The 226,061-nt window shown below is 69.1% G+C and carries 204 protein-coding genes, 2 tRNA genes and 1 pseudogene (1 of these 207 running past the window's edge); 108 read left to right on the top strand and 99 right to left on the bottom strand.

Translation table 11 applies throughout. The annotated features are described in order from the left end of the window. Positions 1 to 27 precede the first annotated feature (27 nt). Positions 28 to 981, top strand: a complete 954-nt coding sequence (locus MicroSTF_RS07020; protein ID WP_315073752.1) for an aldo/keto reductase — start codon at positions 28 to 30, stop codon at positions 979 to 981. 10 nt (positions 982 to 991) lie between these two features. Here MicroSTF_RS07020 and MicroSTF_RS07015 read toward each other — a convergent pair whose 3' ends face one another. From MicroSTF_RS07015 to MicroSTF_RS06995, 5 genes are all read right to left on the bottom strand, one after another. Further along, a complete protein-coding gene (locus MicroSTF_RS07015) occupies positions 992 to 1,666 on the bottom strand; it encodes a response regulator transcription factor (RefSeq protein ID WP_021199064.1) in 675 nt (224 codons plus the stop codon). Continuing rightward, entirely contained in the window at positions 1,663 to 2,937 is a 1,275-nt protein-coding gene (locus tag MicroSTF_RS07010; RefSeq protein WP_021199063.1) for a sensor histidine kinase, read from the bottom strand. The genes MicroSTF_RS07015 and MicroSTF_RS07010 overlap by 4 nt, the downstream gene beginning before the upstream one ends. A gap of 9 nt (positions 2,938 to 2,946) precedes the next feature. Beyond that, a complete protein-coding gene (locus MicroSTF_RS07005; RefSeq protein WP_029258675.1) occupies positions 2,947 to 3,762 on the bottom strand; it encodes an ABC transporter permease in 816 nt (271 codons plus the stop codon). After that, positions 3,759 to 4,670, bottom strand: coding sequence for an ABC transporter ATP-binding protein (locus MicroSTF_RS07000; RefSeq protein ID WP_021199061.1), 912 nt, complete (start codon positions 4,668 to 4,670; stop codon positions 3,759 to 3,761). Before MicroSTF_RS07000 ends, MicroSTF_RS07005 begins: the two co-directional genes overlap by 4 nt. Before the next feature lie 94 nt (positions 4,671 to 4,764). Next, a complete protein-coding gene (locus tag MicroSTF_RS06995; protein WP_029267207.1) occupies positions 4,765 to 5,391 on the bottom strand; it encodes an SOS response-associated peptidase family protein in 627 nt (208 codons plus the stop codon). A gap of 101 nt (positions 5,392 to 5,492) precedes the next feature. Between MicroSTF_RS06995 and MicroSTF_RS06990 the strand changes: the two genes are divergently transcribed. Continuing rightward, complete coding sequence (locus tag MicroSTF_RS06990; protein WP_029258672.1) at positions 5,493 to 6,404, top strand: DMT family transporter; 912 nt, start codon at positions 5,493 to 5,495, stop codon at positions 6,402 to 6,404. A gap of 4 nt (positions 6,405 to 6,408) precedes the next feature. Here MicroSTF_RS06990 and MicroSTF_RS06985 read toward each other — a convergent pair whose 3' ends face one another. Continuing rightward, positions 6,409 to 7,056 carry a nitroreductase family protein gene (locus MicroSTF_RS06985; protein WP_315073747.1) on the bottom strand — a complete coding sequence of 216 codons (648 nt, stop codon included), beginning with the start codon at positions 7,054 to 7,056 and terminating at the stop codon, positions 6,409 to 6,411. Then, a complete protein-coding gene (gene msrB / locus MicroSTF_RS06980; protein WP_029258670.1) occupies positions 7,053 to 7,457 on the bottom strand; it encodes a peptide-methionine (R)-S-oxide reductase MsrB in 405 nt (134 codons plus the stop codon). The genes MicroSTF_RS06985 and msrB overlap by 4 nt, the downstream gene beginning before the upstream one ends. Before the next feature lie 71 nt (positions 7,458 to 7,528). On the opposite strand from msrB, the gene MicroSTF_RS06975 reads away from it, so the two are divergent. The 4 genes from MicroSTF_RS06975 to groL all read left to right on the top strand — a co-directional run bounded on the left by MicroSTF_RS06975 (position 7,529) and on the right by groL (position 11,192). After that, the gene (locus MicroSTF_RS06975; RefSeq protein ID WP_297556120.1) at positions 7,529 to 8,521 is read left to right on the top strand and encodes a DUF2332 domain-containing protein; all 993 of its coding nucleotides are present in this window, start codon (positions 7,529 to 7,531) and stop codon (positions 8,519 to 8,521) included. Positions 8,522 to 8,530: 9 nt separating this feature from the next. Next, positions 8,531 to 8,788 carry a DUF3263 domain-containing protein gene (locus MicroSTF_RS06970; protein WP_029258668.1) on the top strand — a complete coding sequence of 86 codons (258 nt, stop codon included), beginning with the start codon at positions 8,531 to 8,533 and terminating at the stop codon, positions 8,786 to 8,788. 81 nt (positions 8,789 to 8,869) lie between these two features. After that, positions 8,870 to 9,448, top strand: a complete 579-nt coding sequence (locus MicroSTF_RS06965; RefSeq protein ID WP_021199054.1) for a LytR C-terminal domain-containing protein — start codon at positions 8,870 to 8,872, stop codon at positions 9,446 to 9,448. Between the two features lie 124 nt (positions 9,449 to 9,572). Then, positions 9,573 to 11,192, top strand: coding sequence for a chaperonin GroEL (gene groL / locus MicroSTF_RS06960; protein WP_021199053.1), 1,620 nt, complete (start codon positions 9,573 to 9,575; stop codon positions 11,190 to 11,192). 66 nt (positions 11,193 to 11,258) lie between these two features. Here groL and MicroSTF_RS06955 read toward each other — a convergent pair whose 3' ends face one another. The 3 genes from MicroSTF_RS06955 to MicroSTF_RS06945 all read right to left on the bottom strand — a co-directional run bounded on the left by MicroSTF_RS06955 (position 11,259) and on the right by MicroSTF_RS06945 (position 14,136). Continuing rightward, on the bottom strand, positions 11,259 to 11,546 hold the full coding sequence (locus MicroSTF_RS06955) for a WXG100 family type VII secretion target (protein ID WP_021199052.1): 288 nt from the start codon (positions 11,544 to 11,546) through the stop codon (positions 11,259 to 11,261). 141 nt (positions 11,547 to 11,687) lie between these two features. Further along, the gene (locus tag MicroSTF_RS06950; protein ID WP_021199051.1) at positions 11,688 to 13,382 is read right to left on the bottom strand and encodes a sensor histidine kinase; all 1,695 of its coding nucleotides are present in this window, start codon (positions 13,380 to 13,382) and stop codon (positions 11,688 to 11,690) included. Between the two features lie 61 nt (positions 13,383 to 13,443). Next, positions 13,444 to 14,136, bottom strand: a complete 693-nt coding sequence (locus MicroSTF_RS06945) for a response regulator transcription factor (protein ID WP_021199050.1) — start codon at positions 14,134 to 14,136, stop codon at positions 13,444 to 13,446. A 175-nt stretch (positions 14,137 to 14,311) separates the two neighbouring features. Between MicroSTF_RS06945 and MicroSTF_RS06940 the strand changes: the two genes are divergently transcribed. Then, on the top strand, positions 14,312 to 15,379 hold the full coding sequence (locus MicroSTF_RS06940; protein WP_322954459.1) for a type II CAAX endopeptidase family protein: 1,068 nt from the start codon (positions 14,312 to 14,314) through the stop codon (positions 15,377 to 15,379). 10 nt (positions 15,380 to 15,389) lie between these two features. On the opposite strand, the gene MicroSTF_RS06935 is transcribed toward MicroSTF_RS06940, so the two are convergent. Genes MicroSTF_RS06935 through MicroSTF_RS06925 form a run of 3 tightly spaced genes read right to left on the bottom strand, consistent with a single transcriptional unit; the run spans position 15,390 to position 19,062 of the window. After that, on the bottom strand, positions 15,390 to 17,030 hold the full coding sequence (locus tag MicroSTF_RS06935) for a DNA repair helicase XPB (protein ID WP_292762336.1): 1,641 nt from the start codon (positions 17,028 to 17,030) through the stop codon (positions 15,390 to 15,392). A gap of 36 nt (positions 17,031 to 17,066) precedes the next feature. Continuing rightward, entirely contained in the window at positions 17,067 to 18,776 is a 1,710-nt protein-coding gene (locus tag MicroSTF_RS06930; RefSeq protein WP_322954450.1) for a helicase-associated domain-containing protein, read from the bottom strand. A 10-nt stretch (positions 18,777 to 18,786) separates the two neighbouring features. Further along, positions 18,787 to 19,062, bottom strand: a complete 276-nt coding sequence (locus MicroSTF_RS06925; protein WP_021200011.1) for a hypothetical protein — start codon at positions 19,060 to 19,062, stop codon at positions 18,787 to 18,789. 117 nt (positions 19,063 to 19,179) lie between these two features. Here MicroSTF_RS06925 and MicroSTF_RS06920 point away from each other — a divergent pair, with 117 nt between their 5' ends. Both MicroSTF_RS06920 and MicroSTF_RS06915 read left to right on the top strand, forming a co-directional pair. Next, positions 19,180 to 19,560: a cold-shock protein gene (locus MicroSTF_RS06920; protein ID WP_021200010.1), complete on the top strand. Its 381-nt coding sequence runs from the start codon at positions 19,180 to 19,182 to the stop codon at positions 19,558 to 19,560. Beyond that, entirely contained in the window at positions 19,544 to 20,179 is a 636-nt protein-coding gene (locus MicroSTF_RS06915) for a DUF3027 domain-containing protein (protein WP_322954445.1), read from the top strand. Before MicroSTF_RS06920 ends, MicroSTF_RS06915 begins: the two co-directional genes overlap by 17 nt. A gap of 10 nt (positions 20,180 to 20,189) precedes the next feature. On the opposite strand, the gene serC is transcribed toward MicroSTF_RS06915, so the two are convergent. Continuing rightward, positions 20,190 to 21,302: a phosphoserine transaminase gene (gene serC / locus MicroSTF_RS06910; RefSeq protein ID WP_029258663.1), complete on the bottom strand. Its 1,113-nt coding sequence runs from the start codon at positions 21,300 to 21,302 to the stop codon at positions 20,190 to 20,192. A gap of 100 nt (positions 21,303 to 21,402) precedes the next feature. Between serC and MicroSTF_RS06905 the strand changes: the two genes are divergently transcribed. The 3 genes from MicroSTF_RS06905 to MicroSTF_RS06895 all read left to right on the top strand — a co-directional run bounded on the left by MicroSTF_RS06905 (position 21,403) and on the right by MicroSTF_RS06895 (position 24,019). Next, entirely contained in the window at positions 21,403 to 22,104 is a 702-nt protein-coding gene (locus tag MicroSTF_RS06905) for a metal-dependent transcriptional regulator (protein WP_021200007.1), read from the top strand. A gap of 286 nt (positions 22,105 to 22,390) precedes the next feature. Next, entirely contained in the window at positions 22,391 to 23,212 is an 822-nt protein-coding gene (locus MicroSTF_RS06900) for a M23 family metallopeptidase (RefSeq protein WP_021200006.1), read from the top strand. Between the two features lie 309 nt (positions 23,213 to 23,521). Continuing rightward, positions 23,522 to 24,019: an HNH endonuclease gene (locus MicroSTF_RS06895; protein WP_029258662.1), complete on the top strand. Its 498-nt coding sequence runs from the start codon at positions 23,522 to 23,524 to the stop codon at positions 24,017 to 24,019. Between the two features lie 46 nt (positions 24,020 to 24,065). Here the strand turns inward: MicroSTF_RS06895 and MicroSTF_RS06890 are convergent. From MicroSTF_RS06890 to idi, 9 genes and pseudogenes are all read right to left on the bottom strand, one after another. After that, positions 24,066 to 24,138: transfer RNA gene (locus MicroSTF_RS06890), tRNA-Arg, on the bottom strand. Positions 24,139 to 24,178: 40 nt separating this feature from the next. Next, positions 24,179 to 26,365, bottom strand: coding sequence for an MMPL family transporter (locus tag MicroSTF_RS06885; protein WP_167255755.1), 2,187 nt, complete (start codon positions 26,363 to 26,365; stop codon positions 24,179 to 24,181). Positions 26,366 to 26,392: 27 nt separating this feature from the next. Further along, complete coding sequence (locus MicroSTF_RS06880; protein ID WP_021200003.1) at positions 26,393 to 27,286, bottom strand: prenyltransferase; 894 nt, start codon at positions 27,284 to 27,286, stop codon at positions 26,393 to 26,395. After that, a complete protein-coding gene (locus MicroSTF_RS06875) occupies positions 27,283 to 27,627 on the bottom strand; it encodes a lycopene cyclase domain-containing protein (protein WP_136024159.1) in 345 nt (114 codons plus the stop codon). Before MicroSTF_RS06875 ends, MicroSTF_RS06880 begins: the two co-directional genes overlap by 4 nt. Further along, positions 27,624 to 27,971, bottom strand: a complete 348-nt coding sequence (locus MicroSTF_RS06870; RefSeq protein ID WP_322954436.1) for a lycopene cyclase domain-containing protein — start codon at positions 27,969 to 27,971, stop codon at positions 27,624 to 27,626. Before MicroSTF_RS06870 ends, MicroSTF_RS06875 begins: the two co-directional genes overlap by 4 nt. Beyond that, positions 27,971 to 29,614: pseudogene (gene crtI / locus MicroSTF_RS06865) on the bottom strand (phytoene desaturase family protein); the annotation flags it as partial. The pseudogene crtI and the gene MicroSTF_RS06870, both read right to left, overlap by 1 nt. After that, entirely contained in the window at positions 29,569 to 30,477 is a 909-nt protein-coding gene (locus MicroSTF_RS06860; protein ID WP_322954433.1) for a phytoene/squalene synthase family protein, read from the bottom strand. The pseudogene crtI and the gene MicroSTF_RS06860, both read right to left, overlap by 46 nt. Beyond that, entirely contained in the window at positions 30,474 to 31,553 is a 1,080-nt protein-coding gene (locus MicroSTF_RS06855) for a polyprenyl synthetase family protein (RefSeq protein WP_029258656.1), read from the bottom strand. Before MicroSTF_RS06855 ends, MicroSTF_RS06860 begins: the two co-directional genes overlap by 4 nt. 3 nt (positions 31,554 to 31,556) lie before the next feature. Next, positions 31,557 to 32,078, bottom strand: coding sequence for an isopentenyl-diphosphate Delta-isomerase (gene idi / locus MicroSTF_RS06850; protein ID WP_029258655.1), 522 nt, complete (start codon positions 32,076 to 32,078; stop codon positions 31,557 to 31,559). Between the two features lie 88 nt (positions 32,079 to 32,166). Here idi and MicroSTF_RS06845 point away from each other — a divergent pair, with 88 nt between their 5' ends. Then, entirely contained in the window at positions 32,167 to 32,814 is a 648-nt protein-coding gene (locus tag MicroSTF_RS06845) for a MarR family winged helix-turn-helix transcriptional regulator (protein ID WP_081860086.1), read from the top strand. Positions 32,815 to 32,859: 45 nt separating this feature from the next. Here MicroSTF_RS06845 and MicroSTF_RS06840 read toward each other — a convergent pair whose 3' ends face one another. The 3 genes from MicroSTF_RS06840 to MicroSTF_RS06830 form a co-directional block, all read right to left on the bottom strand. After that, on the bottom strand, positions 32,860 to 33,204 hold the full coding sequence (locus MicroSTF_RS06840; protein WP_322956358.1) for an Lsr2 family protein: 345 nt from the start codon (positions 33,202 to 33,204) through the stop codon (positions 32,860 to 32,862). Between the two features lie 97 nt (positions 33,205 to 33,301). Then, positions 33,302 to 34,159, bottom strand: a complete 858-nt coding sequence (locus MicroSTF_RS06835) for a LuxR C-terminal-related transcriptional regulator (protein WP_029258652.1) — start codon at positions 34,157 to 34,159, stop codon at positions 33,302 to 33,304. Positions 34,160 to 34,327: 168 nt separating this feature from the next. Then, positions 34,328 to 34,840, bottom strand: a complete 513-nt coding sequence (locus MicroSTF_RS06830) for a methylated-DNA--[protein]-cysteine S-methyltransferase (RefSeq protein ID WP_021199993.1) — start codon at positions 34,838 to 34,840, stop codon at positions 34,328 to 34,330. A 239-nt stretch (positions 34,841 to 35,079) separates the two neighbouring features. On the opposite strand from MicroSTF_RS06830, the gene MicroSTF_RS06825 reads away from it, so the two are divergent. Together MicroSTF_RS06825 and MicroSTF_RS06820 are read left to right on the top strand one after the other, a co-directional pair. Further along, positions 35,080 to 38,748 carry an AAA family ATPase gene (locus MicroSTF_RS06825; RefSeq protein WP_322954428.1) on the top strand — a complete coding sequence of 1,223 codons (3,669 nt, stop codon included), beginning with the start codon at positions 35,080 to 35,082 and terminating at the stop codon, positions 38,746 to 38,748. Further along, positions 38,741 to 38,944: a hypothetical protein gene (locus tag MicroSTF_RS06820; RefSeq protein WP_315070740.1), complete on the top strand. Its 204-nt coding sequence runs from the start codon at positions 38,741 to 38,743 to the stop codon at positions 38,942 to 38,944. Before MicroSTF_RS06825 ends, MicroSTF_RS06820 begins: the two co-directional genes overlap by 8 nt. A gap of 135 nt (positions 38,945 to 39,079) precedes the next feature. Here MicroSTF_RS06820 and mscL read toward each other — a convergent pair whose 3' ends face one another. From mscL to MicroSTF_RS06805, 3 genes are read right to left on the bottom strand one after another with little or no spacing between them, the layout of a single operon-like run. After that, complete coding sequence (mscL, locus tag MicroSTF_RS06815; protein WP_021199990.1) at positions 39,080 to 39,502, bottom strand: large conductance mechanosensitive channel protein MscL; 423 nt, start codon at positions 39,500 to 39,502, stop codon at positions 39,080 to 39,082. A 24-nt stretch (positions 39,503 to 39,526) separates the two neighbouring features. Continuing rightward, positions 39,527 to 39,799, bottom strand: coding sequence for an FmdB family zinc ribbon protein (locus MicroSTF_RS06810; RefSeq protein ID WP_021199989.1), 273 nt, complete (start codon positions 39,797 to 39,799; stop codon positions 39,527 to 39,529). Between the two features lie 14 nt (positions 39,800 to 39,813). Beyond that, complete coding sequence (locus tag MicroSTF_RS06805) at positions 39,814 to 40,410, bottom strand: 5-formyltetrahydrofolate cyclo-ligase (RefSeq protein WP_021199988.1); 597 nt, start codon at positions 40,408 to 40,410, stop codon at positions 39,814 to 39,816. Positions 40,411 to 40,451: 41 nt separating this feature from the next. Here MicroSTF_RS06805 and galU point away from each other — a divergent pair, with 41 nt between their 5' ends. From galU to MicroSTF_RS06770, 7 genes are all read left to right on the top strand, one after another. Beyond that, positions 40,452 to 41,339 (top strand): UTP--glucose-1-phosphate uridylyltransferase GalU, encoded by an 888-nt coding sequence (galU, locus tag MicroSTF_RS06800; RefSeq protein WP_029267178.1) that lies wholly within the window; start codon positions 40,452 to 40,454, stop codon positions 41,337 to 41,339. Between the two features lie 43 nt (positions 41,340 to 41,382). Then, positions 41,383 to 41,994, top strand: coding sequence for a GNAT family N-acetyltransferase (locus MicroSTF_RS06795; protein ID WP_021199986.1), 612 nt, complete (start codon positions 41,383 to 41,385; stop codon positions 41,992 to 41,994). Between the two features lie 92 nt (positions 41,995 to 42,086). Next, positions 42,087 to 42,932 (top strand): hypothetical protein, encoded by an 846-nt coding sequence (locus MicroSTF_RS06790; RefSeq protein WP_167255763.1) that lies wholly within the window; start codon positions 42,087 to 42,089, stop codon positions 42,930 to 42,932. Between the two features lie 52 nt (positions 42,933 to 42,984). Further along, positions 42,985 to 43,057, top strand: a tRNA-Ala gene (locus MicroSTF_RS06785). Positions 43,058 to 43,198: 141 nt separating this feature from the next. Then, positions 43,199 to 43,912: a GntR family transcriptional regulator gene (locus MicroSTF_RS06780; protein WP_322954420.1), complete on the top strand. Its 714-nt coding sequence runs from the start codon at positions 43,199 to 43,201 to the stop codon at positions 43,910 to 43,912. 159 nt (positions 43,913 to 44,071) lie between these two features. Then, positions 44,072 to 47,200 (top strand): LamG-like jellyroll fold domain-containing protein, encoded by a 3,129-nt coding sequence (locus MicroSTF_RS06775; RefSeq protein WP_322954419.1) that lies wholly within the window; start codon positions 44,072 to 44,074, stop codon positions 47,198 to 47,200. After that, positions 47,197 to 48,585 carry a HupE/UreJ family protein gene (locus tag MicroSTF_RS06770; RefSeq protein ID WP_322954417.1) on the top strand — a complete coding sequence of 463 codons (1,389 nt, stop codon included), beginning with the start codon at positions 47,197 to 47,199 and terminating at the stop codon, positions 48,583 to 48,585. Before MicroSTF_RS06775 ends, MicroSTF_RS06770 begins: the two co-directional genes overlap by 4 nt. A 45-nt stretch (positions 48,586 to 48,630) precedes the next feature. Here MicroSTF_RS06770 and MicroSTF_RS06765 read toward each other — a convergent pair whose 3' ends face one another. Both MicroSTF_RS06765 and MicroSTF_RS06760 read right to left on the bottom strand, forming a co-directional pair. Further along, positions 48,631 to 49,563 carry an arginase family protein gene (locus MicroSTF_RS06765; RefSeq protein WP_322954415.1) on the bottom strand — a complete coding sequence of 311 codons (933 nt, stop codon included), beginning with the start codon at positions 49,561 to 49,563 and terminating at the stop codon, positions 48,631 to 48,633. A gap of 2 nt (positions 49,564 to 49,565) precedes the next feature. Further along, the gene (locus MicroSTF_RS06760; RefSeq protein ID WP_322954413.1) at positions 49,566 to 50,843 is read right to left on the bottom strand and encodes a DUF445 domain-containing protein; all 1,278 of its coding nucleotides are present in this window, start codon (positions 50,841 to 50,843) and stop codon (positions 49,566 to 49,568) included. Positions 50,844 to 50,948: 105 nt separating this feature from the next. On the opposite strand from MicroSTF_RS06760, the gene MicroSTF_RS06755 reads away from it, so the two are divergent. Then, positions 50,949 to 51,221, top strand: coding sequence for a metal-sensitive transcriptional regulator (locus MicroSTF_RS06755; protein ID WP_021199979.1), 273 nt, complete (start codon positions 50,949 to 50,951; stop codon positions 51,219 to 51,221). A 63-nt stretch (positions 51,222 to 51,284) separates the two neighbouring features. On the opposite strand, the gene MicroSTF_RS06750 is transcribed toward MicroSTF_RS06755, so the two are convergent. Further along, entirely contained in the window at positions 51,285 to 52,835 is a 1,551-nt protein-coding gene (locus tag MicroSTF_RS06750) for an amino acid permease (protein ID WP_021199978.1), read from the bottom strand. 156 nt (positions 52,836 to 52,991) lie between these two features. Between MicroSTF_RS06750 and MicroSTF_RS06745 the strand changes: the two genes are divergently transcribed. The 12 genes from MicroSTF_RS06745 to MicroSTF_RS06690 all read left to right on the top strand — a co-directional run bounded on the left by MicroSTF_RS06745 (position 52,992) and on the right by MicroSTF_RS06690 (position 65,380). Further along, a complete protein-coding gene (locus MicroSTF_RS06745) occupies positions 52,992 to 54,347 on the top strand; it encodes a glutamine synthetase family protein (protein WP_322954410.1) in 1,356 nt (451 codons plus the stop codon). Continuing rightward, positions 54,328 to 55,080: a gamma-glutamyl-gamma-aminobutyrate hydrolase family protein gene (locus MicroSTF_RS06740; protein WP_322954408.1), complete on the top strand. Its 753-nt coding sequence runs from the start codon at positions 54,328 to 54,330 to the stop codon at positions 55,078 to 55,080. Before MicroSTF_RS06745 ends, MicroSTF_RS06740 begins: the two co-directional genes overlap by 20 nt. Next, a complete protein-coding gene (locus tag MicroSTF_RS06735; protein WP_322954406.1) occupies positions 55,077 to 56,438 on the top strand; it encodes an aldehyde dehydrogenase family protein in 1,362 nt (453 codons plus the stop codon). The genes MicroSTF_RS06740 and MicroSTF_RS06735 overlap by 4 nt, the downstream gene beginning before the upstream one ends. Positions 56,439 to 56,477: 39 nt before the next feature. Continuing rightward, the gene (locus MicroSTF_RS06730) at positions 56,478 to 57,257 is read left to right on the top strand and encodes a 3-oxoacyl-ACP reductase (RefSeq protein ID WP_021199974.1); all 780 of its coding nucleotides are present in this window, start codon (positions 56,478 to 56,480) and stop codon (positions 57,255 to 57,257) included. 33 nt (positions 57,258 to 57,290) lie between these two features. Next, complete coding sequence (locus MicroSTF_RS06725) at positions 57,291 to 58,019, top strand: FadR/GntR family transcriptional regulator (RefSeq protein WP_021199973.1); 729 nt, start codon at positions 57,291 to 57,293, stop codon at positions 58,017 to 58,019. A 137-nt stretch (positions 58,020 to 58,156) separates the two neighbouring features. Then, a complete protein-coding gene (locus MicroSTF_RS06720; RefSeq protein ID WP_322954404.1) occupies positions 58,157 to 59,317 on the top strand; it encodes an ABC transporter ATP-binding protein in 1,161 nt (386 codons plus the stop codon). Next, positions 59,314 to 60,492 carry a spermidine/putrescine ABC transporter substrate-binding protein gene (locus tag MicroSTF_RS06715; protein ID WP_322954401.1) on the top strand — a complete coding sequence of 393 codons (1,179 nt, stop codon included), beginning with the start codon at positions 59,314 to 59,316 and terminating at the stop codon, positions 60,490 to 60,492. The genes MicroSTF_RS06720 and MicroSTF_RS06715 overlap by 4 nt, the downstream gene beginning before the upstream one ends. After that, a complete protein-coding gene (locus tag MicroSTF_RS06710) occupies positions 60,485 to 61,369 on the top strand; it encodes an ABC transporter permease (RefSeq protein WP_322954399.1) in 885 nt (294 codons plus the stop codon). The genes MicroSTF_RS06715 and MicroSTF_RS06710 overlap by 8 nt, the downstream gene beginning before the upstream one ends. Continuing rightward, positions 61,366 to 62,241, top strand: a complete 876-nt coding sequence (locus MicroSTF_RS06705; protein ID WP_021199969.1) for an ABC transporter permease — start codon at positions 61,366 to 61,368, stop codon at positions 62,239 to 62,241. Before MicroSTF_RS06710 ends, MicroSTF_RS06705 begins: the two co-directional genes overlap by 4 nt. Positions 62,242 to 62,243: 2 nt before the next feature. After that, on the top strand, positions 62,244 to 63,908 hold the full coding sequence (locus MicroSTF_RS06700; RefSeq protein ID WP_297556200.1) for an amidohydrolase: 1,665 nt from the start codon (positions 62,244 to 62,246) through the stop codon (positions 63,906 to 63,908). A 372-nt stretch (positions 63,909 to 64,280) separates the two neighbouring features. Continuing rightward, positions 64,281 to 65,126 carry a hypothetical protein gene (locus MicroSTF_RS06695; protein ID WP_297595346.1) on the top strand — a complete coding sequence of 282 codons (846 nt, stop codon included), beginning with the start codon at positions 64,281 to 64,283 and terminating at the stop codon, positions 65,124 to 65,126. A 20-nt stretch (positions 65,127 to 65,146) separates the two neighbouring features. After that, complete coding sequence (locus tag MicroSTF_RS06690; RefSeq protein ID WP_021199966.1) at positions 65,147 to 65,380, top strand: hypothetical protein; 234 nt, start codon at positions 65,147 to 65,149, stop codon at positions 65,378 to 65,380. A 163-nt stretch (positions 65,381 to 65,543) separates the two neighbouring features. Here MicroSTF_RS06690 and MicroSTF_RS06685 read toward each other — a convergent pair whose 3' ends face one another. Together MicroSTF_RS06685 and MicroSTF_RS06680 are read right to left on the bottom strand one after the other, a co-directional pair. Continuing rightward, a complete protein-coding gene (locus MicroSTF_RS06685; RefSeq protein ID WP_136024175.1) occupies positions 65,544 to 66,932 on the bottom strand; it encodes an aspartate aminotransferase family protein in 1,389 nt (462 codons plus the stop codon). Between the two features lie 15 nt (positions 66,933 to 66,947). Next, complete coding sequence (locus tag MicroSTF_RS06680) at positions 66,948 to 68,432, bottom strand: CoA-acylating methylmalonate-semialdehyde dehydrogenase (RefSeq protein ID WP_322954392.1); 1,485 nt, start codon at positions 68,430 to 68,432, stop codon at positions 66,948 to 66,950. Positions 68,433 to 68,602: 170 nt separating this feature from the next. On the opposite strand from MicroSTF_RS06680, the gene MicroSTF_RS06675 reads away from it, so the two are divergent. After that, the gene (locus MicroSTF_RS06675) at positions 68,603 to 70,075 is read left to right on the top strand and encodes a PucR family transcriptional regulator ligand-binding domain-containing protein (RefSeq protein ID WP_322954390.1); all 1,473 of its coding nucleotides are present in this window, start codon (positions 68,603 to 68,605) and stop codon (positions 70,073 to 70,075) included. 31 nt (positions 70,076 to 70,106) lie between these two features. On the opposite strand, the gene MicroSTF_RS06670 is transcribed toward MicroSTF_RS06675, so the two are convergent. The 6 genes from MicroSTF_RS06670 to MicroSTF_RS06645 all read right to left on the bottom strand — a co-directional run bounded on the left by MicroSTF_RS06670 (position 70,107) and on the right by MicroSTF_RS06645 (position 76,095). Beyond that, positions 70,107 to 71,501 (bottom strand): aspartate aminotransferase family protein, encoded by a 1,395-nt coding sequence (locus MicroSTF_RS06670; protein WP_021199962.1) that lies wholly within the window; start codon positions 71,499 to 71,501, stop codon positions 70,107 to 70,109. Next, a complete protein-coding gene (locus MicroSTF_RS06665) occupies positions 71,498 to 71,965 on the bottom strand; it encodes an Lrp/AsnC family transcriptional regulator (protein ID WP_021199961.1) in 468 nt (155 codons plus the stop codon). Before MicroSTF_RS06665 ends, MicroSTF_RS06670 begins: the two co-directional genes overlap by 4 nt. Positions 71,966 to 72,048: 83 nt before the next feature. Next, positions 72,049 to 73,206 carry an acyl-CoA dehydrogenase family protein gene (locus tag MicroSTF_RS06660; RefSeq protein ID WP_322954386.1) on the bottom strand — a complete coding sequence of 386 codons (1,158 nt, stop codon included), beginning with the start codon at positions 73,204 to 73,206 and terminating at the stop codon, positions 72,049 to 72,051. Next, positions 73,203 to 73,961 (bottom strand): alpha/beta fold hydrolase, encoded by a 759-nt coding sequence (locus tag MicroSTF_RS06655; RefSeq protein ID WP_029267134.1) that lies wholly within the window; start codon positions 73,959 to 73,961, stop codon positions 73,203 to 73,205. Before MicroSTF_RS06655 ends, MicroSTF_RS06660 begins: the two co-directional genes overlap by 4 nt. A gap of 53 nt (positions 73,962 to 74,014) precedes the next feature. Next, positions 74,015 to 74,935 (bottom strand): sugar kinase, encoded by a 921-nt coding sequence (locus tag MicroSTF_RS06650; RefSeq protein WP_029267133.1) that lies wholly within the window; start codon positions 74,933 to 74,935, stop codon positions 74,015 to 74,017. Continuing rightward, a complete protein-coding gene (locus MicroSTF_RS06645) occupies positions 74,932 to 76,095 on the bottom strand; it encodes an MFS transporter (RefSeq protein WP_051668061.1) in 1,164 nt (387 codons plus the stop codon). Before MicroSTF_RS06645 ends, MicroSTF_RS06650 begins: the two co-directional genes overlap by 4 nt. Positions 76,096 to 76,531: 436 nt before the next feature. Here MicroSTF_RS06645 and nrdH point away from each other — a divergent pair, with 436 nt between their 5' ends. Genes nrdH through nrdF form a run of 4 tightly spaced genes read left to right on the top strand, consistent with a single transcriptional unit; the run spans position 76,532 to position 80,379 of the window. Further along, positions 76,532 to 76,765 carry a glutaredoxin-like protein NrdH gene (gene nrdH / locus MicroSTF_RS06640; RefSeq protein ID WP_017828869.1) on the top strand — a complete coding sequence of 78 codons (234 nt, stop codon included), beginning with the start codon at positions 76,532 to 76,534 and terminating at the stop codon, positions 76,763 to 76,765. Positions 76,766 to 76,771: 6 nt separating this feature from the next. Beyond that, on the top strand, positions 76,772 to 77,206 hold the full coding sequence (nrdI, locus tag MicroSTF_RS06635; RefSeq protein WP_021199956.1) for a class Ib ribonucleoside-diphosphate reductase assembly flavoprotein NrdI: 435 nt from the start codon (positions 76,772 to 76,774) through the stop codon (positions 77,204 to 77,206). Next, positions 77,203 to 79,347 carry a class 1b ribonucleoside-diphosphate reductase subunit alpha gene (gene nrdE, locus MicroSTF_RS06630; RefSeq protein ID WP_021199955.1) on the top strand — a complete coding sequence of 715 codons (2,145 nt, stop codon included), beginning with the start codon at positions 77,203 to 77,205 and terminating at the stop codon, positions 79,345 to 79,347. The genes nrdI and nrdE overlap by 4 nt, the downstream gene beginning before the upstream one ends. Before the next feature lie 54 nt (positions 79,348 to 79,401). Beyond that, positions 79,402 to 80,379 (top strand): class 1b ribonucleoside-diphosphate reductase subunit beta, encoded by a 978-nt coding sequence (gene nrdF, locus MicroSTF_RS06625; protein WP_017828866.1) that lies wholly within the window; start codon positions 79,402 to 79,404, stop codon positions 80,377 to 80,379. A 66-nt stretch (positions 80,380 to 80,445) separates the two neighbouring features. On the opposite strand, the gene MicroSTF_RS06620 is transcribed toward nrdF, so the two are convergent. Then, positions 80,446 to 81,456 carry a hypothetical protein gene (locus MicroSTF_RS06620; RefSeq protein WP_029267126.1) on the bottom strand — a complete coding sequence of 337 codons (1,011 nt, stop codon included), beginning with the start codon at positions 81,454 to 81,456 and terminating at the stop codon, positions 80,446 to 80,448. Between the two features lie 127 nt (positions 81,457 to 81,583). On the opposite strand from MicroSTF_RS06620, the gene MicroSTF_RS06615 reads away from it, so the two are divergent. The 3 genes from MicroSTF_RS06615 to MicroSTF_RS06605 are packed head-to-tail and all read left to right on the top strand — an operon-like array spanning position 81,584 to position 84,911. After that, entirely contained in the window at positions 81,584 to 83,326 is a 1,743-nt protein-coding gene (locus MicroSTF_RS06615) for a DUF4304 domain-containing protein (protein WP_322954365.1), read from the top strand. A 10-nt stretch (positions 83,327 to 83,336) separates the two neighbouring features. Then, positions 83,337 to 84,377: a hypothetical protein gene (locus MicroSTF_RS06610; RefSeq protein WP_322954364.1), complete on the top strand. Its 1,041-nt coding sequence runs from the start codon at positions 83,337 to 83,339 to the stop codon at positions 84,375 to 84,377. 33 nt (positions 84,378 to 84,410) lie between these two features. Next, the gene (locus MicroSTF_RS06605) at positions 84,411 to 84,911 is read left to right on the top strand and encodes a GNAT family N-acetyltransferase (RefSeq protein ID WP_136024179.1); all 501 of its coding nucleotides are present in this window, start codon (positions 84,411 to 84,413) and stop codon (positions 84,909 to 84,911) included. A gap of 6 nt (positions 84,912 to 84,917) precedes the next feature. Here the strand turns inward: MicroSTF_RS06605 and MicroSTF_RS06600 are convergent, their stop codons facing one another. After that, on the bottom strand, positions 84,918 to 85,529 hold the full coding sequence (locus MicroSTF_RS06600; RefSeq protein ID WP_136024180.1) for a flavodoxin family protein: 612 nt from the start codon (positions 85,527 to 85,529) through the stop codon (positions 84,918 to 84,920). Positions 85,530 to 85,619: 90 nt separating this feature from the next. Here MicroSTF_RS06600 and MicroSTF_RS06595 point away from each other — a divergent pair, with 90 nt between their 5' ends. Continuing rightward, a complete protein-coding gene (locus MicroSTF_RS06595; RefSeq protein WP_136024181.1) occupies positions 85,620 to 85,823 on the top strand; it encodes a hypothetical protein in 204 nt (67 codons plus the stop codon). Between the two features lie 56 nt (positions 85,824 to 85,879). On the opposite strand, the gene MicroSTF_RS06590 is transcribed toward MicroSTF_RS06595, so the two are convergent. Genes MicroSTF_RS06590 through MicroSTF_RS06580 form a run of 3 tightly spaced genes read right to left on the bottom strand, consistent with a single transcriptional unit; the run spans position 85,880 to position 87,300 of the window. Further along, positions 85,880 to 86,482, bottom strand: coding sequence for a GNAT family protein (locus tag MicroSTF_RS06590; RefSeq protein ID WP_322954360.1), 603 nt, complete (start codon positions 86,480 to 86,482; stop codon positions 85,880 to 85,882). 8 nt (positions 86,483 to 86,490) lie between these two features. Further along, positions 86,491 to 86,901 (bottom strand): zinc metallopeptidase, encoded by a 411-nt coding sequence (locus MicroSTF_RS06585; RefSeq protein ID WP_322956356.1) that lies wholly within the window; start codon positions 86,899 to 86,901, stop codon positions 86,491 to 86,493. Positions 86,902 to 86,925: 24 nt separating this feature from the next. Then, positions 86,926 to 87,300: a helix-turn-helix domain-containing protein gene (locus MicroSTF_RS06580; protein WP_231479904.1), complete on the bottom strand. Its 375-nt coding sequence runs from the start codon at positions 87,298 to 87,300 to the stop codon at positions 86,926 to 86,928. Between the two features lie 94 nt (positions 87,301 to 87,394). Between MicroSTF_RS06580 and MicroSTF_RS06575 the strand changes: the two genes are divergently transcribed. Genes MicroSTF_RS06575 through MicroSTF_RS06565 form a run of 3 tightly spaced genes read left to right on the top strand, consistent with a single transcriptional unit; the run spans position 87,395 to position 89,015 of the window. Next, positions 87,395 to 87,625, top strand: a complete 231-nt coding sequence (locus MicroSTF_RS06575; protein WP_235045227.1) for a helix-turn-helix domain-containing protein — start codon at positions 87,395 to 87,397, stop codon at positions 87,623 to 87,625. A gap of 32 nt (positions 87,626 to 87,657) precedes the next feature. Beyond that, positions 87,658 to 88,587, top strand: coding sequence for an aldo/keto reductase (locus MicroSTF_RS06570; RefSeq protein WP_416338466.1), 930 nt, complete (start codon positions 87,658 to 87,660; stop codon positions 88,585 to 88,587). Positions 88,588 to 88,625: 38 nt separating this feature from the next. Continuing rightward, entirely contained in the window at positions 88,626 to 89,015 is a 390-nt protein-coding gene (locus MicroSTF_RS06565; protein WP_021199942.1) for a PLDc N-terminal domain-containing protein, read from the top strand. On the opposite strand, the gene MicroSTF_RS06560 is transcribed toward MicroSTF_RS06565, so the two are convergent. Genes MicroSTF_RS06560 through MicroSTF_RS06550 form a run of 3 tightly spaced genes read right to left on the bottom strand, consistent with a single transcriptional unit; the run spans position 89,012 to position 91,277 of the window. Further along, positions 89,012 to 89,980, bottom strand: a complete 969-nt coding sequence (locus MicroSTF_RS06560; RefSeq protein WP_322954353.1) for an epimerase — start codon at positions 89,978 to 89,980, stop codon at positions 89,012 to 89,014. The two genes, MicroSTF_RS06565 and MicroSTF_RS06560, sit on opposite strands and share 4 nt — an antisense overlap. Further along, a complete protein-coding gene (locus MicroSTF_RS06555; RefSeq protein ID WP_029259582.1) occupies positions 89,977 to 90,609 on the bottom strand; it encodes a DUF4166 domain-containing protein in 633 nt (210 codons plus the stop codon). Before MicroSTF_RS06555 ends, MicroSTF_RS06560 begins: the two co-directional genes overlap by 4 nt. 50 nt (positions 90,610 to 90,659) lie before the next feature. Beyond that, complete coding sequence (locus MicroSTF_RS06550) at positions 90,660 to 91,277, bottom strand: helix-turn-helix domain-containing protein (protein WP_322954350.1); 618 nt, start codon at positions 91,275 to 91,277, stop codon at positions 90,660 to 90,662. Between the two features lie 108 nt (positions 91,278 to 91,385). On the opposite strand from MicroSTF_RS06550, the gene MicroSTF_RS06545 reads away from it, so the two are divergent. Together MicroSTF_RS06545 and MicroSTF_RS06540 are read left to right on the top strand one after the other, a co-directional pair. Next, complete coding sequence (locus tag MicroSTF_RS06545) at positions 91,386 to 92,192, top strand: sugar phosphate isomerase/epimerase family protein (RefSeq protein ID WP_029259584.1); 807 nt, start codon at positions 91,386 to 91,388, stop codon at positions 92,190 to 92,192. Next, a complete protein-coding gene (locus tag MicroSTF_RS06540) occupies positions 92,192 to 93,346 on the top strand; it encodes a Gfo/Idh/MocA family oxidoreductase (RefSeq protein ID WP_322954347.1) in 1,155 nt (384 codons plus the stop codon). The genes MicroSTF_RS06545 and MicroSTF_RS06540 overlap by 1 nt, the downstream gene beginning before the upstream one ends. Positions 93,347 to 93,460: 114 nt before the next feature. Here MicroSTF_RS06540 and MicroSTF_RS06535 read toward each other — a convergent pair whose 3' ends face one another. After that, positions 93,461 to 94,432, bottom strand: coding sequence for an NYN domain-containing protein (locus MicroSTF_RS06535; protein WP_136024188.1), 972 nt, complete (start codon positions 94,430 to 94,432; stop codon positions 93,461 to 93,463). Between the two features lie 2 nt (positions 94,433 to 94,434). Then, positions 94,435 to 95,421, bottom strand: a complete 987-nt coding sequence (locus tag MicroSTF_RS06530) for a Gfo/Idh/MocA family protein (RefSeq protein ID WP_292766616.1) — start codon at positions 95,419 to 95,421, stop codon at positions 94,435 to 94,437. A gap of 105 nt (positions 95,422 to 95,526) precedes the next feature. On the opposite strand from MicroSTF_RS06530, the gene MicroSTF_RS06525 reads away from it, so the two are divergent. The 8 genes from MicroSTF_RS06525 to MicroSTF_RS06490 all read left to right on the top strand — a co-directional run bounded on the left by MicroSTF_RS06525 (position 95,527) and on the right by MicroSTF_RS06490 (position 104,519). Then, entirely contained in the window at positions 95,527 to 96,939 is a 1,413-nt protein-coding gene (locus MicroSTF_RS06525; RefSeq protein WP_322954345.1) for an NtaA/DmoA family FMN-dependent monooxygenase, read from the top strand. Between the two features lie 162 nt (positions 96,940 to 97,101). Then, the gene (locus MicroSTF_RS06520) at positions 97,102 to 98,736 is read left to right on the top strand and encodes a TIGR04028 family ABC transporter substrate-binding protein (RefSeq protein WP_322954343.1); all 1,635 of its coding nucleotides are present in this window, start codon (positions 97,102 to 97,104) and stop codon (positions 98,734 to 98,736) included. A 16-nt stretch (positions 98,737 to 98,752) separates the two neighbouring features. Continuing rightward, a complete protein-coding gene (locus MicroSTF_RS06515) occupies positions 98,753 to 99,742 on the top strand; it encodes an ABC transporter permease (protein ID WP_322954341.1) in 990 nt (329 codons plus the stop codon). Then, complete coding sequence (locus MicroSTF_RS06510; protein ID WP_167256070.1) at positions 99,739 to 100,635, top strand: ABC transporter permease; 897 nt, start codon at positions 99,739 to 99,741, stop codon at positions 100,633 to 100,635. Before MicroSTF_RS06515 ends, MicroSTF_RS06510 begins: the two co-directional genes overlap by 4 nt. Further along, on the top strand, positions 100,632 to 102,248 hold the full coding sequence (locus tag MicroSTF_RS06505; RefSeq protein ID WP_322954338.1) for an ABC transporter ATP-binding protein: 1,617 nt from the start codon (positions 100,632 to 100,634) through the stop codon (positions 102,246 to 102,248). Before MicroSTF_RS06510 ends, MicroSTF_RS06505 begins: the two co-directional genes overlap by 4 nt. Next, on the top strand, positions 102,245 to 103,285 hold the full coding sequence (locus tag MicroSTF_RS06500; RefSeq protein ID WP_322954336.1) for a putative FMN-dependent luciferase-like monooxygenase: 1,041 nt from the start codon (positions 102,245 to 102,247) through the stop codon (positions 103,283 to 103,285). Before MicroSTF_RS06505 ends, MicroSTF_RS06500 begins: the two co-directional genes overlap by 4 nt. Then, complete coding sequence (locus tag MicroSTF_RS06495) at positions 103,282 to 103,914, top strand: CMD domain protein (protein WP_322954334.1); 633 nt, start codon at positions 103,282 to 103,284, stop codon at positions 103,912 to 103,914. Before MicroSTF_RS06500 ends, MicroSTF_RS06495 begins: the two co-directional genes overlap by 4 nt. Further along, entirely contained in the window at positions 103,911 to 104,519 is a 609-nt protein-coding gene (locus tag MicroSTF_RS06490; protein WP_322954332.1) for an alkylhydroperoxidase domain protein, read from the top strand. Before MicroSTF_RS06495 ends, MicroSTF_RS06490 begins: the two co-directional genes overlap by 4 nt. Positions 104,520 to 104,534: 15 nt before the next feature. Here the strand turns inward: MicroSTF_RS06490 and MicroSTF_RS06485 are convergent, their stop codons facing one another. Both MicroSTF_RS06485 and hrpA read right to left on the bottom strand, forming a co-directional pair. Beyond that, complete coding sequence (locus tag MicroSTF_RS06485) at positions 104,535 to 105,479, bottom strand: NADP-dependent oxidoreductase (RefSeq protein WP_322954329.1); 945 nt, start codon at positions 105,477 to 105,479, stop codon at positions 104,535 to 104,537. 38 nt (positions 105,480 to 105,517) lie between these two features. After that, a complete protein-coding gene (gene hrpA, locus MicroSTF_RS06480) occupies positions 105,518 to 109,468 on the bottom strand; it encodes an ATP-dependent RNA helicase HrpA (RefSeq protein ID WP_322954327.1) in 3,951 nt (1,316 codons plus the stop codon). 64 nt (positions 109,469 to 109,532) lie between these two features. On the opposite strand from hrpA, the gene MicroSTF_RS06475 reads away from it, so the two are divergent. Both MicroSTF_RS06475 and MicroSTF_RS06470 read left to right on the top strand, forming a co-directional pair. Further along, positions 109,533 to 110,735 (top strand): heparan-alpha-glucosaminide N-acetyltransferase domain-containing protein, encoded by a 1,203-nt coding sequence (locus MicroSTF_RS06475; RefSeq protein WP_322954325.1) that lies wholly within the window; start codon positions 109,533 to 109,535, stop codon positions 110,733 to 110,735. A gap of 263 nt (positions 110,736 to 110,998) precedes the next feature. After that, positions 110,999 to 114,256: a LamG-like jellyroll fold domain-containing protein gene (locus MicroSTF_RS06470; RefSeq protein WP_322954323.1), complete on the top strand. Its 3,258-nt coding sequence runs from the start codon at positions 110,999 to 111,001 to the stop codon at positions 114,254 to 114,256. Positions 114,257 to 114,313: 57 nt separating this feature from the next. On the opposite strand, the gene MicroSTF_RS06465 is transcribed toward MicroSTF_RS06470, so the two are convergent. After that, a complete protein-coding gene (locus MicroSTF_RS06465) occupies positions 114,314 to 115,099 on the bottom strand; it encodes an SDR family NAD(P)-dependent oxidoreductase (protein WP_136024195.1) in 786 nt (261 codons plus the stop codon). A 150-nt stretch (positions 115,100 to 115,249) separates the two neighbouring features. Here MicroSTF_RS06465 and MicroSTF_RS06460 point away from each other — a divergent pair, with 150 nt between their 5' ends. The 9 genes from MicroSTF_RS06460 (at position 115,250) to MicroSTF_RS06420 (ending at position 124,104) form a co-directional block, all read left to right on the top strand. After that, entirely contained in the window at positions 115,250 to 115,858 is a 609-nt protein-coding gene (locus tag MicroSTF_RS06460; protein ID WP_231479901.1) for a TetR/AcrR family transcriptional regulator, read from the top strand. 54 nt (positions 115,859 to 115,912) lie between these two features. Then, positions 115,913 to 116,749, top strand: a complete 837-nt coding sequence (locus MicroSTF_RS06455; protein WP_029259600.1) for an aldo/keto reductase — start codon at positions 115,913 to 115,915, stop codon at positions 116,747 to 116,749. Positions 116,750 to 116,839: 90 nt separating this feature from the next. After that, positions 116,840 to 117,409, top strand: coding sequence for an FMN reductase (gene msuE, locus MicroSTF_RS06450; protein WP_029259601.1), 570 nt, complete (start codon positions 116,840 to 116,842; stop codon positions 117,407 to 117,409). Between the two features lie 33 nt (positions 117,410 to 117,442). Beyond that, positions 117,443 to 119,245 carry a thioredoxin domain-containing protein gene (locus MicroSTF_RS06445; RefSeq protein ID WP_322954318.1) on the top strand — a complete coding sequence of 601 codons (1,803 nt, stop codon included), beginning with the start codon at positions 117,443 to 117,445 and terminating at the stop codon, positions 119,243 to 119,245. A gap of 68 nt (positions 119,246 to 119,313) precedes the next feature. Further along, positions 119,314 to 120,057 (top strand): formylglycine-generating enzyme family protein, encoded by a 744-nt coding sequence (locus tag MicroSTF_RS06440; protein WP_322954316.1) that lies wholly within the window; start codon positions 119,314 to 119,316, stop codon positions 120,055 to 120,057. A 167-nt stretch (positions 120,058 to 120,224) separates the two neighbouring features. Then, complete coding sequence (gene hisC / locus MicroSTF_RS06435; protein WP_036331598.1) at positions 120,225 to 121,316, top strand: histidinol-phosphate transaminase; 1,092 nt, start codon at positions 120,225 to 120,227, stop codon at positions 121,314 to 121,316. Next, positions 121,313 to 122,716, top strand: coding sequence for an amino acid permease (locus tag MicroSTF_RS06430; RefSeq protein WP_021199915.1), 1,404 nt, complete (start codon positions 121,313 to 121,315; stop codon positions 122,714 to 122,716). The genes hisC and MicroSTF_RS06430 overlap by 4 nt, the downstream gene beginning before the upstream one ends. 2 nt (positions 122,717 to 122,718) lie before the next feature. After that, positions 122,719 to 123,201 (top strand): Lrp/AsnC family transcriptional regulator, encoded by a 483-nt coding sequence (locus MicroSTF_RS06425; RefSeq protein ID WP_021199914.1) that lies wholly within the window; start codon positions 122,719 to 122,721, stop codon positions 123,199 to 123,201. 30 nt (positions 123,202 to 123,231) lie between these two features. Continuing rightward, positions 123,232 to 124,104: a hypothetical protein gene (locus MicroSTF_RS06420; RefSeq protein WP_315071274.1), complete on the top strand. Its 873-nt coding sequence runs from the start codon at positions 123,232 to 123,234 to the stop codon at positions 124,102 to 124,104. Between the two features lie 26 nt (positions 124,105 to 124,130). Here the strand turns inward: MicroSTF_RS06420 and MicroSTF_RS06415 are convergent, their stop codons facing one another. Further along, complete coding sequence (locus tag MicroSTF_RS06415; RefSeq protein WP_322954313.1) at positions 124,131 to 125,684, bottom strand: dolichyl-phosphate-mannose--protein mannosyltransferase; 1,554 nt, start codon at positions 125,682 to 125,684, stop codon at positions 124,131 to 124,133. Between the two features lie 62 nt (positions 125,685 to 125,746). On the opposite strand from MicroSTF_RS06415, the gene rsmI reads away from it, so the two are divergent. The 10 genes from rsmI (at position 125,747) to MicroSTF_RS06365 (ending at position 138,520) form a co-directional block, all read left to right on the top strand. Further along, a complete protein-coding gene (rsmI, locus tag MicroSTF_RS06410) occupies positions 125,747 to 126,574 on the top strand; it encodes a 16S rRNA (cytidine(1402)-2'-O)-methyltransferase (protein WP_029259607.1) in 828 nt (275 codons plus the stop codon). Continuing rightward, complete coding sequence (locus MicroSTF_RS06405) at positions 126,571 to 127,683, top strand: LacI family DNA-binding transcriptional regulator (RefSeq protein WP_231479900.1); 1,113 nt, start codon at positions 126,571 to 126,573, stop codon at positions 127,681 to 127,683. The genes rsmI and MicroSTF_RS06405 overlap by 4 nt, the downstream gene beginning before the upstream one ends. A 207-nt stretch (positions 127,684 to 127,890) precedes the next feature. Then, positions 127,891 to 129,540 carry an ABC transporter substrate-binding protein gene (locus MicroSTF_RS06400; protein WP_021199909.1) on the top strand — a complete coding sequence of 550 codons (1,650 nt, stop codon included), beginning with the start codon at positions 127,891 to 127,893 and terminating at the stop codon, positions 129,538 to 129,540. After that, positions 129,537 to 130,517 (top strand): ABC transporter permease, encoded by a 981-nt coding sequence (locus MicroSTF_RS06395; RefSeq protein ID WP_021199908.1) that lies wholly within the window; start codon positions 129,537 to 129,539, stop codon positions 130,515 to 130,517. The genes MicroSTF_RS06400 and MicroSTF_RS06395 overlap by 4 nt, the downstream gene beginning before the upstream one ends. Beyond that, a complete protein-coding gene (locus MicroSTF_RS06390; protein WP_021199907.1) occupies positions 130,514 to 131,428 on the top strand; it encodes an ABC transporter permease in 915 nt (304 codons plus the stop codon). Before MicroSTF_RS06395 ends, MicroSTF_RS06390 begins: the two co-directional genes overlap by 4 nt. Further along, positions 131,425 to 133,152: an ABC transporter ATP-binding protein gene (locus MicroSTF_RS06385; RefSeq protein ID WP_315071288.1), complete on the top strand. Its 1,728-nt coding sequence runs from the start codon at positions 131,425 to 131,427 to the stop codon at positions 133,150 to 133,152. Before MicroSTF_RS06390 ends, MicroSTF_RS06385 begins: the two co-directional genes overlap by 4 nt. A gap of 37 nt (positions 133,153 to 133,189) precedes the next feature. Next, complete coding sequence (locus MicroSTF_RS06380) at positions 133,190 to 134,359, top strand: glycoside hydrolase family 1 protein (RefSeq protein ID WP_021199905.1); 1,170 nt, start codon at positions 133,190 to 133,192, stop codon at positions 134,357 to 134,359. 63 nt (positions 134,360 to 134,422) lie between these two features. Continuing rightward, the gene (locus MicroSTF_RS06375) at positions 134,423 to 135,979 is read left to right on the top strand and encodes a molybdopterin-dependent oxidoreductase (protein ID WP_416338465.1); all 1,557 of its coding nucleotides are present in this window, start codon (positions 134,423 to 134,425) and stop codon (positions 135,977 to 135,979) included. Between the two features lie 39 nt (positions 135,980 to 136,018). After that, entirely contained in the window at positions 136,019 to 137,611 is a 1,593-nt protein-coding gene (gene metG / locus MicroSTF_RS06370) for a methionine--tRNA ligase (RefSeq protein WP_322954309.1), read from the top strand. Between the two features lie 30 nt (positions 137,612 to 137,641). Then, positions 137,642 to 138,520, top strand: a complete 879-nt coding sequence (locus MicroSTF_RS06365; protein WP_322954307.1) for a TatD family hydrolase — start codon at positions 137,642 to 137,644, stop codon at positions 138,518 to 138,520. Here MicroSTF_RS06365 and MicroSTF_RS06360 read toward each other — a convergent pair. Beyond that, a complete protein-coding gene (locus MicroSTF_RS06360) occupies positions 138,499 to 139,767 on the bottom strand; it encodes an MFS transporter (RefSeq protein WP_136024226.1) in 1,269 nt (422 codons plus the stop codon). The genes MicroSTF_RS06365 and MicroSTF_RS06360 overlap by 22 nt on opposite strands. 90 nt (positions 139,768 to 139,857) lie before the next feature. On the opposite strand from MicroSTF_RS06360, the gene rsmA reads away from it, so the two are divergent. The 3 genes from rsmA to MicroSTF_RS06345 are packed head-to-tail and all read left to right on the top strand — an operon-like array spanning position 139,858 to position 142,768. Further along, positions 139,858 to 140,751 (top strand): 16S rRNA (adenine(1518)-N(6)/adenine(1519)-N(6))-dimethyltransferase RsmA, encoded by an 894-nt coding sequence (gene rsmA / locus MicroSTF_RS06355; RefSeq protein WP_021199900.1) that lies wholly within the window; start codon positions 139,858 to 139,860, stop codon positions 140,749 to 140,751. Positions 140,752 to 140,760: 9 nt separating this feature from the next. Next, positions 140,761 to 141,828 (top strand): L-glyceraldehyde 3-phosphate reductase, encoded by a 1,068-nt coding sequence (gene mgrA / locus MicroSTF_RS06350; protein WP_029259616.1) that lies wholly within the window; start codon positions 140,761 to 140,763, stop codon positions 141,826 to 141,828. A 7-nt stretch (positions 141,829 to 141,835) separates the two neighbouring features. Next, positions 141,836 to 142,768, top strand: a complete 933-nt coding sequence (locus tag MicroSTF_RS06345; RefSeq protein WP_021199898.1) for a 4-(cytidine 5'-diphospho)-2-C-methyl-D-erythritol kinase — start codon at positions 141,836 to 141,838, stop codon at positions 142,766 to 142,768. Positions 142,769 to 142,780: 12 nt separating this feature from the next. Here the strand turns inward: MicroSTF_RS06345 and MicroSTF_RS06340 are convergent, their stop codons facing one another. The 14 genes from MicroSTF_RS06340 to MicroSTF_RS06275 all read right to left on the bottom strand — a co-directional run bounded on the left by MicroSTF_RS06340 (position 142,781) and on the right by MicroSTF_RS06275 (position 162,816). Beyond that, positions 142,781 to 143,242: an Lrp/AsnC family transcriptional regulator gene (locus tag MicroSTF_RS06340; protein WP_322956353.1), complete on the bottom strand. Its 462-nt coding sequence runs from the start codon at positions 143,240 to 143,242 to the stop codon at positions 142,781 to 142,783. A gap of 317 nt (positions 143,243 to 143,559) precedes the next feature. Continuing rightward, the gene (locus MicroSTF_RS06335; RefSeq protein WP_029259618.1) at positions 143,560 to 145,230 is read right to left on the bottom strand and encodes a helix-turn-helix domain-containing protein; all 1,671 of its coding nucleotides are present in this window, start codon (positions 145,228 to 145,230) and stop codon (positions 143,560 to 143,562) included. A 124-nt stretch (positions 145,231 to 145,354) separates the two neighbouring features. Beyond that, positions 145,355 to 146,461: an o-succinylbenzoate synthase gene (menC, locus tag MicroSTF_RS06330; protein WP_322954302.1), complete on the bottom strand. Its 1,107-nt coding sequence runs from the start codon at positions 146,459 to 146,461 to the stop codon at positions 145,355 to 145,357. Continuing rightward, positions 146,458 to 147,369, bottom strand: a complete 912-nt coding sequence (locus MicroSTF_RS06325) for a GNAT family N-acetyltransferase (protein WP_322954300.1) — start codon at positions 147,367 to 147,369, stop codon at positions 146,458 to 146,460. The genes menC and MicroSTF_RS06325 overlap by 4 nt, the downstream gene beginning before the upstream one ends. Next, positions 147,366 to 148,517: a M20 family metallopeptidase gene (locus MicroSTF_RS06320; RefSeq protein ID WP_322954298.1), complete on the bottom strand. Its 1,152-nt coding sequence runs from the start codon at positions 148,515 to 148,517 to the stop codon at positions 147,366 to 147,368. The genes MicroSTF_RS06325 and MicroSTF_RS06320 overlap by 4 nt, the downstream gene beginning before the upstream one ends. Further along, positions 148,517 to 151,849: a serine hydrolase gene (locus MicroSTF_RS06315; protein ID WP_322954296.1), complete on the bottom strand. Its 3,333-nt coding sequence runs from the start codon at positions 151,847 to 151,849 to the stop codon at positions 148,517 to 148,519. The genes MicroSTF_RS06320 and MicroSTF_RS06315 overlap by 1 nt, the downstream gene beginning before the upstream one ends. An 18-nt stretch (positions 151,850 to 151,867) precedes the next feature. After that, on the bottom strand, positions 151,868 to 152,911 hold the full coding sequence (locus MicroSTF_RS06310; RefSeq protein ID WP_081860137.1) for an ABC transporter ATP-binding protein: 1,044 nt from the start codon (positions 152,909 to 152,911) through the stop codon (positions 151,868 to 151,870). Then, positions 152,908 to 154,866 carry a dipeptide/oligopeptide/nickel ABC transporter permease/ATP-binding protein gene (locus tag MicroSTF_RS06305; protein ID WP_322954294.1) on the bottom strand — a complete coding sequence of 653 codons (1,959 nt, stop codon included), beginning with the start codon at positions 154,864 to 154,866 and terminating at the stop codon, positions 152,908 to 152,910. Before MicroSTF_RS06305 ends, MicroSTF_RS06310 begins: the two co-directional genes overlap by 4 nt. Next, entirely contained in the window at positions 154,866 to 155,864 is a 999-nt protein-coding gene (locus MicroSTF_RS06300) for an ABC transporter permease (RefSeq protein ID WP_322954292.1), read from the bottom strand. The genes MicroSTF_RS06305 and MicroSTF_RS06300 overlap by 1 nt, the downstream gene beginning before the upstream one ends. 21 nt (positions 155,865 to 155,885) lie before the next feature. Beyond that, entirely contained in the window at positions 155,886 to 157,481 is a 1,596-nt protein-coding gene (locus MicroSTF_RS06295; RefSeq protein ID WP_029259625.1) for an ABC transporter substrate-binding protein, read from the bottom strand. A gap of 77 nt (positions 157,482 to 157,558) precedes the next feature. Then, the gene (locus MicroSTF_RS06290) at positions 157,559 to 158,476 is read right to left on the bottom strand and encodes a serine hydrolase (protein WP_231479899.1); all 918 of its coding nucleotides are present in this window, start codon (positions 158,474 to 158,476) and stop codon (positions 157,559 to 157,561) included. Then, complete coding sequence (locus MicroSTF_RS06285) at positions 158,473 to 159,861, bottom strand: serine hydrolase domain-containing protein (RefSeq protein ID WP_297556344.1); 1,389 nt, start codon at positions 159,859 to 159,861, stop codon at positions 158,473 to 158,475. Before MicroSTF_RS06285 ends, MicroSTF_RS06290 begins: the two co-directional genes overlap by 4 nt. A 142-nt stretch (positions 159,862 to 160,003) precedes the next feature. Further along, positions 160,004 to 161,332: a serine hydrolase domain-containing protein gene (locus tag MicroSTF_RS06280; RefSeq protein ID WP_322954288.1), complete on the bottom strand. Its 1,329-nt coding sequence runs from the start codon at positions 161,330 to 161,332 to the stop codon at positions 160,004 to 160,006. Continuing rightward, on the bottom strand, positions 161,329 to 162,816 hold the full coding sequence (locus MicroSTF_RS06275; RefSeq protein ID WP_029267043.1) for an amidohydrolase family protein: 1,488 nt from the start codon (positions 162,814 to 162,816) through the stop codon (positions 161,329 to 161,331). The genes MicroSTF_RS06280 and MicroSTF_RS06275 overlap by 4 nt, the downstream gene beginning before the upstream one ends. Positions 162,817 to 162,996: 180 nt before the next feature. Here MicroSTF_RS06275 and MicroSTF_RS06270 point away from each other — a divergent pair, with 180 nt between their 5' ends. The 4 genes from MicroSTF_RS06270 (at position 162,997) to MicroSTF_RS06255 (ending at position 168,336) form a co-directional block, all read left to right on the top strand. Next, positions 162,997 to 164,010 carry a LacI family DNA-binding transcriptional regulator gene (locus MicroSTF_RS06270; RefSeq protein ID WP_021199883.1) on the top strand — a complete coding sequence of 338 codons (1,014 nt, stop codon included), beginning with the start codon at positions 162,997 to 162,999 and terminating at the stop codon, positions 164,008 to 164,010. 167 nt (positions 164,011 to 164,177) lie between these two features. Further along, positions 164,178 to 165,791 carry a multiple monosaccharide ABC transporter ATP-binding protein gene (gene mmsA / locus MicroSTF_RS06265; RefSeq protein WP_416338464.1) on the top strand — a complete coding sequence of 538 codons (1,614 nt, stop codon included), beginning with the start codon at positions 164,178 to 164,180 and terminating at the stop codon, positions 165,789 to 165,791. Further along, the gene (mmsB, locus tag MicroSTF_RS06260) at positions 165,788 to 167,158 is read left to right on the top strand and encodes a multiple monosaccharide ABC transporter permease (protein ID WP_021199881.1); all 1,371 of its coding nucleotides are present in this window, start codon (positions 165,788 to 165,790) and stop codon (positions 167,156 to 167,158) included. The genes mmsA and mmsB overlap by 4 nt, the downstream gene beginning before the upstream one ends. Before the next feature lie 62 nt (positions 167,159 to 167,220). Further along, on the top strand, positions 167,221 to 168,336 hold the full coding sequence (locus tag MicroSTF_RS06255) for a sugar-binding protein (RefSeq protein WP_021199880.1): 1,116 nt from the start codon (positions 167,221 to 167,223) through the stop codon (positions 168,334 to 168,336). A gap of 111 nt (positions 168,337 to 168,447) precedes the next feature. Here the strand turns inward: MicroSTF_RS06255 and MicroSTF_RS06250 are convergent, their stop codons facing one another. After that, on the bottom strand, positions 168,448 to 169,305 hold the full coding sequence (locus MicroSTF_RS06250; RefSeq protein WP_029267042.1) for a MurR/RpiR family transcriptional regulator: 858 nt from the start codon (positions 169,303 to 169,305) through the stop codon (positions 168,448 to 168,450). 109 nt (positions 169,306 to 169,414) lie between these two features. On the opposite strand from MicroSTF_RS06250, the gene MicroSTF_RS06245 reads away from it, so the two are divergent. The 4 genes from MicroSTF_RS06245 to MicroSTF_RS06230 all read left to right on the top strand — a co-directional run bounded on the left by MicroSTF_RS06245 (position 169,415) and on the right by MicroSTF_RS06230 (position 172,655). Further along, entirely contained in the window at positions 169,415 to 170,308 is an 894-nt protein-coding gene (locus tag MicroSTF_RS06245) for an N-acetylglucosamine kinase (protein ID WP_322954281.1), read from the top strand. Beyond that, entirely contained in the window at positions 170,298 to 171,233 is a 936-nt protein-coding gene (gene murQ / locus MicroSTF_RS06240) for an N-acetylmuramic acid 6-phosphate etherase (RefSeq protein ID WP_029259632.1), read from the top strand. Before MicroSTF_RS06245 ends, murQ begins: the two co-directional genes overlap by 11 nt. 188 nt (positions 171,234 to 171,421) lie before the next feature. After that, a complete protein-coding gene (locus tag MicroSTF_RS06235) occupies positions 171,422 to 171,958 on the top strand; it encodes a hypothetical protein (RefSeq protein ID WP_029259633.1) in 537 nt (178 codons plus the stop codon). A gap of 31 nt (positions 171,959 to 171,989) precedes the next feature. Then, positions 171,990 to 172,655 (top strand): SDR family oxidoreductase, encoded by a 666-nt coding sequence (locus MicroSTF_RS06230; RefSeq protein WP_021199875.1) that lies wholly within the window; start codon positions 171,990 to 171,992, stop codon positions 172,653 to 172,655. 42 nt (positions 172,656 to 172,697) lie between these two features. Here the strand turns inward: MicroSTF_RS06230 and MicroSTF_RS06225 are convergent, their stop codons facing one another. Next, positions 172,698 to 173,021 (bottom strand): DMT family transporter, encoded by a 324-nt coding sequence (locus MicroSTF_RS06225; protein ID WP_029259635.1) that lies wholly within the window; start codon positions 173,019 to 173,021, stop codon positions 172,698 to 172,700. Beyond that, entirely contained in the window at positions 173,018 to 173,386 is a 369-nt protein-coding gene (locus MicroSTF_RS06220) for a DMT family transporter (RefSeq protein WP_029259636.1), read from the bottom strand. Before MicroSTF_RS06220 ends, MicroSTF_RS06225 begins: the two co-directional genes overlap by 4 nt. A gap of 175 nt (positions 173,387 to 173,561) precedes the next feature. On the opposite strand from MicroSTF_RS06220, the gene MicroSTF_RS06215 reads away from it, so the two are divergent. The 3 genes from MicroSTF_RS06215 to MicroSTF_RS06205 all read left to right on the top strand — a co-directional run bounded on the left by MicroSTF_RS06215 (position 173,562) and on the right by MicroSTF_RS06205 (position 178,112). Continuing rightward, positions 173,562 to 175,010 (top strand): DUF222 domain-containing protein, encoded by a 1,449-nt coding sequence (locus MicroSTF_RS06215; RefSeq protein WP_322954275.1) that lies wholly within the window; start codon positions 173,562 to 173,564, stop codon positions 175,008 to 175,010. A gap of 195 nt (positions 175,011 to 175,205) precedes the next feature. Further along, complete coding sequence (locus tag MicroSTF_RS06210) at positions 175,206 to 176,645, top strand: aldehyde dehydrogenase family protein (RefSeq protein WP_322954273.1); 1,440 nt, start codon at positions 175,206 to 175,208, stop codon at positions 176,643 to 176,645. 3 nt (positions 176,646 to 176,648) lie between these two features. Continuing rightward, the gene (locus MicroSTF_RS06205; protein WP_322954271.1) at positions 176,649 to 178,112 is read left to right on the top strand and encodes a GMC family oxidoreductase; all 1,464 of its coding nucleotides are present in this window, start codon (positions 176,649 to 176,651) and stop codon (positions 178,110 to 178,112) included. A gap of 76 nt (positions 178,113 to 178,188) precedes the next feature. Here the strand turns inward: MicroSTF_RS06205 and MicroSTF_RS06200 are convergent, their stop codons facing one another. Genes MicroSTF_RS06200 through MicroSTF_RS06190 form a run of 3 tightly spaced genes read right to left on the bottom strand, consistent with a single transcriptional unit; the run spans position 178,189 to position 182,166 of the window. Further along, positions 178,189 to 179,832: an amidohydrolase gene (locus MicroSTF_RS06200; protein ID WP_322954269.1), complete on the bottom strand. Its 1,644-nt coding sequence runs from the start codon at positions 179,830 to 179,832 to the stop codon at positions 178,189 to 178,191. A 1-nt stretch (position 179,833) separates the two neighbouring features. Continuing rightward, a complete protein-coding gene (locus MicroSTF_RS06195) occupies positions 179,834 to 180,673 on the bottom strand; it encodes a molybdenum cofactor biosynthesis F family protein (RefSeq protein ID WP_322954267.1) in 840 nt (279 codons plus the stop codon). A gap of 38 nt (positions 180,674 to 180,711) precedes the next feature. Then, complete coding sequence (locus MicroSTF_RS06190; protein ID WP_021200035.1) at positions 180,712 to 182,166, bottom strand: APC family permease; 1,455 nt, start codon at positions 182,164 to 182,166, stop codon at positions 180,712 to 180,714. 243 nt (positions 182,167 to 182,409) lie between these two features. Here MicroSTF_RS06190 and MicroSTF_RS06185 point away from each other — a divergent pair, with 243 nt between their 5' ends. After that, entirely contained in the window at positions 182,410 to 183,156 is a 747-nt protein-coding gene (locus MicroSTF_RS06185; RefSeq protein WP_322954265.1) for an SDR family oxidoreductase, read from the top strand. Positions 183,157 to 183,211: 55 nt separating this feature from the next. Continuing rightward, on the top strand, positions 183,212 to 184,027 hold the full coding sequence (locus MicroSTF_RS06180) for an SDR family NAD(P)-dependent oxidoreductase (RefSeq protein WP_021200037.1): 816 nt from the start codon (positions 183,212 to 183,214) through the stop codon (positions 184,025 to 184,027). A 19-nt stretch (positions 184,028 to 184,046) separates the two neighbouring features. Here the strand turns inward: MicroSTF_RS06180 and MicroSTF_RS06175 are convergent, their stop codons facing one another. From MicroSTF_RS06175 to MicroSTF_RS06135, 9 genes are all read right to left on the bottom strand, one after another. Then, positions 184,047 to 184,739: an ABC transporter ATP-binding protein gene (locus MicroSTF_RS06175; protein WP_167253207.1), complete on the bottom strand. Its 693-nt coding sequence runs from the start codon at positions 184,737 to 184,739 to the stop codon at positions 184,047 to 184,049. Next, complete coding sequence (locus MicroSTF_RS06170; protein ID WP_322954262.1) at positions 184,736 to 186,508, bottom strand: ABC transporter permease subunit; 1,773 nt, start codon at positions 186,506 to 186,508, stop codon at positions 184,736 to 184,738. Before MicroSTF_RS06170 ends, MicroSTF_RS06175 begins: the two co-directional genes overlap by 4 nt. Then, positions 186,495 to 187,355: a branched-chain amino acid ABC transporter permease gene (locus tag MicroSTF_RS06165; protein WP_322954260.1), complete on the bottom strand. Its 861-nt coding sequence runs from the start codon at positions 187,353 to 187,355 to the stop codon at positions 186,495 to 186,497. The genes MicroSTF_RS06170 and MicroSTF_RS06165 overlap by 14 nt, the downstream gene beginning before the upstream one ends. A gap of 68 nt (positions 187,356 to 187,423) precedes the next feature. Then, the gene (locus MicroSTF_RS06160; protein ID WP_029260456.1) at positions 187,424 to 188,596 is read right to left on the bottom strand and encodes an ABC transporter substrate-binding protein; all 1,173 of its coding nucleotides are present in this window, start codon (positions 188,594 to 188,596) and stop codon (positions 187,424 to 187,426) included. A gap of 82 nt (positions 188,597 to 188,678) precedes the next feature. After that, positions 188,679 to 189,068, bottom strand: coding sequence for a nuclear transport factor 2 family protein (locus tag MicroSTF_RS06155; RefSeq protein WP_029260455.1), 390 nt, complete (start codon positions 189,066 to 189,068; stop codon positions 188,679 to 188,681). Positions 189,069 to 189,101: 33 nt separating this feature from the next. Then, positions 189,102 to 189,890: a MoaF C-terminal domain-containing protein gene (locus MicroSTF_RS06150; protein ID WP_029266545.1), complete on the bottom strand. Its 789-nt coding sequence runs from the start codon at positions 189,888 to 189,890 to the stop codon at positions 189,102 to 189,104. 230 nt (positions 189,891 to 190,120) lie between these two features. Further along, positions 190,121 to 191,077, bottom strand: coding sequence for a helix-turn-helix domain-containing protein (locus MicroSTF_RS06145; RefSeq protein WP_029260453.1), 957 nt, complete (start codon positions 191,075 to 191,077; stop codon positions 190,121 to 190,123). Positions 191,078 to 191,173: 96 nt separating this feature from the next. Next, positions 191,174 to 193,159, bottom strand: a complete 1,986-nt coding sequence (locus MicroSTF_RS06140; RefSeq protein ID WP_029266547.1) for a primary-amine oxidase — start codon at positions 193,157 to 193,159, stop codon at positions 191,174 to 191,176. A 117-nt stretch (positions 193,160 to 193,276) separates the two neighbouring features. Beyond that, the gene (locus MicroSTF_RS06135; protein WP_297555105.1) at positions 193,277 to 193,861 is read right to left on the bottom strand and encodes a TetR/AcrR family transcriptional regulator; all 585 of its coding nucleotides are present in this window, start codon (positions 193,859 to 193,861) and stop codon (positions 193,277 to 193,279) included. A gap of 66 nt (positions 193,862 to 193,927) precedes the next feature. Here MicroSTF_RS06135 and MicroSTF_RS06130 point away from each other — a divergent pair, with 66 nt between their 5' ends. Next, positions 193,928 to 194,479 (top strand): hypothetical protein, encoded by a 552-nt coding sequence (locus tag MicroSTF_RS06130; RefSeq protein ID WP_322954257.1) that lies wholly within the window; start codon positions 193,928 to 193,930, stop codon positions 194,477 to 194,479. A 41-nt stretch (positions 194,480 to 194,520) separates the two neighbouring features. On the opposite strand, the gene MicroSTF_RS06125 is transcribed toward MicroSTF_RS06130, so the two are convergent. From MicroSTF_RS06125 to MicroSTF_RS06100, 6 genes are read right to left on the bottom strand one after another with little or no spacing between them, the layout of a single operon-like run. Further along, positions 194,521 to 195,741 (bottom strand): multidrug effflux MFS transporter, encoded by a 1,221-nt coding sequence (locus MicroSTF_RS06125; protein ID WP_315069470.1) that lies wholly within the window; start codon positions 195,739 to 195,741, stop codon positions 194,521 to 194,523. After that, positions 195,738 to 196,721 carry an alpha/beta hydrolase gene (locus MicroSTF_RS06120; protein WP_029266552.1) on the bottom strand — a complete coding sequence of 328 codons (984 nt, stop codon included), beginning with the start codon at positions 196,719 to 196,721 and terminating at the stop codon, positions 195,738 to 195,740. Before MicroSTF_RS06120 ends, MicroSTF_RS06125 begins: the two co-directional genes overlap by 4 nt. Then, positions 196,718 to 197,716: an alpha/beta hydrolase gene (locus MicroSTF_RS06115; protein WP_029266554.1), complete on the bottom strand. Its 999-nt coding sequence runs from the start codon at positions 197,714 to 197,716 to the stop codon at positions 196,718 to 196,720. Before MicroSTF_RS06115 ends, MicroSTF_RS06120 begins: the two co-directional genes overlap by 4 nt. Positions 197,717 to 197,746: 30 nt before the next feature. Further along, complete coding sequence (locus MicroSTF_RS06110; protein WP_297555090.1) at positions 197,747 to 198,709, bottom strand: aldo/keto reductase; 963 nt, start codon at positions 198,707 to 198,709, stop codon at positions 197,747 to 197,749. 7 nt (positions 198,710 to 198,716) lie between these two features. After that, positions 198,717 to 199,850, bottom strand: coding sequence for a zinc-binding dehydrogenase (locus tag MicroSTF_RS06105; RefSeq protein ID WP_136025084.1), 1,134 nt, complete (start codon positions 199,848 to 199,850; stop codon positions 198,717 to 198,719). A 23-nt stretch (positions 199,851 to 199,873) separates the two neighbouring features. Further along, complete coding sequence (locus MicroSTF_RS06100; RefSeq protein WP_322954252.1) at positions 199,874 to 200,608, bottom strand: SDR family NAD(P)-dependent oxidoreductase; 735 nt, start codon at positions 200,606 to 200,608, stop codon at positions 199,874 to 199,876. A 100-nt stretch (positions 200,609 to 200,708) separates the two neighbouring features. Here MicroSTF_RS06100 and MicroSTF_RS06095 point away from each other — a divergent pair, with 100 nt between their 5' ends. Then, on the top strand, positions 200,709 to 201,671 hold the full coding sequence (locus MicroSTF_RS06095) for an aldo/keto reductase (RefSeq protein WP_322954250.1): 963 nt from the start codon (positions 200,709 to 200,711) through the stop codon (positions 201,669 to 201,671). 8 nt (positions 201,672 to 201,679) lie between these two features. Here the strand turns inward: MicroSTF_RS06095 and MicroSTF_RS06090 are convergent, their stop codons facing one another. Further along, positions 201,680 to 202,060, bottom strand: a complete 381-nt coding sequence (locus tag MicroSTF_RS06090) for a hypothetical protein (RefSeq protein ID WP_029260442.1) — start codon at positions 202,058 to 202,060, stop codon at positions 201,680 to 201,682. A gap of 73 nt (positions 202,061 to 202,133) precedes the next feature. Further along, positions 202,134 to 202,460, bottom strand: a complete 327-nt coding sequence (locus tag MicroSTF_RS06085) for a hypothetical protein (RefSeq protein WP_231479874.1) — start codon at positions 202,458 to 202,460, stop codon at positions 202,134 to 202,136. Between the two features lie 47 nt (positions 202,461 to 202,507). On the opposite strand from MicroSTF_RS06085, the gene MicroSTF_RS06080 reads away from it, so the two are divergent. The 8 genes from MicroSTF_RS06080 to MicroSTF_RS06045 all read left to right on the top strand — a co-directional run bounded on the left by MicroSTF_RS06080 (position 202,508) and on the right by MicroSTF_RS06045 (position 211,674). Continuing rightward, positions 202,508 to 203,848, top strand: coding sequence for a DUF222 domain-containing protein (locus MicroSTF_RS06080; protein ID WP_322954247.1), 1,341 nt, complete (start codon positions 202,508 to 202,510; stop codon positions 203,846 to 203,848). A 232-nt stretch (positions 203,849 to 204,080) separates the two neighbouring features. Then, positions 204,081 to 205,607 (top strand): ABC transporter substrate-binding protein, encoded by a 1,527-nt coding sequence (locus MicroSTF_RS06075; protein ID WP_231494489.1) that lies wholly within the window; start codon positions 204,081 to 204,083, stop codon positions 205,605 to 205,607. A gap of 76 nt (positions 205,608 to 205,683) precedes the next feature. Continuing rightward, on the top strand, positions 205,684 to 206,625 hold the full coding sequence (locus tag MicroSTF_RS06070) for an ABC transporter permease (protein WP_021201014.1): 942 nt from the start codon (positions 205,684 to 205,686) through the stop codon (positions 206,623 to 206,625). Next, positions 206,622 to 208,412: a dipeptide/oligopeptide/nickel ABC transporter permease/ATP-binding protein gene (locus tag MicroSTF_RS06065; protein ID WP_322954245.1), complete on the top strand. Its 1,791-nt coding sequence runs from the start codon at positions 206,622 to 206,624 to the stop codon at positions 208,410 to 208,412. Before MicroSTF_RS06070 ends, MicroSTF_RS06065 begins: the two co-directional genes overlap by 4 nt. After that, positions 208,409 to 209,242 carry an ATP-binding cassette domain-containing protein gene (locus MicroSTF_RS06060; RefSeq protein ID WP_029260438.1) on the top strand — a complete coding sequence of 278 codons (834 nt, stop codon included), beginning with the start codon at positions 208,409 to 208,411 and terminating at the stop codon, positions 209,240 to 209,242. Before MicroSTF_RS06065 ends, MicroSTF_RS06060 begins: the two co-directional genes overlap by 4 nt. A 47-nt stretch (positions 209,243 to 209,289) precedes the next feature. Beyond that, entirely contained in the window at positions 209,290 to 209,877 is a 588-nt protein-coding gene (locus MicroSTF_RS06055; protein ID WP_021201017.1) for a TetR/AcrR family transcriptional regulator, read from the top strand. Between the two features lie 34 nt (positions 209,878 to 209,911). Next, positions 209,912 to 210,610, top strand: coding sequence for an alpha/beta fold hydrolase (locus MicroSTF_RS06050; protein ID WP_292762195.1), 699 nt, complete (start codon positions 209,912 to 209,914; stop codon positions 210,608 to 210,610). A gap of 74 nt (positions 210,611 to 210,684) precedes the next feature. Further along, the gene (locus MicroSTF_RS06045) at positions 210,685 to 211,674 is read left to right on the top strand and encodes a methyltransferase domain-containing protein (RefSeq protein ID WP_322954242.1); all 990 of its coding nucleotides are present in this window, start codon (positions 210,685 to 210,687) and stop codon (positions 211,672 to 211,674) included. A gap of 112 nt (positions 211,675 to 211,786) precedes the next feature. On the opposite strand, the gene MicroSTF_RS06040 is transcribed toward MicroSTF_RS06045, so the two are convergent. Next, the gene (locus tag MicroSTF_RS06040; protein WP_322954240.1) at positions 211,787 to 213,130 is read right to left on the bottom strand and encodes an amidohydrolase; all 1,344 of its coding nucleotides are present in this window, start codon (positions 213,128 to 213,130) and stop codon (positions 211,787 to 211,789) included. A gap of 160 nt (positions 213,131 to 213,290) precedes the next feature. On the opposite strand from MicroSTF_RS06040, the gene MicroSTF_RS06035 reads away from it, so the two are divergent. Then, entirely contained in the window at positions 213,291 to 214,739 is a 1,449-nt protein-coding gene (locus MicroSTF_RS06035) for a glyceraldehyde-3-phosphate dehydrogenase (protein ID WP_322954238.1), read from the top strand. Between the two features lie 44 nt (positions 214,740 to 214,783). Continuing rightward, positions 214,784 to 215,875, top strand: a complete 1,092-nt coding sequence (locus MicroSTF_RS06030; RefSeq protein ID WP_322954236.1) for a winged helix DNA-binding domain-containing protein — start codon at positions 214,784 to 214,786, stop codon at positions 215,873 to 215,875. 28 nt (positions 215,876 to 215,903) lie between these two features. On the opposite strand, the gene MicroSTF_RS06025 is transcribed toward MicroSTF_RS06030, so the two are convergent. Continuing rightward, a complete protein-coding gene (locus MicroSTF_RS06025; protein ID WP_021201031.1) occupies positions 215,904 to 217,346 on the bottom strand; it encodes a helix-turn-helix transcriptional regulator in 1,443 nt (480 codons plus the stop codon). A gap of 112 nt (positions 217,347 to 217,458) precedes the next feature. Between MicroSTF_RS06025 and MicroSTF_RS06020 the strand changes: the two genes are divergently transcribed. Continuing rightward, the gene (locus tag MicroSTF_RS06020) at positions 217,459 to 219,321 is read left to right on the top strand and encodes a phosphoenolpyruvate carboxykinase (GTP) (RefSeq protein WP_029260432.1); all 1,863 of its coding nucleotides are present in this window, start codon (positions 217,459 to 217,461) and stop codon (positions 219,319 to 219,321) included. A 136-nt stretch (positions 219,322 to 219,457) separates the two neighbouring features. On the opposite strand, the gene MicroSTF_RS06015 is transcribed toward MicroSTF_RS06020, so the two are convergent. Together MicroSTF_RS06015 and MicroSTF_RS06010 are read right to left on the bottom strand one after the other, a co-directional pair. Further along, complete coding sequence (locus tag MicroSTF_RS06015; protein WP_029260431.1) at positions 219,458 to 221,344, bottom strand: ABC transporter ATP-binding protein; 1,887 nt, start codon at positions 221,342 to 221,344, stop codon at positions 219,458 to 219,460. 88 nt (positions 221,345 to 221,432) lie between these two features. Beyond that, positions 221,433 to 221,639, bottom strand: a complete 207-nt coding sequence (locus MicroSTF_RS06010; RefSeq protein ID WP_136025094.1) for an AsnC family protein — start codon at positions 221,637 to 221,639, stop codon at positions 221,433 to 221,435. Positions 221,640 to 221,713: 74 nt separating this feature from the next. Between MicroSTF_RS06010 and MicroSTF_RS06005 the strand changes: the two genes are divergently transcribed. Continuing rightward, positions 221,714 to 222,337, top strand: coding sequence for an HAD-IA family hydrolase (locus tag MicroSTF_RS06005; RefSeq protein ID WP_322954232.1), 624 nt, complete (start codon positions 221,714 to 221,716; stop codon positions 222,335 to 222,337). Between the two features lie 23 nt (positions 222,338 to 222,360). On the opposite strand, the gene MicroSTF_RS06000 is transcribed toward MicroSTF_RS06005, so the two are convergent. The 3 genes from MicroSTF_RS06000 to MicroSTF_RS05990 all read right to left on the bottom strand — a co-directional run. Next, entirely contained in the window at positions 222,361 to 223,821 is a 1,461-nt protein-coding gene (locus MicroSTF_RS06000) for an MFS transporter (RefSeq protein WP_021201036.1), read from the bottom strand. Positions 223,822 to 223,920: 99 nt separating this feature from the next. After that, positions 223,921 to 225,660 carry a beta-galactosidase family protein gene (locus MicroSTF_RS05995; RefSeq protein ID WP_322954229.1) on the bottom strand — a complete coding sequence of 580 codons (1,740 nt, stop codon included), beginning with the start codon at positions 225,658 to 225,660 and terminating at the stop codon, positions 223,921 to 223,923. 69 nt (positions 225,661 to 225,729) lie between these two features. Continuing rightward, positions 225,730 to 226,061: the 3' end of a sugar ABC transporter substrate-binding protein gene (locus MicroSTF_RS05990; protein ID WP_315069434.1), read on the bottom strand. Its footprint extends 1,021 nt past the window's final position; only the last 332 of its 1,353 coding nucleotides appear in the window; its start codon lies off the right edge, out of view; its stop codon occupies positions 225,730 to 225,732.

The following is a 226,061-nucleotide window of genomic DNA, read 5'->3' as shown; positions in this document are numbered from 1 at the left end:
GAGGCGGGCTCACCGGTTGCTCTCATCATGACCCGCATCGGTACCAGTGATCTCGACGTCCTTCCGCTCTCGCTCGGCGGCAACGTGTTCGGCTGGACAGCCGACCGTGACACGTCCTTCGCCGTCCTCGACACCTTCGTGGACGGAGGCGGAGACTTCATCGACACCGCCGACTCGTACAGCGCGTGGGTGCCGGGAAACGAAGGAGGAGAGAGTGAGACGATCGTCGGCGAGTGGTTGGCCTCGCGCAAACCTGCGGGTGTGGTCGTCGCGACCAAGGTCAGTCAGCACCCGCAGTTCCGCGGCCTCTCCGCCGCGAATGTCCGCAAGGCCGCCGAGGCCTCGCTGAAGCGCCTGGGCATCGATGAGATCGACCTGTACTACGCGCACTTCGATGACGAGACCGTTCCGCTGGAGGAGACCGTCAGCGCGTTCGGGGGACTCGTCGAAGACGGGCTGGTCCGGCACGTCGCCGTGTCGAACTACTCCGCCGAGCGCATCCGCGAGTGGGTCGAGATCGCCCGTCGACTCGGTGTCGCGCTGCCGGTCGCGGTGCAGCCGCACTACAACCTCGTGCACCGCAACGAGGTCGAGGACACGATCATCCCGGTCGCCGAGGAGTTCGACCTCGGACTCATCCCGTATTACTCCCTGGCCAGTGGCTTCCTCACCGGCAAGTACCGCTCGACGGACGCCGCGGGTCAGACTTCGCCCCGGGCGCAGGGCGCCGCGAAGTACGCCACCGAAGCGGGCCTGCGGATCATCGACGCGCTCGAGGAGATCGGCGATGTGCACGGCGCTTCGATCGCCGCGACCTCGCTCGCGTGGCTTCGTGCGCAACCGACCGTGGTCGCACCGATCGCGAGCGCGCGAACCGTGGAACAGGTTCCCGACCTGCTCGCCGGGGCGCGTCTGGAGCTCTCGGACGATGAGGTGCAGCGGCTCGACCGCGTCTCGGAATGGGCGCCGTCGCGAGCCTGATGAGATCGGGCTAGTCGCCGACGAGCCCAAGCCGATGCGCCAGGATGACCGCGTGGATCCTGTCCCGCGCGCTGAGCTTCGCCAGCACACGACCGACGTGGGTCTTGACCGTGGACTCGCCGACGTACAGACTCTGAGCGATCTCTGCGTTGGTGAGTCCGCGGCCGATCGCGAGGAAGACGTCCCGCTCACGTTCCGTGAGCGATTCGAGAGCAGCGCTCTCCTCTGCGGCCGGAGTCGCGGGCGCTCCGCCGAGCCGAGGCGTCACGTGCTCCAGCAGCGCTCTCGTCACACGCGGGGACAGCACCGCATCCCCGCGGTGGACGGCGCGCACCGCGGAGATCATCTCGTGGCGCTGGGCATCCTTCAACAGGAATCCGCTCGCGCCCGCGCGGATGGCTCCGAACGCGTATTCGTCGAGATCGAAGGTGGTCAGAACGAGCACCTTGGTCTGCGGACGTTCTCGGACGATGGCCTCGGTGGCGGCGATGCCGTCCAGCTCCGGCATCCGGATGTCCATCAGCACCAGGTCGGGAGCGAGCAGCGCGCTCTGCGTGATCGCCGCTTTCCCGTCGCCGGCTTCGCCGATGACGACGATGTCCTCCTCAGACTCCAGCACCATGCGGAAGCCGAGACGGATCAGCTCCTGGTCATCCACCAGCAGCACTCTGATCGCCTGCGTCATGCGTCGTCCTCCATCGTCTGTCGCGGTGCGGCGGGCCTGCTTCCCGATGTGGGAAGCACCGCCCGCAGAATCCATCGTCCTCCATCCGCAGGTGCGGATCGCACCGTCCCATGCACGTGGGCGGCACGCTCGGAGAGCCCGCGCACACCGAATCCGTCTGAGCCGATCTCACCCGAGACGCCGTCGTTGACGATCTCGATCACGACCGTGTCGGCCGTGTACTCCAGCCGCACGGTGATGCTCTTCGCGGTCGGGGCGTGGCGCATGGCGTTGGTCACGCCCTCCTGCACGATCCTGCCGATCGCATGCGCGACGGCGGGGGAGACATCGGCCTGCCCGATGACGGTGAGCGTCGCCGGGTAGCCCGCGCGCTGAGCCGTCTCCACGGTGTCACGCGCGGGTACGGGTTGCATCGGCGCCAGGGGCAGCGGCGATTCGTCGTCGCGCAGCACACCGAGCATCGAACGCATCTCGGTGAGAGCGCCTCTGGCGGTGTCCGCGACGGATACCGCAGCCCTCCGGGCCTGTTCCCGATCGGGGGTGGCGGCCGCCCCTTCGGACAGTGCGACGATCACGGTGAGGGAGTGGGAGACGATATCGTGCATCTCCCGTGCGATGCGGGCGCGTTCCGAGGCGGCGGCGAGTTGCGCCTGCTGATCGCGCTCGATCAGGAGTTGACGGGATCGGTCGATGATGGCGAGGAGATAGCGCTTGCGGCCGCCCACATTGACCCCGACGAGCGTGCCGATGAGCCCGAGCGCGACGTAGCCGAGGGCGGTATCGATGCCGACCTGGAGCAGGGTCGTGCCGGTCAGCATGAGGATCGTGGTGAGTCCGAGGAACCAAGCGGCACCGATCCCGTAACAGATCCAGGCCAGACGCGCCGATCTGTAGACCGCCACGCCGTAGCAGGCGACGAGCAGGAGGACGATGCCTCCGGACATGCCTGTGAACAGTCCGACGGTCCCCAGGATCACCGCAGCGACGAAGGGACCCAGGGGTGCCCGTCGACGCCAGAGGAGAGTGCTGCATCCGATCGCGACCATCACCAACGTCGCGATGTTGATGGCGATGTATGTGCCCTCCGGGAGCGAGGTGTTGGGGTACGGCGCGGCGGGGGCGAGGGACAGGAACAGGCAGATCAGCGCGAGCAGGATGTCGGCGAACAGCGGATGGCGGGCCCAGAACCGTCGGAACAGGCCCGGGGCGCGCGGAAGCCGCAGCTCCTCGTCCTCGCGGACCGAGTCGCTGCGGCTTCGCGTTCTGCTCACAGGCCGACTTTACGCGTCGCGGGTGCGCAGCACGCCCCACGCGACGGCAGCACCGCCCACGACCCAGCAGGCCAGCGTCAGGAACGCAACCGGAGCGTCGAGTGCGGCACCGGCTCCGGGCATGATCGCACTCCGTGCGGCGGCGTCCGGAAGGTAGGCGGCGGCCTGCAGGACCCATGCCCACGTCTCTCCGGCGAAGGAGAAGAAGTTCGCCACGATCGGCAGGACGAACAGCACACCGACGGTTGCGGCGATGGCGCCCGCACCGGAGCGCAGGACGAATCCGAACGCGATGCCGATGAGCGCGAAGACGGCCATCGACAGGGAAGCCACCACGATCGGAAGCACCGATGCTGTCGGGTCCGACCAGTCGATGCCCTGGTCACGCGGGGCGACGATGAGGGAGACGGCCACCGCGGAGACGACGAAGATCACCAGCGACGAGACGAACAGGAACAGTGCCAGCACCGTCGACTTCGCGGCCAGCACCGAACCGCGAATCGGGTTCGCAGTGAGCGTCGAACGGATCATCCCCGTGGAGTACTCGCCGGTGACCGAGATCGCGCCGATGATGCCGGCGAGCAGCATCGTGAACTGGATCGGCATGACCACGGCCTGGATCGGGCTGAAGTCCGGCACATCGACAGCGAGGGCGATGAGCACGGCGATGCCGACCGTGAGGGCGGCGGTGATGCCGATCGACCACCACGTCGAGCGCAGGGTGGCGAGCTTGATCCACTCGCCGCGCAGTGCGCGCATGAACGTCAGCCGACGACCGGTGTCGACGCGTGTCCGCGTGGGAGCGGGAGCCTGTGTCGTGGTCATGAGATCTCCTTGGTGCGGTACTCGACGGAGTCGCCGGTGAGGGCGAGATAGGCGTCTTCGAGTGATCCGGTGGTCGGGGTGAGTTCGTGGAGCGGGATGCCGCGGTCGGCGGCCAGATCGCCGATCCGCGCGGCGGGCAGCCCCACGATGTCGAGCAGATCGGGAGCCGAGCTCACGATCTCCACCTCCGGCCCTCCGACGGCGGCAGCCAGGTCGGCTGGTCTCGGTGTGCGGACCCGCACCGTGTTCCGAGTCCAGGAGCGCACGAGCTCCGCGAGCGGGGCATCCGCGAGCACCCGACCGCGGCCCATCACGATGACGTGGTCGGCGGTCTGCGCCATCTCACTCATCAGGTGGCTCGAGAGCAGCACGGTGCGCCCCTCTGATGCCACGTGACGGACGAACTGGCGCACCCAGCGCACCCCCTCGGGGTCGAGGCCGTTCACCGGCTCGTCGAGGATCAGCGTGTGCGGGTCGCCGAGCAGTGCCGAAGCGATGCCGAGGCGCTGCCCCATTCCGAGCGAGAATCCGCCCGCGCGTTTACGTGCCACCGACCCGATGCCCGCAAGGTCGATGACCTCATCGACTCGGGAGGAGGGGATGCCGTGTGTCGCGGCCATGGCGCGGAGGTGGTTGCGAGCGGTGCGACCGGTGTGCACCGCCTTGGCGTCGAGGAGGACACCGACTTCGGTGAGAGGTGCGCGGAGCTTGCGGTACTCGCGTCCGGCGATGGTGGCACGCCCCGACGTCGGGCGGTCGAGGCCGACGATCATCCGCATGGTGGTCGACTTCCCGGCGCCGTTCGGGCCGAGGAAGCCGGTGACGCTGCCCGGCTTGACCGTGAACGACACGTCGTCGACGGCGGTCTTGTCTCCGAACCTCTTCGTGAGGCCTTCTGCTGTGATCATGGGCACAACGTTACGGAGCGCCCCGGGTGTCGCGCGTCCCCCTCAGGTACACATCTGACGGCGAAGTGTCCGACCCGCGTGGGACATCAGAGGGTCAGGCGCGAGGGCGAGCCTGCACCCGCGCGGCCATCTCGTCTGAAGCGATGACGGCCTCGTCGATGATCTCCCGCGACGCCGGTGCGGTCAGCCAGTCATGGCTCAGGGTGGACGGGACGAGGAGGGGCATCCGGTCGTGCAGGTCGACGAGGTGAGGGGGAGCGGGACGCATCACGATGGAATAGCACGTGAACCACTCGCCGTCGGCCGTGCGGCCGCGCTGCGTGACCGCAGCCATGCCGAACAGAGTGCCGTCGTCGACGATGAACTCGTTCCACTGCCGAGACGGCTTCTGCATCTCGTACCAGCTCGTCGCGGGGACGATCGCTCTCGACTTCGCCCCGCCCGGACGCTCCTGCAGCCGCTCCGAGCGGGTGTTGATCGACGGGAACTTCGCCGGCTCGCCGTCGACGAGGAACCCCCACCACGCGGGTTCGAGGGTCGGGGCGGTATCTGGCTGCACGATCAGCGGGTTGAGGTTGCGCAGGTTCTTGCCCGTCGGTCGGACGGTCTCGCCGGCGTTCTCCTGCGCCCACACGCGGAGGCCCTCGAGCACCGCATCGTCGGCGGCGGCGAGGAGTTCGGCATCGGTGAATCGGGGATCGAGTCCGTAGCTCGCGCACATGCCGCCAGCGTAGTCCCGGCCTCGGACATTCACGGGCGAGGAGCGGCCGGCGGCTCGGGTAGGGTCGACAGGTGCCAGAGACCCGTCGACTTCCCGCTCCACTGGCCCTCGGAGGAGCGGTCGCGATCGGTGTCATGACGGCGATCCAGGCGCGGATCAACGGGGTGCTCGGTGTGCGCGTCGACGACGGGATCGTCGCCGGCTTCGTCTCGTTCTCCGTGGGACTCGTGGCGCTCGCCGTCGTGATCTCCGCCCTCCCGTCGGCTCGGCGAGGCGTCGCACGCCTGTGGAGCGGCATCCGACACCAGACGATCCCCGTCTGGATGCTGCTCGGGGGAGCGTGTGGCGCACTCACCGTCTCGACCCAAGGTCTCACCGCCGGTGTGCTCGGCGTCTCCCTGTTCACCGTCGGTGTGGTGGCGGGGCAGACCGTTCACGGCCTCGTGCTCGATCGGATCGGATTCGGGCCCGCAGGAGTCGTGGCGGTCACGCCAGGGCGGGTGCTCGGGGGGCTGCTCGCGCTCGCCGCGGTCGGCATCTCGCTCTCCGGCGACGTGCTGGCCACCGCGCCGCTGTGGATGCTGCTGCTCCCGTTCGCCGCGGGTGTCGGGATCGCCTGGCAGGCAGCGACCAACGGGCGCCTGGCCCAGCGGGCGCGTTCGCCCCTCGCCGCCACCCTGATGAGCTTCATCGCCGGCACCGTGGTGCTCGCCCTGGCATCCGGGGTGAGCATCGCGTTCCGCGGCGCACCGGCGGGGCTTCCCACCGAGCCCTGGCTGTACCTCGGAGGGTTCCTGGGCGCCTCCTACATCCTTCTCGGCACGTTCATCGTGGCGCAGACCGGGGTGCTGCTCATGGGCCTGGGGTCGGTGCTCGGGCAATTGGTCACGTCGGTCGTGATCGACCTCATGTGGCCGCCCGCGGCCGGACCAGCGCTCTGGCAGGTGCTCGCGATGGTCGTCGTGGCCGTCGCGTCGGTGGTGGTCGCGGTTCCGTGGCCGCGTCGCCGCTGAGGGGTTACTTCTTCTCGGCCTTCTTCGCCTTCTCCGCTTTCTTGGCCTTCTTCACCTTCTTCACCTTCTTCACCTTCTCGGTGGTCGTCGCCGTCTTCGGGGCATTCTCGGTATTCGCGTGCGGCATGCGCGTGACGAGTGTGCGTGCATCGACGGACTTGCGCCGACCGGGCTTCTTGTCTTCGGGCTTGCCTCCCACATACAGCCAGCCGAGGAGCTCCTCGTTCTCGGCGAGGCCGTGAGCTCTGGCGACCGCCTTCGCGCGCGTGTAGTGGCCGGTGCGCCAGATGACGCCCCACCCCGCTTCGTCGAGGAGCAGGCTCAGCATGTGGGCGACACCGGAGGCGACGGCCTCCTGTTCCCAACGGGGTACCTTCTCGCTCTTCCGGTAACTGGCGACGACGGCGATGAGCAGAGGGGCACGAAGCGGCTTCGACGAGGGCGAGGAGTCGCCCTGGGCCTCGGCGATCGCCGCGCCCAGCACCTCGCGATCCGCGCCGCGGAGTTCGATCAGCCGCCAGGGGCGCAGAGAAGAATGATCGGCCACACGGCCGGCCGCCGAGACCAACGTGAGCAGTTCGTCGCGAGTCGGCGCGGTGTCTTCGACCTTCGACCAGGACTGCCGCGCCAGGACGGCATCGAGGGCGCTCACGAGGCTTCAGGAGTGAAGTTCAGTGCGATCGAGTTCATGCAGTAGCGGTCGCCGGTCGGCGTGCCGAATCCATCGGGGAAGACATGGCCGAGGTGCGATCCGCAGTTGGCGCAGCGCACCTCGGTGCGCACCATCCCGAGGCTGTCGTCCTCGATGAGCTCGACCGCATCGGGGCGGATCGACTCGTAGAAGCTCGGCCATCCGCATCCGGAGTCGAACTTCGTGCCGCTCTTGAAGAGCTCCGCATTGCATGCGCCACAGGTGTACAGGCCCGCCCGCTCCTCATCGAGCAGCTCGCCGGTCCAGGCCCGCTCGGTCGCGGCCTGGCGCAGCACCGCGTACTGCTCTTCGCCGAGCTCTTCGCGCCATTCTTCTTCGGTCTTGTCCACGCTGTACGACATGTGTCCTCCTGAGTCCCGTCCATTCTCCCCCGTGCGACGGGGTATCGGGTGCTCCGGGTCAGAATGGACGCATGACGGATGCCGTGCAGGAACGATACGCACGATTCGCCCGTGACGAGGCCCCCGGCCGCAGCGCGCTGTACGCGGAATGGGCGGCCGGCGTGGCGGCCGATGTCGAGGTGAGGCGCATCCTGCTGCGGATTCCCGAGACACGGAGGCAGCCGCCGCTCGTGTTCGCCGTCACCCGCCTGCTCGGAGCCGAGCTCGCCGGTTATCCGCAGTGGCGGGACTTCGTGCTGCGCAACGCCGACGAGGTGGTGGCGGAATGCGCCCGTCGCAGCCTGCAGACGAACGAACCGCTGCGCCTCGCCGCGCTGCTCCCTGTGCTGTCCGAGATCGAGGGTCCGATCGCGTTGCTCGAGATCGGAGCCTCCGCCGGGCTGTGTCTCTATCCCGACAGGTACTCGTATCGCTTCGTCGATGAAGCGGGTGCGCTCCGCGTCGGGCTCGATCCCGTGGATGGACCGTCGACCGTCGTGCTGGAGAGCCGGGTGACCGGCGCGATGCCCCCGCTGCGGATGCCGCAGGTGGCGTGGCGGGCGGGCATCGATCTGGCGCCGCTCGACGCGGCCGACCCACGTGACCGGGGATGGCTGCGGGGACTCGTGTGGCCGGGTGAGGAGGGACGGGAGCAGCGGATCGATGCTGCGCTCGAGATCGCGGCCTCCGATCCCGCACTGCTCCTCGTCGGAGACGCTCTGGAACGCATCGATGCCCTGGCGGCTGACGCGCCTGGGAATGCCACGCTCGTCATCACCACGCCCGGAGTGCTGGTGCACATCCCGCGAGCGCAGCGGAACGCACTGGTCGCCCGCATAGCCGCGCTGGACGCCCGCTGGATCACGATCGATCCGCCGGGCGCGCTCGACGTCTGGGTGCCGTCGGTGGATGCGGACGGCTGGCCGGGCTTCGTCGTCGCCATCGACGGGAGGGTGCGCGCCGCCGCCGATCCCCTCGGAGGCTGGTGGGAGTGGCGAACGTCTCCCTCGACCGTCGCGTCCTAACCTGGACTCATGCTCGGAGACCTGACGGAGCGCGATCGCGCGATCCTCGCCATCGAGGTCGCCTGGCCGCGGCACGGCTCAGCCAAGGAAGAAGTCATCCGCGCCCAGCTGGGCATGAGTTCGGCCCGCTATTACCAGCTCCTCGGGCGGCTCATCGAGTCGGAAGCCGCTCTGGCGTACGATCCGATGCTGGTGCGGCGGCTGCGCCGCATCCGGGATTCACGCGCCAGGCAGCGCTCGGCTCGCACACCGGGTTTCGTCGGCTGAGAAGAGCCGTCGGCGGCTTCCCGAATCGGGTGTTCCGCGCCGCGGATCGGAATGCCAGGAAGGTGACGCTAGCATCGAGGGGTGTCCAAGCCCTCCCGCGATCGCTTCGATGACGTTCCCCGTTCCTCCGGACGTGTGGGAGCGCATCGCGCCGAAGCTCCGGGGATGAACGGCTGGGTCGTGCTGCTCTGGTCCTTCGTCGCCGCCCTCGTCCTCATCATCGCCGGGATCTTCGGTTCCCTCGTGGTGATGGGGCGCATCTCGCTCTTTCCTGAGGCGGCGTCCACGCCGGTCCCCACTCCGGTCGAGACGGGTGTGGTGGACACCTCGGTCTCCGTGATGATCCTCAACGGCACGCCGGACGAGGGGCTCGACACGCAGATGCGGGACGTCCTCGTCAACAATGGATGGGCGCCGGACATCGTCTTCGCCGGAGACAGCTCGAGTCAGGACTTCGCCACCACCACCGTCTTCTACGTCAACGATGAGGATGAGCTCGCCGCGATCGGATTGGCGAACCTCCTCGGTGGCGCTGCCGTGCAGCAGAGCGACTATTACTCCGGTCAGACGGAGGACGGTCTGAAGCAGTTCACGGTGGTGATCGGCCTCGATCGATCGAGTTCCGCGCCCGAGACGCCCGGGGAGACCCCGGCCCCCTGACCTCCGCGTGCGCCACTCCTCCGGCGGCTTGCACTCGAAGGTGTCGAGTGCCAGAATGGCGTTAGCACTCTCTTACTCTGAGTGCTAAACCCAACGTCTACGTCCAGGAGGGACGAAAAAACTCATGGCAAAGATCATTGCTTTCGATGAGGAGGCCCGCCGCGGCCTCGAGCGCGGCCTGAACATCCTCGCCGACGCGGTCAAGGTCACCCTCGGCCCGCGTGGCCGCAACGTCGTTCTCGAGAAGAAGTGGGGAGCCCCCACGATCACGAACGACGGTGTCTCCATCGCCAAGGAGATCGAGCTGGACGACCCGTACGAGAAGATCGGCGCGGAGCTCGTCAAGGAGGTCGCCAAGAAGACCGACGACGTCGCAGGTGATGGCACCACGACCGCCACGGTCCTCGCTCAGGCTCTGGTCCGCGAGGGTCTGCGCAACGTCGCAGCCGGCGCCGACCCCATCTCGCTCAAGCGCGGCATCGAGAAGGCCGTCGCCGCGATCACCGAGGAGCTGCTCGCCAGCGCCAAGGAGATCGACTCGAAGGAGCAGATCGCTGCCACGGCTTCCATCTCCGCGGCTGACCCCGCGATCGGCGAGCTCATCGCCGAGGCGATCGACAAGGTCGGCAAGGAAGGCGTCGTCACCGTCGAGGAGTCGCAGACGTTCGGTACCGAGCTCGAGCTCACCGAGGGCATGCGCTTCGACAAGGGCTACCTGAACCCGTACTTCGTCACGGACCCGGAGCGCCAGGAGGCTGTCTTCGAGGACCCGTACATCCTCATCGCGAACCAGAAGGTCTCCAACATCAAGGACCTCCTGCCCATCGTCGACAAGGTGATCCAGGACGGCAAGGAGCTCGTCATCATCGCCGAGGACGTCGAGGGCGAGGCTCTCGCGACGCTCGTCCTGAACAAGCTCAAGGGCATCTTCAAGTCGGTCGCCGTCAAGGCTCCCGGCTTCGGCGACCGCCGCAAGGCGCAGCTGCAGGACATCGCGATCCTCACCGGTGGACAGGTCATCACCGAAGAGGTCGGCCTCAAGCTCGAGAACGCCACGCTCGACCTGCTGGGTCGTGCGCGCAAGGTCATCGTCACCAAGGACGAGACCACGATCGTCGAGGGTGCCGGTGAGGCAGACCAGATCGAGGGTCGCGTCACGCAGATCCGTCGCGAGATCGAGAACACCGACAGCGACTACGACCGCGAGAAGCTGCAGGAGCGCCTGGCGAAGCTCGCCGGTGGTGTGGCCGTCATCAAGGCCGGAGCCGCGACCGAGGTCGAGCTCAAGGAGCGCAAGCACCGCATCGAGGACGCTGTCCGCAACGCGAAGGCGGCCGTCGAGGAGGGCATCGTCCCCGGTGGTGGCGTCGCGCTCATCCAGTCCGGAACGAAGGCGCTCGACGCGCTCTCGCTCACGGGTGACGAGGCGACCGGCGCGAACATCGTCCGCGTCGCGATCCAGGCTCCGCTGAAGCAGATCGCGCTGAACGCCGGTCTCGAGGCCGGTGTCGTCGCGAACAAGGTCGCCGAGCTCCCCGCGGGCCAGGGCCTGAACGCGGCTACGGGAGAGTACGTCGACATGTTCGGCGCCGGCATCATCGACCCCGCGAAGGTGACCCGCTCGGCGCTGCAGAACGCAGCCTCGATCGCGGCGCTGTTCCTCACCACCGAGGTCGTCGTCGCTGACAAGCCGGAGAAGGCCGCTGCTCCCATGGGTGACCCGTCGGGTGGCATGGACTTCTGATCCTGCTCTCATGACAGAACGCCCCCGGCTTCGGCCGGGGGCGTTCTGCGTCGATACGCGTGTGCGTCAGCGGAACAGGCTGGCCGAGTACTGATCGGCGTCTGCGTACTGGGTCGCGACCGCGCCGAGCGACGTTCCGATCGATTCGAGCACCTGCTCCACATGGAGCTGCGCGCCCTGCCACTGCTCGGCGCACGTCTGGAAAGCATGGGATGCCGTGCCGGACCACGTCGACTGCAGCTGTCGGAGCTGCGCCATCAGAGTCGCGGACTCGCCCTGCAAGCGCTCGATCGTTGCGCGGGTGGCGCCGTGGGCCGCGTAGACGGCCTCGGTGTCGACGGTGAAGACAGACATGGGAACTCCTTCTCGTAGGGGTTCCGAGGCTAAGCGAGCGTCGGCGTCCGTATCCTCTCCGGGTCGCTGTCATCCCGTGCGCTGTGAGCAACGGGGCAGCCGGGCAGGCGGTGCAGAGAGCGCCCGGCGTCGGAACGGCCGCTACGGCAGGTCGAGTCGATCCAGAGGCTGCGTGTCTTCGAGGAGATGCGCAGGCGTGGCGCGCGCCGGTGCGAGCGGGAGAGTCACAGTGAACGTCGCACCCCCACCCGGAGTCTCCGATACATCGACGCCGCCGTGGAGCGCTTTCAGGATCGACGCGACGATCGCGAGTCCGAGGCCGGAGCCTCCGGTCTCCCGCGCGCGGGAGGTGTCGGCACGCCAGAAGCGTTCGAAGATCTGCTCCCGGATCTGCGGCGGGATGCCCTCGCCGTGATCGACGATCGCGATGCTCGCGGTGCCGGCCGCCCGGTCGGAGTCGACCACGATCTCGATCGGCCCGTCCTCGGGGGAGAAGCGGCGCGCATTGCCCAGGAGATTCGTGACGACCTGGCGGACCTTGTTCTCTTCGCCGAGCACGATCGGCGGGGTGCGCACGGGCAGATCGGGAACTTCGGTGAAGTCGATCGCGGGAGTCTGGTCCGGCTGCCGAGGGCGTCGGCGAAGACGCGAGAGCGTGGCTCGGGAGAGGCCTCGCGGCGTCGGCGGCTGCGGTGGTTGGAGAGGTGGGATTTCGTGCAAAGGTACCGCGGTCTTGCTGTCCGCGGTGCGGTCGATCACCGTCACGGTCCGGCCGGGGGCCGCGGCACGCAGATCGAGCGCTGCATCCCGCGCGATCGGCCGTAGGTCGAGGGGGACGATCTCCGGTTCGCGCTCCTCGTCGAGCCGGGCGAGAGCGAGGAGGTCCTCCACCAGGACCCCCATCCTGATCGCTTCCTTCTCGATGCGCTCCATGGCCCGCGCCGTGTCCTCCTCGCCCTTGATCGCGCCCATGCGGTAGAGCTCCGCGTAGCCGCGCACGCTCACCAGGGGGGTGCGCAGCTCGTGGCTCGCATCGCCGATGAAGCGCCGCATGTGCTGCACGGTGCGGTCCCGCTGTGCGAGCGAGCGATCGACCCGGTCGAGCATCGTGTTGATGGCGGTGTTCAGCCGGCCGACCTCGGTGGTGGGCTCGAGGTCGGTCAGCCGCTGCCGGAAGTCGCCGGCCGCGATCGACATGGCGGTGGCCTCGACCTGACCGAGCCTGCGGAACGTGAGTGTCACGAGCCCGCGCGTCAGCAGCGCGGCGATCAGGATCGTGATCAGGGCGATCGAGATGTAGATGCCGAAGTACTGGCTGATGATGCGATCGGCGGGTGCGAGAGGAAGAGCGACCAACTGGATGCGCAGGACACCGCCTTCCGAGGGGACGACGGCGACCGCCGCGTGGAACAGCTCGCCTTCGGCTCCCGTCATCTCGAGCGGGATCTGATCCGTGTTGGCGGTCGCCTTCGCGAGCGAGTACTGCGAGGGGAAGAGAGGCGCCTGGCCTGAAGTGCCTCGTGCCGTGGCGCGGAGTTCACCCGTCGCATCGTAGATCGCGAAGGAGAAGTCTCGAGGCTGCTCATCGCGCGGGCTGTAGGTGGTGACGCCGTCGACCGTCACCGTGTCGAAGTAGCGGTCGACGAGATCGCTCGAGACCAGGGCGGGCAACTGGGCATCGATGTTCGCGACCAGGGCGTTGCGCAGGATCGGCACCGTGCCGATACCCGCGACGAGCAGCCCGAGCGCCAGCACCGCCACCGTGACGCCGGTGACCTTGGCCCGAAGGCTGATGCGCCGCCACCAGCCGGTGACCGCATCGGGCTTGTGCGCCATGCGGTCCTCCCCGGTGCGGCGACTGCGCCGCGAGGCGGCGTCGTTGGTGGTGCGGTGGTCGTCAGACCGTCTTGCCGACCTTCAGCATGTAGCCGAAGCCGCGCTTGGTCTGGATGAGCGACTCCTCGGTGTGCGGGTCGATCTTGCGACGCAGGTAGGAGATGTAGCTCTCGACGATGCCGGCGTCACCGTTGAAGTCGTACTCCCACACGTGGTCGAGGATCTGCGCCTTCGACAGCACGCGGTTGGGGTTGAGCATCAGGTAGCGCAGCAGCTTGAACTCGGTCGGGCTCAGCTCGATCGGTTCCTTGCCGACATGAACGTCGTGCGTGTCCTGGTCCATGGACAGCTCGCCGGCGCGGATGATCGACTCCTCGTCGGCCTGCATCGTACGGCGGAGGATGGCCTGAGCCCTGGCGACGATCTCGTCGAGGCTGAAGGGCTTGGTGACGTAGTCGTCGCCACCCGCGTTGAGTCCCTCGATCTTGTCCTCGGTGCCGTCCTTCGCCGTGAGGAACAGGATGGGCGCCGTGAATCCCGCACCGCGGAGGCGCTTGGTCACGCTGAACCCGTTCATGTCGGGCAGCATGACGTCCAGGATGATGAGGTCGGGTTCCTCTTCGAGGACGGCCGAGATCGTGGCGGCGCCGTTGGCGACCGTCTTCACCTGGAATCCGGCGAAGCTGAGACCCGTGGAGAGCAGGTCGCGGATGTTGGGTTCGTCGTCGACGACCAGGATGCGCGGAGCAGTCATGTCCCCATTATGGTGACTTCGGCCATGGGGATGCTGACTATTGTGCGGAACGGCGTGGAGTCGCCCCTTCGGGAAGCGTGCGCACGCATCCTCCGATGCTGTGTGCACAGTCCGTAGGAGCGAGATCGTCCCGGGGGTGGATGCGCCGCACAGGTGCACGGGGGAGGATCGATGCATGAGCTGGAACGAGGACGTCACCGTCGCCCCCGGAAGCCCTGAAGCCCCCGGAAGCCCTGAAGCCCCCGGAAGCACCGTCACCCTGCCGGACGCGCCTGATGTCGATCAGGTCGCCTATCATCGGCTGGCGCATCTGCGTCCGCGGTATCGCTGGTGGCGCATGCTGCTGACCGGACTCGTCGGCATCACCCTCTACGTCGCGATCCTCGTGATCGTGATCGTGCCGTTGGCCATCGTGTCGATGTTCGTCCCCGGGTGGGGTGTCGAATCGCAGACGCTCCTCACCACCTCGCAGTTCTTCGACCTCGACCGGCCGTGGCTGCTCGTCGCACTGGTGCTGCCGCTGATCCTGATGATCCCCGCACTGCTGCTGGCCTCGCGCATGGTGGAGGGTCGCGGTGTGGGGCTGCTGTCGTCGGTCACCGGACGGCTGCGGATGGGGTGGCTCGGAAAGAGCCTGCTGCTGGCGCTCGCCGTGTTCGCCGTCTACTTCGCTGTGGTGCTGGGCTGGTCGGCCCTGAGCGGCGATGCGGTCGTCGCGGACTTCTCCCACCCCAGGCTCTGGACGATGGTGCTGCTCGTGCTGCTGCTCATCCCTTTTCAAGCCGCCGCGGAGGAGTATGTGTTCCGCGGATACCTGATGCAGTTGGTCGGGAGCTGGCTCCGTCATCCCGCCTTCGCGATCCTGCTGCCCGTGCCGCTGTTCGTGCTCGGTCACGGCTACGACATCTGGGGCGCGGCGAGCGTGGGCATGTTCGCGATCGTCGCCGCCTGGCTGACCTGGCGTACGGGGGGACTCGAAGCCGCGATCTCCCTGCACATCGTCAACAACGTGCTCATCTTCCTGCTCGGATCCGTCACGCTGGTCGATGCCAACGCGACTTCGGGGACCGCCGTCGACCTGCTCGCCTCGGCACTGGCCATGGTCGTCTACGCCCTGCTCGCCGACCGCTGGGCTGCAAGGCTCGGGATCGCACGCACGGCCCGGGCCGCATCAGCGCCGGCCGGAGTGCTCGGAACCCATCGACTGGGCGGCGTACTGCACGGCCGCACCACCGGAGCATGATCTCCCGAGGTCAGGCGGCGATCGCGTCCGAGTCCATGATCGTGTAGCTGTAGCCCTGCTCGGCCAGGAAGCGCTGACGGTTCTGGGCGTAGTCCTGGTCGATGGTGTCGCGGGCCACGAGGGTGTAGAAGCTCGCGGTGTGGCCCGACTGCTTCGGGCGCAGCAGGCGGCCCAGACGCTGGGCTTCCTCCTGACGCGATCCGAACGACCCGGACACCTGGATCGCGACGGAAGCCTCGGGGAGGTCGATCGAGAAGTTCGCCACCTTCGACACCACGAGCAGCGAGATGTCGCCTTCACGGAACGCACGGTAGAGCTCTTCGCGCTCGTCGACCGGGGTCGCGCCGGTGATCTGCGGGGCGTTCAGGGCCTCGGAGAGCGACTCGAGCTGATCGAGGTACTGCCCGATCACGAGGATGCGTTCGCCCTCGTGCTTCGCGATGAGCTCGCGCACGGCCTGGACCTTCGCCGGGGCGGACGCCGCGAGACGATACCGCTCATCGTCGGTCGCCGCGGCGTACTCGAGCCGGTCGTCCGGCGGCAGATCGACGCGCACCTCGTAGCAGGCGGCGGGGGAGATGAAGCCCTGCGCTTCGATCTGCTTCCAGGGGGCGTCGAAGCGCTTCGGGCCGATCAGGCTGAAGACGTCGCCCTCGCGACCGTCCTCGCGCACGAGGGTGGCGGTGAGGCCGATGCGGCGGCGCGCCTGCAGGTCGGCGGTCAGCTTGAAAACCGGCGCGGGGAGCAGGTGGACCTCGTCGTACACGATGAGCCCCCAGTCGAGCGCGTCGAGCAACGCCAGGTGGGCGTACTCGCCTTTGCGCTTCGCGGTGAGGATCTGGTATGTCGCGATGGTGACGGGCTTGACCTCTTTCGCCTGGCCCGAGTACTCGCCGATCTCCTCGGGGGTCAGACTGGTGCGCTTGAGCAGTTCGTCGCGCCACTGCCGCGCCGACACCGTGTTCGTGACGAGGATCAGCGTCGTCGTCTTGGTCGCGGCCATCGCGCCGGCGCCCACGATCGTCTTGCCGGCACCGCAGGGCAGCACGACCACGCCCGATCCGTCCTTCGCGAAGGCGTCAACGGCATCCTGCTGGTAGGGACGGATGTGCCAGCCGTCCTCGGCGAGGTCGATCTCGTGCGGGGTGCCCGGGGTGTATCCGGCGAGGTCTTCGGCGGGCCAGCCGATCTTCAACAGCTCCTGTTTGATCTGCCCGCGCGCCCAGGCATCGACGACGAACGTCTCCGGTGTCGGGTGCCCGATGAGCAGCGGCTGGATGCGCTTGTTGTTCGCGACCTGCGCCAGCACCGCGGGGTCGGAGGAGCGCAGGATGAGCGTTCCCTCCTCATCGCGTTCGATGACCAGACGCCCGTAACGGTTGACGGTCTCGCGCAGATCGACGGAAACCGAGGGTGGCACCGGGAAGCGCGACCAGCGGTCCAGAGTCTCGAGCATGTCCTCGGCGGTGTGCCCTGCGGCGCGGGCGTTCCACAGACCCAGACGCGTGATCCGGTACGTGTGGATGTGCTCGGGAGCCCGTTCCAGTTCGGCGAAGATCGCCAGTTCATGCCGGGCGCTCTCGGCATCGGCATGGGCGACTTCGAGCAGCACGGTGCGATCGCTCTGGACGATCAGGGGGCCATCAGACATAGCTCACCAGTTTAGCGGTCGTGCGGGGTGCGAGGCCTATGACGCGACGATCGTCGCTGTGAGGATGCTCGACACGGGAAGTGTCCGTTCGACATCGGCTGCACGGTCGCGCCCGCGGAGTCGGCCACCGCCCATCCCGGTCGCTTCCAGGAGGAGTTGTCGGGTGGACCCGTCCGGCATCCCCACCGTGACTTCGAGGACCGACTTCGCCCGCACGGCCGCTTCGAGCTCGCGGTCGAGCCACGCGGCGTCGGCATCGGGCCCCTGGTGGGACCGGAGCCGCGTGATCAGCGGCATGAGGTCGGTGGAGTCTCCGCTCGGAGCGGGGGCAGGGGGAGCGGGGTGGCGCTCCCGCACCAGGAGGGATCCGTCGGGGCCGACGAGCGTCGCGGGGTACCGCGCGTCTGTGAGAGCCCAGTACACCGTGTCGCGTCCGACGCGTGTGGTCAGGGAATCGAGATGCGCCGACAGGGCCAGCGGACGCAGCGACTGGTCCACCGCCATCGCCTGGATGAGGTGAGCGTCGGAGCTCTCGATCCGCGTGCGGCCGGTCTCGTCGTCCGTCGCGACGCGGACCAGTCCGTGACGCTGCGCTGTCTGCGCGATCAGGTAGCCGAGGGGCTGCGGGATTCCCGTGAGGGAGACGGAGGTGAGGAAATCGAGGATCGACGCCTCGGTCTCGCCGGCGACGAACGCGTGCGCCACGGACTCGGAGGTGAAACGGTACGACGACGCCTGAGCCGCGGACTCACGGGCGGCGATCGTGCGCAGCCGCACATCCAGCGCCGGCTGCAGCGGACCCGGTGCGATCGCGGTCAGGTCGTTCTGCAGGAAGATGCGATCGACCTCGGCCGGCAGCAGTCGCGCGAGAGCCTCGGCCTCCGCGTCGCCTCCGCGTCGCAGGCTCACCGCCCATGCGGGTTCGGTGCCGTCTTCGGCGATCAGGCCGAGGAGCGCGGCCGCATCCTGCAGGACGTGCGCACGCTCGGCCCAGGTGGGATCCCAGGGGTGGGCGAACGGCCAGGCCTCCGGAGGAACCCATCCGCCGCCTGCGGAACGGACACCACGGGGAAGGGCGTCCCGGAATGCGGTGACCAAGACAGCCCATCGGTCCGCTGCCGACGAACGCAGCCATTCCTCTGCGGACTGGCTCGATCGCAGCCGCCGGTCCGCGGACACGGCGAGCCCGGCCTGGAGGGCGATCGCGGCGAGGGTGTCGACGATCTCGGTGGGGACGCCGGCCTCCGCCAGCTGGCGCTTCTCACCCGCGCTGACGCCGCCGCCGGTGAGGAGGGCGAAGGGGCTCTCCCTCGCGATCAGGAGCAGGTCGGCGAGGACGGCCACTGTCGTGAAGGCGCGCTCGGCCGCGTGCGCCGCGGCGGTCTCCGAGGACGGAGACGCCGGTGCCGCGGCGGGCGGGAGGGGGATCGAGCGCCCGGCGATCGCGGTCACGACCGGTGGATAGGGGGTGCCGTCCGGGCGGAGCAGTGCGAGCGCCGTCAGCTGTTCCCGGTCCTGCCCGGCTTCGCCGCCGGACGCGGCGTCGAGCAACGCGCGCGCTTCGGATGCCGTGAGCGCGGGCAGGACACGCGACAGCGACGCCGGATCGAGCAGTGCCTCGGCGGCGTCGAAGAAGTCGTGCCACGGGGCGTCGGCGCGCACGGCCCGTGCCGCGAAGAGGCGGAGGAGGTCTTCGTCGCGCGCCGCCGCCAGCCAATCGGCCAGCGGTCGCGCGTGGGTGCTCATGGGCGTGGCCTCAGGAACGCGACGACGCGCGGCCCTTCCGGATGAAGCTCATCGTCAGGAGCGTGATGATCATGAGGAACGCCACCGGCAGTCCCCAATAGGGGATCGCGGCGATCACGGGCCAGATACCCTCGCCGAATGCGGCCTGCCCCATCCCGAGCGCCGTGCCGATGATGATCGCGAAGAAGCACACCACCGACGCTGCGGCGATTCCGAGCGCGGTGAACGCCAGGATGCGATCCAGCCGGCGGATGGGAACCTCCGGTTCCGAGTTCTGCGTGCTCATCCGCATCAGCCTACTCGCACTGAGGCTTCTGCTCTGCGCGCGCCGCGACCGGTAGGCTGGGGGCACGCGCACGAGCGCGTCCACTGTTCTGCATATCGATCTCAGCGAGGTTCTCCCATGCCCACCGGCAAGGTCAGGTTCTACGACGAAGACAAGGGTTTCGGCTTCATCGCCAGCGATGACGGCCAGGACGTCTTCCTGCACGCCTCCGCGATGCCTGCCGGCACCGCGGTGAAGGCCGGTGCGCGCGTGGAGTTCGGCGTGGCCGACGGCAAGCGCGGGCTGCAGGCGCTGTCGGTACGTGTGCTCGAAGCGCCGCCCAGCCTCTCGAAGGCCAAGCGCAAGCCGGCTGACGACATGGCCATCATCGTCGAGGACCTCGTGAAGCTCCTCGACGGCATCGGCGGGGATCTGCGCCGTGGACGCTACCCCTCCTCCGCTCAGGGTCGCAAGATCGCGGCCGTCCTGCGCAAGGTCGCTGATGACCTCGAAGCCTGACGCCGACGCGCGTCTCCTCGACGCCCATGATCTCGCGCTGGCCGCGCTGGCCGAGATCACTCCGGCGTCCACCGTCGGCCCCGCCGCCGGATATCTCGCCGAGGACGACGGGTCGGTGTCGCTGCGCTTCGAGAACCGGCTCGCCGGCTACCCGGGGTGGTACTGGACGGTGACCGTCGCTCGCGTCGAAGGCGAGGAGCCGACGGTACTCGAGGTCGAGCTCCTTCCGGGTGACGGCGCTCTCCTGGCCCCGGAGTGGGTGCCGTGGGCCGAGCGTCTCGCCGAGTACCGCGCGCATCAGGTCGAACTCGCCGAGGCGGCCGCGGCCGCCGGGGACGATGCGGTCGGCGAGGTAGCGCTCGACGCCGACGAGGACGGTGTCCTCGAGGACGACGACCTCGACGATGACGATGACGATGACGATGACGACGGTGAGGCCGACATCCTGCACGCCGGCGACCTGGACGGCGTCGATATCGACGAACTCGATGAGGGCGCCGCCGACGACGAAGAGTCGGAAGACGAAGAGTCGGAAGACGAAGAGTCGGAAGACGAAGAGTCCGACGACGACGCCGACGCCCTCGATGAGGACGCCGGCGAGGTCGACGAGGAGGAGTGACGCCGGGCGCTCAGGCGCCCAGGTTCTCCAGGACATACTCGATCGATCGGGTCAGCTGGCGCACGTCATCCGGCTCGATCGAGACGAACGTCGCCACCCGCAGCTGGTTGCGCCCGAGCTTCCGATACGGCTCCGTGTCGACGATGCCGTTGGCGCGGAGGGCCTTGGCGATCGCCGCGGCGTCGATGCTGTCGTCGAAGTCGATCGTCGCGACCACGGGGGAGCGGTGCGACGCGTCCGTGACGAAGGGCGTGGCGACCGAAGACGCCTCGGCCCAGTCGTACAGAACCGAAGACGACTCGGAGGTGCGTGCAGCCGCCCAGCCGAGCCCGCCGTTGTCGAGGATCCAGCGGAGCTGGTTGTCGAGGAGGTGCAGGGTCGTGAGCGCGGGGGTGTTCAGCGTCTGGTTGAGGCGCGAGTTGTCGACCGCGTTCTTCAGGCTCAGGAACTCCGGGATGTAGCGACCCGATGCCGCGATGCGCTCGATGCGCTCGACGGCAGCCGGCGAGACCGCGGCGAACCACAGGCCGCCGTCGGAGCCGAGGTTCTTCTGCGGCGCGAAGTAGTACACGTCGGCCTGAGCGGCGTCGAAGTCGATGCCTCCCGCGGCACTCGTCGCATCGATGACGGTCAGGGCGCCGTCGGCGGCGATGCGCTGGATCGGAGCGGCGACGCCGGTCGAGGTCTCGTTGTGCGGCCAGGCGTACACATCCACGCCCTCCACGACCTCGGCGACGGTGAGCGAACCGGGCTCGGCCTTGCGCACATCGGGCGCCTCGAGCCAGGGGGCGCCTGCGGAAGCGGCGAACTTCCCGCCGAACTCGCCGAAGACGAGGTTCTGGCTGCGCTGCTCGATGAGGCCGAAGGCCGCAGCGTCCCAGAAGGCCGTCGATCCGCCGTTGCCCAGGATGATCTCGTATCCCTCGGGAATGCGGAACAGAGCGGCGAGCTGCTCGCGGATGCTGCCGACGAGGTTCTTCACGGGCGCCTGTCGATGGGATGTCCCCAGGATCGAGGCTCCCGACGTGACCAGCGCCTCGAGCTGCGCAGGGCGCACCTTCGAGGGACCGCAGCCGAAGCGGCCGTCGATGGGCAGGAGGTCACGGGGAATCTCGATCGCCATGCGTCGATTCTAGGGGGCGCCCGGCATGTCTCCGGACCGCAGCGAGTCCGATGTCGGTCCGGGAATGTAGGCTTGCCTAAGAACCTCGGAGGGCCTGCACATGACCGACCTGATCGACACCACGGAGATGTACCTCCGCACCATCCTCGAACTCGAGGAGGAGAACATCGTGCCGCTGCGCGCGCGCATCTCCGAGCGCCTCGGCCACTCGGGGCCGACCGTGTCGCAGACCGTCGGTCGGATGGAGCGCGACGGACTCGTCATCGTCTCGGAAGACCGCACGCTCGAGCTCACCGACGCCGGCCGTCGCAAGGCGGTCGACGTGATGCGCAAGCACCGTCTCGCCGAGCGTCTGCTCTCCGATGTGATCGGACTCGACTGGGCGTTCGTGCATGAAGAGGCCTGCCGGTGGGAGCACGTGATGAGCGAGCAGGTGGAACGTCGCCTGGTAGAGCTGCTCGGACACCCGACGGAATCGCCGTACGGCAACCCGATCCCCGGTCTCGACCAGCTCGGCGACGTGCCGGCGCGCACCTTCGACGAGGGGGTCATCGGTCTCGTCCAGCGTCTCAATGCGGCGGGGGAACCGGTCGAGGGCACGGTCCGTCGTCTCGCCGAGCCCGCGCAGGTCGACCCCGAGCTTCTCGAGCAGCTGCGCGATGCGGGAGTCGTTCCCGGAGCGCACGGCGACTTCCGCTTCAGCGAGGGTTACGTGCTCATCCAGATGGACGGCAAGGAAGACGGCCTCGAGCTCCCGGTGGAGCTGGCATCGCACATCTTCCTGGTGGGCGAACCGGCCTGATCCCGCGCGGAAACCGGGTGCGACACCGCCACGGAGACGGGGCGTCGCGGGCTTCTGCGAGGATTGCCAGTTTCCCAGGGTGACATGATCGTTATCTTCCGGTAACCTCGGTCAAGTCGCCAGCGAAGAAGCCCGCTGGAGATGAACCCGCGAAGATCGCCTTCCAGGCTCGTCGTCTTCACGGCAGGAACGCACAAAGTACCCGAGCTACATTCGTGCCACGAGAGCAGAGTGCCGACGAGCCAGCGCTGACCCGAACAGCGTGAGGGCCCAGGAGGACCAAGTTTTGGCCGCAGACATCGAACCGCCCGCGAAGAAGACATCTGAAGACCGCGTACCCGCCCGCCGCACCGGCGCGAGGGTGAGTGCTCGCAAGGCCGTCAAGCCACTCCGATCCATCGCCATCTTCGGGGCCGTCGGCGCACTCGTCGCCGGCATCGCCCTGCCCGCTTTCGCCTCGTCGAAGCCGAGCGAGGCTGCGCCGACGACCGTGCAGCAGCTTGCTGCCGTCGACGCACAGTCGCTCGTCGTCGCCTCCCAGGCCACCGCGGCGCCGCTCGCTCGCGGCACGTTCAGTGCGACGACTCCCGAGGAGATCGCGAAGAAGAAGGCAGAAGAGGCTGCTGCCGCCCGTGCCGCTGCCGCTGCCGCTTCCACCGCATCGACTTCCTCCCGCTTCAACACCGCGGGCTACGCGCTCACGTCGCCGGGATCGGGTGAGGTGCGCTATCCGCTTCCGATGGGATCGTGGAACGTCAGCCGTACCGTGGGCGGTGGGCACAACGGTGCCGACATGCTCGCCCCGGCCGGCACCCCGATCTATGCGGCTGCCGCCGGTGTGGTCCGCGCCTCCGCAGAGAGCATCGGCGGCTACGGCGTGGCCGTGATGCTCGACAGCGTCGTGGGTGGTCAGCGTCTGCAGACCACGTACGGCCACATGCTCTACGGTTCGCGTCAGGTACAGGTCGGCCAGACGGTCTCCGCCGGACAGCTGATCGGCTACGTCGGCAGCACCGGTCGCTCGACCGCGAACCACCTCCACTTCGAGGTCTGGATCAACGGCGGACTCGTCGAGCCGATGTCCTGGCTCTCCGTCAACGCCGGCTGATTTCCGGACACGCCTCCTTCCATTCATCCGCCGTTTCGCCCTGCACCCAGGGGGATGGGTTAGCCTGATCCCGTTGTCGTACAGGTGGGAGAGGCTGATGGAGCGAATACCGACCATCCGAACCATGGATGCCCTCGGTCGTCACGTCCTTCTGCATAGCCCGCAGGGATGCCACGGCGTTGCCGTGCGCGAAAGGCGCTGTCTTTAGACGGCGCCTTTTTTCGTCCCCGCGTTCGATCTGCCTCCTGCACGACCTCGTGTGAGTCGAGAGTGCCGGGAAGCCGTCCCGGCGGATCGAGAGGATGACGAATGCGCACACTGGTCCTGAATGCCGGATACGAACCGCTCGCGATCGTGTCGTTCAAACGAGCCCTGGTGCTGGTGATGAACGACAAGGCGACCGTGATCGAACGCGTGGAGGAAGACCCCGTCTGGGGCACCCACGGCGTCTACGATCGCCCGGCTGTCATCATCCTGGCGCGTTATGTGCGGGTTCCGACGAGCAGGCGCGTGCCGGTCACGCGTCGCGGTGTGCTGCGCCGCGACAACCACCGCTGCGGTTACTGCGGCAAGGCGGCGTCGACGATCGATCACGTGCTGCCGCGTTCGCGCGGGGGAGCGGACTCCTGGGAGAACCTCGTCGCCTGCTGCCTCCGCTGCAACAACGTCAAGAGCGATCGCACACCGCAGGAGATGCGCTGGCAGTTGCGCTTCACTCCGCGTCCTCCGCACGGCACCGCCTGGACGGTGCGGGGGACCGAACGCAGCGATCCACGGTGGGAGCCCTACCTGGCGCTCGCCGCCTGAGACGTCGAAGAGGGGCCACCCTTCGGATGGCCCCTCTTCGACGTCGTGCCCGCGACAGGATTCGAACCTGCGACCTGCCCTTTAGGAGAGGGCTGCTCTATCCCCTGAGCTACGAGGGCGTGCACCCAGTCTAAGCGACCGGATGCACGCCGCCACGTCTCAGTCCTCTCCGCGCCGCCACAGCTTCGACGGCCACCAGATGGCTTTGCCGATGTCGTAGGTCAGGGCGGGAACCAGCAGCGAGCGGACGACGAAGGTGTCGAGGAGCACGCCGAAGGCCACGATGAAGGCCAGCTGCACGAGGAAGAGGATCGGGATCACCGACAGTGCGGCGAAGGTCGCGGCGAGGACGAGACCCGCCGAGGTGATCACCCCGCCCGTGATCGAGAGCCCACGCAGGATGCCCTCCCGAGTCCCGTGCGCCTTCGATTCCTCACGGACGCGCGTCATGAGGAAGATGTTGTAGTCGATGCCGAGCGCGACGAGGAACACGAACCCGAAGAGCGGAACCGCGGGGTCGGCGCCAGGGAACGCGAAGATCCCGTTGAAGACGAGGGCGGAGACCCCCATCGCCGTGCCGAAGGAAAGCACCGTCGTGAGGATCAGCAGCACCGGTGCGAGGATCGACCGCAGCAGCAGCATCAGGATGAACATGATCACCACGAGGATCACCGGGATGATGAGGTTCCGGTCGTGGATCGATGCATCGTTCGTGTCGATCGACGTGGCCGTGACACCGCCCACGAGCGCGCCCATGCCGTCGAGTTCGCCACGCAGCTCGCGCACGGTCGACGCGGCGGCGGCGGAGTCGGCGGCATCGGTCAGGGTGCCCTGCAGGAGCACCTCTCCGTCGACCGTCGTCGGCTCGGGTGCGGGCGTGCCGGGTGCTCCGATCGCCGAGATGCCGTCCTCGGTGACGGGGGCGCTGCCGCTGGGCGAGTCGGCGGCCGTCACGGAGACCCCGTCGACACCGTCGTTCGCGAGCAGGACGTCAGCCGCATCCTGCAGCCGATCCTCCTTCACCACCACGTATACGGGGCTTCCGGATCCACCGGGGAAGTGCTCGCCGAGCGCGACCTGTCCGTCGCGGGCCTCCGACGCGCCGAGCACCAGGTCGGACTGCGGCACGCCATCGGCGTCGAGCTGGGTGATGCCCGCCGCCCCAGCCAGGAGCACGAGCGTCGTCACGATCCAGATCACCCGTGGACGGCGCTTGATGAGGCCGGCGAGACGTGCCCACAGGCCCGTCGTGCGCATGCCGTGCTCGGCGGCGACGACCTCCGGTTCGAAGCGGGGGCGCCGCGGCCAGAACACCGCGCGGCCGAAGAGCAGCAGCAGCGACGGCAACAGGGTGAGAGCCGAGAGCATCGCGAACACGATGCCGATCGCCGCGACCGGCCCCAGGGTGCTGTTCGACTTCAGATCGCTGAGCAGCAGACAGAGGAGTCCGGCGATCACGGTGCCGCCCGAGGCGACGATCGGTTCGACCGAGCCCTTCCATGCCGCCATGACCGCCGTTCCCTTGTCCTGCGCGATGCGCAGCTCCTCTCGGAAACGCGCGACGAACAGCAGCGCGTAATCGGTGGCGGCGCCGATCACGAGGATGAAGAGGATCCCCTGTGTCTGACCGCTGAGCAGCAGCACCTCGAACTTCGCCAGCCACCACACCACGAGCAGAGCCACGCAGAGGGCGAACAGGCTCGTCGACAGCACGACGAGTGGCAGGAGGAACGATCGGTAGACCAGCACCAGGATGACGAGGACCGCGAGGAGGGCGACGCCGAGGAGCAGCCCGTCGATGCCGGCGAAACCGGCCACCAGGTCGGCGCTGAAGCCGGCGGGTCCTGTGATGTACACGGTGACCCCGTCGGGGACCGCGTCGCGCAGTTCCTCGCCGAGAGCCGTCGTCACGTCCGCGAGCTCGGCATCGGCGTCGATCGGGATGAACGCCTGCACCGCCTGCCCGTCATCGGAGGGGAGCGCCGGAGAGACCTCGTCGCCGACGCCTTCCACCTTCGGCGCATTCGCGACGGCGTCGGAGATCGCGTCGATCTCCGACGCCGTGAGCGCGTCGTCGGACGTGAACACGGCGATCGCCGGGATGGAGTCGCTGTCGTTGAACTCCCCGAGAAGCTTCTGCACCTGGGTGGCATCCGCCGATTCGGGGAGGTAGGTCGTCTGCTCGTTGGAGGACACCTCGTCGACCTTGCCGAACAGGGGCCCTCCGAGTGAGGCACCCACCAGCCAGACGAGGATCAGCGCCACGGGGAGGAAGATCCGCACCCAGGAGTGTCGTCGTGAACGCTCCCTCGCGGGCGGGGTCGGCGTGGCATCGGGGCGGGACATCGGGTTCCTTTCGGGCGGAGCTGGGGGTCAGGAGATCCAGGCGAGGATGAGGATCATCGTCGCGAGGAAGCCGGCGAAGTAGTTCAGGGCGATGAAACGTCGCCAGGCGCGGTTCGTGGAGGCGGAGGTCTCGTCGGTCACGTTCCACCACGGCGCCGCGTTGACGATGTAGGGCAGCGCGAGGGCGGCGGCGAGCGTGCCCGGCCAGGGGGTCAGCAGCATCGCCGCCCCCGCGATCACCCACAGCGACACCGACAGTCGCACCGTCGCGCGTGCGCCGATGACCGTCGCGATAGACGAGATCCCGGCTTCCCGGTCAGGGCCGATGTCCTGCACGGCTCCGAAGGCGTGGGCGGCCATGCCCCACAGGAAGAAGGCGCCGAGCGTGATCGCCGCGCCGACGGTCACGGGCGCCTCGGCCAGGGCGAGCCCGACGATGGCGGGGCTCACGAAGTGCGTACTGGAGGTGACGGAATCCAGGAACGGGCGCTCCTTGAATCGGAGGACAGGCGCGGAGTAGGCGATGACCGCGAACACGCTGACCGTCAGCCAGAGCCACGACGCCGGGTTTCCCACCACGACGAGGTAGACCAGGAAAGGGATGTTGGTCGCCGCGGCCGTCCACAGCGTCGCTCGATGGATGCGAGGGGCGAGGAGAGCCCCTTCGATGCCGCCCTTGCGCGGGTTCGCCAGATCGGAGGCGTAGTCGAAGACATCGTTGATCCCGTACATCGCGAGGTTGTAGGGGATCAGGAAGTACAGCGTGCCGATCACGAATGTCAGATCGATCTCGCGGGTGCTGAGGAGGTAGGCGGCGGCGAAGGGGAAGGCGGTGTTGATCCAGCTGATCGGACGCGACGACAGGATGATCTGGGCGATGTCTCGTCCGATGCTGCTCGGCGGAGCTGCGGCGGTGCTCATCGTGAAGTCTCCTCATCGATCGGTCGACGATCCTGCGCCCGCCGCCGGGCACGCATCGCGGTCCACAGGGCCGGGAGGAGCAGCGCCCCCGCGAGCGGATAGGCGAAGTCCTCGATCGGAGCCAGGCCGACGTGCACGCCGAGCAGCGGGTCCTGCGCATAGTGGAACAGGCCGCTCGCGATCATCGCGGTATCGAACGCCGCGGTGAGCACGAACAGCACGACCACGGTCAGCAGCACGGCGAGCGGGCGCGGGCCGCGCGTGCGGGAGGCGAGCGCGAGCCCGATTCCGCCCAACGTGGCGACAGCCACGAAGCAGGCGGAGAGCTGGAGGTAGGTCATGATGCCTCCGTCTCGTCGCGCCGCCGCGCTCGGCGTCGGGAGATGACCCGGGCGGATCCGGTGTAGATCACCATGGTGCACACCACGAGGAACACCAGGAACACGGGTTCCTCGATGGGAAGCTCGGGGGCCAGGAGCAGACCCGACGCGATCGCGCCCTCGCCCCGGAAGAAGATCCCGTTGGCGATGCCCGCCACGTCCCAGAGCAGGAAGAAGACGAGGCCGACGGCCGTGACGACCGCGGCCGACACCGCGTCGCGCCAGAAGAAGAGGCGGAACCGCCAATCCAGCAGCAGCATGCAGCTCAGCGACAGGAGGAGAGCCGCCAGATACACGGCGCCCATCAGGGCGCCTCCGTCACGGCAGCGGAAGAGCCGGGAACGGGGAGCGGGCCGGGGGAGTGGTCGCCGCGGACGCGCTTGAGGACGATCTCCGCACTGATCAGGCACATCGGGACACCGACGCCGGGCGCGGTGGTGGCCCCGGCGTAGAACAGGCCCTGCACGCGCCGAGAAGCGTTCTGCGCGCGGAACATCGCGCTCTGCGAGAGGATGTGCGCCGGCCCCAGCATTCCTCCGCGCCAGGAGTGATAGTCGTCGCGGAAGTCTGCGGGACCGGTCGTCTCGCGCACGACGATGCGTTCGCGGAGGTCGGGGATCCCCGCCCACGCCGCGATCTGATCGATCGCCGCATCCGCGGCGCGCTCGATCTCGGGCGATCCCGCTCCGTCGGGTCCGCCGTGTCCGAGATCGACGTCCGCCGGGACCGGGATCAGCACGAACAGGTTCTCGCTGCCGGCAGGGGCCACGTCGGGATCCGTTGCGCTCGGCCGGCACACGTAGATCGATGCCGGCTCGGGAACGGTCGGCGTGGCACCGAAGATCGCGTCGAAGTTCGCGTCCCAGTCGTCGGTGAAGAACAGGGAGTGGTGCGGCAGCTCGGGGAGTGTGCCGCGAACCCCGAGCATCACGAGGATTCCGCCCGGTCCGCTGGTGCGCCGTGCCCACCACGACTCGGGGTAGGTCTGCAGCGAGGGGGGAAGCAGCGCCGTCTCCGTGTGGTGCAGATCGGCCGCCGAGACCACCACATCGGCGCTCTCCGTGTGCGTGGAGCCGGAGGCGTCGACCCAGCCCACGCCGGTCACGTAGGTACCGTCGCCGCCGTCCTGGGTGCGGATTCCGGTGACTTCCGCCCCGGTCTCGATGCGGACCCCCGCGTCGCGCGCCAGCGCCTCGATCCGCTCGATCACCCGCCAGAAGCCGCCCTGCGGATAGCTGACTCCCTGGTCGAGATCGAGGGCGCTCATCAGGTGGTACATCGCCGGCGCGCTTCGCGGGTCGGTGCCGAGGAACACTGCGGGATAGCCCAGGATCTGTCGGACCACGGGGTGCGTGAAGCGCCGGGCCGCGAAGGACTGCAGGCGTGTTCCGAGCAGGGCGGAGAGGCGCGGCAGTGCTCGGAGGACCTCGGGGGCGAGGAGCGAACGCATGCGTGTGAAGGGGTTGTAGAGGAAGTACTTCTGCGCCATCGCTCCGGCATGCTGCGCGGAGTCGAGGTAGGCGTCCAGCGTCGCCGTGGAGCCGGGCTCCAGTGCTTCGAAGAGTCCAGTGACCTGATCGCGTCCTGCGGGGACGGTCACGGGACCGGATCCGCCACCGACCGCATCCGGGTCGCGGAACACCCGGTATCCCGGATCGAGGGGGATGAGATCGAGCTGCGCCTCGGTCGTGGTGCCCATCATCTCGAAGAAGTGGTCGAAGACCTCGGGCATCAGATACCAGGACGGCCCGGAGTCGAAACGGAAGCCGTCGCGTTCGATCGTCCCGGCGCGGCCGCCGACGCGATCGTTCTTCTCGAGGATCACGACCTCGTGCCCGTCCCGGGCGAGCAGTCCCGCGGTCGCGAGACCGGCGACTCCGGCACCGATCACCACAACCCGGCTCATCGGTCCCGCTCCATCGCTGTGACGAGCACGGACCGCGCGGCGAGAGCGGCTTTGATCGGATCCGGAACGCGTACCCGGCGTCGGTAGAGGACGTCGGCGGGGGTCTGTGCCACACGGCGGGTCAGAGCGGCGAACAGAGCCAGGGCGCTGCGCACCGCCGCGCGGGCGTCCTTCGGCAGCAGGGGGATAGCGTCACGCGCGTCGGCCAGTTGCCGGAACACGGTCTGCACCCATGCGTCCCGGTCGGCATCGGTCAGACGCGCAGCGCCGCCGAGGTAGCCGCGGTGCAGGCGGTCGGTGTCATCGGCGAGGTCGCGCAGGAAGTTCACGTTCTGGAAGGCCGCACCGAGCTGACGGGCGCCGTGCCGCAGCGTCGCGAGGTCTTCGGGCGCGCGTTCGGTATTCCGGAGGAACACCCGCAGGCACATGAGACCGACGACTTCGGCGGAGCCGTAGACGTACGCCGCGTGGGCTTCGACGTCATAGGCGGCGAAGCCGGCGTCTTCGTCGATGTCTGCGCGCATCGAGTCGAAGAACGGCTGCGTCAGGTCCTCGCCGATCCCGCACTCGCGCGCGGTCCGCGCGAACGCATGCAGGATGAGATCGCTGCTGTAGCCGCTGCGCATCGAACGATGCGTCTCCGCGATGTAGGAGTCGAGCGCGGCGGATTGCGCGGTCACGTCCAGACCAGCTTCGGCGGCGACGCCGTCGACGATCTCATCGGCGATGCGCACCATCGCATAGATGTTGCGGACGTGCTGGCGATGACGGCGTCCCAGAAGACGGGTCGCGAGTCCGAACGACGTCGAATAGCTGCGGATGACATCGGTCGTCGCGATCTCCGCCGTGCGGTTGAAGCGCCGGAGGGCGGTGCTGTCCCGACGATCGGCCGCGTCCGCGTTCACCGACTGCGACTTCCGACTCGGGAGGCGAGGGTGCGCAGTACCTGTCCGGCCGCCGGGGGCAGACCATCGGCTTCCGCTTCGAGGAGTGCGGCGTCCGTGGCATCGAGGTGCTCCTGCACCAAGCCTCGGACGAAGGTCTCCGAGCCGCATTCGCGCAGTCGATCACGGGCAGCGGCACCGTCGGTCGGGCTGAGATCCGGTCTTCCGAAGTGCAGTTCGATGTCGTCCCACTGGCTCGTCATGCGGGCGTAGGCGATGATCGCAGTCTCCTTGCCTTCGCGTAGATCCGAGAACGGGTCCTTGCCGTGCTCTTCCGGGTCTCCGAACACGGAGAGCAGGTCATCCTGTAGCTGATAGGCGAGGCCGAGGTGCAACCCGATCATGGCGAGATACTCCTCGGTCGCAGCCGACGAGGCGGCGAGCACCGCCGCAGCGCGCAGCGGGAGCACGAAGGAGTATGTCGACGTCTTGTACGCGCTCGTGGAGAGGATCGTGCGCAGATCGGGGGCGATGATGCCGTCGCTGAGGGCGACGTCGGCGTGCTCGCCGGCCACCGTCTCGAAGATGGTCTGTTCGAGCAGGCCGAGCAGACGATCGCGGGCTTCGGGCATCACGTCCGCTCGGGCGAAGCCCAGCACAGCCGACGACAGGAGCAGGTCTCCGAGCAGGATCGCGCTCGATCGGGCCCAGTGCAGGGCGGCTTCGGTCGGTCGCGCCGCGTGCTCGGCGACGAGCGCACCGATCAGATTGGGACGCCGTCGTCGCATCAGATCGCCGTCGATGACATCGTCGTGCAGCAGGAAGGCGAAGTGGAGAAGCTCGACATGGGCTGCGACATCGATGGCCGTGCGCGTCTCATCGGCGGTCAGGGGAGCGGGGGCCAACGCGTGCGTCAGATCCAGGAGGAGCCGGGGGCGGATGAGCTTTCCGCCGAGGGCGTGCTCCTCCGCGGCCCGCCACAGCCCCACGAACTCGTTCCCGTACCGCTCTGCGGCGGCGCTCCTCTCGGAGAATCGATGACGCAGCGCCTCCTCGATCCGCGTCGCGAGCGATTCCTCGGTCGTCGTCACGCTCATGCGTCACACCTCGCCGAGTTGTCGCAGCTGCGGCAGCTGCTCCACGAGCCAGGGGCTGAACGCGAAGGGTGCATGCGTGACAGCCTCGATCAGCGAATCGACTTCGACCCAGATCCATTCCGACACCTCATCGGGATTGGCGGCCGGGTCGCCGTCGAGGATCGTGACGTGCACGGGGCAGATCTCGTTCTCGACGATGCCACTCGCATCCACCGCGCGATAGCGGTAGTCGGGGAGTGCCATGCGGATCTCGGTGAGGTGGATGCCGAGCTCGCCGACGCCATGTCGGCGCACGGCCTCGTCCATCGTCTCGTCCGGTCGTGGATGACCGCAGAAGCTGTTCGTCCAGACGCCCGGCCACGTCTTCTTCGCGAGCGCTCGACGAGTGAGGAGCAGCCGCCCCTCCCTGTCGAGGACATAGCAGGAGAAGGCGAGATGCAGGGGAGTGTCTCTCGTGTGGACTTCGCTCTTCGGGAGCGTGCCGAGAGCTGTCCCGTCTTCGGCGAGGAGGGTCACGTCGTCCATGGCATCTCCCAGATCTCGAGCGTTCATATTTAGCTAACTTGGTGAGTAGTCAACTTAGCATGAAACTGTTGGTGTGTAACATGATCGCATGACCACGGAGCCCGGCACCAGCCCGCACGCGGGCGCGCAGGATTCGCTCCCCGTCGGCGACGGCGGATCGCGAACGTCCGCGGATACGCCTGACGGGCTCGTCCATTCGGCGATCTACGACGTCGAGGCAAGTGATCCCCGCAGCGTCCTGATCGATCGCAGCGGTGTTCCGCCGGAGGAGTTGAAGCAGATCGCCCGGGTGATGGAGTCGCTCGCCGGACTGCGCGAAGCCGAGCAGGCGCTGTCCCAGGCGTCACGTCGATACATGCGTCTGAATGAGACGGACATGCGTGCGTTGCACTATCTGATCGTGTGCGCGAACCGGAACCTGGTGGCGACGCCGGGGGGAATCGCGCACCACCTCGGTGTCTCGACTGCGGCGACCACGAAGCTCCTCGATCGTCTGGAGCAGGGAGGCCACATCACGCGTGCCCCTCACCCCACCGACCGCAGGGCACTGGAGATCACCATCACCGCGGAGACGCGACATGCAGCAATGGAGACGGTCGGTCGTCAGCAGGCGAAGCGCTTCTATTCTGCCGCCCGTCTCACTCCCGCTGAAAGGGAAACCGTGATCCGATTCCTCACGGATATGACGGAGGAGATCACGCTCCGCGACGAAGCCTGGGTGCAGGAAGGGGCGTAAAGTTCCCCCGCTTCAACAGGGGAACTCGACGATCTCGGTCTGCGATCAGTGCGCCGCGTTGTACGCGTCGACGACCTGCGCGGGAATGCGGCCACGCTCGGAGAGCTTGTGTCCGTTCTCGTTCGCCCACGCGCGGATGGCCGCGACCTCAGGGTTTCGTGCAGGTCGCTTGCGAGTCGATGTCGCGCGCTGAGAATTCGACGAGCCGGCCTTTCGGCCTGCTGCCACATAAGGCGCCAACGCCGAACGCAATTCATCCGCATGCGCGGCATTCAGATCGATCTCGTATGCCGTGCCGTTGAGCGAGAAATGCACCGTCTCGCCTTCGCCCACTTCCAGGACGCTGCCATCGATGTCGTCGACCAGCTGATGCACAATTCTTCTCGCCATGATCGCGACCTTACTCGCTCCGAGGAAATGCGACAAGTTGCGAATAGCGAGCCGCGGTAATGTGACGCGCAATACGCAATAAATCAATTCTGTGTGGTCAGGGGAGAAGTCCGGCGCGGCGAGCCCTCGCCACGGCGGCATGACGAGTCGAGGCGTCGAGTTTCGACATCGCCGTGCCGAGGTAGGCCTTGACGGTCCCCTCGCGCAGACCGAGCTGCGCGGCGATCTCGGCATTCGTCGAACCGAGAGCCGCGCATGCGAGGACATCGGTCTCTCGCGGAGACAGGTGGACGGTGGGGATGGGGCTCGTCGCGGGTGATGCGACGTCACCGGCGAGGGTCATGAGTCGTCGTTCGACCTGCGCGATCCGGTCGCGGACATCCGCGTCTTCCACGGAGGCGGCGATGCTCCGCAGCTCTGCGAAGCTCTGCCTCAGCTCCTCGCGCTGTGCCGGCGCCACGACCTCGTCGCCGCGCGTGGTCTCCTGCAGACGGCGCTGCACCTCGTCGCGGATGCGCAGCTCATCGGCGACGGCCTGCGCGACCTGCATGGCGGGTGCCGTGGTCACACCGCCTACCCGCTCCTCATCCCATCCGCCGGCGTACAGCACTCCGCGGGAACGGCCGTGGACCACGATCGGCAGCGCGAGGAGGGTGCGCAGGCCCTCGCCGAGGACGAACACGTCGTAGTCGTGCGTGATCTGCTGTGACGACCCGTAGTCGCTCGTCATCCGGGGGCGGAGCTCCATCATGGCCCGCCCGCCGAGCCCGCGCTCGGGTCGCACCCGGAGCCCGTCCAGCGACCGCGTGCGCGCACCGACGATGCTCGTGACGCTCACGACGCCTTCTTCGATGAGACCGCCGAACGCGACGGGGAAGCGCGTCCGCCTGGCGAGCTCGCGCACGGCGTTCGCGACGAGATCCGCCTCGGATTCGCGGGTGACGGGTGAGGACACGACTACCTACTTCCGGGGTGACGCTGTTCCCCGTTTCGTAGCGTCGACGATATCACCCGTGTCATCGTCACCGTCGTCGTCGCGGACGGCGTCGGATCCATCGGCTCCCAGGGGAAGCGTGTGGACCCGGCGGCCTACTCGCCGGGTCCACGACGTGGCCTGCCGACCTCAGTGCGCCTCGAGGTCGAGCAGGAACCGCTTGCGCTCGGGGTGCGCTCCGTACTGCCCTGCGCTGCCGTCGGAGCGCACCACCCGATGCACCGGCACGATGATCGAGAAGGGGGTGATGCGGCACGCGGTGCCGACGGCGCGCGCAGCCCCGGGGTGACCCGCGAGGATCGCCACCTCCCCGTAGCTCATGGTCTGGCCCCACTCGATGCTGCAGATGGTCTGCAGCGCGGCGAGGGCGAACCCGTCGACGAGCCGCCAGTCGAGGCGGATGTGCCTGTCGAAACGCACCGGCTCGCCGTCGAAGTAGTCGGACAGGAGATGAGCGAGTTCGTCGGCGGCTCCGGGGTCGGGCTCTGGCACTGCTCTCAACTGATGGGACACGCCTTCGAGCAGCCAGGGCACGCGCGGGTCTTCGGACTCGGAGAGGTCGAATCGCACGATGCCCTCGTCGGAGAACACCGCGAGAGCATCCCCGAACGGCGTCGGGGCGAAGTCGTAGCGGAACGTCATGCCCCCATCCTGTCCGCTCGGCTCGACGCGGAACCGCATGCTTGACGTTCCGAGTGGAGAACGCGACCCGGGTTCACATCGGGCAGGAGAAGTGCGCCACCCCCTACGTAGCGCAGAATCGCCGGAAATTCGGCGGAAACCCGCCTGGGATACCCCGTCTCCGCAGGTCGCACGCCTAGGGTGTCAGTGTGTGGCGACGTGAAGACAAGTCTGCGGACGACACAGCGGTGGATGCTGCTGTGTCGATCAGCGATCTGCACGGAACCACGACAGGCCTCGACATCGCACACGCCGCAGAGGCCGAGCGGACGCGTCTGAGGGCCGAGGCAGCCGATCTCGGTGGCCCTTCGCCGCTCGTGAGCTTCCGTGACAGCCCGGAGTCGGGCATCGACATCTCCAAGGCGCACCCGGGGAGCTTGCCGCAGTTCATCACCGGCAAGTCGACTCTCCTCTCGAATCTCTTCCGCGACGAGGTCGGGCTGCGGACCGCTCGACTCGCCGCGGAGCGCATCACCGCGAAGAACACCGAGCTCCGTACCGTCCGCGGGATCGAAGCCGTGCACCTCGCCGTCGGAGTCGCCCGGTGGCGCATCGGGGGAGCGGGTTTCGCGGCCCCCGTGCTGCTGCGTCCGTTGGCGATCCGCCGCCACCACTCCGATTTCGAGTTGAAGCTGCAGGGCACCTTCGAGGTGAATCCCGAACTCGTGCGGATCGCTCGCGACCACTTCGGCCTCACGATCGATGCCACCGCGCTCGCCGCGTTGGCCTACGACGGCGGCATCTTCAAGCCGCAACCCGTGATCGACAGTCTGCGCGCGATGACGCGTTCGATCGACACGTTCTCGGTCGAACCGCGTCTGGTGGTCTCGACGTTCGCCGATGTGTCAGGACTGATGTCCCGCGACGGGGGCAGCCTCGATCATCCGGTGCTGAACGCCCTGGCCGGTCACGTGGGAGACCGCGAGCGCGTCACCGCTCCGCGAGCCATCCCGCATCACATCGGCCCGGATGATCGCGCTCCGGCCTCGGACAACCTCCTCCTGGATGCGGACGCGGAGCAGGAAGCAGTGCTGGCCCGTATCGCGGCAGGGCATTCCCTCACCGTCGCGACCCTTCCCGGAACCGGGGGGACCCAGACCGTGATCAACGCGCTGGGTGAACTGGTGCGCGGCGGCAAGCGCGTGCTCGTCGTCTCCGCGCGGCGCTCCACCTTGGACGGGGTGCGTCACCGACTCGCCGGGATCGGCCTCGACAGCCTGGCGATCTCGCCGGCGAGCGTGCGGCGCGATCTGGTCAGGGCCATCGGACGCAATGAGAAGGCCACGGCGCCCAAGGTCAGCGAGGTCGACGATGCACTCGTGCGTCTGCGGACCGTCCTGCGCGACTACCGTCAGGCGCTCAGCGCACCCGTCGCCGGACTGGACGCCTCGGTGCTCGACGCCACCCGTCAGCTGACACGGCTGGCGTCGCTGCCCGTGCCGCCGTCGACCACTGCCCGACTCGGCCCCGATGCCCTGCGTCGACTCGCCGCCGATCGCACCGAGGCCGCCGAGGCGCTCGCCCAGGCGGCCCGTCTCGGCGAGTTCCGCTTCGGACCGAACGACTCGCCGTGGTACGGCGTCACCTTCTCCAGCACCGAGGCCGCTCGTGCCGCCCACGAGCTCGCCGGTCGACTGCACGCGAACAGCGTTCCCGCCGTTCTCGAGCGCGGCTACGAGCTGATCGCCCAGACCCACATGCGGCCGTTCTCGACCATCGACGAACTGGGTGAGTACCTGCGTCTGCTGCAGGGGATCCGCGACTCGCTGGACCGGTTCAGCCCGACGGTGTTCGAGCGGCCGCTGGGCGAGCTCATCCAGGCCCACGGTTCGCGCCGCGACGCGCCGGGGCTGTCCGGGGCGAACAGACGTCGGCTGCGGCGTCTCGCGAAGGAGTACGTCCGTCCGGGCGTGCACGTCACGGAGATGCACGAGGCGCTGCTGCGCATCCAGGCGCAGCGCACGCAGTGGCAGCGGTGCGTCGAGGCGGGCGTCGCGCCCGAGATCCCCCTCGGTCTCGCCGACGTGTACGTGGCCTGGCAGCGGGTGGAGGCCGAGCTCGCCGAGCTCGACGCCGCACTCGGACGACGCGAGCCGTTGGCGTCGCTCCCGGTGGCGCGACTCGTGCGCACGCTCGCGGGACTGGCCGCCAAGTCCGATGTCTTCGAGAACCTCGTCGAACGCGCCCAGCTGCGCGACCGACTCGCTCTGCTCGGGCTGGAGCCGCTGCTCGCCGAGCTCTCCGTGCGCCATGTCTCCGAATCCCAGGTGGGGGAAGAACTCGAGTTCGCGTGGTGGCAGTCCCTCCTCGAGCGCGCGTTGCAGGACAACCGCGCCCTCCTCGGCGCGAACACCGCAGTCGTCGATCGGCTCGAACGCGACTTCCGGCTGGTCGATGAGGCGCACGCCGCCATGGCCGGACCGCTGCTCGCCTGGCAGCTGGCCAACCAGTGGCGGATCGCGATCGTCGACGAGCCGCAGCAGTCGCAGCACCTGCGCCGTGCGCTGACGCAGTCGGCGACCACGACCGCGCAGGTCGTCAGTGCCGCGCCCACCCTCGTCGACGTGCTCGCCCCGGTCTGGATCTCGTCGCCGTACCTGGTGCCGGAGATTCCGGACTCGGTGGAGTTCGACACGGTGATCCTGGTCGATGCCGCAGCGATCAACCTCGCAGAGGCCGCCCCGGCGATCCGGCGCGCGCGCCAGATCGTCGCGTTCGGCGACCCGGTGACGCAGCGTCCCACGCCGTTCCGCATCGCGGTGGACCCGGAGGAGTCGTGGGAGGCCGAGGTGCCGTTCGACGACGTCTCGGCCTTCGAGCGGCTCTCCGAGCTCCTGCCGGTGATGACGCTCACCCGCAGCTACCGTGCGGGCGGCGAAGACCTCGCGGAGCTCATCAACGATGCCTTCTACGGCGGCGAGATCGTGTCGCTTCCCTGGGCGGGCTCGTATCTCGGTCGCGGAAGCCTCACGGTCGACTACGTGGAGGGCGGCACGGGAACACCGGATCCGATCTCCGGCGCCGTCGAGAGTCCGGACGCCGAAGTAGCGAGGGTCGTGACGCTGGTGGTCGAGCACGCCGTGCATCGTCCTGCCGAATCGCTCATGGTCGTGACCGCGAGCGCGCGCCATGCCGAGCGCGTACGCGCCGCCGTCACCTCGGCGTTCGCCGGGCGCTCCGACGTCGCGGACTTCGTCGGACGCGACACGGTCGAGCCGTTCGCGGTGCTGACGCTCGAGGAGTCGGTCGCCGAGAGCCGTGACCGCGTCATCTTCTCGCTCGGCTTCGGACTCACCAAGCACGGTCGGGTGCTGAGCGACTTCGGCGATCTCTCCACTCCCGACGGAGAGCGACTCCTCACTGTCGGGATGACGCGCGCGCGCCGCTCGATGGTGCTCGTCTCCTCGATCCGTCCCTCCTCCTTCGACGACGGACGCCTGGAGCATGGAGCGGCGACGCTGATGTCGATCCTCGGCGGACTGGCCGCCCGCAGCCGAGACGCGCGCCTGGAAGACCTTGCCGATCCTCTCACCCTCGCCCTCGCGCGGGAGCTGCGGCGTCTGGGCGCCTCGGTGGACGTCGACTATCGCGGATTGCTGCCCCTGGTGGCACAGCACGGCGGCAAGGCGGTCGTGATCGAGTCCGACCCGGAGACGCGGGGCGAGTCTCTGCGGGAGACGCTGCGGCTGCGACCGCACGTGCTGCGTCGTCTGGGCTGGCACTATGTGCGCGTGCACGCCTTCGATCTCTACAGCGACCCCGTGACCGCCGCGACGCGGATCGCCGCGGTTCTCGGCATCTCGGAGTCGACGCCGCGCGCGGAGAACGACACGCAGCCGATCGACATCGTCGACACCCGCGATGACTGACCAGTCCGACACCCCGACGCCGCGCCAGCGCGTGGTGCGGGTCACCGGTTCACGGCGTGCCCGCCTGACCCCGGTGCCGGGGAGCGACCCCGAGCCGGAGTCCGGCCCGGCCGCGATGCCTCCGCGGTCACGGCCGAAGGGCGGCAAGGGGCCGAACGACGACCAACTGATCCAGGACGTGCCGCCGCACTACTGAAGCGTCGGAAGAACGGAGTCGCCGGATGACGGGGCGCTGCTGTCGTTGAACGCCGTGTCGGTTCTCGGGGCCGCGGAACCAGAGACGCACGGCCCTCCGAAGAGGACCGTGCGTCTCGGGTGCGAGCGGAGGCGGTCAGGCTCCGCGCTGTGCCTTGAGCAGGTCGCGGATCTCGACGAGCAGCTCGGACTCGGTCGAGGCGGCCGGCTCCTCCTCGGGCTCCTCGGCCGGAGTGCCCTTGCGGGCCTCGACGCGGGCCTTGAACGTGTTCATCGGCAGCACGAAGACGAAGTAGACGACGGCGGCGACGGCGAGGAAGCTGATGATCGCCGAGATCAGCTCGCCGATGGGGAACGTGACGGTCTCGCCGTAGATGTTCGTCACGGGGATGCCGAACTGACCGGCGGCATCCGCCTTCAGGAAGAGCGCGATGAGCGGGTTGATGATGCTGTTCACGACGGCCGTGACGATCGCGGTGAAAGCCGTACCGATGACGACAGCGACGGCCAGGTCGATGACGTTGCCGCGGAGCAGGAAGTCCTTGAAACCTTTGAGCATGGGATCCCCCAACAGATCGGGGCCTCAGGAAGAGGCCGGAGTCGACGCAGCCGCCGGTTTGGCGCTCGTCGTCGATTCCGTCTTCGATGATGCCGAACCATCCTTCGATCCACCGGATTTGGCGCGCGAGTCCGTGCGATAGAAGCCGGAGCCGTTGAAGGTCACGCCGATCGAGCCGTACTGCTTGCGCAACGCGCCACCGCATTCGGGGCACACGGTGAGAGCGTCGTCCGCGAAGCTCTGCACGGCGTCGAACTTGTGTCCGCACGAGGTGCAGGCATAGGCGTAGGTGGGCATGGGGGTCCTTGCGATCAGCGTCGCCGCGGCGACAGGGTGAGGGTCTGCGACGGGGTCACGACGCCATCCACGGGCTGGTCGTGCACCTCGCGCGGAAGTTCGTCGAGTACCTCGGAATCATAGATCACGGCATAGACGGGCGGGCACTTCTCCATCGAGCCGATGGTCTTGTCGAAGTAGCCGCGTCCCCAGCCCATGCGCATCCCGGTGCGATCGACAGCGGCAGCGGGGACGATCATGAGGTCGACGTCGTTGACGGCGATCGGGCCCAGCACCTCGCCCGTGGGCTCGGGCAGACCGAACAGCCCCTCGCTGACCTCGTCGTCGTCGGTCGCCACGGCCCAGTCCAGCAGCCCATCGGCGCGAGTGACGGGGAGGAGCACGCGGATGCCGCGCCGCACGGCCCTGGTCACGAATTCACGGGTGCCCGGCTCGGTGGTGGTGGACAGGAAGCACGAGATGGAGCGGGCGCCGAGCTCGTCGATCAGGGCGTCGAGGCGTTCGCCGATGGCCGTGGCCGCGGCGTCGCGCTGCGTGTCGGAGAGGAGCTGGCGTCGTTCGCGGAGTTCGGCGCGGAGTGCACGCTTCGCATGTTCGACGTCGTTCGACATGGCTCCGAGTCTACGTCGGCGCTCACCACTAGGCTGGCAAGATGGCTGACCACAAGATCAAAGCCGTCATTCCCGCCGCAGGCCTGGGGACGCGATTCCTCCCTGCGACGAAGGCGATGCCCAAAGAGATGCTGCCCGTCGTCGACAAGCCGGCGATCCAATACGTCGTCGAAGAGGCGGCGAACGCCGGTATCGACGACATCCTCGTCATCATCGGCCGTAACAAGAACGCCATCTCCAACCACTTCGACTCCGTGCCGGAGCTCGAGGTGAAGCTCATGGAGAAGGGCGATACCGGTCGTCTCGAGCGCGTGATGAAGTCGAGCGATCTCGCCGACATCCACTTCGTCCGCCAGGGCGAGCCGAAGGGGCTCGGTCACGCGGTCCTGCGTGCGCGCACCCACGTCGGCGACAGCTCTTTCGCCGTGCTCCTCGGAGACGACCTCATCGACGAGCGCGACCCGCTCCTCACCGACATGATCGCCGAGCACGAGCGTTCGGGCGCGGCCGTGATCGCGCTCATGGAGGTCGACCCCGCGAACATCCACATGTACGGTGCGGCCGCCGTCGAGCCGCTCGAGGGGTCCGACGCCGTCCGGGTGACCGGTCTCGTCGAGAAGCCCGCGCAGGAAGACGCTCCGTCCAACCTGGCCATCATCGGCCGCTACGTGCTCCCGGCGTCGGTTTTCGACATCCTCGAGCACACCGAGCCCGGCAAGGGCGGAGAGATCCAGCTCACCGACGCACTCCAGGTGCTCGCGACCGATCCCGACGGCCCCGGTGTCGTCGGCGTCATCTTCGGTGGACGCCGTTACGACACCGGCGACCGCGTCGACTACATCAAGGCGATCGTGCAGCTCGCCGCGGACCGCGATGACCTCGGGCCCGAGCTGCGTCCCTGGCTCAAGGAGTTCGCGGAACGCCTCTAGGCGACTCCGCGGGCGTCGGTGCGGCATGGATCTGGCGACGGGAATGCGACACGGACCCATAGAACTGCGGCTCGTCCGTGCGAAGGATGCGCGACCGCTGCAGCATGAACTGCTCGCCAACAGGTCGTGGCTCCAGCCGTGGGAGGCGACCGTCCCCTACGGCTCGGTGTCGTTCGACATGAGGCTCAGCATCCGACGCCTGCTCCAGCAGTATCGTGACGGCTCGGGCTATCCGTTCGTCATGGAGTACGACGGCGAGGTCGCGGGACAGCTCAACGTGTGGGGAGTGTCCCGCGGCTCGCTGTGCTCGGCCACGATCGGGTACTGGGTGAGCGAGCGGTTCGCCGGCCGGGGGATCACTCCGACTGCGGTGGCGATGGCCACGGACGCGTGCTTCACGGAGTACGGACTGCACCGCATGGAGATCTGCATCCGGCCGGAGAACGCGGCGAGTCTGCGCATCGTGCAGAAGCTGGGGTTCCGGTACGAGGGGCTGCGTCGTCGTTACATCCATATCGACGGCGACTGGCGCGACCACTATGCGTTCGCCCTGACGAAGGAAGATGTGCCGCAAGGGGTGCTCGCACGCTGGCTCAGCGGTCAGGTGCCGCCTGACGCCGCAACGGTGCCCCCCTCCGACCGCATCTCGCAGTGAAAAGGGTCATCTGGTCCTGATCCGGACGGACACGCCGCGACACGCGCCTTACTGTACGGCCCAGCCAGCTTCCAGCCCTTAGCGTTGTCGGTATGGACGGGCCGGTGCTGAGCGGGGGAGTGATCGTGCTCGTCGCCGTGCTGCTCTGGATGCTCTATCTGCTGCCATCCTGGCGGGGGCGATTCCAATACAACGCCGCTGAACGCAACGCGGTGCGGCTGAACCAGGCCCTGCGTGTGCTTGCCGAGACGAGCGAGACTCCCGGTGAAGTGCGCTTCGAGTTGAACGCGCGCACCGCGCTGGCCCAGCAGAAGCTGGCCAAGCGGGTGCAGTCCGAACGTGAGGCTGCCGAACTCGAGTCCCTTCGTGAGCAACTCGCGGCGACCAGGGCCGATCCCGTGATCCGACGGGCACGGGCACGTCGACGTGTCCGTGTCGCCGCGACCAGCACCCTCCTCGTCGGACTCGTCATCGCCGGCCTCGGTGTGTGGCAGCTCCTGGCTGCCGGGAGCTCGGCGCTGCTGTGGATCGGTGGCGCCGCCGTCGTCGTCGCCGGCATCGCCCTGCAGCGCATGGCCGCTGTCGCCGGTCGAGTCGCACGCGCCACGCACGTGGTGGCCACGCCGGCCGCCCCGCGCGTCGCTCCCGAGCTGCACGACCAGGGGCGGGCGACGTGGACACCGCGTCCGCTGCCGGAGCCCCTGGTATCGGTGGCCGGATCTCGGGCGCAGGCCGCGCAAGCTCAGCTGGAGGCGCAGGAACAGCGTCGCAAGGCCGCGCGCGTCGCCGCCCTGCGCGAACGCGCCGAGCAGATGGCGCCCGAGGCGCCGGTGCCCCTTCCTGCGGCCTCGTCGCCGTATGCGCGGATGGGCTTCGTCGACGACGCCGAGATCGAAGCGCACGTGCGCGAGTTGCTCTCGCGCCGCGCCGCCGGATGACCGTCCGCGGCGCGAACAGCTTCTCCGTCGTGATAGCGTAGATGTCGTTCACGGGCCTATGGCGCAGTTGGTAGCGCGCCTCGTTCGCATCGAGGAGGTCAGGGGTTCGAATCCCCTTAGGTCCACCGAACACTGAAGCCCCCAGGCACATGCCCGGGGGCTTCAGTCATCTCCTGGCACCTGCACGCGGGCGTTAGAGTGAGCTGTGCCGTCGCCACCCGGGAGCGCTCCGCTCGACAACACCGTGATGCGATCGCATGCGGCCGATGAGTGAGGTGCTCGCGCTCCTTCGCGCGCAGATCCTCGACGGCACCTACGCCGGGGGTGCAGGGCTTCCCAGCGAGATGGAGCTGGCCGCCCTCCACGGGGTCTCTCGACGGACGATCCGCACCGTGCTCGCCACCCTGGCGCGCCAGGGCCTGGTCGAGTCGCACCGAGGCTCCGGGTGGTTCGTGCAACCCAGCCAGCCGCAAGGGTTCGACCGGATGCGCTCGTTCACCCAGTGGGCGCGTGGCCGCGGGCGCACCCCCGGTGGACGCATCGTGGCCCGCACGACGCGGAAGGCCACGGCGCGAGAAGCGCGACTGCTCGGGATCCGCACGGACGCAGACGTCCTGACCTTCACCCGTGTGCGGACACTCGACCAGCGCCCCGTGATGGTGGAGCGCTCGACATGGGCGCCCTGGGTGGTTCCGCACGTCGCAGGTCTTCCGGGTGACGTGGTCTCCACGACGCGGGTGCTCGCAGACGCCGGGATCGTGGTCTCGTCGGGAAACCATCGGATCGAAGCGGTGGCTGCGGCGACTGAGGATGCGCGTCTGCTCGGAGTGCGCAGATCCAGTCCGCTCCTGCAGGTGCGACGCGAGACTTTCGCCTCGAACGGCCGACCCGTCGAATGCGCCGAGGATCGCTACGTTCCGCACACGATCTCCTTCGAAGCGCAGGCCTTCGGAGCGGCCGCGCTCCCCGGCGAGGACTGAACGGGTCGCGCGACCGCGCCCACTGTGCGCACCGGGTCGCCCGGATCGCCGCGCGGGCGGCCGATGACACGTCTGCGTCGGCCGGTGTTCACCCCGGCGTCATCTTGCGGCGGTCGATTGGGGGAGTCCGATTTCTTCTCGTCTCACAGAGGATGCTCCGTGTCTCGTCGTAAACCGCCCGCCCCCGATCCGTCCCTTTCTCGCCGCGGATTCGCGCGGCTCCTCCGCCCCGCATCGCTCGTCGCCGTCGCCGCCTGTATCGCGGGGCCTGTGCTCCCGGCTGCTGCGTCGGTGGCCGTACCGGTCGTCACCACGTCGAACGCGACCCTCGCCGTGACCGATCCCGAAGACGTGTCGCCCGCCACCGAGACGGGCGGCACCATCATCCGCCTCGAGGGTGAGGCACCGACCAGCGGTCGGGTGGGGAGCGCTGTGCTGCTTCCTTCGGCCTCGGCTGCCGATGTCGACGGCTCCGCGAGCGAGCTCGTCGTCACGGTGGAAGACCCGTCCGGTGTGGTCACGATGGTCATGCCGGAGGAGTCCGGCGGGTATCGATTCACCCCGACCGTCCCCGGTGATTACGTCGTCGGCTACTCGATCAGCGATGCCGCAGGCGGCGTGAGCACGGAGACCCGCACGATCACGGTGACCGGGGCTCCGGATGCGGACAAGGTGGCGAAGCCGAGCGTGAGCGCTGCGCCGGCCGCCGAGGCCGGAGGACCGGACGTGCGCTTCGCGGCGATCGGCGACATCCACGTCAACTGGGACGAGCTCGCCGAGGCGTACGACTTCTGGGCGCAGGAGAACGTGCAGACCGCCCTGTTCGTCGGCGACCTCACCAACAGTGCGACGCCGGGTGAGTTCGCCGGCCTCAAGCAGACGATGGATTCGAAGGCCGGCCTCGGCATCCCGGCGATCGCGTCGCTCGGAAACCACGATGTCTCGGGTATCTCGTCGTACGACCTGTTCACTCAGGCCACAGGCGGACAGAAGCCGAACGCCGACTACACCGTGAACGGCTACCACGTCATCACGGTGTCGCCGGGCAGCGGCACCATCGACCCCGACACGGGCAAGCCCTCGGGAGCGAGCGGTGGCAACTACGCCTACGCCCAGTCCTGGCTGCAGCAGAGGCTGGCCGCCGCCACCGCCGAAGACCCGAACAAGCCCGTCATGGTGCTGGTGCATCACCCGCTCCAGTGCACGCACTACGTCTCGAACGAGTGGTACGGCACGGGCCTGTCCAGCGGCTGCGGCGACGGCTTTCAGTCTGTGTTCGACGACTTCCCCCAGGCGGTCGTCTGGGGCGGCCACATCCACACGCCGCAGAACATCCCGACTTCGATCTGGCAGGGCCAGGAGAACCGGTCCGGCGATCGGTCGACTCAGGGCTTCACCACCGTGAACGCGCCTCCGCTGGCGTACTACGAGTTCGAGTCGGGCGTCGTGAACTCGAGCCCGACCAGTCGCGGCAACGACACCACCCCGGATGATGCGGGCAACAACCGCCAGACGGCCATCGTCGAGATCACCGGCACGACAGTGACCATCAAGAACTACGACCTGCTCGCCGACCAGTGGATCGACCAGACCTGGACCTGGGACGTGGCCGACTCGGTCGATGAGACCAAGTCCTATGACGAGCGGTTCCCGTTCAACAACACTCACCGCGCAGCGCAGTCCGCCGGCCCGATCTGGCCGGAGGGTGCGGCAGTGACCGTGGCCGACATCGCGAGCACGAAGGCGATGGCCTCCTTCCCGCAGGCCGTGCCCGCGCCGAACTCCGTCGGCGACATCGTGCACAAATACCGCTACTCGACGGTCGACGTCGCCACCGGCGAGGAGGTGAACTCGTTCCTGCAGTGGTCGGGGTTCTACAACCTGCCGATGCCGGTCGACCGCAGCCACGAAGTGTGGAACCTGCTCCCCGGACGGGAGTACGAGGTGCGGGTCACCCCGATCAACGCCTGGGGCAAGGAGGGCGCCGCGCTGACGACGCGGTTCACGAGCACGGAGGGCGGCGATGGCGAAGGTCCGTTCGACCCCAGCAGCCTGACCTTCGACGACCTCCGTGCCGCGGTGCCGACGGCTGATCTCCTGGACGTCGGGTTCGCCGGAGGGGTGGCGACCGACTCCTCCCCGGCCGCGCGTCCGCTCGCCACGGGCGCCGATGTCCGGATCGAGAACGATTCCACCGTCGGATCCGACGTCGTGATCGGCGCGGAGGGAGCCGCCACCGGCATCCGCACACCGAAGTGGACCGACGCCGAGTACGCGGCACTGCAGGATGGGTTCACCCTCGACACCACGTTCCGCCTCGACTCGATCTCGGGCGGCTACGTCGACGTCTTCGGTGGCATGCAGAGCGGCGGCATCGGCCTCGAAGCCGTCGGCACCAGCGCGACGACGTACGAGCTGCAGTTCTGGTACGCCTCGCCGCGTCCGACGGTCAGCCTGAAGTACGGCCAGTGGTACCACGTGACCGCCTGGTACGACGGTCACGATGCGCGGCTCTACGTCGACGGCGTGCGCAAGGCCGAGACCGAAGGGGTGTCGTTCTCCGTCAAGCCCAGTGCGGCCGATGCGCGCTACATGGTGATCGGCGGTGACGCGAACACCTCGGGCGCGCTCGACGACTCCACGATGGACGGACGGATCGCCGGAGTCGAGGTCTACAGCGCTCCCCTCTCGGACAAGGACGTGTATCGCGTCGCGACACGGGAGGTCACCGCACTCGACACGATGCCGCCGCTCGTGCGCGTCGCCCCGGAACCTGCGGGTGAGGCCACGGTCGGAACCGCCTACACCGCCCCGCGCGCCGAGGCCGTGGACAACTCGGGACGCGTGAGCACGATGCTCGAGGTGACCGACCCGTCGGGTGCCCCCGTGGCGGTCGACGACCCGGCGTCCGGCCTGCGGGCGCTCGCCGCGGCTGCCGGAGACGGATACACGTTCACCCCGACCGCGACCGGCACCTACACCCTGAAGTACATCGCGACCGACGCGGCCGCCCGGCAGAACCAGGTCACGTTCACCGTGACGGCGATCGCGGGGTCGGACGGTGGCAACCCCGGCGGTAACCCCGGTGGCAACCCCGGCGGTAACCCTGGCGGCGGCCCCGGTAGCGGCGCGAACCAGGGCGGCGGCTCCGCCGGTGGACAGTCCGATCCACTGGCGGCGACCGGTGGCCCGGCCCCGACGATGCTCGCCTTCGCCGGACTGCTGCTGCTCGCCGGTGGCGGGGTCCTGGTCCGGCGGCTGCGGCGTCGTACGGAGGGTCAGGCATGACGACAGCACGTCGTCGTGCGGCGTCGCGGACGCGCACCCGACCGTCGATCCGCACCCTCGTCGCCGGAGCCGTCGCCGTCGCCGGGGTCGCCGTCAGCATCATGCTGGCGGCGGCCCCGGCCCCGGCCGCGGCGCACAGCTACTCGGCGACCGTCTTCGCCGATGTCTCGGAACCGGAACGCGGCGTCGTGCGCACCGTGCTCGACATCGAGTACGTGCTTCTCGCCACCGACGGGGCGCGAGAGATGGGCGACACGGCCTTCGAGCAGGAGGCCTACGCGGATGTGCAGGCGAGCGGTCGAGACCCGGAGAAGCTCACGCCCGCGGTGCTCGCCGAGCATGCCGATACGGTCGAGGGATACGTGCTGCCGCGTTTCTCGGTGAGCGTCGCGCAGGAGGGTGAGCCGACGGATGCCTGCCCCAGTGCCGTGGTGGCGCCCTACGAGATCGTCATCCGCGACGGTGTGCCGCATGCACGTCTGGTGATCGAAGCCGACTGCTCGGACCAGGTCGAGGCGATGCCGGTGCCGTACCGGATCACGACCGAGCTGTTTCCGGGAACGGCTCCCGGCGGCATGACGACGACCATCGTCGACTACGACGTGCGCTCGGGCTCCGGGGTGGCGAACCTCGACACCGACACGAACCCCTCGATGGTCACCACGACCGACTGGGGCTCTCGGATGGGCGAGTTCCTCGTGCTGGGGGCGGAGCATCTGCTGCTCGGCCCCGACCACCTGCTGTTCCTGCTGGCCCTGATCATCGGATCTCGACGGCTCCGGGATATCGTGCTGGCGGCGACGGCGTTCACGGTCGCGCACTCGGCGACCTTCATCCTCGCCGCCCTCGGGGTGGTGAGCATCCCCGCCTGGATCGTCGAGCCGGCCATCGCCCTGTCGATCGCCGTCGTCGCGCTCTGGGAGATGCGGCGGTTCCGGCGTGCACGGGGTGTGGACGACGCAGGCTCGGGCAGCGGTCTCGCGGAGGTGCCGGTTCTCCGAGGCCGGCCGCTCACCGGGACCGGAGGATCCGCTGTCGCTCTGCGTGAGCGGATCCTCGCGGCGCCGGCATCCGCACCGGCGGTCGACGGCTTCACCCGAGGGGATCTGCTGCGCATCGGCGTGGTCTTCGCCTTCGGGCTGATGCACGGCGTGGGCTTCGCCGGAGCGTTGGGAATCGACGAACCGTTCTCGTGGGATCTGCTCGGGGCGCTCCTCGTCTTCAACGTGGGTATCGAGCTGGCGCAGCTCCTGGTGATCGCGGTGGTGTTCCCGCTGTTCGTGCTGCTGCGCCGTCGGCTGCCGTCGGCGGGCTTCTGGATCGCGGCTGTGGTCGCCGCGATCGGGCTGTTCTGGTTCGCCGAGAGGCTGATCGCCGGAGCCTGATCCGCGTGCGCCCGCCTCCGACACGGGGGTGGGCGCACGGTGGTCTCAGCCGCGAGCGGCGAGCCCGGTGAGCAGTTCCAGCACGCACAGCGCCGCGAGCCGCACGGTGCGGGCATCGTCGGCGTCGGCGGTCGCATCGACCTCCGCGAGGTCGGCACTCACGACGCGGGCGTCCGCAGCCACGGCACGTGTGAGGGCCCGAAGCTCCCATGCCTGCAGGCCGCCGGGAACGCTCGCGGGGCACCCGGGCGCGACGGAGCGGTCGCACACGTCCACATCGATGTCGAGATGGACGCGCGGATCGGCTCCGGCGCCGGCGACCTCCACCGCCTCCGCGACCACGTCGTCGATGCCGCGGCGGCGCAGTTCGTCGAGTGTGATGACGCGGATGCCCCAGTCGGCGGCGCGCCGGGCGTAGGCGGCCGAGTTCGCGAAGTCGGCGATCCCGATCTGCACGATCCTCGTCGGGTCGATCCGAGAGGTGTGCAGCGAGGATGAGCCGGGGACGTCCTCCACCAGACGCCGCACGGGCGTGCCGTTGGAGACGCCGTCGCGCAGGTCGAAGTGCGCGTCGAAGGTGATCAGTCCCGTCGCCTCGGCGCCGAGTGCCACGGGATATGTGAGCGAGTTGTCGCCGCCGAGTGCGATCACGAGTCTCGTGGCCGCGGCGAGATCGCGCACGCGGGAGATGACTCTCGCCTCACCGGCGGAACCGTCCGGGTCGGCGACGTCACCGGCGTCGGCGATGCGCAGCACGTCATCGAGCTCGACCATGGGAGGCCCCATCACAGTCGTCCCGTAGCGGGGGAGCGCATTGCGGATGGCCGCGGGCGTCGCGTGCGCGCCCGTCGGCGAGAGCGAGGTGCGCCAGGTAGGCACGCCGAGCAGCACGGCGTCGGCGGCGGTGTCGAAGGCAGCCCAGGATCCGGCGCGCGGCCAGAGCGGGTCGTGACTCAGCTGTCGGGAGGAGGGGGACATGGTCAGACTCCGGGGATCAGGGCGTGGGCGATGGAGAAGATGGCGAGACCGGCCAGGGCGCCGACGAACGTGCCGTTCAGGCGGATGTACTGCAGGTCGCGGCCGACCATGAGCTCGATCTTCTCGGTGGTCTCGGCCGGATCCCAGCGCTCGACGGTGTCGGTGATGATCGAGGCGATGTCGTGCCGGTAACGGTCGACGAGGAAGACCGCGGCGTCGGATACCCACGTGTCGACCCGATTCTGCAGCGCGGTATCGGTCGTGAGGCGCTCGCCGACCTCCTGCAGTGCCTGCACGGCGCGGCGGCGCAGACCGCTCTGCGGATCGGCGAGGGCCGTGAGCAGGCCGTTCTTCGCGGTGTTCCAGGCCTCGGCGGCCAGGGCGCCGACACGGGGGCTGTCGAACAGCGAGGCCTTGGCGTTCTCGAGCTTCGCGCGCGTGGCCGGATCGTTCTGCAGGCTGTCCGCCAGACGCGCCAGGTAGCCGTCGACGGCGAGACGAGCCGGATGGCGCGGGTCGGCCTGCACGGCGTGCACGAACTTGACGGCCTCGTGATAGACGGTGTCGTCGACGAACCGGTGCGCGAGCTTCGGCACCCACCCGGGGAGGCGTCGGGAGACGAGGCCGCTGAACGACTCGGCATTCGCGTCGAGCCAGCGGGCGATGCTGTCGGCGGCGAGGTCGACCGCGCCATGATGGGCATCCGCCTCGACGATCTTCTCCAGCCACGCTCCGGCGGGCGGACCCCATTCGGGATCGACCAGGTGTTCGCGGGCGAGGTCGGTGATCAGGTCGCGTACGTCGTCGTCGCTCAGCGCATTGAGCACGGCCGTGGCGATCGTCGCCCCCTCGGTGCCCACCCGCTCGGCGTGCGGGGCCTCGCGCAGCCATTCACCGGCGCGGAGCGCGATCCGCGTGCTCGACAGCTTGGTGCGCACCACGTCGGCTGCGAGGAAGTTCGTCTCCACGAACTCCCCGAGGGAGCGGCCGATCTCGTCCTTGCGGTTCGGGATGATCGCGGTGTGCGGGATGGGCAGCCCGAGCGGACGGCGGAAGAGCGCCGTCACTGCGAACCAGTCTGCGAGGGCACCCACCATGCCGCCCTCCGCGGCGGCGCGTACATAGGCGAGCCCGTCGAACCGCTGCTGGAACGCGAAGGCGAACACGAACACGACGGCCATGAACACCAGAGCCCCGAGGGCGACGGCCTTCATGCGTCGGAGCGCGCGAAGGCGCTCCTGGTCGGCGGGCGAGAGCTGCGTCATCGGTGTTCGCGGCATGACGTCATCCTTTCACGGTGCTGCCCAGACGGTCCCGACCGGCGACGGTGCGGTGTCTCGGTGCGCAGACAGCCGCGCACCCGGAGAGACGAGTACCCTCAAGGGGTGATCGAAGACATCAAGAAGCGTGCGCTGCACCGCACCAGCATCCTCGAGGGGCAGATGCGCGGCGTCGCGCGGATGATCGAGAACGAGGACTACTGCATGGACATCATCACGCAGTCCCGTGCGATCCAGCGCTCGTTGGAGTCGCTGAACCGGCTGCTGCTGGAGAACCACCTCCGTACGCACGTGACGCACATGTTCGACGAGGGCGGCGAGGAGCGCGACAAGGCCGTCGTCGAGCTGCTCAAGGCCTTCGACTTCGACCGCAAGTAGAGCGCTCCGGGGTCGGGCACGACACAGCGCCCCGACCGACTCGTCGAGGCGCTGTGCGCGGACTCACCTGCCGCTGTCGTCGAACACCTCACCCTCCATGGCGTCATAGCCCTCGGTCTGCGGATCGCCGTGCGAGCCGCCCGAGATCGCGTACTCCTCCTCCGGGGAGAGCACCAGACGGTGGCGGAAGAAGAGCCCGAACCCGAGCAGGATCACGACGTAGACGATCGCGATCGCGATGATCGCCGGTCCGAACGTCGGATTCAGCAGGAATCCGACGAAGATGAGCGCGGCGATCACCAGCGCGACGGCCGCACCGGGGATGCCCCACGGGCTGCGGTACGGGCGGTCGACGTTCGGATACTTCTTCCGCAGGATCATGAACGACACCAGCTGCAGGCCGTAGGCGAGCACGGCACCCCAGACCGCGATGTTCAGCACGATCGCACCGGCGACCGAACCCGCGCCCTCGGCGTCGACGGCCGCGAGCACATCGAGCACGATGAGGGCGACGAAGCCGATCGCCGCACCCACGACGAGAGCCACCCAGGGGGTCTGTCGCTTGCCGGTGAGGGACAGGAACCGCGGGTAGTAGCCCGCACGGGACAGCGAGTACATGTTGCGGCCGTAGGCGAACATGATGCCCTGCAGGGACGCGAGCAGTCCGATCAGGGCGAAGAGGGCGAGCACCGCGGCGAGCTGGTCGCCGACGATCGCGCGGAAGCCGTCGAGCAGGGGCTCGCCGGCGGTGCCCGTGGCCTCGGCCCCGATCACGCCCGTGTTCAGGAACAGCACGAGCAGACCCGTGACGATGAGGGTGCCGCGAGCCCAGAATCCGGCCTTGGGGATGTCGCGGGTGGGATTGTGCGATTCCTCCGCGGCCAGGGGCAGTTCTTCGATGCCGAGGAAGAACCACATCGCGAACGGGAGAGCGAACAGGATCGGCAGCACTCCGTGTGGCAGGAACTCGGTCTGGCCCGGGTCGGGCGCGATGTTCCAGAGAGCGTCCCAGCTGAAGGCGCCGGAGAAGATGGCCATCAGGGAGAAGACCAGGATGATGCCGATCGAGATGATCGACACGACGATCGCGAAGCGGAAGGAGATCGCCGCGCCCGCGGAGTTCAGCGCGATGAAGACGACGTAGAGGATCAGGTACCAGAGCCACCCCGGCAGTTCCAGCCCCAGCAGCTCGCTCGTGATGCCGTTCGCATACGACGCCGAGAAGTAGACGATCACCGCCGTGGTCGCCACGTACTCGATGGTCTCGGCGGCGCCGGTCACCAGGCCGCCCCACGGGCCCATCGCGGAACGGGCGAACGAGTAGGCGCCGCCGGTGTGCGGCATCATCGCGGCCATCTCGCCGATCGCGAAGATCATGCCGTAGTACATGAGGACGAGGATCACGAAGGCGATCAGCATCCCGCCGAAGCCCGCGAAGTCGATACCGAAGTTCCATCCGGAGAAGTCGCCGGAGATGACGGCTGCGACCGCGAGCCCCCACAGTCCCCAGACGCCGGCGGATCTCTTCAGCGTCCGTTTCTCGAAGTACTCGCTTCCGGCACGTGTATAGGTCGCCCCAGCGACCTTGCGGGACTCACTGCTCTGCTCAGACATCCGCTCTCCGTTCGCATGCACACAGGCGCCGGGTGCACCTTGCGGATGATTGTGGCAGTCAATGGTGGTTTCGTCTACCTTTAGACGCCGAGGTGATCTACTCTGAGGGCGAAGCCGGTCGGCCGATCGCTTCACCACGACGACGGGAGCGAGAAGATGTCGGGAAACCTGAGCATCGAGCAGCTGGATGCCGGCATCGCCGCCGGCGAGATCGACACGGTGATCGTCGCCTTCGCCGATGCGCAGGGACGGCTGGTCGGCAAACGGGTCTCCGCGAGGCTGTTCCAGGAGGACATCCTGCATCACGGCGCCGAAGCGTGCGACTACCTGCTGTCGGTCGATGTCGACATGAACACGGTCGACGGCTACGCGATGTCGGGATGGGATCGCGGGTACGGCGACATGGTGCTGCGGCCCGACGTCGCGACCCTCCGCCGCATCCCGTGGCTCGATGGAACCGCGCTCGTGATCGCCGACCTGGTGTGGGGGAACGGTGAACCGGTGGGGCCATCGCCGCGAGCCATTCTCGATCGCCAGCGCGACCGTCTCGCCGAGCGGGGCTGGACCGCGTTCTCGGGCACCGAGCTCGAGTTCATCGTCTTCGACGACACCTATCGCGAAGCCTGGGCCCGCAAGTACGAGGGGCTCACGCCGTCGACCGACTACAACGTCGACTACAACCTGCTCGCCTCCACGCGCCTCGAACCCCTGCTGCGCGACATCCGCAACAGCATGGACGGCGCGGGACTGTACTGCGAGGGCGTGAAGGGGGAGTGCAATCTGGGGCAGCAGGAGATCGCGTTCCGCTACGCCGAGGTGCGCGAGACCGCCGACCAGCATGCGCTCTACAAGAACGGCGCGAAGGAGATCGCGGAGCAGCACGGACAGGCACTCACCTTCATGGCCAAGTTCAACGAGCGCGAGGGCAACAGCTGCCACATCCATCTCTCCCTGCGTGCCGACGACGGCACCCCGGTCATGGCGGGGGACGGTGAGCATGGGTTCAGCCCGATCATGGAGCACTGGATCGCCGGCATCCTCGCGACCCTGCGCGAATTCACCCTGCTCTACGCGCCCAACATCAACTCGTACAAGCGGTTCGCGAAGGGCAGCTTCGCCCCGACCGGCGTCGCCTGGGGCATCGACAACCGCACCTGCGCGCTGCGCGTGATCGGCTCCGGCTCCGGCCTCCGGGTCGAGAACCGGGTGCCGGGCGGCGACGTGAACCCCTACCTCGGCATCTCGGCGATCATCGCCGGGGGCCTGCACGGCATCGAGAACGAGCTGCCGTTGCCCGAGCGCTTCACAGGCAACGCCTACGAAGCCGGCGTCGAGCACCTGCCCACCACCCTCCGGGAGGCGGCGCAGCTGTTCAGCGAATCATCCATCGCCCGCGCGGCGTTCGGCGACGACGTCGTGGACCACTACCTGAACCAGGCGCGCATCGAGGTCGAGGCCTACGACGCCGCCGTCACCGACTGGGAGCGCATCCGTGGTTTCGAGCGGCTCTGACCCGGCACCGATGATCGGTGTCACGACCTATCTCGAGCGGGCGCAGCAGGGGGTGTGGGATGTGCGGGCGGCGTTCCTGCCCGAGCAGTATCTGACCGGGGTGACGGATGCCGGCGGCATCGCGCTGCTGCTGCCGCCGCAGGACCCGGCGTCGGCGGAGGCCGCCATCGCCGGCATGGACGGCCTGATCCTCTCCGGAGGTGCGGATGTCGCCCCCGAGCTCTACGGCGAGGAGCGGCATCCGCTCACCGATCCCGCACGCGTGGACCGCGACGCGTGGGAGCTGGCGCTGTTCCGTGCGGCCGAGCGACGACGCATCCCGGTGCTCGCGATCTGCCGAGGGCTGCAGCTCGTCAACGTGGCTCGCGGGGGCACTCTGCAGCAGCACCTCCCCGAGACGCTCGGCACCGAGCGCTACCGCCTGGGCGGAGGCGTGTTTGCCGAGAACGACATCGAGGTCGCGGACGACACCGCGCTCGCCGGAGTCCTCGGCGCCGGAGACGTGCGCGTGCACAGCTATCACCATCAGGGCATCGACCGGCTCGGCGAAGGACTGGTCGCCGCTGCCCACTCGGACGATGGGCTCGTGCAGGCGTTCGTCGACACCTCGGCCGGTCACGTCGTCGGCATCCAATGGCATCCGGAGGAGAACGCCGAAGACCGACGTCTCTTCGAAGATCTCGTCTCACAGGCTCGTGCGTACGCCGCGGAGCGGAAGGAGGACGCCCGATGAGCGCGTTCACTGTCATCAACCCGTCGACCGGGGCCGCGATCCGCGAGGTCGCCAGGGCCGACGTCGCCGAGACCGATGCCGCGATCGCCCGAGCCGTCGCTGCTCAGCGCCGATGGGCGGCGCTCGTCCCGGTCGCGCGGGCCGATGCCCTCCGGTCGTTCGCCCGTGCTGTCGAGGGCGCGGTCGAGGAGCTGGCGCAGCTGGAGGTGCTCAACTCCGGGCATCCGATCGGCTCGGCCCGGTGGGAAGCCGGCCACGTGGCCCAGGTGCTCAACTACTACTCCGCCGACCCGGAGCGGCTGTCCGGGCGTCAGATCCCGGTGGCCGGTGGCCTCGACGTCACCTTCCACGACCCCTACGGCGTGATCGGCGTCATCGTGCCGTGGAACTTCCCCATGACGATCGCGTCCTGGGCGTTCGCGCCGGCGCTCGCCGCGGGCAATGCCGTGGTGCTGAAGCCGGCCGAGCTCACACCGCTCACCGCGATCCGCCTGGGCGAGCTCGCGCTCGAGGCGGGGCTCCCCGAGGGGCTGTTCCAGGTCGTCACGGGCTCGGGCTCCGTCGTCGGTCAGCGCCTGGTCGAGCATCCGGACGTGCGCAAGGTGGTCTTCACGGGCTCGACCGAGGTCGGGATCGAGGTCGCCGCCGGATGCGCCAGGGCGCTCAAGCCCGTGACGCTCGAGCTCGGCGGCAAGAGCGCGAACATCGTCTTCGCCGATGCCGACCTCGAGCGGGCGGCGGCGGGAGTCCCGGGCTCGGTGTTCGACAACGCCGGCCAGGACTGCTGCGCACGCAGTCGGCTCCTGGTGCAGCGCTCGGTGTACGACCGCTTCCTCGAGCTGCTCGAACCGGCCGTGACCGCGTGGCGCGTGGGCGACCCCGCGCGTGAGGACACCGACATGGGGCCGCTCATCTCGGCGGGGCACCGCGACACCGTCGCCTCGTTCCTCGACGGCGCCGACATCGCGTTCCGCGGGAGCGCGCCCGAGGGAGACGGCTTCTGGTTCGCGCCGGCCGTCGTGCTCGCGGCTCCCGCCGACCGCATCGCCCAGCAGGAGGTGTTCGGTCCCGTCCTCGCGGTGATGCCCTTCGAAGACGAGGCCGACGCGATCCGCCTGGCGAACGACACGGCCTATGGTCTCGCCGGCTCGGTGTGGACCGAGAGCCTCGGGCGCGGGGTGCGTGTCGCGCGTGGTGTGCGCAGCGGCGTGCTGTCGGTGAACTCTCACTCCTCGGTGCGGTACTCCACGCCCTTCGGCGGCATGAAGGCGTCGGGGCTGGGGCGCGAGCTCGGGCCGGACGCCGCGGAGCACTTCACCGAGACCAAGAACGTCTTCTTCGCGACCGATGAATCCTGATCGTCGCGCAACCCACCCCATCCGGAACGGAGAACCCACATGAGCATCGATCTGACCCAGCGACTGAAGGACCGCGTCGCCATCATCACCGGTGGCGCGAGCGGAATCGGGTTCGCCACCGCGCAGCGCTTCGCAGCGGAGGGTGCGTTCGTCGTGATCGCCGACGTCGACCCGGCCACGGGCGAGACGGCGGCTGCCGAGGTGGGTGGGGTGTTCCGCCGGGTCGACGTCGCCGACGAAGATCTGGTCAATGCGCTGTTCGACGGCGTCGCCGAGGAGTTCGGACGTATCGACATCGCCTTCAACAACGCGGGCATCTCACCGGCGGACGACGATTCGATCGAGACGACCGAGCTCCCGGCGTGGGATCGGGTGCAGGACGTGAACCTCAAGAGCGTGTACCTGTGCAGCCGCGCCGCGCTGCGTCACATGGTGCCGGCGGGACGCGGGTCGATCATCAACACCGCCTCCTTCGTCGCGCTGCTCGGTTCCGCGACCTCGCAGATCAGCTACACCGCGTCGAAGGGCGGCGTGCTGGCGATGTCCCGCGAGCTGGGGGTGCAGTTCGCGCGCCAGGGAGTGCGGGTGAACGCGCTGTGCCCCGGACCGGTGAACACCCCGCTGCTGCAGGAGCTGTTCGCCAAGGATCCGGAGCGGGCGCAGCGGCGCCTCGTGCATGTGCCGATGGGACGCTTCGCCGAGCCGACGGAACTCGCAGCGGCGGTCGCCTTCCTCGCCTCGGACGACTCGTCGTTCATCACGGCGAGCGCCTTCGTCGTCGACGGCGGGATCACGAACGCCTACGTCACCCCGCTGTGAGCGCCCCTCACCTCGCTGTGACAGGGTGAAGGCATGAGCGAGCACCCCCACGACGGCGACCTCGTCGAGGTGCGCAGAGCGGTCTACCGGCCGTTGCGGCGCGGCAACGCCCTGGAGGACACGGTCGCCCGGCTCGTGCAGACGATCCGTCTCGGCGTCGTCGCTCCGGGGGAATCCCTGCCGCCCGAGCGCGAGCTCGCGGCATCGTTCGGGGTCAGTCGCGACACCGTGCGCGAGGCGATCCGCGAACTCGCGGACACCGGCTACCTGCTCCCGCGGCGCGGCCGGTACGGAGGGACGTTCGTCGCCGATCCGCTGCCGCACCCGACCGTGTCGGGCACCGTGACCGCGGAGGAGATCGACGATGTGCTCGGGCTGCGCCTGGTGCTCGAGACCGGTGCCGTGCGTGCCGCGGCGAGCCGATCGCTCGACGCCGCGACGCGCGCCGACCTCTGGGCGCGGCACGAGGCGGCTCTGCCGGCCGGGCCGGATGAATACCGGCGCCTGGACACTTTGCTGCACCTGGCGATCGCCGAGGCCGCGGGCATCCCCTCGCTCGTCGCTCTGGTCGCCGAGAACAGGGCGGATGTGAACGCCTGGCTCGACACCTTCCCGCTGATGCCGCGCAATATCCAGCACTCGGGCGCGCAGCACGAGGGCATCGTCTCGGCGATCCTCGCCGGACGCCCGGATGCGGCCGAGGCCGCGATGCGCGATCACCTCGCCGGATCCGAGGCGTTGCTGCGCGGCTTCCTCATCTGATCAGCGCTAATCGGTCGCGACTTCGACGATTCGCAACGGATATCGTTGCGAATCGATCAAGAGACTTCCGATTTCGCTATACCTGGCGACTTTCCTGTGTCAGACTCGCGGCAAGCGAATCTCAATGGGGAGGCTCCATGCCCGACACCACCCGAACGTCGACGGCGACACTCGACGCACCCACCGTCACCGGTGCGGTCCGCATCGATGGCGTGACCAAGCGGTACGGCACCGCCATCGCGGTCGACGACCTGAGTATCGACGTGCAACCGGGCGAGTTCCTCTCGCTCCTCGGTCCGTCGGGGTGTGGGAAGACGACCACGCTGCGTATGATCGCGGGCTTCGAGTATCCGGATGCCGGGGACATCCTCATCTCCGGCCGCAGTGTCCTGAACCTGCCGCCCTATCGGCGCGAGGTCAACACCGTCTTCCAGGCCTACGCCCTGTTCCCGCACCTCACGGTCGCCGAGAACGTCGCCTACGGTCTGCAGCAACGGCGCGTTCCCAAAGCCGAGCAGCGGGAGCGGGTGAGTGAAGCGCTCGACATGGTGCAGCTGCGGGCGTTCGCCGATCGCAAGCCGACGCAGCTCTCCGGCGGCCAGCAGCAGCGGATCGCGCTGTCGCGGGCGCTCATCAACCGGCCGAGCGTGCTCCTGCTGGATGAGCCGCTCGCGGCGCTGGACCGTCAGCTGCGCGAGGAGATGCAGCTCGAGCTCAAGCTCCTGCAGGCCCGCCTCGGTACGACTTTCGTGTTCGTCACGCACGATCAGGCCGAGGCGCTGTCGATGAGCGACCGGATCGCGGTGATGCGGGCCGGGCGGATCGAACAGCTCGATGCGCCCGCGGCCATCTACGCGGAGCCCGCGTCGGCCTACGTCGCCTCGTTCATCGGGCAGCAGAACTTCGTGCACGGCACGGTGCGTGCCGACGGTGAGGCCGTCGACACGGCGATCGGCGTGATCGCCGGTCGCTGGGGTGGCGAGCGGGTCGCCGCCGGTCAGCCGGCGGTCGCTGCGATCCGGCCCGAGTACGTCCGCCTGGAACAGGGCGAGGGTGCAGGGGTCCGCGGTCGTGTGCTCGGGGTCTCGCATCTCGGCGAGACACTGCAGGTCGCGGTGCGCATCGGCGAGGATGCCACGTTCCTCTCGCGCATGCCGGCGCCCACCGCGCCGGAGGTGGGAGTCGACGACGAGGTCCGTTGCGTCTGGAGTTCCGCGGATGCACGGCTGTTCGCCGCGGACGGCATCCCCACGACGGCGACGCACGTGATCACCCTGCCCAAGGACGGCGGCCGGTGACCGGCACGCCTCCGGTGCGGGTGCTCGCGCACCGGAGCGCCGCGCGGGTGATTCGCACCGAGCTGACCAGGCGCGGCTTCCTCGCCACCGCCATCATGGCGGGCGGCGCGGTCGTGCTCAGCGCGTGCGCACCGGGCCAGAACGCCGCGGCCGTGCACGCCAAGGGGGGAGCGCTCGAGGACAAGCTCTCGATCTACAGCTGGGGCGACTACGACGCGCCGGAAGTGCTCGAGCAGTTCACAGCCGAGAGCGGCCCGCGCATCGTGCTCGACGCCTTCAACTCGAACGAAGAGCTGATCGCCAAGCTCGTCGCGGCGCGGGGCACCTCGGGCTACGACATCGTGGTGCCGACCGGCGTCTTCGTCGGACCGATGGCCGAGAACGGCCTCCTGCAGAAGTTCAACCTCGACCTGTTGCCGAACATGAAGCACGTGGCGCCGGAGTTCCGCGGGCGCTCGTGGGATCCGGGCAACGAGTACTCCGTGTGCAAGGCATGGGGGACGACCGGTTTCGTGTACGACAAGAGGGTGATCTCCCGAGAGCTCACGACCTGGAACGACTTCATCGACGCCGCACAGAACGAGGCCTCCGGTTCGACCTCGGTGCTCGACGATCCGGCGCCGCTGCTCGGCATCTACTTCTGGGCGAACGGTATCGACTGGACCACCACGGACCCGGACGACCTCGACGCCGTCGAGAAGTTCCTGGTGAAGGACCTCGCGCCGCACATCTCGGCGTTCGACTCGTACCCGGGAGGTTCGTCGATCCCGCAGGCCTCGCACGCGCTGCTGCAGTCCTACAACGGCGACGCGCGGCTCGGCATCTTCGAGTCCGACGACCCCGACCGGTGGCAGTGGGTGCTGGGAAGCCCCGCGACCGAGCTGTGGATGGACAACTGGGCGATCGCCGCCGGTGCCCCGCACCCCGAGGCGGCGCACGCGTTCATCGACTTCGTGCTGCAGCCCGACGTGCAGCTCGCACAGGTCGACTACATCGGCTACGACACCGGCATCTCGGGGATCCGGGAGGAGGCGGAGGCCGCGGGGCTGGAACGGCTCGACATGGTGTTCTTCGACGAGGAGCAGGTGGCCACGATGCACGAGGGCAAGCTGACGGACGCACAGGACCGCGTCGTCTCGATCTGGAACTCGATGAAGGCGGCTGCTGGTGCCTAAGCTCAAGTTCGGTCTCGCCATCCCGGCCTGGGTGTGGTTGCTCGTCTTCTTCGTCGCCCCGATCTTCATGGTGATCGTGTTCAGCTTCGGATACAAGCCGAGCATCTTCGCCACGCATGCGCTCGACCACCTCTCGTTCGACCGCTACCTCGAGGCGCTCTCGCCGACCTTCTTCAGCACGTTCCTGAACACGCTGTGGATCGGCATCCTGGGCACGGCCCTGTGCCTCGTGATCGGCGGGCCGGTCGCGTACTGGATCGCGGTGAAGGCACCGCCCTCGAAGCGGGGGTTGCTTCTCGCGCTGGTGATGGTGCCGTTCTGGACCAACTTCCTGGTGCGTACCATCGGCTGGCAGGTGATCCTCGCGCCCGAGGGCTGGCTCTCGCAGCTGCTGCAGGGGATCGGGGTCATCCCCGGTCCGCTCGACCTGCTGTACTCGCGCGGCGCCGTGCTCCTCGGCGTCGTCTACAACTACCTGCCGCTGATGATCCTGCCGCTGTTCGTCGCCTTCGACCGGGTGTCCGGACCGCTGCGCGAGGCGAGCAAGGACCTGGGCGCGAACAGCATCACGACCTTCCTGCGGGTGACGGTGCCGCTGGCTCGACCCGGCATCATCGCCGGCGTGCTCCTGGTGTACATCCCGCTGATGGGCGACTACATCACCGCCACCGTGCTGGGCGGAGCGAAGGGCAACATGATCGGGCAGGTGGTGGCGAGCCAGTTCCAGACCGCGCAGAACTGGGCATTGGGCTCGGCGATGGCCGTGCTGCTGATCATCGTCATCATGCTCTCGATCGCGGTCGCGGCCGGACTCCTCTGGCTCGTGACCCTGCCGCTCAGACAACGCAACCGACTCGTCCTGGGGGAGGGATCATGACCGATACGAAGACCGCCATGACGGCACCGCGCGTGCGCCGCGGCGCAGGACGCTTCGTGCTGCCGATCTGGGCGGCGCTGGTGTTCCTGTTCCTGTTCCTGCCGATTCTCGTGATCATCGCGTACTCGTTCAACGTCGGGCGCCTGCTGGTGTCCTGGGACCACTTCGGCTTCGACTCGTTCCTCGCGATCGTGAACAAGCCCGCGATCCGCGACGCCGTGCTCGTGTCGGTGCGCACCGGTCTGCTTGCGGCTCTGCTCGCCACCGCGCTGGGCACGCTGGCGGGCATCGCGATGGCACGCAATCCCGGCAGGTGGGTGTGGTGGTTCCTCGGGCTTCTGCTGCTCGTGTCGGTCACGCCCGAGATCGTCGACGCGGTCGCGCTGCTGCCGTGGCTGGTGTTCCTCGGGCAGGATGCCGGGATAGGCATCTTCAACGACGGCACGATGAGACTCGTGGTGGGGCAGTCGCTGTTCTCGATCGCCATCGTGTCGTACATCGTGCGGGCGCGGCTGGTCGGGCTCGACGCCCGCCTGGAGGAGGCATCGGCCGACCTCTACGCGCCGCCCGTGCGCACGTTCCTCAAGATCACGCTGCCGCTCGCGATGCCGGCCGTGCTCGCCGGGTTCCTGCTCTCGTTCACGCTGAGCCTCGACAACACGGTCGTGTCGGCGTTCGTGCAGGTGTCGGGAACGACGCCGTGGCCCGTCTACGTGCTCAGCGCGCTGCGCAGCGGCTTGCGTCCGGAGATCGCCGCGGTGTCGACGATCATGCTCGTACTAACGCTGTTGGCGCTCGCGCTGGTGGCCGTGGTTCTGAAGAGGGCGGGGGACTCGGCGACCGAGATCGCCCGCACGATGGCAGGGGGTTGAGCGTGGGATACGCAGATCTGGTCTTCACGGGTGGCGTGCGCGGAGGGCGGGTGTTCCTTGCCGATGCCGCGCGCACCACGGCGCACGCGGTCGCCGTGACGGACGGGTTCATCAGCGCGGTGGGGCACGACGTCGCGGCGCTGATCGGGCCGGAGACCGAGGTGATCGACCTCGCCGGCGGACTGCTGGTGCCCGGTTTCCAGGACGCGCACGTGCACCCGGTGTGGGGCGGGTTGGACATGCTCCGCTGCGATCTGTCCGCTCTGGCCACCCGCGAGGAGTACCTCGACCGGATCGCCCGGTATGCGGCCGCGCACCCGGACGACGAGTGGATCCTCGGGGGCGGATGGCAGATGTCGGCGTTCCCCGGAGGCACACCGACGGCAGAGGACCTCGACTCCGTCGTGCCCGATCGCCCGGCGTTCCTGCCGAACCGTGACGGACACGGTGCCTGGGTCAACTCCCGTGCGCTCGCGCTCGCCGGCATCACCCGCGAGACGGCCGACCCCGCGGACGGGCGGATCGAGCGCGATGCGACCGGTGCCCCCAGCGGCACGCTGCACGAGGGCGCGATGGGCCTGGTCAACCGGCTCCTGCCGACCGAGGCGCCCGAGCGACTCGTGGAGGCGCTCCTGCAGGGGCAGCGCCACCTGCACTCCTACGGGGTGACGGCCTGGCAGGACGCGATCGTCGGCACCGAGTACGGCGATGCGGGCGATCCGCTCCCGGCCTATCGGACCGCCGCCGCATCCGGGGCGCTCACCGGTCGCGTCGTCGGCTCCCTGTGGTGGGATCGATCACGGGGCCTGGAGCAGATCGACGACATCGTGCGCCGTCGGGACGAGAGCACGGTCGGCCGCTTCCGGGCGCGCAGCGTGAAGATCATGCAGGACGGCGTCGCCGAGAACTTCACGGCCGCGATGCTGGAACCGTACTGCGACGGCCACGGGCACCCGCGCGAGGATTCGGGGATCTCCTTCGTCGAACCGGAGCTGCTCAAAGAAGCCGCGACCCGGCTCGACGCCCTCGGCTTCACGCTGCACTTCCACGCGATCGGCGACCGCGCCGTGCGCGAGTGCCTCGATGCGGTCGAGGCCGCCCTCGTGCAGAACGGTCCGCGCGGCAACCGACACCACATCTCCCACATCCAGGTCGTGCACCCCGACGACATCCCACGGTTCCGGGCCCTCGACGTCACCGCCAACATGCAGATGCTGTGGGCGACGCTCGAGCCGCAGATGGTCGACCTCACCATCCCGTTCCTCGGAGCGCAGCGCAGCGCGTGGCAGTACCCGTTCGGCGACCTGTTGCGTTCCGGTGCCGCGCTCGCGGCGGGCAGCGACTGGTCGGTCAGCACGCCGAACCCGATGGCGGCGATCCACGTGGCCGTCAACCGCCGTTCCGCGCCGACCGAGTGGGAGGGCGACTACGAACCGTTCCTCCCGGAGCAGGCGATCGACCTCGCCACGGCCCTCGTCGCCTACACGGCGGGATCGGCGCGGGTGAACCACCTCGACGACACCGGGACGATCGCGGTGGGGATGCGGGCCGACCTCGCCCTGCTCGACCGGGATCCGTTCGAGCATCCGGCGGAGGAGATCGGTCTGACCGAGGTGCGCGGCACCTGGGTCGAGGGAGTGCGGGTGTTCGACTCCGTGGGCGACTGAATGACACCACACCGACAATTACGCCGAGGGAAATCGGGGGGAGTAGCTCAGGGCCCCTCGGTCGCTAACCGCCCCCAGACCTGGTGCGTTGCGATCTCCTCGGCGGCCGCCGGACGCACAACGATCTGCGTGCGAAAGGTGGGGCCGGCGTAGACCTCGGGAAGCCACCAGTCGAACACATCGACGTGAGAGCGGAGTTTGCCGCCTAATCGTATATCGGTCGCTCTTCGCGATGTGGCGCGGGTTTCGCTGGTCCGTCCCCCGAATGGTGGACAGACAGGTTCTGCTGGAGTGCGGGATGCTTGTGCGCGCGGCGGGTCGAGTGATCGGAGAAACACAGTGAGATATCGAACAAAGGTTTCGGCTGGGGCGGTGGTGGCCTCCCTGGCTCTGATCTGTACGTGGGTGGGTCCGGCATATGCGTCCGAGGATGTTGACACGGTTTCGGTGGCAGACGTTGAGCGGGCTCTTGCCGGAGTGAGGGCAGGTTTGGTTGAGGATGCGGCGGCGTCTTCGCGTACAGATGATGCGGTGGCGGTGCTCGATGTCGGGGGAAGCACGGCTACCGTGCCGCGGGATGCGTCCGAGGGAGTGAAGCTCGCCGTCGGGGATGCTGTGGTGGGCATCAGCCTTCCTGCTGCGGAAGGGGGTGAAGCGGGCGTCTCATTGGAATCGGGGGCTGTCGCATACCCCTCGGATAACGGTGTGGCTAACACGGTCGTGCCATTTTCAGATGGTGTGCAGATGCTCACCACGATCGCTTCATCGAAAGCTCCCGAGCGCTTCGCCTACGGAATCGACGTTCCTGTCGGCGGTTCGGTGATGTTGGTCGAGGACGGGTCAGCGGTGGTTGCGGATCGAGATGGCATCACGGTGCTCACAACGAATGTGCCATGGGCGGTCGATGCGAACGGCGCTGCAGTTCCGACTCGATACGAAGTTGATGGCACTCAGCTCGTGCAGGTCGTTGAACACACTGCCCGCGATGTGGCCTATCCGGTCGTCGCCGATCCGACCTATTGGTGGGGAGGGAAAACTTGGATCCCCGCGAACAAGGTCTCGATCAGTCAAACTGCGTCCATCCTGTACGCACTGATTCCAGGATTTGTTGGCCCGGTAGCTCTCTACAACGTGGGGCTGGGGCTTTGCAACCAGGCCGGTAAGGGCATCTGGGTGTACTGGACCTGGGCGGGTCACATCTGGTGTACAGGACCGTAAGGAGATAAGGAGCTTCAACCATGGTCTCTCTCAATGAACTTGGCCCTATGGCGAAACGGAAGCGCAGTCTTCTCATCATCAGCTGGGTGGCGCCTGTCCTCGCGCTGGTCGCAGCTATCGTTTTCTGGAATGACCCTCCAATGCTGAGCGCGATCGCTGCAGCGATCTTGCTGCTCATGATGACGGCGCTCTATCTTGTAGAAAGAAGATTCTCCAGAGCCCTTATCGCGGCTCTGAGGCGTCAACAAACATGAAGTGACAAACGAGAAGGGGTGAGAGCGGCTGCGCTCACCCCTCCGCTGTTCCGGACTAGCGGCTAGTGCCCTCGTTGAGGTTCGCGTGGGTCGTAGCGAGGGCTGTAGTCGGGCTCGTAGTACGAGGGTCGAAGGTCGTCATCTGAAAACCCGTGTTCTCGCGTCAGCCTGCGGCGGCCTCGTCGGCCACGGAGAGCGCTTCGTCGAGCACGGTGAGTCCGCGCACCAGGTCTTCTTCGCTGATCACCAGCGGCGGGGCCACGTGCATGCGGTTGAAATGCGTGAACGGCCAGACACCGGCCTTCTTGGCGGCAGCGGCGAAGGCGCCCATCGGAGCGGCATCCGCGCCGGAGGCGTTGAACGGCACGAGGGGCTCGCGCGTCTCCTGGTCACGGACCAGCTCGACCGCCCAGAACAGTCCGAGACCGCGCACATCCCCGACGCTCGGGTGCTTCTCGGCCCAGGAGCGCACGGTCGGACCGACCACGCGTTCGCCGAGGTCGCGCACGCGCTCGAGGATGCCGTCGCGACGGAACACCTCGAACGTCGCGACGCCCGCCGCACAGGCCAACGGGTGCCCCGAGTAGGTCAGCCCGCCGGCGAAGGGCATCGTGTCGAAGGCGCTGGCGATGCGGTCGGAGATCACCACGCCGCCGAGGGGCACGTAGCCCGAGTTCACGCCCTTCGCGAAGGTGATCAGGTCGGGGCTGGCGTCGAACGCGTCGATGCCGAACCATTCGCCCAGTCGCCCGAATCCCACCATGACCTCGTCGGCGATGTAGACGATGCCGTAGCGGTCGCACAGCTCGCGCACGCCCTGCAGATATCCGGGCGGCGGCACCAGCACGCCGTTGGTGCCGACGACCGTCTCGATGATGATCGCCGCGATCGTCTGCGGCCCCTCGAGCTGGATCGTCTGCTCGAGATGCGCGAGTGCTCGTTCGGACTCCTGCTCCGGGGTCTCGGCGTGGAACGGCGAGCGGTACAGGTACGGTCCGAAGAAGCGCACGGCGCCGGAGTCGACGGTGTCGTTCGCCCAACGCCGCGGGTCGCCGGTGAGCGAGATCGCGGTCGATGTGGAGCCGTGGTAGCTGCGGTACATCGACAGCACCTTGCGACGGCCGGTGAACTGGCGGGCCATGCGCACCGCATACTCGTTGGCCTCGGCGCCGCCGTTGGTGAAGAACACCTTCTCAAGACCTTCCGGCGCGACCTCGGCGATCAGACGCGCGAGTTCCCCGCGCACGTCGTTGGCGATCGCGGGCTGGATCGTCGCGAGACGCCCCGCCTGCTCTTGGATCGCCGCGACCAGGTCGGGATGCTGGTGCCCCAGGTTCAGGTTCACGAGCTGGCTCGAGAAGTCGAGGTACGCGTTGCCCTGGTAGTCCCAGAACGTCGAGCCCTCGCCCGCGGCGACGGGAAGCGGATCGATCAGGCCCTGCGCGCTCCAGGAATGGAACACGTGGCCGCGGTCGTCCGCACGCACCTGCGCTTCGGCCTCGGGCGCGGGGAGCGGGTGCGAGACGCCGTGGCGGTCGGTGAAGTTCGTCATCGTGGTCGCTCCTCGTCAGTGGTTGCTCGGGAAGCCCAGGTCGACCTGGGAGGGCGTGTGGTCGGGCCACCGGGTGGTGACGACCTTGGAGCGTGTGTAGAAGTGCACCGACTCGGGACCGTAGATGTGGGAGTCTCCGAACAGCGAGTCCTTCCATCCGCCGAACGAGTAGGCGCCGATCGGCACCGGGATCGGCACGTTGACGCCGACCATCCCGACCTCGATGTCGAACTCGTACTGCCGGGCCGTGCCGCCGTCGCGCGTGAAGATCGCGGTGCCGTTGCCGTAGGCATTGGCGTTGACCAGCTCGACCGCCTCGGCGTAGGTCTCGACGCGCACGACCGACAGCACCGGGCCGAAGATCTCGTCGTCGTAGACCTTCATCCCCGGGGCGACCTCGTCGATCAGGCTGACGCCCAGGAAGAAGCCCTCCGAGTCGAACTGCTTCTGCGTGCCGTCGACGACGACCTTCGCGCCCTCGCCCTCGGCGCCCGTCACATACGAGGCGACCTTGTCGCGGTGCTCGCGGGTGATGAGCGGACCCATCTCGCTCGCGGCATCCGTGCCGGCACCGATCGTGAGGCCGCCGATGCGATCGGCGATCGCGGTGACGAGGTCGTCGGCGATGTCGCCGACGGCGACCAGCACCGAGACGGCCATGCAACGCTCGCCGGCGGAGCCGTAGGCGGCGGAGACCGCAGCGTCGGCAGCCGCATCGATGTCGGCATCGGGCATCACCACCATGTGGTTCTTCGCGCCGCCGAGCGCCTGCACCCGCTTGCCGGCGGCCGAGGCGCGCTGGTAGATCGAGCGGGCGATGGGGGTCGAGCCGACGAAGCTGACGGCGTTCACCCGCGGCGACTCCAGGAGCGCGTCAACGGCCTCCTTGTCGCCGTGGACCACGTTGAGCACGCCGTCCGGCAGCCCGGCCTCGGCGAAGAGCTTCGCGAGCCACACGGAAGCCGACGGATCCTTCTCGCTCGGCTTGAGGACGACCGTGTTCCCGCAGGCGATCGCCGAGGCGACCATCCACAACGGCACCATGACCGGGAAGTTGAACGGTGTGATCGCCGCGACGACACCGACCGGCTGCTTGACCGAGTGCACGTCGACACCGCGTGACACCTGCTCGCTGCGTTCACCCTTGAGCAGATGCACGAGTCCCGCCGCGAACTCGACGTTCTCGATGCCGCGCGACACCTCGCCGGCAGCGTCCGAGAGCACCTTGCCGTGCTCGGAGGTGACGATCGCGGCGAGTTCGGGTGTGCGCTCCTTGAGCAGCTGCCGCAAGCGGAAGAAGACGTCGGCGCGCTTGATCAGGCTCGTCTCGCGCCAGGCGGGGAGCGCGGCCGCCGCCGCGGCGATGGCGGAGTCGACCTCGGCGGTCGAGGCGAATGCGACCTGCTTCGACACCTGGCCGGTGGCGGGGTCGAAGACCTGGCCGGTGCGGGCCGCTTCTGCGGCCTCCACTCCGTTGATGACGTGACGGACGATGTCCACGATGTTCCTCCGAGGCTGAAGAATACGGATTCGAACACTCTGACTGAACGTTCGATACGCTAATGTTCCTCAATGATCACAGAGCGGAAGAGCGTCGAGTGGTGTCAGAACGTCAGGACTTGAGCCCGCATCGGACAGATCGTCCGAGTCGGGCAGGGGGTGTGCTCACGGTGGCCGACGTTCTCGCCGATCCGGTGCTGCAGGCGGGCGCACCGGACGTGGTCGTGGGCGGCGCCGCTCTCGATGCCGACGTGCGCTGGGTGCATGTCTCCGACAGCGCAGGAGTCGCCCGACTGCTCGACGGCGGCGAGCTGCTGCTCAGCACCGGGGCGGGATGGCCGACGGCTCCGGACGAGCTGCGCGACTTCGCGAGAGCCCTGCACCGTGCGGGGATCGCGGGCATCGTCGTGGAGCTCGGGTCCGGCCAATCGCAGATCCCCGATGCCGTGACCGAGGTGTGCCGGGACGTCGGTCTCGCCCTGATCGCCCTGACCAGCGAGATCAAGTTCGTCGCGGTGACGGAGTCGGTGCACAGATCGCTCATCGCCGCTCAGACGGATGCGCTGCACGAACGCCAGCGCCTGCACGAGCTCTTCACTGCGCTGAGCCTGCAGGGCGCTCCGGCCGACGTCGTCGTCGCCGAGACCGCGAGAGCGCTCGGCGCGCCCGTCGTGTTGGAGAACCTCGCGCACGAGGTGATCGCGCTCGAGACCCTGCGGATGCCGGTCGTGCAGGCGCTCGGACAGCTCGACGCGGCCGATCGCATCCCGGTGCAGGCGCGGGGGGTGCGGTGGGGAACCCTGCTCGCCCTTCCGGGCCCCGTGCACCCGGCGGGCCGGCACACGGTGCTCGAACAGGGGGCGACGGCACTGGCCTTCGGCTGCCTGGCGGACGGGGGCGACACCGAGTGGTCGCTGCTCGCGCAGCGGGGCATCATCGACGATCTGCTCGGCGCGCGGTTCGCGAACCCGGCCGACATCGCCGCCCGTCTGGCTTCGGGCGGGTTCGCTCTTTCGGGTCGGCATTGCCACGGCATCGTCGCCCGCGGGGCGGAGTCGGCGGCCGAGCTCGCCTACCGGGCTCGGCAGGCCGGGGCCGCCGTGGTCGCCGCACGCGTGGGAGAGGACGACGTCGCCCTGCTGTCGCTCCCTGAGTCCGCCCCGCTCACCGATGCTCTCGCCGTGCGCATCGCGGGGCCCGCGCGCACGGTCTTCGTCGGCCCTCCCGCCGAAGATGTCCTGGGGCTGCTCGCTTCGTTGCGCGCGGCGAGAGACCTCGCGGCGAGCGACCGCTCCGAATCCGGCCCGCGCGTGCGACGCGTCGACGACCGTCCGCTGGAACGCTTCGTCGCCTCGCTGCGCGACGATCAGCGGCTGCTCGCACACAGCGAGCGGATGCTCGCCCCGGTCGTGGCGTACGACCGCGAGCGGCGCGGAGACCTGCTCGACGTGCTCGCGGCGCTCGTCACCCACCCCGGGAATCGCTCCGCGGCGGCGGCCGCGAGCCACCTCTCGAGATCCGTCTTCTACCAGCGGCTCACCCTGATCGGTGATCTGCTCGACGTCGACCTCGACGACGGGGAGACGCTCGCCGCGCTCCACCTCGCGCTGCTGGCGAAGCGGAGCGCGGTGCCGGTGGCCTGACCCGTATCCGCCCGATCGGTGCGCGCGAGGGTCAGAGCACCGACTGCGCGCGTGTCAGCACGTCGCGCAGGATCTGCTCGATCTCGCGGAATTCCGAAGGCCCGACGGTGAGCGGCGGCGCGAGCTGGATCACGGGGTCGCCGCGGTCGTCGGCGCGGCAATACAGACCGGCCTCGAACAGGGCGGGGGAGAGGAAACCGCGCAGCAGCCGCTCGGACTCGTCGTCGTCGAAGGTCTCCTTGGTCGACTTGTCCTTCACGAGCTCGATGCCGAAGAAGTAGCCGTCGCCCCGCACGTCGCCCACCAGCGGCAGGTCGAGCAGCTTCTCGAGCTCGGTGCGGAACAGCGGGGAATTCTCGCGCACGTGCGCGTTCAGCCCCTCCTCGTCGAAGATCGCCAGGTTCTCCAGAGCGACAGCGGCCGACACCGGGTGCCCGCCGAACGTGTAGCCGTGCGGGAAGGACAGATCGCCCTTCGAGAAGGGCTCGTAGATACGGTCGCTGACGATGGTCGCGCCGATGGGGGAGTAGCCGCTCGTCATGCCCTTGGCGCACGTGATCATGTCGGGCACGTAGCCCAGGCCCGTGCACGCGAAGGTGTGACCGAGGCGGCCGAAGGCGCAGATGACCTCGTCCGAGACGAGCAGCACGTCGTGGCGGTCGCAGATCTCGCGGACGCGGGCGAAGTAGCCGGGAGGGGGCGGGAAGCATCCGCCGGAGTTCTGCACCGGCTCGAGGAACACGGCGGCCACGGTGTCAGCGCCTTCGAAGAGGATCATCTCCTCGATGCGGTCGGCCGCCCAGCGTCCGAATGCCTCGAGGTCGTCGGCGGGTCCACCCATCTCGGCCGCGCGGTAGAAGTTGGTGTTGGGCACGCGGAAGCCGCCGGGGGTGACGGGCTCGAACATCGACTTCATCGCCGGGATGCCCGTGATCGCCAGCGCTCCCTGCGGGGTGCCGTGATACGCGACGGCGCGAGAGATCACCTTGTGCTTGGCGGGCTTGCCCTGCAGCTTCCAGTAGTGCTTCGCGAGCTTGAACGCGGTCTCGACCGCCTCGCCGCCCCCGGTGGAGAAGAAGACCTTGTTGAGGTCGCCCGGCGCCTCGTCGGCGAGACGGTCGGCCAGCTCGATCGCTGCCGGGTGCGCATACGACCAGAGGGGGAAGAAAGCCAGCTCGGAGGCCTGCGCCGCCGCGGCCTCGGCCAGCCGACGCCGACCGTGGCCGGCGTTCACGACGAAGAGTCCGGCCAGGCCGTCGAAGTATTCCTTGCCCTTGGCATCCCAGATACGATGCCCGTCTCCCTTGACGATGATGGGCACACCCGACTCCGCCATCGTCGACTGCCGGGTGAAGTGCATCCAGAGATGGTCCTTCGCCATCGTCTGCAGTGCGGACTCGGAAGGGATGGTGCGTGCGGTGCTCATCTGGTCCCCCAGTTGTAGAGCTGCTTCTGCAGCTTGGCGTAGATGAAGGTTTCGGTGGAGAGGACGCCATCGATCGGGCGGATGACGTCGTTGATCAGCGCGAGCAGGTCGTCGTCGTCCTCGCAGACGACCTCGGCGAGGACGTCGAACGAGCCGACCGTGATGACCACGTAGTCGACGGACTCGATCGCGGCGATGGCCTCGGCGACACGGCGCGCGTCGCCGGACACGCGGACGCCGATCATGGCCTGGCGGTGGAAGCCCAGCTGCATCGGGTCGGTGACGGCGACGATCTGCATCACACCCGACTCGGTGAGCCGCTGCACCCTCTGGCGCACCGCGGCTTCGCTCATCCCGACGGTGCGGCCGATCTCCGAATACGAACGACGGCCGTCCTCTTGGAGCAGCTCGACGATCGTCTTCGAGACCGCATCGAGGGAAGGGTGCTTCTTCGCCGGACTCATGGTGCGATCTTCGCACTCCGCAATGCGCTCGGCAACCGATTTCGCAGAATCTGGCGATTCGTCCAGCGGAATCGGCAGGAAATTCAGCTCTCGAGCGGACCCAGCCAGGCGCTCGCCGCCGTCGAGTGCGCGGATTCGGGGTCGGAGGGGTGGAACGCCCCGGCCAGCACGTCGCGGTAGAGACGCGACAGCTCGTTGGCCGAGAAGTACGACCCGCCACCGGCAACGAGCATCGCCTCGTCGACGACGTGCTTGGCCATCGTGATCGCCCGGTGCTTGACGCCGGAGAGCTGCGGGAACCAGCGCGCGCCGTGATCGACGCGGTCGTCCACATCACGGGCGAGGGAGGCGATCTGCGGCGGCAGGGCGTCGTAGGCGATGGCCATGTCGGCGATGCGCCAGCGGATGTCGGGGTCCTGGCTGTAGGCGAGGCCGGTCTTCTTCGAGTGCCGCTTCTGCGCCGTCGTCACGGCGAGCTCGAGCGCTCGCCGGGCGATGCCCGTGTAGACGGAGGCGAGCAGGATCTCGAACACCGAGAAGATGCCGAACACGATCGGATCGGGGCTGGGCCCGGGGTCGATGCGCCGCACCACGTGCGCGGCATCGGCCACGGCGCCGTTCAGCCGGGTGGTGCGGCTCTGCGTGCCCCGCATGCCGAGGGTGTCCCAGTCGTCGGACGTCGTGACGGCGTGCGTCCGCTCCACGAAGGCGAACACGAGCTTCGGCCCATCGGGGCTGGTGGTGTCGAGGCCGTGCAGCCCCAGCCGCGTCCAGACCGGAGCGAGGGAGGTGAAGATCTTGGTCCCGGTGAACGCGTAGCCGCCGTCGCCGTCGGGCACGGCCGCGGTGTCGCTGCCGAACAGCACCAGGTCGTTGCCGCCCTCGCTGATGCCGAAGGCGAAGACCTCGCCTGCCGCAGCGCCGTCCTGCACGAACTCGAGGCCGGGGACGCCTCTGTCGGAGAAGACCTTCGCCACGCCGGTCCACACGAGATGCATGTTGATGGCCAGCGCCGTCGCCGGCGCGGCACCGGCGAGACGCTGCTGCAGGATCGCGGCCTCGGCGAGTCCGAGCCCCGCCCCTCCGCGCTCCTTCGGCACCAGGATCGACAGGTAGCCGGCCGCGCGCAACTCGTCGAGGTCCTGCTGGGGGAAGGTGTTCTCGCGGTCGTGGATCGGTGCGCGCTCGCGGATGCGCTCGAGAAGGTCGTCGGGCAGGAGCGTCGCAGGGTCGAATGTCATGCCAGAGCCTCCAGAAGCTGACGGACGGATTCCTCCGGGCGGTCGCGGTGCAGGGAGTGTCCTGCACCCTCGACGACGGAGAGGGTGATCAGGGGGTTCGCCGCGAGGACCTCGTCGGCGAGTTCTCCCGTGAAGATGCTGTAGACCGCGGGGTCGGCGCCGATCACATGCGTGGGCACGGTCAGACGCGCAGCCTCTGCCCGTACGTCCCAGGGCTGATTCTGGGCACTGGTCTGCTCCACCGCCCATGCGCTCGCACGCAGCACCGCGTCGACCTTGAGCTCCTGATCCTGCGGATGCCAGTGCGGATGCTCCGCCTGCACCACTTCGAGGCGGGTGTCGGCGAATGCGCGCTCCTGGCTCCGTCGCACGATCGCCGCATCGCGCCCGCCCACATGGATCGCGGGGTCGATCAGCACCAGCCGTCGAGTCCATTCCGGGGTCGAAGCCGCCGCGACCGTGCTGGATGCGCCGCCGAGCGAATGGCCGATGACCGCGTCCCACGCGCCGCCGCCGTCCGGGAGGGTGGCGGCGAGATCGGCACCGTACGCGGCCACCGAGTAGTCGAGAGCGCGCGGTGCATCGCCGTGACCCCGCAGGTCGACGGCGGTCGCGTGCCATCCCGCTGCGGCGAGAGCGTCTCCGAGACGCCACATCAGTGCTCCTGAGGAACCGAGACCGTGGACGAGGAGGGCGCGACGGGATGCCGACGGGGAGCCCCACGAGATACGGGGCAGGGTGAGCGGGGCGGGCATGGCACCAGCCTACGACCGGTGGTGTTCAGGCGGCCGGGATCACCCGAGCCGCGTCAGGCGAGCGGCACCAGCGGTGGGAGGTCGGCGGCGATCGTCAGCACGCGCTCCGCGGCCGCGTGGCCGGCGGAGAGGCGCGCGGCGAGGTCGGCTCCGTCGAGGGTCGCCGCCAGGAAGCCGGATGCGAACGCATCTCCCGCGCCGACCGGCTCGACGACGTCGACCACGGGAGCGGGCACGAAGATCGGCTCGTCGTCGCCATGGAAGGCGGTGGCGCCGACATCGCCGTCCTTGACGACCAGCAGCGCGCAGTTCGGGAGGAAGGCGCGGATCTCGGCGGGTGTCGCGGTACCCCAGATGCGTTCAGCCTCGTCTCGGCCGACGAAGGAGATGTCCGCGGTGTCGGCCAGGCGGGCGAGCGTCTCTGCGGCCTCCTCCCTGCTCCACAGCGGACGCCGGTCGTTCACGTCGAACGACACGAGGGCTCCCGCGGTGCGGGCGTCGGAGAAGAGCTGGTCGACCGTCTCGCGGCACGACGCGGACAGCGCGGGGGTGATCCCGGTGGTGTGCACGATCCGCACCCCGTCGAGACGCCGCGCGGTCAGGAACCCCGGCTCCATGCGGGAGGCAGCGGATCCCCGACGGTAGTAGTAGACGGAGGAGGATTCGGCGCCCGGGTCCTTGAACATCACTCCGGTGGGTGCGGCATCGTCGCGCTCGACCCACAACTCCACACCCCGCCGCTCGAGCTCTGAGGCGACCCTGTCGCCGAGCGGGTCGTCGCCCAGGCGCGACGCCCAGGCGACGCGGTGTCCGGAGGAGGCGACGCCGGCGGCCACGTTGGACTCGGCGCCGGCCAGGCCGATCGACGCCTGCGCGGCGTCGGCGAGCGGGGCATCCGTCGGAGTGATCAGCGCCATCGTCTCGCCGATGCAGACGATCTCGGGGGCAGAGGTCGAAGAGATGGGGGAGCTCATGAGGGGGTGACCGCCAAGGGTTCGGTGTCGGGATGCGGGCTCGCGTCGCGGTGACGCAGATCGGGGAAGGAACGGACGAAGACGACGGCCACGAGCAGTCCCACCGCGGCGAAGATCGTGGCGGCGAGGTAGGCGCCGCGCCAGTCGCCGACATCGACGAGGAAGCCGGCGACCGCGGATCCGGCGGCGGCGCCGATGAGCTGGCCGGTGCCGGCCCAGCCGAAGGCCTCAGCGGTCTCGCTGAACTTCACGCTGGCCGAGGTGATCGCGAAGAGCACGGCGAGAGCCGGAGCGATGCCGATGCCGGCGAGGATCAGGGTGCCGCCGAGCCAGAACACGTTGAGCATGACCATCGTCAGGCCGAGGCCGATCGTGACGATCAGCAGACGGCGCGCCATGGCCCATGGCCCGATGGGGATGTGACCGAAGGCCAGACCGCCGGCGAGGCTTCCCGCCGAGAATACGGCGAGCACGAGACCGGCCGCGAGGCTTCCGTGCTCGAACGTCGCGACGACTCCCACCTCCACAGCCGCACAGGCTCCGATCAGGAGGAAACCGATCACGGTCGCCAGCAGTACAGGCGGCTTGAGTACGACCTTGCCCAGAGCGTTGCGGCTCCGGGGGATGCGGACCCGTCCGACCTCGGGGGAGAGGATGAACCAGGCGCCGCCGCCGACGAGGATGATCGCCACCAGCAGCAGGCCCTCCGGCGTGCCGATCTGGGTCGAGACGAGCGTGATCACGACGGGGGCCAGCACCCAGATGATCTCCTGCAGCGAGGCGTCGAGGGAGAACAGCGGCGTGAGGTTCGAGGAGTTGACGAGCTTCGGGTAGATGGTGCGCACCGCGGCCTGGACGGGCGGGGTGGAGAGTCCGGCGACCATGCCGAGAGCCATGTAGCCCGGTACCTCGAGCGGCAGCAGTGCGAGGCACAGCACCGCCACGACGCACACCGACAGTGTGAGCGTGAGCACGCGTCGCATGCCCCAGACGCCCATCCAGCGGCTGGTGATGGGACCGGCGATCGCCTGGCCCACACTGGTCGCGGCGAGGACCAGGCCTGCCGATCCGTACGACCCGGTCTGCTGCTCGACGTGCAGCAGGATCGCCAGCGACATCATTCCATTGGGGAAGCGCGCGGTCAGCTGAGCAGCGATCATGCGCGCCACTCCCGGCGTGCGAAGAAGATCCCGATATCCCGCCACCAGACCACGGTACCGGGCCGCGGGGTCGGCCGCGGAAGAGGTCGATCCGCGACACGCCCGCGACACGCCGAAGGACGATTTCCACAGGAATCCGAATGTCCGCGGGGCGTCGTATCGTCCCCCCTGTGGATGGATCGCTCACAGCGGCTTCCCAGCCGCGATTTCACGCGGTTCGAGTGCCTCCGGACGAGGGCTCAGCCTGTGGAAGAAACGGTGGAGAACCTGTGTTGTATCTGTAGAGAACGGTGGATAACTACACGGATGTAACTACTACCCCTTGTGGTCGCCCCCAATGTCGGTCCCCATATGTAGTATTGAAGTCCCGGCAGGGGGTCTACCGGGAAACAGCCTGATGAGAAGCAGGCCAGAGATTTGAGGGGTTACGAAAAAGATGTCGATCACGGTCTACACAAAGCCTTCCTGCGTTCAGTGCAACGCCACCTACCGTGCCCTCGATGCCAAGGGCATCGAGTACGAGATCCTCGACCTGTCGGAAGACCCGACGGCACTCGAGCAGGTCAAGGCGCTCGGCTACATGCAGGCACCCGTCGTCGTCACCGACGAGGGTCACTGGTCGGGTTTCCGTCCCGACAAGATCGACGAACTCGCCTCCCGTCTGGCGTGACGCCGCATGAGCGCCGTCGCGACCGCAGCGCCGCTCCTGATCTACTTCTCGAGCGTCTCGGGTAACACCGCGCGGTTCATCGAGAAGCTCGGGCTCCCGTCCCGACGCATCCCCCTCCACCGGCATGAAGAAGACCTCGTCATCGACGAGCCCTTCGTGCTGGTCACCCCCACCTACGGCGGGGGAGCGGGGCGCGGTGTCGAGAAGGGCGCCGTTCCGAAACAGGTGATCCGGTTTCTCAACGACGAGCGCAACCGGCGCCACATCCGCGGCGTGATCTCCGCGGGCAACACCAACTTCGGCGACGCCTTCTGCCTCGCCGGTGACATCATCAGCCGCAAGTGCAACGTGCCTCACTTGTATCGGCTCGAGATCTTCGGCACACAAGACGATGTGGATCGCGTGAGCGACGGATTGGAACGACGGTGGCAGCTTCAGTGACCGAGACAGTGGCATTCAAGGCGAACCCCTCTTACGAGGGTCTCGACTATCACGCCCTCAACGCGATGCTCAACCTGTACGACGCGAACGGGAAGATCCAGTTCGACGCCGACAAGCGCGCCGCGCGGGAGTACTTCCTGCAGCACGTGAACCAGAACACGGTGTTCTTCCACTCGCTCAAGGAGCGTCTGGACTACCTCGTGGAGAAGGAGTACTACGAAGGCGCCGTCATCGAGAAGTACTCGATGGAGTTCATCCAGAAGCTCAACGACCTCGCCTACGGCAAGAAGTTCCGTTTCGAGACGTTCCTCGGCGCGTTCAAGTACTACACGAGCTACACGCTGAAGACGTTCGACGGCAAGCGCTACCTCGAGCGCTTCGAGGACCGCGTCGTGATGACCGCCCTCGGCCTCGCCGACGGCGATGAGAAGCTCGCGGTCGCGCTCGTCGAGGAGATCATCTCCGGTCGCTTCCAGCCGGCCACCCCGACATTCCTCAACGCCGGCAAGGCGCAGCGCGGCGAACTCGTCAGCTGCTTCCTGCTGCGCATCGAAGACAACATGGAGTCGATCGCCCGCGGCATCAACTCGGCCCTGCAGCTCTCCAAGCGCGGCGGCGGCGTCGCCCTGCTGCTGTCGAACATCCGCGAGTCGGGTGCGCCGATCAAGCAGATCGAGAACCAGTCCTCCGGCATCATCCCCGTGATGAAGCTCCTCGAAGACAGCTTCAGCTACGCCAACCAGCTCGGTGCGCGTCAGGGCGCCGGTGCGGTGTACCTCAACGCCCACCACCCCGACATCATGCGCTTCCTCGACACCAAGCGCGAGAACGCCGATGAGAAGATCCGCATCAAGACGCTGTCGCTGGGCGTCGTGGTTCCGGACATCACTTTCGAACTCGCCAAGAACGACGAGGACATGTACCTGTTCTCGCCGTACGACGTCGAGAAGGTCTACGGCGTTCCGTTCGGCGACATCTCGGTCACCGAGAAGTACCGCGAGATGGTCGACGACCCGCGCATCAAGAAGACCAAGATCAACGCGCGCGAGTTCTTCCAGACCGTCGCCGAGATCCAGTTCGAGTCCGGCTACCCGTACGTCATGTTCGAAGACACGGTGAACAAGGCCAACCCGATCAAGGGTCGGATCAACATGTCCAACCTCTGCAGCGAGATCCTGCAGGTGAACACGCCGACCACGTACAACGACGACCTGTCGTACGACAACATCGGCAAGGACATCTCCTGCAACCTCGGCTCGATGAACATCGCGCTGTCGATGGATGCCGATGACCTGGGGCAGACCGTCGAGACGGCGATCCGCGCCCTCACCGCGGTGAGCGACCAGAGCCACATCGGCTCGGTGCGGTCGATCGAGGACGGCAACGACCGCTCGCACGCGATCGGCCTCGGCCAGATGAACCTGCACGGATACCTTGCCCGCGAGCATGTGTACTACGGCTCCGAAGAGGGCATCGACTTCACGAACATCTACTTCTACACGGTGCTGTTCCACGCCCTGCGGGCGTCCAACAACCTCGCGATCGAGCGGGGCACGACGTTCGACGGGTTCGAGGACTCGAAGTATGCGTCGGGGGAGTTCTTCGACAAGTACATCGACCAGGCGTGGGTTCCCGCGACCGAGAAGGTCAAGGAGCTCTTCGCCGGCAAGCACATCCCGACCCAGGACGACTGGGCCGAGCTGAAGGCGTCGATCCAGAAGCACGGCATCTACAACCAGAACCTGCAGGCCGTCCCGCCGACCGGCTCGATCTCGTACATCAACAACTCCACGTCGTCGATCCACCCGATCGCGTCGAAGATCGAGATCCGCAAGGAAGGCAAGCTCGGTCGCGTCTACTACCCGGCGGCGTTCATGACGAACGACAACCTGGAGTACTACCAGGACGCGTACGAGATCGGCTACGAGAAGGTCATCGACACCTATGCGGCCGCCACGCAGCACGTCGACCAGGGTCTGTCTCTGACCCTGTTCTTCAAGGACACCGCCACCACGCGTGACATCAACAAGGCGCAGATCTACGCATGGCGCAAGGGCATCAAGACGATCTACTACATCCGTCTGCGTCAGCTGGCGCTCGAGGGCACCGACATGGCCGAGTGCGTCTCGTGCATGCTCTGACCTGACAACCTGTCGACCCGAGAACGCGGCTGAAACCCGAGAAACGACGAAGAAATGACTCCTGAAAGACTCAAGCTGGTCTCCAGCGTGCAGGCGATCAACTGGAACCGCATCCAGGACGACAAGGACCTCGAGGTCTGGAACCGTCTGGTGAACAACTTCTGGCTGCCCGAGAAGGTGCCGCTGTCGAACGACGTGCAGTCGTGGAACACGCTCACCCCCGACGAGCAGCTGCTCACCATGCGGGTGTTCACCGGTCTCACGTTGCTCGACACGATCCAGGGCACCGTGGGCGCGGTGTCGCTGATCCCCGACGCGATCACCCCTCACGAAGAGGCCGTATACACGAACATCGCGTTCATGGAGTCGGTGCACGCGAAGAGCTACTCCTCGATCTTCTCGACCCTCGCGTCGACGAAGGAGATCGACGAGGCGTTCCGCTGGTCCACCGAGAACCCGAACCTTCAGAAGAAGGCTCAGATCATCATGGACTACTACCAGGGCGACGACCCGCTCAAGCGCAAGGTGGCCTCCACCCTTCTGGAGTCGTTCCTCTTCTACTCGGGCTTCTACCTGCCGATCTATTGGTCCTCGAAGGCGAAGCTGACGAACACGGCCGACCTGATCCGCCTCATCATCCGCGACGAGGCCGTGCACGGGTACTACATCGGCTACAAGTTCCAGAAGGGCCTCGAGAACGAGACCCAGGAGCGCCGCGATGAGCTCAAGGACTACACGTTCTCGCTCATGTACGAGCTCTACGACAACGAGGTGCAGTACACGCAGGACCTCTACGACGGTGTCGGTCTGACCGAAGACGTGAAGAAGTTCCTGCACTACAACGCCAACAAGGCCCTCATGAACCTGGGCTACGAGGCGATGTTCCCCTCCAGCGTCACGAACGTGAACCCGGCGATCCTGTCGGCACTCTCGCCGAACGCCGACGAGAACCACGACTTCTTCTCGGGGTCGGGCTCGTCGTACGTCATCGGCAAGGCCGAGGCCACCGAAGACGACGACTGGGACTTCTGAGAAGTCTTGGAGACTCTCTGAACTTCGTGCACCAGCGAAGGTCTACCGGGTGGAAGAGCCGCGGAATCACTCGATTCCGCGGCTCTTCTCGTGGGCCAAGCGGGCTCGTCGCTCCTCCTCGCGCTTCGAGTACGTGGCGGCGCGGATCGCATCGTCGGATTCCAACCCCGTCCCCAAAGCTCCGCCGAGTGTCGCGGCCGACGCGACGAACCAGGTGAGCACGAACAGATCCTCGACGCCGACGGCACGGCCGAGGGCATCGCTCATCACCGTCGTGTCGAGGACGAACAGCGCCCAGGCCAGGTTCACGACGTACAACGCCAGATAGCAGATGATGATGCCGATGGTCAGAGTCAGCAGCGTCGAAGTGTTGTAGAGACGGGATCTCTCTCGCGCCTGTGGCGAGTCGTTGTCGGGGCGGTCCCAGAGCCTGCCGTCGATCACGATCCAGGCGATGATGATCGTGATGGAGGCCAGCGTCGCCGCAGTCAGTCGCCAGCCGGACAGCGAGATGGCGAGCGACCACACCGTGGGCTCGATGGTCGCCACCGCCCCGGTAGCCAGGGCCGCCACCAGGGCGGACTTGAGCCCAGCGGCGAGCAGCCACGGACGGTTCGCCAACACCATGCCCAGAAGTACGCGTCCCCGGGCGCTGATGCGGGGAAGCGGCAGACGCTGTTCCCGGGGCGAGGCGGGTTCCGCCATGCCGCTGACGAGTCCTCGCACCGCGTGGCGGGCGCGGGCCTGCACGCGGTAGCCGCCCAGAGCGGGCAGTGACAGCACCGCGGACTGGCGTCGCGGATCGATCGCCGCCAGCAGGTAACGGCCGTCGTCATCACGAAGAGGAAGCTCGGTGACGCCGACGACGAGGTCCCACCGGTTCTGCTCGGCGTGCGCGCGAAGGCGTTCGAGGGCGGTGTCCACGTCTTCAGAACCGACGGTGAACGGCTCGCTCACGAGTTCGACGATCCAGCCCCCGGCCTCAGACGAGACCGGGGGTGTGAGGTCGGTCATCCGACGCGCGACGGCCGTGGGCGAAGCCGGGTCAGCCACGAGACCCACTCGGATCGGCTCCATCTCCGCAACCTACACCCGCCTCGAGACGACCGCATCGGCAACTGCGGCTCCTGAGGTGATCGGCGTCTGTCATGGGCCACCCATAGAATTCGGGAATGCGCACGCACAGAAGCCGCCTTGCAGAGCCATGCCCCTGACGCGCGAGATGCTCCTCCACGAGATGGAGGCGACCCTCGACCGCATCGGTGTCGGCATGAACGACTGGCCCGAGCGGGTCGACGTCGCGACGCTGTCACCACGTGGTCAGCTCGTGGCGCTGCTGCTCGTCATGGACGTGAGCCCCAGACGTGTGAACGGCTGGCGATTCCGGTCCGCTGAAGACGACATCGTGCGCTTCCTGCCGCGGAAGACCCTGCCCTGGGACTCCGACACGGCCGTGTTCGCGCTGCAGGCCGCATTGAAGGTCGATTGCATGAATTACATCTGCGGACCGGCTCTGCGGGGCGCGGAGAAGGCGATGGCTGACGGTTACGTCGATACCGCCTTGTACGAGGCACTCGACGCCTGCGCGATCCACCTTGCCGGCCTGATGCACGGGCGGATCCCGACCCGTTGGAACGTCGACAAAGACCTCAAGACGGCCAACCGGCTGCTGGCCTCTTTCCTCCCACCCGGAGTCCTCGACCTGACGGCCGTCCACGACGGTGACGAGTGGGCGGAGCGAGCCCGGCAGCTGGCCCGCGCGCACCCGGTCGACGATGTCGAGCCCCTGATCCGCCACCTCGCGGTGCTCGGTCACAAGACCCCGTCCCAGACCTGGCAGCGACAGCTGCAGGAGGTGCTGCGTCCCGACGCTGCTCGCGCTCTCGTCGGGGAATGGGTTCGTGCGGCACGGGAGACGGAAGTCGCCGAAGACGGTCATCTCTACGCGCCCTCTAACGAAGACCTGGTGCGGGCCGCCGTCATCGCCGCACGCTCGATGGACGTGACCGAGGTGCCCGCAGCGGTGCTGGGTGCCCTGGTGCGGCAGGGCGCCGAGACCCGCCCTCCTTCCACGGAGTCTCTGGCGCTCCGTGTGGCCAGCACTGCCGTCGACACGCTCGCGCAGCGCTCCGCCGACGGCGACCTGGCCGAACTGGAGGCCCTTCTCGACGACATCTCCCGCCGCGACCTTCTGAAGCGGATCGGTGCCGCACTGGGGCCGGAGGCCGTTGCGCGCGCGGGGAAGCGCGACGCCGAGCTCAAGAAGGAGAAGGCCGCCGCCGTGCGGGCGAAGGCGAGTCCCATCCCGAAGCTCCTGCGCGGAGAGGTCGACCGCATGCTGGAAGAGCACGTGAACGGCACTATGCGCGAGCTGGGCTTCCGTAAATCGGGCCGCACCTGGCGCCGGTGGGTGGATGCACGCGTGGAGGTCGTCGATTTCTACTCCAGCGACCTGTACATGAGCGTGCAGTACGGGGTGCTGTTCGAAGGGCTGCATCCCGAAGGCGGCCCGGCGACGCAGCGGGACCCGAAGCGGGTGAAGCCCTTCGAGCTCGACCTGCTCGTGTCCGACACCGGATGGTTCGCTGACGACGACGTGCTCGACCTGCTCGCCGAGCGCGTGCGCACGGAGATCATCCCGTTCCTCCAGCGCTGCGGCGACCGCACCGCGCTCTTCGAGCTGCTGCTGCACGGGGTGGGTCTGCCGCCGGTCGTCGACCGCGGGGATCCGAGGTTCCGCGACACGGACTACTCCGTGTCCTTGCGCAGGAGGCCCGCGCAATCGGGTGTTCTGCTCGGAGCGCTCGCCTGCATCGACGGGGACCGTGCCGCAGCGGAGAGCTGGCTCGGCGCGGCCGACCGGCAGGTCGATCCGCTCAGTCACCATGCCACGAAATCCGAGATCGACTACTGGCGGACGCGCGTCGCCGCCCTCCCTGCGTCGTAGCATCATCTCGATGCCCGAGGAGACCGCCGCCGAAGCGCGCGTGCGTGTGAAGGTGACACGCACGCTCGTGCGCAATCCCCTCGTCGTGGGCGCCGTGCTGCTTCTCGCGGCCATCGCATTCACGCTGCTGGGCGATGACCTGAGCTTCTTACCGTTCCTGCTCATGCTGGTCGGCGGCTGGTGCTTCGGCTTCGCGTTCGTGAATGCGACGCAGGGAATCATGCCGGCGCGCAACGGGGCGGTCCTGCATCTCGGCGTCGCCGTCGTCCTCGGTGCGCTCGTCGCGTTCGTGGTGGAGTTCGGGGGAGACCTGCTCGATCCGTTCCCCGAGGCGGTGCGCGGGATCGCCGTGGTCCTGCAGCTTGCAGCGATACCGGCCACCGGGTGGATCTGGCTCGCACTCATCGGCCGTGTCACCGACTTCTTCGCGCGCCGTGACACGAAGAAGAAGCCGCCGCCGGTGACACCGGACTGGGAACGGGAGGAGAGTGGCGACGGGTCGATCGTGCGATTCCCCGCCATCGAGCTCCGGATGCGTGCGCTCACCCAGGCGATCGTGGCGATCGTCGTGGTCGCCGGACTGTTCGGTGTCGCACTCCTGATCGCACTCGACGACATCGTGATGCGGATGGGGCCTCGGATCGCGATCGTCCTCATGGGAATCGTGGTCGGACTTCCGGTGTACCTCGTGTTCACCGCGATCCTGCGCCGACGCACTGCGCAGTGCACGGTCGCCTTCGGGAACGACGAGCTACGTGTGCAGGTGGACGATGAACTCCACACGATCCCGTTCCGGAACCTCGAGTTCCTGCGCTGGCGGTGCCGCAGCGATTACGCGCGCATCGAGGTGCGCGGCTCCGGTGCCGATCTGTCGTTGTTCGCCGGGCTCGCCACACCGCCGCGAGGCTTCTCCGCCGAACTCCCCGCCCTGCCGCGACGGGTGTATCGACGACTCGAGCTGGCAGGACTCACCGTCGAGAAGGCCCGCCGGGGCGAGGTCATCACGTTCCGCGCGCCGTCGGAGCCGTCGTCGCGCGCACCGGCGCACTGAGCGCATGTCCGTGACCCGTGCCAGGATCCGAGCATGGAGAATCTCCGCCTCCGGATCTGGTCCGAGAACGACCTCGAGCTGCTGCGCGCGGCCAACACCCCGGAGATGACCGCGCATCTCAACGGCCCGGAGACCGAAGACGAGATCGTGGAACGGCACGCCCGCTACCTGCGTCTGGTCGCCTCCGGTGAGGCGCGGATGTTCGTCATCGAAGACGGTGAGGGACGCTCTCTCGGATCGATCGGCCATTGGCACGTCGTCTGGCGGGAAGAGCCTGCGCTCGAGACGGGATGGTTCGTTCGGCCTGAGGCGCAGGGGCACGGTGTGGCGTCCGCCGCCCTTGCTCTCCTCATCGACGACGCCCGTGCGCATCGCCACGACCGACGCTTCCTGACGGCGTTTCCCGGGGTCGAGAACCCGGCATCGAACGGGGTGTGTCGACGCAACGGATTCACCCTGGCGGGGAGCTTCACGGAGGAGTTCCGCGGCGCCGAGCTGACCGTGAACGAATGGGCACTCGACCTCGCGGAGTGACCGAGATCACTCCGCGGGATACTCCTGCGCCTTGAGCAGTCGGGCCAGGTGTGCGGCGTTCCTCGTCGCCGTCCCGATGGCCGACGCGACCTTCTCGGGTGTCTCCTCGAGATCCTTGTAGTCGACGGTGTGCATCGCCTCGCCGTTCCAATAGACCGAGCCCTGTGCGGCGACCGTGTATCCCACGTCGTTCAGCGACTGGAAGAGGATCGCCGCGATGTGGTGCGCGCCGTCTTCATTCCCGACGACGCCCGCGATGGCCACCTTGTCGAACAGGGTGGGGCGGCCGCGGGTGTCCGTCTCGCCGAGCTCCGCATCGAGACGTTCGAGCACGCGCTGTGCGACGCTCGAATGCTGCCCCATCCACGTGGGGGTGACGAGGACGAGGATGTCGGCGTCCAGCACTCGCCGACGGATCTGGGGCCATTCGTCGTCGCCACCCATGTCCTTCTCGACACCGGGGCTGAGGGAGAGGTCGACGGCGCGGACCACGTCACCGGTGACGCCGTGGTCGGCGAGGCCGTCGAGCAGCTGCGTCGCGAGGAGATCGGAGCTGGAGGGCGCGGGCGACGGCTTGAGTGTGCAGGAGATGGCGACGGCGGTCAGTGGTGTCTTCATGCTCCGAGCAGACCAGACGAGGAAGAACATGCACAGGGGGTTTCCGAGTCCGGGCTATCCTGGTAGACGGCACCGACGACAGGAGATCCCGTGATCCTCAGCTTCCTCTTCTTCATGATCCTCTTCATCGGAGGGATCCTGCTGATGGGCATCTCGTTCGGGCTGCCGGCGTTCCAGGCTCTCGCCTTCTGCGGTGGGCTCCTGCTGGTGACCCTGGCCATGGCCTTCATCTTCCGCCAGGGCGGCTCGGCCACCCGCCGGTCGAACAACTGGTCGGGCAACGCCACCGAGTGACTCCCCGCGGTCCGCGGGTCGTCAGGCGTGGCGGCTGACCGCCGACGGTCGACGGTTCACCGTCGTCTGGCGAGCCTCGCTTCGAGGTTCGCCCTGACAGCGGGCCACTCCGGCTCGATGATGGAATACTCCACGCTGTCGCGCAGCGCGCCGTTGCGGTAGCGGCTCATGGTCCGCATGACGCCGTCCTGCTTGGCGCCGAGCCGCTCGATCGCCGTGCGCGACTGGAAGTTCACCCATTGCGTGGTCAGGCCCACGCGGAAGACTCCCAGCGTCTCGAACGCGTGCCGGAGCAGCAGCAGCTTGGACTCGGCATTCGTGCCCGTGCCGTGTGCCGACGGTCGGTTCCACGTGAAGCCGATGTGCAGCCGGGGAACGTCGGCGACGATGTCGTAGTACGACGTGAGTCCCAGGATGCGACCAGTGGCGTCGAACGTCGTGTAAGGGACCATCTCGCCCTTCTCGACGAGCCCGAGCCGGCGCTCGACCTCCGCGGCGACACCATCGGGTGCGGGTACCGAGGTGTACCAGGCCGTCTTCCACAGGTCGCCCTCCTCCACGGCCTCGATCAGTCCATCGACGTGGGCGCGTTCGAGGGGACGGAGTTCGACGAGTTCGCCGGTCAGGGTGACAGGGGAGGGCGTGACGAGGAAGGGCATGACGATATTCAACCAGCGACGAGGATCGTCTGACGCAGCAGCCGCTGGTAGGCCGTGACGAGCTCGATCGTGACCTCCAGCTCGAAGGCCAAGCTCGCGAGATGCGGACCTCGAACCGCTTCTGCTTCCGCGTAGGTGCGCGGCGTGATGAGCTGCGACGCCGCCCATTCATCCGCCTGGCGCTCCTGCTGGGCGCGGATGGCGGGGGTCGGGGCGGGAACGTGGCCGAGAGCGGCGTGTCCGAGCTCGTGCGCGAGCACGCTACGAGTGGTGCGGACGCTCATGCCGGGACTGAGGCGGATCGTGCGAGTCGCGGGGTCGTAGCCCCCGCGCGTTCGACCGGTCCGCTCGACGACGCGAACCCGCTGTTCATCGGCGAGCCGGAGAAGGTGGTGCATGGTCACTCCTCCCGTGCCGATCTCGCGCCGGGAGCGGTGCCCGGCCTATTCGTAGAGGTCGTCGGTGTCGGCGTCGTGGCGGACACCGGATTCGAAGGCGACCTCTCGGGTATCTTCTCGCGGGCCGGCGACATCGGGGGCGCGTCGGATCGGCGTGATGCGCGCGACGGCCTCTCCGTCGGCGCGGAGACGTTCTTCCGCGCGTGCCAGCAGCACGTGGGGTTCGACACCGAGATCGGCGCACACCGCGTAGACGACGGGGACCGGGATCGCACGCTTGCCCGTCACGTAGTTGTCCAGTGCGCTGCGCGCGATCCCGATGGTGCGCGCCATGGCGGCGATGCTGCTGCGCGACGCGGCGATCTCGGCACGCATCTGGCGCCCGACAGCGTCGTTGAAATCCTCGGCAGGTGTCTTCACCCGGCTCACCATAGCAGCGAGACGACGCCAAGATGCTGCCATTCTGGTCCATTCGACCGCCATGCGGGTTCGTTCGTGGCGGTAGTGTAGGCGTATGGGGACAGAATTGCGTCATTTGCTGGCATCCGAAGTCGACGGGGCCCGGTTCCACGCCGGAGTGTCCTTCTCCGAGCTCTCCGCGCGCTCGGGCATCGACCCCGATGCCCTGGGGAATCTGCTCGACGGCATGGAGGACTTCACGGTGGTCGACCTCGCGCGCATCGCCGGAGTCCTCGGCGTTCCGGTCACGGCGCTGATTCCCGGCGCCGCGACCGAAGATTCCTGACGACGTCGGTGCGGGGCGGTAGCGTGATGCGCATGAAGACAGTGCCGTTCGGATCAGCCACCGCCCCCGCCGTGATCGCCGGCATGATGCGCATCGACGACAAGGACGACGCTCACATCCGCACGCTGTACGGCACCGCGCGGACGGCGGGCATCGACTTCTTCGACCACGCCGACATCTACGGCGGCAGCATGCACCATTGCGAGGCGCGGTTCGCCGACGCGTTGCAGCTCACCCCGTCCGAGCGTGACGAGATCGTGCTGCAGACGAAGTGCGGCATCGTGCCCTCGCAGGGGATGTTCGACTTCTCGTACGCGCACATCCTGGCGCAGGTGGAGGGTTCGCTCGCGGCGCTGCGCACGGACCGCCTCGACGTGCTCCTGCTCCACCGCCCCGACGCGCTCGTCGAGCCCGACGAGGTGGCGCGCGCGTTCGACGACCTGGAGCGCTCGGGCAAGGTCAGGGCGTTCGGCGTCTCGAACCACACGCCTCGCCAGATCGACCTCCTCCGCACGGCGGTCCGGCAGCCGCTGGTCGCGAATCAGCTGCAGCTGTCGATCACGCACGCGCCGATCATCGCACAGCCGGTCGCGGCCAACATGGCCGGGCAGGAGCAGAGCGTGGTGCGCGACGGCGGTGGCATCGTGGAGTACTGCCGCATCAACGACATCACGATCCAGGCCTGGTCGCCGTTCCAGGATGGGTTCTCCCACGGGGTGTTCCTCGGCAACCCCGAATACGCGGAACTGAACGCCGTGATCGATCGCCTCGCAGCGGCGTACGACGTCGCGCCGATCGCCATCGCGACCGCGTGGATCACTCGCCACCCCGCCGGTATGCAGGTCGTGCTCGGTACCACCACACCCCGGCGGGTGCAGGACGCGGCGGCCGGAGCCGACATCACGCTCACGCGGCCCGAGTGGTACGAACTGTTCCGCGCAGGCGGGCATCTGCTGCCGTAGCCCGAGCGGCACGGCGCGGCGTCGTCTACCCTGAACTCATGTCGTTCCTGTTCTCGCTCCTCGTCATCGCGCTGATGATCGGTGCACTGATCGACATCATCACGCGGGACAGCTCGCTGGTGAAGTTCCTGCCGAAGCTGGCGTGGATCATCATCGTGATCCTGCTGCCGTTGATCGGTGGCCTGCTGTGGTTCGGGCTCGGGCGTGACTACGGCGAGTCCGGCATCCAGATGCCGCGGATGCGGAGAGCCGAGCGACCCGCGACGCCGACCGATGTGCGTCCGGCGCCACCCAGGGACACCCGCACGACGGAGCAGCAGATCGCCGACCTCGACCGTGAGATCGAGGAGTGGCGATTGCGCCAGGAGATCGAGAAGAAGCGCGGCACCGACGGCGAGGGGCCCGCCGGGGCGGCGAACGCCGGCTAAGCAGCGGGTTCGCGGTCGAACGACTCGCGGATCGCCTCTTCGAGGGTCGGGTATCGGAGCTCGAATCCGGCCGCGGTGAGCTTCTCCGGCAACACCCACCGACTCTTCAAGATCAGCTCGGTCTCGGTGCGCATGCCGATCGCTCCGAGTTCCAGCATCCACCGCGGCATCGGCACACCGATGCGCGCGCCCAGCACCCGACGCACCGTCGCCATGAATTCGACGTTGTCGACCGGGTGCGGAGATGCGGCGTTAACGGGCCCTTCGAGGGAAGGCGTCTGCTCGAGGAACTCGATGATGCGGGCCACGTCTTCGATGTGCACCCAGCTGAAGCGCTGGCGGCCGCGACGGGCGCCGGGGAAGTGGCCGGTGCCTGCGGCCCGACGCGCAGCGCTGACCGGCCATCGTCCGTCGTACTGGGGTCCGCCGAGCCCGAGCCGGGCGAGGTCTTTCACCGGACCGAGGACACCGCCGTGGCCGAGGACGATGGCGCTGCGCAGCGCGACGCGTCGCGTGGAGGGGAGGTCGTCGGCGAACAGGGCCTTCTCCCAGGCCTTGGCGACCTCGACCGAGAACCCGGTGCCGATCTCGCCGGTCGACTCGGTCATGGCACGGTCTTCCGCATGACGGTAGATGGTCGCGGTCGAGGAGTTCACCCAGAGCGCCGGCGGCGTCGAGGCGCGGGCGATCGCGGTGCGCAAGGATGTCGTCGTGTCGAGGCGTGAGCGGAAGATCTCCGCGCGATTCTCCGGTGTGTAACGACAGTTCACGCTCTTGCCGGCCAGGCCGACCACGAGGGCCGCGCCATCGACGGCGCGGTCGATCTCGACCTGGTCGCCCCAGCGGATGTCGGCGCCCGAACGGGAGATCGTGACGACTTCACGGCCCTCGGCGCGGAACCGCGGCAGCAGGAATCTGCCCATGAAACCCGTGGACCCGCCGACCACGACCCGTCCTGCGCTCATGCCATCTGCTCCGTCTCGGAATGGTGGATGCGATAAGTGAAGTCGCCTCGATACTCGTACACGCGGCCCAGCAGCGGCGCGTCGACGGTCAGCGACATGCGCTGACGGTCGAGGGCGTCGTCGAAGCGTTCGGTGAGGCGGATCACGGGGGTGACCGCACGGGGGAGGCGCACCCGAAGGCGTCCGAGACGCAGGCCGACCGCGCGACTGGTGAGGTGCAGGGCCCCGTGGTGGACGTCCACATCGAAGCAGGCGGCGAGGAGGGCGGGCTCTCCGAGCTCGTCGACCACGCGACCGTGTCGCGTGAGTGCGGCCGCGTCGCGCATGGTCCACGCGCCGTGACGAAACTGGAAGGTGCGCTCTCCGATGGCCCTCGACGCGATGGTCCGATTCTCCACGCGGAACGGCACATCGCGCTCCCATCCTGCGGCGACCACCCCGCGGCGCTCGAGCAGCCGGAGCAACGGCCACAGCCATCGCCGCGGGGTGCCGACGCGCCCGAACACCCCTTCGCCGATGCCGACGGCGCCGTCGGGGATCGCCTCGAAGTACGTGCGAAGCCGGGGATGCAGCTCATCGATGCGCTCGCCGAGCGCCCGGGCGTAGGGAGACTGCGGCACGGGCGTCACGTTTCGAGCCTAGCCCGGTCGTCGGGGTCCCGATCCGCGCCACGTCCTGCTCAGGATGCGGGTCGCAGCAGTCGGTCGAGGAGCGCGAGCGCTTCGTGCTGCGGTGCGGTCTCGTCGAGCAGCCACTGCGTCTGCAAGCCGTCGGATGCCGCGACGACGAGGGCGGCGACCGCATCCGCGTCGATATCGTCGCGGATCCGGCCGTCCTCCTGCTGGCGACGGACGACGTCGGCGAGTCGGGCGCGGAGGCGGCTGAAGCGACCGGTGGCGAACGTGCGGGCCGCCGGGTGTCCCTCTTCGAGAGCGGTGGCGACGAGGGTCGAGTAGAGCTGGACGAGGCCGGGGATCGCGCGGTTGGTCCGCGCGGATTCGATCATCATCTCCACCGGTGTCGCATCCTCCGGGGGAGAGCTGGACTGACGGGACGGGACCGTGCTCTCCTCGTAGACGGCGACGAGGAGCTCTTCCAGCGAGCCGAAGTAGTGCGTGAGCGCCGCATGGGTGACCCCGACCTCGCGAGCGATCGCCCGCAGGCTCGTGCGGTCCGCGCCGCGCTCGGCGAAGACCTCGATCGCGCGATCGAGGATCTCCTGTCGTCGAGCGATCCCCTTGGCGTACGCGCCGCGTGGGCGGGGAGGATCGGCGTGATCGGACGTGTCGGGGGGCATGTGGCGAGTCTAGTCAATCAAAACTTCCGCATGGAGGTATTTGGTGATAGCGTGCCTGCACGGGACAGCGGTCCCGCCACGTCACCGATGACCGAAGGAGCACGACCGATGACGATTCGGACTTCCCTGCAGCTGTTCACGATCAAGGACGAGCTGGAGGCCGACCTCGAATCCTCCCTGGCGGCGGTCGCCGCCCGCGGATTCACCGCCGTGGAGCCCTATGACTTCGTCCGCCGCGCCGAGCCCCTCGCTGCCGCACTGTCCACCGCCGGGTTGGTCGCCCCGTCCGGCCACGCCTTCCTGGCGTCGGAGTCGTTCGTGAACCCCGACGGCAGCGGCACCACGGTGCCGGTGCCGTCACCCGCTGAGGTCTTCGCCGCAGCGAAGGTGCTCGGCATGGACACGGTCATCGATCCCTACACCGAGCCCGCGCGCTGGGAGTCGGTCGAGCAGATCGAGCAGACCGCGCGACTGCTGAACGAGGCGGCGGAGATCGGTGCGACCGTGGGCGTGCGCGTCGGATACCACAACCACGCACACGAGCTGGAGGCCGAGTTCGACGGCGTCACCGGATTGGAGGTCCTCGCGGGCCTCCTCGACGAGCGCGTCGTGCTCGAGGTCGACCTGTACTGGGTCGCCCGCGGCGGCGTCGACCCCGTCGCGCTGCTCGAGCGTCTGGGCAGCCGCGTCGTGGCCGTGCACGCCAAGGACGGCACGCTCGACCCCGCGCTCGCCGGCGCCTACCCGCCCGCCGACCAGGTGGCCGCGGGCGAAGGATCCGTTCCGCTCGTCGAGGCCATCGCCGCGGCTCCGGCCCTCGAGCTCGCGATCGTGGAGTTCGACCACTACGAGGGCGACCTGTTCGACGCCATCGAGCGCAGCCGGGTGTACCTCGACGAGAAGGTCGCCGGCTGATGGTGGGCGACACCCGTTCGTTCGAGGACGGCCCCGTCGGCGTCGGCATTATCGGCGCCGGGAACATCAGCGATCAGTACCTGTCGAACCTCACAACGTTCCCGGATGTGCGCGTCCTCGCGATCGGCGACCTGCTCGATGACCGCGCGCAGGCGCAAGCCGAGAAATACGGCGTCCCGCGCTCCGGAGGCGTCGACGCGGTGCTCGCCGATCCGGAGATCGACATCGTCGTGAACCTCACGATCCCTGCCGTGCACGTCGAGGTGTCCGAGGCGATCATCGCGGCGGGCAAGCATGTCTGGACCGAGAAGCCGATCGGCGTGAGCCGTGAGGAGTCCCGCCGACTGCTGGAGAAGGCGGATGCGGCCGGTCTCCGCATAGGAGTCGCCCCCGATACCGTGCTCGGACCGGGTGTGCAGACGGCGAAGCGGGCGATCGCGCGCGGCGACATCGGCCGTCCGCTGTTCGCGCAGACCACGTTCCAGTGGTCGGGACCGGAGATCTTCCACCCGAACCCCGCATTCCTGTACGCCAAGGGCGCGGGCCCGCTGCTCGACATGGGCCCCTACTATGTATCGGCTCTCGTGCACGTCTTCGGCCCGGTCGCCTCGGTCGCGGCCCTCGGGCTGCAGGGGACGCCGACGCGGCGTGTGCAGGTCGGCGAGTTGGCCGGTCAGGAGTTCCCGGTCGAGATCCCGTCGACCCTGAGCGTGCTGATGGACTTCGAGCAGGGAGGCCAGGCGCAGAGCGTCTACAGCACCGACTCGCCCGTCATCCGGCAGGGGATCGTCGAGATCACCGGCACCGAGGGCACGATCGTGATCCCCGACCCGAACACCTTCGGCGGCGCGATCTCGATCACCCGACCGCTCACGCGTCTGTTCATCCCACCGGAGCCCGTCCAGCAGGACATCATCGACGTCGAGCAGGAGGGTGTGCTCTCCGGCCGCGGCGTGGGGCTGCTCGACATGGCACGCTCGATCGCCGCCGGTCGCCCGCACGTGGCGACGGGGGAGTTCGGCTACCACGTGCTCGACACGCTGCTGTCGATCGAGGAGGCCGCCGAATCGCGCAGCTTCGTCGAGGTCGAGAGCACGCTCGATCAGGTCGGTTCGATCGCCTCTGACTTCGACCCGTTCGAAGCGACGCTCTGATCGCAGCCGGTGGCGGCGGCGGTGGCGGCGGCGGAGGTTCGGATCACCGAGCCTTCGTCGCCACCGACCGGATCAGGGGGCAGGTTCGCGCGTGCTGATCAGGCAGCGCGTCGATCAGGCGGCGGGCTCGCGCAGACGGACGAGTCGCTCGTGCCCGGTCTCCTCCAGTTCGGCGATGTCGTCGCGCGACTTCAGGAAATCGGAGAACGAGCGGTAGCCGAGGGCCTTCTCGCTGAAAGACGGATCCATGCGGCGCATGTGCGTCTTGACCGCTGAGCTGTGCAGCCACTCGTCGGCGTCGGCCTTGTCGTGGCCGAGACGCAGCGCGCGTTCGAGCAGTTGGGTCGCCTCGCCCTGCTCGTCGAGCTTGGGCTCCTCGACCTTGGGTGCGGCCGCCTTCGACTTCGCCCGGCGCGGGGTCTTCGCCTTGACCGCGTCCGCGACATCGGGCACAGCCTCGGGCGCGGGCTCCGCGACGGCCTCGGCCTTCGCGGCGACGGCGGGCGCCGCCTTCACGGGGCGGACCACACCGGGAAGCGAGTCGTAGGATTCGAACTCGTCGCACGCGGCGGCCAGCGACTTGGCTGTGGAGCCCGACACTCCGACGCCGATCACGTAGCGTCCGAGACGCTTGCACCGCTGAGCCAGCGGCACGTAGTCGCTGTCGCCCGCCACGATCACGACGTGCGTGAGGTCGGGCAACCGGAACATGTCCTCGACCGCATCGACGGCGAGGCGGATGTCGGCGCCGTTCTTGGCGTAGGCAGCTGCCGGGAACAGCTGCACGAGGTCGACGGCGCGCGCCACGAGCTGCGAACGGTACTCGGCGTTCACGGGAGACGACCAGTCGGCGTAGGCCCTCGTGAGCACCAGGGTGCCGAACGAGGCCGCGTAGTCGATGATGGCGCCGACCTCGATCATCGCGCGACTCAGCCGGTCGGTGACCTCAGGATCGTTCGGGTTCTCGCTGATCCGCTGACGGTCCTTGCCGTAGGCGTTGCGTCCGTGCACGCGGTCGTACCAGGAGATGACGATGTTGTCGAAGTCGAGGTAGACGGCCACGCGGGCATCGGTGGTCTCGGCCATGATCAGACCTCCTCACGGGGATAGCGGACGCCGATCTGCGCTCTGATCTCGTCGAGAGTGCCCATGATGGCGACGCTCTCGGCGATGGGCAGGATGTCGCCCTCGAGGATGCCGTCGCGGACGAGCCGCTCGGCGGCGAGTGCCTGGTACTGCATCCCGCGGCCCTCGACCTCGGACGTGTAGGTCTCGTGAACGGTGCCGTCGGCGAGGACGACCCGGAACGTGGTCGGGCTGTACCAGACCGTATCGATGTCGATGCGGGCGGCCGTGCCGATGATGCTCGCGACGTTGGGTCCGGCGGCGCGCGACGACGACAGACTGGTCGAGATCGCTCCGCCCTCGTGCGTCATGACGGTCGCGACCTCGGAGTCGGCTCCGGTCTCCACGAGCCGGCCGACGGCGTGGAGCGTGGTCGGTGCACCGAGGATGTCCCAGATGAAGGAGATCGGGTAGATCCCGAGGTCGAGGAGCGCGCCGCCGCCGAGCTCGAGGGCATTGAGGCGGTGGGTGGGGTCGGAGGGCAGCAGCTGCGTGTGGTCGGCGCTCACCGCGCGGATCTCGCCGAGGACGCCGTCGGCGATGAGCTCGCGGATGCGGACCATGTGCGGCAGGTAACGGGTCCACATCGCCTCCATGACGAGCAGGCCGCGTTCGGCCGCAAGCGCCTGCAGATCCTCCGCCTCCGCGCGGTTCAGCGTGAACGCCTTCTCGGCGAGCACGTGCTTGCCGTTCTCGAGCGCGAGCCGGGCGTTCTCGTGATGCATGGGGTGCGGCGTCGACACGTAGATGATGTCGACGTCGGGATCGGACACCAGCGCCTCGTACGAGGGGTGCGCGCGGGGGATGTCGAAGCGGGCGGCGAACGCGTCCGCCGACTCCTGCGAGCGGGACCCGACGGCCACGAGGTCGAGCCCCGCGGTTCTCAGATCGGACGCGAATGCGCCGGCGATACCGCCGGTCGCGAGGATTCCCCACCGAAGACCTGTCATGGTCTCAGCGTAGGGGGTGTGCCGGCTGTGACGGACTGTTACATCCCGTGACGCCCGGCATCGGCGCCCTGGCAGCGGAGGCTCGACGGCTCCTACCGTGACGCCATGACCGAACCCCTCATCATCGGCGCCATGGTGCGCACCCTGGGCGCGTACCCCTCGGGCTGGCGGCAGCCCGGCGCGCATCGTGATCCCGCGTCCGACGCCGACATCCTGCGGCACATCGCGCGGGAGGGGGAGGACGCCGGCCTCGACTACCTCTTCTTCGGGGACTGGCTCGCCACCGGCCCGGATCTGGAGTTCCGCGACCCGTACCTGCTGGCCCGCATCGATCCCGTGAGCGCCGTGCTCTTCCTCGCGGGGGTGACCTCGCGGATCGGCCTGATCGCCACGGTCAACACCACGTACGCCGACCCGTACACGACGGCACGCTCGCTGGCGTCCCTCGACGTGCTCACCCGAGGCCGTGCCGGGATCAACCTCGTCACCGGCGCCGAGCCGCGTGCAGCGGGCAACCACGGCCGCGAGGCGCACGCCGACAACGAGTCCCGCTACGACCGGGCGGAGGAGTTCGTCGAGGCACTGCGCCGACTGTGGGACTCGTGGGGCGAGGACGCCTGGATCGCCGACGCCGACCGCGGGGTGCTGATCGACCCGGAGGCACTCCGCGCCGCCGACCTGCGGGGAACGCAGGTGCGCGTCACGGGACCGCTCAACGTCGCCCGCCCGCCGCAGGGACAGATCCCGATCGTGCACGCGGGGACGTCGCCGCGCTCCAGGGCGCTCGCGGCCACCGAAGCCGATCTCGCGCTGACGGCCGCGCCCACGCTGGCCGATGCGATCGCGACCCGTCGACTGCTGCGTGACATCGCGGCGGAATCCGGACGATCGCCGGATGCGCTGAAGGTGATCGCCCCGGTGCTTCCCGTCGTCGCGGACACGGATGCCGACGCGCGACGCATCGTGGAGCGGCTGCTCGCCCTGGTGCCGCTGGCCGAGGGGCACCAGGCGGCCAGAACGGCGTTCCCGTCGAATCGCACCGTCGCCGCGCTCGCCGATGCATTCGACGTCCCGCTCGACGACCCGCTGCGCACCTCGACCTTCGACGCGCCCGTGACCTCTGCGGAGGCCCTGCGGCTGGGAGAGCGCGGCGCCGCGCTGATCGAGCGCCTCGGCATCATCGCCGGGCTGCGCGTCTCCGCATCGAACGTCTCGGGATCGGGCATCGGGAACGGCGATCCGCTCACATGGCGGCACCTGGTCGCCGCGCATGCGGTGCCGGCGGCGTTCGTCGTGGGAGACGCGGCGACGATCGCCGACCATTTCGAGACCTGGCGTGAGGAGGGCGCCGCGGACGGGTTCAACGTGCTGTCGGCGTTCCAGCCCGCGCAGTTCGAGGCTTTCACGCGACAGGCGGCTCCCGAGCTGCGTCGTCGCGGCCTGCTGCGAGACGCGCAGGAGAGCACCCGAGCGACCCTCCGCGACCGTCTGCGCATTTCCTCGTATGTCGACGCGTGACCACGCGTGTCGCCACGCGACATCCGGAGTCGGCCACCTCGCGCCGGAGGAACCGCGATTCCTACGGTGAAGTCACCTCACCACAGCACCAGAAGCACACCACAGCACCCGAAGCACCGCACAGCACCCGAAGCACCGCACCCGAATCCTGGAGGCCCACCCATGAACCGTCGTCTCATCCGCGCCGCGGCCATCGCGCTGCCGCTCGTCCTCGCGGGCAGCCTCGCCGCCTGCGCGTCGACGCCCGCACCGGCGAACTCGCCTGCCGAAGGCGGCGACCCCGTCACGGGAGGAACGCTCACCTACCTCGAGCACCAGGCGTACACGAACCTCTACCCGCCGCAGGCCGGCTTCTACCCGAACGGCGGCATCGTGAACAACATCGCGGCCCGTCTCACCTGGCAGAATCCGGAAACGCTCGAGATCGAGCCCTGGATCGCCTCCGACTGGACCGTGAACGACGACGCCACCGAGTACACGTTCAACCTGAACCCCGACGTCACGTTCTCGGACGGCACGGTGCTCGACGCCGCGGCCGTGAAGAAGAACTTCGACACCTACGGGCTGGGCGATGCCGAGCGGGGACTCACTGTCTCCGAGGCGATCAACAACTACGCCAGCAGTGTGGTGGTCGACGAGGACACCGTCACGTTCCATTTCTCGGCGCCGTCGCCCGGGTTCCTGCAGGCGACCTCGACGATCAACTCGGGCCTCCTGTCGCCTGCGACCCTTGACGGCACGATCGAGGACTTCGGTGCGGGCAACGCGGCCGAGATCATCGGCTCGGGGCCGTTCACCGTCACGGGAGAGAAGCTCGGCACCGAGTACACGCTCACCGCCCGCGACGACTACGACTGGGGCCCCGACAGCGTCGACAACGACGGTCGCCCCTACCTGGATGCCGTGCACGTGCTGATCACGCCGGAGGACTCGGTGCGCATCGGCTCGCTGCTCGCAGGCCAGGCCGACTACGTCCGCTACGTGCAGGCGTTCGACGAGGACCGCGTCGAGGGGGCCGGCTTCACGCTCTACGCCCCGCAGACCCGCGGCGTGAACAACTCGATCGCCCTCCGCCCCGAGAACCCGCTGCTCTCCGACATCCGCGTCCGGCAGGCGATCATCTCCGCCGTGGATGCGCAGGAGGTCGTGGACACGCTCTTCACCGAGAACTACCCGGTGGCGACCTCGGTGCTGTCCTCTCAGGCCCTCGGCTACAAGGACGAGTCGGAGCACTACGAGTACGACCCGAAGAAGGCCGAGAAGCTGCTCGACGAGGCCGGATGGAAGCCCGGTGCCGACGGCATCCGCGAGAAGGACGGCGAGCGTCTCGCGATCACGGTCTACGAGGCGAAGCCCCAGCCCCTGTCGAAGCAGACCCTCGAACTCGTCGCGCAGCAGCTGGCGAAGGTGGGTGTCGAGCTCTCCGTCAAGCCCGGCGACGCCGGCAGCTACGCCGAAGACACCCGTGACCCGCTGAAGACCGGCTTCTACCACTCGATGGTCGGCCGGGCGGATCTCGACGTGATCAAGAGCCAGTACTTCACGAAGAACCGCGACGTGCTCATCTCGAAGGATGCGAAGCTCGACGAGCTGCTCCTCGCGGTGGCCTCCGAGCCCGACGCCGACAAGCGCGTCGCCGCGTCGCAGGCCGTGCAGGATTACATCGCCGAGCAGGCCTACGTCATCCCGCTGTTCGAGGAGCCGCAGGTGTACGGCACGGCGACATATGTGCACGGCGTCGCGTTCGAGTCGGTGGGGCGCCCGACGTTCTCCGGCGTCTGGCTCTCCGAGCACTGATCGGCATGGTGCGTCGATGAATTTCGTCCTCCGACGAGCCGGGCAGGCCGCGATCGTTCTGATCGCGGCCTTCACGGCCACCTTCTTCCTGCTGCAGCTGTTGCCGGGCGATGCGATCCTGATCAAGTTCTCCGACCCCAGCCTCGGGCTGTCGCCGGATCAGCTCGACAGCATCCGCGCCACGTACGGTGCCGACCTGCCCTGGTGGCAGCAGTACGTGCACGCAGGGCTCGGCTTCCTCGCCGAGGACTTCGGATTCTCGACGCAGTTCGGCACGCCGGTGTTGGCGATGCTCGCCGAGGCGCTGCCGGCGACACTGCTGCTCGCGTCGCTCGGACTCCTCGTCGCGCTGCTGCTGGCGGTCCTGATCGCGGGGCTCTCGTCCCTCGCGCCGTTCGCCTGGCTGCGTGATGGTCTGCGCCAGATCCCCGGACTCTTCGTCGCCGTGCCGGTGTTCTGGCTGGGCATCCTGCTCATCCAGGTGTTCTCTTTCGGACTCGGCTGGGTGCCGATCGTCGGGGCCGACCCGGCGAGCGGGCTCATCCTCCCCGTGCTGACCCTCGCGGTGCCGATCTCGGCGCCCTTGGCGCAGGTGCTGGTCCGGGCGATCGATCAGGTGCAGGCGCAGCCGTTCGTCACGATGGTGCGCGCGAAGGGCGCGCCGCCGCTCTGGGTGCTCACGCGTTCGGTCGCCCGCAACGCCGCGGTGCCGACGTTGACCATCGCCGGCGTGCTGTTCGGCGAGCTCGTCGGGGGAGCGGTCGTGACCGAGACCGTGTTCGGTCGCACGGGAGTGGGCAGGCTCACGGAGCAGGCCGTCGCGAACCAGGACATCCCGGTGCTGCAGGGCGTCGTGCTGCTCTCGGCTCTCGGTTTCGTGGTCATCAGCTTCGCGGTCGACCTCGTCACCCCGCTCATCGACCCGCGCCAGCGGACGCTCACGCGCTCCCGCCCATCCGCCGCGTTCGCCGCCTCGAAGCCCGCACCTCAGGAGGTGTCTGCATGACCGCTCCCGTGATCGCCGAGACGAGCGTCGAGCCCGGAGCCGTGCCGGCACCGATCCCTCAGGAGCAAGCGCCGGCACCTCGGCGGCGTGGTCGTCTGCGCGGCCGCGCCTGGGGCCTGTATCTGGCGCTCGCCGTCGTGGCGCTCGCCGTGCTCTGGGCAGTCATCCCCGGGGTGTTCGCCCCCGGCGACCCGCTCACCGGCGTACCGGCCGACAAGCTGCTGCCGCCGAGCGCCGCCCACTGGTTCGGAACCGACACCCTCGGACGCGACCTGTTCGGACGCGTCGTCCATGGCGCGGTGCATTCGCTCTCCGGCGCGCTGATCGCGGTCACGGTCGGCCTCGCGCTCGGCACGGTGCTGGGCGCGATCGCCGGGGCCGTGGGCGGTGTGGTCGATGACGTGCTCATGCGCGTCGTCGACGTGCTCCTCGCGATCCCCGGGCTCCTGCTGTCGCTGTCGGTCATCATCCTGCTCGGATTCGGCACCGTCAATGCCGCCATCGCGGTCGGTCTCGGCAGCGTCGCCGCCTTCGCCCGGCTGATGCGCGCCGAGGTCGCCCGCGTGCGGCGCACCGAGTACGTCGAGGCGGCCTTCGGCAGCGGCGCCACCTTCTTCGCGGTGCTGCGTCGGCATGTGCTGCCCAATTCGCTCACACCCATCGTGGCGCTCGCTGCGCTGCAGTTCGGCACCGCGATCCTGGCGATCTCGACTCTCGGCTTCCTCGGCTACGGCGCCCCGCCGCCCACCCCGGAATGGGGGCTGCTGATCGCCGAAGGACGCAACTACGTGGGGACCGCCTGGTGGCTCACGGCACTTCCCGGTCTCGTCGTCGTCGCGGTCGTGCTCAGCGCCAACCGCATCAGCCACCGCATCGGAAGGGGGACGCGATGAGCGTTCTGGCTGCGACGGATCTGCGGATCTCCTACGGGGGTCGCGAAGTCGTGCACGGCATCTCGTTCGAGATCGAGGAGGGCGAGACCCTCGCGCTCGTCGGCGAGTCGGGATCGGGCAAGTCCACGACCGCTCATGCGCTCCTCGGTCTGCTTCCGGCCGGCGGGAAGGTCGATGGCGGGACCGTGGCACTCGGAGACCTCGACATCTCCGGATGGACCGATCGCGCGCTGCGGGGCATCCGCGGCGCGGAGATCGGCCTCGTGCCGCAGGACCCCACGACCTCGCTCGATCCGGTGCGTCCGATCGGCGCGCAGGTCGAGGAGATCCTGCGCCTGCACGGACACCGGGACCGGCGTTCGCGTCGCGCGCGTGCGATCGAGCTGCTCGACCGCGTCGGCATCGACGATCCGGACCTGCGGGCGCGCCAGTACCCGCACGAGCTCTCCGGCGGTATGCGGCAGCGCGTGCTGATCGCGACCGCGATCGCCCTGCAGCCGCGCCTGCTGATCGCGGACGAACCGACCAGCGCCCTCGATGCCACGGTGCAGCGCAAGGTGCTCGACCTGCTCGACGAGCTGCAACGTGAGGAGGGCACCAGCATCCTGCTCGTGACCCACGACCTCGGTGTGGCCGCCGATCGCGCGGAAAGGCTGGTCGTGCTCAAAGACGGCCGGATCGTGGAGCAGGGCCCGAGCGCAGCGGTGCTCGCTGCGCCGTCCGACCCGTACACGCGGCAGCTGCTCGCCGATGCTCCTGCATTCACGACCGGATTCCGCCGCCCGGAGGCGCCGCCGTTCCTGCGGGACGCGGCGGCCGTCGCCGCGGAGAACCCCTATGCGATCGCGGCCGAGGGGCTCGTGAAGGAGTTCCGCGTCGCGGGGCGCGAGCGCTTCCGCGCGGTCGACGACGTCTCGTTCCGTGTGCGTCGGGGCACCACTCACGCTCTCGTCGGGGAGTCCGGGTCAGGCAAGACGACCACGGCGCGGCTGGTCACGCGCTTCCATCAGCCCGACGCCGGCACGATCGAGGTCGACGGCGAAGACGTGACCCACGCGAAGCGCGAACAGCTGCGCGCGCTGCGCCGACGCGTGCAACTCGTCTACCAGAACCCGTTCGCCTCGTTGGATCCTCGTCAGCACATCATCGACATCGTGGCGGAGCCGCTGCAGAACTTCCGCGTCGGATCGAGCGCCGAGCGCCGAGAGCGGGCGCTGGCCCTCCTCGACCGGGTCTCGCTCCCGGCCGACGTCGCGAGGCGCACTCCGCGCGAGCTCTCGGGTGGCCAGCGACAGCGCGTCGCGATCGCCAGGGCGCTCGCGATCGATCCGGAGGTCGTGGTGCTCGACGAGGCGGTGTCGGCACTGGACGTGACCGTGCAGGCGCGCATCCTCGAGCTGCTCACCTCGCTGCAGTCCGAGCTCGGGCTCACGTACCTGTTCATCTCGCACGACCTCGCGGTGGTGCGCAGGATCAGCCACACGGTCTCGGTGATGCGTCGTGGCCGGATCGTCGAGGAAGGGCAGACGGAGGAACTCTTCCGCGACCCGCAGCACGACTACACCCGGGAGCTGCTCGCCGCTGTCCCCGGACGAACGGAGACCGTCGTATGACCACCGCACCCACCGTCGCCTTCTTCACCCGCCTGCTCGACGACTCTGCACCTGTCGAAAGGTATGCGCTCGCGACCGCGCAGATCCAGCAGGCCGAGCGGCACGGGATCGGGAGGGCCTGGGTCGCCCAACACCACTTCCACGCGGCCGAGGGCGGGCTGCCGTCCCCTCTGGTGTTCCTCGCCCACGTGGCCGCCGTGACCCGCGGCATCCGGCTCGGAACCGGGGTCATCACCCTGCCGCTGGAGGATCCGGTGCGGGTGGCCGAAGATGCCGTGGTCGCTGATCTGCTCTCCGGGGGGCGCGTGGATCTGGGACTCGGCAGCGGGGGGACACCGTCGTCGTTCGTGCCCTTCGGGGAGGACGTGCGCGACAAGGCACCGACCTACGACCGCAAGCTGCGCACGCTGCTCGACGGGCTGGCGGGTCGCGACATCGGGGCGGGCAACACGCTCTACCCGGATGCCGGAGATCTCGCCGACCGCATCTGGCAGGCCACCTTCTCGGCGCCCGGTGGGCACCGCGCCGGGGTGCACGGGCACGGACTGCTGCTCTCGCGCACGCAGCCTCGCCGCGCCGACCGGCTGCACGCACCGCTCTCCGAACTGCAGGATCCGATCATCGACGCGTACCTCGAGGCGCTTCCGGCCGGGGTGGAGCCGAGGATCACCGCGTCGCGGACGGTGTTCGTCGCGGACGACCGCGCCGATGCACTGCGGTTCGCCGAGGTCGGGCTGCGCCGGGCGGCGGAGGGCTTCCGCCGACAGGGGCAGACCATCCCCGGAGACAGCATCGACGAGTTGATCGCCGCTCTCGACACGCACCTGGGCACGCCCGAGGAGGTGGCGGAGTCGCTCGCCGCCGACACCACCCTCGCCCGCGCGACCGAGGTGGCCTTCCAGGTGCACTCGGTCGACGCCCCGCACGAGCACGTGCTGCGATCCATCGCCCTCTTCGCCGATGAGGTCGCGCCGGCCCTCGGCTACGCACTCAGCCCTTCCGCCCCAGACACCCTCACCATCAAGGAGAACGCATGACCGACGACATCGTGGACCGCATCGTGGAGGTGACGCCGGAGCTGGATGCGCTGCGCCGTCGTCGGCCGGTCACCCGAGAGCAGTTGCAGGCGAGCTTCGACGCACTCTTCCGACCGGTCACGGTCGAACACGTCTCGCAGGCGGAGCGCGAGCTCGTCGCCGCCTTCGCGACGGGGCTCGCCGGAGCGGATGACGCGACCGCGGTGTTCTATGCCGACCGCGCACAGGACGCGGATCCGGAGACCGCGAGCGTCGTGCTCACCGAGGCCGCCGGCGCGGCCGTCAGCGGACCCTTCGGCGCGTACACCGAGCTGGGGCTGCAGGAGGAGAACACGGAGGGGGAGCGGTACGTGCCCTCCGACGCGGTCACCGCGGTCATCGGTGAGCGCCTCGCCGCCGCCCTCGCACACACGCACCTGCTCGTGTTCCGGCCCCGCGAGGCCTCGGGAGCCGACCTCGGGCGGCTGCTCGACGCCGGGTGGTCGACCGACGGGATCGTGACGCTGTCGCAGCTGGTGTCGTTCCTCGCCTTCCAGCAGCGTGTCGTCACCGGACTCCGCGTGCTCGGGGCCGCGGGGCTGGCGGCCGCTCCCGATACCGCCGTCTCCGAGGAAGAGGAAGCCGCATGACCATCGAACAGACCGTGCTCCGGCACGACGACGCCCCGCACCCGCACGCCTTCACCCGCGGGGAGGTCGGCTGGGTCCCGCACCTGGACCCCCTCGCGGAAGACGAGCTGACCGCGCGGCACTACGACGGTCTCGTCGACGCCTCACGGGCGAAGAACGACTACTTCCGACTGCTCGCCCGCGACCCCGAGGTGCTCAGGGCGCGGACCCTCGTCGACAAGGACATCTTCTACAACGCGGCCGAGGGGCTCCCGCGTGCCGACCGCGAGCTGGCGGCCACGGCGGCATCCCGCCGCAACGGCTGCGTGTTCTGCGCCTCGGTGCACTCGCGGTTCGCCGCACACCACAGCAAGCGCGTCGACGACGTCGACCTGCTGCTCGACGAGGGCGTCGATGCCGACCTGGGCGAGCGGTGGAACGCGATCGTCGCGGCATCCGTCGCGCTCACCGATACCCCCAGCGCATTCGGCGAGGAGGAGATCGGGCGGCTGCGCGCGGCAGGGCTCGACGATCTGGAGGTCGCCGACGTGATCCACGGTGCCGCGTTCTTCAACTGGGCGAACCGGCTGATGCTGTCGATCGGACGGCCGGTGGCTCCGGCCTGACCCGGAGCCCTGCGACTACGGGAGCAGGATGATCTTGCCCGAGGCGGCGCCGGATTCCATGAGCTCATGGGCCTGCGCCGCTTCGGCGAGCGGCAGCTGCGGTCCGAGCTCGATCGTGAAGTCGCCGGTGTCCAGGAGGGCGATCGTCTCGGCGAGGGCCTCGGCACGCCAGGCGAGTTCCTGGTCGGTCAGCGGCACCGGCGATCCACCGGAGAAGGCACGGATGCCGAAGGATGCGGCATCCGGCCCCCGCACGATCGTCGCGATGCGGTCGCGGTCGGACACCAGCGCGAGCGAGGTCTCGATCGCCTCGTCGGTTCCCGCGCAGTCGAGTGCCACTGTGACGGCGGAGGGAGCCGCCTCGCGGACCCGGTCGAGCAGGCCGTCGCCGTATGCCACCGGGATCGCCCCCAGCTCGCGCAGCTGGTCGTGGCGGGCGGGGCTCCCGGTCGCGATCACGGTCGCGCCCCAGGCGACGGCGAACTGCACGGCTGCCTGTCCGACGGCTCCGGAGCCGCCGTGCACGAGCAGCACGTCGCCCTCGGCCACCCCGAGCGAGCGCAGCGCCTGGTAGGCGGTTCCAGCGGGGATCCCGATGCCGGCGCCCTCTGCGGTGGTGACCGAGTCGGGGAGCTTCGCGAGGTTCTCGGCCGGGACGGCGAGCGCCGACGCGTAGGTGCCGTGTCCATCGCGGATCGCCACCCGGTCGCCGACCGCGAAGTCGTCGACGCCGTCGCCGAGCGCCTCGATGACACCTGCGCCGTCGAAGCCGACGGGACGCGGTTCGGTGATCGGAGGCGACGGGCGCTTGCCGCCACGCAGCTTCGCGTCGATCGGGTTCGCCCCTGCGGCTTCGATCCGCACGACCACCTCGCCGCGTGCCGCGACGGGGTCGGGGATCTCGATCAGATGGAGGACAGCGGGGGAGCCGATTTCGGTGTACACGATCGCGCGAGCCATGCATTCAGGCTACCCGCGCCGACACGGGCAGTCGCGGATCAGCGCCCGGACAGCACCTTCATGATGCGCTGCGGCGACACCGGCTGTGCGGTGCCCAGACGCTGCGCGAACACGCTCACGCGGTACTCCTCCAGCAGCCAGCGCACCTCGACGAGCGCGGGAGACGCGTCGGCCGAGAGCGGGATCGTGCCACCGGCGTCTTCGAAGGCCTTCGCCATCCGCTCGTACTCGGTCATGCGCGCGCGGTCCTTGCCGGGCTCGCTGGACAGGGTCTTCAACCGGTCGAGCATCCCCTCCAGGTACCGGGGGAAGTGCGTGAGGCGGTCGGCACCGGCGGTGGAGACGAACCCCGGATGCAGCAGTCCGCTCAGCTGGGTGCGGATGTCGTTCAGCGGGCCGAGCAGGGCGAGCGAGTTCTGCGACTTGATGCCGCGCTCCACGTCGCGTGACTTCGTGAGGATGCGTGCGACCAGGGAGACGCAGGCGAACAGCTCATCGACGAGGACGGCGGAGACCGCGTCGCGCACGCGGGCGAAGCCCGCCTCGTCGCGCACGATGCCATCCGGCACGATGCCTTCGATGACGTTGCGGGCGACCGCCGCACGCGCGTCCTCGATGAGGGCGGCGGCCGACGGATAGGGCGAGGCGGCGAGTGCGAGCTTCTCCTGGCTGGTCAGGTGCTCCTGCACGTACGAGGAGGGCGACGGCACACCCAGCAGTACGAGACGCAGCACGCCGTCGCGGGTGGCGGCCGCCGCGGCATCCGGGGTCGATTCGACGCGCACCGATACGCTCTTGCCCTGGTCGACGATGGCCGGGTACCCGCGCACGACCCCGCCGGCGACGCGGGTGTCGAGCACCTCGGGCAGTTCGCCGAACGTCCACGCCGTGAGGCCGGTCTGCTCGATCGGTGCCGAGGCGATGCGTTCGATCCCCCCGCGTTCGGCGCCGCGTCTCGCTCCCGTCCCCCCGGAGCGGGGAGGAGCTGCGATCGAGCGGGCGACGCTGCTGCGGGCGCGGTCCGAGAGCTGGGTCTGCAGCGCCCGCAGGTCGCGTCCGGAGCCGACGATCCTGCCGCGTTCGTCGACGGCGCGGAAGTTCATGCGCAGGTGCGGGGGCACGCGCTCGTCGTCGAAGTCGGCGGCGGAGACCAGCTGGTTCGCGAGCGGCTGGATGCGGCGGGCGAGCGCCTCCTTGAGCGTGCGCGGAGGCAGGCCGCCGTGCGACTCCGGCCCCTCCTCGACGAGCTCGGCACCGAACTTCTCGGCCCAGTCGGCGGCGGGGACCACGTGGCGACGGATCGCCTTGGGGAGGGCGCGCAGCAGGCCCGTCACCAGCTCGGCACGCAGGCCGGGAACCTGCCAGTCGAAGCCGCGGTCCTCGATCTGCGCGAGGAGCGGCAGCGGCACGACCACGCTCACGCCGTCGTCGTCGGCCCCCGGCTCGAACCGATACGCGAGGCCGAGCACCTGGTCGCCCTGGGTCCACCGGGTCGGGAACTCGCGCTGATCCGCACGCTCCTCGTCGTCGATCAGGTCGCTCTCGCGCATCACGAGCAGCTTCGGCGTCGTCGCCATGGCCTCTCGCCACCAGCTCTCGAACGACCGCACGTCGAACACCTCGGCGGGGATGCGCTCGTCGTAGAAGCGGAACACGGCCTCGTCGCCGGCGAGGATGTCGCGGCGACGCTCGCGCTCCTCGAGCTTCTCGAGGCGCTTGCGCAGTTCGGCGTTGCTGCGCCAGAACGCGCTCACCCGCTTGTCGAGCCGTGTCGGATCCCACTCGCCCTCGACGAGAGCGTGCCGCACGAACAGCTCGCGTGAGGCAGCGCGGTCGATGCGGGCGAACTGCACGCGCCGACGCGGGATGATCTCGAGGCCGAACAGGGTCACCTTCTCGAAGGCGACCGCAGCACCGGCATCCTTCGACCAGTGCGGCTCGGTGACCTGACGCTTGGCGAGGTCGCCGGCGAGGGGCTCGGCCCAGGCGGGGTCGATCGCGGCGACCGTGCGGGCGAACGTGCGGGAGGTCTCGACGATCTCGGCGGCGATCACCGCCCGCGGACTCTTCTTGCGCAGACCGGAGCCGGGGAAGATCGAGAAGCGGATGCCGCGCGCCCCGCGGTACTCGGCGATGCGACGGCCTTTCGGTTCCTTCGCAGGGGAGTGCGCCTTGCCTGCGGGGGCGGTGCGCTCGTCGAGGATGCCGATCTGCGAGAGCAGGCCCGACAGCAGTGCGCGGTGGATGGCATCAGGATCGCTGGTGCCGCCGTCGTCGCCCGCTCTCCGGTCGTCGCGGGGGCGGTCGGGCGTCTTCACGAGCGTGCGCAGCTGGCGATGCACGTCGAACCACTCGCGCACTCGCACGTAGTTGAGGTGCTCGGAACGGCACAGGCGGCGGAACGCGCTCGAGCCGAGCTCGCGCTGCTGCTCGCGCAGGTGGTTCCAGAGGTTCAGCAGGGTGAGGAAGTCACTGGTCGGGTCGACGAAACGCGCGTGCATCCGGTCGGCTTCGTCCCGGCGCTCCTCCGGCCGCTCCCGCACGTCCTGGATGGTCATGCCCGAGACGATCGCGAGCACGTCACGCGTCACGGTGCCGCCGGAGTCCGCCTTCCCTGCTTCGATCAGCATGCGTGCGAACCGCGGATCGATCGGCATGCGGGAGATGTCGCGACCCGTGCGGGTGAGGTGCGGGGTACCGTCGCGGCGCGATGCCTCGACGGCGCCGAGCTCGGTGAGCAGGTCGAACGCGGCCTTCACGCCCCGCGAGTCGGGCGGGGTGAGGAAGGGGAACGCGGTGATGTCGCCGAATCCGAGCGACAGCATCTGCAGGATGACCGAGGCCAGCGAGGTGCGCAGGATCTCGGGCTCGGTGTACTCCGGTCGCTTGTCGTAGTCCTCTTCCGAGTAGAGACGGATCGCGATGCCGTCGCTGGTGCGGCCCGCACGGCCGGAACGCTGATTGGCCGAGGCCTGGGAGACGGCCTCGATCGGCAGGCGCTGCACCTTGGACCGGTTGCTGTACCGGGAGATACGCGCGGTGCCGGTGTCGATCACGTACTTGATGCCGGGCACCGTGAGGCTGGTCTCGGCGACGTTCGTGGCGAGGATCACCCGGCGGCGCACGCCGGCCACCCGGCTGCGCTCGAACACCCGATGCTGGTCGGCGGCGGAGAGCCGTCCGAACAGCGGCAGCACCTCGGTGGGGGCGCGGTCGCTCGCGTAGGCGCCGCGCACGGCATCGGCGGCATCGCGGATCTCGGCCTCGCCGGGGAGGAAGACGAGCACATCGCCCGGTGCTTCCCGGTCGAGCTCGCGCAGGGCCGCGACGATCGCCGAGACCTCGTCCTCCGGCTCGGGCGGCGCATCCTCTTCGTCTGCATCCTCGACCGGCCCGCGGTAGCGGATCTCCACCGGATAGGTGCGGCCGGAGACCTCGATGATCGGTGCCGGGGTGCCGTCCGGTGCGGCGAAGTGCGTGGCGAAGCTCTCCGGATCGATCGTCGCCGAGGTGATGATCACCTTGAGGTCGGGTCGCTCCGGGAGGATGCGGGACAGGTAGCCGAGCAGGAAGTCGACATTGAGGGAGCGCTCGTGCGCCTCGTCGATGATGATCGTGTCGTAGCGGGTGAGCAACCGGTCGCGGTGGATCTCGTTGAGCAGGATGCCGTCGGTCATCAAGGCGATGCGCGTGGCGTCCGACACCTTGTCGGTGAACCGCACCTTGTATCCGACGAGCGTGCCCAGCTCGACGTGGAGCTCTTCGGCGACGCGCTCAGCGATCGTGCGGGCGGCGAGGCGTCGCGGTTGCGTGTGGGCGATGCGCTCCCGACCGAGTTCCAGGGCGATCTTCGGCAGCTGGGTGGTCTTTCCCGATCCGGTCGCACCGGCGACGATCACGACCTGGTGGTCGCGGATGGCGTCGGCGATCTCAGCCCTGGCGGCACTGACCGGCAGCTCCGGGGGAAAGGAGATCACGGGGGAAGACATAGCCCTCCATCGTATGCCGGGATCGGTCATCCACGCACCGATGCCGGCCTCTACGATCAGGGGGGTGATCACTGCTCTCGCCCCCGTCCGGTGGTTCCACGAGTTCGGACGACCTCCGCGCATCCTCGGGCTCGACGTCGCCCGAGGACTGGCGATCCTCGGCATGGCCGGAGCGCACATCGGCGAGACCGAGCCGTTCGACTGGTTCGACCCGTCGACGTGGACCGACCTGGTGCATGGACGCTCGTCGATCCTGTTCGCGGTGCTCGCGGGCATCTCGATCGCCCTCATGACGGGACGCAGCGCGCTGCCCGAACGTGAGCGCATCCCCGGCATCCGCCTGAACCTCATCGGCCGCGGCGCGGTGATCTTCGTGATCGGCCTGGCCCTCGAGATGTTGAACACCCCGATCGCAGTGATCCTCACGCTCTACGGTCTGCTCTACGTCGCGGTCATCCCGTTCCTGCGCTGGAGGCCCTGGCAGCTGCTGACGGGGGCGGCGGTGCTCGCACTCCTCGGTCCGGCGCTGCTCGCGTTCCTGAACGCGGTGATGCTGAACCCCTACGGTTCCGGCATCGGGTTCGTGCTGTACGGCACGTACCCCATCACGGTCTGGATGTCACTGGTGCTGGCTGGCATGGCCCTCGGACGCCTGCGCGTCGAGCGGATGCGCACCGCGGCGGTCGCGCTCGGCGTCGGATTCGCGCTCGTGGTGGTCGGGTACGGCCTGGGCGGCATCGGACATGCTGCGGGCCTCACCGGTGGCATCGGGAACGGCTCTTCGGGGACGGAGATCTCGTCGGGCAGTTCGATCATCGACCCCGGCTTCGTCGACATGGGCACGGCTCCCACCGGGTGGGAGGCCTACCCGCAGGCGGTCGCCGAGACCGACCCGCTCCGTGCCGTGCTCACGGCGGTCTTCGCCGTCGATCCGCACAGCGGAGGTACGGCCGAGATCCTCGGGTCCGGCGGGTTCGCCCTCGTCGTCATCGCCCTGTGCCTGCTGCTGAGCACACCTCTGCGCTGGGCGCTGCTCCCGCTGGGTGCGCTCGGTTCCATGCCGCTCTCGGCATACAGCGCGCATGTGCTCTCGATCATGCTGGTCGGTGGACCGGGGTCGTTCTTCACCAGCAACACGTTCTGGGCCGCGACTGCGATCGCTCTGCTCCTGCTGACCACGCTCTGGTCGATGTTCTTCGGCCGCGGACCGCTCGAACGCCTGGTCGGTCGGGGAGCGACGGCGATGGCGTCGGTGCCCCGGAGCTGACTCCGTCGATGCCGACCACGTCGCCGACCATAGGGCCGACCACGTCGCCGACCACGACGAGGGCCGAGAAGACGATGTGCTAGCGTGGAACGGCGACGCTTTCTGGCGTTCGCGACCGACCCCGATCTCGGGTCGGACTGGGGAGTTTCGAACTGGGGAGTTCACACCACCGCGTTGCGGCGATCCATTCGCCGTCTCGATGTCGTCGAGTGCGCGGGGGATGACGCCTGCGCGTTCGGAACGGCATCGACTGGGGAGTCACGGTGGGGAACACGAGTTTCGGGCGACGGGCACGCGGTGCCGTCGCATCAATTCTGACGGCCGGCCTGCTGATCGCGGGTCTGTCCGGTGTGGGAGCGACGGCGGCTGCTGCAGCCGACGTGCCGCCGACGACGCCTCCGCAGCTGCAGCGCGATGAGAACGTGGTGACGTCGGATCCGATTCCGACCGTCCAGATCGACAACGGATACGTGTGGGCGCAGACCACGATCGGCACCACCGTGTACGCGGTCGGCAAGTTCGACAACGCGCGTGAGCCGAAGGCCGCGCCCGGCACGGCCCTCACCGCACGCTCGAATGTGCTGGCGTACGACATCGTCTCCGGCGCGCTGTCGTCGTTCGCCCCGAAGGTCAACGGCGTGATCAAGGCCGTCGCGGCATCGCCCGACGGCACGCGCATCTACATCGGCGGATCCTTCAACAGTGTGAACGGCAAGGACCGGTGGAACTTCGCGGCGCTCGATGCGAAGACCGGCGAGCTGGTCCCGCAGTTCGCGCCGTCGATCGGTGGCAGTGGCGTGTACGCGATCACCACCGACGGATCGAACATCTACCTCGGGGGTCTGTTCACTCAGGCCAACGGCGTCGCCCGGAAGAACCTCGCCGCCTTCGACCAGAAGAACGGTGCGCTGCTGAGCTGGGCTCCCCAGGCCGACCGCCAGGTCGATGCCCTGGTGATGGATCCGGCCGGCACGAACGTCATCGTCGGAGGTCGCTTCTCGACGGTCAACGGCAGCAGTCTCCGTGGCTCGGCCGCTGTGGACAAATCCACCGGTGCAGCGGACACCTCCTGGGGCATCTCCCAGGTCGTGAAGAACAGCGGGAGCAGCAGCAACTCCGGTATCTTCGCCCTCGCCACCGACGCGAACTCTGTCTACGGCACCGGGTGGAGCTGGGCCGGCGGGGGCAACCTCGAGGGCACGTTCGCCGCAGAGGCGGGAACAGGAGCGGTGCGCTGGATCGCGGATTGCCACGGCGATCACTACGGCGTGTACTCGACCGGCAAGGTCGTCTACACGACGAGCCACATGCACTCCTGCAACACGATGGGCCTGCAGCCGCAGAAGAACCCGGCGGTCTACCAGTACGCCGAGGCGTACACGGCCGATGCGCGCGGCACCCTCTCCGCGAACACCTACTCGGGGTACGCCAACTGGGCGGGAACCCCTGCGCCGTCGCCCTACCAGTGGGCACCGGACTGGTCGGTGGGCACCACCACCGGACTCGGCCAGGCGGGCCTGTCCATCACCGGCGCGGGCGACATGATCTCGATCGGCGGCGAGTTCCGATCCGTCAACGGCGGTCAGTTCGAGGGACTGGTCCGGTTCTCCACGAACCCGCCTGGCGGCGCCAAGGACGGTCCCCGTGTCGCCGCTGCGGACTGGAAGCCCACGGCGGGCACATCGCCCGTCCCCGGGCGCGCTCGCGTGACGATCCAGACGAACTGGGATCGGGATGACCTGACCCTCACCTACGAGCTGTACCGAGCCGGAACCGCTGAACCTGTGGCGAGCACGACTGCGGACGGCACCTGGTGGAAGCGCGCGACGGTCACGCTCGATGACCCGACGGCGACGCCGGGCGCGACGCAGAGCTACACCGTGGTCGCGAAGGACGCCGCCGGGAACACCGCGACCAGTGCGAGCGTGAACGCGAAGGCGAACGCGGGGACCGTCTCGGCATACACGGCCAAGGTCCTCGCGGACGGTCCCTCGCTGTACTACCCGATGGGAAACATCTCGAAGGATTGGGCGGGCGCTAACACCCCGGTGAACGGGTCGGGCGCCACGGTCTCGTCGGCCGGCATCAAGAACAGCGGCACGGGGTCGACCGCCTTCAACGGCACCACGACCGGCCGGGTGTCGTCCGACGCCAAGGCGGCGGTGTCGAAGGATTTCTCCTCGGAGATCTGGTTCCAGACGACCACGAAGACCGGCGGCATGCTCATCGGCTCCGGAGCCGCCAAGACGGGAAGCTCCGCGACCGTCGACCGACAGCTCTACATGACGAACAGCGGCACTCTGACCTTCGGCGTCTTCGCCGGTCAGACGCGCGCCACGGTGGCAGGGGACAAGGCGCTGAACGACGGAACGTGGCATCACGCGGTCGTCTCGCAGAACGCGGAGGGGATGAAACTCTACGTCGACGGTGAGCTCGTCGCCTCGGATCCCGCGGTGACGACGTCCAGGACCGACTCCGCCTACCTCCGCATCGGCGGCGATGCCCTCGCGGGCTGGCCGTCGGCTCCCTCGTCGAACTACTTCAAGGGTGCGCTGGACGAGGCCGCGGTGTACCCGTTCGCGTTGAACGCGGATCAGGTGCGGTCGCACTTCCAGCTGGGGAAGGGCATGAAGGCTCCGACGGCGGCATTCACGGCGCAGTCGACCGATCTGAGCGTGGCGGTCGACGCGTCGGGCTCGTCCGCGGACGGCGGAGCATCGATCAGTGCTTTCGCCTGGGACTTCGGCGACGGTTCGACGGCCACGGGCGCGACCGCGACGCACGAATACGCTGCAGCGGGGACCTACACGGTGCGCGTGACGGTGACGGACAGTCGTGGACTGTCGGCATCGAGCGAGAAGCAGGTCGTGGTCACGGCCCCCGTCGTCGCCGATGTCGTCGTGGCATCGGACGGGTTCGATCGTGCGGTCGATTCCGGCTGGGGCACCGCTGATGTCGGTGGTCTGTGGACGCCGATGCAGGGCAAGTCGACCGCGCTCTCCGTGGCAGAGGGTGCCGGGGTGATCGACCTCGCCGCAGGGCAGACGCGCGAGATGCTGCTGGACGATGCATCGGTGCGGGATTCCGCCACGACGATGTCCTACACGCTCTCGGCCGGTCCGGAGTCCGGCACGGCGTACGTCGGTGCGGGTTCTCGTCGCGCCGGCGACAGCGGGTTCCGAGCCCTGGCCTGGCATCGCGCCGATGGGGCGGTCTGGGTGGTGATCCAGCGCAACGGGACGGCGATCGCCAGCGCGGCGGTCCCCGGTCTGACCTGGAGTGCCGGGACGATGTTCCACCTGTCGACGGAGACGTCGGGTTCACCGTCGACGACCATCCGCGCCAAGGTGTGGGCCGACGGCCAGCCCGAGCCGGCGGCGTGGCAGGTGTCCGCGACGGATACGACGTCGACGCTCCAGGGCGAGGGATCGCCGTCGGTGTTCTCGTATCGGGCCGGCAGCGCGACCGGCACGAACATCGTGCGGGTGCACGAGGTCAAGGCCATCCGCTCGGGCGAGTGAGCTCAGGAACGAGTGCGCGGGTGGGGGCACCGGATCGGGTGCCCCCACCGGTGTCTCTCAGAAGTGCGTGCCGCCGTCGATGCGCACCTCGGTGCCCGTGATGAAGGCACCGTCCTCGCTCGCGAGCATCGCCACGACGCCGGCGACCGACTCCGGTCCGGCGAAACCCTGACCGATCGCGGGCGCGAGCTTCATGAACAGGCTCATGTCGGCGTCGGCGGGCAGGCCCGGACCGTTGCTCTGGTTGCTCTGGCCGGATCCGTCGGTCATGCCGGACGAGATCGACCCGGGCTGCACCGCGGTGAAGCGGATCCCGCTCTTCGCGTATTCGGCGGCGAGCGCGTGGGTCATCGACTGCACGCCGCCCTTGCTGGCCGCGTAGGCAGCCATGTAGGGGTGCGCGAAGCCGGCTGAGGTCGAGCTGAAGTTCACCACGGCGGACGACGAGCCGTCGAGCAGTGCGGGGATCGCCGCGCGGATCACGAGGAACGTGCCGACCAGGTTGATCCGGATGACCTGCTCGAACTGGTCGAGCGTCGTCTCGTGGGTGTGCGAGGAGCGCAGGATTCCGGCGGCGTTCACGAGCACGTCGAGTCCGCCCAGAGCAGCGACGGCCTCGGCGACGCCGGCAGCCACGGAGGCTTCGTCGGCGATGTTCATCGTGACGGTCGTGAGGCGTTCGGCGAGTGCGCCAGCCTGGGCGACCGTGTCTTCGAGACCCGCGGTGCTGACGTCGGCGGCGACGACGCTGCCGCCTTCGCGGAGCATGCGCAGCACGGTGGCCTGACCGATGCCCGACCCTCCGCCGGTGACGAGCGCCCGACGTCCTTCGTAGCGGTTCATGATCTTCCCTTTCGTGGTGAATGTCGTGGTGGATGCGGTGATGGTGTCGCGAGGCGACGTTCCGTTGTAGGCAGACTATGCCTGTATGGCAGAACGTGCCATATAGACCCAACCTGCCGCGGCGTTCGCCTATTCCCGTACGCTGTGACGGTGGAGACCTCGACCCTCACCGAACGCCGCCGGGCCGCGACCGAGCGGGACATCGCGGACGCCGCCGCCGCGCTGTTCGCCGAGCAGAGCGTGGCGGGGGTCACCGCCGAGCAGATCGCGGCGCGCGCGGGTGTCTCGGTGCGTACGTTCTACCGGTACTTCGCCCGGAAGGAAGACGCGATCACGCCCATCCTCAGCGTCGGCGCCCAGCGCTGGCAGGAGGCATTCGCGCAGGTGGGGGAGCTTTCGCTGCGGGAGCGGATCCCCGCCGTGATCCACGCCCAGCTCGCCGAGGACGGGTCAGGGGAGCGGTCATCCGAGGGGCTCGAACTCGACACGATGCTCGGCGTGCTCCGGGGCCTCGACGACGACACGGCGATGCGCGATGTCTGGCTGCGCGTGAACGACGACTCCGAGCGTCGACTGCGAGCGATCCTCCGGGAGCGGGGGATCGCGGTGTGGGATGCGGCTCTGCTCGCCGCTGTCGCGACGGCCTCCATCCGCGTCGGTCTCGAGCAGTGGGCGGCGGATCCCGACGGTGCTCGTCCCGCGGAGCGCGCTGTCGAGGCCTTCCAGGCCATGTCGCAGGGGCTCGACGGGCTCGACTGACTTCTTTCGTCACCGGCCGGTCCGACCTGTCATCACAGGTCATAGGCTGGAGGCATGACGATTCCTGCACTCGAACTGAACGACGGCAACTCCATCCCGCAGCTCGGCTACGGCGTCTTCAAGGTGCCGCCGGCAGAGACCGAGCGGGCGGTGAGCGAGGCGCTCGAGATCGGCTACCGCCACATCGACACCGCCGCCATCTACGGCAACGAAGAGGGCGTCGGCGCCGCCATCGCCGCCTCCGGCATCCCGCGCGACGAGCTGTTCATCACGACGAAGCTCTGGAACGACCGTCACCACGACGACGAACCGCGCGCCGCCATCGGCGAGAGCCTCGAGAAGCTCGGACTCGACGAGGTCGACCTCTACCTCGTGCACTGGCCGACCCCGGCCAAGGACGACTATGTGCACGCGTTCGCGAAGCTCATCGAGCTCCGCGAGGCGGGTCTCACCCGCAGCATCGGCGTCTCGAACTTCCTGGTCCCGCACCTGGAGCGCACGGTCAAGGAGACCGGCGTCGTCCCGGCCGTGAACCAGATCGAGCTGCACCCGGCGTACCAGCGCCGCGAAGAGGTCGCCTGGGCCGACGCGAACGGCGTCCGCATCGAGGCGTGGGGTCCTCTCGGCCAGGGCAAGTACGACCTCTTCGGCATCCCGGCGGTGGCAGATGCCGCCGCAGCGCACGGCGTCACCCCGGCACAGGCGGTGCTCCGCTGGCACCTGCAGAAGGGCATCATCGTGTTCCCGAAGTCGGTGCGCGCCGAGCGGCTGCGTGAGAACCTCGACGTCTTCGGCTTCGAACTGACCGACGCCGAGATCGCGGCGATCGACGCCCTCGACCCGCTCGACGGCTCCGGCCGCGTCGGCTCGCACCCGGACGAGGTCAACTGACCCCGCTCCCGTGGGACGGAGCCTCGGGCTCACATGACGCCCCGTGTCGCATCGCGCGACACGGGGCGCCGTCGTGAGTACCGTCGAGGCATGACAGCTCCGTTCCGCGTCGTCGCCGTGTCGGGATCCCTGCACGAGCCCAGCAAGACGACCGCCCTCGTCCGCGCGATCACCGCCGCCATCGCCGAGCGCGCCGAGGTCGAGTCGCAGCTCATCGAGCTGACGCAGATCGGTCCCGGACTGGCCGGCGCGCTGCAGCGCGATCAGCTGCCGCCGGAGGTCGAGGCGCAGCTGCAGGCGATCGAATCGGCCGACCTGCTGATCGTGGGCAGCCCCGTCTACCGGGCGTCGTTCACGGGGCTCTTCAAGCACCTGTTCGATTTCGTCGGCCAGTACGACCTGGTGGGCAAGCCGGTGCTGCTCGCCGCGACCGGTGGCGGCGAGAAGCACGCGTTGATCATCGAGCACCAGCTGCGTCCGCTGTTCGCGTTCTTCCAGGCGCTCACCCTTCCGCTCGGCGTCTACGCGAGCAACACCGACTTCGACGGCTACGAGATCGCCTCCGAGGTGCTCGAGGCCCGCATCGCGTTGGCTGCCGAGCGCGCCCTTCCGCTGGTGGGGTATGCGGCATCGCGTCCGATCGAGCTGCTCGTCGGCTGACCGCACCCCCTCCGCGCGGCGTAGCGTGAAGGCATGACCAATCGGCTCGCCGACACTCTCAGCCCGTATCTCCGCGCGCACGCCGACAACCCCGTCGACTGGTACCCGTGGGGCGAGGAGGCATTCGACGAGGCGCGGCGGCGGGATGTGCCGCTCCTGATCTCGATCGGCTACTCGACCTGCCACTGGTGCCATGTGATGGCTCGGGAGTCGTTCGCCGACCCGGCCACCGCCGCGCTCATCAACGACGGGTTCGTGGCCGTCAAAGTCGACCGTGAGGAGCACCCGCAGGTGGACGGCGCCTACATGGCCGCGGCCTCCGCCTTCACGCAGAACCTCGGCTGGCCGCTCACCGTGTTCGCCACACCGCGTGGGCGCACCTTCTATGCCGGCACATACTGGCCACCGGAATCCCGGCCGCCGATGCCCGCATTCCGCGACGTGCTCGCGGCGGTGCGGGAGGCGTGGACTCTGCGTCGTGCGCAGGCGGAGGAGTCGGCGGATGCCGTGACCGACGCGCTCGCCCGGGCGGCGGAATCCGCACCATCGGACCTGCCGGACATGGTGGCGATCGCCGCGGCGGCTGCGTCCATCGCGCAGCGCGAGGATCGGCAGTTCGGCGGCTTCGGAGGTGCGCCTAAGTTCCCCGTCGCCACGACACTGCGATTCCTGCAGCATCCGCTCGTGAGAGAAGGCGCTCCCGAGGCGGCGGCCGCGACGGCACGCGCGCTCGCGGCGATGGCGGGTTCGGACCTGCGCGACGCCGATGGAGGATTCTTCCGTTATGCGACACAGCGTGACTGGACCGTGCCGCACTACGAGCGGATGCTGACCGACAACGCGCAGCTGCTCGAGATCGCGCGCGACGCGGGAGACGAGCAGACCGTGCGGGGCATCGCCTCCTTCCTGATCGACGTGCTCCAGCGCGACGGCGGGGGATTCGGTGCGGCGCAGGACTCGGAGTCGACGATCGACGGCGTGCGCAACGAGGGTGGCTACTACCTTCGCGCCCTCGCCGACCGCGCGGGTCTGGAGGTGCCGGCCGTCGACGGGAAGGTGATCACCGGTTGGAACGGACTCGCGATCGCCGCCCTCGCCCGGGCGGGGGCGGCCTTCGGGGAGCAGGGCTGGATCGACGCGGCCGTCTCCGCTGCGGAACAGGTGCTCCGGATCAACCGGGATGCCGACGGTGCCCTGGTACGTGCTTCCCTCGACGGGCGGGCATCCGCCGCGGTCGCGACCGCCGCCGACCTCGGGCTGCTCGCCGACGGTCTGTTCGCGCTCGCCCTGGCGACGGGCGACGCGGGGTGGGCGGTGGAGGCGCGCGTCGTCCTCGACGAGGCTCTCGAGGGGGCGGCCGGTGACGACCCGCTCCTGTCGGCCCAGGGCATCGCGACGTCGCCCGATCAGACCGATGGCGACCTGCCCTCAGACGCGGCGGCCGTCGCCGGTGCCGCCCTGACGGCCTGGTGGCTGGGGGCGGGGGAGCGATATCGCGAAGCGGCCGTCTCGACGGTGAGCGCGCTCGCCGAGCGCTCTCGGGAGCAGCCGTTCGCCCACGGCACGCTGCTGCGGGTGGCCGCAGGACTCGCCGTTCCACCTCGCCAGCTCGTCGTGGTCACCGAGGCACGTGGCAGCGCCCTGGCCGTGGCGGGGAGGGGTGCGGACGCCGAGGTGGTCGCCGTGGTCAGCGCCGAGCAGGCGCGATCGTTCGCGGATGCGGGATTCGCCCTGTTCCAGGGCAAGGATGCGACGACGGAACGCGCCTACGACTGCCGGGCGTTCGTGTGCCGACTGCCGGTGAGCGATCCCGCCGAGGTGTCGGTCGGGCGCTGACGGTCGGCCCGCGCTCCCGCCGGGGGCTCCTACGCTGGGAACGAACCGGTTTCGAGGGAGGAACGGGCATGACCGTGCAGCACATCGAGTGGGTCGACATCCCGGCGGGGACACTGCAGCGGGGAACGCCGCTCGATCAGATCGATGCCCTCACCGTCCGGTATGCCGCCACCGGTGTTCCGCCCGCCTGGTATCGGAAGGAGGCGCCGCGCACGCCCGTCGCCGTCCCGGCGTTCCGACTCGCCCGCACCCCGGTGACGATGGCGCAGTGGGCGGCGTACGCGGAGGCGACCGGCGCCCGCGCCATCTCCGGGATCGACGAGCATCCGGTGGTCGGGGTCTCGTGGGACGAGGCCACCGCCTACGCCGCAAGGATCGGCTCGCAGCTCGGCGTGGACGCCCGCCTGCCGACCGAAGACGAGTGGGAGCGGGCGGCGCGCGGCGACGACACCCGCGAGTTCCCGTGGGGTGACGAGTACGTCACGGGCCGGGCGAACCTGTTCGACCTGGGACTCGGCACCACGACACCCGTCGGTTCGTTTCCCGAAGGCGCCAGTCCGTTCGGGGTGCTCGACATGGCCGGCAACGTCGACGAGTGGACCTCGACCCTGTACGCGCCGTATCCGGGGGCGCCCGATGACGTCCCTGCCGTCGAGGACTGGGCGGCCGACCCGCACGTCACACGCGGCGGAGCGTTCCGCCACGACGTGGATCTTGCCCGCTGCGCCCGACGGCACGGGGCGTACGAGGCGGACCTCGTCGCTGTGGGCATCGGCTTCCGACTCGCGGCGCCCGCGATCGCGACAGCGTGACTGTGCAATCTGACTAACCGTCGCCCCAGGAGTGGCGGTCGGTTGCGCGAGATGCGCAGCTTCCGGTGCGCCGATTGCCCAGTGGATGCGATCCGTTCTACTGTTGCGCGACAGCAGGCGGTGCCGCTCGGGGGCCGCCCATGGATCACAGCAAGGACGCTCTGACGATGCCCCTCCCCACCCGCGCCGGACTCGACGCCGTTCCCGCGTACCGTCAGGGGCGCTCCGCCCCGGCCGGTGCTTCGAAGCTCTCCTCGAACGAGTCCCCGCATCCGCCGCTGCCCTCGGTCGTCGCGGCCGTGCGCGATCGCCTCGACGGCATCCACCGCTACCCGGACATGAGCGCCGCCGCCCTGCGCGAACGGCTGGCCGACCGCTACGGCGTCGATCCGTCGGAGGTCACGGTCGGTGCGGGGTCGGTCGAGATCGCCGCTCAGCTCATCCACGCGGTCGCCGGCGATGGTGACGAGGTGGTCTTCGCGTGGCGGTCGTTCGAGGCGTACCCGTCCCTGGTTCGCATCGCGGGTGCCACGCCCGTCCCGGTCCCGCTCGACGCAGACCACGGACACGACCTCGACGCGATGCTCGCGGCGATCACCCCGCGCACCCGCCTGATCTTCGTGTGCAACCCGAACAACCCGACGGGCACCGTGGTCGGCGCCGACGAGCTCGAGCGCTTCGTCGCCGCGGTACCGCACGACGTGCTCGTGGTGATCGACGAGGCCTATGTGCACTTCGATCGCACCGAGAGTCGAGGTGCCGGCATCGAGCTGTTCCGGCGGCACCCGCATGTGGCGGTGCTGCACACGTTCTCCAAGGCCTACGGGCTCGCGGGCCTGCGCATCGGCTATGCGATCGCCCCGGCCGCCGTCGCCGAGAACCAGCGCAAGGTCGCCGTGCCGTTCGGCGTGACCGACCTCGCGCAGACCGCGGCGCTCGCCTCGCTGGACGCCGAGGACGAGCTCGCGACACGCATCGACGAGGTCGTCGTGCAGCGCGACCGGCTCCATGCCGTGCTCGTGGCGGCCGGATGGCCCGCCGTCCGGTCCCAGGCGAACTTCGTGTGGGTGCCGTCCGCCGACCGCACCGCGGAGCTCGAGCACCTGCTGCAGGCGGGCGGCGTGATCGCGCGCGCCTTCGCCGGGGAGGGCATCCGCATCTCCTCGGGCTCTGTGGAGGACATCGACCGGGTGGAGGCCGCGCTCGCAGGCGCCGCCCGGGAACGCGGTGCCGCTGAGCGTGTGGAGGTGGGCGCATGACCGATGACCGCATGACCGAGATCCCCCCGACCACCACGACCACCAAGGGTCTGCACCCGGGCCTGACCCGCCGCCAGATCTCGATGATGGGGCTGGGCGGTGCGATCGGCGCCGGGCTGTTCGTCGGATCAGGTCAGGCGATCAGCATCGCGGGGCCCGCCGTGCTGGTGTCGTACCTGGTTGCGGGCGGCATCGTCGTGCTCGTGATGGCCATGCTGGCCGAGATGGTCGCCGCCCGGCCCAGCTCGGGTGCTTTCAGCTCATACGCCCAGAAGGCGATGGGACGCAGCGCCGGCAGCGCGGTCGGCTGGCTCTACTGGATCCAGCTGGTCGTGGTGATCGCCGCCGAGGCGACCGGTGCCGGTGCGATCGTGGCCAACTGGACACCGGGCATCCCGGCCTGGGTGTGGGTGCTGATCTTCGTCGTCGCGCTCACCGCGGTGAATCTGTTCGGGGTGCGCAACTACGGCCGCTTCGAGTTCTGGTTCGCGGCGATCAAGGTCGCGGCGATCATCGCCTTCCTCGTGGTGGGGGTGTGCGCGATCGTCGGGCTGATCCCCGGTGTGCCGGCGACCGGCATCGCGAACCTGGTCGACAACGGCGGCTTCGCACCGAACGGCATCGCCGGGATCGCCGGCGCCCTGCTGATCGTCGTCTTCGCGTTCGGAGGTACCGAGGTCGTCGCGATCGCCGCCGCGGAGTCGAACGATCCCGCGCACAACATCCGCCGCATCGTGCGGGAGGTGCTCGTGCGCATCCTCGTCTTCTACGTCGGATCGATCTTCGTGATCGTGGCTGTGCTGCCCTGGAACGACCCCGCCGTGAAGGCGGGGCCCTTCTCGGCGGTGCTCGAGACGCTGAACGTGCCCGGCGTCGGTCTGGTGATGGACCTGATCGTGATCATCGCGCTGCTGTCGGCCATGAACGCCAACATCTACGGCGCCTCGCGCATGGCGTATTCGCTGGGGGAGCGCGGGCTCGCCCCGCTGGCCGCGACCCGCACGAGCCTTAAGGGCGTGCCGTTCGTCGCCGTGCTGGCCTCCGTGGCGTTCGGGTTCGTCACGGTCGGGCTCAACTGGGCCTTCCCTGACGTGGTGCTGCCCGCCCTGCTCAACGTGGTCGGCTCGACGCTGCTCGTGATCTGGACCGCCACCGCGGTGGCGCAGATCATCCTCCGCCGTCGCGCGGATCGTGCCGGCGAGGCGATGCCGATGCGTATGTGGGGCTTCCCCTGGCTGTCGTGGCTGTGCCTGGTGCTGCTCGCCGCAGTGATCGCCCTCGCGATGATCGATGAGGCCGCGCGCATCCAGCTGCTGCTCACGCTGGGTCTCACCGCCGTCCTCCTCCTCGTCGCCCGGGCGACCAGGAGCGTGGCCCGGCCCGGCGTCCCGCGGGAGTAGCGATGCGCATCGATCGCCTCGACGCCCAGCTCATCCGCCTGCTCACGGAGTCGCCGCAGCTACCGATCCTGGAGTGCGCACGGCGACTCGGGATCGCGCGCGGCACCGCGACGAGCCGGCTCGCGCGCCTGCACGAGGGCGGGGTGATCGAGGCGATCGTGCCGCGGATCGATCCGGCGGGTTTCGGCTACGGCGTCGTCGCGTTCTGCCTGGTCGAGATCGATCAGAAGGTGGGGCACGACGACGTCGCCACGGCTCTTGCGGATGCGGTCCCCGAGATCGTCGACATGCACACCGTCACGGGGGCCAGCGACATGCAGCTGCGGCTGGTGGCGCGCGATGCCACGCGGCTGCAGGAGGTGCTCGATCGGGTCGCCCTGGTGCCGGGAGTCGCGCGCACCGCCTCGTCGATCGCGATGCGCACGCATCTCTCGGGCCGTGTGCTCCCGCTGGTCGAGCACGTCGCCGCGGACGAGGTGCTCTAGGGCGACGGCGATCCCGCTAGCATCGTCGTCATGGTCGCTGCTCCTGTGCTCGTGGACCTCGACCGTGACAGCGTCGCGATGGGCGACGACATGTCGTCCCATGCGCGCCGCCTGTCGTTTCCGGACGGCACGCGCCTGGCAGATCTGCTCGAGGCGACGCATCCGGAGATCGAGAACCGCGGATGGTCGTGGGTCGCGGTCGTCGACGGCACCGAGTCGGCGGTGTGGTCGGTGGACCACGGTGTGCGTCTGCTGGTCAGGAACCGCCGACTGCGAGGGTCGGCGTCGCCGATCCCGGTCGTCTTCCGCTACTTCCTGCAGCTCGATCCGCAGTGGCTGCACGGGCGACTGGCGGCGGGCGCTGCGGCGAATCGGGATGCCCTGAGCGTGGAGTACGCGCCGCTCGCGGCCGAGCGCCTGGAGGCGGAACAGCGCCGCCGCGAACGGGAGGTGCCGGAGAAGCTGCTCTCCGCAGCGGCCGTCGGCGCGCTCGTGCGGCTCGGCGCGACGATCGACCTGCACTCCGACGTGCGCTGTCGGTTCTTCGCCGCGGGCGAGCGATGGGTCGTCGGGCGTTCCGACTCCATGACGGTCGTCTACCGGGCGGAGACCCCCGCACCGATCGCGTCGCTGCGTCCCCGCGCCTTCGCCGAGCTCTGGCTCGCGACGGCTGTGGGGGCGCGTGGACGGCAGGCGCGCGGCCTTCCTCCGTTGCCGCCATCCGCGTCGACGGAGGTTCCGCAGCCGGAGACGATGGCGTCCTGGCCCCCAGGCACCTCGCGATGGTCGTTCACCCGCGAGGACGGTCACGTCGCTCAGCTCTCCGGCGAAGACGCCCTGGACTGGTACCGCTTCGCGTTCGGGCGCACGCTCGACGAGATCGTGGGGTCACTCGCGGTCTGAGGGACGCCGTGGTGCGTCGGGCGGGCTCACACCCAGCCGGGCAGCCAGTTGTGCACCAGCCAGAACTCGTACGGCACGCTCATCCCCGTCCACAGGGGAAGGAAGAACGCCGACACGAGCACCACGAACGCGAGGAAGATCATCACGGTGCGCTCGCCGGACTGCCGCCGGTGCAGCGGATCCTCACGTCGCCCGGCGATGATCCGCAGCGTCATCGCCAGCGCGAGCACGAGGAACGGCATCATCACGACGGTGTAGAACTGGAAGATCGTGCGGTCGGGGAACATCAGCCACGGCACGTAGGTGACGGCGAGGCCGACCAGGGGGATGCTCAGTTCCGGGCCGACGGGCTGCCGGGTGATCCAGCCGCGCACCAGGCGGTAGAGCAGGTAGATCGCTGCGGCCACGCCCGCGTACCAGATGAGCGGATTCGGGATCGCCGAGATCACGCCGATGCAGTGGTCCGTCCCGCAGCCCGCGGGGTCGGAGTCGACCCAGACCGCCGTGGGGCGCAGCAGGAACGGCCACTCCCAGGCGGGACTCGCGTAGGGGTGGCCGCGAGTGAGGCCGACGTGGAAGCCGAGCATCGACTCGTGGTACTTCCACAGCGCGATCAGCGGGTTCGGGTCGCTCTGGCGGTCATAGCCCCCTGCCGTCACCAGCCAGCCGGTCCAGCTGATCAGGTACACCGCCAGGGCGGGGAAGACGAGCAGCACGAACGAGACCGGCCCCTGTCGGAACGCGGCCGCAGTCGGCCACAGCACCACTCCCGCGCGACGGCGGGCGAGCGCATCCGTGACGACGACGTACAGGCCGAAGCCCGCCAGCACGTACAGCCCCGACCACTTCACGGCCGACGCCGCGCCGAGGGCGGCTCCCGCGGCGATCAGCCACGGACGACGCCAGAGCACCGGACCCCAGAACGGATCCGGGGTGTCGGGATCGCGCTTCTCGAGCACGGGGATCGTCCGCTGCCGGTCGATGATCACGAAGAGCACACCCAGCAGGACGAAGAACGTCAGGATGCCGTCGAGCAGGGCGATGCGACTCATCACGATGCTGAGACCGTCGATCGCGACCAGCGTCCCGGCCACGCTCGCGACGATCACGGAACCGCTGAGCCGTCGCGCGATCAGGTAGACCAGGAGCACCGAGGCGCTGCCGAGCACCGCGGTCGCGAGTCGCCAGCCGGCGCTGTTGTCCGGCCCGCCGATCGCCATGCCGAGCGCGATGAGCCACTTGCCGAGCGGCGGATGCACGATGAACGCGCCCTGTTCGGACAGCGGCAGCTGCTGCAGCGTGACGAAGGCGTCGTTGGCGTTCTCGCCCCAGGTGCCCTCGTAGCCGAGCGTCCACAGCGACCAGGCGTCTTTGACGTAGTACGTCTCGTCGAAAGCGAGCTGATGCGGATGGGCGACGTTGATCAGCCGGAGGAGGGCAGCGATCGCGGTGAGGACGAGGGGGGCGAGCCACCGGATCGCGCGTCCCCAGTCTGGGGCGTTGAGCAGGCGGTCACGCAGTCGCCCGTAGCGCGTCAACCGCTCATCGGGAGCGGGAAGCAGGGGCACGGGCGCGGTCACCGCTCCAGCCTAGACAACCGGCCTTCTCGGCCGGCTGCATCCGGCCCGCCTAAGCTGGGCGGGTGATCATCCTCGCCGCCACTCCGATCGGAAATCTCGGCGACGCGTCGCGCCGTCTCGTGGAGGTCTTGGAGAACGCCGAGGTCGTCGTGGCCGAAGACACCCGCACCACGCAACGTCTGCTGAAGGCCCTGCAGATCGAGAACCGCCCGCGCCTGATCGCCCTGCACGACCACAACGAGAAGCAGAAGGCCGCCGAGCTGGCGGCTCTCGCGGCCGAGACCGACATCGTGGTGATGAGCGATGCCGGGATGCCCACCGTGAGCGACCCCGGCTACGGGCTGGTCGCCGAAGCGGTCGCTCAGGGCGTCACGGTGACCGCGATCCCCGGGCCGAGCGCGGTGCTGATGGCACTCGCGATCTCGGGCCTGCCCACCGACCGCTTCACGTTCGAGGGGTTCCTGCCGCGCAAGCCGGGGGAGCGGCGTTCGACTCTGCGCGCGCTGGCGGCCGAACCCCGCACCATGGTCTTCTTCGAATCGCCCGCCCGCCTCGCGAGCTCCCTCGCCGACATGGGGGCGGCATTCGGCGACGACCGGCGGATCGCGGTGTGCCGAGAGCTGACGAAACTGTACGAGGAGGTGCGCCGCGGCACAGCATCGGAACTCGTCTCCTGGGCCGAGGACGGCGTGAAGGGCGAGATCGTCGTCGTGGTCGAAGGGGCGGCGCACCGCGATGCCTCCCCGGAAGACGCTCTCGCGCAGGTGCAGAAGCTCGTCGCCGACGGCATCCGGTTGAAGGACGCCGCTTCCGAGGTCGCCGGCCTCACCGGTCTCTCCTCCCGCGACCTCTATCAGGCCGCCCTCGCCGCCCGCTCCGGAGGAGCGTGACCGTGAGCAAGGCGGCGACCGTGTACGACGTGGCCGATCGGGCCGGCGTCTCGATCGCCACGGTCTCGCGTGTGCTGCGCTCGCCGGATGCGGTGCGCCCGGTCACCCGTGAGCGCGTGCTCGACGCCGTCGCCGCGCTGGGGTACGTGCCCAGCGGCAGCGCCCGCGGACTCGCCGAGCGTCGAACCGGGGTGCTCGGGCTGTACTTCCCGGGGTTCGACGCCGCCGAGGATGCCCCGCCCCTCGACGCGCTCTCCGCCGCCGACGCCGACGCACCGCCGTTCGCGATCGTCCGCGACGAGGCGGAATCCGACGGCCGGCACACCTCGATGCTGTTCCTCGACGAGGTGCTGCGCGGTGCGGAGCTGGAAGCCTGGAAGCAGGGTTTCGTGCTGATGGTCGGCGTCGGGCGGGACGACCCTGACCGCTCCACCGTGCGCGACATGGCGGGCCGTGTGGACGGGCTCATGGTCCTCGCGAGCAGCGTGCCGGACGACGTGCTGGCCCGGCTGGCGCGGCGCATCCCCGTGGTGGTGCTCTCGGGTCCTCCCCGCGGCGATCACTACGACCACGTCACGGTGAGCAACGCCGAGGCGATGGGTGAGCTGACCAGGCACGTGCTGGCGCAGGTGGGAGACGGGCGGCTCGCGTTCCTCGCGGGGCCCGCGGATTCGCCGGACGGCCTGCAGCGCTGGGAGGGGTTCGCGGCCGCCGTGACGGCTGCCGGTGGTGGGCTCGACGACGTGACCGTGCTGCGCGGCGACTTCACCCGCGCATCGGGGCGCCGCGCGGCCGAGGAGCTTCTCGCCGCGGGGGTGCCGGCCGCGCTGATCGCCGCGAACGATCAGATGGCGCTCGGAGCGCTCGACGTGCTCCGAGGCGCCGGTATCCGCGTGCCGGACGACGTCCTGGTGACGGGCTTCGACGGGATCGAGGCCGCCGCGCTTTCGCAGCCTCCGCTGACCACGATCCGTCAGCCGATGATCGACCTCGGCCGGGCGGCCGTTCAGGTGCTCGCCCGGCGGCTGGAGAACGCGGAAGCCGACCCGGTGGTCGCCCGGCTGCCCCTCCAGATCCTGCTGCGCGAGAGCTCTCAGCGCCCCGTCTGAACGGCGCGGCCATGGTCGGCGCGCCCGTGTCAAGGGGTTGCGATCGCAAAATGTATGCGCTTACAATCGCTGAGGCGGTGCACACCGCCCTGAGACGGCGCAGGCCGTGCGGGTGTTCCGAAGTTCCGGTGGTCCGGCAGGGGCGCCCTTCATGACAGAGACGACATGAGGTGGCAGATGTCAGGTGGCAGAACACCGGGACGGCGCATGATGCAGCGCTGGCGCCGAGCGACGATCGTGGGCCTCGCGGCCGTGGCGGTCGCCCTCAGCGGCTGCAGCATCCAGATCACATCCCAACCCGATCCGTCGATCGGCGCCGACACGATGCTGATCAATGCCGACAAGGGCAACCCGTTCTTCACGAAGAACTTCAACCCGTACCTCACCAACACGCGCACCGCGTCGCGGTGGATCTACGAGCCGCTGATCCTGATCAATCCGCTCGACGGCACGCAGAACCCGTGGCTCGCCTCCGAATGGAGTCAGCCCGACGCGCGCACGATCGTCATGACGATCCGCGACGACGTGAAGTGGAGCGACGGCGAAGACCTGACACCCGAGGACGTGGCCTTCACGTTCCAGCTGCTCAAGGACAACCCGTCGCTCGACATCAAGGGCGCATGGCAGCACCTCGACAGCGTCGAGACCGAGGGCAGCGACGTGATCCTGCACCTCAAGACCGAGGACGCGCCATCGCTGGCGATCCTCGGTCAGACCATGATCGTGCCCGAGCACCTCTGGTCCGACGTGAAGGACCCCGGCACGTATCGCAACGAGGATCCGGTCGGAACCGGGCCGTTCGTGCTCGGCAACTACAACGACCAGCAGTACTCGATGGACAAGAACCCCGACTACTGGCAGGCCGACTCGATCGAGATCGAGCACATCATCCTTCCCGCCACGAACTCGCAGCTCGACACCGTCACCCGCGGTTACGACTGGGCCTACTCCTTCATCTCCGACGTCGAGGGCACCTGGGGCGCGGCGAGCGAGCACAACGCGTGGTGGTTCCCGCCCGGCGGCGTGATCGCGTTGATGCCGAACCTCGAGGTCGCGCCCTTCGACGACGTGAACGTGCGACGCGGCATCGCGCTCTCCCTCGATCGTGAGGAGATCGCAGAGACCGCCTCCGAGGGATACATGAAGCCGGCGGGTCAGACGGGTCTCATCCTTCCGAACCAGGAGCAGTACCTGGATCCGAGCATCCCCGATCAGGGCATGATCACGCAGGACGAGGATGCCGCTCTCGCCGCCTTCGCCGACGCGGGCTACACCCTCGACGGCGACCGTCTCGTCGACGCGAACGGCGAGCAGCTCGAGTTCGCGCTGACCACGGCGAACGGGTATTCCGACTGGACCAGGGCGGCGCAGACCGTGCGCAGCCAGCTCGCCGACGTCGGCGTGAAGGTCACCCTCAAGCTTCCGCAGCCCGCGGGATATCAGAGCGCGATCAGCAACGGCGACTTCGAGATGGCGATCGGCGGCATGGGCAACGGCGACGTGTACCAGGCCTACAACAACCTGCTCTCCAGCGAGTTCTACGTGCCGTCGGGAAAGCCGACCGCGAACAACTTCGAGCGCTACAAGTCGGACAAGGTCGACGCACTGCTCGCCGAGTATCGCGAGACCGTCGACGCCGCCCGCCAGGCCGAGATCGTGAAGGAGCTGCAGGGCGTCGTCTACGACGAGATGCCTGTGATCGGCCTCTACTACGGCGGCATCTGGGGCCTGTTCAGCGACGCCAAGTTCACCGGCTGGCCGAGTGAGGAAGACCCGTACATGATCCCGCAGAACTACGACTCCGCGCCGCTGGGCATCTTCACCCGGCTCGAGCGCGTGAAGGAGGACGACAAGTGAAGTACGTGCTCCAGAAGTTCGGCCTGTTCGTGCTCACCCTGTGGGCCGCGGTCACCCTGAACTTCTTCCTCCCGCGCATGATGCCCGGTTCCCCGGCGGATGCCGCCATCGCCAAGCTGTCCCAGAACGGGCCGGTGTCGGACGCCACGCGCGCCGCCATCGAGGCGCAGTTGGGTGTTCCGACCGGATCGCTGTGGGACCAGTACATCGCCTATCTCGGCCAGGTCGTCCGGCTCGACTTCGGCGTCTCGTACACGTTCTATCCGCAGTCGGTGTCGAGCATGGTGTCCACGGCGCTGCCGTACACGATCGGGCTCGTCGGCATCGTCACGATCCTCGCGTTCGTGATCGGCACGCTCATCGGCGTCGCCGCCGCCTGGCGTCGCGGCACCTGGCTCGACACGCTCCCGACGCTGACCGGTTCGTTCCTCAGCACGTTCCCGTACTTCTGGACCGCGCTGCTGCTGCTGTTCTTCTTCGGCTACGTGCTGCACTGGTTCCCGACCACCGGCGCCTATTCGGCGACCACGACACCCGGGTTCACCTGGGAGTTCCTCGGAGACCTGCTCAGCCACGCGTTCCTGCCGGCCCTGACGATCCTGCTCACCTCCCTGGGCGGATGGATCATCGGCATGCGCAACGCCATGATCAACACGCTCGGCGAGGACTACATCACGTTCGGCGAGGCGAACGGGCTGCACGGCCGCACGATCGCCCTCCGCTACGCCGCGCGCAACGCGATCCTGCCGAACCTCACCGGCTTCGGGCTCACGCTCGGCGGTGTGGTCGGCGGATCGATCCTGGTGGAACAGGTGTTCGGGTATCCGGGCATCGGCTATCTGCTCTTCAACGCCGTGATCGGGCAGGACTACCCGCTCATGCAGGCGCTCTTCCTGATGATCACCGTGAGCGTGCTCATCGCCAACTTCCTCGTTGACATCCTGTACGGGGTACTCGACCCAAGGACCCGCCGATGACTTCCACCATGAACGTCAAGATCCCCGCCGAGCGCATCGCTGCGCCCAGCCCATGGCGCGCCTTCGGGCGCATGGTCGCCACCCTCTGGAGCAATGGCAAGGCACGGCTCGGGTTGTGCATCCTCGCCTTCTTCGTGCTCGTGGCGGTGTTCGCCCCCGTCCTCGCCCCCTACGGCGCGAAGGACAACACCTTCGAGCGCAACGCCGATGCGTCGTGGGCGCACTGGCTCGGCACGACGGCCGCGGGGGAGGACGTGCTCAGCCAGCTCATCTACGGCGCACAGGTCAGCCTGCTCGTCGGCTTCGCCGCCGGCATCCTGTCGACCATCGTGGCGGTGCTCATCGGTCTCAGCTGGGGCTACATGCGCGGTTTCGCCGGCGAGGTGGTCGGCTTCATCGTCAACCTCTTCCTGGTGATCCCCGGACTCCCGCTCATGATCGTGATCGCCGCGTACCTGCAGAACGGCGGCATCCTGATGATCATCGCGGTCATCGTGGTGACCGGCTGGGCCTGGGGCGCCCGTGTGCTCCGCAGCCAGACGCAGTCGCTGCGCGGCAACGACTTTGTCACCTCGGCGCAGTTCTCGGGTGACAGCAGGACGCGCATCATCTTCCGCGAGATCCTGCCCAACATGACGTCGATCATCGCCGGCACGCTCTTCGGGGCGGCGACGGCCGCGATCCTGGCGGAGGCGGGCCTGGAGTTCCTCGGCCTCGGCGACTCCAGCATCGTCAGCTGGGGCACCATGCTCTACTGGGCGCAGAACTCCAACTCCCTGCTCACCGGACAGTGGCTGCTGCTGTTCGCCCCCGGTCTGTGCATCGCACTGCTGGCGCTGAGCCTGACACTGATCAACTTCGGCGTGGACGGCATCTCCAATCCGCGCCTGCGAGAGGGGAAGGGTCGATGACCGCCATGGCACCCGCGACCACCACCACGGAGAACGACATCCTGCTCGAGGTGCAGGGGCTGTCCGTCGAATACGCGTCGCCGGGCACGAAGCCCGTCACCGCGGTCGAGAACGTGTCGTTCTCGCTCCGCCGCGGCGAGTTCGTCGGTCTGGTCGGCGAGTCGGGGTCGGGCAAGTCGACCCTCGGCTTCGCCCTCACGCGACTGCAGAAGCCCCCGGCGCGCATCAGCGCTGGGCGCATCCTCTTCGGCGGGCGCGACATCCGCGAGCTGGATGCCGAGGAGCTGCGTCGTCAGCGTCAGGGCGGATTCGCCATGGTGCTGCAGTCGGGCATGAACGCCCTCAACCCCGTGCGCACGATCGGCAACCACTTCCGCGACATCTTCGCGGCGCACGGACACGTGCCCAAGGACGCCCGCGATGCGCGTGCCCGTGAGCTCATCGGCAAGGTTGGCCTCGACGCGTCGGTGCTCGCTCGTTACCCGGGTGAGCTCTCCGGCGGTATGCGCCAGCGTGCCTCGATCGCGCTCGCACTGTCTCTCGAACCACAGCTGATGGTGTTCGACGAGCCCACCACGGCGCTCGACGTGCTCGTGCAGCACGCGGTGATGGACACGATCAAGGAGCTGCAGCGGGCCGAGCACTTCACCGCCATCCTCATCAGTCACGACCTCGGCATCGTGCTCGAGGCGACGGACCGGGTGATGGTGATGCACGAAGGGCACATCGTCGAAGACGCGAGGAGCATCGACATCCTCGAGCGCCCGCAGGACGAGTACACCCGGATGCTCCTCAGCCACTACGCGGACCCCCGCGCGGAGAAGATCGAGATCCCCGGCTTCCTCGACGCCGGTACCCGCCGTCGTGAAGGACGTGCGCGGACCGACGTCACCGAGACGCTGCCGACCGTGTCGTCGCGCGACACCCGTCGTGCGGATGCGGCGATCGTGGTGGAGGGCGTCTCGAAGCACTACCCGGCCCCTCGACGTGGGCAGGACGCCGTGACCGCGGTCGACGACGTGTCGTTTCGTCTCGAACCGGGGGAGGCCCTGGCACTCGTGGGCGCCTCGGGCTCGGGCAAGTCGACCATCGCCAAGATGCTGACGGGGGTCGAGAAGCCGACCTCCGGTACGGTGCACTTCGGCGATGTCGACGTCGCGACGCTCAAACGCCGTGGACTGCGCGACCTGCGCAAGGACGTGCAGATGGTGTTCCAGGATCCGTATGCGGCGCTCAACCCGCTGCACACGGTCGAGTACGCCCTCACCCGTCCGGTCATGAACTACACGACGCTGAGGGGGCCCGAGGCGAGGGCGCGAGTGCTCGAACTGCTCGAGACGGTGGGCCTCACGCCCGTCGAGCAGTTCGCCGCCAAGCTGCCGCACCAGCTCTCCGGCGGGCAGCGGCAGCGCGTCGTGATCGCCAGGGCGCTCGCGAGTGACCCGCAGGTGCTGATCGCCGACGAGCCCGTGTCGATGCTCGACGTATCCCTGCGCGCCGGAGTGCTGGCGCTGCTGGAGGATCTGCGCGAGAGATGGGGCATCAGCATGCTCTACATCACGCACGACCTGCTGAGCGCGCGCCTGGTGACCCAGAACATCCTGGTGCTCAACGGCGGTCGGGTGGTCGAACGCGGCGAGACCGCGGAGGTGCTGCAGCATCCGGAGGATCCGTACACGATCCAGTTGCTCGACGCCGTGCCCAACCCCGCGCGCCTGCGCTGACCGTCACGACTTCAACACAAGAGAGAGGAGAGCACTCGTGCTCGCATTCCCCGACGGCTTCCTGTGGGGTGCCGCGACAGCGGCCCACCAGGTGGAGGGCAACAACACCACGAGCAACTGGTGGGCGATGGAACACGCGCCCGGCTCGCCCATGGTGGAGCCCTCCGGTGACGCCGCCGACCACTTCCACCGCTACCCGGAGGACATGCGGCTGCTCGCCGCCGCCGGGCTGAACTCCTACCGGTTCTCGGTGGAGTGGGCGCGGATCGAGCCCGAGCGCGGCTTCGTCTCCCGGGCGATGCTCGACCACTACCGTCGCATGATCGACACCGCCCGCGAGAACGGGCTCGACCCCACGGTCACGCTCATGCACTTCACGGTGCCGCAGTGGTTCCAGAAGGACGGCTTCTGGCGTGCCGACGACGCGGTGGATCTGTTCGCCCGCTACGTCGAGACCGTGCTGCCGATCCTCGACGGCATCGACTACGTGTGCACGATCAACGAGCCGAACATCGCGGCGATGCTGGCCGGGGGAGAGGACGCGGCGAACCTCGTCGCCTACGGCCTCCCGAACCCCGACCTCGCCGTCGCCGACACGCTGCTCGAGGCGCACCACCGCGCATCGGAGATCCTGCATTCGGTGCCCGGTGTCAAGGCCGGATGGACCATCGCCACGCAGGCGTTCCACTCCACGGGAGAGCCGGGAGCCGACGAGATGCTCGCCGCGTACGGCGACCCCCGCGACCACTGGTACCTCGACCAGTCGGCCGGCGACGACTTCGTCGGCGTGCAGGCCTACACCCGCACCTTCATCGGTCCCGAGGGCCCGCGCCCGGTGGCGGACGATGTGGAGACCACGCTGACCGGCTGGGAGTTCTTCCCCGAGGCGCTCGAGATGGGAGTGCGCAGCGCCTGGGAGCGCAGCGGGGGAGTGCCCGTGCTCGTGACCGAGAACGGCATCGCGACCGCTGACGACACGCGGCGCATCGCCTACACGCAGGGTGCGCTCGAAGGACTGCACCGCGCCATCTCCGACGGCATCGACGTGCGCGCCTACCAGCACTGGAGCGCCCTCGACAACTACGAATGGGCCAGTGGCTTCCGGCCCACGTTCGGCCTGATCGGCTTCGACCACGAGACGTTCGAGCGCTCGCCGAAGCCGTCGCTCGCCTGGCTCGGAGAGGTCGCGCGCCGCAACGGCCTCTGAGAGGCGCCGCCGACCCCGCCGCGGATGCGCCCCCGGCATCCGCGGCGGGGTTACCCTCGGGTCATGACGAACGCGATGCACGCGACGCGGGGGGAAGAGACGCGGCGGGACGCCCTCCGGGCAGCCGCCGCCGGCCTGAGCGCGTCGTTCCTCGCCGTCGGCCTGGCGGAGCTCGTCGCCGCGGTGGTGGAGCCGAGCGCGAGCCCGTTCGCCGTGATCGGGAGCGGGCTCATCGATCTCGCACCGAGCTGGGCGAAGGACACCGCCATCGCGCTGTTCGGCACCGGGGACAAGGCGGCCCTGATCACGGGGATCGCCGTCGTGCTCGTCGTCGTCGCCGCCGTCGCCGGGATCCTGGAGCGCAGACGATCCGGTCTCGGGGCGGTGATCCTGGGAGCCCTCGGCGTTCTCGCCGTCGTCGCGGCGATGATCCGACCCGGCGCGGGACCCTTCGCCTGGCTCCCCGGTCTCATCGCCGGGTTCGTGGCGGTGATCACTCTGCGTCTCCTCGTGGCACGCCTGCGACCGGTCGCGGGCCTGCAGCCCGACGACGAGGACCGGAGACGGTTCCTGCTGTGGACCGTCGGGGTCGCCGCGGCCGGTGCCGTGGCTCTCATCGTCGGGAACGTCGCGCGCGGCGCGAGCCGTTCGATCGAAGCCGTCCGCGAGGCTCTGCGGCTGCCGACCGCGGCACGCGCAGCAGCCGCGGTTCCTGCCGGCGCGGAGCTGGGGATCCGCGGTCTGGCTCCCGTCGTGACGCCGAACGCGGAGTTCTACCGGATCGACACCGCGCTCATCGTGCCGCAGGTCGACCCGGCCGACTGGTCGTTGCGCATCCACGGGATGGTCGACCGCGAGATCGAGATCACCTGGGACGAGCTGCTGGCCATGCCGATGCAGGAGTCCGACGTGACGCTCGCCTGCGTGTCGAACGAGGTCGGGGGATCACTGATCGGCAACGCCCGCTGGCTGGGTCTTCCGGTGCGGGAGCTGCTCGCGCGCGCGGGTGTGGATCCCGACGCCGACATGGTGCTCTCGACCTCGGCCGACGGCTTCACGGCATCGACCCCGATCGAGGCGCTCACGGATGACCGCGACGCTCTGCTCGCGATCGGCATGAACGGAGAGCCGCTGCCGATCGAGCACGGATTCCCGGTGCGGATGGTGGTGCCGGGTCTCTACGGCTATGTGTCGGCCACGAAGTGGGTCACACAGCTGGAGGTGACGCGGTTCGACCGTGCCACGGCCTACTGGACGACGCGAGGGTGGTCGGATCGCGGGCCCATCAAGCTGCAGTCCCGCATCGACGTCCCGCGCCGTGGGCAGTCGGTCCCGGCGGGGGCCGCGGTGATCGCCGGGATGGCCTGGCAGCAGCACGTCGGCATCGCCGGGGTGGAGGTGCGCATCGACGACGGCCCGTGGCGCGCCGCCGAGCTCGCGACCGCGATCTCCGCCGACACATGGGTGCAGTGGAGTCTCGACTGGACCGCCGAGAGCGGTGCGCACACCATCGAATGCCGGGCGCTGAGCGCCGACGGCGAGACGCAGACCTCGGATCCGGCTGCCCCGGCACCCGACGGCGCGCAGGGATGGCACCGCATCGACGTCTCCGTCGGCTGAGCGCGTAACCACCCGCGGCATCGCACCTAGAATTGCTCCATGCCCGCAGGCGAATCCTTCTACATCACCACGCCCATCTACTACCCGTCCGACGTGCCTCACATCGGTCACGGGTACACGACGGTGGCCGTCGACACGCTCGCACGGTGGCACCGCCAGGCGGGGGATGACACCTGGATGCTCACGGGCACCGACGAGCACGGTCAGAAGATGCTGCGCGCGGCGGCGGCGAACAACGTCACCCCGCAGGAATGGGTCGACAAGCTCGTCAGCGAGAGCTGGTTCCCGCTGCTGACGACTCTCGACGTCGCCAACGACGACTTCATCCGCACGACGCAGGAGCGGCACGAGACGAACGTGCAGACGTTCTTCCAACGCCTGTACGACCGCGGGTACATCTACGCGGGCGAGTACGAGGCGCTCTACTGTGTGGGCTGCGAGGAGTTCAAGCCCGAGTCGGAGATCGTCGACGGCACCGGTCCTTTCGAGGGACTCAAGGTCTGCGCGATCCACTCCAAGCCTCTCGAACTGCTGCAGGAGAAGAACTACTTCTTCAAGCTCAGCGAGTTCCAGGACCGCCTGCTCGAGCTCTACAAGACCCAGCCCGATTTCGTGCGCCCCGACTCCGCGCGCAACGAGGTTGTCTCCTTCGTGAGCCAGGGTCTGAAGGACCTGTCGATCTCGCGTTCGACCTTCGACTGGGGCATCCCGCTGCCCTGGGACGAATCGCATGTCATCTACGTGTGGGTCGACGCCCTGCTGAACTACGCCACGGGCGTGGGCTACGGCTCCGATGAGGAGACCTTCGAGCGGCGCTGGCCCGCCTACCATGTGGTCGGCAAGGACATCCTGCGCTTCCACGCGGTGATCTGGCCCGCGCTGCTGATGGCGGCCGGCCTCGACGTGCCGAAGGGCGTGTTCGCGCACGGCTGGCTGCTCGTGGGCGGCGAGAAGATGTCGAAGTCGAAGCTCACCGGCATCGCGCCGACCGAGATCACCGACGTCTTCGGTTCCGACGCATACCGCTTCTACTTCCTCTCGGCGATCGCGTTCGGTCAGGACGGATCCTTCTCGTGGGAAGACCTGTCGGCCCGCTACCAGGCCGAGCTCGCGAACGGCTTCGGCAACCTCGCCTCGCGCACCACCGCGATGATCGAGAAGTACTTCGAGGGCGTCGTGCCGCCCGCGGCCGAGTACACCGAGAAGGACCTCGCGATCCAGAAGATCGTGGCGGATGCGGCGACGAATGCGGATGCGTCCATCGCGCAGTTCCGCATCGATGAGGCGATCTCGGCGATCTGGACGATCGTCGATGCGCTCAACGGCTACATCACCGCGAACGAGCCGTGGGCACTGGCCAAGCAGGCGAACAGCGGAGACGAGGGCCAGCGCGCGCGCCTCGGCACCGTGCTGTACACCTGCGCCGAGGGGCTGCGCGCGCTCGCGGTGCTGCTGTCGCCGGTGATGCCGGAATCGACCGAGAAGCTCTGGGTCGCCCTCGGCGCCGCCGAGACCCTGGGTCGCCTGCAGGACCAGCCGATCCGCGAGGCGGGCGCCTGGGGCGTGCTGCGCCCCGGTACCAGTGTCAACGGCCTCTCGCCGCTGTTCCCGCGGGTGGAGTCAGCGGGCTGAGCCGCGGCCCGGAACACAGAGCGCGAAGAGATGGCCGAGACCTACGTGCGTGAGCGTTCGGGGGACGGACGCAAGGATCTGAAGTATCCGTCCGCCCCCGAACCGCTGACGGTTCCGGTGTACGACAACCATGCGCACCTGGAGATCGTCGACGGTGATCAGCCGCTGTCGCTGACCGAGCAGCTCGACCGGGCGGCGGCCGTGGGCATCGCCGGGGTCGTGCAGGCTTCGGGCGACATCGAGTCGTCGCGGTGGGCGGTCGAGGCCGCGGCATCCGACCCTCGTGTGCTGGCCGCCGTCGCGATCCACCCGAACGATGCGCCGACGTACGCAGAGGAGGGACATCTGGATGAGGCGATCGCGGTGATCGACGAGCTCGCCGCGCACCCGCGCACCCGGGCGATCGGCGAGACGGGGCTGGACTTCTTCCGCACGGAGCCCGAACGGCTGGCGCCGCAGTTCGAGTCGTTCGAGGCGCACATCGCGCTCGCGAAGAAGCACGGCATCGCGATGCAGATCCACGACCGCGACGCACACGACGCGGTGCTGGAGACGCTCGCCCGCCTCGGTGCCCCGGAGCGCACGGTGTTCCACTGCTTCTCGGGCGACGACGCGATGGCGCGCATCTGCGCCGACGCCGGGTACCACCTGTCGTTCGCCGGCAACGTCACGTTCAAGAACGCCCAGAATCTGCGCGATGCGTTGAAGGTCACCCCGCTCGATCGCCTCCTGGTCGAGACGGATGCGCCGTTCCTCACCCCGGTGCCGCTGCGCGGACGCCCGAACGCGCCCTACCTGGTGCCGATCACGGTGCGCTTCATGGCCGCAGAGCTCGGTCTCGACGTGGATGAGCTGTGCGCCCAGCTCGCCGAGAACACGCTGCGGGTCTACGGCTCCTTCGACTCCTGAGGCTCGTTCGCCGACCGACTCGCGGGTTCCGCGTCGTCGGGCGCGGTGTCGGCGATGGGCTTCGCCGACACGATCTGCGAGATGGGCTTCCACACCAGCAGCAGGGTGAGGGCTGCGCCGACGAACGCGAACCACCACGGTGCGGTGAGCCCCCACACCTGGGCGATCACGCCGCCGAGCGCCTGCCCGACGACCATGCCGCCGAACACTCCGACCATGTTCACCGACGCCACCCGTCCCTGGAGCTCGGCGGGGACCAGTCGCTGTCGGACGGTCGTGGAGATCGTGCCCCACACGAACGCGTAGGCGCCGAAGAAGAACATGATGACCAGGGCGACCCACCCGGTGGTGGTGAGTGCGAAAGACAGGTGCATGAGCACCTCGAGCGAGAGCACGACGCGCATCAGCGTCGCGAAGGAGACATGCCGCTCCAGCCACCCGAAGCTGAGGGTCGCGAGGATGCCACCCGCCGCGGACGCGGTCGTGAGGGCACCGTAGCCGACCGCGCCCATGTGCAGGTGCTCGGTGGCGTACAGCACGAGGACGCCCCAGGGTGCCGCCCAGGTGATGTTGAAGACCAGGATGATGAGCACCAGCATCCGCACCGGCGGGTTGCGCCACAGCCACCGCAGGCCTTCGGCGATGTCGGTGTGCACGGGCGGGTGGGTGTCGGTCTCCCGGGGCGGGACGGGCGTCTTCGCCATGCGCGAGATGAGCACCACGGCGAAGCTCACGCACACGACCTCGAGCAGGAAGGGCCACGCCGTGCCGGCCGCGAACAGGAATGCTCCCAGCGGGGGACCGGCGAACTGGTTCGCGACCAGGTATCCGGCCTGCAGGCGCGCGTTGCCGACGCCGAGGTCTGCGGGTTTCACGAGCATGGGCAGCAGCGTGCTTCCCGCCGTGTCGACGAAGACCTCGGCGGTGCCGTAGAGGAACGCGACCGCGAGCACGATCCAGATGTTCGCGATCCCGGTGAGGAGGAACACGCAGAGAGCTGCGAGTACGAGGGCTCTGGCGGCGTTGGCGAACATGACCAGGCGACGACGGTCGAAGCGGTCGGCGATCGCGCCGGCGTGCAGGCCGAAGAGCAGCCAGGGGAGGAACTGCAGGATCGCGCCGGCCGCCACCAGGATCGGCGACGAGGTCATCGACGCGATGAGCAGCGGAGCGGCCGCGAGCGCGACGCCGTCGCCGACGTTGCTCGTCCACGACGACGCGAGCAGCCAGCGGAAGTCTCGGCCCATGCGGCGGGGCGCGACGAGTTCACCGAGAGAAGGCACCAGAGAAGACTACTGACGGCGGGGGACATCGAAGGAGTGGGGGAGAATGGGGGGATGACCGTCACCCTGCTCGGCGCCACCGAGATCCGCCGCCTCGCCGCCGAGCTCGACGTCACCCCGACGAAGAAGCTCGGCCAGAACTTCGTCACCGATGCGAACACCGTCCGCAAGATCGTGCAGGCGGCCCGCGTGCAGCCGCACGAGCGTGTGGTCGAGGTCGGACCGGGGCTCGGCTCCCTGACGCTCGCGATCCTCGAGACCGGCGCCTCCGTCACAGCCGTCGAGATCGATCACCGACTGGCCGCCCGCCTCGCGCAGACCGCGGCCGAGCACGGCGTCGAGGCCGATCGGCTCACGGTCGTCGATGCGGATGCGCTGCGCATCACCGCGCTGCCGGGGGAGCCCACCGTGCTGGTGGCCAACCTGCCCTACAACGTCTCGGTGCCGGTGCTGCTGCACTTCCTCGAGAACTTCGCCTACCTCCAGCGCGGCGTCGTGATGGTCCAGGCCGAGGTCGCCGAGCGCCTGGCCGCGAAGCCCGGCTCGAAGATCTACGGCTCGCCCAGCGTCAAGGCCGCCTGGTACGGGGAGTGGAAGCTGTCCGGAAACGTCTCCCGCCAGGTGTTCTGGCCGGTGCCGAACGTCGACAGCCTGCTGGTCGGCTTCGACCGCTCCGAGGGCGAGCGCGGCACCGAGGAGGAGCGTCGCCGCACGTTCCAGATCGTGGACGCGGCGTTCAACCAGCGCCGCAAGATGCTCCGCCAGGCCCTCTCCGGGATCTTCGGCAGCTCGGCCGCGGCGTCGGAGGTGCTGATCGCCGCCGGCGTCGCCCCGACCGCACGCGGAGAAGACCTCACGGTCGAGGACTACCAGCGCATCGCGCAGCATGCCCCGGCGGCGGACGCCGCTGCGGAGATCGTCACCGACGACGTCGCTCCCACCCAGTAATCTGGCACCGTGACCGACTCCCCCCGCTTCCGCCCCGATGTCCCCGAGCTGCACCGTCCGTATGCGGCGGACGAGAACCGCTACCAGCAGTTCGCCTACCGCCAGGTCGGCACGTCCGGCCTCTACCTGCCCCCGATCTCGCTCGGGCTGTGGTGGAACTTCGGCGACAACATCCCGCTCGACAACCAGCGCGCACTGCTGCGCCACGCGTTCGACCGCGGCATCACGCACTTCGATCTGGCGAACAACTACGGCCCGCCCTACGGCTCGGCCGAGAAGAACTTCGGGCGCATCTTCGCCGAAGACCTCCGCCCGTACCGCGACGAGCTGATCATCTCGTCGAAGGCCGGGTGGGACATGTGGCCCGGCCCCTACGGCGACTTCGCGAGCCGCAAGTACATCCTCGCCAGTGCAGAGCAGTCCTTGACCCGCATGGGTCTCGACTACGTCGACATCTTCTACTCGCACCGCGTCGACCCGGTCACCCCGATCGCCGAGACGGTCGGCGCGCTCGACACGCTCGTGCGTCAGGGCAAGGCCCTGTACGTCGGGATCTCGTCCTACAGCGCCGAGCGCACGGCCGAGGCCGTCGCGGTCGCGAAGGACCTCGGCACGCCGCTGGTCATCCATCAGCCCGCGTATTCGATCCTCAACCGCTGGGTCGAGGACGGCCTGACCGCCACCCTCGAGCAGTCGGGCCTGGGGGCGATCGCCTTCACGCCGCTGGCGCAGGGGCTGCTCACCGACAAGTACCTCGGCGACGGTACGGCCGAGCGCGCGCAGAAGCGCGGCTCGCTGCCGGAGGGGCGGCTCACCGACGACGCGGTGCAGACGCTGCGTTCACTCAACGAGGTCGCGCAGGGACGCGGCCAGTCGCTCGCGCAGCTCGCCCTGCAGTGGACGCTGCGCACCCCCGTCGTGGCCTCCGCACTGATCGGCGCTTCCCGTCCCGAACAGCTGGACGAGAACATCGCGGCGGTGAACGGACCCGCCTTCACGACGGAGGAGCTCGCCCGCATCGACGAGCTCGCCGGCGCCATCGACGTCAACCTGTGGGCGAAGTCCTCGGAGCTGTGACCCGATCATGAGCCATGCCGCGTTCACCGATTCCGTGCACGTGCGCGCCCCGGGGAAGATCAACGTCTTTCTCGGGGTCGGCGGGCGGCATGACGACGGCTACCACGCGCTGGCGACGGTGTTCCAGGCGGTCTCCCTCTACGAAGACGTGATCGCGCGCCCGGCCGACGACTTCTCGGTCACGGTCTCGGGTGTGGAAGACATCGGCTCGGTTCCTCTCGACGACCGCAACCTCGCGATGCGTGCGGCCAAGCTGCTCGCCGCGGCCGTGGATCATCGCGGCGGAGTCGCCCTGGAGATCCGCAAGAGTGTGCCCGTCGCGGGGGGCATGGGGGGAGGATCTGCGGATGCTGCGGCCGCCCTGGTCGCCTGCGATGCGCTGTGGGGCACCGGGCTGTCGCAGACGCGCCTGCACGACCTCGCCGCGCGTCTCGGCGCGGATGTGCCCTTCGCGCTGCACGGCGGCACGGCGGTCGGCACCGGTCGCGGCGATCAGCTCAACCCGGCACTCGCGCGCGGACGCTTCGACTGGATCCTGGTGCCCAGCGAGCAGGGGCTCTCGACGCCCGTGGTCTACGAGCGCCTCGACCTGCTGCGCGAGGAGGAGGGGGCTCTCGCCGACGATCCGCCGCTGTCGCTCGACGTGCCCATCCCGGTGCTGCAGGCGCTCCGGTCGGGCGACCCGGTGAGGCTCGCCGAGACGCTGTTCAACGATCTGCAGGCTGCGGCCCTCTACGAGCGACCCGACCTCGCTGACACGATCCGTCAGGGGGTCGCTGCCGGCGCGTTGCAGGGCATCGTCTCCGGTTCCGGACCCACCGTGGCACTGCTGTGCCCCGATCCCGAGACCGCACAGGACGTGCAGTCCTCGCTGCGGGAGGGAGGGCTCGACCCCCTGCATGTGCACGGTCCCGTTCCGGGCGCGCGCATCATCGGCTGACGGGCGAGACGCTCACTCCGCCTGCAGCAGTGCGCTCACCCGGTAGGGGATGACCTCGCGCAGGAACAGGCTCGTCGAGGTGCGGAGGATGCCGGGGCACAGCCGCACCACCTCGGCGACGCGGTAGAGGTCGTCCGGGTCCCGGGCGACGACGCGCAGCAGCAGGTCGGTGTCACCGGCCGGCGCGAAGCACTCCAGCACCTCGGGAACACGGCTGAGCGCCTCGATCGCGGCGGTGATCTTGTGCTGGTCGAGCTCGACGAGGATCGAGGCGGCGACGCCGCGGCCCAGTGCCTGCGGGAGGATGCGCGAGCTGTGCGCACGCAGATAGCCACCCGACTCGAGACGGTCGAGACGTGCGTGCACGGTGCCGCGTGCGAGGCCGAGGTCCTGGGCGATCAGGGCCACCGGGCGCCGTGGGTCGGTGTCGAGCACCGTGTGGATCCGTCGGTCGGTCTCGTCGAGGTTGGCCATTTCGATCACCGTCACCTTCTTCGGGTCGTGTGGACTGATCGGATCGATCAATCGAAACTCACTCTATGGTCTGAATGCCCTATACGTGTTGAAATGAGTGTCAGATACGCAGGATGTCGGCCACGAGCGGGCATCACGCGCACTCGACGGAGAGGCCACGAGCCGCCCCTGCCGGGTGTCGACGGCGACGGGCCACGAGCCTCTGCCGGCCCCGTCCCCGGGAGGGGCGGGGCAGGCGCTGTCCCTGAGGTGGCGCTGTCCGCTGATGCGGCCCTGTCCCTGAGGTGGCGCTGTCCCCTGATGGTGCGAGGGGTGCGTCAGTCGCGGGGAACGAGCAGACGCAGCTGCACCATGGCCGAGAACCGGGCTTCCGGATCGGTCAGATCGAGTCCGCTGATCTCCGACAGTCGGCGCAGCCGATACCGGAAGGTGTTCGGGTGCGTGTAGACCCGGGCCGCGGCCACCGCGACATCGCCGAAGGCATCGAGCCAGGCCCGCAGCGTCTCGACCAGGTGCGTGCCCTTCTCCCGATCCTGGGCGAGGAGCTGGGCGACGGGGCCGGTGGGCTGGTCACCCCGTGCACGCACGAGGTCGCCGAGCTCGACCAGCAGTGCCTCCATCTGCACAGCGGTGAAGCGTGCCACCGGTTCATGCGACGGGGCCTGTCGGACCACGCGGAGGGCGCGGTCGGCGTTCGCGCGGGATGAGGGGATGCCGGTGGTCTCGTCCGCCACGGTACCGACGCCGATGCGGATCTCGCTGGTCGCTCCGAGCCGACCGAGGAAGTCGGTGGCCACACGCGCAGCGCGGTTGTCAGCGTCGCTGCGCTCGGCTCCGGATTCGGCATCGCCCTGCTCCGGGCGGGTGCCGACCACGGCGTACACGACATCGCCGATCACGGCGACGGCGGAACGGAGGTAGACCGCGCCCAGGTGCACGGCGAAGGCGTCGGCGATGTGCTGTCTCTCCGCGACGCCCCGGGCGCCGGCCGATGGTTCGTCGTCGGCCTCTTCCGCGGCGGACAGCGCGAGGACCACGCATCGGTGGTCGTTCAGCCGCAGCCGCGCCGTGGCATCCGCCGCCCCCGGACCCCCTTCGAGGATGGTGGCGAGCAGGTCGGCGCGCAGCCGGCGCTCGACATCGGCACCGGCCCGCAGGCGCAGCATGTGCAGGGCCACCAAGCCGGCGGAGTCCTTCAGCGCACGCACACGGTCGGGGGAGAGCGGTTCCTGCACCGCGGCCCAGATCGATCCGAGGATCTCGTCGCCCGCGCGTACCGCCAGCGCCACGCGGGGGAAGGACGGAAGGCCCTCGGTGTTGAGCACCGGACCGACGTCGATCGGATCCTCGCTGCGATACAGCTCCTGGAAGACCCCGCGCTCTTCGAGCTGGCGTGCGAACCGCTCGGGGACCTGTCGTCCGAGAACCGTCTCGATGCGTGCCGGATCGGCTTCGTGCTGGCGCCCCGAGAACGCGACGACCCGGGAGTTGCGGTCCTCGATCGTGACCGGTGCGTTCAACAGGGTGGCGATCGCGTTGGCGAGGGCGAAGAGATCGCCGGAAGGCATCCCGCCGAGCGTGGTGGCTCCCTGATCGCCGACGTCGCCCTCGGCGATGAGCGAGCGCAGCATCGCGGCCAACTGTGCCCACGACGCCCCGCGGGTGAGGGCGAGGACAGGGATGCCGGTGGCCTCGGACGCATCGCGCACCGGCTGCTCGGCGCGCACCGGGGCGCGTAGCACGAGGGCGGAGGCGTGCTGGGCGGCGAGGGTCTGCAGCAGTGCGGCGATCTCCTCGGGGTCGCTCAGCCCGACGCCGAGGACGAGGGCACCGCGCATCGGCATGGCGTCGTCGAGGACGTCGTGGATGACGACCGTCTCGATCTCGGCGTCGTCGTCGGCCGCACCGCTCACGACCTCGAGCAGGGTGTTGCCGAGGTCTTCGATGACCCGGCCGAGGCTGGCGCGGGGCCTGGTCGTCACGGACATGAGCACAGGGCCCAGGGTAGGGAGAGACCGCCGGTCGCGGAGCTGTGGGGCACGACGAAATCGTATCGACTCTTGGTCGATCTCGACAGGATCGTCGTGCCCCGCTCGGGCGGTCATCCTGTGCTCAGACGGCGATCCACTCGGTGCGGACCGTCACGGCGTCCAGAGCAGCCTGATCCGGGGTGACCCCGATCCCCGGGCCCGTCGGAACCGTGAGCGTGCCGTCTTCGACGACGAACGGCTCGGTGATGTCGCGGGAGTAGTAGCGGCCCGAACCCGAGGTGTCGCCGGGGAGCGTGAAGCCGGGCAGAGCCGCGAGAGCGACGTTCGCCGCACGGCCGATCCCGGTCTCGAGCATCCCGCCGCACCACACCGGGATGTCGTTGGCCACGCACACGTCGTGGATGCGACGCGCTTCGAGGTATCCGCCGACGCGGCCGGGCTTGATGTTCACGATCGAGCACGCGCCGAGGGCGATCGCATCCGCCGCCGCGCGGGCCGACACGATCGACTCGTCGAGGCACACCGGAGTCGTGATGGCCCGGGCGAGCTGCGCGTGGCCGAGCAGATCCTCCTCGTCGAGGGGCTGTTCGATCAGGAGCAGGTCGAACGGGTCGAGCTTGGCAAGATGCCGGGCGTCGCCGCGGTGGTATGCGGTGTTCGCGTCGACCTGCAGCAGCACGTCGTCGCCGAAGCGCTCCCGCACCGCGCGCACGGGGTCGATGTCCCATCCCGGTTCGATCTTCAGCTTGATGCGCACGTACCCCTCGTCGAGGTATCCGCCGACGGCGTCGAGCAACTCGGGAATGGAGTCCATGATGCCGACCGAGACACCGCAGTCGACCCGGTCGCGCACGGCACCGAGCTCGCGGGAGAGCGGCACTCCGGCCGCGCGCAGCTGCGCATCGAGGATCGCCAGCTCGACCGCGGCCTTCGACATGCGGTGCCCCTTGAACTTCGCCAGCGTCGGCGCGACGCCACCCGCGTCCAGATCCTTCACCTGCGCGAGCGCCGGAAGCAGGAATCGCGTGATCACATCCACGCTCGCCTCCACGTACTCGGAGGAGTACAACGGGTCGTTCATCGCGACCCCCTCGCCCCAGCCCTCCGCCTCGTCGGTGACCGCGCGGACCAGCAGCGCCTCGCGCACGGTCTGCACCCCGAACGATGTCCGGAACGGCGACACCAGGGGCATCTCGATCACGCGCAGCTCGAATCCGGTGAGCTTCATCCCTGTTCTCCTCTGTCGATGGTGTAGGCGCCGGAGCGGTCGAACGCGAGCACGCGCCCTCCACCTTCCAGCGATGATCCGAGCGTCTCCCGCAGCGCCAGACGCCACGCGGTCGCGCGGGCGGGTTCGGTCAGACGCAGGGTCTCGATGTCGCGCGGCAACGCCACGCGCACCAGGCGCGCGTCGGTGCGATGACGGAGCGGCCCGAGGTCCTCGCCCACGCTGAGCAGGGGCTCGACGTGCGCGGATCCGTCGGCGAATCCGTCGGTCAATCCCTCGGCGGGTCGGTCGGCGGAGCCGGTGGGATCGCCGTGGCAGGCGGCCACGACCCGGGGGTCGCGCACATACCAGGTCACCAGCATCCGATCGGTGTCGTCCGCGCCGTTGAGGGCGTCGGCCATGTGTCCGTAGAAATTGCGGTGATACGACGTCGGGCTCGCCGCGAGCTTCACGAGGTTGAAATGCGCGTTCCGGCTGATGAGCGGATCGAACGTCCAGGAGATCTCGTCCAGCCCCTCGTCGAGCGCCCACGCCCGCTGATGCACCTTGAGGGCGAAGCCGACGCTGCGGCCCCGCATGCGCGAAGAGACACCGGCGATGTGGCTGTGCAGGGCGCGCTGGCCGGGGGCGGCGAAGAACCCGAAGCACGCTCCCACCAGCTCGTCGTGCTCGAAGGCGCCGCCCACGTAGCTGCCGGCCTTCGACAGCGCCCGCAGGGTCTCGACGTTGACGGGAGAGGCCTCGCCCTGCTTCGTCCAGATGCTCTGGAACAGCTCGGCGACCCGGGCGAAGTCGTCCACCTCCGAAAGCAGGCGGATATCCACTCCCGCTCTCCTGGCTGCGGCGCTCGCGGCATCGGCCGCCTCCTCCGGCGAAGCGCGGAACGCGGCGGCATCCGTCATGCTCATGCCCTTCCTCCGGCCCGTGCATCCCGATCGAGCGGTGTCTCCCGCTCGGCCAGGACGGTGGCGATCAGCTCCTGCAGCAGCAGGGTGCGTTCGGGGATCATCTCGATCACCACGTGCTCGTCATCGGCGTGCGCGCCACCGCCGACGGCACCGAGGCCGTCGAGCGTCGGCACGCCGAGCGCTGCGGTGAAGTTGCCGTCCGAGGCCCCGCCGACCGCGACGCCCTGGAACGGAGTGAGTCCGGTGCGCGCGGCGATCGCGACCGCCTGCGCGAACAGGTGCGCCGACGACTCCGGCTCCAGCGGACGTCGGTTCGCACCGCCCTCGATACGGACGGACGCACCCGGAATCGTCGGAGGGAGGTCGCGGAGCGCCGCATCCACCCTGTCCTGCTCCGCCACTGTGCGCACCCGTACGTCGACCGCGAACTCCGCCGCGGCCGGCACCGTGTTCGTGGTGCTGCCGGCGCGCACGAGCGTAGGGGTCACACTGGTCCCCGCCGCGCGGTCGCCCAGGTCGGCGATCGCGAGCAGCAGATGCGCGGCCTCGACGGCGGCGTTCACCCCGCGCTCCGGTTCCAGCCCGGCGTGAGCCGCCCGGCCGGTGACGTGCACCCGGTAGAGCGAGACGCCCTTGCGCGCGATCTTCACGGCGCCGCCCTCGGCCGCGGCCTCCAGCACGAGGGCCGCGGCACAGCCGAGCGCCTCCTGCTCGATCAGTGCGCGTGAGCTCGGCGAACCGAGTTCCTCGTCACCCGTGATCAGGATGCTGACGCCGGTGCGGTCGGGCAGCGCCGCCACGGCGTGCAATGCCATCACCACGCCGGTCTTCATGTCGAAGCATCCCGGCCCCCGCAGCACGCCGTCGTCGAGGCGGAACGGAAGTCTCCGCAGCGAGCCGAGCGGCCAGACCGTGTCGTGATGACCGAGGACCAGCACCGCCGGTTCGCCGAACCGCCACCGCAGATGCGTGCGCCCTTCGATCACGATGCGCTCGGGGGCCACGCCCAGCAGCCGCTCGCCGAGGGATGCGACGACATCGGCGCTGCGGGAGACGGCGTCGAGGTCGTCGGAGGGGGACTCGCAGGAGACGAGGGTCTCGATGTCGGCCAGGACCCGGTCGAGGTCCACGTCCGCCTGCACGCTCATCACGACACCTTCGGCGCCGCGCGGACGCCGTGGTGCAGGTAGCGCTCGCCGGTGGGCAGGGAGTAGAAGACCACGGCATGCCACCCCTGCTCGCCCGCCGGCCGCATCACGAACTCGCCGTGACGCACCGGGACCAGCGGGTGCTCCTGCACCGGGTCGGGGAGCAGCGCGGCGAGGGGGCCGTTGAGCGTGGTGCGCATGCGGAGACCTTCGTCGCCGCGGAAGATCTCGGTGCGGACCCCGGAGCGGTCGTAGATGCCCTCGAACTCGGAGAAGTCGTCGGCGAACGGCTCCTCCGGAGGGGTGAGGCCCGCCGGCACGTGCACATCCGCGAGCTCGGAGAAGATCTCGTCGAACAGCTCGGCATACAGGTCATGCGTGTTGCCGCCGTTGGTGAGCATCGTCACCGCGAGCTGCTCGTCCGGCAGGATGCGCAGGAACGCGGCTTGGCCGATGGTGTTCCCGTCGTGTCCGTAGAGTCGGCGCCCGTCCCAGTCGAACAGGATCCACCCCACGCCCCAGGCATCGCCGAGCGAGTACGGATCGGGCATGTCGACCTCCCGCTGCTGCATCCGTCGCACGCTCTCCTCCGACAGCACCCGCGTGCCGTCGGCGGCGAGTCCTCCCGTGAGGTGCATGCGCGCGAACGCGAGCACGTCGGCGGTCGTGGAGTTCACCAGTCCCGCGGGTCCCATCGCGCGGGGGAGCATCCACGCCGGGGCGAGCACGGGACCGTCGTCGCCGGTCTCGGTGTGGCCGCTGGCGGCACGGAACATGATGGCCTCTTCGGGGAGCGTGCAGGAGTGCGTGAGACCGAGGGGCGTCATCAACAGGTCGCGCATCGCCTGGTCCCAGCTGGTACCCGTGATCTTCTCGATCACCCGACCGGCCAGCACGAATCCGGAGTTGCAGTACGACATCGTGGCACCGAGCGGGTGGTTCTGCGCGATGCCGTCGAGCAGCGCGACGTACTTCTCCAGGGTGTCGTCTCCGCGGCCGGTATCGGTGAACACGTCGCCGTCGATCCCGCTCGTGTGGTTGAGCAGGTGACGCATCGTCACGGTGCGGGTGACCTCGGGATCCGACGAGGCGAACTCCGGGACGTACTCCACGATCGGGGTGTCGAGGTCGAGCCTGCCCTCGTCGACGAGCTTCATCACCACCGAGGTGGTCCACACCTTGCTCATCGAGCCGATCTGGAACACCGAGTCGTCGGTGGTCTCGATCCCCGTGCGCACGTTGAGTATGCCGTGGTGCGCATACACGGGCTCTTCCCCGAGACGGAGGATGCCGAGGGTCGCCCCGGGAACCTTGTGCGCCTCGGCCAGGGCGCTCAGTCGCTGCTGCCAATGCCGGGCGTCGAGTCGTGCGCGCACCGGCTTCCCCGCTGGCGGGGCGTACTGCTCCACCCAATCGATCACCCGCTGCGAGAAGTCGGCGCGGTGCGACGGCGGCCCGGAGAGCACGAAGAGGTGCGAGCCACCGGGGTAGAGCACGAGACGGGTCGGCACCCCGCGCTCGCGCAGCGCCGTGAACCACTGCTCCGCCTGACCCACCGGGCAGCGGTCGTCGGCTGCGCCGTGCAGGATCAGCGTCGGCGTCTTCACCTGATCGACCCGCGTGAACGGCGACTGCGCGGAGATGCGCTCCTCGTCGCGCCACGGCAGACCGCCGTTCTCCTTGGAGGAGAGGTAGTGGCCGAAGTCCGACGTGCCGCCCATCGAGAACAGGTCGGTGACGACGCCACCGGCGACAGCGGCGGCGAAGCGGTCATCGCGCGAGGTGAGGAAGCACGTCATGAAGCCGCCGTAGCTGTAGCCCGTGACGGCGAGGCGCGCCGGATCCGCGACGCCTTCCGCCACGAGAGCGTCGATCGGCTCCAGGAAGTCGTTCGCGTCGTTGACTCCCCAGCCGCCGGATACCGCCGAGAAGAACGCGTCGCCGTAGCCGTCGCTTCCTCGGGGGTTGAGGGTCAGGACCGCCCAGCCGCGTCGCGTGAGCACCTGGTGATAAGGGTGGGCGATGTCCGCTGCCCCGTTCCAGGCGTTGTGCGGCCCGCCGTGGATGTCGAGCAGGAGCGGGAGCGGGCCAGCGGCGTCGGGGTCGCGGCGCAGCCAGCCGGTGACGACCGTACCGTCGGAGATCGTGAAGCGGCGCTCCTCCGCGGGCACGAGCTCGAACTCGGGAGTGCCGTAGTCGGTGAGGGTGCGCGCCGTGCCGTCGGAGAGGTCCAGGAGCGCGACATCGCCGAACGACTCCGGTGTGGCGAGCACGATCGCGGCGGACGATCCTGCGACCGACAGCCCCGAGACGTTCGCGGTGCCGTTCACGAGAGGCGCGGCACCGGAGCCGTCCTGCGCGACCCGGTACACGTGCGAGTAGCCGTTGTCGCGAAGGCAGAACACGATGTCGCCGTCCTCCGTGAACTGCGGCATGCCGCCGGGGTAGCCCGGACCACCGGGCATCACGTTGCGGTCGAGGCCGGCGGTGAGGTTCCGCGGGTCTCCGCCGTCGACGGGGAACAGCAGCAGGTCCGCGTTGCCGACCTCGGTGTCGGTGCGTCCGGCCGCGAGCACGTGGCGACCGTCGGGGGTCCAGCCCACCGCCGTCGCCTGCACGTCGGCGGCGCTGACCTGCACCGGGGGGCTGTTCGGGTCGGTGGATGAGCACACGAGCACGGGGATCCGCATCGTCAGGTCCGCATCGTCCTCGACGCTCGCGGAGTAGGCGATGCGGGTGCCGTCCGGCGACCAGAAGGGCTCGGAGGCGTGCGAGCGTCCACGCGTGAGCACGGTGATCTTCCCGGAGGCGACGTCGAGCACGTGCAGCTGCTGCACGAGCGTGCCGAGGGTTCCGGCGCCATCCGCCTTGTAGCCGAGACGGTCGGTGCCGGTGGGAGCCGAACGACGGGCCAGGATGGTGTCCTTGCCCTCTCCGGGGAGGGCCGCGCTGTCGACCGGGGCGGTGAAGGCGATGCGTGCACCATCCGGACTCCAGGCCGCGGCGCCGGCGCCGAGAGGGAGAGCGGTCAGGCTGCGGGCCTCGCCGCCGCCTGCAGGGAGGAGCCAGATCTGCGCGGGGCCGTCCTGCGCGCGCAGGAACGCCAGCTGCGAGCCGTCCGGGCTCCATACCGGCGTCGAGTCCGCCGTCGCGTAGGTCAGCGCGGAGGGGGTTCCGCCCGCGGCCGGAACCTGCCACAGCGCCCGTGCGTCGCGGTCGCCGTCGCGGTCGGTGGTCCGCAGCACGAAGGCGATGCGGGTGCCGTCCGGAGACAGCGCGGGCTGCTCGGGCGTGCGGACGGAGAGCAGGTCGTCGACGGTGACGCGGTTCATGAGAGCTCCAATCGATGGTCAGTCCACTGTGTCCGCTGAGAGCGGGGACCGTGTTGTGGTCGCGGCCGAAACCAGGGGGATGCTTTGGGAGGTGGGCACAGTCCCGAGCGCGGCGTCGGCAGGCGTCCCCGCGAAATGACAGGCAGCGCCCGCCGTGCCCGTGGGCAGCGGAGGCTCCGCGATGACGCAGATCTGACGGTCGGGTCGTGCGGCCGGGCCGATCGGACACCGCGGGTGGAAGCGGCATCCGCTGGGCGGCGCGTGCGGATCGGCCGGCTCGACATCGATCGGTGCGAGCGGATCGACCGCGAGCAGGTTCCCGTGCCGGGTGGGCGCCGCCTGCAGCAGATCCCGCGTGTACGGGTGCTGCGGGTCGGCGAGCACCTGCTCGGTGGGCCCGAACTCGACGATGCGCCCGAGGTACATCACCGCGATGTGGTCGCTCAGGTAGCGCACGACAGACAGATTGTGCGAGATGAACAGCATCGTGAGGTCGAGCTCGCCACGCAGCTCCCGCACGAGGTTGAGCACGGAGCCCTGCACCGACACGTCGAGTGCTGAGGTGATCTCGTCGGCGATCACGACCTCGGGCCGGGCGGCGAGCGCCCTGGCCAGGGCGATGCGCTGACGCTGTCCGCCCGAGAGCGCGGCCGGGAGCGACTGCGCGCGGTCGGCGTCGAGGCTCACGAGGTCGAGCAGACGGGCGACCTCGGTGCGCCGGGCGTTCGCACCGCGGATGTCACGCGGCAGCGCCTCGGCGATCGACTCGCCGATCGTCATGCGCGGATCGAGTGAGGAGAACGGATCCTGGAACACCATCTGGATCGGGCGACGACGACGGAAGGTCCGCACGTCCACGCCGTCGAGCGTGATGGTCCCCTCGCTGATCGGGGCCAGCCCGATCGCCGCGCGGGCCAGGGTCGACTTTCCGGATCCCGACTCGCCGACGAGTCCGACGACGGATCCGGATGGGACCACGAGCGAGACGTCGTCGACGGCGGTGAGGCCGGAACGATGCGTGCCGTAGCGCACGCTGACCTGATCGAAACGCAGCTCGCTCATCGCAGGACCGTCTCTTCCTCTTCTGCGGTCGTCTCGTCGGCGACCGTGGCGATCGCCACCGGGACCGGGGCCTCGCCGTCCACCGGGTGCCAGCACGCGACGCGGTGTCCATCGGCATCCGCCACCAGCTCGGGATCGCTCTCGCGGCAGAGATCGGTCGCGAGAGGACAGCGGGCGGCGAACGCGCAGCCGACCGGGAATGCCCCGGGAGCCGGGGGACGGCCGGGGATCATCTTGAGCGGCTCGCTGCGGTCGGCGTCGAGCTCGGGAACGACCTCGAGCAGGGCTCGCGTGTACGGGTGCCGGGCGTCGGTGTGCAGCGTGGCCGCAGGCAGGTCCTCGACGATGCGGCCCGCGTACATGACCAGCACGCGGTCGCAGGTCTGGGCGACCACGGCGATGTCGTGGCTGATCAGCAGGATGGCCGCATCGGTGTCGCGGCGCACGCCCGCCAACAGCTGGAGCACCTGCCGCTGCACGGTCACGTCGAGCGCTGTCGTCGGCTCGTCCGCGATGATCAGACGCGGGTGGTTCATGAGTCCCATGGCGATCATGGCGCGCTGTCGCATGCCGCCGGAGAACTCGTGGGGGTACTGGTGGGCGCGTCGGGTGGCCGCGGGCACCCGGACCGACTGCAGGCGTTCGATCGCCCGATCCATGGCCTGCTTCCGGGTGATGTCCTGGTGCTCGGAGGCGGCCTCGGCGAGCTGCGATCCGATGCGCCTGGTCGGATTGAACGAGGTCATCGGGTCCTGGAACACCATCGAGAGCGAGGTGCCGAGCAGGCTCCGCACCGCGCGGTCCGATGTGGTCATCAACGGCGTGCCGCAGAAGTCGAGGCGGGCGGCGGCGACATGACCCGGGCGTTCGATGAGGCGGGCGGCCGCGAGCGCGGTGAGGCTCTTGCCCGAGCCGGATTCGCCGACGACACCGATCGCCTCACCGCGCGAGATCGTGAACGAGACGCCGCGCACCGGGGTGACCCAGCCGGCCGGTGTCGGGAAGGAGACGCGCAGGTCGTCGACGAGGAGCACCACTTCTTCACCGTCGACCTGCGCGGGCTGGGCGGCGCCGGGCGTGCTCGCGCCGGGGAGCGCGACGGCGGGGAGACGGTGCCGGCGCCTGGCGGATCGTCCGCCGAGGGCTGCGGCCGCGGTCTCGCCCAGGAGATTGAACGCGAGTCCCGCGATGATGACCGCCACGGCGGGGCCGAGGGCGGCCGCCGGGTTCAGGTAGATGCGGTTCAGGCCCTCGCCGAGCAGTCGGCCCCAGTCGTATTCGGGCACCTGCACGCCGAGGCCGAGGAACGACAGCCCGGCGAAGGCGAGCAGCGCCGAGCCGGCCGCCACTGTCGCGTTCACGATGAGCGGTTCGCCGATGTTCGGCAGAACGTGGCGGATCAGGATGCGGAAGCGCGAGACGCCGGCGACCTGGGCGGCGGAGATGAAGTCGCGGCCCGCGATCGCGGCCGACAGGGTCTGCGTGAGTCGGGCGAACTGCGGAGCCATTGCGAATCCGATCGCAAGCACGGCGCCCGTGGAGCCGACGCCGAAGATGACCGCGAAGAACAGGGCGAGCAGGAGGCCGGGAAAGGCGACCGCGATGTTGACGAACCCGACGATCGGGCGTCCGAGCCACCGGGGGAGCACCGACGGCGCCGTGCCGAGGAGGGTGCCGGCGACCACCCCGATGATCACGGCGATCACCGCGAGCACCACGGAGAGCCGGGTCGCGACCAGGACACGGGCGAGCACGTCGCGTCCGAGGGTGTCGGTGCCCAGCAGGTGCTCGGCGCTGGGGCCCTGGGTGATGGCGGCCGGATTCACCTGCTCGGCCTGCGCACCCCAGATGATCGGGGCGAAGATCGCGCCGAGGGTGACGAGGAGCATCAGGCTGAGAGCCGTGATCCCGAGGGGTGAACGGACGATGCCCGACCAGGCGGTGCGTGCCGACATCATGCCTCCCTGATGGTGGAGCGAGGATCGAGGAGCGCGAGGATCACGTCGATCACGAGGTTCACGATGAGCACCCCGACCCCGTAGACGAGCACGATGCCCTGCACGACGGAGTAATCCTTGCTGAGGATCGATTGCACGATCATGGTGCCCAGGCCCGGCCAGGCGAAGACGTTCTCCACGAGCACGGTGCCGGCGACCATGCCGGTCAGGAGCAGGCCGGTGAGGGTGAGGGTCGCGGTCATGGCGTTCGGCAGCGCGTGGCGCGAGTAGATGCGGTGCGGGGCCAGACGTTTCGCCCGTGCGGTGCGGATGAAGTCTTGACCGAGCACCGAGAGCACCTCGACCCGGATGATGCGGGAGAACACGGCGATCGGTCCGACCGCGAGCGCCACCACGGGCAGCACGAGCGAGAACGGCGCGGTGTTGCCCGCCACCGGGAACCAACCCAGCGACACCGCGAAGACGTAGACGAGACCGACGGCGAGCAGGAACTCGGGAATCGCGGCCAGGATGACCGATCCGGTCGCGAAGGCGAGTTCGAGGCCACGTCGCCGCCCGCCGCGGGTGGCGACGGCCATCGTCACCCCGAGGGGGACCGAGACCAGGAGCACGAGCACGACAGCGAGCACGGCGAGCTGCAGCGTGGCGGGGAGCCGGGTGGCGATGATCTCGGAGACCGGCTGACTGGTGATCATCGAGGAGCCCATGTCGCCCGTGAACAGGCCCCCGATGTAGCGGAAGTACTGCACGATGAGCGGCTGGTCGAGGCCGAGCGCCGCGCGTCGGGCCTCGACCAGCTCGGCCGGGGCGTTCAGCCCGAGGGCAGCGCGCACCGGGTCGCCCGGCACGAGGTGGATCATGAGGAAGGCAGCCGTGACCAGCACCCACACCGAGAGCACGAACTGCCCTCCGCGCCGGACCAGGAAGGACACCCACGGGTTGTCCGACCGTGCGGATCTGATCAGTATCGCCTGCGTGGCGGTGGTGCTGGCCATCGGCTGTCTCCGGTCTTCGGTCTACTCGTACATGCGGATCGACGTGGGGTCGATGCCGTCGCCCTCGGTGAACGTCGATTTGGTCGCGAAGGTCGAGCGGTTGATGTTCGCGTACGGCACGACGCTGGTCGTCGCGTACAGGGCCTGTTCCGCAGCGCCCCAGTCGTCGCATCCTTCGCTGCCGGCCTTGGCGGATGCCGCGGTGACGGCGTCGGTGTACTCCGGGTTGTCGATGGAGGCGAAGTTGGTGCCGTTGGGCGGTGTCGGACCGGAGTAGAACGGCACGAGCATGCTGGGCAGCGAGACCGTGAGCGGTGCGGCCGAGATGTCCCAGTCGCCGGTGGAGAACAGGGTCTCGCTCAGCGTCGGGGAGTCCACGGCGGCGACGGTGATGTCGACTCCGAGATCCTTCCACGCGGCCTGGGCGAGCTCCGCCGACGCGTTGCCGGCGTCGCCGAGCTGCGAGGAGTAGATCATGCGCAGCGTCAGCGTCTCGCCGTCCTTGGTGCGCACCCCGTCGCTGCCGGCCTTCCAACCGGCGCTGTCGAGGGCGGCGGCGGCGGCCTTCGCATCGAACTCCGGCATGAAGCCCGTGAGCACGTCGGCGCGGCAGGGGTTCGGCGACACGGTCACGAGACCCGTCGGAACGGTGCCGGCGCCGCTGCCGAGCACCTGGCGCATCTGGTCGAGGTCGAGGGCTTCGATCAGCGCTTCGCGCACGGCCTGATCGGCCGTGGGGCGTCCCTCTGCCTGATTGAAGATGAACTGCCCCGCCGGGGTCGGGATCTCGGTGTGGAACAGGCCCGCGTCCTTCAGGCGCTGGTTGTCGGGGCCGATCACGAGAGCGGCGTTGACCTCACCGGAGAGCAGCAGGTTGGTGGCGGTCGTCTCGTTCGGGACCACCCGGAACACCACCGCGTCGGGGAGACCCTTCTGCTTCGGGTCCCAGTCGTCGGGTCCCCAGGTGAAGTCGTCGCGGCGGGTCAGCGTGTACTGGCTGTTCGGCACGACCTCGGTCATGGTGAACATCCCGGTCGCGCCGGCGCCCTTCGCGAGCGCATCCGGGTCGTCGATCACCGAGCCGCAGACGATGGAGATGCTCCCGATGTTCTCGATCAGGAACGAGTCCGGTCGTCCGCTGGTGACCGTCACGGTGCCGGTGGCGTCGTCACCCACGGCACTGGTGCCCGGCTGCACCTGCAGCCCGACCAGAGGAGAGCCGTTGGCGGGGTCGCCGATGTGGGTGATGTTCGCCGCCACATCGGTCGCCGTCAGCGGGGTGCCGTCTTCACAGGTGATGCCGTCGCGCAGCGTGAAGGTCGCCGTGGTCGTGTCCGCCTCCCAGGAGTCGGCGAGGCCTGAGGCGATGCTGCCGTCCTCCAGCACTTCCACGAGCCGTGCGTAGAGGAAACGGTCGATGGATCGCGCCACCGACATCACGGTGACGAACGGATCGAGACTGCCCGGATCGGTGGAGATCACCGAGGTGAAGGTCTTGCCGTCGGCGAGCACGCCGTCGGCGCCGTCGCCTCCGCTCGGTGGGGCGCCCGCGGCGCAGGATGTCAGGGCCAGCGCCGCAGCGCCGAGCAGCGCGATCAGCGGGGTACGAGAACGCATCAGAAGCCTCCAGCAGTGTTCGGGATGGTGCAGGTGGGTCGTGCAGGGGGAGTGCGGTGGTGCAGGGGGAGTGCGGATCAGACGGTCTGTGTGCGCAGGGCCTCGACGGCGGCGAAGGCGGCACGGCCGATCGAGGCGTCGACGAGCGGCTGCCGGTCGGCGAGCGAGGCGGCCCGGGTGAACACGGCCACCGCGTACCGACGGCCGTCGGGATAGGTCACGACGCCGGCCTCGTTGCGCCAGGTGGGCAGCGTGCCGGTCTTCGCGGCGATGCGCACCTCGCCGGGGAATCCGGCGGTCAGCCGATGCGGCCAGATCTGCAGCGCCATGATGTCGCGCGCCTGACGGCAGGCCTCGGCCGGGGCTGCGGTGTCGGTCCACAGGGCATTCAGCAGTGTGGTGACATCCCGCGGCGTGGAGTGCGAGGTCCGCAGCGGCTGCACCGCGTCGAGCGCGAGGATCTGCTCTGCGGTCGCGCCGGTGAACAGCTCGTCCAGGTGGCTGTCCGTGGTACCGCCGAGGTCGGCGATCACCGAGGCGAACAGGTCCTCGCAGCATCCGATGAGTCGGGTGTCCGCCAACCCCAGGTCGGCGATGACCCGGTCCACCGCCTCGGTTCCGAGGCGGTGGTAGATCACGTCGGTGGCCGCGTTGTCGCTCATCGACATCATGTTCAGCGCCAGGTCGCGCCAACTGGCCTCGACGTCGTCCGCGAAGCCGGCGGTGCCCACACCGCCGATCCGGTAGCGCGCCGTCACGGTCGTGCGGGCCGTCGGGTCGAGCTCGCCCGCGGCGACCGCCCGCACGTAGGCGGTGAGCACCAGGATCTTGAAGACCGAGGCGAGCACCACCGGATCGTCGGCGCCGACGGTCACCTCGGGACCGTCGGCCACGCCGATCTCCCGCGCGTGCAGGAAGCCCATGGCTCCCGCGCCGGCGAAGATCTCGGCGATCTGCGCCGACGTCTCGGATGCCGGGGTCGTCGTGATGGTCACGCGTCCACCCGGCGATCGGCGCGTCCGGTGTGCAGGTACAGCGCGCGGCCGCTGCCGTCGTCGCCGACGAACGCATGCGGCATGTGCATGCCGTTCTGCGGTTCGCGAGGGAGCAGGGTGTCGCCGGCCCAGCCGACGAGCTCCACCGGTTCGGGAGCCGGACCCAGCTCGGCGAAGATGCCCTTCATGGTGCGCTCCAGCCAGATGCGACCCTGGTCGTCGACGCGCACCGTCGAGTCGGAGACCGACGACGAGTAGGTGCCCAGCACCCGTTCGAGGTCGATCGGCACCGGTGACTCCGGAACCGAGGGGAGCGCGGGTACGGTGACCCCGGCGAGAGCCGCCAGCACCTTCGATGTGATCGCGTGATAGGCGTCGACCGTGCGCCCGCCGTTCGTGAGCACGGCCACCGCGACCCCCGCGCCAGGGACCATCCGCAGGAACGCGTTCTGTCCGATCGTGCCGCCGTCGTGCCCGATCACGGGTCCGCCGTCCCAGTCGAAGATCTCCCAGCCGAGGCCCCAGGCATCGCCCATCAGGCCGAGCTCCGGCAGATCGACCTGCCGCTCCTGCATCGCTCGCACGCTCTGCTCCGAGAGCACCCGCGTGCCGTCGGCGGAGACCCCGCCGTCGAGGTGCATGCGGGCGTAGGTCACGAGGTCGCGTGCCGTCATGGCGAGCATCGATCCGGCCGGGGCGTTCGAGCGCACCAGGCTCCACACCGGCGCGGGGACCGGCTCATCGCCGCTCTCGGCGGGGATGTGCCCGAGCGCTGCACGGAACATGATCGCCTCGGCGGCCGTCGTGGCCACGTGCGTGAGGCCCAGCGGGGCGGCGAGATGCGTGCGCAGCGCCTGGTCGTACGACGTGCCGCGCAGCACCTCGACGATGCGGCCGAGCACCACGAATGCGGCGTTGTTGTACGAGAAGCGCTCGCCGGGGGCGAAGAGCTGCGGAGCGTCGGCGATCGTCGCGAGATACTTCTCGACCGCGTCATCGCCGACACCCGTGTCGTTGAAGAGGTCGCCCTCGAACCCGCTCACGTGGCTCAGCAGCTGGCGGGGGGTGATCGCGCTCGCCGCCGCGTCATCGCCGATCGCGAACGCGGGCACGGTGTCGCGCACCGGGGCATCGAGGTCGAGCAGACCCTCGTCGACGAGCTGCATGATGAGCGTCGCGGTCCACGTCTTCGTGATCGAGCCGATCTGGAAGACCGAGTCCTCGTCGGCTTCGACGCCGGTGTTGCGGTTGAGGATCCCGGCTGCGGTGGTGAAGATCTCGCCACCGGCCAGGATCGCGACGGATGCCGCGGGGATGTGCGCGTCGGCCAGCATCGTGGGAAGGTTCTCCCGCACCCAGCTGCCGATTTCGTTCAGGTCGGACACGTGCGCTCCTCTTCGTCGAGTGGGGCCGTCGTCTTCGGGCGACGGCGATGGGGCCGAGACTATTCGCGTGCTCCATCGCCTCGTTGGTGCCCGGCGACGAGACTTCCCCAGACCTTGGTGCGCCCGGACGAAGGATCGGCGGTCAGCGGCGTCGCACGGCGCGCATGCCCACGTGGAGCAGCTCGGGACCGCCCTCAGCCGCGTCGAGCACGCGCCCGACGGGCTGATCGGCGTCGGTGATGAGGGCGCCGTCGGCGCGCACGCGCAGCCGCAGCGGCGGGCGGGCCGGGATGCCGAGGGCGGCGATGTCCTCACGCAGCACCATCGCGAACTCGAGCGCATCGCCGACACGGGTGACGTCGTAGCGCCACTGCCCGGCGTCGTAGGTGCCGACCATCTCCTCGAGCAGCTCCACCGCGTGCAGCTCCGCCGTCTCGGGGGGCTTCTCGATGCCGCGAAGCCGTGCGAAGCACCAGTCGACGAGCTGCGCCCCGAGTGCCTTGCCGCTGCCGCTGTTGGTCAGCACGGTGACGGCCAGGTCTTCCTCCGGAGCCATCACGAACTCGCTCAGCTGCGTGTCGGAGATGTTCCCCCCATGCATCACGACGCGAGCCGAACCGTGTCGGCTGAGCAGCCAGGGCAGACCGATCGCGTCGATGGGCGGACCGGCGGCGAGGTGGGGCTGCTGCATCAGGAGCCGGGTCGCGTCGCCCACGGGTGGCGTGCCCTCGGACTCGCCGCGCATCTGGAAACGGGCGTAGGCGAGCTGATCGCGCACCGACGACACGATGCCGCCCTCGGCCGCGATGTCGCGAGTCAGGGGCCAGTGCGGGAAGGTCGCCATCGCTCCGTTCTCGCCGGGGACGTGCCCCACGGCATGGGGGCGAGCGATCACGTCCCACGGGAAGAAGAACGTCTCCGTCATGCCCAGCGGATCGAGGACGACGCGCTGCACCGCCTGCTCGAACGTCTCATCCGTGATCGTCTCGATCACGCGACCCAGCAGCCGGATGCCGGCGTTGCTGTACGAGGCGATGGTACCGGGCGCGAAGAACTGCGGAAGATCGGAGAAGGTGGCCACGTTGCGGGCGAGGGCGTCGTCATCCCACCCTGGCCGATCATCCGCGTCACCCAGGAACCCTCCGGAATGCGTGAGGAGGTGCCGGATGCGCAGCGCCGCGAGGGCCTCCCCGTCGGCGAGACGAAAGTCGGGGAGCACGTCGACCACGCGTGTGTCCAGGTCGAGCGCGCCGTTCTCGACCAGGTGCATCGCGACGGTTCCCGTGAAGGTCTTCGAGGTCGAGCCGACCTGGAACAGGGTGCTCTCCGTCACCGCGGCGCCGGTATCGACCGCGGCGACGCCGGTCGTCGCGATGAGCTCCCGATCCCCGTCGATCACACCGACGACCGCGCCGGGGACGCCCAGGTCTGCGGCGGTGGCGTCCAAGAACTCCTGCAGGTCGTCGTTCATGCGGCATCCCCTCGTACGGCGCGGCCCGGTAGGGCTGCGGTCACGATCTCTCCTTCGTGCACGACGCGAGTGCCGTGGACGTAGAGCTCCCGAACGCCCCGCGACGGTCGGATCGGGTCGGCGTAGCTCGCCCTGTCGGTCAACGTCGTCGGGTCGATCACCACGATGTCGGCATCCGCCCCGACCGCCAGATGTCCCTTGCCCCGCATGCCGGACGAGACCTCGTCCAGGACCCGCGCGGGGAGGAACGAGCAGCGGCGGAAGGCTTCGAGCCAGCTCCACGTGCCGCTCTCGAGAACCATGAGCCGCAACGACTTCGCGAAGGTGCCCGCGGTGCGCGGATGAGTGTGGCCGCCCGCGGGGAGCGGCCAGTCGCGCTGTTCGTACACGGTGCGTCCGCCGCTCGCGTTCCACGAGATCGGCATCGCATCGCTCGCCACGATCGAATCCGGGTAGGCCAGGGCACGGTGCAGGTGTGCGCGGTCGAACGGGTCGCCCTCGTCGAGGAACGTGACGATGCAGGTGGCACCGGGGTCCGTCGCGCGTACCTCGCGCAGGCGGGCCTCATCGGCGATGCGCTCGCCGGTGTCGACGAGCACGAGAGACCGTGGAGTGATGCCGAGGCCTGGGAGCTTCTCCGGCGCCAGGAAGAAGGCGCCGATCGCCGTGCTGCCGGCCCCGTAGGGGTACGCCTCGACGGTGACGCGGGATCCGGCGGCGCGGCTGCGGTCGAGCAGGCCCAGCACGCGGTCGACGTGGCGCAGCGAGGTGCTGTTCACATGGCAGTGGTGCATCGCGGCCCCGGTCTCGGCAGCGGCGCGCACGAGCTCTTCCGAGCCGTCGATCGGCGTGCGGGGGTCGGCTTCGATCAGCTCCCGCACGTGCGTGAAGGTCGGAGCGTGCGCTGCGGCGGCCAGACGTGCGAGGTCGAGATATTCGTCGGGATCGGACCGTGGCGCGTATCCCATGAGAACGCCGATGCCGAGAGCCCCCGCCCCCAGCTCGTCTTCGAGCAGACCGAGCCAGCGGCGGCGTTCCGCGGGGGAGGAGGAGCGCTGCCACTCGGGCGTGCCGAGCAGATCCATCGACGCGGTGAAGTCGGCGACGGGCACCCGGTCGAGGTGCGCGTATGCCCGTGCCTGCGACCAGGAGGCCGAGAACCCGTAGTTCAGGGGGCGCCCGTCGGCCGCGGCGCGCGCGAGAGCCTCGGCGATCGGCATGAGCCCTGCTTCGAGGTCGAGGGCAGTGGTGACACCGTCCATCGCCTGCAGCCGGTGCCCCGCGATCGAGTGCACGTGGCTGTGCAGGTCGACGAAACCCGGCCCGATGATGAGGCCGGCGGCATCGACGACCTCGCCATCGGGTGGCGCCGTGAGCCCGTCGCCGACCGCCGCCACCCGCCCGCCCGCGATCAGCAGATCGGTGATCCGGTCGGTCTCCGTCTTCGGGTCGATCACGCGCCCGCCGCGCAGCAGAGTGTCCACGTCGTCACCATGCCATGCGGGCCGGAGCGGATCCGGTGCCGCCCGACGAAACCGGGGGGTCGTTCCGGTGCCCGGGCACAAGCCGTTCGGCGATGGTCCCGCCGTCGAGAGGTGCACGCGCCGGCGTCGACCGACATAATGTAGTGGGGATGTGACCGTGCACACGCAAGGAGGCAAGTGATGTCCACCGCCTCCGAGCGCGCCCGCCTGCCGAGTATCCGCGACGTCGCGCGACTGGCCGGGGTCTCGCATCAGACGGTCTCCCGGGTGCTCAACGATCATCCGAGCATCCGGCCCGAGACGAAGGCCAAGGTGCTCGATGCCATCTCGGTCCTCGACTACCGGCCGAACCTCGCCGCGCGCGCCCTGGTCACCAGCAAGTCGAACATGCTGGGGATCCTGTCCGCGACGATCGGCGAGTTCGGACCCACCTCGTCCATCGCCGGCATCGAGGATGCGGCGCGGGAGGAGGGCTATTCGGTCTCGACCCTGAACCTCGCCGACACGACGCCGGAGGCGATCGGCCACGCGGTGCGGCAGCTGTCGCGTGAGCAGGCCGACGGCATCGTGGTGCTCGCCCCGCAGGTGCGGGTCTTCCATGTCCTGCGAGGCATGTCGGTCGACATGCCGTTCGTGACCCTGCAGACGGCTTCGGGTTCCGATGGCGTGAGCCTGTCCGCCGATCAGGTCGCGGGTGCCAAAGCGGCGACCGAGCACCTGATCTCGCTCGGTCACAGCGACATCCTGCACCTGGCCGGCCCCCAGGACTGGATCGAGGCGGAGTCGCGGATGCGCGGCTATCTCGACGGTCTGCGCGAGGCCGATCTGCCGACGTTCCCGCCGATCCGCGGCGACTGGACGGCCGACTTCGGTTACTTCGCCGGCAAGGAGCTGTCGCTCCGGCGTGACTTCACTGCGGTGTTCGCCGCGAACGATCTGATGGCGATCGGGCTGATGCACGGTTTCCGTGATTCCGGTGTGCGGGTGCCGCACGATGTGAGCGTCATCGGCTTCGACGACATCCCGGTCGCGGCGCACGTTGCTCCCACGCTCAGCACCGTGCACCAGGACTTCCCCGAGCTCGGTCGTCGAGCAGTGCGCATCCTGCTCGCGCAGATCCGGGGGGAGCAGCCGCCGACGTTCGGGCCGCTGCAGACGATCCTGCGCGCGCGCGAGTCCGCCGCGATCCGCTGACGCGTTCCGTGCAGCGCTGGCGCGCCGCTCGAATTCATCGAATCCTTTCGATCCGTGCCGTCGCGTGGTGGATCGAGATAGCGCCGGCAGCAACAGTGTCACGGTCCGGATTCGAATTGCCGGTGCCGACTTGACACCGGTCCCACGGAAGACGACGATATACCGATGTGAACGGTCACATCGAAGGTGACCGCACGTCGCGAGGAAGATCCGTGAGCACCACAGCAACGTTGCCTACCGTGTCAGGCCCCATCCTGGAGATGCGCAGCATCACCAAGGAGTTCCCTGGGGTCAAGGCGTTGGCCGACGTCTCCATCACCGTCCGCGCCGGCGAGATCCACGCGATCTGCGGGGAGAACGGCGCCGGGAAGTCGACCCTGATGAAGGTTCTGTCCGGGGTCTACCCCTACGGAACCTACGACGGCGAGATCCTGCTCTACGGTGAGGAGCAGCGGTTCAGGGACATCGCGGCCAGCGAGCAGGCGGGTATCGCGATCATCCACCAGGAGCTCGCGCTCATCCCCGAACTCTCGGTCACCGAGAACATCTTCCTCGGCAACGAGATCCAGCGCGGCGGACGCATCGACTGGACGGCTCAGAAGGAGCGGGCCATCGAGCTCCTCGCCCGCGTCGGGCTGAGCGAAGACCCCGACGTGCCGATCAAGACCCTCGGCGTCGGCAAGCAGCAGCTCATCGAGATCGCCAAGGCGCTGAACAAGGACGTCAAGCTGCTCATCCTCGACGAGCCGACCGCTGCCCTCAACGAGAACGACTCGCAGCACCTGCTCGACCTGATCCTGGGGCTGAAGGCCAAGGGCATCGCGTCGATCATGATCAGCCACAAGCTCAACGAGATCGAGCAGATCGCCGACGAGATCACGATCATCCGAGACGGCCGCACGGTCGAGACGCTCGACATCTCCCGCGGCGAGATCAACGAGGACCGCATCATCCGCGGCATGGTCGGCCGCTCGCTCGAGAGCCGGTACCCGGATCGCACGCCCGAGATCGGCGAGGTGTTCTTCGAGGTCAAGGACTGGTGGGTGCAGCACCCGACCGTGCCGGAGCGCATGGTCGTGAAGGGCTCGAACATCAACGTGCGCCGCGGCGAGGTCGTCGGCATCGCCGGTCTCATGGGTGCGGGGCGCACCGAGTTCGCGATGAGCATCTTCGGGCGCTCCTACGGCACCTTCCTCTCCGGCACCCTGATCAAGGACGGCCAGGAGGTCGCCCTGCACGACGTCGCCTCGGCGATCAAGCACGGGCTGGCGTACGTGAGCGAGGACCGCAAGGTGCTCGGACTCAACCTGCTCGACACGATCAAGCGGTCCATCGTCGCGGCGAAGCTCTCGAAGATCGCGCACAACGGCGTCGTCGACTCCCGTGAGGAGTTCTCGGTGGCTGAGCGCTATCGCAAGGCGCTTCGCATCAAGACGCCCTCCGTCGAAGAGGGTGTCGGCAAGCTGTCCGGTGGGAACCAGCAGAAGGTCGTGCTGGCGAAGTGGATGTTCACCGACCCCGACCTGCTCATCCTCGACGAGCCCACGCGTGGCATCGACGTCGGTGCGAAGTACGAGATCTACGCGATCATCAACGAACTCGCGGCTCAGGGCAAGGGCGTCATCGTCATCTCCAGCGAGCTCCCCGAACTCCTCGGCATCTCCGACCGCATCTACACCGTCTTCGAAGGTCGGGTCACCGACTGCATCCCGGCCGACCAGGCGACACCTGAGGACCTCATGCGCAGCATGACCTCCGCGACCCAGAAAGCATCCGCATGACCACCGACACCACCGCAACGAAGCGCGGCTTCCACTTCAAGGACATCACGAAGATGTTCGGGGGAGGGCAGTCGACCCTCCGTCAGTTCGGCATCCTCGGCAGCCTGGTCGTGATCCTGGTCGTCTTCCAGGTGCTGACGTGGATCTTCAAGGGCACCGGACTGACGCTGTCCTCCGGCAACCTGATCAACGTCGTCAACCAGTACTCGTACATCCTGATCCTGGCCATCGGCATGGTGATGGTCATCATCATGGGTCACATCGACCTCTCCGTCGGATCCGTCGCCGCGTTCACGGGCATCGTCGTGGCCAAGGCCATGCAGGACTGGAACCTCCCCTGGCCGTTGGGCATCCTCCTCGGTCTCGGTGTCGGCGTGCTGGTCGGTGCCTGGCAGGGATTCTGGGTCGCCTACGTCGGGGTGCCGGCGTTCATCGTGACGCTGGCCGGCATGCTGTTCTTCCGAGGGGCGAACCAGGCGGTGGGCGACTCGCTGTCGATTCCGGTGCCGCAGGGCTTCAAGGTCATCGGCGCGGGATACCTTCCCGAGCTGTCGTTCATCCCGGTGCCCTTCAACGTCTTCACCATGCTCCTCGCTCTCGCCGGCGTCGCGTGGATCGTGTTCTGGGAGATCCGCACCCGTCGCATCCAGCACAAGATGGGCGCCGACATGGCGCCGCTCTGGGTGAGCGTCACCAAGGTCGTGCTCATCTCGGTCGTGATCCTCGTCGCCGGTTGGCTGTTCGCCACCGGGCGCGAGGGCACCAGCTTCCCGATCTCGGGCATCATCCTGCTGGCCCTCGTCATCCTCTACTCGTTCATCACGAACAACACCGTCTTCGGTCGCCACATCTACGCGGTCGGCGGCAACCGGCAGGCCGCGCGACTGTCGGGTGTGAAGGACCGCTGGGTCGACTTCTTCGTGATGATGAACATGTCCGTGCTCGCCTCGTTGGCCGGCATGATCTACGTCGCCAGGGCGACGGCCTCCGGCCCGCAGGACGGCAACGGCTGGGAGCTGGATGCCATCGCCGCTGTCTTCATCGGTGGCGCAGCCGTCTCCGGTGGAATCGGAACCGTGATCGGGTCGATCATCGGTGGTCTCGTGATGGCGTTCCTCAACAACGGCCTCGCCCTCCTGGGCGCCGGAGCCGACGTGGTCTCCATGATCAAGGGCCTCGTGCTCCTGTTCGCCGTCGGGGTCGACGTCTGGAACAAGCAGCAGGGCCGCCCGTCGATCATCGGATTTCTCACGCGTCGCTTCGGCCGCAAGCAGGACCCGGCGACCGACACGTTCGATCCGACCAAGACGAACTACCCCACGAGCCAGAAGTACGAAGCCCCCGCCGTCGAAGAGACGCGCGGATAGTAGGGGCCCAGGCGCGTACCGCACGCGCACCTGGACCTTCACACACCAGAGAAAGAGATCACATGAAGAAGATTCTTCTGTCGGCGACAGCGCTTGTCGTCGCGGGCGCCTTCGCCCTCACCGGCTGCTCCTCGGAGCGCGGCGGTGACACCGGTTCCGGATCGGGGGACGAGGCCAAGGGCTTCGCCGCCGATGCCACGATCGGCGTCGCCCTTCCGGACAAGACCTCGGAGAACTGGGTCCTCGCCGGTCAGCTGTTCACGGACGGCCTGGAGAAGGCCGGGTTCAAGGCTGACGTGCAGTACGCGCCGGCCAGCAACACGGTCGCCGAGCAGCAGAACCAGATCCAGGCGATGGTCACCGGTGGCGCCAAGGTCATCATCATCGGTGCGAAGGACGGCAAGCAGCTCGCGACGCAGGTCGAGGCCGCCCGTGACGCCGGCGTCACCGTCATCGCCTACGACCGTCTGATCGAGAACACCGAAGCCGTCGACTACTACGTCGCGTTCGACAACTTCAAGGTCGGTCAGCTGCAGGGTCAGGCTCTGCTCGACGGGCTCGCCGAGCGCGCGGGTCATGAAGCTCCGTACAACATCGAGCTGTTCTCGGGCTCGCCCGATGACGCGAACTCGGCCGTGTTCTTCAACGGTGCGATGGACGTGCTGCAGCCGAAGATCGACGACGGCACGCTGAAGGTCGTGTCCGGTCAGACCGAGATCGCCCAGACGGCGACCGAGGGCTGGAAGGCGGAGAACGCTCAGCGCCGCATGGACTCGATCCTGACGTCGACGTACAGCTCCGAGACGCTGGACGGCGTCCTGTCCCCGAACGACACCCTCGCTCGCGCCATCATCACCTCGGTGCAGGGTGCGGGCAAGCCGGTCCCGGTGGTCACGGGTCAGGACTCCGAGGTCGAGTCGGTCAAGTCGATCATGGAGGGTGTGCAGTACTCCACGATCAACAAGGACACCACGCTCCTCGTCGAGCAGTCGATCAAGATGGTCGGCCAGCTGCAGAAGGGTGAGAAGGTCGACGTCAACGACACCGAGCAGTACGACAACGGCGTGAAGGTCGTTCCGGCTTACCTGCTCGACCCGATCATCGTCACGAAGGAGAACGCGGCTGAGGCCTACGCCAACGTCCCGAGCCTCCTCGAGATCGTGAAGTCGTACCAGTAACACGCACCCTCTTCACGACGCTCACCGTCGTGGAACGGCGAGCCGTCCTGACCTTCGGGTCGGGGCGGCTCGCTCGCGTTCGGCACCGGCGTGGTCCGTCCGCCGCCTTCCTCAGCCGCGAAGGGCGCGGGTGGCCTGGCCCGTGCGCTGCAGAGCATCGACGGTCTCGGCGTATCGACGCTTCGCGACGCCGATGAACAGGCAGTCCACGAGCGTGAGTTGGGCGATGCGGCTCACCATGGCACCGGCGCGGAAGGTCGATTCGCGCACCTCGGTGAAGAGCGGGTGATCGGCCGCACGCGCGAGGGCAGAATCCTTGGCCGAGGTGACAGCAATCGTGGCGGCACCGCTGGCGCGTGCGGTCTCCAGGAAGCGCACCGTCTCGAGTGTCGAGCCCGAGTGCGAGAAGCCGATCGCGACGGTCAGGGCGGTGGGGAGCACCGAGACGGCCACGGCTTCGTGCGGGTCTGCCGGCATGTGCGCGTTCCGACCGACGCGCAGGAGTTTGTGGGTGAGGTCTTCGGCCACGAACCGACTGGCGCCGAGCCCGTAGAGGAGGATGCGGTCGGCGCGGTCGAGCGCATCGACCGCGGCTTCGAGCACGGCGAAGTCGAGACGGGCGACGGTCTCCTCGATCGCCAGCAGTTCGAGAGCCGCGACCTTCGACACCGCCTCCTGCAGGGTGTCGTCGTCGGAGATCTCCGACCCGTAGGCTCCGCGTGCCGAGAACTGCGCCGCCTCCTTGCCGAGCTCGGCGGCCAGGGCCATGCGCAGCGGCGCGTAGCCGCTGAAGCCGATGGCGCGGCAGAAGCGCACGACCGACGCGACCGAGGTCTCGCATTCCGCGGCCAGCTCGTTGATCGTGTTGTCGATGACGACCGAGGGGTTCTCCCGGACGACCAGCGCGATGCGGGCGAGCGACGGCGTGAGCGTGGAAGCCGCGGCTTCGATCGTCGACTGGATGCTCATCGGTCCTCCATCGTGCGGTGCCGCCGGTGCGGTGAAAATTCTTTTTGCAGAGTCTACTTCGCATGTAGTCTCTTTTCATAGCCTTTTTCCGCCGATCCGAGGAGAGCCGATGAGCGTGCAGAAGAGCGCCTCCGTCGATCTCGGCAAGTCGCGGTGTCGTGTCCTGGTCTCCGACGCCGAGGGCCGGATCGAACGTGACGGTGTCGGCGCTCCCGGCCTGGCCGCAGCAGGCGGGGTGGCCAGCGCGTTCGACGCCATCCTCCCGCTCCTCGAGGATGATCGGCTCGACGTGATCGGCGTCGGTGCCGCGGGGGCGTGGATGGCGCCGGAGGCTGCGCAGGAACTGTCTTTCCGGCTCGCGGCCGCGAGCGGTGCGGCGGTGGCCGTCGCCTCCGACGTGGTCACGGCCCACGCAGGTGCGCTCGACGGGGCCGGGGGAGTGCTCCTCATCGCGGGCACCGGAGCGGCGGCGCTCGGCATCGACGCCGACGACGCACGGCTCATCGACGGCTGGGGGCCGGAACTCGGCGACTTCGGCAGCGGTTCGTGGCTCGGGCGCGAAGCGCTGCGTGCGGTGCTGCGCGCCGACGACGGGTTGGCGCCGGGCACAGTGCTCACCGAGGCCATCGCCGAGCCCGTCGGCGCGGTCACCGACATCCAGTCCTGGCTCGCGGGCGGCGGTCCGCTCCCTCGGCGCCTCGCGACGCTCGCCCCGCTCGTCCTCGACGCCGCGCAGTCGGGCGACGTCGTCGCCGGCGCGATCGTCACCGAGGGGATCCGACTGCTCACGGCGACGGCGTCCGCCGCGTCCGCGCTCACGGCCGACGTCGTGCTCCATGGCGGACTCGCCGCGCATTCGTGGTTCCGCGAGTGCCTCACCTCCTCCCTGCAGGCTGCCGGGCGTCGGGTCGTCCCCGCGCGCGGTGACGCCCTCGACGGTGCGCTGCTGCTCGCACGCCGCACCGACCTCCCCCACGAAAGGTTCGTCCACCGTGCCGAATGACGATTCCCGCCTCGCCGCCCTCCTCTCCGTGCTCGACCGTCTCGACACCGAGGCCTCGACGACCGAGCGCGGCGACCTCGACCTGCTCGGCACCGCTGAGCTCGTCCGGCGCATGAACGCCGAGGACCGGCGGGTGCCCGAGGCTGTCGCCGAGCACGCCGAGGAGATCGCGGCCGCCGTCGACGGCATCACCGCGCGGTTCCGGCGCGGGGGGCGCCTCATCTACATCGGCGCCGGCACGGCAGGCCGTATCGGCGTGCTCGACGCGAGCGAGTGCCCGCCGACCTTCGGCACCGATCCCTCGATGGTGGTCGGTCTGATCGCCGGCGGCGAGACCGCGATCCGCTCGGCCGTGGAGAACGCCGAAGACGACGACACCGCCGCGGAGGCTTCGCTGCGGAGGCTCGCACTCTCGGAGAGCGACACGGTGGTCGGCATCTCGGCATCCGGCCGCACCCCCTATGTCGTGGGAGGGCTGACCTACGCGCGCAGCGTCGGCGCCTTCACGGTCGCGATCGCCTCGAACGCCGATTCCGAGATCGGTGCGGCCGCCGAGATCGCGATCGAGGTCGTCACCGGTCCCGAGTTCATCTCCGGAAGCACTCGGCTCAAGTCGGGCACCGCGCAGAAGCTCGTCGTCAACATGCTCACCACGCTGTCGATGATCAACCTCGGCAAGACGTATCGAGGGGTGATGGTCGACCTGCTGGCCACGAACGAGAAGCTCCACGCCCGCTCCATCCGCACGGTGTCGCAGCTCGCCGGCGTCGACACCGATCAGGCGGCTGGGGCGCTGCAGGCGGCGGACGGCTCGGTCAAGCTCGCACTCCTCATGCTCGCCGCCGACGCGACGCCCGAGGATGCGGCATCCGCCCTCGACGAGGCCGACGGCATCCTTCGCGACGCGATCGCGGCACTCGCCTGATCTTCATACGCACCTGATCTCGGCACGCACCTGCGTCTCGGGCGCTGGGCGCGGTGCTGATTCCGGACGCCGCGTGCGGCATTGATTCCGGCTGCCGCGTGCGGCGTTGATTCAGGCTGCCGCGTGCGGCGTTGATTCCGGACGCCGGGCGCGGCCCCGGGGCGCTCCGACGTCAATAGGATTCGGGTGTGGATGATCTCGTTCCGGCGGCGCCCTGGTTGCTCGTCGGTGCGGCCGTCGTCGCGGCGGTGGCCTCGCTGATCGCGGGGCGCGCCGTGCCGTGGCAGGGCCGGCAGGCCGTGCTGGTCATGGCGGTCGCGATGCTCGTGACCGCGCTCGCCGGAGATGCCCCGATGGTCGGTCTGGGGCTGGGGGTCGTGCTGCTGCTCTCCGCCATGCTCGGCACGGTGGGGGTGCGCGGAACCTCGGCTGCCGGCGAGTGCTTCCGCCGTGCGCTCATCGCCCTGCTCCTCGCCGTCTGCGCGTTCGAGAGTGCGGTGACAGGCGAGGCTCCAGAGGCCGGTGCGGGGGCGCACGGAGGTCACGGAGGTCTCTCGGGGCTGCTGTCGGTCGTGATCGTCGCCGGAGTGATCGGCGTGGTGCTGTGGACCGTCGTGGCGGACTGGTTCGTCGAGCCCGTCCATCACGGGCGCACCGCGCGAATGGTCGCGACCGAATCGTGGGCGCTGGCCGCCGGGGTCGCCCTGATGTGCCTGGCGACGTGAGGGGAGTTCCGGGTTCCGATAGCGTGGCGACATGCCTCTCGCTCTGATCACCGGTGCCGCCCGTGCCGACAGCATCGCCGCCGGCATCGTCCCTCGACTGCGCGCCGCCGGATGGACCGTCGTCACCAGCGACCTGCACGATGCCGACCACCCGGCCGACCTCTCGACGCACGAGGGACCGGAGGCGCTGATCGCCGAGGTCACCGCCGCGCACGGACCGATCACCGCCCTCATCCTGAGCCACGCGCACGACGTGGAGTCGGGCATCCTCGACACGACCGCCGAGAGCTTCGACCTGCACGTCGCCGTGAACGCGCGGGCGACTCTGCTGCTGATCGCCGCGTTCGCGCGGCAGATCGGCGACGATGGGGGAGTGATCCTCGCGCTCACCAGCGACCACGTCACCGGCAACCTCCCGTACGGCGCATCCAAGGGCGCCCTCGACCGCCTCGTGATCTCTGCGGCGCGCGAGCTCGGTCCGCGCGGGATCTCGGCGAACGTGCTGAACCCCGGCCCCATCGACACCGGCTGGATGGACGACGAGACGCGCACGGGTCTGGCCGGGATGACGCCCCTCGGGCGCCTCGGGCAGCCGGCGGACGTGGCTGCGGTGGTGGAGTTCCTCGTGTCGGACGAGGGGCGCTGGATCTCCGGGCAACTGCTGAAGTCCGACGGCGCGTTCTCGGCGCAGTACTGAATCCGTTCGGGGCGCTCGATCAGTCGGCGGCGCTGGCGATCGTCAGTGCCCGCCGCCGAACTCGATCATCCCCACACCGACGGCGATGAGCGCGACGCCGACGGCCATCATGCTCGAGAAATGGTCTTTGAAGATCACCCGTCCCAGCACGGCGGTCAGTGCGACGCCGGCGGCGGCCCAGATTCCGTAGGCGACGCCCACCGGCATTCCCATCGCCAGGATCGTGCCGAGCAGTGTGAATGCCGCGAGGTAGCCGACGACGATCACGGGGATCCAACGGCGACGTCGCAGCCCCTCGGATGCGCGCAGACTCAACGTCGCGGTGACCTCGCTGGCGATCGCGAGGGAGAGGAGCAGCCAGGTCATGGGGTGATCTCCGTCGTCTCGCGCGTGTGAGAACCGAGTTCGACGAGCAGCACGCCGACCACGATCACGCCGACGCCGATGATCTGCACCGGCCCCAGCAGTTCGCCGAACAGCACGGTGCCGAGCACAGCGGTCAGCACGACTCCGATCGCCGACCAGATGCCGTACGCGACCCCGACGGCCATGCCGCGATCGAGCACCACCGACAGCAGCCACAGTGAGCCGGAGTAGCCCAGAACCACGACGATCAGCCAGAGCGGATGCGTGAATCCCTCTGCCGCACGAAGCGAGAGGGTCGCGGTGACCTCCAGCGCGATCGCGAGCAGCAGGGGCGGCCATGCCGAACGGCGAGGGCGATCTGTCATCGGGGGCCTTTCGTGGAGGGTCCGAGGGGGAGAACGCGAGGGCGGCGTGCAGGATTCCCGGCGCGTGTGGAATCGATGGCGGTCGAGAGCGGGACGGGAGCGAGCTGTCGACGTCGGACAGGAGAGGGATCGTGTCACCGCTGATATGCCGGCATGGATTCGAATATAGCTTCGAATGTCGGTGGTGGTCGCGGTAAAATCGAGTATGTCGAATTTGACCGCGTTGCACGAGGCGATGTCTCGCTTGGATGAGGTGTGGGCGGGTGTGGGGGATTCGGGGGAGTTGTCGCGGGAGCAGTTGATTGCGGTGAGTGCGTCGATCGGGGTGTTGCGGCGTCGGTTGGATGCGGTGCATGTGTCGGTGGCGGCGTGTATCTCTCGGGAGTCGCGTGCGGAGTTGGGTGCGGAGAGTCTGGCGAAGCAGCAGGGTTTTCGTAGTCCGGCGACGTTGATCGCGGCCGCGACGGGGGTGTCGAGGGGTGAGGCGTCGCGTCTTGTCAGGGTGGGTGAGGCGACGGCGCCGCGGAGTGATCTTCTGGGGGTGCGTCTGCCGGCGAGGTATCCGTTGGTGAGTGCGGCGTTGGATGCGGGGGTGCTGGGGGCTCCGGCGGCGGCGGTGATCATCGCGGCGCTGGATCGGTGCCGGGTTGTGGCGGGGGTGGAGCGCGTCGCTGAGGGGGAGCGGATGCTGGTGGAGAAGGCGGCAGGGCTCGCGCTCGATGGTGTGCGCACGCTCGTGGTGCGGGTGGAGGCGTGGCTTGACCCGGATGGGGTGGAGCCGCGTGAGGAAGAGCGCCGTGGCAGGCGGGCGTTGTCGCTGTTCGAGCGGGACGGGATGGTGCATCTGAACGCGGTTCTCGATGTGGAGACCGCGGCGCCGGTGGTGACGGCGATCCGGGGGTTCGTGACGGCGGTGTTCGCCGCGCGGAAGGATGCTCCCGATGCGGGCGCTCCTGATGGGGATCGGCGGACGGTGCCGATGATCCAGGCAGATGCTCTTTCGGTGTTCTGCGCGCATGTGCTCGGGTGTGAGCGGCGGGTTCCGGTGGCGGGTGCGACGGTGATCGTGCGGGTGGGTCTCGATGATCTGGAGGCCGGGACCGGGTCGGCGACCGTGGATGGTGTGGATCAGCCGGTCAGTGTCGGGGCGGCGCGGCGGATGGCGGCCGGGGGCGGCGTGATCCCCTGTGTCCTCGGTGGGGACAGTGAGGTGCTCGATTGGGGGCGGGAGAAACGGTTGTTCACCCGGGCGCAACGGCTGGCGTTGGTGGAGCGTGACGGGGGATGCGCGATGTGCGGATTGCCGCCGGAGATGACGAGGGCGCATCACATCCGCTGGTGGACACGCGATCGCGGGCCGACCGATCTCTCCAACGGGGTGCTGCTGTGTGAGACGTGTCACCATCGCATCCACGACAACGGGTGGGAGATCCGCATCGACGCTCCCGGAACCGGAACCGGAACCAGAACCGGGAGTGGGACCGGGACCGGAACCGGGAGTGGGACCGGGACCGGAGCCGGGAGTGGGAGTGGAGCGCGGGTGTGGTTCATTCCGCCGCGATACGTCGACCCTGCGCGAACCCCGAGGCTCGGCGGGCGCGCACGCTTCGACATCGCCGCGTGACGGTGTCGCTGCACCATCACGGCGGCTCGGCATCAGGCCGGCGGCTCGGCGTCAGCCCGATCGTGTCATCCTTCGCACTCGGACATCTGCGGCGCGCTCCGCGACAAGCGCCGTGAGGAACGCCCGTCGACAATGAGAAGACGACCAGCTTCTCGACTGTCGCTGGCCCGCGCCACGCTCGAAGGAGAGTCCCCGATGTCCGATTCCGCCGCTTCCGCAGCCGCTGCGCTGCTCGACCGCATCCAGGCGCCGGAAGGCGCAGGCCGGGACATCCCGGATGCCGCGACCCGTGAGGTTATCGGGCGCGCCCCCGTGGCGTCGGTCGACGACCTCGACGATGCGATCGCTCACGCGAAGGCCGCCCAACCGGCCTGGGAGGCGCTCGGCCACGAGAAGCGGAGCGCACTTCTCCTCGCAGCTGCCGATGCCATCGACGCCAACGCCGAAGGCCTCGCCCACCTGCTCTCCCGGGAGCAGGGGAAGCCGCTCAACGGTCCCAACGCCCGCTTCGAGCTCGGCGCGTGTTCCGCCTGGCTGCGCACCAACGCCACCACGGCGATCGAGCCGCAGGTCCTCGTAGACGACGAGACCCTGCACGCCGAGCTCGTCTACAAGGCGGCCGGAGTCGTCGGTGCCATCGGCCCGTGGAACTGGCCGCTCATGATCAGCATCTGGCAGATCGGCCCCTCCCTGCGGATGGGCAACACCGTCGTCGCGAAGCCGAGCGAGTACACACCCCTGAGCGTGCTCGCGATGATCGCCGTGATGAACGAGGTACTCCCGGCCGACGTCTTGATCGGAGTCTCCGGCGACCGCGAGGTCGGCGCGCGGCTCGCCTCTCACCCGGACATCGCGAAGATCATGTTCACCGGTTCGACCGCCACCGGACGCCGCATCATCGAGAGCTCGGCCGGCAACCTCGCTCGTCTGACGCTCGAGCTCGGCGGCAACGACGCCGGCATCGTGCTGCCCGGCACCGACGTCGCGGCGATCGCCGAAGACCTCTTCTGGGGTGCCTTCATCAACACCGGGCAGACCTGCGCCGCGATGAAGCGCCTGTACGTGCACGACTCGGTGTACGACGAGGTCGTCGACGCACTGGCATCGATCGCCGGCTCCATGCCGATGGGCAACGGACTCGACGAGAACAACGTGCTGGGGCCGCTGCAGAACCGTGCACAGTTCGACATCGTCAGCCGCCTGGTCGACGATGCCAGGAGTCGCGGTGCGCGCATCGTCACCGGCGGAGAGTCGGCCCCCGAACTCGGGGAGCTCTTCTACCGCCCCACCATCGTCGCCGACATCGACAACGACGCGGCGCTCGTGCAGGAAGAGCAGTTCGGTCCCGCACTGCCGGTGATCCGATACAGCGATGTCGACGAGGCCTTCGCGCTGGCGAACTCCCTCGACGTGGGGCTGGGCGCCTCGGTCTGGTCGAGCGACCCGGAGGCGGCGCGTGATGCGGCCTCCCGGATGCAGTCCGGCACCGTGTGGATCAACTCGCACGGCGGACTGCATCCGATGGTGCCGTTCGGCGGCGTGAAGAGTTCGGGCTACGGGCTGGAGTTCGGCGTCGAGGGACTCAAGTCCGTCGCCGTCACCCAGGTCGTCTCGGGCCCCGGCCGGAAGGCCTGACCCGTGCGCTCTGCCATCGTCGTCGGAGCCGGGACCTCGGGAGCCATCGTGGCGCGTCGTCTCGCGGACGTGGGCGTCGCAGTGACCCTCATCGAAGCCGGCGGGTACGACACCAACCCGGCCATCCACGACCCCTCCCGCGCGGGCGAACTCTGGCACTCCGCAGAGGACTGGGATTACTTCACCGTCCCCCAGACGCACGCGGGCGGCCGTCGGCTGCATCTGCCGCGCGGCAAGGTCACCGGGGGATCCCACGCCCTCAACGCCATGATCTGGGTGCGCGGAGCCGCTTCCGACTACGACGCGTGGGAGCGCGCCGGCGCCCAGGGCTGGGGCTGGGCCGAGGTCGAGCCCGTCTACGAGGCCATCGAGAACGACCTGGTGCCGGTCACCGACGACTACCCGCTCTCGCCGATCCAGGCCTCGATCATCGACGCCGCGGTGCAGGAAGGACTGACGCACAACCCGGACTACAACGCGGGCACACTCGACGGAGTCTCGCAGGAGCAGGTCACCATGCGCGACGGCCGCCGGGTCAACACCTGGACGGCGTACGCGCAGCCCGTCGCGGAGAAGCTGACGATCGTCACCGGACGCGAAGTCCATTCGGTCATCGTGCGCGACGGCCGCGCCGTCGGTGTGCGACTGGGGGAGGGGGAGGAGTCCGAAGAGGTCCTCGCGGACGAGGTCATCCTCTCGGCCGGTGCCATCGGGTCGCCCGTGATCCTGCTGCGCTCCGGCATCGGTCCGGCAGCCGACCTCACCGCGCTCGGCATCCCGGTCGTGCAGGACTCGCCCGGTGTCGGGCAGAACCTCCACGACCACCTCCTGTCGCCGGTGATCTTCACCACGCGGCGCCCGGTCGGGCCTCCGCAACCGGGAGTCTCCGTGACGCAGACGCACCTCTTCTGGCGCAGCCGCGACGACCTCGCCGAGCCCGACACGCAGCCGATCAACTTCTCGGTGCCCATGTGGGGCGAGCTCGAGCCCCGTGGCGACGACGGGTTCACCCTCATGGCCGGCCTCGTGACGCCGCACAGCCGCGGCACTCTCCGACTCACCGGCGCGAGGCTCGCGGACCTGCCGGCCATCGACCTGGCGGCGCTGGAGGACGACCGTGACGTGGCCTCACTGGCCGCATCCGTGCGGCAGTGCCGTCGGATCGGAGCACGCCCCGCCCTCGGTGAGGAGTGGGGCGCCGTCGAGGTGTACCCGGGCCCCGAGGTCTCAGACTCCGGAGTGGAGGACTGGGTGCGCCGCACCGCGATCACCTACCACCACCAGGTCGGCACCTGCCGCATGGGCACGGATGCGCAGGCCGTGGTCGATCCGCAACTGCGCGTGCGCGGCATCGCAGGGCTGCGAGTGATCGATGCTTCGGTCATGCCGACCGTGCCCACCGGCAACACCAACGCCCCCGCCGCGATGATCGGCGAACGTGGAGCCCGCTTCGTGCTCGAGGGCTGAGGTAAAAGGGCTGAGGTAAGAGGGCTGAGGGACGAGGGCTGACCCCGGACAGATCCGGTGTCGACGCCTCGTCCTCTCAGTCGCCGTGCACCCGACGTCCGGCGAACCAGGTCGAGATGACCTCGGTGCGCACGATGTCCTCGGCGGGGCCGGCGATCGCGTCACGGGCCAGCACGACGAAGTCCGCCGACTTCCCGGGGGTCAGCGAGCCGGTCTCGTCGCCGAGTCCCATCGCGGTCGCGGCGTTGATCGTGAAGACCTCCAACGCCTCCTCGGCGGTGATGGCCTGCTCGGGCCACAGGGTGCCGGGTGCGCGGCCGAGCGGATCGGCTCTCGTCACGAGACCCTGCAGACCTTCGAGGGTGTTCGGAGAATCGCTCACGGGCCAGTCCGAGCCGCCGGCGACGCGGGCTCCCGCGTCGATCAGTGCCCGGTTCGGCTGGGAATGCTCCGCGCGCTCGCCGAGAACCTCGGCCAGCGCCTGCGGGATCACACCCGGATACCAGATGAACGGCGAGATGTCGGCCGAGACGTCCAGAGCCTGCAGTCGCGGGATGTCCGACTCGGCCAGGAACTGCCCGTGCGCGATCTGGATGGGGGTGGTGAAGCCCTCGTCGCGCAGCTGCGCGGCCGCGTCGAGCACGAGGCGTGCCGAGCCGTCGCCCGTGCAGTGCACCTTCGCGCCGAGACCTCGCTGCGCCACGGAGCGGAGCCACCCGATGAGCTCGTCCAGGGTCATGGTGGTCTCGCCGTGGAAGTGCGCGCCGTGCGCGGCGTCCGCGAGATACGGCTCGAGGAACGACGCCGTGCGGGCGGGCGGGACACCGTCGAGGAAGATCTTCACGAAGTCCGGGCGGTGGTGCGCGGTGCGGAACTCCTCGCCGCGGTCGAGCAGCGGCTCGCCGATCGGGTCGAAACCGAAGATCTCGTCGTTGATCAGCAACGACGACACGACCCAGGCATCGAGCTCGTCGGCACGGTCGAGCGCAGCCAGGGCTTCGAGGATCTCGACGGACACGCCCGCATCCTGGAACGTCGTGATCCCGAACGAGTTGAGGATCTCGACGCCGCGGCGCGACGCGGCCGCGTGCTGTGCGGCAGTGAGGCCGCCGCTGCGGTCGTATGCCTCCTGCACCGGGATACCCGCAGCCTCCAGCAGCACTCCGGTGGGGGTGCCGTCGTCGGGATCGAGCAGCGTGACGCCCGCCTCGGGGATGCTGTCCGCAGTGATCCCCGCGAGCTCCAGCGCCCGGCTGTTCGCCCACCGGTTGTGTCGTGAGTCCTCCATGAGGACCACCGGACGGCCCCCGGCCGCGTCATCGAGCAGCCGTCGGCTCGCGGTGTTCGCGAGCGACGGCAGCAACGTCGTGGCGACCGCTCCGCCCACGATCCACGCATCCGTCGGCAGGGTGGCCGCTTTCTCGCGCACCCGGTCGAGGATCTCGTCGCGCGTGAGCGAGGGTGCCAGCGACAGCTCGAACAGTTCGGTGCGCCCGGCGAGGGCATGGTGATTGTGCACATCGACGAAACCGGGGTACACCGCGGCGTCGCCGACGTCGAGCAGCTGCGTCCGGCGTCCGCGGAACGACTCGAGGTCAGCGCGCGACCCGACCGCGAGGATCCTGCCGTCGCGGACCGCGAAGGCCTCGACGATCGGGTTCGCCCGGTCGGCGGTGCGGATCACCGATCCGGTGACGATGAGGTCGGCGACGTCGCTCATGTCAGCGGTCTCCGAAGGTCGCGGGTTCGAGCTCCGGCGTGTGCAGCGTGGTGGAGAGCAGTCGACCGTGTGCACCGAAGGTGAAGTGCGTGGGCACCTCACCGCTCTCGTCGAGGCCGAACAGCACGCCGTGCGAGCGGATCGCGTTGACGTCGCGATGATCGGCGATCGTCACCGAGGCGCAGGGGATGACCTTCTCGCGCCAGGCGAACACGTAGATACCCGGTCGCACCTCCCAGACGCTGTTCTCGTCGGTGTCGGCGAGGCCGCGCTCGGGGCCGGCGAGGCACTGCCACGAGTACCAGCGCGGCGAGAGGTACACGTGCTCGTAGGCGTGCTCGGTGCTGTAGACCCATTCGACGCGGCGCCCGATGAGCGTCGTCGTCGGTGCAGCCTCGGCACCCGAGACCTCGGCGCCCTCGATCACGCCGGGGGCGAAGTGGTGCTGCACCCGGGTGCGCCCCTTCTCGGGCGCGGCGAGGATCTCGGAGATCACCGCGAGGGCACGACCGTGACGGAGGTCGAGGATCAGCGAGACGGCCTCGTTCGGCAGGTACCGGTGGTGGAACTGCACGAAATACAGGTCCGCATCGACTTCGAACGCCTCGTAGTCGTCGGTGTCGGATGCCGCCTCGGTCGCGTCCTCTGCACCCGGCTGGTACTCCCAGGTCACGGCGGCGTCGGTGAACCGGTGGACGATACGGGTGCCGCGGGCGTCGACGACCGTGATCTCGCGGCCGCTGAGGGCGGTGCTGTGCGGAGCCTTGTTGGCGTCGAAACCGGGGGCGAGGCCCTCCAGCGGCAGCCAGGTGGAGGTGTCGGCGGGGTTCAGCGTCGTCATGGTCTTCGTGGTTCCTTCTGTCGGTGGGGGCGGGGAGGTCAGCGGTCGCTGAACTTCTCGAGGTCGGTGGCGAGGCCCTCGTACACGGCGGGCCTGGAGCGGCGGAGATAGGCGCCGTAGACGATGCCGCCGATGAGGGCGAGCACCAGCAGCAGCGGCATCAGCCGGATCGCGAGCTCTTCGGACCCCGCCACGATGTTGAAGTTCACGATCGCGAGGACCGAGATCGCGGCGATACCGAGGAACCCGATGCCGGGGGCGATGAAGGTGCTCCACCACCGCGGATCCTGGCGGCGGCGGAAGTACACGACGATCGAGATGGCCGCGAGCCCCTGCAGGATCAGCACGCTCAGGGTGCCGAAGCCGAGCATCGCCGGCACGAGGGTGAGGATCGGATCGGCGCCGGCGATCGCGAAGATGATCGCGACGATGCCCGCGAACCCGGCCTGCACGATGCCGGCGAGCTGCGGGGCGCCGTTCGCGCGGGTGCGAGCGAGTGCCTGCGGGAGGATCTTCGCGCGCCCCAGCGAGTAGAGGTAGCGGGTCGCCGAGTTGTGGAACGCCAGCATCGCCGCGAACAGGCTCACCAGGAGCAGGATCATCATCAGGGTCGTCAGCGGACCACCCAGGTACTGCTGCGAGATCGAGAAGATCAGGTCACCGGTCGGCAGATGTTCGAGGGCGGTGGCCTGCGCCTGGGCGACACCCGTCGCGCTGACGACGGCCCACGTGGTGACACCGAGGATCACGCCGATCGCGATGATCGAGGTGTAGGTGGCGCGCGGGATCGTGCGCAGCGGCTGCTTCGCCTCCTCGCTGAACAGCGCGGTCGCCTCGAAGCCGAGGAAGCCGGTCGCCGCCAGCAGCAGGCCGATGGGCAGCGACCCGGAGAACACGGCCTCGGGGCTGAAGGCCGCCAGGTCGTAGCCGGTCTGCACGAGCACGGAGATGTCGAAGACGACCAGCATGAGCACCTCGAGCACCAGGCAGACGCCCAGAACCTTCGAGCTGAAGTCGACGCCGATCCGAGCGAGGACGAAGCACACCACGATCGACAGCAGTCCCCACACCAGCCAGTTCACGTCGAGACCGGTGAGGTCGCGGATGATCGTCTGCATGAAGAAGCCGCTCGTGCCGATCGTGCCGACCACGAAGAAGTTGTAGCCCAGCGTGGCGATCAGACCCGCGATCAGGCCACCGGTGCGCCCGAGGCCCTTCACCACGAAGGCGTAGAAGCCGCCGGCATTGACCAGCTGCTTCGACATCTGCGCGTAGCCGATCGCGAAGAGCAGCAGGATCCCTGCCACCAGGAAGAACGACATGGGTGTGCCGCCGCCGTTGCCGAGGGCGATGGCCAGCGAGGCCACGACCACGATGCCGGTCAACGGTGCGACCGCGGCGAGGACGAGGAAGACGATTCCGGCGACGCCGAGGGCGCCAGGACGGAGGGAGGTGTGGTTCTGCGTCGTGGACGCAGATGTCGGGTCTGCCACGTCGGCTCCTTTGCTGGTGACGGCCGTGCGGACACGGCATCGACGACGAGGGGAATCGTCGATAGAGCGAGTCTGCTCGCGCCGCCGCAGCGGCGCTTGACCCTGAGCGAAGGACGGTGGTGTCACCGTGCACAGCCGCTCGGCGAGCGTTCGCGGTGCCGGTGAGGGGGTGGAGGATGACCGGGACGACACCGCCGTGCTCAGATCGCACCGCCCGGTGCCAGACGGCGTGCGGAGGACGAGATGGATCTGCAGCTGCAGGGGACGACGGCCCTCATCACGGGAGCGGCCGGCGGCATCGGCCGCGCCACCGCCCACGGGCTCGCTGCGGAGGGCGTCCGTGTCGCTCTGCTCGACAGGGACGGTGCGGCGCTGCACGACGTGGCCCGCGACTGCCCGGATGCGGTGGTCCTGGTGGCCGATGTCACGGACGAGGGCCAGGTGCAGGCCGCCGTGCACGCCGGGGTGGCGGCGCTGGGGAGGCTCGACGCGGTCGTCTGCTGCGCCGGTGTGTCCGGCCCGGTGGGGACGCCGATCGAGGAGACCACTCTCGACATCTGGAATCGGGTGCTCGCCGTCAACGTGACGGGGTCGTTCCTGGTCCTGAAGCACGCCCTGGCGGCGCTGCGCGAAGCGGAGGCCGCCTCCGTGGTGCTGCTCGCCAGTGACTCGGCCCTCGTCGCGTCGCCCGGCATGGTGCCGTACTGCACGTCGAAGGCGGCTCTGGTCCAGTTCGCTCGCGCGCTGTCCGTCGACCTCGCCGACACCCGTGTCCGGGTGAACACGGTGGCCCCGTCGATCGTCGACACTCCGATGAGTCGGAGCGACCTCGGCGCTGCGGCCTTCGACGATCCGCCGTTCCCGGTGCAGAGCGCAGCGGAGGTCGCTGCCCACGTCGCGTACCTCGTGTCGCCTCGCACCAGGGCCGTCAACGGCACCAGCATCCTCAGCGACTTCGGGTACACCGCCCGTTCGGGATTCCCCGCCTGACGCGACCGCGTCGGGCAGCAACAGCGCACGCGCGCCAGAACACACAGGAGCACACATGGGAGCTGTCGTCGGATCGACCGTCTCGGGACGCGTCGTCGTCATCACCGGAGGAGGAACGGGCATCGGAGCCGCCATCGCCGAACGATACGCGGCCGAAGGTGCGCATGTCGTGGTCGTCGGGCGTCGCCCGGAGCCTCTGCATGAGGTCGAACGCGCGGTCGGGGCCCTGCCGATCATCGCGGATGCGGCCGATACCGCCTCCGCGAAGGCTGCCGTCGCCGACGTGCTCGCGCGGTTCGGGCGCATCGACGTGCTGGTCGCGAACGCGGGCGGCCACGGATTCTCGCCGGTGGGGGAGACCGACGACGAGAGCTGGGATGCGGCGATCCGCGCGAATCTCACCACGGCTTTCACGATGGCGAGGGAGGCACTGCCCGCGCTGATCGAGGCGAAGGGGCAGATCGTGATCGTGTCGTCGCTCGCGGGGCTCTTCGCCGGACCCTCCGTCGCCGGGTACACGGTCGGCAAGCACGCCCTGGTCGGGCTCACGCGCACTCTCGCGCGGGACTACGGCCGGCACGGCGTGCGCGTGAACGCCGTCTGCCCCGGGTGGGTGCAGACGCCGATGGCCGACGAGGAGATGGACGAGTTCGCCACGCACGCCGGTCTCGGCTCCCGCGAGGAGGCCTACGAGAAGGTCACCGCTGACGTGCCGCTGCGCCGTCCCGCCCGACCGGCCGAGATCGCCTCGGTCGTGCGGTTCCTCGGCTCGGGGGAGTCGTCGTACATCACGGGGGCGGTGATCGTCGCCGACGGCGGCTCGCACGTGGTCGACGTGCCGACCATCGCCTTCGATCACGCCGGGATGTGATCCGGCGCGCGGTCCGCGCTCATCCGCCGAGATAGGCGCGGTGCAGGAGGCCGGGGTCGGCTCGCAGGGCATCGGATGCCCCTTGGAACGACACCCGGCCTCCCGCCACGACCACGGCTTCCTGGGCGAGATCGAGGGCGAGCTGCGTGAACTGCTCGACGAGCAGCACGCCCACCCCGGAATCGGCGATCGACTTCACGATCGGCATCAGGCGCAGGAACACGACGGGGGCGAGGCCCAGCGACATCTCGTCGATGAGCAGGATGCGCGGCTTCGCGGCGAACGCGCGCGCGAGCACCACCATCTGCTGCTCGCCGCCCGACAGCAGGGCTGTCGGCGCATCGATGCGCTTCTCGAGCTCGGGGAACTGCGCGAGGGCGGCGTCCAGTTCTCCGGGGGTGCGTGCGGTGAGGGAGATGTTCTCGCGCACGGTCAGCGAGGGGAAGACGGCGCGTCCCTGCTCGATGTGCACGATCCCGCGGCGGGCTCTCGCGACGCGGGACAGCCGATCGATCGGCTCGCCGTCGAGGGTCATGCCGCCGGCGGAATGCGGGGTGACGCCGGAGACCGATTCGATCAGGCTCGTCTTGCCCGCGCCGTTCGGGCCCACCAGCGCCAGCACCTCGCCTCCGGTGACCCGCAGCGAGACGTCGGAGATCACGGGACCGGCGCCACGACTGACGGTGACACCGTCCAGGACGAGTTCGCTCACTTCAACAGCTCCGTCTCTCCCATGTACGCCTTGACGACGTCGGGGTTCGCGAGGACCTCGGCCTGTGGTCCGCTGGCCAGCACGCGGCCGAAGTCCAGCACCGTGAGGGTCGGGCACACGGAGCGGACGAGATCGAGGTCGTGCTCGATGATGATGAGGGCGACGCCGTAGCGCGCAGGCAGCTCCCGCAGCCTCGCAGCGAGGGCGAGATGCTCGTCATGCGAGAGCCCGGCGGCGGGTTCGTCGAGGATCAGCAGACGGGGACGGGAGACGACGTTCGCGGCGACCTCCACGAGCCGGCGTGTGCCGACGTCGACGCTCGACAGGCGTGCACGCGCGGGCGGGCAGCCGAAGAACTCGAGCACCTCGTCGATGTCGGATGCGGCGAGCCGGCGCCGGGCCACGAACCGCACGTATGCGCCGACGGTGAGCGACGGCGGCACCCGGTCCTGCTGGAAGGTCCGGCGCAGACCGAGACGCGCGCGCCGCGTGGGGGAGAGGCCGACGAGGTCGCGGTCTCCCAGGAGCACGCGCCCCGTGTGCTTCGGGAGGAACCCGCTGATCGCATCGACGAACGTCGACTTCCCGGCTCCGTTCGGACCGATGAGTCCCATGATCGACGCGGCGGGAACCTGGAACGAGACGTCGTCGAGGGCCTTCAGGGTGCCGAACTGCACCGTCAGGCCGTCAACGGTGAGCACCGGCGTCCCGGCGAGCGCCGCCTCGTCGACCGTGGCCGTGGTCGTGGTGGTGATCACCGCGGCATCCGCTCCGGCGTCAGGGGGAAGCGCCGTCAGCGCGACGGTGGCGGCCTGGCGATCCGCGCGGCGCCAGATCAGGTTGCGGATGCCCTGGCCGAGGTTCGTGCCGCTGGTGAGCGCCTGCACACCGAGCACGCCGAAGACGACGAAGCCCCAGTCCTGCGGGATGCCCCAGCGTTTGAGGAGCTCGGGGACCAGCACCCACAGCAGGCCCCCGAAGATCGCCATGTCGATCAGGTGCGCGCCCGACATGATCGCGAGCACGTAGAGGGCCAGCGACTGCAGGGGTGTGAAGCTCGACGCGAACGGGAGTTGCACCTGACCGGCGAGCAGCCCGCCGGAGATGCCGCCGAGGGCGGCCGAGACCGCGAATGCGGTGAGCTTCGCGGTCTGCACGCTCTGTCCGGCGGCGGCTGTGCCGCGCTCGGAGAACGCGACGGCCTTCCAGCTCGATCCCCACCGGCCGCGCTGCAGGAAGAACGCGCCGAGCGAGCAGACGGCGAGCACGACGATGGAGAGGAAGAAGAACTGCCGGTCGTTCGAGAACATCTCGGGACGCTCGATCGCCGTGCCCTGAGCCGAACCGGGGAACTGGATCTGCACGAGCGTCACGTCGGCGGCTGCCGCGAAGCCTAGGGTCACGACGGCGAGGTTCACACCGCGCAGCCGCAGAGCGGGGAGGCCGACGAGAATGCCGACGAGGCCCGCCGCCACCCCGCCGAGGACCAGCCAGACGATGAATCCGCCCGGCGCCTGCATCACGTTCAGCAGGGAGACGATCCAGGCCCCCACGGCGGCGAAGGTGAGTTGGCAGAGCGCGATCATCCCTGCGGAGCCGGTGACGATGCCGAGACCGAGGATGGCGATCGCGGCCGTGACGGCGCTGATCGCGAGGAAGACGAAGTACCCCGGCAGGGAGGCGCTGAGGATCGCACCCGCTCCGATACCGGCGAGAGCAACGGCGAACGGCCAGGTGATCCGGAACCAGGGACGGTCAGCGAGCGGCATCCCACACCTCCTTGCGCTGCGTCCAGAGCAACAGGACGACGATGAACAGGAACGGGAGGAAGTTGCGCACCAGCGCCACTTCGTCGATCTGGGCGACGAGACCACCGAGCACACCCAGGACGATCCCGCCGACGACGGCGAGGTCGAGTCGTCGGAAGCCGCCGAGCAGGGCTGCCGCCGCGGCCGGGACGATGAGCATCGCGAGGCTGGTCGCGTCGTTCGACTGCGAGGGGGCCACGATGATGATGGCCATCGCGCTGATCACACCCGTGACGAACCAGACGGCGATCGACAGCGGGCGCGAGCGGATGCCGAGGAGTTCCGCCGTGGTCGGGCGCTCCGAGAGCGCGCGCAGCTGCGTGCCGACCCTGGTGCGGCGCAGCACGAGGCGGACCACGACGGCGGTGATGATCGCCATCGCGACGGTCGCGACCGTGACCTGGCTGATCACCACGCCGCCGAACGAGAACGCCGGTCCGGCGATGATCGGCGTGAACGGCTGCGGCTTGTTGCCGAAGAGGATGAACGACAGGGAGATGAGCAGCAGGAGGGGGCCGACGGTCATCGCCGAACGGGTGGTGGTGGAGGCCTCGGACAGCCAGGTCGCGGCGATGAACCCGATCGCTGCCGAGAGCAGCCCGGCCACCAGGACGCCGAGCACCGAGCCGAGCCAGATCGGCAGGTCGAGCTCGCGCACGAGCCACACCGCGGTGAAGGCCCCGAACATCCCGGTCGCGGCCTGGGCGAAGTTCACCACGCGCACGAGTCGGGACATCAGCGTCAGGCACACGCCGAGGACGGCATAGAGGCCGCCGGCGGCGAGACCGGCGATGGCGCCTTGCAGCATGAGGCGTCCTTTCTGTTCCGAGGGGGGACCTGCCGCCGGTAATGCGCCCGGCGGCAGGCGAGGGGTGACTACTCGCCGATGCGGAGCCAGTCGTCGGCGACCTTCTCCCAGGCGTTCGTGCCGGACTCGAGGATGATCGGCCAGCCCGCGGTGTTCTGGGTGCCGAACGCGTAGGGCGTTCCGACCATCGGGTTCTCGATCGGCTCCATGCCCTTCAGCGCTTCCGAGACGGTCTCGCGGGTGATGTCGCCGTCCATCCCTTCGAGCACCTCGATGAAGTACGTCGCGGCGAGGTACCCGCCCTGGCTGAACGAGGTGAGCGGGATGTCGTTGGCCTCCATCAGCTCTCGCCAGTCGGCGTTGATCTCGCTGTCGTCGGTGAACGGGTAGAACTCCGCCGGCACGTAGATGCCCGCACCCGCGTCGTCGATCGCCTCGGCGAAGTTCTCGCTGTAGACGCTCGTCAGGTAGAGCCAGGTCACGTCGTCCCAGCCCTGGGCGTTCGCGGCCTTGACCTGTCCGATCGCGTCGGGCTCCACGGGATTGATCGCCAGGGCCTTGCAGCCCTGGTCGCGTGCCTTGACGATGTAGGGGGTGTAGTCGGAGGCGCCGTACGGGACGGTGTCGTCGACGTACTTCGGCTTCTTGCCGGTGATCTCGGTCCACTCGTCGATCGCGGCCTGGTAGGTGGGACGCGTGGAACCGGCGATCTCGAGCAGGATGCAGATGTCGTCGAGGCCGAGCACCTCGGATCCGTACTGCAGCGTGAGCGTCATGTCGTTGAACGGTCCGACGTTCGCGGGGGAGATGTTCTCGCTGTCGAAGCAGCCGGTGTCGACTCCGATGCCCGGCATCGAGAGGATGCCCTCCTGCTCGTAGTACTTGGCGTTGATCTCGCACTCGATGAGGCTGGCGGAGCCGACGAGTGCGACCGCGCCGTCGCTGCCGACAAGCTCGCGTGCGGAGGCGGTGGCCGTGGCCGGGTCGCCCTTGTCGTCCAGCATCTTGTAGTCGATCGTGCGGCCGTCGAGCCCGCCCGCCTCGTTGAAGGCCTCGAACACGGCGGCGGCGGCCTGCGAGGCCTCGGGGAAGGTCGCGGGACCGCTGATGGTGTTGACGGAGCCGACGACGATCGGGTCGCCGCTCCCACCGCCGGTTCCGCCGTCTCCACCGGCGCAGCCGGCGAGGGTGAGGGCTGCCACGGCGAGGAGCGCCGCGGTGCCGGATGCTCGTGTGTTCATGTGCTTCCTGCCTCTCGTGTTCGGGTGGTGCTGTGTTCGGGTGGTGCTGTGTTCGTCTGGTGCTGTGCGGGGTGTGCGGTGTTCAGGCGCGCATGGCGCGGTTGACGAGCTCCGTGTCGGTGATCTGCTCGAAGGCGACGACCTCGCCGCCGACGACCCGCCACACATGGGCGACGCGGGCGGCGAAGAAGCGCCCGGTCTGCGTGTAGGTGCCCGAGTAGGTGCCGATGGCCACCACGACGTCGCCGCCGTCGACGATCTCGTCGATCGCGACGGTGTAGTCGTCCCATTCCTCCTGGATACGGCGGAACACGTTCCGGGCGACGGCATCCGGGCCGATGTACGTTCCGGCGTACGGGAAGCCGGCAGCCTCGGTCCAGCGGATGTCGGTGGCGAACGGCGCGAGCATCCCGTCGAGGTCGCCGCGGTCGTTGGCGGCGTAGTGCTGGCGGATCAGGTCGGCGTTGCTCATGGGCTCTCCTCGGAGTGGGGGTGCGGCGAACGGTCAGACGGGCTGGGCGTCGGGGTAGGAGACGGCGCCCAGCGGGTAGATGTGGCCGCCGGCCCGCGAGTGCTCGGCGTCGCCCTCTCCGGTGAGTCCGAGGAAGATCCCCGTGGTCATCAACTGGTAGCCGAGGTCGTGCAGCCAGACGCTGGCCACCGCGATACGGAACTCGCGGAAGCAGAACAGGTACAGGCCGTCGGCGAACTTCCACACGGTCGACAGGTCCATGTCGCCGTGGCCGCGCTGCACGCCCTCGAGGCACTGCCAGGCATAGCGCCGGCTGGAGATGTACACGTGCTCGTAGAGGTGGTGCGGGCTGTACCGGTAGAGGTTGCGTTTGCCGATGAGGTCGCGGCTCGGGCCGGGGGCGTCGCCGCTGACGGGCCCCGCATCGGTCGTCGCCGCCCAGAAGTCCTGGCCGACCTGAGGGGTGCCGTCGACGGCTTCGGGGGCGATGCGCGAACGGATGACGGTCGCCCGGTTCGTCGTCGTGGAGAACACCACGGTGACGGCCTCGCGCGGACGGCTCCGCATCGGGATGTTGACGAACACGACGTCGTCCCGCACTCGCACCGCGTCGTACGGGTCGGTGCCGGAGGCTCCGAGTCCGCTCCAGACGAGGGCGTCCTCGGAGAACTCCAGGGTCAGGGTCGAGTCGTCGTCGAGGGTGAGGGTGAGGGCGGTGCCGGCGAGGGGCGTGTTCGGCAGGCGGAAGGTGTCGATGCCCGCGGCGAACTCGTCGTACGTGCGCCATTCGTCCAGCGCCGGGTCGGTGGAGGTGTCGGTCATGAGGGTCCTGACGTCGCACGCGGCGGGGCCGCATCGCCCCGGGCACCGCGTCGTCGCGGTGCGCTTGCCTCATGCTGGTGGGGTGTTCCTCATCCCCTCAAGGGGGCGGCGGTCATCGCGCGCCGAGAGTCAACCGGCGTGCCCTCCCGGGCAAGCAACGTGCCGGTGCGCGGCAGACGGAGCGTCAGTTTTCCTGGCAGACGGAGCGTCAGTGCGCGGCAGACGGAGCGTCAGTGCGCGGCGCGATACTCACTGGGTGAGACGCCGAAGGTCGACTTGAACGCGCGGCTGAAATGCGCGGCGTCGACGAAGCCCCAGCGTGCCGCGATGGCCGCGACCGGGCGGTCGGCGAGCATCGGGTCGAGCAGGTCGCGACGGCACTTCTCGAGGCGCCGTGTGCGGATCCAGGTCGACACGGTCACGCCCTGCTCCTGGAAGAGCCCGTGCAGGTGCCTGGTCGAGATGAAGTGCGCGGCGGCGATCGACGCGGGTCCGAGATCGGTCGACGCGAGGTTGCGGTCGATGTACGAGCGGATGCGCTGCACCAGCGCACGGTGCGGGTCGGCGGACACCTGATCGAGTCCGAGCTCGCGTGTGAAGACCGTCGTCACGAGGTCGAGCGCGCTGTGCGCGAGCCGGGCCCCCGTCGTGCCGGCCAGCTGATCGAGATTACCGGCGAGCTGCGTCAGATACGGCACGACCATGCTGCCGAGGCCTTCGTGACCGGAGATGCGCACGGCGGTGAGCTGCCCGACCATCTCGGCCGGGAGGCTGATGAGGTGCTTCGGGAACATCACGACCATCGTGCGGAAGTCGTCGTCGAACACGAGGGAGTACGGGCGGTCGGTGTCGTAGACCGCGAGGTCGCCCGCCTGGAGCACGGCCTCGCGATCGTCCTGGATCAGCAGGCCGGTGCCGGCGATCATCAGGCTGACCTTGAAATACGAACGGTCGCCGCGGGCGATGAGCTCGGGGGTGCGCTCGACGACATGCGACGTGGCGCGCACGTCGTTCACATGCACCTCGTCGACGGAGGCTCCGCGGATGATCCCTCGGAAGTGGTCGGGTCCGGCGGTCGTGACCTGCAGGGGCACGAAGGACTCCGAGACGGCGGCACGGAAGTCGCTGATGTTGCGCGCGACGAGCGTGGAAACCAATTCGGCGGGGGCGGCGGGTGCACCGTTCATGACTGATCACCTCGGGTGGTGGAACGACGACGTTGTATACGATCCGTTCCGTGATGCTATCACCGGGATCGGCCGTGCGGGACGACGTCTCGCAGATCAGTGCTCGCAGGTGCATGCGCCTGCGCCGCAGCAGCCGGTGGACGCGACCGCGTGCGCCTGCGTCGACTCGGGCACATCCATCGCGGGGTTCTGGTCGAGGAAGCCGTAGGGCTTGAACCAGAAGCCGGCGTAGTCGACGGGCATGATGGGCCAGTCCTCCGGGCGCGGGAAATGCGTCAGCCCGAACGTGTGCCACAGCACGATGTCCTCTCCGTCGATCGATCGATCGCCCGCGGTGTACTCCGGCAGGCCGGCGCCGCCCTGGTGGGCGTTGGGATAGCGACCGGCCGGCCAGATCTGCCCCTGTTCGTGCCGGGTGGCCCAGAGGTGCTTCGTGGCGAATGCGGCGCGCGCGGCGACGGAGGATGCGGGATCGGCCATGAGCAGAGCGGTCGGCTCCGGCACCAGGTGGTAGGCGGTCGGGCGCCCGACGCGGTTCGTGCGGGAGGCGCTCTGCACCTCCCAGACGCGGGCGACCGAGCTGTCCGCCTCGCGCTGTGCCTCCGCTTCGGTCGCGAGGGTCGTCTCGGTCCAGCTGAACGCGTTGCCGAAGGGGTTCTCCTGGCCCATCGGCACCCGTTGAGCGTCGACCTCGACCAGGCGGTTGTCCTCGCCATCGATCGCCACGTCGAGGCGTGCGCAGAAGAGGTGCTGGTGCACCGGGGCGAAGACGCCGGGGGCGAGTTCGGTCGCGTGCTTCTGGCGGACGCCCGGCTCGCCGGCCGCGGCGAACACGATGCCGGTCGCCTTCGCGACCACCTCGATCGATCCGTCCAGGGAGAAGTTCCAGTAGAAGCCGTAGTCGTAGTTGCCGATCGTGGAGAAGTACGACACCACGAAGCGGCGCGAGCGACGCACGTCGGCGCGGCCGGCGAGATCGGTGTGCTTCCAGAGGATGCCGTAGTCCTCCTCATGCATGCAGATCACATTCGGGATGCGCACAGGGTGACCGTGGTCGTCGGCGACGTAGCCGTCGAGGTAGCGGATGACGCCGAGGCAGTCGCAGCCGAGCTCGAGGTGGTTGGCGTTCTTTCCGAGCAGGTACTCACCGGCATCGAAGTAGCTGATCCAGAAGCGGCCGGGGGCGGTGTCGCCGTAGGGCACGACCATCTCCGGAACGCTGGCCCGACGGAGCACCGAGCGACCCTGGAAGCAGACGTCGTGCAGCACGAGGCCTTCGCGGGCGTTGAAGTCGACGCGCATCGACCAGCCTTCCCACTCGACGAGCGAGCCGGAGACCGTGAAGCTCGGACCCTCCGGCTGGCTGATCTCGATGGGCTTGAGCGAGGTGCGGGCGTCGCCCTGCGCCTCGGGGTAGTAGTTTCCATGGCCGGCGGGGACGGGCACGTCGCCATGGTCTTCGACGCGGATGACGCTGTTCGCCGTGAGGTCGATGTGCACGATGAGTCCCTCGACCGGGTGTGCCCACGGCGAGTCGTGTTCGTCGTAGCGGAGGAACGTGAGGGAGCGGATCACCCGACGCCCGACCTCATCGGCGCGTCCGGTGTAACCAGGGGCGAGCGGCCCGCAGAACGCGAGGTCCATGTGCGCGGCGAGGCCGCGGCGCGTCATCGCCGCCTGCCATTCGGGGGAGGCCTTCGCGATCGCTTCGGCGCGCTCGTACTCCTCGAACAGGTACTGCGGCTGGCCGTATGGCGGGGCGTCGTTCGGCACGCGCGCGGTGCGCAGGACCTCGCCTCGTGTGATCGACACGATGGCCTCGGTCGCGACGCCGGTCGCGGTGTCGAGCAGGGTCACATCGACGCGGCGATCGATCGGGGCGCCGGGCTGCCAGGCGGCGAGCTCCTCCTTCGTGATCTCGTCGGGAAGCAGCATCGGCACGCGGGTGCTCTCCGTCAGGAGTCCTGCCGCGTCGAGGACCGCGCGAGCGGCGGCGATCTCGTCGCCCGTCAGCGGATCATGCGGGTGCGCTGCGGCGATCTTCTCGATCGAGACGGGCTGCGGTGCGTGGTGGGACATCATCGACCTCACTATTTTCGAGCAACTGCTCAATAAACGGGTTGCGATGATGATACGACGGGTCGTCGGCGGTCCACAACCACCGATTCCCGGGGCGTCGAGAGCGGGGCTGGCGCGGGTTCAGGCGCGCCAGGGCGCGAGGATGCTGTCGAGCACGGCGAGGTGCGCGGCCGCGGGCTGGGGCTCGGTGACCTCGACGATCTGCTGCCCGTAGGTGATCGAGCGCAGGAGCGACAGCACGGCGTCCGTGGGGGTGCCGGTGCGCAGCTCGCGGTCGTGGACGGCCTCGTCGAGAGCGAGTCGGATGCTGCTCTGCCAGGTCGCGAGTGTGGGGGCTCCGGCGTCAGGGGTGGGGGCGAGGGTCGCCAGTCGTCCCCAGAAGCCGACGACCACGTGCGCCTCGGTGCGGGTGGTCTCATCGATCGGCAGCACTTCACGCATCAGCGCCTGGAGTCTCGCCAGTCCCCGCAGCCCCTCGGTGGCTGCGGCGATGCGGGCGTCGGTGCGGCGGGTGACCTCGGCGGCCGCGGCGCGCACGACCTCGTCGAAGCCCTCGAAGTAGTGCCAGAGCGATCCGGTGGCGACGCCGAGCTCCTTGGCGACGGCGCGTGAGGAGACGCTCTCGTGCCCGTCGCGGGCAGCCACGGCGAGCAGCGCCTCGGCGATCTGCCGGCGGCGCTCATCGTGGTCGACGATGCGGGGCACATGCCCATCCTCTCGCATCATGACGAGGTCTAGCTATATTGAGCGGTTGCTCAATATACTTCCCGGGTGGATCACCTCCTTCCCGCAGCACCGTGGCTGATGGCCGCAGCGGCGATCGTCTCGGCTGTCGCCTGCATCGCGGCGTGGCGCGTCGTGCCGTGGCAGGGACGGCAGGCGGCCCTCGTGATGGCCGCGGTGATGCTGTTCCTCGCATTCACGGACGGCGACACCCTCACGGGGCTGATCCTCGGCGCCGTCCTCCTGCTTTCGGCGATGCTCGGCACCATGGGGGTGCGGGGCACGCCGTCGGCGGCCACGTGCTGCCACCGCGCCCTCGTGTCGCTCGTGATGGCCGCGTGCGCCTTCGAGAGCGCGTCGACGAACGCCACGGGAGCGACCGGCGCGTCGATGCAGGCGGCGGATGCGGGGCACGGCGGTCATGCACTGGACGGCGTCCTGTCGGTTCTGGTGCTGGTCGGGGTGGTGGGGGTCGTGGTGTGGACCGTCGTCGCCGAGTGGTTCGTGGCGCCGGTGCATCACGGCAGGACCGCACGACTGCTCACGACCGAGTCGTGGGCCATGGCCGTCGGTGTCGCTGCGATGTGGCTCGGGTTCTGATCGGCGAGGCCCGTCTCCGCTGGCCGGTGGCCGACGGGCTGCTACCGAGGCTCTGCGGCGGGGCGCACGAACACCCAGGCCGCGACGGCTGCCACGGCGGCGGCGATCGTCATGGTGACGGCCATGGTGAGGGCATTCGTGCCGCCGAGGCCCGCGGCGAGGGGCGCGAGCACCGGACCGAACAGGAACGTCGCCATGCCGAGCAGGGCCGAGGCCGTGCCGGCGCGTGCGCCGTGGTGGGCGAGTGCGAGCGTCTGGCCGTTGGGGCCACCCAGCCCGGAGCACAGCATGAATCCGATGAGCGCCCCGATGACTCCGGAGACCCCGGTGCCGGTCGAGGTCAGCACGAGCAGCAGGACGGTGGCGAGCAGCGTCGCCGTGATACCGCCGAGATACACGCGCAGGGGTCCCCAGCGGCGCACCACGAGCCGGCTGGTCTGGCTGCCGACGATGCTGGCCAGCGCCCCCGCCGCGAACGCGAGGCTGAAGGCCTGCGGGCTGAGGCCGAACTGATCCTGCAGCACGAACGACGACATCGACAGGTAGGTGAAGAACGCGACACCGCCTCCCGCCGCGGCGCACAGCACCGCCACGAAGAGGCGATCGCGCACGACGGCTGCGGCGTGCGACCGGAGCGCCACGGGGCCGGCGCCGTGCCGCCTCGACGGAGGCAGCGTCTCGGGCAGGGCGAACACCACGACGAGGAGCAGGACGACCCCGACCGCGCTGAGCACGCCGAAGATGCCGCGCCAGTCCATGATCCGGGCCAGCTGGCCGCCGACGACCGGCGCGATGATCGGCGCCGTGCCGGACACGAGGAACAGCAGTGACAGCATCCGCGACAGCTCGGCACCCTCGAACTGGTCGCGGGCGATGGCCAGGCAGATCACGATGCCGGCCGCGCCCGCGAGCCCCTGCAGGAAACGGGAGATCAGCAGGAGCTCGATGTTCGGAGCGACGGCGCACACGAGGGAGAGCACCGCGAAAGCCGCTACTCCGACCATCAACGGCAGTCGTCGGCCGAGTCGATCGCTCAGCGGCCCTGCCACGAGCTGGCCGAGTCCGAGGCCGATCATGCACGCCGACATCGTCACCTGCGCGAGAGCCTCCGTCGTGCCGAGCGACGCGGCGAGCTGCGGCAGCTGCGGAAGGTACAGGTCCATCGACAGGGGCCCGAAGGCCTCCAGCATCCCCAGCACCAGCATCGCCCGCAGGGTGCTCATGCGCGGGCGGGCGGGCTCCTCAGAGGCGGGGAGGCTCATCCGCCGAGGCGCAGGATGCGGCGCAGCCAGCTCTCGCGGGCGGCGACGGCGGCCTTCGAGACCTCGGCATCGGGGGAGAACCCGGCGAACCCGTGATATCCGCCGGCCCATACGTGCAGTTCGGCTCGTCCCCCGGTCGCCCAGATGCGGAGAGCGTAGTCGACGGCCTCGTCGCGGAACGTCTCCGCGGCGCCCACCTCGATGAACGCGGGGGCGAGTCCTGAGAGGTCAGCGGCGCGCGCGGGCGCGGTGTACGGCGAGACGCGGTCGGTGAAGCGGTCCTCTCCGGCGATGGCGTCCCACGCGGTGTCGTTGTTGTTCCGATCCCACGCGCCGAAACCGTCGTACTGACGGCTGGATGCGGTCTCGTTGCGATCGTCGAGCATCGGACACCCGAGCAGCTGACCGGCCAGGCGTGGCCCGCCCCGATCCCGAGTGATCAGAGCGACCGCGGCCGAGAGGCCGCCACCGGCGGACATCCCCGAGGCGATGATGCGGTCGGGGTCGATGCCGAGTTCCTCGGCGTGCGCGGCCATCCACTCGAGCGCGGCGTAGCAGTCCTCCGCCTGGGCGGGGCCGGGGTGCTCGGGCGCCAGGCGATACTCGACGGCCACCCCGACGACGCCGTGCCGCTCGGCGAGGTCGATGAGCTCCGCCGTGCCGAAGAACCGGGTGCCCAGCACCATGCCACCACCGTGGATCGACAGCACGGCGGGGGCGGGGGCGGGCGCCGGCCGGGCGGGCCGTACGATCGTGATCTCGATGGCGGGAGCCCCGATGGGCCCGGGGATGGTCCGGTCCTCCCACGTGATCGCGCGGCCATCGGACTGCATGGCCATGGACGGGATGATCGTCGCGAAGTGGTCGCGGTTCGCGTGGATCGTGTCGGCACGCAGCGGGATGATCTCGACCATCTCGACGAACGCATCGAGTCCGGCGACGAGCTCCGAGTCGTAGGGGACAGGCAGCGGCGCGGTCATCGCGCGGCCCGCCAGATGCGACGCAGCCACGATGCGCGGGCCGCGAGAGCGGCGCGCGAGATCTCGGCGTCGGGCATGTACATGTCGAAGCCGTGCGCGCCACCTCCCCACACATGCAGCTCGGCCTGACCGCCGGTCGCCCAGATGCGCAGCGCGTACTCGGTGTCCTCATCGCGGAACGCCTCGGCCTCGCCGACCTCGATGAAGGCGGGTGGGAGTCCCGCCACATCGACGGCGCGGCTGGGGGCGGCGTAGGCGGGAGCATCCGGATGGAAGGCGAGGTCGTCGCCCAGCACGCACGACCACGCGAGCAGATTCATCTCGCGCTGCCAGGTTCCGATGCCGTCGTACTGAAGACTGGCGACCGTGGTGTTGGTGTTGTCGATCATCGGGCACAGCAGCAGCTGTCCGGCCATGACCGGACCCTGCCGGTCGCGGGCCAGGAGAGCCACGGCCGCCGTGAGACCTCCGCCCGCGCTGCCGCCGCCGACGACGATGCGCTCCGGATCGATGCCGAGCCCGGCAGCGTTCGCGTGCACCCAGACGAAGGCGGCATAGCAGTCCTCGACTCCGGCGGGGTAGGGGTTCTCGGGAGCGAGGCGGTACTCGACGTTGACCGCGACCACGCGGTGTTCGTCGACGATGTCGACCACGCGCCCCGTCTCCCACGAGCGGTGACCGACGATCATGCCCCCGCCGTGGATGTTCACGAAGGCGGGAAGCACCTCGTCGCGGGTGTCGGCCGGACGGAACACCGTGATCTCGATCTCGGGCGCTCCGGGAGGACCGGGGATGACGCGGTCCTCCCACTCGATGTCGCGCCCGGCGATGACCGAGTCGTTGTCCGGGAACATCCGGTCGACACCGTCGCGCGGAAGGGTGTCGCGAGTGAGGGGCGGCTGCGGATTCTTGGCGAGCTCGTCGAGCACGGCCTGCACCTCGGGGTCGAAGGGCACGGGGGCGACGGTCGGGTGTCCGGCGGCGGTGGCGGTCATGGTTCTCCTGGAAGCGATGGGGGCGGCGGGTCAGGGGCCTTCGGGGTCGACGACCCCGCGGTCAGCCCAGAACGGCTCGACGAGGCGGCGCAGCTCCTCGATGCCGATGCGGTCGACCAGGGCTGCGGCGTCGAGATTCGCGCGCAGCTGGTCGATGCTCGATGCGCCGAACAGCGTGGTCGTGAGTGCCGGATGGGTGAGCGTGAACGCGATCCCGAGCTGCGCGGGTGAGACGTCGAGCGACGAGGCCAGGTCGGAGAAGGCGGGTACATCCGCGATGATCCGTTCCCGGATATCGCCGGGATCGCGGCCGATCTGCCTGTCCCCGTTGATCTTGCCCGCGAGCACACCGCCCTCCAGGCAGTCGGAGGCCTGGAGCGTCAGCCCCTGATCCCACAGGCGTGCGAAGGGCGCGCCGTCGGGGATCGAGCGCCGGGAGACGCTGTATTTGAGCTGCGCGATCTGCGGCCCGGAGACGCCCTCCGCGGCGGCGATGTCGATCAGGGTCTGGATGCTCGACGCCGACCAGTTGTTCACACCCCAGGCACGGATGAGTCCGGCCCCCTCGAGGCGGGCGAGGTCGAGGACGAGGTCGCGCAGCGCGAGGTCGTCGCGGCGCAGGTCGCCGAGGATCACCAGGTCGGCGTGCTCGACGCCGACCCGCATCAGCGCGTTCTCGAGCTGCGGGCGGAACCCGTCATCGCCGAACGCCTCGAGCCACAGCTTCGACGAGAGCAGCCATTCGTCGCGCTGGATCCCTGCGGCGCGCACCATCGCCGAGAAGATCACGTCGGTGAAGACGGGCGGCGCTCCCGGTGCGGAGTACACGCCGACGTCGAACAGGTTCACGCCGCGGTCGACGGCCTCCCGGAGCATCGTGACCGCGTCGCCGAAGTCCATCCGGTCATAGGTGTGCCAGGAGCCGAGGGAGAACAGCGAGGCGTCGATGCCGCTGCGGCCGATCTCGCGGCGGGGCAGGAGGGGAGTGGTCACGGGGTCCTCACCGTCTCGGGTCGATGACGGCCTTGACCTCATCGAGCTGGTGCATGTGGGCGATCTTCGCGGAGGCGTCGGCCAGGCCGACCGGGGCGCTGAACAGGTCGTCCCAGGGGAAGCGGTCGGCGAACGCGGTGAAGAAGTCGATCGCGCGGGAGTAGTCCGAGATGTCGCCGTTGAGCGAGCCGACCACGGTGAGCTCCTTGCCCATGATCGTGCTGAGCGGGAAGCCGTCGCCTGCGGGACCGGTGGACCCGACGATGGCGACCGTGCCGCGCTGTGCCGCCATCGCGATCGCGTCGGGTCCGACGCTCGGCGCGCCGGCGAAATCGAACACGTGGTCGGCTCCGCGGCCTCCGGTGAGCGCCATGACCTGTTCGACGACCGGGCCGTCGCGGAAGTCGACGACCGCGTCGGCGCCGAAGCGTCCGGCGAGTTCCAGGCGCGACGCGGGGGCGCCGATCGTGATGACCTGGCCGGCTCCCGAGATCTTCGCGACGGCCGTGGCGAAGATGCCGAGCGCGCCGGCGCCCTGCACGACCACGCGTGAGCCGGGCCGGATGCGCCCGGCCCGTTCGAAGGCTCGCAGCACGGTCTTGGCCGCGCACCCGGCCATCGACGCCCAGGTGTCCTTCACCGACGCCGGGAGCAGCAGTTTCGCCGCCCCCGGGGTCACGTAGGCATACTCCGAGAGTCCAGCGGTGGCGAAGGGATGCACGTCGGCCCGCTGCAGGAACCCGTAGCCGCGGCGGGAGCACGCGACGGGTTCGCGCAGCACCACGCATCCGTGGCACTCGCCGCAGGTCGACTCGGACCAGCCGATGCGGTCGCCGGGGGAGAGCGGGCGTCCCAGGGCGTCCTTCGTGTCGGGCCCCGTAGCGACGATCTCGCCGACCATCTCGTGTCCGAGCACCATCGGGAGCATGCCGGGGAAGCTCATCCGGCCCTCCCAGATCTCGATGTCGGTGCCGCACAGCGTGGTGCACGAGATGCGCACGAGGGCGGCGCCGGGCTCGATCTCGGCGGGGAGGGGAAGGTTCTGCAGGGTGAGCGGTTCGCCGTGCGCGGTGAGCACGGCGGCGCGGGTCGAAGTCGGAAGCCCGGGGGCGGGCGGCAGGTCGAGCGTGGGGAGGGACATGGTTCTCCAGACGGCGGTGTCGGTCAGACCAGGAGCTGTCCGCCGTCGACGGCGACGGAGACTCCGGTGATGTGGCTGGCGGCGTCGCTCGCGAGGAACAGCACGAGCGGCGTGATCTGGGAGACCTCGGCGATCGAGCCGAGGGGGATGCGCGACTCCCAGGCCGCGCGCGCCTGCGGGTTCGACGCGAAGTCGGCGGTCAGGGGCGTGAGCACAGGCCCGGGGGCGACCGCGTTCACGCGCACGCCCGCCGCGGCGAGCTCGATCGCGGACGTGCGGGTGAGGGCGTCGACCGCGGCCTTGGTCGCCTCGTAGTGGCCGAGGCCGGGGGTGGGCTGGCGGGCGCCGATCGAGGAGATGTTGACGATCGACCCGCGTCCCGCCTCGGCGAGCAGACCGCCGAAGACGCGGAGCATGAGGAAGGTGCCGCGCACGTTGACCCGCAGGGCCGCATCGACGACGTCGACCGGGACCTCCTGGAGGGTGCCGCCGCCGGCGACGATGCCGGCGTTGTTGACCAGGACGTCGAGTCCGCCGTCGGCGACGACCCGCTCGGCCGCGGCGCGCACGGAGGTCTCGTCGCTGATATCGAGCGTGAGGGCCGTCGCGTCGATCTCAGCAGCGACGGCGGCCGCGGCATCCGCGTTCACGTCGCCGATGAAGACCTCGTCTCCGGCGTCCCGGAAGGCGGCGGCGATGCCGCGGCCGAGCCCGGATGCGCCTCCGGTGACCAGGATCCGGCGGGGAGATGCGGTCATGTTCGTCCTCACTGACGGCTGTTCTGACGGGATGTCTCCGTTATATTCTACAAACATAGAAAAACACAACCCCGTGTCTCGAGAAGGCGAAGGAGCCTCCATGCCCGAAACGACATATCCCCGGAAACGCCTGGACCCCGTAGGCGTGCCCGTGCCTCCGCTGGCGCTCGGATCGTGGAACACCTGGGACCGGATGGGGCCCGACGAGGCGGTCGCCATGATCCGCCGGGCGGTGGAGCTGGACGCCGGGTTCTTCGACGTCGCGTACTACAACATGGGCCCGCACGCCGAGAACTCGAAGACCGACGTCCTGTTCGGGCAGGCGCTGCGAGCCAGTGGCGTCGATCGTGCCGACATCGTGCTGTGCGGCAAGCTCTGGCTGTGGGACTGGCCGAACCAGGGATTCCGCGCGCAGCTCGAGGAGTCGCTGGAGCGAGCGGGACTCGACCGCTTCGACACCCTCGTGGTGGGCGACTACCTCGACGCCCCCGATATGCCGCGCCTCGTCGCCGACGTGAACGAGCTCATCGCCGAAGGGCTCGTCGACTCCTGGGGCATCAACAACTGGCGGATCGAGCACACACGGGAGGCGCTCGCCGAGGCCGCGGAGCAGAGCGTGGCAGGTCCGGTGTTCGCGCAGTTGAAGTACGGCATCGCTCGGAGGGCGATGGCGGAGGGCGATGCCTACGGCCCGCTGTTCGCCGACGGCACGCTCGCCCTGCAGGCGTCCGATGTGTTCGAGGGCGGCATCCTGGCCACGGGGCGTGTGCCCGAGCGGAAGATCGGCGCCGACGTCGGAGGCGTCCGTGAGCAGATCGTCGCCGTGTATCCCGAGGTCGCGCGCGTCGCCGCCGGGTTCGGGGTCACACCGGCCGCACTCGGCATCGCCTTCTGCCTGTCGAACCCCGCCACCGCGAATGTGCTGTTCGGCGCCTCTCGTCTCGCGCAGCTGGAGGAGAACCACGCGGCGCTCGCGCTCGCCCGGGATCACGGAGCCGAGGTGCGTGCCGCGCTCGCCGGATGCCGGGTCGACCGCGAGGTGCGGGCCGACGGCGCGTGGTGAAGGGGGGCCTACGCCTCGCGCTCGCGGGCGACGGTCAGAGCGCGCTCGAACGTCGAGACGATGACCTGCCGCCGGTCGACGCGGTAGTCCTCATCGGGTTCGAGCTCATCGATGTACTCGTCCCACACGCGGACGTAGCGATCCCGCCAGGCTTCGAGCGTGCTGCTCGGCGGGAACGTCGCCCCCACGCGGCCGGCGGATCCGATGTCGGTGAGGATCTCCAGCCAGGCGGGCGCCATCGATCCGCCCCACTCGTCCGGCTGCAGCTCGGTGTCATCGTCCTCGTCGGCGAACACCTCGGCGATCTTCGCGATGAGATCGTCCGTGATCTCGCTCAGTCCGTCGGCGACGGTGTCGTCGTCGAAGTTCCCCGGTCCCCACGTGCCCACGGCGCCCTCTTCCTCTCGGCCGTTGCGATCGGATCCAGTGAACCACGGAGTGGCTGCGGTCTGCGTGCTCGCGTCAGTGCGCGCCGCCGAACTCGATCATCGCCACACCGGCCGCGATGAGCACGACGCCGATCGCCATCCCGCGATCGAGCGCGACCGACAGCAGCCCCAGTGAGCCGGTGTAGCCGATCACGACGACGATGAGCCAGAGCGGATGCGTGAAGCCCTCGGCCGCAGAGGGGTCGCGCTGACCTCCAGGGCGATCGCGATCAGAAGAGGTGGCCAGGCCGACGGCCGCGGGCGGTCTGTCGTCGAGTGCCTTTCGTGGACCGCACGGGAGGGAAGGGGTTTCCGCGCGCAGCGCTCGACCGGGAACGACCGTCAGAATACCGGCATCCATTCGAAGATATGTTCGAAACTCGCGACCTGCTTCGGTAGAATCGAGTCATGTCGAAGTTGGCCGTACTGCACGAGGCGATGTCCCGCCTCGACGCGGCGTGGGCTGGCGCCGACGAGTCGGGCGAGTTGTCGCGCGAGCAGCTGATCGCGGTGAGTGCATCCCTCGGGGAGCTGCAGAGACGGTTGGATGCGGTGCACGTCGAGGTGGCCGCGTGCATCTCCCGCGAGTCCCGTCCGGAGTTGGGCGCGGAGAGCCTCGCGAAGCAGCAGGGCTTCCGGAACCCGGCGACGTTGATCGCGGCGACCGTGGGTGTGTCGCGGAGTGACGCGACGCGGCTCGTGAAGGTCGGGGAAGCCGTGGCGCCCCGCGCAGACCTCTTGGGTGTGCCCCTGCCTGCGAAGTATCCGGTGGTGCGCGAGGCGCTCGGTGCGGGGGTGTTGAGTGCCCAGGCGGCGGCGGTGATCATCGCGCTGTTGGATCGGTGCCGACTGCCGGCGGGAGCGGTGCGTGTCGCCGAGGCGGAGCGGGTGCTCGTGGAGAAGGCGGCGGGGCTCGCTCTCGACGACGTGCGCAAGCTGGTGGTTCGCGCAGAAGCGTGGCTCGATCCGGATGGTGTGGAGCCGCGGCTCGAGGAGCAGCGTTCCCGCCGATCGCTCACCATTCATGAGCGCGACGGGATGCTGCATCTGAACGCGATCCTCGACGCCGAGACCGCAGCCCCCGTCGTCACGGCGATCCGCGGGTACGTGACCGCCGCATTCGCCGCTCGGAAGGATGCGACGGACGCCGATGCGCCGGACGCCGACCGCCGCACGGTGCCGATGATTCAGGCTGATGCGCTCGCCGTGTTCGCCGCGCACGTGCTCGGATGTGAGGCCAGGGTGCCGCTGGCGGGTGCCACGATCGTCGTGAGGGTGGGCCTCGACGACCTCGAGGCCGGCACCGGCTCCGCCGAGATCGACGGGATCGAGCAGCCGGTGAGCATCGGAGCTGCGAGGCGCATGGCCGCCGGCGGCGGAGTGATCCCGTGCGTGCTCGGAGCCGCGAGTGAAGTGCTCGACTGGGGGCGCGAGAAGCGCCTGTTCACACGGGCACAGCGGTTGGCGTTGGCGGAACGGGATGGCGGCTGCGCCATGTGCGGGCTGCCGCCCGAGATGACGAAGGCGCATCACATCCGGTGGTGGAGACGCGACCACGGACCGACGGATCTCTCGAACGGCGTGCTGCTGTGCGAGACCTGTCACCACCGCATCCATGACAACGGATGGGATGTCCGCATCGACGGTGGCGTCGGGTGCGCGAGGGTGTGGTTCCTCCCGCCGGCCTCGGTCGACCCCGCCCGCACACCTCGTCCGGGTGGCAGAGCGCGCTTCGACATCGCCGCCTGAGCGCTGCGATCCGAGGGCAGGATGCGCCACGCCCGGCCATGCCTGCGCGCACGGACAAGGCCGGTGCGCCCCGAGGCATGAGTCGGTGCCTCGGGAGCGGGAAACGCTCTTGCGCTCTTTTTCCACGCATGTAGACTAACCAGCACGACACATCGAAGTGACGTCGGATCCGGCCTCCGGTCAGCGGCACCTCACCCCTTCTTCACCACCCCTGCACCCGAGAGAAGGAACCATGAAACGAATGCCCCTCGCGCTCGTCGCGGCCGTCGCCGCGACTCTCGCGCTCACCAGCTGCAGCGGCTCGACACCCTCGCCGTCCGGCGGCAGCGATGTCGAGAGTCCCGATGCTCTCAACATCGGGAACTTCCTCGACATCACGTCCTGGGATCCCTCGCTCGCCGACATCGGCTTCGACGGCCCGTACCTCTCCGCGGTCTACGACGCCCTGATCGCCCTCGACGCCGACGGCAACCCGATCCCGTCGCTCGCCACCGAGTGGAAGGTCGCCGACGACGACCTCAGCATCGACCTCGACATCCGCACCGACGCCGTGTTCAGCGACGGCACCCCGGTCGATGCCGACGCCGTGATCACGAGCCTCGAATACCTCAAGGCCGGCGCTCGTTCGGGGGAGGCCTACGTCAATGCCGCCTCCTTCGAGAAGGTCGACGACGACACCGTCCGTATCGCCCTCACCCAGCGCGACGACACGATCCTGTACCTCATGGGTCTCGGCCGCAGCTACATCGCCTCCCCGGCGTCGATCGAAGCGGGCACGCTCGGCAGTGAGCCGATCGGCTCCGGGCCCTACGTCCTCGACAGCGCGACGAGCGTGGCCGGCGCCGAATATCACTTCACCAAGGCCGCCGATCACTGGGATGCCGAGACCTATCCGTTCTCCGAGCTGGCGATCTTCCCGATCACCGACGCCACCGCACGCCACAACGCCATGCTCAGCGGTCAGATCAACGTGCAGTACGGCGACGTCGCGAACCTCGAGCAGGCGAAGCAGCAGGGCTGGAACACTGCCGAGCGCGTCTCCGGCTGGGCGGGGCTCGTGATCACCGACCACACCGGCGCCAAGAGCGAGCCTCTCGGCAAGCTCGAGGTGCGGCAGGCGCTCAACTACGCCTTCGACGGAGCCGCCGTCCTCGCTGCCGTCGGCAGCGGAGCCGGGGTCGCCACGAACCAGGTGTTCCCCGACGGCGGGCCGATCAACGACCCGTCGCTGAACGAGACGTACGCCTACGACATGACCAAGGCCAAGGAGCTGCTGGCCGACGCCGGCTACCCGGACGGGTTCGCGATCTCGATGCCGATGTCGCCCATCTTCGAGATGTGGAAGCCGTCGGCCGAGCAGGCGCTCAACGAGCTCGGCGTGAAGGTCACGTGGGACAACATGCAGATGCCGGACTACCAGTTGAACGCGCCGAACTACCCGATGTTCATCTCGTTCCTCGCGATGGACGGCAACGACGTGGCCACCGTCTCCCGTCAGGTGACCAGCGTGCAGTGGTTCAACCCCGAGCCCGACTACGCGCAGAACGAGGTCATCGCTCCGCTCGTCGAGAAGGTGCAGACAGAGCGCGGCGACGCGCAGACCGACGCCGTCAAGGAGCTCAACAAGGCCCTCGTCGACCAGGCGTGGTGGTCGGTCTGGTACCAGGCGAACAACATCTACTACACGGCGCCCGGCATCCAGCTGCAGCCGGTGGTGGGGATGATGTTCCCGACGCTGCGCTACATCACTCAGGGCTGACGCCCGTCGGGGCGGCCGCGACGCCGGCCGCCCCGACACCCTTCCCCCTCCGACCCCCACCTTCCGAGAGGTCCCCATGCTCCTGTTCACGGCGAAGCGGTTGCTGTCCGGCATCCTTCTGCTCGTCGCGGTCTCGATCGGCACCTTCTTCCTGGCGCACCTCGCCATCAGCGACCCGACCGCTTCGCTCCTGGGGACCACGGCGAGTCCCGCCCAGCAAGCGGCCCTGGCCGAGAAGATCGGTCTGGACCGTCCGCTCCTGGTGCAGTTCTGGGACTGGCTCTCGCATGCCGCGCTGCTCGACTTCGGCGTCTCCTGGCGCAACTTCCAGCCTGTCAGCGCACAGCTCGCGATCAAGGTGCCCGTGACGCTGTCGGTCGTGACGTTTGCGACGCTGATCACCGCTGTCATCGGCATCGCCTTCGGGATGATCACGGGGTTGCGGCCGGGAACCTGGTTCGACCGGATCATCAAGGGCATCTCCGTCGTCCTGTTCGCGCTCCCCGGCTTCTGGGTGAGCCTCGTGCTCGTCATGTGGCTCGCGGTGCAGCTGAAGTGGTTCCCCGCCGTCGGCTACGTGCCGCCCACGCAGTCGGTGGACGGATGGCTGCGTTCCATCACCCTCCCGGCGATCTCGCTCGCCCTCGGCGGCATCGTCGCCGTCTCCGAGCAGTTGCGCAATGCCGTGATCACCCAGAGCCGCCAGGACTGGGTGCGCACTCTCCGCAGCCGCGGTCTCTCGGCGACCAGGGTCAACCTGCACATCCTCCGCAACGCCTCACCGGCCGCCCTCACCGTCATCGCCCTGATGTTCGTGGGGTTGCTCTCCGGAGCCATCGTGGTCGAGCAGATCTTCAGCCTCCCCGGCCTCGGACAGCTCACCAACCAGTCCTCGCAGAACGGCGACATCCCGATGCTCCTCGGCATCACGGTCGTCTCCATCGTCTTCGTCGTCCTCATCAACCTCCTGCTCGATCTCGTGCTCGGCTGGATCAACCCGAAGGTGCGCGTCGCATGACCACCACAGACATCCGGGTCGCCTTCGACCGGGCGGCGCAGAAGCGACGTTCCAGCCTGTTCCGTCGCTTCCTCCGGCACCCCGGCGGGTACATCCCGCTGGCGATCTTCGTCCTCATCGTGCTCGTGGGGGTTTTCGCGCCGCTGCTCGCGCCGATGGACCCCAACTTCGTCGACCTCGCCGCAGCCAAGGCGCCTCCGGGGCCCGAACACCTCCTCGGCGGCGACTCGACCGGCCGTGACATCCTGAGTCGTCTCATCTACGGCACCCGCACGACCCTGTGGGGCGCGCTCATCACGATCGTCACCGCGCTCGTGATCGGCGTGCCGTCCGGCGTCGCGGCCGGCTACTTCGGGGGCACGTTCGACCGGGTCGCCACCTGGATCAGCGACGCACTCCAGTCGATCCCCGGCATGATCATCCTGCTCGTGGTGGCCGCGGGCAGCCGCAACAACTTCGAGCTGCTGATGGCGACGGTCGGCGTGTTCATGGTGCCCGGCTACTTCCGCATCGCGCGGTCGCAGACGCTCGCCGTCCGCAACGAGCCCTACATCGACGCGGCCCGTGTCTCCGGGCTGTCGGACGGGCGCATCATCTTCCGGCACGTCATCAGGGCCGTCTACCCGCCGGTCATCATCCAGACGGCGCTCACTGCGGGCATCGCGATGGGCATGCAGGCCGGACTCCAGTTCCTCGGCATCGGCGACTCCAACGTTCCCAGCTGGGGGGCGATGATGCTCGAGGGCTTCCGTCTCATGCTCACCTATCCGCTCATGCTGCTGTGGCCTTCGGCGGCCCTCGGGCTCACGATCGCGGTGCTCGCGATCATGGGATCCACGCTCGCCGAACTCGTGCAGGTGCGCACGCCGCGGGTCTCCCGACGGCGTGCCGACGCCGAGGCCACCCCGACGGCACCGCGGCGCGCCGCCACCGGTCACGCACAGCACGCGCCAGAGGATTCGGTGCTGCGGGTCGAGAACCTCCGGGTCGTGCACGCCACGCCGACCGGTGAGACCGAGGTCGTGCACGGCGTCACCCTCGACGTGGCCCCCGGCGAGGTCGTCGGCATCGTGGGAGAGTCGGGCTCCGGCAAATCGCAGACCGTGTTCTCGGTGCTCGACCTGCTGCCCGCCACCGGGCGGGCGGTCGCCGATGCCATCTGGGTGCGCGGAACCGACGTGACGAAGGCGACGCCGAAGCAGCGACAGGCGCTGCTCGGCCGCGAGATCGGCTACGTGCCTCAGGAGCCGATGAGCAATCTCGACCCCTCGTACACGATCGGCAGCCAGCTCGTCGAGCCGCTGCGGCGCACCCACGGTCTCCGCAGGTCGGAGGCCGAGGCGCAGGCACGGGCGATGCTCGTGCGTGTCGGCCTCACCGACCCCGATCGGGTGATGCGCAGCTACCCGCACCAGGTGTCGGGCGGCATGGCGCAGCGGGTGCTCATCGCCGGCGCGATCGCGGGCAAGCCGTCGCTGCTCGTGGCCGACGAGCCCACCACGGCGCTCGACGTGACCGTGCAGGCCGAGGTGCTCGAGCTCCTGCGCGAACTCCAGGCCGAGTACGGCATGGCGCTGCTCATCGTCACCCACAACTTCGGCGTCGTCGCCGACATCTGCGACCGCGTGATAGTGATGCGCGGCGGCGACATCGTGGAATCGGGACCGGTCGATTCGCTGTTCGCCGCGCCGACCGAGGAGTACACGCGCCAACTGATCGCCGCCTCGCTCGACGACGCCGAAGGTCGCGCCGCGCTCGACCGCACCAGGATCGAGGCGAACGCATGAGTGCGTTGCTCGAAGTGAGCGATCTGGTCGTGGAATACGGCCGAGGGCGGACCTCCTTCCGTGCCCTGCACGGTGTCTCCCTCGACATCGCGCCGGGCGAATGTCTCGGCCTGGTCGGCGAATCCGGCTCGGGCAAGTCGACGCTCGGCAAGGCGATCCTCGGCCTCGCGCCCGTGACCGACGGGAGCATCCGCTTCGACGGGAAGGAGATCAGCAGACTCGGCGGCCGTGCCCGACGCGCTCTCGCGGATGACGTCCAGGTCGTCTTCCAGGACCCGTACGGCTCGCTGAACCCGGCCATGACGATCGGCGACATCCTCGCCGAACCGCTGCTCACCAGCGGCATCGGGACGAGGTCTGCCGAGACGAAGGTGCGCGAGATGCTCGACCGCGTCCGTCTGCCCGAATCGGCCATGGACCGCTACCCGAGCGAGTTCTCCGGAGGGCAGCGTCAGCGCATCGCGATCGCCCGTGCCCTCGTGCGCGGACCGCGGCTCATCGTGTGCGACGAGCCCGTCAGCGCCCTCGACCTGACCACGCAGGCGACGATCCTCGATCTGTTCATCGAGCTGCAGCGAGACACCGGGGTGGCGTACCTCTTCGTCTCGCACGACCTGGGCGTCGTCCGCCGCGTCTGCCACCGCGTCGCCGTCATGTACCGCGGCGAACTCGTCGAGGTCGGCGAGGGTGAGCAGGTCACCCGAGCCCCGGAGCATCCGTACTCCGAGCGGCTGCGCCTGGCCTCGCCCGTCGCCGACCCCGTCGCGCAGCGGGAGCGGCGTGCACAGTGGCTCGCTCTGCGGGAGGTGCGCGATGCGGCGGTACGGTAGCTCCAGGCCCGATCACTCCACGCACCGGAATCGGCCGGAAGGACCTCATGCCGAAGATCATCGATCACGACCAGCGTCGACGGGACATCGTCGAGGTGGCCAAGAGCATCATCCTGAAGGGGGGCTTCGAGGCGGCGACGATGCGCAGCATCGCGGCGGAGGCCGGCTTCGCGAACGGCGCACTGAAGCACTACTTCCCCGGCAAGGAGAGCATCGTCGCGGCGACGTTCGAGACGATCCTGCAGCAGATGTCCGAAGGGGTGCAGGCCGCGGGCGAGGAGCCGGCGTCGGCGGACGCCGCGTTGCGGGGGTTCCTGCGGGCGACGATTCCTCGCGACCAGGAGCAGATCGCGGCGGGGCGGGTGCTGCTCGCGCTGTGGGAGTACGCGATGGCCAACGAGGCCCTCGCCGAGCTGTATCGCGGGCACCTGGCGTCCTGGCGCACCTCGCTCATCGAGCGGATGGAGGCGGCGCGCGACGAGGGGTCGATCCGCGACCAGGACTACGGGCCCCTCGCGAACGAGTACATCTCGGCGGCGGTCGGCGCGACGGTGATCAACCTCATGTATCCCGATGGCGAGCGGATCGCCGACTACGAGACCTATATCGACCAGTTCCTGGCGCGGCTCCGCTGACGGCGACGCGCCTGATCCGAGAGGACGGCGCGTCATGACCTCACCCCTTTTCGTCGAGCGGCACCCGGGTACCGGGCGTCCGGTGGTGTTCCTGCACGGCCTCGCCTCGCAGGGCGCGCAGGACTGGCCGGAAGCCGAGTGGGGCGGATCCTTCGGCGACCGTCCCCGCGTCGTGGTCGATCTCCCGGCACACGGAGCGAGTCCGACGCTCGGCACGGCCCCGACCTCGGCGGTGCTCGACGCGCTCGCGGACGCCGTCGGTGCGGATGAGATCGACCTGGTGGGGTACTCGCTGGGGGCCCGGCTCGCCTGGGACCTGGTGCGGCATCCCGCGGTCGCGGTGCGCCGGGCAGTGCTCGGCGGACTCAGCGCGGGGGAGCCCTTCACCCTGGTCGACCTCCCGGCCGCGCGCGCGGCCGTCTCCGGCGGCGCCGCCCCGGCGGATCCACTCACGGGAATGATCGTGCACATGGCCTCACTGCCCGGCAACAGACCGGGCGACGTGATCGACCTCATCGAGGGCCTGGCCGCGGAGCCGTTCGCCCCGCGGCCCGATGGGCTCACGCTGCCCGTACTGCTGATCGGCGGCACGGACGATGCGATGGCTGCCGGGATCGACGAGCTCGCACAGCTGCTCCCGGCGGCGCGCGCCCACCGCGTCCCCGGTGATCACCTCTCCGCGTTGCACACGGCGGAGTTCCGCACCGCTGTGCAGGACTTCCTGGCGGACTGACCCGGTTGGCCGTCCATCGGTCTCCTCATGCCCTTTAATTCCAACATTCGTAGATAAACATCGAAAGGCCACTCATGACCGACACTCCCACCGCGGACGCGGCCCGGATCCTCGACATCGCCACCGGATACATGGCATCGAAGCAGCTCTTCCACGCCCGTCGCATCGGCCTCTTCGCTGCCGTCGACGGCGGAGCCGACACGGTGTCGGCGATCGCCGAGAGATGCGGGGTGAGTGAGCGCATCGCGCACCTGCTCGCCGACGCGATGGCGGCCCAGGGGCTGCTGGTCCGCACGGACGGCCACTACGTCGTGGCCCCGGATGCGGCCGCCTACCTCACCGGTGCCGATGCGGCGATCGACCTCGGCCCGTTCCTCACGTTCCTCGACGAGATCAGCTACCCGCACTGGCTGCAGTTCGCCCATACGGTCGACACCACCGAACCGGGTGACCTGCAGATGGACGACGCCCGCTGGGCGACCTTCATGGCCGGCGTCATGACGTACAACCGCCTGCACGCCCAGGAGTTCGGCCGACACATCGACCTCGCCGGTGCCACGAAAGCCCTCGATTTCGGCGGGCTCTCGGCGGATTTCGCGCTGTCGGTCATGGCGCAGAACCCGGCGTTGCACACCACGTTCGTATACGCTCCCGGCTTCGAGGACGGCATCGCCGAAGCCGTGGCGGCGGCGGGCGTCGCCGACCGTGTCGTCGTCGAGATCGCCGACACCGCGACTGCCGCACCCGAGGGGGCATACGACGCCGTCTTCGCCAATCACGTCATCCATCGCTTCACCGCCGAGGAGAACGCCCGGATCTTCCGAAACCTGCGGGCGGCAGCGACTCCGGGAGCGACCCTGACCGTGCTCGACTTCTTCCTCGACGACGACGCGGAGCAGCGCGGGATCGACGCCCGGCACGCCGGGGAGTACCTCGTCATCGACGGGACCGTCGTGTATCCGGAATCTCAGGTGCGCGGCTGGCTGAACGATGCGGGCTGGGAGGTGCGGGATAAGGTCGCCCTGCCCGGAAGCCCGCGGGTGCTGGTCGCGACGGCGGTGTGAGACTTCCCCGGCGTCGGGTGCCCGACGCCGGGGGCGCGGACTGGTCCGAGGGGGATCAGAGGCGGGCGGCATGCGTGAACATGCCGCCCGCCGTTTTCGTGCGCGGGCGGGCTCAGTCGCGGGAGAAGACCGTACGGCCGTCGACGATCGTGCGCACCACCTCGAGCGAGGAGAACGGGCGGATGGGCGTCAGCGGGTCCTCGTCGAGGATCGTCAGGTCGGCGACGTGCCCGACCTCGAGCGACCCCTTCCAGTCCGATGCGCCGTCCTGTCGCGCGGCATCCACGGTCATCGATCGCAGGAGCAGGTGGCGGGTCGCTGCGTCGTCGATGAAGCCCGCGTCGGTGAGCAGGGCGAGCGCGGCGTCGAGCCCGAGCCGCCAATCCGGACTCGCGATCGGCGCGTCGCTGGTCACGGTCGTGAGGGCGCCGGAGGCGAGCATCGCGGCCAGCGGCCAGGCCGTGGCGATGCGCGCCTCGCCGAGCTGCGCCGCCGCCCAGGAATGGGTGTGCGCAGCGATCAGGGGCTGCACGGCGAATCCGGCATCGACCCGTCGCATGCGCGCGATCTGCTCGGGCGTGGCCAGGTCTCCGTGGACGACGTAGTGCGGAGCGGCCGGTGCGGGCGCATCGGAGAGGCGCTCCAGGACCGCGAGGAACTCGGCGATCGACCGGTCGCCGGTCGCATGCACGGCGATCTGCATCCCGCGGGATGCGGCCAGTTCGACCATCTGCTGGAATGCGGAGAGCGGGTCGCTCCCTCCTCGGGTGAGCAGTGCTCCGGTAGTGCCGTCCGCATACGGCTCCTCGACCCAGGCGGTCGCCATCGGGGGGATGCCGTCGGCGAAGATCTTCACTCCGGGGATCGCAAGCCATCGCGGGTCGTGGGTGGGTGGCGGGGTGCGGATGCCGTGCGCGAAGTCCTCGAGCGTGCTCTCGCCGTCGATCGTGCCGAAGAGCCGCAGCAGAGTCACCCGCGATGTCTGGGCGCCTTCGCGGTGCAGTTCGCCGTAGGTGTCGAGCATGTCGGCGCCGAAGCATCCGGTCTCCCCGGCGTCCTCTCCCGGACCGATGCCCGGTTCGGTGTAGCTCGTGATGCCGTGTTCGGCGAGGAGGCGCCACGCGCGGCGCAGGGCGGATCGTCGCTCGCTCGCGGTCGACACGAGTCTTCCGGGCGGCTGCTCCTCCGGGGGAGTGTCCGAGAAGAACAGGTGCGGCCAGCGCGCACCGAGCCATGCGGCATGCAGGTGTGAATCGTTGATGCCGGGGACCGCGGTGCGTCCGTCGAGTTCGAGGACGTTCCGTGCGTGGAGTCGGGTGGCGGCGGCATCGGTGGCGACGATCACGCCGTCGCGCACGGCGAGGGCGTGAGCGATATCGCCCGTCCCGTCGAAGGTGTGGATACGGCCGCCGCGGATGATCAGGTCGGCGTCGTCGCCGGGAAATGTCTGGCTCATTATTCCACCAGTGTAGACGTAAAACCCGGCCGAATGCGGGGCGGGGACGCACCGATTCGGCGCGCGGTTCTGCGGCTTGTACGCTGGAGACATCCCCCGATTCACCCGGCAACTCGCGCGCCGGCGACCTCGGCGCGCGCTCACACATGCAAGGACGCAGATGAACGATTCCGCGGCACACCGCGACGACTGGACTGAGAGCGAAGAGCTGGCGGAGCGGATGATCCCGCTCATCGGGGCGCTCCGACGCGAACACGACGTCGTCACCTCGCTCCACGGGCACCGCCTGCTCGGTCTGTCGGCGACCGGCCTCGTCGAGGTGCACGAGCGCGTCGCGCAGCTCGGGCACGAGAGGCTCCCCATCGAGGACAGCCTGGCCGTGCTGGAGGCGATCCATGCGCTCGCCCCCGGTGCATCCTCCCTCGATGTCGCACGCCTCGTCGCCGGCCATGCCGAGAGCGGTCAGCCGCTGGAGACGTACCTCGCAGACGTGCTCGCCCCTGCGATGGGAGCCGTCGCCGCCGAACCCACCGACGTCGTGCTCTACGGCTTCGGGCGCATCGGCCGCCTGCTCGCCCGCATCCTCATCGCCCACACCGGGGGAGGAAGCGGACTGCGCCTGCGCGCCATCGTCGTCCGCCGCGGCGCCGAGAACGACCTCGTCAAGCGCGCATCCCTGCTCCTGCGCGACTCCGTGCACGGCCGCTTCGCCGGCTCGGTCACCGTCGACGAAGACGCCGAGCAGATCATCGCCAACGGCACCCGCATCCAGGTGATCTACTCCGACGACCCGGCGACCATCGACTACACCGCCTACAGCATCCACGACGCGATCGTCGTCGACAACACCGGGCGCTGGCGCGACGAGGCCGGTCTGTCGCAGCACCTGCGCTCGACCGGCGTCGCCCGGGTGCTGCTGACCGCGCCGGGGAAGAGTCCGCTCAAGAACATCGTCCACGGCATCAACGACGACACGATCGTCGAGACCGACCGCATCCTCTCGGCCGCCTCCTGCACGACCAACGCCATCACGCCCGTGCTCGCGGCGATCGACGAGGCCTACGGCGTCGTCGAGGGACACGTCGAGACCGTGCACTCGTTCACGAACGACCAGAACCTGATCGACAACTTCCACAAGGGCGATCGACGCGGACGCTCGGCGGTGCTCAACATGGTCATCACCGAGACCGGTGCCGCCAAGGCCGTCGCCAAGGCGCTGCCGCAGTTGGAGGGCAAGCTCACGGGCAGCTCGATCCGTGTGCCCACCCCCGACGTCTCGCTCGCGGTGCTGCACCTGACGATCGAGCGGCCCGCGACGAAGGATCAGGTCAACGACTACCTGCGCCGGGTCTCGCTGCACTCGAAGCTGCGCCAGCAGATCGACTACGTGGAGAGCCCGGACGTCGTCTCCACCGACTTCGTCGGGTCGCACCGTGCCGGCATCGTCGACGGTCTCGCCACGATCGCCGATGAGGACACCCTCATCCTGTACGTCTGGTACGACAACGAGTTCGGCTACTCGTGCCAGGTGATCCGCGTGCTCGAGGTCATGGCGGGCTCGCACCCGATCGTGCTCCCCGAGCGCCGAGAGGTGACGCTGCAGAGCTGAGGTTCCTCGTGCGCCGCGTCGGCGGCACCCGGCATGATGAGGTCATGAAGACCGCGACCCTGCGTGCCGAGCGCCTCCGATCGCACCGCCTCCGATCGCAGCGCCTCCAATCGCACCGCCTCATCTCGCCGGCTCCCACGGTGACGGATGCGGCGCGCCACATGCTCGCGGTGCAGAGCCAGGACTTCACCGCGGGTCGCTGGGCTCTGGCCGTCCGCACCCGAGGGGAGACCACGGTGCGCGACGTCGACCGCGCCTTCGACCGCGGTGACATCGTGCGCGGGTGGACCATGCGCGGCACCCTGCACACCGTCCCGGCGCGCGACCTCGGCTGGATGCTGCAGGTCACCGCGGGGCGGCAGCGACAGCAGGCGGCCTCGCGCCACCGCGATCTCGGCATCGATGACGACATGGTCGCCGCGAGCGTCCGGGCGCTGACGCCGGCGCTCCGCGACGGAGGGTGCACCCGCGCCGAGGTGTTCGACATCCTCCAGGGCATCGACATCGACCCCTCGGGCCAGCGCGGCATCCATCTGCTGTTCACCCTCACGATCGACGGTCTGATCTGCCAGGGGCCGGTCGTCGCCAGGGCCGGCTTCGCCCGCGAGCAGCGCTTCGTGCTCGTGGAAGATCACATCCGCGAGCACGTCACGCCCGATGACCCGCTCGCCGAGCTGTTCGTCCGCTACATCGACGGACACGGCCCCGCCGGTATCGCCGATTTCGCCTGGTGGGCGGGCCTCACCCTCGGTCAGGCGCGCGAGGCGGCCGAGCGGGCGGGAGCGGGAACGGACGGTGGCAGGCTCGACGAGATCGACGAGGGTCTCTTCGCCGCGCGCCGACGTCCGCGAAGAGCATCGGGTGCGGCCTCCGTCCACGCCCTCGGCGCGTTCGACGAGTACTACATCTCCTACGCCGATCGCACGACCGTCTGCGCCCCGGAGCATCTCGCGGCCGTCGGCCCCGGAAAGAACGGCATGGTGCGTCCGACCCTCGTCGAGCAGGGGCGCGTGATCGGGACCTGGTCCCACGCGACCGCGACCAGGGGTACGCCGCCTGAGCTGTTCGAGGAGCCGGAGGATCCCGCCGCCGTGGCTGCGGCCCTCGCCCGGTTCGCCCGGTTCGCCGACGACTGAGCCGCAGGGATCACCGACCCCGCCGCGACTACTCGCTCGCGTGACGCGCGAGGAAGTTGTAGACCTCGTTGTCGTCGACGCCGGGGAACGCGCCGCGGGGGAGCGGCGAGAACATGTGCGTGTGCACGCGGGCGCTCGGCCACGCCCGTCCGCTCCAGCGATCGCTCAGCTCGGCGGAGGGGCGACGGCAGCACGACTCGTCGGGGCAGGTCGACACCGCTCTGTCGTTGGTCTCGCGTCCGCGCCACCAGCGGGCATCGTCGAACGGCACGCCGACCGTCACCGAGAACTCGCCGTCGCTCGACGATCCGGTCTGGGTCGAGCACCAGAACGTGCCAGAGGGGGTGTCCGTGTACTGGTGGTGCTCCACCGTGCGGTTCTGCTGCGTGAACGCCGCGCGTGCCTGGAACTTGCGGCACACCCGCTGTCCCTCGACCGCGCCGGTCACGTCCATCGGCAGCGGCAGGTCGTCGTTCTCGTACACGCGGGTGATCGCGCCGGTGGAATCCACGCGCAGGAAGTGCAGCGCCATGCCGAGGTGCTGCGTCAACAGGTTCGTCATGCGCATGCCGGCGGCTTCGTGCGTCACGCCGAAGCCGTCGCGGAAGTCCTCGACCGCGAGGTTGCGGTCCTTCTTCGCCTGCTGCAGGAACGCGACCGATGCGGTCTCCGGCATCAGGCAGCACGCGGCGAAGTAGTTGATCTCCAGGCGCTGCTGCAGGAAGTCGGCGTAATCGGTCGGCGGTGTGTGCCCGAGCAGTCGGTGCGCCATCGCCTGCAGCGCCATCGAGCGCAGACCGTGGCCACCCGGGATCGACGCCGGCGGCAGGTAGATGCGTCCGTTCTCGAGGTCGGTGACCGAGCGGGTCGAGTGGGGAAGGTCGTTGACGTAGATCAGCTCGAAGCCGAGCTTCTCCGCCATGATGCTCACCGTGCGGTGGGTGAGCGCCCCCTGTACGTGCCCCGCGGCCTTGAGGTGCTTCTCGGCGAGCTTCTCGATCTCGGGGAGGTAGTTGTTCTGCGCGCGCATCCGCAGCCGCAGCTCGGTGTTCGCGCGCCGTGCCTCCTCCGGCGTCGCGATGGCTTCGCGTTCACGCCGCTCCAGCTCGCGGTGCAGCCCCAGGACCGACTCGATCGTCTCGTCGCTCATGCCCTTGGTCACGCGCACGGGCGCGACGCCGAGCTGCCGGAAGACCGGGCTCTCCTGCGCGCGCTCCAGGGCGATCTCGAGGGCGGCCCGACGGTTCGGCGGTTCACCGGAGATCAGGTCGGTCACCTCGGTCTTCGTCGCCTGAGCGATCGCCTGCAGCAGCGAGAGCTTGGGCTCGCGCTTGCCGTTCTCGATCAGGCTCAGCTGAGAGCCGGCCACGCCGACCAGGGCACCGAGCTCGTCGAGCGTGAACCCGTTCTCCAATCGGTGGTGACGGATGCGGTGGCCGAGAGTCGTGAGGTGGATGCCGGAGGACGCCATTCCTTGAGTCTAGCGAAAGAATTGAAGTTCTTATCGCTCGAATCGTCCGAAAGTCGCGCTCGAACCGGAAGAAGATAGGTGCAACGCCCCACACTTCAAAGGAGCACACGTCATGGCTATCGCCGAAGTCTTCACCCCCCGCACGTCTCCCGTCGCACCGACGCGTACGTTCGGCGCGGCTCCGACGTATGACACCCCCGCCATGGCGGAGCTGGCCGCGTGGGTCGAGGAGATCCGCGCTCTCACCCAGCCCGACGCCGTGCACTGGGTCGACGGCTCGCGCGCCGAGAACGACTGGCTGCTGCGCGGACTCGTCGATGAGGGCAAGCTCATCAAGCTCAACCCCGAATGGCGTCCCGGTTCGTACCTCGCACGCTCGCACCCCAGCGACGTCGCCCGCACCGAGGGGCGCACGTTCATCGCCTCCGAGCGCGAGGAGGACGCCGGCCCCACGAACAACTGGGCGGCGCCTGCCGACATGCACGCCAAGATGGACGAGATCTTCGAGGGCTCGATGCGCGGCCGCACGATGTACGTCGTGCCGTTCTCGATGGGCCGGGTCGGCGGTCCGCTCTCGCACATCGGCGTGCAGATCACCGACAGCGCCTACGCGGTCGCCTCGATCGGCATCATGACCCGTGTCGGCGATGCCGTCACACGGCAGATCGCCGAGGGTGCGCCGTGGGTCAAGACCGTGCACACGGTCGGCGCCCCGCTCGCCCCGGGGGAGCAGGACGTCGAGTGGCCCTGCAACGACGACAAGTACATCGTGCACTTCCCCGAGACGCTCGAGGTCTACTCGTACGGTTCGGGCTACGGCGGCAACGCGATCCTCGCCAAGAAGTGCTTCGCGCTGCGCATCGCCTCGGTGATCGCCCGCGATGAGGGGTGGCTCGCCGAGCACATGCTGCTCATCCGCGTGATCGACCCGCAGGGCAAGGCGTACCACGTGGCCGCGGCGTTCCCCTCTGCCTGCGGCAAGACGAACCTCGCGATGCTGCGTCCGACCATCCCCGGATGGCGGGTGGAGACCCTCGGCGACGACATCGCCTGGATCCGTCCCGGCGAAGACGGCCGCATGTGGGCGATCAACCCGGAGGCGGGCTTCTTCGGCGTCGCACCCGGAACCGGCGAATCGACCAACGTCACGGCGGTCGAGACGCTGTGGGGCAACACCATCTTCACGAACGTCGCTCTCCGTCCGGACGGCGACGTGTGGTGGGAGGGTCTGACCGATGAGGCGCCCGCGAACCTGATCGACTGGGAGGGCAACGACTGGACTCCCGAGTCGGGACGGCCGGCAGCGCACCCCAACTCCCGCTTCACGGTGTCGGCGGCGCAGTGCCCGCAGATCTCCGAGGACTGGGAAGAGGCCGTTCCGCTCGACGTCATCCTGTTCGGTGGACGCCGCGCCAGCAATGTCCCGCTCGTGGTCGAGGCCACCGACTGGACGCACGGCGTCTTCCTGGGCTCGAACATCTCGTCAGAGCGCACGGCTGCCGCCGAGGGCACGGTCGGGGAGCTGCGCCGCGACCCGTTCGCGATGCTGCCGTTCTGCGGCTACAACATGGCCGACTACTTCGGGCACTGGCTCAAGGTCGGGCGCGGTCTGCGCTTCGACAGGGCGCCGCGCATCTTCCAGGTGAACTGGTTCCGACGTGGCGACGACGGCCGGTTCCTGTGGCCGGGCTTCGGTGACAACTCGCGTGTGGTCGACTGGATCATCCGCCGCATCGCGGGTGACGTTCCTGCGGTCGACAGCCCGATCGGTCGCCTGCCGCGCGTGGAGGACCTGAACCTCGACGGTCTCGACATTCCCGCTGCCGACCTCGACGAGTTGTTCTCGGTCGATGCCGAGGCATGGAAGACCGAGGCCGACCTGACCGAGGAGTTCTACGACACCTTCGGCGACAAGGTCCCCGCAGCGCTGCGCGCCGAGCTGGCGTCGCTGCGCTACCGCCTCGACAAGGCGTAGTTCCCCCAGACCGGTGCCGGTTCGGGGGAGCCGGCACCCTCGGGGCTTCGTGCCCCGCAAACCCGCGAAGGCGGGACATCAGAGACGAACCCATGGCTGAGTGGTCTCCGACGTCCCGCCTTCGTGTTGTCGTGCGTCAGGTGAGCAGCTGGTGTCGCGCGAGGTCGCGGTACAGCGGCGTCGACTCCACGAGCTCGGCGTGCGTGCCCTGGCCGACGACGACGCCGTCCTGCAGCACCACGATGAGATCGCTGTCGACGACCGTCGAGAGGCGGTGCGCGATCACGATGAGCGTGCGGTCGGTCGACACGGCATCGATGGCTTCCCGCATGCGCTGCTCGTTCACGCCGTCGAGCGATGACGTCGACTCGTCGAGCAGCAGGATCGGGGCGTCCGTGAGCAGGGCGCGCGCGATCGCGAGACGCTGACGCTCACCGCCCGACAGCATCACGCCGTCTTCACCGACGGGGGCATCGATGCCGAGCGGATCGCGCTCGAGCACGTCGCCGAGGTTCACGGCGCGCAGCACCCGTTCGCAGTCGGTGTCCGTCGCTTCGGGAGAGGCGAGCCGCAGGTTCTCGGCGAGCGTGCCGGCCAGCGTCGGCGCATCCTGCTCGACGTAACCGAAGTGGGCGCGCAGCTCGTCGCGCGGGTAGGTGCGCGCGTCGTGGCCGTGCAGGCGGATCGAGCCGCCGGTCGGGTCGTAGAAGCGCTCGATCAGCGAGAGGATCGTGCTCTTCCCCGCGCCGCTGGGGCCCACCAGGGCGACGCGGGAGCCCTGCGGCACGGCGAACGACACGCCGCGGAGCACCTCGTGGTCCTGCACGGCGGGGGCGGCGTCCTCCGCGGATTCCAGGTGCGCATCGGCGAGCAGCGTGCGCGCCTCCTTGGCCGCGGCCTGACGGGCGGCGACGACGTTCGCAGGGTAGTGGAAGCGCACGTCGCGGAACTCGATGGCCGGTGCGTCCGCCGCAGCGGTCTCGCGCGGCAGCGAGGCCGCGATCTTCTCGTCGTCCTGCGACTCGGTGGGCAGGTCGAGAACCTCCTGGATGCGGCCGAGCGCACCGAGAGCCTGGTTGACCGAGGTGATCGCGCCGAACGTCGTGGCCAGCGGCATCACGAGCAGGAACAGGAACATGATGAACGAGATCAGCGAGGCGATCGTGATCGCTCCCGCGGCCACCCGGAATCCGCCCACCCCGAGCACCACGAGCAGCGACAGCTGCAGGGCGATGCCGGAGACGGGAACGACCATCGAGGAGATCTTGGCGATGCGCACGCCGATGCCGTAGGCGTCGGAGGCGAGGCCCGACACGGCGGTGGTCTCCCGTTCGGTGGCTCCCGAGGCGCGGATGGTGCGGATCGAGCCGACCGCGCGCTCCACGCCGGAAGCCAGCTCGCCGACCTTCTCCTGCTGCGCGGTCGACGCGGTGCGGATGCGTCCGCTCAGCAGCACGACGACGGCGACCGAGATGCCGATCACCACGACGATGAGCAGCAGCAGGATGGGGTCGATCACGAGCATCGCGATGAGCGCGCCGAGGAAGAGCACGGCGCTGCCGACGGCATCGGCGAGGCCCTGGGTGAGCACGGCGTAGAGCAGCGTCGTATCGGTGCCGACGCGGGAGACGAGGTCGCCGGTGCGGCGGGCATCGAACTCCGAGGTCGGCAGGTGCAGGATGCGGGCGATCAGCTTGCGGCGGCTCGAGTACACGACCGCGGTGCCGGTGCGCTGGAGCAGGTAGTGCTGGAAGCCGGAGATGACCGACGACACGATCACGAAGCCGACGAGCAGCCACACCAGGATCCCGATACCGGTGTCGGACTGCACGGCCTCGATGACCTGGCCCACGAGCAACGGCTGCACGAGCGAGGTCGCGGCGCCGATGACGCTGAGCACCGCGACCACGATGAGGGTGCGCTTGTGTTCAAAGAGGAAGGGGAGGAGCTGGCGGAAGGTGGCGCGGGGGCCTTCAGGCTGTGCGCCACGTCCGCGGCGGCGTGCTGTCGCCGAACCGGACATGCGGGACCTCTATCTGGAGATGGTACTTCGACCGTACTTCGTTCGCGGTCGAATCCTATGGAGCGGCTGTATGCGGCACATCGCGGGCTCAGGACCGGCCGAATCGCCGATGAGCCGCCTGCTTGCTCACGCCGAGGGCGCTGGCTATCGCCTGCCAGGAGTACCCGAGGTTCCGCGCGCGACGCACGTTCACCTCCTCGGCACGGGCCACCTCCTTGCGCACCTCGGCGAGCCGGTGCAGCGCGGCCAGGGGCTCGCTGCCGTCGTCCTGTGCGATCGCGGTCGGCATTGTCATGATGGACCTCCTGCGTCAATCATCGTTGACGTGCCCGCGAGTGTCAATACATGTTGACGTGGCAGTGTGGGGGGATGCCGACGAAGAAGTGGATCCTGTTCGACATCGGGGGAGTGCTGGAGGTCGTCGACGACGATGCCTGGCAGCAGCAGTGGTGGGAGCGCTGGCGTGCCGTGGTCGGTCTCGAGCCGTCCGCCTTCGAGGCGCGCATCGCAGAGGCCGATCTTCCGCCGATCGATGTCACCGTCGGCACCGAACCCGCTTTCTGGGCGGCGGTGGGCACGGCACTCGGTCTCGACGAGGTCCAGCGCGGCGCGATGCGCGAGGACTTCTGGGATGCCTACTGCGGCACCGGCAACCACGACCTGATCGCGTACGCGCGCACGCTCTCGGCGCGGGCGGGAACAGCGATCCTCTCCAACTCCGCCGATGGCGCGCGCGAGGAGGAGGAGCGCCGCTTCGGCTTCTCCGAGGTCTTCGACCCGATCTGCTACAGCCACGAGCAGGGCGTGAACAAGCCGGATCCCGAGGCCTACCGACGAGCACTGCAGCGCATGGGCGCCGACCCGGGCGACGTGCTGTTCATCGACGACCATCAGGTATCGGTCGACGGTGCCGAGGCAGTGGGGATCTGCGCCGTGCGACACCTCGACAACGCGACCACCATCGCCGCGATCGAGGAGTTCCTGCGGCCGTGACGTGAATCGTCACGGCCGCAGCATCACAGCTCGACGGCCGCCGCGACGCCGAGGTCGTCGTCGTAGTCGTGGTCCTTGGTCTCGGGGGAGAGGATCAGCGCGATGAACGTGAGCACACCCATCGCGGACAGGTACAGACCCACCAGCCACGGAGCGCCGCCGGCCACCTCCCACAGCTTCAGCGCGATGAGCGGGGCCACTGCCGCGCCGAGGATCGACGAGACGTTGTAGGCGATCGCCGACCCCGTGTAGCGCACGTTGGTCGGGAACAGCTCGGGAAGCAGAGCGCCCATCGGGCCGAACGTCGCTCCCATCAGCATGAACCCGAACACGAGGAACGCCTGGGTGAGCGCACCCGTGAACTTCGGGTCGACGGCCGGCAGGAGGAAGGCGTTGAACGTGAGACCGAACACGATGATGGTTCCGGTGACCCACAGCAGCAGCTTCCGTCGGCCGACCGCATCGGCGATGGGCCCGGAGAGCAGCGTGAAGATGCCGAAGAACACCACGCCGATGATCTGCATCAGCACGAAGTCGGTGTAGCCGAAGCCGAGACCGGGATAGAACTGGGCCGCGAACTTGATCGGGTCGAACGGGGCGCCGGTCGCCTCGGCAGCGGCCTTCGCGGCGGCGGTGGCGGTCTCGAGCGAGGCGGCCTTGGTTCCGTAGGCGAGGGTGAAGTTCGTCATCAGGTAGAACAGCACGTACGTCGCCAGCATGATGAACGTGCCGAGGATGAGCTGCTTCCAGTGGTGACGGAACACGGTCGCGAGCGGGAGCTTGCGGATCACGCCCTTCGTCTCCGCCTTCTTGAAGGTGTCGGACTCGACGAGCTTGAGCCGCACCCACAGGCCGATGATGACCATCACTGCGGAGAACAGGAAGGGGATGCGCCAGCCCCAGGAGAGGAACGCCTCGGACTTCAGGACCGGGTTCTCGGCGTGCGGCAGCAGCCAGTTGATCGCGAGGAAGAGGAAGTTGGCGATGATGAAGCCCAGCGGCGCGCCCAGCTGCGGGAAGGTGCCGTACCAGGCGCGCTTGCCCTTCGGCGCATTCTCGGTGGCGACCAGTGCCGCGCCCGACCACTCGCCGCCGAGCGCGAAGCCCTGAGCGAGTCGCAGGATCAGCAGCAGCAGGGCGGCCCACCACCCGATGTCCTGGTAGGTCGGCAACAGGCCGATCACGAAGGTCGCGATGCCCATCGTCAGCAGTGATGCCACGAGTGTGGCCTTGCGCCCGAACTTGTCGCCGAAGTGGCCGAAGACCACCGCGCCGATCGGACGGGCGACCATCGCCGCACCGAACACCGCGAACGAGGAGAGGAGCGAGGTGGTGTCGTCGCCGGTGGGGAAGAACAGCACCGGGAACACGAGCACGGCCGCCGTCGCGTACGCGTAGAAGTCGTAGAACTCGATCGTGGTGCCGACCAGGCTCGCGGTGATGACGCGCGAGCGAGGATTCGCGGGCGCAGTGGCAGTACTCATGAAGCTCCTCCGATCGAGTCCCCGGTATACCGGGGGACCCGGGCGAGTTTACGCCTTCCTGAGTGTTTGCTGTGCGCGTGTTTCGCGTGTCATCTCGGACTATTCCTCCGTGTCGCCGAGCGCGGGGGCTCCGACGAAGACGGCGCGCGGCTGCAGCACGTCTTCGAGCTCCAGCACGACGAGGTGATTGGCGCCCGCTCGGGTGACGGGTGCGGGCACGGCGAGCGTGCGCTGCGGGCCGTTGCGCCAATATCGACCGAGGAAGAATCCGTTCACGAACGCGTAGCCCTTGCTCCATGATGCGGTGTCGACGAAGAGATCCGCAGGGGCATCCAGGGAGAACTCGGCCGTCCACGCGGTGGGACCGACCTCCCGGCCGCGCTCGCGGCCGCCGTCCGCATCGATCTCCGCGGCGATCTCGGCGACATCCAGGGTCGTCGCTCGCCAGCCCGTCACGGGCGCACCGTCGAGGGTGATCTCGCCGATCAGCCCCTTCTCCTCGCCCAGGCGACGGTCGTAGTTCACGCGCCCCTGATCCTCGACGAGGATGCGGAGGCTACGGCCATCCGGGATCCGGATCGCGCGGTCGTGCCGAGTGCGGGCGAGTGTGCCGACGGGGTGACCGTCGACGCTCACCCAAGCCAGGTCGCGCACGTCGTTGACGACGAGGAGCCCTCCCGCTCCCGCCGGCAGCTCGGTGTCGTAACGTACGAGGGCGCTCAGATGTCCGAGCTCGTCGAAGGTCTGCGGCAGGGCGGTGGTCGGCGCGGCCGCTGCGACATCGGTCCACGGTCCCGCCGCTCGAAGCGGAACCTCGAACGCGGGGGAGGCCTCGGCCGCCGCGGGCACCTCGTCGGGCACCGGCGCGTAGCGGGCGATCACCTCGCGGAAGGCGAAGAACTTCTCTGTCGGGTTCCCCGTCTCATCGAGCGGGGCGTCGTAGTCGTAGGAGGTCACCAGGGGCAGGTAGCGCCCCTTGTCGTTCGCGCCGTTGGTCAGCCCGAAGTTGGTGCCGCCGTGGAACATGTAGATGTTGACCGAGGCGCCGGCCGCCAGCAGCTCGTCGAGGTCGGCGGCGGCCGCGGCGACATCGGTCGTGTGATGCACGCCGCCCCACCAGTCGAACCATCCGTCCCAGAACTCCGCGCACATCAGCGGACCCGTGGGCTGGTGGCGGCGCAGGGTGGCGAGCCGTTCGGTGCTCCGGGAGCCGAAGGATCCGGTCTTGTGCAGCCCGGGGAGGCTTCCGTCGCTCAGCATCCGATCGACGGGCTGATCGACGGTCGTCAGCGGAACGGTGATCCCGGCATCGCGAGTCGTGGTCACCAGTGACTCGAGATAGGCGCGGTCGGCGCCGTAGGCGCCGTACTCGTTCTCGATCTGCACCAGGATCACCGGCCCACCGTGGTCGATCTGCCGCGGTGCGACGATGTCGTACACGCGGCGCAGGTAGGCGGTCACCTCGGCGAGGAAGGCCGGAGCGGAGGAGCGCAGTCCTTCGACGCTGCCCGTGAGCCACACCGGCAGCCCGCCGTTGTGCCACTCGGCGCAGATGTAGGGGCCGGGGCGCACGATCGCATCCATGCCCTCCGCCTGCACCAGGTCGAGGAATCGTCCGAGGTCGTTCCCTCCGCTCGCGTCCCACTCACCCCGCCGAGGTTCGTGCGCGTTCCAGGCGACGTAGGTCTCGATCGTGTTCAGTCCCATCAGTCGGGCTTTGCGGATGCGGTCGCGCCACTGGTCGGGGTGCACGCGGAAGTAGTGGATGGCGCCGGAGATCACCTGGTGCGGCTGTCCGTCGCGGAGGAAGTCGGTGTCGCCGAGGGAGAAGGAGGTCACGTGTCGTGGTGCTTTCGATGAGGCGGGCGGAGCCGGCCCGGCGGGGACCGGGCCGGCTCAGCCGCGGGTTCACTTGTTGACGCTGAAGCCCTGGGAGTTGCCGTACTCGACCAGCGCGTCCTGCCAGGCGGTGAGGCCCTCGTTCAGGTCGGTGCCGTTCTGGTACGACTGGCCGACGGTGTCGCCGAAGATGCTGTTCCCGTACACCTGGTAGGGCAGGTAGCTCCAGCCCTCGACCACGTCATCGGCCGCGGCCGCGAGGACCTCGTTGATCTTCTGGCCGCCGAAGTACTCCGGCGCCTCGGCGAGGAACTCCGTGCTGGACAGCTCCGCGGTCGTCGACGGGAATCCGCCGGACTCGAGGGCGATCGAGATGCTCTCCTCGGAGTTGTTCAGCCACC

The organism is Microbacterium sp. STF-2, from assembly GCF_034650155.1.
In the GTDB taxonomy this organism is placed as follows: Bacteria; Actinomycetota; Actinomycetes; order Actinomycetales; family Microbacteriaceae; genus Microbacterium; species Microbacterium maritypicum_A.
This window is presented reverse-complemented; position numbering and strand designations above follow the sequence as displayed.

Coding starts and splice junctions, on each gene's coding strand:
- MicroSTF_RS06735 (WP_322954406.1), top strand. CDS start 55,077: ATGAGCGCGTTCACTGTCATCAACCCGTCGACCGGGGCCGCGATCCGC.
- MicroSTF_RS06345 (WP_021199898.1), top strand. CDS start 141,836: ATGAGCCATGCCGCGTTCACCGATTCCGTGCACGTGCGCGCCCCGGGG.
- MicroSTF_RS06220 (WP_029259636.1), bottom strand. CDS start 173,386: ATGACAGATCGCCCTCGCCGTTCGGCATGGCCGCCCCTGCTGCTCGCG.
- MicroSTF_RS06760 (WP_322954413.1), bottom strand. CDS start 50,843: ATGCCGCGAACACCGATGACGCAGCTCTCGCCCGCCGACCAGGAGCGC.
- MicroSTF_RS06605 (WP_136024179.1), top strand. CDS start 84,411: ATGGAGAATCTCCGCCTCCGGATCTGGTCCGAGAACGACCTCGAGCTG.
- MicroSTF_RS06490 (WP_322954332.1), top strand. CDS start 103,911: ATGACCATCGAACAGACCGTGCTCCGGCACGACGACGCCCCGCACCCG.
- MicroSTF_RS06655 (WP_029267134.1), bottom strand. CDS start 73,961: ATGCCCGCCCCGCTCACCCTGCCCCGTATCTCGTGGGGCTCCCCGTCG.
- MicroSTF_RS06725 (WP_021199973.1), top strand. CDS start 57,291: ATGAGCGAGCACCCCCACGACGGCGACCTCGTCGAGGTGCGCAGAGCG.
- MicroSTF_RS06895 (WP_029258662.1), top strand. CDS start 23,522: ATGCGCACACTGGTCCTGAATGCCGGATACGAACCGCTCGCGATCGTG.
- MicroSTF_RS07000 (WP_021199061.1), bottom strand. CDS start 4,670: ATGATCACAGCAGAAGGCCTCACGAAGAGGTTCGGAGACAAGACCGCC.
- MicroSTF_RS06360 (WP_136024226.1), bottom strand. CDS start 139,767: ATGGGCCGAGACTTCCGCTGGCTGCTCGCGTCGTCGTGGACGAGCAAC.
- MicroSTF_RS06515 (WP_322954341.1), top strand. CDS start 98,753: ATGAATTTCGTCCTCCGACGAGCCGGGCAGGCCGCGATCGTTCTGATC.
- MicroSTF_RS06575 (WP_235045227.1), top strand. CDS start 87,395: ATGGGGACAGAATTGCGTCATTTGCTGGCATCCGAAGTCGACGGGGCC.
- hisC (WP_036331598.1), top strand. CDS start 120,225: ATGCCCCTCCCCACCCGCGCCGGACTCGACGCCGTTCCCGCGTACCGT.
- MicroSTF_RS06095 (WP_322954250.1), top strand. CDS start 200,709: ATGCCCGAAACGACATATCCCCGGAAACGCCTGGACCCCGTAGGCGTG.
- MicroSTF_RS06320 (WP_322954298.1), bottom strand. CDS start 148,517: ATGAGCGTGCAGGCGGACGTGGACCTCGACCGGGTCCTGGCCGACATC.
- MicroSTF_RS06440 (WP_322954316.1), top strand. CDS start 119,314: ATGACCGTGCAGCACATCGAGTGGGTCGACATCCCGGCGGGGACACTG.
- MicroSTF_RS06125 (WP_315069470.1), bottom strand. CDS start 195,741: ATGAGCCTCCCCGCCTCTGAGGAGCCCGCCCGCCCGCGCATGAGCACC.
- MicroSTF_RS06025 (WP_021201031.1), bottom strand. CDS start 217,346: ATGGCGTCCTCCGGCATCCACCTCACGACTCTCGGCCACCGCATCCGT.
- MicroSTF_RS07015 (WP_021199064.1), bottom strand. CDS start 1,666: ATGACGCAGGCGATCAGAGTGCTGCTGGTGGATGACCAGGAGCTGATC.
- MicroSTF_RS06550 (WP_322954350.1), bottom strand. CDS start 91,277: ATGCCCCCCGACACGTCCGATCACGCCGATCCTCCCCGCCCACGCGGC.
- MicroSTF_RS06400 (WP_021199909.1), top strand. CDS start 127,891: ATGATGCAGCGCTGGCGCCGAGCGACGATCGTGGGCCTCGCGGCCGTG.
- MicroSTF_RS07005 (WP_029258675.1), bottom strand. CDS start 3,762: ATGACCACGACACAGGCTCCCGCTCCCACGCGGACACGCGTCGACACC.
- MicroSTF_RS06020 (WP_029260432.1), top strand. CDS start 217,459: ATGGCTATCGCCGAAGTCTTCACCCCCCGCACGTCTCCCGTCGCACCG.
- MicroSTF_RS06940 (WP_322954459.1), top strand. CDS start 14,312: ATGAGCTGGAACGAGGACGTCACCGTCGCCCCCGGAAGCCCTGAAGCC.
- MicroSTF_RS06880 (WP_021200003.1), bottom strand. CDS start 27,286: ATGAGCACCGCCGCAGCTCCGCCGAGCAGCATCGGACGAGACATCGCC.
- MicroSTF_RS06615 (WP_322954365.1), top strand. CDS start 81,584: ATGCCCCTGACGCGCGAGATGCTCCTCCACGAGATGGAGGCGACCCTC.
- MicroSTF_RS06905 (WP_021200007.1), top strand. CDS start 21,403: ATGACCGACCTGATCGACACCACGGAGATGTACCTCCGCACCATCCTC.
- MicroSTF_RS06150 (WP_029266545.1), bottom strand. CDS start 189,890: ATGACCGACACCTCCACCGACCCGGCGCTGGACGAATGGCGCACGTAC.
- hrpA (WP_322954327.1), bottom strand. CDS start 109,468: ATGTCTTCCCCCGTGATCTCCTTTCCCCCGGAGCTGCCGGTCAGTGCC.
- MicroSTF_RS06140 (WP_029266547.1), bottom strand. CDS start 193,159: ATGATGTCCCACCACGCACCGCAGCCCGTCTCGATCGAGAAGATCGCC.
- MicroSTF_RS06500 (WP_322954336.1), top strand. CDS start 102,245: ATGACCACCGCACCCACCGTCGCCTTCTTCACCCGCCTGCTCGACGAC.
- MicroSTF_RS06430 (WP_021199915.1), top strand. CDS start 121,313: ATGACCGATGACCGCATGACCGAGATCCCCCCGACCACCACGACCACC.
- MicroSTF_RS06365 (WP_322954307.1), top strand. CDS start 137,642: ATGGCCGAGACCTACGTGCGTGAGCGTTCGGGGGACGGACGCAAGGAT.
- MicroSTF_RS06295 (WP_029259625.1), bottom strand. CDS start 157,481: ATGCGTTCTCGTACCCCGCTGATCGCGCTGCTCGGCGCTGCGGCGCTG.
- MicroSTF_RS06385 (WP_315071288.1), top strand. CDS start 131,425: ATGACCGCCATGGCACCCGCGACCACCACCACGGAGAACGACATCCTG.
- MicroSTF_RS06040 (WP_322954240.1), bottom strand. CDS start 213,130: ATGAGCCAGACATTTCCCGGCGACGACGCCGACCTGATCATCCGCGGC.
- MicroSTF_RS06315 (WP_322954296.1), bottom strand. CDS start 151,849: ATGAACCGCGTCACCGTCGACGACCTGCTCTCCGTCCGCACGCCCGAG.
- MicroSTF_RS06845 (WP_081860086.1), top strand. CDS start 32,167: ATGACCACGGAGCCCGGCACCAGCCCGCACGCGGGCGCGCAGGATTCG.
- MicroSTF_RS06545 (WP_029259584.1), top strand. CDS start 91,386: ATGACGATTCGGACTTCCCTGCAGCTGTTCACGATCAAGGACGAGCTG.
- MicroSTF_RS06885 (WP_167255755.1), bottom strand. CDS start 26,365: ATGTCCCGCCCCGATGCCACGCCGACCCCGCCCGCGAGGGAGCGTTCA.
- MicroSTF_RS06070 (WP_021201014.1), top strand. CDS start 205,684: ATGCTCCTGTTCACGGCGAAGCGGTTGCTGTCCGGCATCCTTCTGCTC.
- MicroSTF_RS06255 (WP_021199880.1), top strand. CDS start 167,221: ATGAAGAAGATTCTTCTGTCGGCGACAGCGCTTGTCGTCGCGGGCGCC.
- MicroSTF_RS06915 (WP_322954445.1), top strand. CDS start 19,544: ATGACCTCGAAGCCTGACGCCGACGCGCGTCTCCTCGACGCCCATGAT.
- MicroSTF_RS06010 (WP_136025094.1), bottom strand. CDS start 221,639: ATGACAATGCCGACCGCGATCGCACAGGACGACGGCAGCGAGCCCCTG.
- MicroSTF_RS06165 (WP_322954260.1), bottom strand. CDS start 187,355: ATGCTGCAAGGCGCCATCGCCGGTCTCGCCGCCGGCGGCCTCTATGCC.
- MicroSTF_RS06855 (WP_029258656.1), bottom strand. CDS start 31,553: ATGAGCGTGACGACGACCGAGGAATCGCTCGCGACGCGGATCGAGGAG.
- MicroSTF_RS06645 (WP_051668061.1), bottom strand. CDS start 76,095: ATGATCGCTGCTCAGCTGACCGCGCGCTTCCCCAATGGAATGATGTCG.
- MicroSTF_RS06810 (WP_021199989.1), bottom strand. CDS start 39,799: ATGCCCACCTACGCCTATGCCTGCACCTCGTGCGGACACAAGTTCGAC.
- MicroSTF_RS06870 (WP_322954436.1), bottom strand. CDS start 27,971: ATGGGCGCCGTGTATCTGGCGGCTCTCCTCCTGTCGCTGAGCTGCATG.
- MicroSTF_RS06045 (WP_322954242.1), top strand. CDS start 210,685: ATGACCGACACTCCCACCGCGGACGCGGCCCGGATCCTCGACATCGCC.
- MicroSTF_RS06340 (WP_322956353.1), bottom strand. CDS start 143,242: ATGGCCAACCTCGACGAGACCGACCGACGGATCCACACGGTGCTCGAC.
- MicroSTF_RS06935 (WP_292762336.1), bottom strand. CDS start 17,030: ATGTCTGATGGCCCCCTGATCGTCCAGAGCGATCGCACCGTGCTGCTC.
- galU (WP_029267178.1), top strand. CDS start 40,452: ATGGCTGACCACAAGATCAAAGCCGTCATTCCCGCCGCAGGCCTGGGG.
- MicroSTF_RS06690 (WP_021199966.1), top strand. CDS start 65,147: ATGGTCTCTCTCAATGAACTTGGCCCTATGGCGAAACGGAAGCGCAGT.
- MicroSTF_RS06105 (WP_136025084.1), bottom strand. CDS start 199,850: ATGTCCCTCCCCACGCTCGACCTGCCGCCCGCCCCCGGGCTTCCGACT.
- MicroSTF_RS06505 (WP_322954338.1), top strand. CDS start 100,632: ATGAGCGTTCTGGCTGCGACGGATCTGCGGATCTCCTACGGGGGTCGC.
- MicroSTF_RS06650 (WP_029267133.1), bottom strand. CDS start 74,935: ATGAGCTCCCCCATCTCTTCGACCTCTGCCCCCGAGATCGTCTGCATC.
- MicroSTF_RS06535 (WP_136024188.1), bottom strand. CDS start 94,432: ATGGCCGAGACCACCGATGCCCGCGTGGCCGTCTACCTCGACTTCGAC.
- MicroSTF_RS06995 (WP_029267207.1), bottom strand. CDS start 5,391: ATGTGCGCGAGCTACGGACTCGATCCCCGATTCACCGATGCCGAACTC.
- MicroSTF_RS07020 (WP_315073752.1), top strand. CDS start 28: ATGACCCGCATCGGTACCAGTGATCTCGACGTCCTTCCGCTCTCGCTC.
- MicroSTF_RS06120 (WP_029266552.1), bottom strand. CDS start 196,721: ATGACCGCGCCGCTGCCTGTCCCCTACGACTCGGAGCTCGTCGCCGGA.
- MicroSTF_RS06420 (WP_315071274.1), top strand. CDS start 123,232: ATGGTCGCTGCTCCTGTGCTCGTGGACCTCGACCGTGACAGCGTCGCG.
- mmsB (WP_021199881.1), top strand. CDS start 165,788: ATGACCACCGACACCACCGCAACGAAGCGCGGCTTCCACTTCAAGGAC.
- MicroSTF_RS06730 (WP_021199974.1), top strand. CDS start 56,478: ATGAGCATCGATCTGACCCAGCGACTGAAGGACCGCGTCGCCATCATC.
- MicroSTF_RS06750 (WP_021199978.1), bottom strand. CDS start 52,835: ATGTCTGAGCAGAGCAGTGAGTCCCGCAAGGTCGCTGGGGCGACCTAT.
- MicroSTF_RS06530 (WP_292766616.1), bottom strand. CDS start 95,421: ATGACAGGTCTTCGGTGGGGAATCCTCGCGACCGGCGGTATCGCCGGC.
- MicroSTF_RS06685 (WP_136024175.1), bottom strand. CDS start 66,932: ATGACGAACTTCACCGACCGCCACGGCGTCTCGCACCCGCTCCCCGCG.
- MicroSTF_RS06950 (WP_021199051.1), bottom strand. CDS start 13,382: ATGGCGCACAAGCCCGATGCGGTCACCGGCTGGTGGCGGCGCATCAGC.
- MicroSTF_RS06160 (WP_029260456.1), bottom strand. CDS start 188,596: ATGAACACACGAGCATCCGGCACCGCGGCGCTCCTCGCCGTGGCAGCC.
- MicroSTF_RS06325 (WP_322954300.1), bottom strand. CDS start 147,369: ATGAGCATGACGGATGCCGCCGCGTTCCGCGCTTCGCCGGAGGAGGCG.
- MicroSTF_RS06795 (WP_021199986.1), top strand. CDS start 41,383: ATGCGACACGGACCCATAGAACTGCGGCTCGTCCGTGCGAAGGATGCG.
- nrdH (WP_017828869.1), top strand. CDS start 76,532: ATGTCGATCACGGTCTACACAAAGCCTTCCTGCGTTCAGTGCAACGCC.
- MicroSTF_RS06765 (WP_322954415.1), bottom strand. CDS start 49,563: ATGTCCCCCTCCTCCCGACAGCTGAGTCACGACCCGCTCTGGCCGCGC.
- groL (WP_021199053.1), top strand. CDS start 9,573: ATGGCAAAGATCATTGCTTTCGATGAGGAGGCCCGCCGCGGCCTCGAG.
- MicroSTF_RS06620 (WP_029267126.1), bottom strand. CDS start 81,456: ATGGAGCCGATCCGAGTGGGTCTCGTGGCTGACCCGGCTTCGCCCACG.
- MicroSTF_RS06200 (WP_322954269.1), bottom strand. CDS start 179,832: ATGAGCGACGTCGCCGACCTCATCGTCACCGGATCGGTGATCCGCACC.
- MicroSTF_RS06525 (WP_322954345.1), top strand. CDS start 95,527: ATGACCGAACCCCTCATCATCGGCGCCATGGTGCGCACCCTGGGCGCG.
- MicroSTF_RS06455 (WP_029259600.1), top strand. CDS start 115,913: ATGACGATTCCTGCACTCGAACTGAACGACGGCAACTCCATCCCGCAG.
- MicroSTF_RS06660 (WP_322954386.1), bottom strand. CDS start 73,206: ATGACATTCGACCCTGCGACGCTCCTGCCCGACGACCTTCTCGAGCGC.
- MicroSTF_RS06185 (WP_322954265.1), top strand. CDS start 182,410: ATGGATCTGCAGCTGCAGGGGACGACGGCCCTCATCACGGGAGCGGCC.
- MicroSTF_RS06170 (WP_322954262.1), bottom strand. CDS start 186,508: ATGCCGCTCGCTGACCGTCCCTGGTTCCGGATCACCTGGCCGTTCGCC.
- MicroSTF_RS06215 (WP_322954275.1), top strand. CDS start 173,562: ATGTCGGTGGTGGTCGCGGTAAAATCGAGTATGTCGAATTTGACCGCG.
- MicroSTF_RS06875 (WP_136024159.1), bottom strand. CDS start 27,627: ATGACCTACCTCCAGCTCTCCGCCTGCTTCGTGGCTGTCGCCACGTTG.
- MicroSTF_RS06335 (WP_029259618.1), bottom strand. CDS start 145,230: ATGTCCGTGACGACCAGGCCCCGCGCCAGCCTCGGCCGGGTCATCGAA.
- MicroSTF_RS06925 (WP_021200011.1), bottom strand. CDS start 19,062: ATGAGCACGCAGAACTCGGAACCGGAGGTTCCCATCCGCCGGCTGGAT.
- MicroSTF_RS06060 (WP_029260438.1), top strand. CDS start 208,409: ATGAGTGCGTTGCTCGAAGTGAGCGATCTGGTCGTGGAATACGGCCGA.
- MicroSTF_RS06270 (WP_021199883.1), top strand. CDS start 162,997: ATGTCCACCGCCTCCGAGCGCGCCCGCCTGCCGAGTATCCGCGACGTC.
- MicroSTF_RS06930 (WP_322954450.1), bottom strand. CDS start 18,776: ATGAGCACCCACGCGCGACCGCTGGCCGATTGGCTGGCGGCGGCGCGC.
- MicroSTF_RS06030 (WP_322954236.1), top strand. CDS start 214,784: ATGAAGACCGCGACCCTGCGTGCCGAGCGCCTCCGATCGCACCGCCTC.
- MicroSTF_RS06005 (WP_322954232.1), top strand. CDS start 221,714: ATGCCGACGAAGAAGTGGATCCTGTTCGACATCGGGGGAGTGCTGGAG.
- serC (WP_029258663.1), bottom strand. CDS start 21,302: ATGGCGATCGAGATTCCCCGTGACCTCCTGCCCATCGACGGCCGCTTC.
- MicroSTF_RS06145 (WP_029260453.1), bottom strand. CDS start 191,077: ATGAACGGTGCACCCGCCGCCCCCGCCGAATTGGTTTCCACGCTCGTC.
- msuE (WP_029259601.1), top strand. CDS start 116,840: ATGACAGCTCCGTTCCGCGTCGTCGCCGTGTCGGGATCCCTGCACGAG.
- MicroSTF_RS06250 (WP_029267042.1), bottom strand. CDS start 169,305: ATGAGCATCCAGTCGACGATCGAAGCCGCGGCTTCCACGCTCACGCCG.
- MicroSTF_RS06245 (WP_322954281.1), top strand. CDS start 169,415: ATGAGCGTGCAGAAGAGCGCCTCCGTCGATCTCGGCAAGTCGCGGTGT.
- MicroSTF_RS06055 (WP_021201017.1), top strand. CDS start 209,290: ATGCCGAAGATCATCGATCACGACCAGCGTCGACGGGACATCGTCGAG.
- MicroSTF_RS06805 (WP_021199988.1), bottom strand. CDS start 40,410: ATGTCGAACGACGTCGAACATGCGAAGCGTGCACTCCGCGCCGAACTC.
- menC (WP_322954302.1), bottom strand. CDS start 146,461: ATGAAGCTCACCGGATTCGAGCTGCGCGTGATCGAGATGCCCCTGGTG.
- MicroSTF_RS06945 (WP_021199050.1), bottom strand. CDS start 14,136: ATGACTGCTCCGCGCATCCTGGTCGTCGACGACGAACCCAACATCCGC.
- MicroSTF_RS06975 (WP_297556120.1), top strand. CDS start 7,529: ATGACGGATGCCGTGCAGGAACGATACGCACGATTCGCCCGTGACGAG.
- MicroSTF_RS06305 (WP_322954294.1), bottom strand. CDS start 154,866: ATGTCGGCACGCACCGCCTGGTCGGGCATCGTCCGTTCACCCCTCGGG.
- MicroSTF_RS06390 (WP_021199907.1), top strand. CDS start 130,514: ATGACTTCCACCATGAACGTCAAGATCCCCGCCGAGCGCATCGCTGCG.
- MicroSTF_RS06000 (WP_021201036.1), bottom strand. CDS start 223,821: ATGAGTACTGCCACTGCGCCCGCGAATCCTCGCTCGCGCGTCATCACC.
- MicroSTF_RS06485 (WP_322954329.1), bottom strand. CDS start 105,479: ATGGCTCGCGCGATCGTGTACACCGAAATCGGCTCCCCCGCTGTCCTC.
- MicroSTF_RS06085 (WP_231479874.1), bottom strand. CDS start 202,460: ATGGATGCCGGTATTCTGACGGTCGTTCCCGGTCGAGCGCTGCGCGCG.
- MicroSTF_RS06560 (WP_322954353.1), bottom strand. CDS start 89,980: ATGAGCGCAGGACGGGTCGTGGTCGGCGGGTCCACGGGTTTCATGGGC.
- rsmA (WP_021199900.1), top strand. CDS start 139,858: ATGACCGTCACCCTGCTCGGCGCCACCGAGATCCGCCGCCTCGCCGCC.
- MicroSTF_RS06770 (WP_322954417.1), top strand. CDS start 47,197: ATGACGACAGCACGTCGTCGTGCGGCGTCGCGGACGCGCACCCGACCG.
- MicroSTF_RS06610 (WP_322954364.1), top strand. CDS start 83,337: ATGCCCGAGGAGACCGCCGCCGAAGCGCGCGTGCGTGTGAAGGTGACA.
- MicroSTF_RS06310 (WP_081860137.1), bottom strand. CDS start 152,911: ATGAGCGAGCTGCGTTTCGATCAGGTCAGCGTGCGCTACGGCACGCAT.
- MicroSTF_RS06780 (WP_322954420.1), top strand. CDS start 43,199: ATGAGTGAGGTGCTCGCGCTCCTTCGCGCGCAGATCCTCGACGGCACC.
- idi (WP_029258655.1), bottom strand. CDS start 32,078: ATGGACGACGTGACCCTCCTCGCCGAAGACGGGACAGCTCTCGGCACG.
- metG (WP_322954309.1), top strand. CDS start 136,019: ATGCCCGCAGGCGAATCCTTCTACATCACCACGCCCATCTACTACCCG.
- MicroSTF_RS06180 (WP_021200037.1), top strand. CDS start 183,212: ATGGGAGCTGTCGTCGGATCGACCGTCTCGGGACGCGTCGTCGTCATC.
- MicroSTF_RS06230 (WP_021199875.1), top strand. CDS start 171,990: ATGCCTCTCGCTCTGATCACCGGTGCCGCCCGTGCCGACAGCATCGCC.
- MicroSTF_RS06280 (WP_322954288.1), bottom strand. CDS start 161,332: ATGAACGACGACCTGCAGGAGTTCTTGGACGCCACCGCCGCAGACCTG.
- MicroSTF_RS06445 (WP_322954318.1), top strand. CDS start 117,443: ATGACCAATCGGCTCGCCGACACTCTCAGCCCGTATCTCCGCGCGCAC.
- MicroSTF_RS06375 (WP_416338465.1), top strand. CDS start 134,423: ATGACGAACGCGATGCACGCGACGCGGGGGGAAGAGACGCGGCGGGAC.
- MicroSTF_RS06840 (WP_322956358.1), bottom strand. CDS start 33,204: ATGGCGAGAAGAATTGTGCATCAGCTGGTCGACGACATCGATGGCAGC.
- MicroSTF_RS06300 (WP_322954292.1), bottom strand. CDS start 155,864: ATGGCCAGCACCACCGCCACGCAGGCGATACTGATCAGATCCGCACGG.
- MicroSTF_RS06065 (WP_322954245.1), top strand. CDS start 206,622: ATGACCACCACAGACATCCGGGTCGCCTTCGACCGGGCGGCGCAGAAG.
- MicroSTF_RS06035 (WP_322954238.1), top strand. CDS start 213,291: ATGAACGATTCCGCGGCACACCGCGACGACTGGACTGAGAGCGAAGAG.
- MicroSTF_RS06050 (WP_292762195.1), top strand. CDS start 209,912: ATGACCTCACCCCTTTTCGTCGAGCGGCACCCGGGTACCGGGCGTCCG.
- MicroSTF_RS06830 (WP_021199993.1), bottom strand. CDS start 34,840: ATGACGTTCCGCTACGACTTCGCCCCGACGCCGTTCGGGGATGCTCTC.
- MicroSTF_RS06100 (WP_322954252.1), bottom strand. CDS start 200,608: ATGACCGCATCTCCCCGCCGGATCCTGGTCACCGGAGGCGCATCCGGG.
- MicroSTF_RS06600 (WP_136024180.1), bottom strand. CDS start 85,529: ATGAAGACACCACTGACCGCCGTCGCCATCTCCTGCACACTCAAGCCG.
- mscL (WP_021199990.1), bottom strand. CDS start 39,502: ATGCTCAAAGGTTTCAAGGACTTCCTGCTCCGCGGCAACGTCATCGAC.
- MicroSTF_RS06705 (WP_021199969.1), top strand. CDS start 61,366: ATGACCGATACGAAGACCGCCATGACGGCACCGCGCGTGCGCCGCGGC.
- MicroSTF_RS06080 (WP_322954247.1), top strand. CDS start 202,508: ATGTCGAAGTTGGCCGTACTGCACGAGGCGATGTCCCGCCTCGACGCG.
- MicroSTF_RS06195 (WP_322954267.1), bottom strand. CDS start 180,673: ATGACGACGCTGAACCCCGCCGACACCTCCACCTGGCTGCCGCTGGAG.
- MicroSTF_RS06670 (WP_021199962.1), bottom strand. CDS start 71,501: ATGAGCACCGCACGCACCATCCCTTCCGAGTCCGCACTGCAGACGATG.
- MicroSTF_RS06520 (WP_322954343.1), top strand. CDS start 97,102: ATGAACCGTCGTCTCATCCGCGCCGCGGCCATCGCGCTGCCGCTCGTC.
- MicroSTF_RS06465 (WP_136024195.1), bottom strand. CDS start 115,099: ATGAACCGCTACGAAGGACGTCGGGCGCTCGTCACCGGCGGAGGGTCG.
- MicroSTF_RS06790 (WP_167255763.1), top strand. CDS start 42,087: ATGGACGGGCCGGTGCTGAGCGGGGGAGTGATCGTGCTCGTCGCCGTG.
- MicroSTF_RS06075 (WP_231494489.1), top strand. CDS start 204,081: ATGAAACGAATGCCCCTCGCGCTCGTCGCGGCCGTCGCCGCGACTCTC.
- MicroSTF_RS06570 (WP_416338466.1), top strand. CDS start 87,658: ATGAAGACAGTGCCGTTCGGATCAGCCACCGCCCCCGCCGTGATCGCC.
- nrdF (WP_017828866.1), top strand. CDS start 79,402: ATGACTCCTGAAAGACTCAAGCTGGTCTCCAGCGTGCAGGCGATCAAC.
- MicroSTF_RS06425 (WP_021199914.1), top strand. CDS start 122,719: ATGCGCATCGATCGCCTCGACGCCCAGCTCATCCGCCTGCTCACGGAG.
- MicroSTF_RS06225 (WP_029259635.1), bottom strand. CDS start 173,021: ATGACCTGGCTGCTCCTCTCCCTCGCGATCGCCAGCGAGGTCACCGCG.
- MicroSTF_RS06015 (WP_029260431.1), bottom strand. CDS start 221,344: ATGTCCGGTTCGGCGACAGCACGCCGCCGCGGACGTGGCGCACAGCCT.
- MicroSTF_RS06210 (WP_322954273.1), top strand. CDS start 175,206: ATGTCCGATTCCGCCGCTTCCGCAGCCGCTGCGCTGCTCGACCGCATC.
- MicroSTF_RS06665 (WP_021199961.1), bottom strand. CDS start 71,965: ATGAGTCCGGCGAAGAAGCACCCTTCCCTCGATGCGGTCTCGAAGACG.
- MicroSTF_RS06820 (WP_315070740.1), top strand. CDS start 38,741: ATGACTGACCAGTCCGACACCCCGACGCCGCGCCAGCGCGTGGTGCGG.
- nrdI (WP_021199956.1), top strand. CDS start 76,772: ATGAGCGCCGTCGCGACCGCAGCGCCGCTCCTGATCTACTTCTCGAGC.
- MicroSTF_RS06720 (WP_322954404.1), top strand. CDS start 58,157: ATGCCCGACACCACCCGAACGTCGACGGCGACACTCGACGCACCCACC.
- MicroSTF_RS06540 (WP_322954347.1), top strand. CDS start 92,192: ATGGTGGGCGACACCCGTTCGTTCGAGGACGGCCCCGTCGGCGTCGGC.
- MicroSTF_RS06745 (WP_322954410.1), top strand. CDS start 52,992: ATGTCGGGAAACCTGAGCATCGAGCAGCTGGATGCCGGCATCGCCGCC.
- MicroSTF_RS06115 (WP_029266554.1), bottom strand. CDS start 197,716: ATGACCGCCACCGCCGCCGGACACCCGACCGTCGCCCCCGTGCCCTTC.
- MicroSTF_RS06590 (WP_322954360.1), bottom strand. CDS start 86,482: ATGCCCTTCCTCGTCACGCCCTCCCCTGTCACCCTGACCGGCGAACTC.
- MicroSTF_RS06155 (WP_029260455.1), bottom strand. CDS start 189,068: ATGAGCAACGCCGACCTGATCCGCCAGCACTACGCCGCCAACGACCGC.
- MicroSTF_RS06955 (WP_021199052.1), bottom strand. CDS start 11,546: ATGTCTGTCTTCACCGTCGACACCGAGGCCGTCTACGCGGCCCACGGC.
- MicroSTF_RS06920 (WP_021200010.1), top strand. CDS start 19,180: ATGCCCACCGGCAAGGTCAGGTTCTACGACGAAGACAAGGGTTTCGGC.
- MicroSTF_RS06495 (WP_322954334.1), top strand. CDS start 103,282: ATGACCGACGACATCGTGGACCGCATCGTGGAGGTGACGCCGGAGCTG.
- msrB (WP_029258670.1), bottom strand. CDS start 7,457: ATGTCGTACAGCGTGGACAAGACCGAAGAAGAATGGCGCGAAGAGCTC.
- MicroSTF_RS06565 (WP_021199942.1), top strand. CDS start 88,626: ATGTCGTTCCTGTTCTCGCTCCTCGTCATCGCGCTGATGATCGGTGCA.
- MicroSTF_RS06970 (WP_029258668.1), top strand. CDS start 8,531: ATGCTCGGAGACCTGACGGAGCGCGATCGCGCGATCCTCGCCATCGAG.
- MicroSTF_RS06510 (WP_167256070.1), top strand. CDS start 99,739: ATGACCGCTCCCGTGATCGCCGAGACGAGCGTCGAGCCCGGAGCCGTG.